This is a genomic window from Phytobacter diazotrophicus, from assembly GCF_052061655.1.
Taxonomy (GTDB): Bacteria; Pseudomonadota; Gammaproteobacteria; order Enterobacterales; family Enterobacteriaceae; genus Phytobacter; species Phytobacter diazotrophicus.
The window spans coordinates 4,747,673-4,978,358 of record NZ_CM125428.1 but is presented as its reverse complement, the minus strand read 5'-3'; the positions used below and the strand labels follow the sequence as shown (position 1 = coordinate 4,978,358).

Annotated in this window: 210 protein-coding genes, 3 tRNA genes, 4 pseudogenes, 1 riboswitch and 1 other annotated feature (2 of these 219 cut by a window edge); of the genes and pseudogenes, 122 read left to right on the top strand and 95 right to left on the bottom strand. The window is 53.5% G+C overall.

Annotation, left to right across the window (positions count from 1 at the left end; translation table 11 throughout):
* On the top strand, positions 1–857 hold the 3' portion of the coding sequence (locus tag ACS0RQ_RS24140) for a MurR/RpiR family transcriptional regulator (protein ID WP_108702094.1). It extends 37 nt beyond the left edge of the window; the window shows 857 of its 894 coding nt (coding positions 38–894); its start codon lies beyond the left edge, outside the window; its stop codon occupies positions 855–857.
* Between the two features lie 764 nt (positions 858–1,621).
* Here the strand turns inward: ACS0RQ_RS24140 and ACS0RQ_RS24135 are convergent.
* From ACS0RQ_RS24135 to ACS0RQ_RS24120, 4 genes are all read right to left on the bottom strand, one after another.
* On the bottom strand, positions 1,622–2,986 hold the full coding sequence (locus ACS0RQ_RS24135) for an efflux transporter outer membrane subunit (RefSeq protein ID WP_271848697.1): 1,365 nt from the start codon (positions 2,984–2,986) through the stop codon (positions 1,622–1,624).
* A 2-nt stretch (positions 2,987–2,988) separates the two neighbouring features.
* Positions 2,989–6,096, bottom strand: coding sequence for an efflux RND transporter permease subunit (locus tag ACS0RQ_RS24130; RefSeq protein ID WP_271848698.1), 3,108 nt, complete (start codon positions 6,094–6,096; stop codon positions 2,989–2,991).
* Positions 6,096–7,217 (bottom strand): efflux RND transporter periplasmic adaptor subunit, encoded by a 1,122-nt coding sequence (locus tag ACS0RQ_RS24125; RefSeq protein WP_271848699.1) that lies wholly within the window; start codon positions 7,215–7,217, stop codon positions 6,096–6,098. Before ACS0RQ_RS24125 ends, ACS0RQ_RS24130 begins: the two co-directional genes overlap by 1 nt.
* A 155-nt stretch (positions 7,218–7,372) precedes the next feature.
* Positions 7,373–7,948 carry a TetR/AcrR family transcriptional regulator gene (locus tag ACS0RQ_RS24120; RefSeq protein WP_039076871.1) on the bottom strand — a complete coding sequence of 192 codons (576 nt, stop codon included), beginning with the start codon at positions 7,946–7,948 and terminating at the stop codon, positions 7,373–7,375.
* Positions 7,949–8,047: 99 nt separating this feature from the next.
* Here ACS0RQ_RS24120 and ACS0RQ_RS24115 point away from each other — a divergent pair, with 99 nt between their 5' ends.
* From ACS0RQ_RS24115 to foxA, 3 genes are all read left to right on the top strand, one after another.
* Positions 8,048–8,179 carry a hypothetical protein gene (locus tag ACS0RQ_RS24115; protein ID WP_271848700.1) on the top strand — a complete coding sequence of 44 codons (132 nt, stop codon included), beginning with the start codon at positions 8,048–8,050 and terminating at the stop codon, positions 8,177–8,179.
* A gap of 500 nt (positions 8,180–8,679) precedes the next feature.
* Positions 8,680–9,633: an AraC family transcriptional regulator gene (locus ACS0RQ_RS24110; protein ID WP_271848701.1), complete on the top strand. Its 954-nt coding sequence runs from the start codon at positions 8,680–8,682 to the stop codon at positions 9,631–9,633.
* A 164-nt stretch (positions 9,634–9,797) separates the two neighbouring features.
* Positions 9,798–11,894, top strand: a complete 2,097-nt coding sequence (gene foxA / locus ACS0RQ_RS24105) for a ferrioxamine B receptor FoxA (protein ID WP_107223760.1) — start codon at positions 9,798–9,800, stop codon at positions 11,892–11,894.
* A 132-nt stretch (positions 11,895–12,026) separates the two neighbouring features.
* On the opposite strand, the gene ACS0RQ_RS24100 is transcribed toward foxA, so the two are convergent.
* Positions 12,027–13,445 carry an aminotransferase-like domain-containing protein gene (locus tag ACS0RQ_RS24100; RefSeq protein ID WP_271848702.1) on the bottom strand — a complete coding sequence of 473 codons (1,419 nt, stop codon included), beginning with the start codon at positions 13,443–13,445 and terminating at the stop codon, positions 12,027–12,029.
* A 176-nt stretch (positions 13,446–13,621) separates the two neighbouring features.
* Here ACS0RQ_RS24100 and ACS0RQ_RS24095 point away from each other — a divergent pair, with 176 nt between their 5' ends.
* The 3 genes from ACS0RQ_RS24095 (at position 13,622) to ACS0RQ_RS24085 (ending at position 15,675) form a co-directional block, all read left to right on the top strand.
* Complete coding sequence (locus tag ACS0RQ_RS24095) at positions 13,622–13,789, top strand: DUF1127 domain-containing protein (protein ID WP_271848703.1); 168 nt, start codon at positions 13,622–13,624, stop codon at positions 13,787–13,789.
* Positions 13,790–13,882: 93 nt separating this feature from the next.
* On the top strand, positions 13,883–14,488 hold the full coding sequence (locus tag ACS0RQ_RS24090; RefSeq protein ID WP_039076867.1) for an ATP-dependent Clp protease proteolytic subunit: 606 nt from the start codon (positions 13,883–13,885) through the stop codon (positions 14,486–14,488).
* A 137-nt stretch (positions 14,489–14,625) separates the two neighbouring features.
* Positions 14,626–15,675 carry a DUF1176 domain-containing protein gene (locus ACS0RQ_RS24085; protein WP_271848704.1) on the top strand — a complete coding sequence of 350 codons (1,050 nt, stop codon included), beginning with the start codon at positions 14,626–14,628 and terminating at the stop codon, positions 15,673–15,675.
* Positions 15,676–15,782: 107 nt separating this feature from the next.
* On the opposite strand, the gene ACS0RQ_RS24080 is transcribed toward ACS0RQ_RS24085, so the two are convergent.
* Entirely contained in the window at positions 15,783–16,559 is a 777-nt protein-coding gene (locus tag ACS0RQ_RS24080) for an NAD(P)H-dependent oxidoreductase (RefSeq protein ID WP_079497336.1), read from the bottom strand.
* 88 nt (positions 16,560–16,647) lie between these two features.
* Here ACS0RQ_RS24080 and ACS0RQ_RS24075 point away from each other — a divergent pair, with 88 nt between their 5' ends.
* The 4 genes from ACS0RQ_RS24075 (at position 16,648) to ACS0RQ_RS24060 (ending at position 18,763) form a co-directional block, all read left to right on the top strand.
* A complete protein-coding gene (locus ACS0RQ_RS24075; RefSeq protein ID WP_271848705.1) occupies positions 16,648–17,541 on the top strand; it encodes a LysR family transcriptional regulator in 894 nt (297 codons plus the stop codon).
* Between the two features lie 19 nt (positions 17,542–17,560).
* Positions 17,561–17,980 (top strand): FosA family fosfomycin resistance glutathione transferase, encoded by a 420-nt coding sequence (locus ACS0RQ_RS24070; protein WP_108702087.1) that lies wholly within the window; start codon positions 17,561–17,563, stop codon positions 17,978–17,980.
* 170 nt (positions 17,981–18,150) lie between these two features.
* The gene (locus tag ACS0RQ_RS24065) at positions 18,151–18,306 is read left to right on the top strand and encodes a type II toxin-antitoxin system HicA family toxin (RefSeq protein WP_420372472.1); all 156 of its coding nucleotides are present in this window, start codon (positions 18,151–18,153) and stop codon (positions 18,304–18,306) included.
* A 49-nt stretch (positions 18,307–18,355) separates the two neighbouring features.
* On the top strand, positions 18,356–18,763 hold the full coding sequence (locus ACS0RQ_RS24060) for a type II toxin-antitoxin system HicB family antitoxin (protein WP_107223757.1): 408 nt from the start codon (positions 18,356–18,358) through the stop codon (positions 18,761–18,763).
* A gap of 53 nt (positions 18,764–18,816) precedes the next feature.
* Here ACS0RQ_RS24060 and ACS0RQ_RS24055 read toward each other — a convergent pair whose 3' ends face one another.
* Entirely contained in the window at positions 18,817–19,485 is a 669-nt protein-coding gene (locus ACS0RQ_RS24055; protein WP_334312418.1) for an O-methyltransferase, read from the bottom strand.
* Positions 19,486–19,584: 99 nt separating this feature from the next.
* On the opposite strand from ACS0RQ_RS24055, the gene ACS0RQ_RS24050 reads away from it, so the two are divergent.
* Genes ACS0RQ_RS24050 through ACS0RQ_RS24035 form a run of 4 tightly spaced genes read left to right on the top strand, consistent with a single transcriptional unit; the run spans position 19,585 to position 22,233 of the window.
* Positions 19,585–20,232, top strand: coding sequence for a TetR/AcrR family transcriptional regulator (locus tag ACS0RQ_RS24050; protein WP_271848707.1), 648 nt, complete (start codon positions 19,585–19,587; stop codon positions 20,230–20,232).
* 53 nt (positions 20,233–20,285) lie between these two features.
* Positions 20,286–20,810 (top strand): hypothetical protein, encoded by a 525-nt coding sequence (locus ACS0RQ_RS24045; RefSeq protein WP_039078200.1) that lies wholly within the window; start codon positions 20,286–20,288, stop codon positions 20,808–20,810.
* A complete protein-coding gene (locus ACS0RQ_RS24040; RefSeq protein ID WP_271848708.1) occupies positions 20,801–21,235 on the top strand; it encodes a putative T6SS immunity periplasmic lipoprotein in 435 nt (144 codons plus the stop codon). The genes ACS0RQ_RS24045 and ACS0RQ_RS24040 overlap by 10 nt, the downstream gene beginning before the upstream one ends.
* A gap of 38 nt (positions 21,236–21,273) precedes the next feature.
* Positions 21,274–22,233, top strand: coding sequence for an ankyrin repeat domain-containing protein (locus ACS0RQ_RS24035; protein ID WP_271848709.1), 960 nt, complete (start codon positions 21,274–21,276; stop codon positions 22,231–22,233).
* Positions 22,234–22,589: 356 nt separating this feature from the next.
* Here the strand turns inward: ACS0RQ_RS24035 and symE are convergent, their stop codons facing one another.
* From symE to ACS0RQ_RS24010, 5 genes are all read right to left on the bottom strand, one after another.
* Positions 22,590–22,931 (bottom strand): endoribonuclease SymE, encoded by a 342-nt coding sequence (symE, locus tag ACS0RQ_RS24030; RefSeq protein WP_271848710.1) that lies wholly within the window; start codon positions 22,929–22,931, stop codon positions 22,590–22,592.
* Between the two features lie 229 nt (positions 22,932–23,160).
* The gene (locus tag ACS0RQ_RS24025) at positions 23,161–24,555 is read right to left on the bottom strand and encodes a restriction endonuclease subunit S (protein ID WP_271848711.1); all 1,395 of its coding nucleotides are present in this window, start codon (positions 24,553–24,555) and stop codon (positions 23,161–23,163) included.
* Positions 24,552–26,171 (bottom strand): N-6 DNA methylase, encoded by a 1,620-nt coding sequence (locus tag ACS0RQ_RS24020; protein WP_271848712.1) that lies wholly within the window; start codon positions 26,169–26,171, stop codon positions 24,552–24,554. Before ACS0RQ_RS24020 ends, ACS0RQ_RS24025 begins: the two co-directional genes overlap by 4 nt.
* Before the next feature lie 66 nt (positions 26,172–26,237).
* Positions 26,238–29,759, bottom strand: a complete 3,522-nt coding sequence (gene hsdR, locus ACS0RQ_RS24015; protein WP_271848713.1) for a type I restriction-modification system endonuclease — start codon at positions 29,757–29,759, stop codon at positions 26,238–26,240.
* 253 nt (positions 29,760–30,012) lie between these two features.
* A complete protein-coding gene (locus tag ACS0RQ_RS24010; protein WP_271848714.1) occupies positions 30,013–31,182 on the bottom strand; it encodes a restriction endonuclease in 1,170 nt (389 codons plus the stop codon).
* 380 nt (positions 31,183–31,562) lie between these two features.
* On the opposite strand from ACS0RQ_RS24010, the gene ACS0RQ_RS24005 reads away from it, so the two are divergent.
* The 4 genes from ACS0RQ_RS24005 to ACS0RQ_RS23990 all read left to right on the top strand — a co-directional run bounded on the left by ACS0RQ_RS24005 (position 31,563) and on the right by ACS0RQ_RS23990 (position 35,248).
* Positions 31,563–32,528, top strand: a complete 966-nt coding sequence (locus ACS0RQ_RS24005; protein ID WP_271848715.1) for a quinone oxidoreductase family protein — start codon at positions 31,563–31,565, stop codon at positions 32,526–32,528.
* A 124-nt stretch (positions 32,529–32,652) separates the two neighbouring features.
* Positions 32,653–33,120, top strand: coding sequence for a MarR family winged helix-turn-helix transcriptional regulator (locus tag ACS0RQ_RS24000; RefSeq protein ID WP_271848716.1), 468 nt, complete (start codon positions 32,653–32,655; stop codon positions 33,118–33,120).
* A 3-nt stretch (positions 33,121–33,123) separates the two neighbouring features.
* Positions 33,124–34,191 (top strand): HlyD family secretion protein, encoded by a 1,068-nt coding sequence (locus ACS0RQ_RS23995; protein ID WP_107223751.1) that lies wholly within the window; start codon positions 33,124–33,126, stop codon positions 34,189–34,191.
* Positions 34,181–35,248, top strand: coding sequence for a DUF2955 domain-containing protein (locus tag ACS0RQ_RS23990; RefSeq protein WP_079497324.1), 1,068 nt, complete (start codon positions 34,181–34,183; stop codon positions 35,246–35,248). Before ACS0RQ_RS23995 ends, ACS0RQ_RS23990 begins: the two co-directional genes overlap by 11 nt.
* On the opposite strand, the gene ACS0RQ_RS23985 is transcribed toward ACS0RQ_RS23990, so the two are convergent.
* The 5 genes from ACS0RQ_RS23985 to mdtM all read right to left on the bottom strand — a co-directional run bounded on the left by ACS0RQ_RS23985 (position 35,242) and on the right by mdtM (position 39,086).
* Entirely contained in the window at positions 35,242–35,481 is a 240-nt protein-coding gene (locus tag ACS0RQ_RS23985) for a DUF2164 domain-containing protein (protein ID WP_110295106.1), read from the bottom strand. The two genes, ACS0RQ_RS23990 and ACS0RQ_RS23985, sit on opposite strands and share 7 nt — an antisense overlap.
* A gap of 74 nt (positions 35,482–35,555) precedes the next feature.
* A complete protein-coding gene (locus tag ACS0RQ_RS23980; protein WP_271848874.1) occupies positions 35,556–35,813 on the bottom strand; it encodes a putative Se/S carrier protein in 258 nt (85 codons plus the stop codon).
* Entirely contained in the window at positions 35,813–36,577 is a 765-nt protein-coding gene (gene yjiL, locus ACS0RQ_RS23975; protein WP_271848717.1) for a putative 2-hydroxyacyl-CoA dehydratase activator YjiL, read from the bottom strand. The genes ACS0RQ_RS23980 and yjiL overlap by 1 nt, the downstream gene beginning before the upstream one ends.
* Positions 36,578–36,586: 9 nt before the next feature.
* Positions 36,587–37,738, bottom strand: a complete 1,152-nt coding sequence (locus ACS0RQ_RS23970) for a double-cubane-cluster-containing anaerobic reductase (RefSeq protein ID WP_271848718.1) — start codon at positions 37,736–37,738, stop codon at positions 36,587–36,589.
* 112 nt (positions 37,739–37,850) lie between these two features.
* Complete coding sequence (mdtM, locus tag ACS0RQ_RS23965) at positions 37,851–39,086, bottom strand: multidrug efflux MFS transporter MdtM (RefSeq protein WP_271848719.1); 1,236 nt, start codon at positions 39,084–39,086, stop codon at positions 37,851–37,853.
* Between the two features lie 337 nt (positions 39,087–39,423).
* On the opposite strand from mdtM, the gene ACS0RQ_RS23960 reads away from it, so the two are divergent.
* Positions 39,424–40,530 (top strand): glycosyltransferase family 9 protein, encoded by a 1,107-nt coding sequence (locus tag ACS0RQ_RS23960; RefSeq protein ID WP_271848720.1) that lies wholly within the window; start codon positions 39,424–39,426, stop codon positions 40,528–40,530.
* 51 nt (positions 40,531–40,581) lie between these two features.
* On the opposite strand, the gene ACS0RQ_RS23955 is transcribed toward ACS0RQ_RS23960, so the two are convergent.
* A complete protein-coding gene (locus ACS0RQ_RS23955) occupies positions 40,582–41,862 on the bottom strand; it encodes a DUF445 domain-containing protein (protein WP_271848721.1) in 1,281 nt (426 codons plus the stop codon).
* 189 nt (positions 41,863–42,051) lie between these two features.
* Between ACS0RQ_RS23955 and ACS0RQ_RS23950 the strand changes: the two genes are divergently transcribed.
* Together ACS0RQ_RS23950 and ACS0RQ_RS23945 are read left to right on the top strand one after the other, a co-directional pair.
* The gene (locus ACS0RQ_RS23950) at positions 42,052–43,590 is read left to right on the top strand and encodes a DNA recombination protein RmuC (protein ID WP_271848722.1); all 1,539 of its coding nucleotides are present in this window, start codon (positions 42,052–42,054) and stop codon (positions 43,588–43,590) included.
* 68 nt (positions 43,591–43,658) lie between these two features.
* Positions 43,659–44,444: a hypothetical protein gene (locus ACS0RQ_RS23945; RefSeq protein ID WP_271848723.1), complete on the top strand. Its 786-nt coding sequence runs from the start codon at positions 43,659–43,661 to the stop codon at positions 44,442–44,444.
* Positions 44,445–44,451: 7 nt separating this feature from the next.
* Here the strand turns inward: ACS0RQ_RS23945 and yjiA are convergent, their stop codons facing one another.
* The 4 genes from yjiA to ACS0RQ_RS23925 all read right to left on the bottom strand — a co-directional run bounded on the left by yjiA (position 44,452) and on the right by ACS0RQ_RS23925 (position 48,663).
* A complete protein-coding gene (gene yjiA, locus ACS0RQ_RS23940; protein ID WP_271848724.1) occupies positions 44,452–45,405 on the bottom strand; it encodes a GTPase in 954 nt (317 codons plus the stop codon).
* Between the two features lie 10 nt (positions 45,406–45,415).
* Complete coding sequence (locus ACS0RQ_RS23935) at positions 45,416–45,619, bottom strand: YbdD/YjiX family protein (protein ID WP_039078221.1); 204 nt, start codon at positions 45,617–45,619, stop codon at positions 45,416–45,418.
* Between the two features lie 96 nt (positions 45,620–45,715).
* A complete protein-coding gene (locus tag ACS0RQ_RS23930; protein WP_271848725.1) occupies positions 45,716–47,869 on the bottom strand; it encodes a carbon starvation CstA family protein in 2,154 nt (717 codons plus the stop codon).
* Positions 47,870–48,120: 251 nt separating this feature from the next.
* On the bottom strand, positions 48,121–48,663 hold the full coding sequence (locus ACS0RQ_RS23925) for a hypothetical protein (protein WP_132439737.1): 543 nt from the start codon (positions 48,661–48,663) through the stop codon (positions 48,121–48,123).
* A 299-nt stretch (positions 48,664–48,962) separates the two neighbouring features.
* On the opposite strand from ACS0RQ_RS23925, the gene tsr reads away from it, so the two are divergent.
* Both tsr and ACS0RQ_RS23915 read left to right on the top strand, forming a co-directional pair.
* Positions 48,963–50,624: a methyl-accepting chemotaxis protein gene (gene tsr / locus ACS0RQ_RS23920; protein ID WP_271848726.1), complete on the top strand. Its 1,662-nt coding sequence runs from the start codon at positions 48,963–48,965 to the stop codon at positions 50,622–50,624.
* 83 nt (positions 50,625–50,707) lie between these two features.
* Positions 50,708–51,520 carry a GNAT family N-acetyltransferase gene (locus ACS0RQ_RS23915; RefSeq protein WP_271848727.1) on the top strand — a complete coding sequence of 271 codons (813 nt, stop codon included), beginning with the start codon at positions 50,708–50,710 and terminating at the stop codon, positions 51,518–51,520.
* Positions 51,521–51,535: 15 nt separating this feature from the next.
* Here ACS0RQ_RS23915 and ACS0RQ_RS23910 read toward each other — a convergent pair.
* Positions 51,536–51,700: pseudogene (locus ACS0RQ_RS23910) on the bottom strand (MFS transporter); the annotation flags it as partial.
* Here ACS0RQ_RS23910 and ACS0RQ_RS23905 point away from each other — a divergent pair.
* Positions 51,673–51,783, top strand: a pseudogene (locus ACS0RQ_RS23905) (hypothetical protein); the annotation flags it as partial. The pseudogenes ACS0RQ_RS23910 and ACS0RQ_RS23905 overlap by 28 nt on opposite strands.
* 138 nt (positions 51,784–51,921) lie before the next feature.
* Here the strand turns inward: ACS0RQ_RS23905 and opgB are convergent.
* The 9 genes from opgB to ACS0RQ_RS23860 form a co-directional block, all read right to left on the bottom strand.
* Positions 51,922–54,213, bottom strand: a complete 2,292-nt coding sequence (gene opgB / locus ACS0RQ_RS23900) for a phosphatidylglycerol--membrane-oligosaccharide glycerophosphotransferase (RefSeq protein WP_271848728.1) — start codon at positions 54,211–54,213, stop codon at positions 51,922–51,924.
* Between the two features lie 237 nt (positions 54,214–54,450).
* Positions 54,451–54,951 (bottom strand): YjjA family protein, encoded by a 501-nt coding sequence (locus ACS0RQ_RS23895; protein ID WP_165159275.1) that lies wholly within the window; start codon positions 54,949–54,951, stop codon positions 54,451–54,453.
* Positions 54,952–55,024: 73 nt separating this feature from the next.
* Positions 55,025–55,762, bottom strand: coding sequence for a replicative helicase loader DnaC (gene dnaC, locus ACS0RQ_RS23890; protein ID WP_047371948.1), 738 nt, complete (start codon positions 55,760–55,762; stop codon positions 55,025–55,027).
* A 2-nt stretch (positions 55,763–55,764) separates the two neighbouring features.
* Positions 55,765–56,304, bottom strand: a complete 540-nt coding sequence (gene dnaT, locus ACS0RQ_RS23885) for a primosomal protein DnaT (RefSeq protein WP_079497308.1) — start codon at positions 56,302–56,304, stop codon at positions 55,765–55,767.
* 185 nt (positions 56,305–56,489) lie between these two features.
* Positions 56,490–56,918, bottom strand: coding sequence for an organic hydroperoxide resistance protein (locus ACS0RQ_RS23880; protein WP_039078233.1), 429 nt, complete (start codon positions 56,916–56,918; stop codon positions 56,490–56,492).
* A gap of 82 nt (positions 56,919–57,000) precedes the next feature.
* Positions 57,001–57,456 (bottom strand): MarR family winged helix-turn-helix transcriptional regulator, encoded by a 456-nt coding sequence (locus ACS0RQ_RS23875; RefSeq protein ID WP_271848729.1) that lies wholly within the window; start codon positions 57,454–57,456, stop codon positions 57,001–57,003.
* Positions 57,457–57,501: 45 nt separating this feature from the next.
* Positions 57,502–58,143 carry a TetR/AcrR family transcriptional regulator gene (locus ACS0RQ_RS23870; protein WP_071193580.1) on the bottom strand — a complete coding sequence of 214 codons (642 nt, stop codon included), beginning with the start codon at positions 58,141–58,143 and terminating at the stop codon, positions 57,502–57,504.
* Positions 58,144–58,209: 66 nt separating this feature from the next.
* Positions 58,210–58,683, bottom strand: coding sequence for a threonine/serine exporter (locus ACS0RQ_RS23865; RefSeq protein ID WP_039078235.1), 474 nt, complete (start codon positions 58,681–58,683; stop codon positions 58,210–58,212).
* Positions 58,674–59,450, bottom strand: a complete 777-nt coding sequence (locus tag ACS0RQ_RS23860; RefSeq protein ID WP_271848730.1) for a threonine/serine exporter family protein — start codon at positions 59,448–59,450, stop codon at positions 58,674–58,676. Before ACS0RQ_RS23860 ends, ACS0RQ_RS23865 begins: the two co-directional genes overlap by 10 nt.
* Positions 59,451–59,965: 515 nt before the next feature.
* On the opposite strand from ACS0RQ_RS23860, the gene ACS0RQ_RS23855 reads away from it, so the two are divergent.
* Positions 59,966–60,700: a helix-turn-helix transcriptional regulator gene (locus ACS0RQ_RS23855; protein ID WP_271848731.1), complete on the top strand. Its 735-nt coding sequence runs from the start codon at positions 59,966–59,968 to the stop codon at positions 60,698–60,700.
* On the top strand, positions 60,700–61,326 hold the full coding sequence (gene bglJ, locus ACS0RQ_RS23850; protein WP_039078239.1) for a DNA-binding transcriptional activator BglJ: 627 nt from the start codon (positions 60,700–60,702) through the stop codon (positions 61,324–61,326). Before ACS0RQ_RS23855 ends, bglJ begins: the two co-directional genes overlap by 1 nt.
* 40 nt (positions 61,327–61,366) lie before the next feature.
* On the opposite strand, the gene ACS0RQ_RS23845 is transcribed toward bglJ, so the two are convergent.
* Positions 61,367–61,825: a YbaK/EbsC family protein gene (locus tag ACS0RQ_RS23845; RefSeq protein ID WP_039078240.1), complete on the bottom strand. Its 459-nt coding sequence runs from the start codon at positions 61,823–61,825 to the stop codon at positions 61,367–61,369.
* 337 nt (positions 61,826–62,162) lie between these two features.
* Here ACS0RQ_RS23845 and ACS0RQ_RS23840 point away from each other — a divergent pair, with 337 nt between their 5' ends.
* A complete protein-coding gene (locus ACS0RQ_RS23840) occupies positions 62,163–63,503 on the top strand; it encodes a PTS sugar transporter subunit IIC (RefSeq protein ID WP_071193582.1) in 1,341 nt (446 codons plus the stop codon).
* Between the two features lie 125 nt (positions 63,504–63,628).
* On the opposite strand, the gene fhuF is transcribed toward ACS0RQ_RS23840, so the two are convergent.
* Entirely contained in the window at positions 63,629–64,420 is a 792-nt protein-coding gene (gene fhuF / locus ACS0RQ_RS23835) for a siderophore-iron reductase FhuF (protein ID WP_271848732.1), read from the bottom strand.
* A 104-nt stretch (positions 64,421–64,524) separates the two neighbouring features.
* Positions 64,525–65,595, bottom strand: coding sequence for a GGDEF domain-containing protein (locus ACS0RQ_RS23830; RefSeq protein ID WP_271848733.1), 1,071 nt, complete (start codon positions 65,593–65,595; stop codon positions 64,525–64,527).
* Here ACS0RQ_RS23830 and ACS0RQ_RS23825 point away from each other — a divergent pair.
* Both ACS0RQ_RS23825 and ACS0RQ_RS23820 read left to right on the top strand, forming a co-directional pair.
* The gene (locus tag ACS0RQ_RS23825) at positions 65,594–65,758 is read left to right on the top strand and encodes a hypothetical protein (RefSeq protein ID WP_271848734.1); all 165 of its coding nucleotides are present in this window, start codon (positions 65,594–65,596) and stop codon (positions 65,756–65,758) included. The two genes, ACS0RQ_RS23830 and ACS0RQ_RS23825, sit on opposite strands and share 2 nt — an antisense overlap.
* A gap of 89 nt (positions 65,759–65,847) precedes the next feature.
* Positions 65,848–66,087 (top strand): DUF1435 domain-containing protein, encoded by a 240-nt coding sequence (locus ACS0RQ_RS23820; RefSeq protein ID WP_271848735.1) that lies wholly within the window; start codon positions 65,848–65,850, stop codon positions 66,085–66,087.
* A 33-nt stretch (positions 66,088–66,120) separates the two neighbouring features.
* Here the strand turns inward: ACS0RQ_RS23820 and ACS0RQ_RS23815 are convergent.
* The 4 genes from ACS0RQ_RS23815 to rsmC all read right to left on the bottom strand — a co-directional run bounded on the left by ACS0RQ_RS23815 (position 66,121) and on the right by rsmC (position 67,635).
* Positions 66,121–66,206 (bottom strand) — tRNA-Leu (locus ACS0RQ_RS23815).
* Positions 66,207–66,238: 32 nt separating this feature from the next.
* Positions 66,239–66,324 (bottom strand) — tRNA-Leu (locus tag ACS0RQ_RS23810).
* Between the two features lie 28 nt (positions 66,325–66,352).
* Positions 66,353–66,438: transfer RNA gene (locus ACS0RQ_RS23805), tRNA-Leu, on the bottom strand.
* A gap of 168 nt (positions 66,439–66,606) precedes the next feature.
* Complete coding sequence (gene rsmC, locus ACS0RQ_RS23800) at positions 66,607–67,635, bottom strand: 16S rRNA (guanine(1207)-N(2))-methyltransferase RsmC (protein WP_271848736.1); 1,029 nt, start codon at positions 67,633–67,635, stop codon at positions 66,607–66,609.
* Positions 67,636–67,942: 307 nt separating this feature from the next.
* Here rsmC and ACS0RQ_RS23795 point away from each other — a divergent pair, with 307 nt between their 5' ends.
* The 8 genes from ACS0RQ_RS23795 to ACS0RQ_RS23760 all read left to right on the top strand — a co-directional run bounded on the left by ACS0RQ_RS23795 (position 67,943) and on the right by ACS0RQ_RS23760 (position 74,405).
* A complete protein-coding gene (locus ACS0RQ_RS23795) occupies positions 67,943–68,356 on the top strand; it encodes a DNA polymerase III subunit psi (RefSeq protein WP_075203559.1) in 414 nt (137 codons plus the stop codon).
* The gene (gene rimI / locus ACS0RQ_RS23790) at positions 68,325–68,765 is read left to right on the top strand and encodes a ribosomal protein S18-alanine N-acetyltransferase (protein WP_039078466.1); all 441 of its coding nucleotides are present in this window, start codon (positions 68,325–68,327) and stop codon (positions 68,763–68,765) included. The genes ACS0RQ_RS23795 and rimI overlap by 32 nt, the downstream gene beginning before the upstream one ends.
* Before the next feature lie 18 nt (positions 68,766–68,783).
* Entirely contained in the window at positions 68,784–69,461 is a 678-nt protein-coding gene (gene yjjG / locus ACS0RQ_RS23785; protein WP_271848737.1) for a pyrimidine 5'-nucleotidase, read from the top strand.
* A 91-nt stretch (positions 69,462–69,552) separates the two neighbouring features.
* Positions 69,553–71,142 (top strand): peptide chain release factor 3, encoded by a 1,590-nt coding sequence (gene prfC / locus ACS0RQ_RS23780; RefSeq protein WP_039078247.1) that lies wholly within the window; start codon positions 69,553–69,555, stop codon positions 71,140–71,142.
* Between the two features lie 385 nt (positions 71,143–71,527).
* Positions 71,528–72,145, top strand: coding sequence for a molecular chaperone OsmY (osmY, locus tag ACS0RQ_RS23775; RefSeq protein WP_271848738.1), 618 nt, complete (start codon positions 71,528–71,530; stop codon positions 72,143–72,145).
* Positions 72,146–72,274: 129 nt separating this feature from the next.
* On the top strand, positions 72,275–72,436 hold the full coding sequence (locus ACS0RQ_RS23770) for a DUF1328 domain-containing protein (protein WP_007373037.1): 162 nt from the start codon (positions 72,275–72,277) through the stop codon (positions 72,434–72,436).
* Positions 72,437–72,552: 116 nt separating this feature from the next.
* A complete protein-coding gene (locus ACS0RQ_RS23765; RefSeq protein WP_271848739.1) occupies positions 72,553–73,629 on the top strand; it encodes a patatin-like phospholipase family protein in 1,077 nt (358 codons plus the stop codon).
* On the top strand, positions 73,626–74,405 hold the full coding sequence (locus ACS0RQ_RS23760) for a TatD family hydrolase (RefSeq protein ID WP_271848740.1): 780 nt from the start codon (positions 73,626–73,628) through the stop codon (positions 74,403–74,405). The genes ACS0RQ_RS23765 and ACS0RQ_RS23760 overlap by 4 nt, the downstream gene beginning before the upstream one ends.
* Position 74,406: 1 nt before the next feature.
* Here ACS0RQ_RS23760 and ACS0RQ_RS23755 read toward each other — a convergent pair whose 3' ends face one another.
* Together ACS0RQ_RS23755 and ACS0RQ_RS23750 are read right to left on the bottom strand one after the other, a co-directional pair.
* Positions 74,407–75,261 (bottom strand): YjjW family glycine radical enzyme activase, encoded by an 855-nt coding sequence (locus tag ACS0RQ_RS23755; protein WP_271848741.1) that lies wholly within the window; start codon positions 75,259–75,261, stop codon positions 74,407–74,409.
* A 99-nt stretch (positions 75,262–75,360) separates the two neighbouring features.
* Complete coding sequence (locus tag ACS0RQ_RS23750; RefSeq protein ID WP_271848742.1) at positions 75,361–76,926, bottom strand: YjjI family glycine radical enzyme; 1,566 nt, start codon at positions 76,924–76,926, stop codon at positions 75,361–75,363.
* A gap of 252 nt (positions 76,927–77,178) precedes the next feature.
* Here ACS0RQ_RS23750 and deoC point away from each other — a divergent pair, with 252 nt between their 5' ends.
* From deoC to ACS0RQ_RS23725, 5 genes and pseudogenes are all read left to right on the top strand, one after another.
* Entirely contained in the window at positions 77,179–77,958 is a 780-nt protein-coding gene (gene deoC / locus ACS0RQ_RS23745; protein ID WP_334632422.1) for a deoxyribose-phosphate aldolase, read from the top strand.
* Between the two features lie 56 nt (positions 77,959–78,014).
* Positions 78,015–79,337, top strand: coding sequence for a thymidine phosphorylase (deoA, locus tag ACS0RQ_RS23740; protein ID WP_271848743.1), 1,323 nt, complete (start codon positions 78,015–78,017; stop codon positions 79,335–79,337).
* Positions 79,338–79,389: 52 nt separating this feature from the next.
* Positions 79,390–80,613 (top strand): phosphopentomutase, encoded by a 1,224-nt coding sequence (deoB, locus tag ACS0RQ_RS23735; RefSeq protein ID WP_271848744.1) that lies wholly within the window; start codon positions 79,390–79,392, stop codon positions 80,611–80,613.
* 87 nt (positions 80,614–80,700) lie between these two features.
* On the top strand, positions 80,701–81,423 hold the full coding sequence (deoD, locus tag ACS0RQ_RS23730) for a purine-nucleoside phosphorylase (RefSeq protein ID WP_039078256.1): 723 nt from the start codon (positions 80,701–80,703) through the stop codon (positions 81,421–81,423).
* Positions 81,424–81,486: 63 nt separating this feature from the next.
* Positions 81,487–81,633: pseudogene (locus ACS0RQ_RS23725) on the top strand (type II toxin-antitoxin system HipA family toxin YjjJ); the annotation flags it as partial.
* Between the two features lie 55 nt (positions 81,634–81,688).
* On the opposite strand, the gene lplA reads toward ACS0RQ_RS23725, so the two are convergent.
* On the bottom strand, positions 81,689–82,705 hold the full coding sequence (lplA, locus tag ACS0RQ_RS23720; protein ID WP_271848745.1) for a lipoate--protein ligase: 1,017 nt from the start codon (positions 82,703–82,705) through the stop codon (positions 81,689–81,691).
* A gap of 85 nt (positions 82,706–82,790) precedes the next feature.
* Entirely contained in the window at positions 82,791–83,435 is a 645-nt protein-coding gene (locus ACS0RQ_RS23715; protein ID WP_271848746.1) for a YtjB family periplasmic protein, read from the bottom strand.
* Positions 83,436–83,540: 105 nt separating this feature from the next.
* Between ACS0RQ_RS23715 and serB the strand changes: the two genes are divergently transcribed.
* The 3 genes from serB to nadR all read left to right on the top strand — a co-directional run bounded on the left by serB (position 83,541) and on the right by nadR (position 87,274).
* Positions 83,541–84,512, top strand: a complete 972-nt coding sequence (gene serB / locus ACS0RQ_RS23710; RefSeq protein WP_271848747.1) for a phosphoserine phosphatase — start codon at positions 83,541–83,543, stop codon at positions 84,510–84,512.
* A gap of 10 nt (positions 84,513–84,522) precedes the next feature.
* A complete protein-coding gene (gene radA / locus ACS0RQ_RS23705; protein WP_165159266.1) occupies positions 84,523–85,905 on the top strand; it encodes a DNA repair protein RadA in 1,383 nt (460 codons plus the stop codon).
* Between the two features lie 142 nt (positions 85,906–86,047).
* Positions 86,048–87,274 carry a multifunctional transcriptional regulator/nicotinamide-nucleotide adenylyltransferase/ribosylnicotinamide kinase NadR gene (gene nadR, locus ACS0RQ_RS23700; RefSeq protein WP_271848748.1) on the top strand — a complete coding sequence of 409 codons (1,227 nt, stop codon included), beginning with the start codon at positions 86,048–86,050 and terminating at the stop codon, positions 87,272–87,274.
* 167 nt (positions 87,275–87,441) lie between these two features.
* Here nadR and ettA read toward each other — a convergent pair whose 3' ends face one another.
* Positions 87,442–89,109: an energy-dependent translational throttle protein EttA gene (ettA, locus tag ACS0RQ_RS23695; RefSeq protein ID WP_271848749.1), complete on the bottom strand. Its 1,668-nt coding sequence runs from the start codon at positions 89,107–89,109 to the stop codon at positions 87,442–87,444.
* Between the two features lie 300 nt (positions 89,110–89,409).
* On the opposite strand from ettA, the gene sltY reads away from it, so the two are divergent.
* Together sltY and trpR are read left to right on the top strand one after the other, a co-directional pair.
* Positions 89,410–91,350 carry a murein transglycosylase gene (sltY, locus tag ACS0RQ_RS23690; protein ID WP_271848750.1) on the top strand — a complete coding sequence of 647 codons (1,941 nt, stop codon included), beginning with the start codon at positions 89,410–89,412 and terminating at the stop codon, positions 91,348–91,350.
* Between the two features lie 63 nt (positions 91,351–91,413).
* A complete protein-coding gene (gene trpR / locus ACS0RQ_RS23685; protein WP_039078263.1) occupies positions 91,414–91,743 on the top strand; it encodes a trp operon repressor in 330 nt (109 codons plus the stop codon).
* Here trpR and yjjX read toward each other — a convergent pair.
* Positions 91,734–92,249: an inosine/xanthosine triphosphatase gene (yjjX, locus tag ACS0RQ_RS23680; RefSeq protein ID WP_271848751.1), complete on the bottom strand. Its 516-nt coding sequence runs from the start codon at positions 92,247–92,249 to the stop codon at positions 91,734–91,736. The genes trpR and yjjX overlap by 10 nt on opposite strands.
* Positions 92,250–92,351: 102 nt before the next feature.
* Here yjjX and gpmB point away from each other — a divergent pair, with 102 nt between their 5' ends.
* A complete protein-coding gene (gene gpmB / locus ACS0RQ_RS23675; RefSeq protein ID WP_039078265.1) occupies positions 92,352–92,999 on the top strand; it encodes a 2,3-diphosphoglycerate-dependent phosphoglycerate mutase GpmB in 648 nt (215 codons plus the stop codon).
* On the opposite strand, the gene robA is transcribed toward gpmB, so the two are convergent.
* The gene (gene robA, locus ACS0RQ_RS23670) at positions 92,996–93,865 is read right to left on the bottom strand and encodes an MDR efflux pump AcrAB transcriptional activator RobA (RefSeq protein ID WP_271848752.1); all 870 of its coding nucleotides are present in this window, start codon (positions 93,863–93,865) and stop codon (positions 92,996–92,998) included. The two genes, gpmB and robA, sit on opposite strands and share 4 nt — an antisense overlap.
* Positions 93,866–94,076: 211 nt before the next feature.
* Here robA and creA point away from each other — a divergent pair, with 211 nt between their 5' ends.
* Genes creA through creD form a run of 4 tightly spaced genes read left to right on the top strand, consistent with a single transcriptional unit; the run spans position 94,077 to position 98,109 of the window.
* The gene (creA, locus tag ACS0RQ_RS23665) at positions 94,077–94,547 is read left to right on the top strand and encodes a protein CreA (protein WP_039078267.1); all 471 of its coding nucleotides are present in this window, start codon (positions 94,077–94,079) and stop codon (positions 94,545–94,547) included.
* 12 nt (positions 94,548–94,559) lie between these two features.
* Positions 94,560–95,249: a two-component system response regulator CreB gene (gene creB, locus ACS0RQ_RS23660; RefSeq protein WP_271848753.1), complete on the top strand. Its 690-nt coding sequence runs from the start codon at positions 94,560–94,562 to the stop codon at positions 95,247–95,249.
* Positions 95,249–96,673, top strand: a complete 1,425-nt coding sequence (gene creC / locus ACS0RQ_RS23655; protein ID WP_271848754.1) for a two-component system sensor histidine kinase CreC — start codon at positions 95,249–95,251, stop codon at positions 96,671–96,673. Before creB ends, creC begins: the two co-directional genes overlap by 1 nt.
* Before the next feature lie 56 nt (positions 96,674–96,729).
* Entirely contained in the window at positions 96,730–98,109 is a 1,380-nt protein-coding gene (creD, locus tag ACS0RQ_RS23650) for a cell envelope integrity protein CreD (RefSeq protein WP_271848755.1), read from the top strand.
* A gap of 39 nt (positions 98,110–98,148) precedes the next feature.
* Here the strand turns inward: creD and arcA are convergent, their stop codons facing one another.
* Positions 98,149–98,865 (bottom strand): two-component system response regulator ArcA, encoded by a 717-nt coding sequence (gene arcA, locus ACS0RQ_RS23645; protein WP_039078271.1) that lies wholly within the window; start codon positions 98,863–98,865, stop codon positions 98,149–98,151.
* A 95-nt stretch (positions 98,866–98,960) separates the two neighbouring features.
* Between arcA and yjjY the strand changes: the two genes are divergently transcribed.
* The 7 genes from yjjY to ACS0RQ_RS23610 all read left to right on the top strand — a co-directional run bounded on the left by yjjY (position 98,961) and on the right by ACS0RQ_RS23610 (position 105,747).
* Positions 98,961–99,101 carry a YjjY family protein gene (gene yjjY / locus ACS0RQ_RS23640; protein ID WP_086870418.1) on the top strand — a complete coding sequence of 47 codons (141 nt, stop codon included), beginning with the start codon at positions 98,961–98,963 and terminating at the stop codon, positions 99,099–99,101.
* 399 nt (positions 99,102–99,500) lie between these two features.
* On the top strand, positions 99,501–100,187 hold the full coding sequence (locus tag ACS0RQ_RS23635) for a tRNA/rRNA methyltransferase (RefSeq protein ID WP_271848756.1): 687 nt from the start codon (positions 99,501–99,503) through the stop codon (positions 100,185–100,187).
* Positions 100,188–100,397: 210 nt separating this feature from the next.
* Complete coding sequence (thrL, locus tag ACS0RQ_RS23630) at positions 100,398–100,466, top strand: thr operon leader peptide (protein ID WP_071846003.1); 69 nt, start codon at positions 100,398–100,400, stop codon at positions 100,464–100,466.
* Positions 100,405–100,522 (top strand) — a sequence feature (Thr leader region). It overlaps the preceding gene by 62 nt.
* Before the next feature lie 24 nt (positions 100,523–100,546).
* Positions 100,547–103,009: a bifunctional aspartate kinase/homoserine dehydrogenase I gene (gene thrA, locus ACS0RQ_RS23625; RefSeq protein WP_271848757.1), complete on the top strand. Its 2,463-nt coding sequence runs from the start codon at positions 100,547–100,549 to the stop codon at positions 103,007–103,009.
* Position 103,010: 1 nt separating this feature from the next.
* Positions 103,011–103,940: a homoserine kinase gene (thrB, locus tag ACS0RQ_RS23620; protein WP_039078274.1), complete on the top strand. Its 930-nt coding sequence runs from the start codon at positions 103,011–103,013 to the stop codon at positions 103,938–103,940.
* Between the two features lie 3 nt (positions 103,941–103,943).
* The gene (thrC, locus tag ACS0RQ_RS23615) at positions 103,944–105,230 is read left to right on the top strand and encodes a threonine synthase (protein WP_039078275.1); all 1,287 of its coding nucleotides are present in this window, start codon (positions 103,944–103,946) and stop codon (positions 105,228–105,230) included.
* Positions 105,231–105,453: 223 nt separating this feature from the next.
* Positions 105,454–105,747: a DUF2502 domain-containing protein gene (locus ACS0RQ_RS23610; protein ID WP_271848758.1), complete on the top strand. Its 294-nt coding sequence runs from the start codon at positions 105,454–105,456 to the stop codon at positions 105,745–105,747.
* 45 nt (positions 105,748–105,792) lie between these two features.
* Here ACS0RQ_RS23610 and yaaA read toward each other — a convergent pair whose 3' ends face one another.
* Together yaaA and ACS0RQ_RS23600 are read right to left on the bottom strand one after the other, a co-directional pair.
* Complete coding sequence (gene yaaA / locus ACS0RQ_RS23605; protein WP_039078277.1) at positions 105,793–106,566, bottom strand: peroxide stress protein YaaA; 774 nt, start codon at positions 106,564–106,566, stop codon at positions 105,793–105,795.
* Positions 106,567–106,643: 77 nt separating this feature from the next.
* Entirely contained in the window at positions 106,644–108,071 is a 1,428-nt protein-coding gene (locus ACS0RQ_RS23600; RefSeq protein WP_271848759.1) for an alanine/glycine:cation symporter family protein, read from the bottom strand.
* Between the two features lie 200 nt (positions 108,072–108,271).
* On the opposite strand from ACS0RQ_RS23600, the gene tal reads away from it, so the two are divergent.
* The 3 genes from tal (at position 108,272) to ACS0RQ_RS23585 (ending at position 111,349) form a co-directional block, all read left to right on the top strand.
* Positions 108,272–109,225, top strand: coding sequence for a transaldolase (tal, locus tag ACS0RQ_RS23595; RefSeq protein ID WP_071193601.1), 954 nt, complete (start codon positions 108,272–108,274; stop codon positions 109,223–109,225).
* A gap of 105 nt (positions 109,226–109,330) precedes the next feature.
* Complete coding sequence (gene mog / locus ACS0RQ_RS23590) at positions 109,331–109,918, top strand: molybdopterin adenylyltransferase (protein WP_271848760.1); 588 nt, start codon at positions 109,331–109,333, stop codon at positions 109,916–109,918.
* A 126-nt stretch (positions 109,919–110,044) separates the two neighbouring features.
* The gene (locus ACS0RQ_RS23585) at positions 110,045–111,349 is read left to right on the top strand and encodes an MFS transporter (RefSeq protein ID WP_271848761.1); all 1,305 of its coding nucleotides are present in this window, start codon (positions 110,045–110,047) and stop codon (positions 111,347–111,349) included.
* Between the two features lie 48 nt (positions 111,350–111,397).
* On the opposite strand, the gene ACS0RQ_RS23580 is transcribed toward ACS0RQ_RS23585, so the two are convergent.
* From ACS0RQ_RS23580 to satP, 5 genes are all read right to left on the bottom strand, one after another.
* Positions 111,398–112,525 (bottom strand): ABC transporter substrate-binding protein, encoded by a 1,128-nt coding sequence (locus tag ACS0RQ_RS23580; RefSeq protein WP_271848762.1) that lies wholly within the window; start codon positions 112,523–112,525, stop codon positions 111,398–111,400.
* A 23-nt stretch (positions 112,526–112,548) separates the two neighbouring features.
* The gene (locus tag ACS0RQ_RS23575) at positions 112,549–113,325 is read right to left on the bottom strand and encodes an ABC transporter ATP-binding protein (protein WP_271848763.1); all 777 of its coding nucleotides are present in this window, start codon (positions 113,323–113,325) and stop codon (positions 112,549–112,551) included.
* Positions 113,322–114,395, bottom strand: coding sequence for a FecCD family ABC transporter permease (locus ACS0RQ_RS23570; RefSeq protein ID WP_271848764.1), 1,074 nt, complete (start codon positions 114,393–114,395; stop codon positions 113,322–113,324). The genes ACS0RQ_RS23575 and ACS0RQ_RS23570 overlap by 4 nt, the downstream gene beginning before the upstream one ends.
* Positions 114,396–114,519: 124 nt before the next feature.
* Positions 114,520–115,839, bottom strand: a complete 1,320-nt coding sequence (locus ACS0RQ_RS23565) for a chloride channel protein (RefSeq protein ID WP_271848765.1) — start codon at positions 115,837–115,839, stop codon at positions 114,520–114,522.
* 118 nt (positions 115,840–115,957) lie between these two features.
* Positions 115,958–116,530: an acetate uptake transporter gene (gene satP / locus ACS0RQ_RS23560; RefSeq protein ID WP_039078285.1), complete on the bottom strand. Its 573-nt coding sequence runs from the start codon at positions 116,528–116,530 to the stop codon at positions 115,958–115,960.
* Positions 116,531–116,827: 297 nt separating this feature from the next.
* On the opposite strand from satP, the gene dnaK reads away from it, so the two are divergent.
* From dnaK to ACS0RQ_RS23525, 7 genes are all read left to right on the top strand, one after another.
* Positions 116,828–118,744, top strand: a complete 1,917-nt coding sequence (dnaK, locus tag ACS0RQ_RS23555; protein WP_085005504.1) for a molecular chaperone DnaK — start codon at positions 116,828–116,830, stop codon at positions 118,742–118,744.
* An 86-nt stretch (positions 118,745–118,830) separates the two neighbouring features.
* Complete coding sequence (gene dnaJ, locus ACS0RQ_RS23550) at positions 118,831–119,976, top strand: molecular chaperone DnaJ (RefSeq protein WP_271848766.1); 1,146 nt, start codon at positions 118,831–118,833, stop codon at positions 119,974–119,976.
* Positions 119,977–120,140: 164 nt separating this feature from the next.
* On the top strand, positions 120,141–121,301 hold the full coding sequence (gene nhaA / locus ACS0RQ_RS23545; RefSeq protein ID WP_271848767.1) for a Na+/H+ antiporter NhaA: 1,161 nt from the start codon (positions 120,141–120,143) through the stop codon (positions 121,299–121,301).
* A 62-nt stretch (positions 121,302–121,363) separates the two neighbouring features.
* Entirely contained in the window at positions 121,364–122,257 is an 894-nt protein-coding gene (gene nhaR, locus ACS0RQ_RS23540) for a transcriptional activator NhaR (protein WP_271848768.1), read from the top strand.
* An 87-nt stretch (positions 122,258–122,344) separates the two neighbouring features.
* Positions 122,345–122,656 (top strand): antibiotic biosynthesis monooxygenase family protein, encoded by a 312-nt coding sequence (locus ACS0RQ_RS23535; RefSeq protein ID WP_271848769.1) that lies wholly within the window; start codon positions 122,345–122,347, stop codon positions 122,654–122,656.
* Positions 122,657–122,660: 4 nt separating this feature from the next.
* Positions 122,661–123,059 carry an amino acid-binding protein gene (locus tag ACS0RQ_RS23530; protein WP_071193612.1) on the top strand — a complete coding sequence of 133 codons (399 nt, stop codon included), beginning with the start codon at positions 122,661–122,663 and terminating at the stop codon, positions 123,057–123,059.
* Positions 123,043–123,747 (top strand): ArsR/SmtB family transcription factor, encoded by a 705-nt coding sequence (locus ACS0RQ_RS23525; RefSeq protein WP_271848770.1) that lies wholly within the window; start codon positions 123,043–123,045, stop codon positions 123,745–123,747. The genes ACS0RQ_RS23530 and ACS0RQ_RS23525 overlap by 17 nt, the downstream gene beginning before the upstream one ends.
* A 58-nt stretch (positions 123,748–123,805) precedes the next feature.
* On the opposite strand, the gene rpsT is transcribed toward ACS0RQ_RS23525, so the two are convergent.
* Positions 123,806–124,069 carry a 30S ribosomal protein S20 gene (gene rpsT / locus ACS0RQ_RS23520; RefSeq protein WP_039078297.1) on the bottom strand — a complete coding sequence of 88 codons (264 nt, stop codon included), beginning with the start codon at positions 124,067–124,069 and terminating at the stop codon, positions 123,806–123,808.
* A 102-nt stretch (positions 124,070–124,171) separates the two neighbouring features.
* Here rpsT and ACS0RQ_RS23515 point away from each other — a divergent pair.
* The 7 genes and pseudogenes from ACS0RQ_RS23515 to rihC all read left to right on the top strand — a co-directional run bounded on the left by ACS0RQ_RS23515 (position 124,172) and on the right by rihC (position 131,198).
* Positions 124,172–124,371 (top strand): annotated as a pseudogene (locus ACS0RQ_RS23515) (DUF2575 domain-containing protein).
* A gap of 25 nt (positions 124,372–124,396) precedes the next feature.
* A complete protein-coding gene (gene ribF, locus ACS0RQ_RS23510; RefSeq protein WP_271848771.1) occupies positions 124,397–125,335 on the top strand; it encodes a bifunctional riboflavin kinase/FAD synthetase in 939 nt (312 codons plus the stop codon).
* Between the two features lie 34 nt (positions 125,336–125,369).
* On the top strand, positions 125,370–128,219 hold the full coding sequence (gene ileS, locus ACS0RQ_RS23505) for an isoleucine--tRNA ligase (protein WP_125125356.1): 2,850 nt from the start codon (positions 125,370–125,372) through the stop codon (positions 128,217–128,219).
* Complete coding sequence (gene lspA, locus ACS0RQ_RS23500; protein ID WP_071193614.1) at positions 128,219–128,719, top strand: signal peptidase II; 501 nt, start codon at positions 128,219–128,221, stop codon at positions 128,717–128,719. Before ileS ends, lspA begins: the two co-directional genes overlap by 1 nt.
* Before the next feature lie 97 nt (positions 128,720–128,816).
* Positions 128,817–129,287: an FKBP-type peptidyl-prolyl cis-trans isomerase gene (gene fkpB / locus ACS0RQ_RS23495; RefSeq protein ID WP_039078301.1), complete on the top strand. Its 471-nt coding sequence runs from the start codon at positions 128,817–128,819 to the stop codon at positions 129,285–129,287.
* Complete coding sequence (gene ispH, locus ACS0RQ_RS23490) at positions 129,268–130,218, top strand: 4-hydroxy-3-methylbut-2-enyl diphosphate reductase (protein ID WP_039078302.1); 951 nt, start codon at positions 129,268–129,270, stop codon at positions 130,216–130,218. The genes fkpB and ispH overlap by 20 nt, the downstream gene beginning before the upstream one ends.
* A gap of 65 nt (positions 130,219–130,283) precedes the next feature.
* Complete coding sequence (gene rihC / locus ACS0RQ_RS23485) at positions 130,284–131,198, top strand: ribonucleoside hydrolase RihC (protein ID WP_271848772.1); 915 nt, start codon at positions 130,284–130,286, stop codon at positions 131,196–131,198.
* Here the strand turns inward: rihC and ACS0RQ_RS23480 are convergent.
* Positions 131,182–132,102, bottom strand: a complete 921-nt coding sequence (locus tag ACS0RQ_RS23480; protein ID WP_271848773.1) for a LysR family transcriptional regulator — start codon at positions 132,100–132,102, stop codon at positions 131,182–131,184. The genes rihC and ACS0RQ_RS23480 overlap by 17 nt on opposite strands.
* Positions 132,103–132,194: 92 nt before the next feature.
* Here ACS0RQ_RS23480 and ACS0RQ_RS23475 point away from each other — a divergent pair, with 92 nt between their 5' ends.
* Positions 132,195–132,827: an alanyl-tRNA editing protein gene (locus ACS0RQ_RS23475; RefSeq protein WP_271848774.1), complete on the top strand. Its 633-nt coding sequence runs from the start codon at positions 132,195–132,197 to the stop codon at positions 132,825–132,827.
* Here the strand turns inward: ACS0RQ_RS23475 and citB are convergent.
* The 6 genes from citB to citS form a co-directional block, all read right to left on the bottom strand.
* Positions 132,822–133,517: a citrate response regulator transcription factor CitB gene (citB, locus tag ACS0RQ_RS23470; protein WP_271848775.1), complete on the bottom strand. Its 696-nt coding sequence runs from the start codon at positions 133,515–133,517 to the stop codon at positions 132,822–132,824. The two genes, ACS0RQ_RS23475 and citB, sit on opposite strands and share 6 nt — an antisense overlap.
* A complete protein-coding gene (gene citA, locus ACS0RQ_RS23465; protein WP_271848875.1) occupies positions 133,510–135,138 on the bottom strand; it encodes a citrate sensor histidine kinase CitA in 1,629 nt (542 codons plus the stop codon). The genes citB and citA overlap by 8 nt, the downstream gene beginning before the upstream one ends.
* A 134-nt stretch (positions 135,139–135,272) precedes the next feature.
* The gene (locus tag ACS0RQ_RS23460) at positions 135,273–136,574 is read right to left on the bottom strand and encodes an oxaloacetate decarboxylase subunit beta (RefSeq protein WP_271848776.1); all 1,302 of its coding nucleotides are present in this window, start codon (positions 136,572–136,574) and stop codon (positions 135,273–135,275) included.
* Positions 136,575–136,586: 12 nt separating this feature from the next.
* Positions 136,587–138,353: a sodium-extruding oxaloacetate decarboxylase subunit alpha gene (gene oadA / locus ACS0RQ_RS23455; protein ID WP_271848777.1), complete on the bottom strand. Its 1,767-nt coding sequence runs from the start codon at positions 138,351–138,353 to the stop codon at positions 136,587–136,589.
* 14 nt (positions 138,354–138,367) lie between these two features.
* On the bottom strand, positions 138,368–138,607 hold the full coding sequence (locus ACS0RQ_RS23450) for an oxaloacetate decarboxylase subunit gamma (protein ID WP_271848778.1): 240 nt from the start codon (positions 138,605–138,607) through the stop codon (positions 138,368–138,370).
* Between the two features lie 160 nt (positions 138,608–138,767).
* The gene (citS, locus tag ACS0RQ_RS23445; protein ID WP_271848779.1) at positions 138,768–140,108 is read right to left on the bottom strand and encodes a citrate/sodium symporter CitS; all 1,341 of its coding nucleotides are present in this window, start codon (positions 140,106–140,108) and stop codon (positions 138,768–138,770) included.
* 251 nt (positions 140,109–140,359) lie between these two features.
* On the opposite strand from citS, the gene citC reads away from it, so the two are divergent.
* The 10 genes from citC to caiF all read left to right on the top strand — a co-directional run bounded on the left by citC (position 140,360) and on the right by caiF (position 152,067).
* A complete protein-coding gene (gene citC / locus ACS0RQ_RS23440) occupies positions 140,360–141,391 on the top strand; it encodes a [citrate (pro-3S)-lyase] ligase (RefSeq protein WP_271848780.1) in 1,032 nt (343 codons plus the stop codon).
* A 29-nt stretch (positions 141,392–141,420) separates the two neighbouring features.
* On the top strand, positions 141,421–141,714 hold the full coding sequence (citD, locus tag ACS0RQ_RS23435; RefSeq protein WP_271848781.1) for a citrate lyase acyl carrier protein: 294 nt from the start codon (positions 141,421–141,423) through the stop codon (positions 141,712–141,714).
* A complete protein-coding gene (gene citE, locus ACS0RQ_RS23430; RefSeq protein WP_271848782.1) occupies positions 141,711–142,580 on the top strand; it encodes a citrate (pro-3S)-lyase subunit beta in 870 nt (289 codons plus the stop codon). Before citD ends, citE begins: the two co-directional genes overlap by 4 nt.
* A 10-nt stretch (positions 142,581–142,590) precedes the next feature.
* Positions 142,591–144,111 carry a citrate lyase subunit alpha gene (gene citF, locus ACS0RQ_RS23425; protein ID WP_271848783.1) on the top strand — a complete coding sequence of 507 codons (1,521 nt, stop codon included), beginning with the start codon at positions 142,591–142,593 and terminating at the stop codon, positions 144,109–144,111.
* Positions 144,111–144,680 (top strand): citrate lyase holo-[acyl-carrier protein] synthase, encoded by a 570-nt coding sequence (citX, locus tag ACS0RQ_RS23420; protein WP_271848784.1) that lies wholly within the window; start codon positions 144,111–144,113, stop codon positions 144,678–144,680. The genes citF and citX overlap by 1 nt, the downstream gene beginning before the upstream one ends.
* The gene (gene citG, locus ACS0RQ_RS23415) at positions 144,640–145,548 is read left to right on the top strand and encodes a triphosphoribosyl-dephospho-CoA synthase CitG (protein ID WP_271848785.1); all 909 of its coding nucleotides are present in this window, start codon (positions 144,640–144,642) and stop codon (positions 145,546–145,548) included. The genes citX and citG overlap by 41 nt, the downstream gene beginning before the upstream one ends.
* A 182-nt stretch (positions 145,549–145,730) precedes the next feature.
* The gene (dapB, locus tag ACS0RQ_RS23410) at positions 145,731–146,552 is read left to right on the top strand and encodes a 4-hydroxy-tetrahydrodipicolinate reductase (protein WP_271848786.1); all 822 of its coding nucleotides are present in this window, start codon (positions 145,731–145,733) and stop codon (positions 146,550–146,552) included.
* A gap of 457 nt (positions 146,553–147,009) precedes the next feature.
* On the top strand, positions 147,010–148,158 hold the full coding sequence (carA, locus tag ACS0RQ_RS23405) for a glutamine-hydrolyzing carbamoyl-phosphate synthase small subunit (RefSeq protein ID WP_039078307.1): 1,149 nt from the start codon (positions 147,010–147,012) through the stop codon (positions 148,156–148,158).
* Positions 148,159–148,177: 19 nt separating this feature from the next.
* Complete coding sequence (carB, locus tag ACS0RQ_RS23400; RefSeq protein ID WP_271848787.1) at positions 148,178–151,402, top strand: carbamoyl-phosphate synthase large subunit; 3,225 nt, start codon at positions 148,178–148,180, stop codon at positions 151,400–151,402.
* Positions 151,403–151,671: 269 nt separating this feature from the next.
* A complete protein-coding gene (gene caiF, locus ACS0RQ_RS23395; RefSeq protein ID WP_271848788.1) occupies positions 151,672–152,067 on the top strand; it encodes a carnitine metabolism transcriptional regulator CaiF in 396 nt (131 codons plus the stop codon).
* Between the two features lie 41 nt (positions 152,068–152,108).
* Here the strand turns inward: caiF and caiE are convergent, their stop codons facing one another.
* From caiE to caiT, 6 genes are all read right to left on the bottom strand, one after another.
* Positions 152,109–152,705 carry a carnitine operon protein CaiE gene (gene caiE, locus ACS0RQ_RS23390; RefSeq protein WP_271848789.1) on the bottom strand — a complete coding sequence of 199 codons (597 nt, stop codon included), beginning with the start codon at positions 152,703–152,705 and terminating at the stop codon, positions 152,109–152,111.
* Positions 152,706–152,711: 6 nt separating this feature from the next.
* Positions 152,712–153,497, bottom strand: coding sequence for a crotonobetainyl-CoA hydratase (gene caiD / locus ACS0RQ_RS23385; protein WP_271848790.1), 786 nt, complete (start codon positions 153,495–153,497; stop codon positions 152,712–152,714).
* A gap of 110 nt (positions 153,498–153,607) precedes the next feature.
* Positions 153,608–155,164 carry a crotonobetaine/carnitine-CoA ligase gene (gene caiC / locus ACS0RQ_RS23380; protein WP_271848791.1) on the bottom strand — a complete coding sequence of 519 codons (1,557 nt, stop codon included), beginning with the start codon at positions 155,162–155,164 and terminating at the stop codon, positions 153,608–153,610.
* Between the two features lie 72 nt (positions 155,165–155,236).
* Positions 155,237–156,457, bottom strand: coding sequence for an L-carnitine CoA-transferase (gene caiB, locus ACS0RQ_RS23375; RefSeq protein WP_039078313.1), 1,221 nt, complete (start codon positions 156,455–156,457; stop codon positions 155,237–155,239).
* A 60-nt stretch (positions 156,458–156,517) separates the two neighbouring features.
* Positions 156,518–157,660 (bottom strand): crotonobetainyl-CoA dehydrogenase, encoded by a 1,143-nt coding sequence (gene caiA, locus ACS0RQ_RS23370; RefSeq protein WP_079497282.1) that lies wholly within the window; start codon positions 157,658–157,660, stop codon positions 156,518–156,520.
* 30 nt (positions 157,661–157,690) lie between these two features.
* A complete protein-coding gene (gene caiT / locus ACS0RQ_RS23365) occupies positions 157,691–159,208 on the bottom strand; it encodes an L-carnitine/gamma-butyrobetaine antiporter (RefSeq protein WP_271848793.1) in 1,518 nt (505 codons plus the stop codon).
* Between the two features lie 479 nt (positions 159,209–159,687).
* Between caiT and ACS0RQ_RS23360 the strand changes: the two genes are divergently transcribed.
* The 9 genes from ACS0RQ_RS23360 (at position 159,688) to folA (ending at position 168,111) form a co-directional block, all read left to right on the top strand.
* Positions 159,688–160,461, top strand: coding sequence for an electron transfer flavoprotein FixA (locus ACS0RQ_RS23360; RefSeq protein ID WP_271848794.1), 774 nt, complete (start codon positions 159,688–159,690; stop codon positions 160,459–160,461).
* An 11-nt stretch (positions 160,462–160,472) separates the two neighbouring features.
* Positions 160,473–161,414: an electron transfer flavoprotein subunit alpha/FixB family protein gene (locus tag ACS0RQ_RS23355; RefSeq protein ID WP_271848795.1), complete on the top strand. Its 942-nt coding sequence runs from the start codon at positions 160,473–160,475 to the stop codon at positions 161,412–161,414.
* A 55-nt stretch (positions 161,415–161,469) separates the two neighbouring features.
* Positions 161,470–162,756 (top strand): FAD-dependent oxidoreductase FixC, encoded by a 1,287-nt coding sequence (fixC, locus tag ACS0RQ_RS23350; RefSeq protein ID WP_271848796.1) that lies wholly within the window; start codon positions 161,470–161,472, stop codon positions 162,754–162,756.
* On the top strand, positions 162,753–163,040 hold the full coding sequence (gene fixX / locus ACS0RQ_RS23345; RefSeq protein WP_039078319.1) for a ferredoxin-like protein FixX: 288 nt from the start codon (positions 162,753–162,755) through the stop codon (positions 163,038–163,040). The genes fixC and fixX overlap by 4 nt, the downstream gene beginning before the upstream one ends.
* Positions 163,041–163,177: 137 nt before the next feature.
* A complete protein-coding gene (locus ACS0RQ_RS23340) occupies positions 163,178–164,509 on the top strand; it encodes an MFS transporter (RefSeq protein WP_271848797.1) in 1,332 nt (443 codons plus the stop codon).
* A 103-nt stretch (positions 164,510–164,612) separates the two neighbouring features.
* Positions 164,613–164,846 (top strand): YgdI/YgdR family lipoprotein, encoded by a 234-nt coding sequence (locus ACS0RQ_RS23335; RefSeq protein ID WP_271848798.1) that lies wholly within the window; start codon positions 164,613–164,615, stop codon positions 164,844–164,846.
* Positions 164,847–165,056: 210 nt separating this feature from the next.
* A complete protein-coding gene (kefF, locus tag ACS0RQ_RS23330; RefSeq protein ID WP_039078322.1) occupies positions 165,057–165,587 on the top strand; it encodes a glutathione-regulated potassium-efflux system oxidoreductase KefF in 531 nt (176 codons plus the stop codon).
* Positions 165,580–167,439: a glutathione-regulated potassium-efflux system protein KefC gene (gene kefC, locus ACS0RQ_RS23325; RefSeq protein ID WP_271848799.1), complete on the top strand. Its 1,860-nt coding sequence runs from the start codon at positions 165,580–165,582 to the stop codon at positions 167,437–167,439. The genes kefF and kefC overlap by 8 nt, the downstream gene beginning before the upstream one ends.
* Before the next feature lie 192 nt (positions 167,440–167,631).
* Entirely contained in the window at positions 167,632–168,111 is a 480-nt protein-coding gene (folA, locus tag ACS0RQ_RS23320; RefSeq protein ID WP_039078324.1) for a type 3 dihydrofolate reductase, read from the top strand.
* Positions 168,112–168,159: 48 nt separating this feature from the next.
* On the opposite strand, the gene apaH is transcribed toward folA, so the two are convergent.
* Genes apaH through lptD form a run of 6 tightly spaced genes read right to left on the bottom strand, consistent with a single transcriptional unit; the run spans position 168,160 to position 174,887 of the window.
* Positions 168,160–169,008, bottom strand: coding sequence for a bis(5'-nucleosyl)-tetraphosphatase (symmetrical) ApaH (apaH, locus tag ACS0RQ_RS23315; RefSeq protein WP_271848800.1), 849 nt, complete (start codon positions 169,006–169,008; stop codon positions 168,160–168,162).
* Positions 169,009–169,012: 4 nt separating this feature from the next.
* On the bottom strand, positions 169,013–169,390 hold the full coding sequence (gene apaG, locus ACS0RQ_RS23310; RefSeq protein WP_039078326.1) for a Co2+/Mg2+ efflux facilitator ApaG/CorD: 378 nt from the start codon (positions 169,388–169,390) through the stop codon (positions 169,013–169,015).
* A gap of 3 nt (positions 169,391–169,393) precedes the next feature.
* A complete protein-coding gene (rsmA, locus tag ACS0RQ_RS23305; RefSeq protein WP_039078327.1) occupies positions 169,394–170,215 on the bottom strand; it encodes a 16S rRNA (adenine(1518)-N(6)/adenine(1519)-N(6))-dimethyltransferase RsmA in 822 nt (273 codons plus the stop codon).
* Positions 170,212–171,198 (bottom strand): 4-hydroxythreonine-4-phosphate dehydrogenase PdxA, encoded by a 987-nt coding sequence (pdxA, locus tag ACS0RQ_RS23300; protein ID WP_271848801.1) that lies wholly within the window; start codon positions 171,196–171,198, stop codon positions 170,212–170,214. Before pdxA ends, rsmA begins: the two co-directional genes overlap by 4 nt.
* Positions 171,198–172,484 (bottom strand): peptidylprolyl isomerase SurA, encoded by a 1,287-nt coding sequence (gene surA, locus ACS0RQ_RS23295; RefSeq protein ID WP_107224014.1) that lies wholly within the window; start codon positions 172,482–172,484, stop codon positions 171,198–171,200. The genes pdxA and surA overlap by 1 nt, the downstream gene beginning before the upstream one ends.
* Positions 172,485–172,529: 45 nt before the next feature.
* On the bottom strand, positions 172,530–174,887 hold the full coding sequence (lptD, locus tag ACS0RQ_RS23290; RefSeq protein WP_271848802.1) for an LPS assembly protein LptD: 2,358 nt from the start codon (positions 174,885–174,887) through the stop codon (positions 172,530–172,532).
* A gap of 195 nt (positions 174,888–175,082) precedes the next feature.
* Here lptD and djlA point away from each other — a divergent pair, with 195 nt between their 5' ends.
* Positions 175,083–175,898 carry a co-chaperone DjlA gene (gene djlA, locus ACS0RQ_RS23285; RefSeq protein WP_047371858.1) on the top strand — a complete coding sequence of 272 codons (816 nt, stop codon included), beginning with the start codon at positions 175,083–175,085 and terminating at the stop codon, positions 175,896–175,898.
* Positions 175,899–176,122: 224 nt separating this feature from the next.
* Here djlA and rluA read toward each other — a convergent pair whose 3' ends face one another.
* From rluA to araB, 7 genes are all read right to left on the bottom strand, one after another.
* Positions 176,123–176,782 carry a bifunctional tRNA pseudouridine(32) synthase/23S rRNA pseudouridine(746) synthase RluA gene (gene rluA, locus ACS0RQ_RS23280; RefSeq protein WP_271848803.1) on the bottom strand — a complete coding sequence of 220 codons (660 nt, stop codon included), beginning with the start codon at positions 176,780–176,782 and terminating at the stop codon, positions 176,123–176,125.
* Between the two features lie 11 nt (positions 176,783–176,793).
* Positions 176,794–179,700, bottom strand: a complete 2,907-nt coding sequence (rapA, locus tag ACS0RQ_RS23275) for an RNA polymerase-associated protein RapA (RefSeq protein ID WP_271848804.1) — start codon at positions 179,698–179,700, stop codon at positions 176,794–176,796.
* A 284-nt stretch (positions 179,701–179,984) separates the two neighbouring features.
* Positions 179,985–182,342, bottom strand: a complete 2,358-nt coding sequence (gene polB, locus ACS0RQ_RS23270; protein WP_271848805.1) for a DNA polymerase II — start codon at positions 182,340–182,342, stop codon at positions 179,985–179,987.
* 101 nt (positions 182,343–182,443) lie between these two features.
* Entirely contained in the window at positions 182,444–183,076 is a 633-nt protein-coding gene (locus ACS0RQ_RS23265) for a YdcF family protein (protein WP_420372471.1), read from the bottom strand.
* A gap of 145 nt (positions 183,077–183,221) precedes the next feature.
* A complete protein-coding gene (gene araD / locus ACS0RQ_RS23260) occupies positions 183,222–183,917 on the bottom strand; it encodes an L-ribulose-5-phosphate 4-epimerase (RefSeq protein ID WP_271848806.1) in 696 nt (231 codons plus the stop codon).
* A gap of 51 nt (positions 183,918–183,968) precedes the next feature.
* A complete protein-coding gene (gene araA / locus ACS0RQ_RS23255) occupies positions 183,969–185,471 on the bottom strand; it encodes an L-arabinose isomerase (RefSeq protein ID WP_039078337.1) in 1,503 nt (500 codons plus the stop codon).
* 10 nt (positions 185,472–185,481) lie between these two features.
* Entirely contained in the window at positions 185,482–187,176 is a 1,695-nt protein-coding gene (araB, locus tag ACS0RQ_RS23250) for a ribulokinase (protein ID WP_039078338.1), read from the bottom strand.
* Between the two features lie 335 nt (positions 187,177–187,511).
* Here araB and araC point away from each other — a divergent pair, with 335 nt between their 5' ends.
* Together araC and ACS0RQ_RS23240 are read left to right on the top strand one after the other, a co-directional pair.
* Positions 187,512–188,357 (top strand): arabinose operon transcriptional regulator AraC, encoded by an 846-nt coding sequence (araC, locus tag ACS0RQ_RS23245; RefSeq protein ID WP_039078339.1) that lies wholly within the window; start codon positions 187,512–187,514, stop codon positions 188,355–188,357.
* A 127-nt stretch (positions 188,358–188,484) separates the two neighbouring features.
* Positions 188,485–189,249 (top strand): DedA family protein, encoded by a 765-nt coding sequence (locus ACS0RQ_RS23240; protein WP_079497263.1) that lies wholly within the window; start codon positions 188,485–188,487, stop codon positions 189,247–189,249.
* On the opposite strand, the gene thiQ is transcribed toward ACS0RQ_RS23240, so the two are convergent.
* The 4 genes from thiQ to sgrR form a co-directional block, all read right to left on the bottom strand.
* Positions 189,242–189,937, bottom strand: coding sequence for a thiamine ABC transporter ATP-binding protein ThiQ (gene thiQ / locus ACS0RQ_RS23235; protein WP_271848807.1), 696 nt, complete (start codon positions 189,935–189,937; stop codon positions 189,242–189,244). The two genes, ACS0RQ_RS23240 and thiQ, sit on opposite strands and share 8 nt — an antisense overlap.
* A complete protein-coding gene (gene thiP / locus ACS0RQ_RS23230) occupies positions 189,921–191,531 on the bottom strand; it encodes a thiamine/thiamine pyrophosphate ABC transporter permease ThiP (protein ID WP_271848808.1) in 1,611 nt (536 codons plus the stop codon). Before thiP ends, thiQ begins: the two co-directional genes overlap by 17 nt.
* A complete protein-coding gene (gene thiB, locus ACS0RQ_RS23225; protein ID WP_271848809.1) occupies positions 191,507–192,490 on the bottom strand; it encodes a thiamine ABC transporter substrate binding subunit in 984 nt (327 codons plus the stop codon). The genes thiP and thiB overlap by 25 nt, the downstream gene beginning before the upstream one ends.
* Positions 192,491–192,522: 32 nt before the next feature.
* Positions 192,523–192,623: riboswitch (TPP riboswitch) on the bottom strand.
* Positions 192,624–192,699: 76 nt separating this feature from the next.
* Positions 192,700–194,355, bottom strand: coding sequence for an HTH-type transcriptional regulator SgrR (gene sgrR / locus ACS0RQ_RS23220; protein WP_271848810.1), 1,656 nt, complete (start codon positions 194,353–194,355; stop codon positions 192,700–192,702).
* Positions 194,356–194,442: 87 nt separating this feature from the next.
* Between sgrR and sgrT the strand changes: the two genes are divergently transcribed.
* Positions 194,443–194,595, top strand: a complete 153-nt coding sequence (gene sgrT, locus ACS0RQ_RS23215; RefSeq protein WP_072039723.1) for a glucose uptake inhibitor SgrT — start codon at positions 194,443–194,445, stop codon at positions 194,593–194,595.
* A gap of 100 nt (positions 194,596–194,695) precedes the next feature.
* Positions 194,696–195,874 (top strand): sugar efflux transporter, encoded by a 1,179-nt coding sequence (locus tag ACS0RQ_RS23210; protein WP_039078345.1) that lies wholly within the window; start codon positions 194,696–194,698, stop codon positions 195,872–195,874.
* A gap of 42 nt (positions 195,875–195,916) precedes the next feature.
* Here the strand turns inward: ACS0RQ_RS23210 and ACS0RQ_RS23205 are convergent, their stop codons facing one another.
* Positions 195,917–197,227, bottom strand: coding sequence for an MFS transporter (locus ACS0RQ_RS23205; protein WP_271848811.1), 1,311 nt, complete (start codon positions 197,225–197,227; stop codon positions 195,917–195,919).
* A 231-nt stretch (positions 197,228–197,458) separates the two neighbouring features.
* Between ACS0RQ_RS23205 and ACS0RQ_RS23200 the strand changes: the two genes are divergently transcribed.
* Positions 197,459–198,355 carry a LysR family transcriptional regulator gene (locus tag ACS0RQ_RS23200; protein WP_271848812.1) on the top strand — a complete coding sequence of 299 codons (897 nt, stop codon included), beginning with the start codon at positions 197,459–197,461 and terminating at the stop codon, positions 198,353–198,355.
* Between the two features lie 35 nt (positions 198,356–198,390).
* Here ACS0RQ_RS23200 and aroD read toward each other — a convergent pair whose 3' ends face one another.
* The 9 genes from aroD to leuL all read right to left on the bottom strand — a co-directional run bounded on the left by aroD (position 198,391) and on the right by leuL (position 208,564).
* Positions 198,391–199,146, bottom strand: a complete 756-nt coding sequence (gene aroD, locus ACS0RQ_RS23195) for a type I 3-dehydroquinate dehydratase (protein WP_271848813.1) — start codon at positions 199,144–199,146, stop codon at positions 198,391–198,393.
* Between the two features lie 30 nt (positions 199,147–199,176).
* Complete coding sequence (locus tag ACS0RQ_RS23190) at positions 199,177–200,388, bottom strand: MFS transporter (RefSeq protein WP_271848877.1); 1,212 nt, start codon at positions 200,386–200,388, stop codon at positions 199,177–199,179.
* A gap of 11 nt (positions 200,389–200,399) precedes the next feature.
* Positions 200,400–201,263 (bottom strand): shikimate dehydrogenase, encoded by an 864-nt coding sequence (locus ACS0RQ_RS23185; protein ID WP_039078349.1) that lies wholly within the window; start codon positions 201,261–201,263, stop codon positions 200,400–200,402.
* 10 nt (positions 201,264–201,273) lie between these two features.
* On the bottom strand, positions 201,274–203,307 hold the full coding sequence (locus ACS0RQ_RS23180) for an oxidoreductase (protein WP_271848814.1): 2,034 nt from the start codon (positions 203,305–203,307) through the stop codon (positions 201,274–201,276).
* Between the two features lie 398 nt (positions 203,308–203,705).
* Complete coding sequence (leuD, locus tag ACS0RQ_RS23175; RefSeq protein WP_271848815.1) at positions 203,706–204,311, bottom strand: 3-isopropylmalate dehydratase small subunit; 606 nt, start codon at positions 204,309–204,311, stop codon at positions 203,706–203,708.
* A 12-nt stretch (positions 204,312–204,323) separates the two neighbouring features.
* Positions 204,324–205,721, bottom strand: coding sequence for a 3-isopropylmalate dehydratase large subunit (leuC, locus tag ACS0RQ_RS23170; protein WP_271848816.1), 1,398 nt, complete (start codon positions 205,719–205,721; stop codon positions 204,324–204,326).
* A 2-nt stretch (positions 205,722–205,723) separates the two neighbouring features.
* Positions 205,724–206,815 carry a 3-isopropylmalate dehydrogenase gene (gene leuB, locus ACS0RQ_RS23165; protein WP_271848817.1) on the bottom strand — a complete coding sequence of 364 codons (1,092 nt, stop codon included), beginning with the start codon at positions 206,813–206,815 and terminating at the stop codon, positions 205,724–205,726.
* Complete coding sequence (gene leuA / locus ACS0RQ_RS23160; RefSeq protein ID WP_071193643.1) at positions 206,815–208,386, bottom strand: 2-isopropylmalate synthase; 1,572 nt, start codon at positions 208,384–208,386, stop codon at positions 206,815–206,817. The genes leuB and leuA overlap by 1 nt, the downstream gene beginning before the upstream one ends.
* 91 nt (positions 208,387–208,477) lie before the next feature.
* Positions 208,478–208,564 (bottom strand): leu operon leader peptide, encoded by an 87-nt coding sequence (gene leuL, locus ACS0RQ_RS23155; protein WP_103244949.1) that lies wholly within the window; start codon positions 208,562–208,564, stop codon positions 208,478–208,480.
* Between the two features lie 636 nt (positions 208,565–209,200).
* Here leuL and leuO point away from each other — a divergent pair.
* The 19 genes from leuO to ftsZ all read left to right on the top strand — a co-directional run.
* Positions 209,201–210,145, top strand: a complete 945-nt coding sequence (gene leuO, locus ACS0RQ_RS23150) for a transcriptional regulator LeuO (protein ID WP_271848818.1) — start codon at positions 209,201–209,203, stop codon at positions 210,143–210,145.
* Between the two features lie 386 nt (positions 210,146–210,531).
* On the top strand, positions 210,532–212,256 hold the full coding sequence (ilvI, locus tag ACS0RQ_RS23145) for an acetolactate synthase 3 large subunit (RefSeq protein WP_271848819.1): 1,725 nt from the start codon (positions 210,532–210,534) through the stop codon (positions 212,254–212,256).
* 2 nt (positions 212,257–212,258) lie between these two features.
* Positions 212,259–212,750, top strand: coding sequence for an acetolactate synthase small subunit (gene ilvN / locus ACS0RQ_RS23140; RefSeq protein WP_047371832.1), 492 nt, complete (start codon positions 212,259–212,261; stop codon positions 212,748–212,750).
* A gap of 182 nt (positions 212,751–212,932) precedes the next feature.
* The gene (gene cra / locus ACS0RQ_RS23135; RefSeq protein ID WP_039078358.1) at positions 212,933–213,937 is read left to right on the top strand and encodes a catabolite repressor/activator; all 1,005 of its coding nucleotides are present in this window, start codon (positions 212,933–212,935) and stop codon (positions 213,935–213,937) included.
* A 607-nt stretch (positions 213,938–214,544) separates the two neighbouring features.
* Positions 214,545–215,003: a division/cell wall cluster transcriptional repressor MraZ gene (mraZ, locus tag ACS0RQ_RS23130; RefSeq protein WP_039078359.1), complete on the top strand. Its 459-nt coding sequence runs from the start codon at positions 214,545–214,547 to the stop codon at positions 215,001–215,003.
* Positions 215,004–215,005: 2 nt separating this feature from the next.
* Positions 215,006–215,947 (top strand): 16S rRNA (cytosine(1402)-N(4))-methyltransferase RsmH, encoded by a 942-nt coding sequence (rsmH, locus tag ACS0RQ_RS23125; protein ID WP_103281670.1) that lies wholly within the window; start codon positions 215,006–215,008, stop codon positions 215,945–215,947.
* Positions 215,944–216,309 (top strand): cell division protein FtsL, encoded by a 366-nt coding sequence (gene ftsL / locus ACS0RQ_RS23120; RefSeq protein ID WP_039078360.1) that lies wholly within the window; start codon positions 215,944–215,946, stop codon positions 216,307–216,309. The genes rsmH and ftsL overlap by 4 nt, the downstream gene beginning before the upstream one ends.
* Before the next feature lie 15 nt (positions 216,310–216,324).
* Positions 216,325–218,094, top strand: a complete 1,770-nt coding sequence (locus tag ACS0RQ_RS23115; protein ID WP_271848820.1) for a peptidoglycan glycosyltransferase FtsI — start codon at positions 216,325–216,327, stop codon at positions 218,092–218,094.
* A complete protein-coding gene (murE, locus tag ACS0RQ_RS23110; protein WP_271848821.1) occupies positions 218,081–219,568 on the top strand; it encodes a UDP-N-acetylmuramoyl-L-alanyl-D-glutamate--2,6-diaminopimelate ligase in 1,488 nt (495 codons plus the stop codon). Before ACS0RQ_RS23115 ends, murE begins: the two co-directional genes overlap by 14 nt.
* Positions 219,565–220,923 carry a UDP-N-acetylmuramoyl-tripeptide--D-alanyl-D-alanine ligase gene (gene murF, locus ACS0RQ_RS23105; protein ID WP_271848822.1) on the top strand — a complete coding sequence of 453 codons (1,359 nt, stop codon included), beginning with the start codon at positions 219,565–219,567 and terminating at the stop codon, positions 220,921–220,923. Before murE ends, murF begins: the two co-directional genes overlap by 4 nt.
* Complete coding sequence (gene mraY / locus ACS0RQ_RS23100; protein ID WP_039078364.1) at positions 220,917–221,999, top strand: phospho-N-acetylmuramoyl-pentapeptide-transferase; 1,083 nt, start codon at positions 220,917–220,919, stop codon at positions 221,997–221,999. Before murF ends, mraY begins: the two co-directional genes overlap by 7 nt.
* A gap of 2 nt (positions 222,000–222,001) precedes the next feature.
* Positions 222,002–223,318 carry a UDP-N-acetylmuramoyl-L-alanine--D-glutamate ligase gene (gene murD, locus ACS0RQ_RS23095; protein ID WP_071193646.1) on the top strand — a complete coding sequence of 439 codons (1,317 nt, stop codon included), beginning with the start codon at positions 222,002–222,004 and terminating at the stop codon, positions 223,316–223,318.
* Positions 223,318–224,562: a cell division protein FtsW gene (gene ftsW / locus ACS0RQ_RS23090; RefSeq protein WP_047371825.1), complete on the top strand. Its 1,245-nt coding sequence runs from the start codon at positions 223,318–223,320 to the stop codon at positions 224,560–224,562. The genes murD and ftsW overlap by 1 nt, the downstream gene beginning before the upstream one ends.
* The gene (gene murG / locus ACS0RQ_RS23085; protein ID WP_271848823.1) at positions 224,559–225,626 is read left to right on the top strand and encodes an undecaprenyldiphospho-muramoylpentapeptide beta-N-acetylglucosaminyltransferase; all 1,068 of its coding nucleotides are present in this window, start codon (positions 224,559–224,561) and stop codon (positions 225,624–225,626) included. Before ftsW ends, murG begins: the two co-directional genes overlap by 4 nt.
* A gap of 56 nt (positions 225,627–225,682) precedes the next feature.
* Positions 225,683–227,155, top strand: a complete 1,473-nt coding sequence (murC, locus tag ACS0RQ_RS23080) for a UDP-N-acetylmuramate--L-alanine ligase (protein ID WP_271848824.1) — start codon at positions 225,683–225,685, stop codon at positions 227,153–227,155.
* Entirely contained in the window at positions 227,148–228,068 is a 921-nt protein-coding gene (locus ACS0RQ_RS23075) for a D-alanine--D-alanine ligase (protein WP_271848825.1), read from the top strand. Before murC ends, ACS0RQ_RS23075 begins: the two co-directional genes overlap by 8 nt.
* 1 nt (position 228,069) lies before the next feature.
* The gene (ftsQ, locus tag ACS0RQ_RS23070; protein WP_039078370.1) at positions 228,070–228,900 is read left to right on the top strand and encodes a cell division protein FtsQ; all 831 of its coding nucleotides are present in this window, start codon (positions 228,070–228,072) and stop codon (positions 228,898–228,900) included.
* A complete protein-coding gene (gene ftsA / locus ACS0RQ_RS23065; RefSeq protein ID WP_039078371.1) occupies positions 228,900–230,156 on the top strand; it encodes a cell division protein FtsA in 1,257 nt (418 codons plus the stop codon). The genes ftsQ and ftsA overlap by 1 nt, the downstream gene beginning before the upstream one ends.
* 59 nt (positions 230,157–230,215) lie before the next feature.
* Positions 230,216–230,686: the start of a cell division protein FtsZ gene (ftsZ, locus tag ACS0RQ_RS23060; RefSeq protein ID WP_039078372.1), read on the top strand. It continues 681 nt past the right edge of the window; the window shows 471 of its 1,152 coding nt (coding positions 1–471); the start codon lies at positions 230,216–230,218; the stop codon falls past the right edge of the window.

The window sequence follows — 230,686 nt, the reverse complement described above, 5'->3', positions numbered from 1 at the left end:
TCTATGGCGAGCGCTACCGGGCGCGGGCGCATACGCTGTCGCCGCGCTTATTGTCGGTGGCGCGCTACATCCACGAAAACCGGGACGTGGTGCTGGAGCATACGGCCATTGAAATTGCGGCGGCCACGCAAACCTCGGACGCCACGGTGGTGCGCGCGATTCAGGCGCTCGGCTTTGCCGGATTACGCGATCTGAAACAGACGATGGAGCACTGGTTTGGGCCGACGGTGACCTCGGCGGAAAAGATGAGTACCACGGTCGGGGCGCTGTCGTGCGATGTCAATTCCGGCATCGATTTTGTGCTCGAAGGGCACCAGTACACCTGCGAGGTGTTGTCTGCGCCGGATAACCGTTATGCCATCGCGCAGGCCGTCGCCCTGCTGGTGGAGGCGCGTCAGGCGGCCATTTTTGGGATTGGCGCTTCGGGGATTCTGGCCGATTACACCGCCCGCCTGTTCAGCCGCGTCGGGCTGCCCGCGGTGGCGCTCAACCGTACCGGTATTGGGCTGGCAGAGCAGTTGATTAGCCTGCAACGCGGCGATGTGCTGGTGATGATGGCGCAGAAATCGGCCCATCGGGAGGGGCTGACGACCCTGAAAGAGACCAAGCGGCTGGGTATCCCGACGATTTTGCTGACCAATGCGCTGGATTCGCGTTTTAGCAAAGAGGCAGACGTGGTGATCCATGTGCCGCGCGGCGGTGAGAAGGGCAAAATCCCGCTGCATGGCACGGTGTTGCTGTGTCTGGAGATGATTGTGTTGTCCGTGGCGTCGGCTACCTCCCAGCGAGCCATCAAAACGGTGAAGCGCATCAATGAGTTTCACCGTGGCCTGAAGCCCGGCGGCAAAAAGGTGTAATTCCGGCGATGGGCAAGGGGGGATTCCCGGATGGCGGCAGTGCCTTACCCGGGCTACGGGTTTGGTGCCCGATCGTAGAGGGGGGGGAGGGATTCCCACAAAAAATGCGAGCACGAACGGTCCCCTCTCCTCTTTGGGGAGATGGCCAGGGTGAGGGGGAAAATGCGGCTCGGGAGGTGGGTTCCGTTCACCGTATGTTCATGGCGAAATGGACCTCCTGAACACGTGAACGGGTAAAGGGGAACACCGCGTTCCCCTTTACAATCCCCGCGGCCCCGCAAAAAATCGGTGCTTCGCACTGCGTTCGCCTCCCGCCCCGCTGCCTGCGGTCGGTTTGACTCGAGTTACTCGCCCCATCCCTGGGGCTCGCCCTTCGGGCCAACGCGCTGCGTTGTTCAAAATCGTTCCGGACGATTTTGTCCTGTCTCGACAAACCTCAGTCCGCCATCCCTGGCGGCCTGACCTTGCCATCGGGTCTTCGTCTCACCGATTTCAGCGGGGACTCAACCCCCTCGCTGCACGCTCTGCGCCAGGGGGCACAAAGATGTCGCTGTGGTTGTCATGCGGGAAAATGAGTCAGCCATGGCTAACAAGGTTGAAGACGTTCACAGTATCTACACCCTCACCCCGGCCCTCTCCCTGAGGGAGAGGGGGAAAAGAAATTCGTAGCCCTGGCAAGCGCAGCGTCGCCGGGGACATTCCCGTATGCGGCAGTCGAACGGTCCCCTCGCCCCTTTGGGCAGACGGTTAGGGTGAGAGGACAATCACCCCACGCCACCCCCCAGGGATTGCCACAACGTTACCCGGTTCTCAAGATCTGTCTGCTGTAGCGAAATCAACCCCTCCTGTGCTGACCACAGCGAACGCTGTGCGGTCAGCACCGACAAATAATTCCCGGTCCCGGCCTGATATTGACGTTGAGCGATATCCAGCGTTTTCTGTTCGGCAGCCACATATTCACGCTGGGCGTCGAGCTGTTCATCCAGCGTCTGGCGGCGGGCGAGGGCATCGGCAACATCTTTAAACGCGCTCTGAATCGTTTTCTCGTAGGTAGCGATCAACCCTTTCTTCTCTGCTTCCGCGTAGCGCAACTGCGCCAGGTTGCTGCCCCCGGTAAACAGCGGCAGCGAAATCGACGGGGCAAACGACCAGACTTTCATACCGTTATTAAACAGCGACGACAGGGCTGAACTGCCCACCCCTGCGCTGGCGGTTAACGAAATCGACGGGAAGAAATTCGCCCGCGCCGCACCAATGTTGGCATTGGCGCTTTTCAGGTTGTGCTCCGCTTCCTGAATATCCGGACGGCGCAATAATACCGAAGACGACACCCCCGCAGGCGTCAGCTTGATGCTGTCCTGCGCCAGGCTTTCGAGCGTACCGGGCAGCAGACTTTGCGCCACGGTCGTTCCCGCCAGCAGATTGAGCGCATTGATATCCTGCGCCACCTGGGTTTTGTAACTGGCGACGCTCGCTCGTGCCTGCTGATAAACCGCCATGGCTTCGCTTACATCCGTCGCCGCCGCCGTCCCCACCTGCTGTTGACGCTTCACAATCGTGAGCGAATTTTGCGCGCTCGCCATTGTCTGCTGTGCCAGCGCCAGGTTGCTGTTATCCGCCGCCAGCGTAATCCACGCGGTGGTGATTTCCCCTACCAGCGTCAGGCGGGTGTTTTGCGCGGTATATTCGCTGGCAAGCCAGGTCTCCCGCTGGGCCCGCGCGAGGCTCTGGTTACGGCCAAACAGATCCAGTTCAAAGCTCGACACCGCGCCATTGGCCTCTGCACTGGACGTCACGCCGGTGGCCGCGGTACGGCTGCGGGTATTGCTCAACTCCGCATTGACGGTGGGGAAGAGTGCGGCCCGGTCTTCGACATAAAGCGCGCGTGCCGCATCAATATCGGCAATCGCTTTTTGCACATCGCGGTTTTGGGTGAGCGACAGGCTCACCACTTGCTGCAGGCGGCTGTCATTGACCACCTGCTTCCAGTCGGTGGCGACCGCCTTCGCCTCGCCGCTGCTACCCGGCAAGGTGGCAGGAACCGGGGCTGCCGGGCGTTGATAGGTCGGGTCGAGCGACACACAGCCCGCGCTCAGGAGAGCCAAAACAAGCACACTAATTCGAAACATAATTACTCCTGGCGTTGACGTTGACCGGCGAACAGACGTTTCACCAGCACAAAGAACAGCGGAACAAAGAAGATGGCGAGCAGCGTGGCGGCCAGCGTACCGCCGATGATGCCGGTCCCGATGGCGACACGGCTGTTGGCTCCGGCCCCGGTCGCCACTGCCAGCGGCAGCACCCCGGCGATAAACGCCAGCGAAGTCATCATAATCGGACGCAAGCGGGTTCGTGCCGCACGCAGCGCCGCCCGGCTCAGGGAATAGCCTTCCTGCACCGCCGCTTCGGCAAACTCGACAATCAAAATGGCGTTTTTCGATGACAGACCGATGGTGGTCAGTAGCGCTACCTGGAAGTAGACGTCATTGTTCAGACCACGCATCCAGGCCGCCAGCGCCGCCCCAAGCAGGCCGAGCGGGATAACCAGGATGACCGAAATCGGCACGGACCAACTCTCGTAAAGCGCTGCCAGACAGAGGAACACCACCATGATCGAGATGGCATAAAGGCTCATGGCCTGGCCGCTGGCGAGTTTCTCCTGCAATGACAGGCCGCTCCAGGCCCAGGTAGAACCGGCGGGCAGATTATTAGCGAGGGTCTCCATTTTGGTCATCGCCACGCCGGAACTGAACCCGCTGGCATTCTCCCCCTGAATTTCATAGGCCGCCGAGCCGTTGTAGCGCACCAGACTTTCCGGGCCATATTCCCAGTGGGTGGTGGCAAAAGCGGAGAATGGCGTCATGCTGTCATCGCTGCCGCGTACGTACCATTTTTTCAGGTCAGACGGCGCGGCGCGAAACGCGCTATCCCCCTGGATATAGACCTTCTTCACGCGTCCGCGATCGATAAAGTCATTCACATAGGTCCCGCCCCAGGCGCTGGAGAGCGTATTGCTGACATCGCTGAGCGACAGACCCAGCGCGACGGCTTTATTGCTGTCGATATCCACCTGCAACTGCGGCATTTGTGGCAGGTCGTTGGCGCGAACGGCTTGCAGCTCCTGGCTTTTGCTGGCCTCGCCAATCAACTGGTTACGCATTTTCAGCAGTTCGTCGCGATCGGTACTGCCACTTGCCAGCAGCTCAAAGGTAAAGCCGTTACTCTGCCCCAGACCGTCCACTGATGGCGGAATCATGGCGAAAATGCTGGCATCGCGGAGAGTGCTTAACTGCTGGGTGGCCCGCAGGGCGATTGCCTGGGCGGTATTTTCCGCCCCCTTACGCTCTGACCAGTTTTTCAGCGAGACGAAGGCCATCCCGGCGTTCTGGCCGTTACCGCTAAAGCTAAAGCCAGTGACCGTGAAGATGGCGTTGGTATTGGCTTTCTCTTTGGTGAGGAACCAGTCAGTCACTTTGCTGGCGACCGCATTGGTGCGCGGGGCGGTGGCCCCGGCGGGCAGGGTGAACTGCACCATGACAGAACCCTGGTCTTCGGTCGGCAGGAAGCTGCCGGGCAGACGCCACATGACAAACGCCATCGCCGCACAGAGCACGCCATAGGTGGCGAGCACGGTCACAGAGCGGCGCAGGACGCTCAGGACACGGTGCTCGTATTTATTTTCGGTGCGGGCATAGAAGCGATTGAACGCGCCGAAGAAGCCTTTCTTATGGAGCTTACTGTGCTGCATCACCGTGCCGCACAACGCCGGGGTCAGGGTGAGCGCAACAATCACCGACAGGGTCATGGCCGAGATGATGGTGACCGAGAACTGACGGTAAATCACCCCGGTAGAACCACCAAAGAAGGCCATTGGCAGGAACACGGCGGAGAGTACCAGCGCAATCGCCACCAGCGCACCGGAGATTTCCCCCATCGATTTTTCAGTGGCTTCGCGGGCGGGCAGTCCTTCGTCGCGCATAATGCGCTCGACGTTTTCCACCACCACGATGGCGTCATCTACCAGCAAGCCAATCGCCAGCACCATCGCAAACAGCGTCAGGGTGTTAATCGAGTAGCCAAAGAGCGCCAGTACCCCAAAGGTCCCCAATAGCACGACGGGCACCGCCATTGCCGGAATCAGGGTGGCGCGGACGTTTTGCAGGAACAGATACATCACGCAGACCACCAGTACGATGGCTTCGATGAGCGTCTGCACCACATCTTCAATGGAGATTTTGATAAAGTCGGTGCTGTCTTTCGGGTAGGCGACGTCATAGCCCTGCGGCATGCTATGACGGAACTCGGCAATTTTATCTTTCACCAGGGTGGCGGTATCCAGGGCGTTCGCGCCAGGAGCCAGCATCACCGCCAGGCCCGCCGCCGGGTGGCCGTTTAGTTTCGCTGTCGCTGAATAGTCTTCACTGCCCATCTCTACGCGGGCAACGTCGCCGACGCGGACCACCGCACCATTGGTTTCACTTTTGATGATGATATTGCGGAACTGATCCACGGTTTGCAGGCGAGACTGCGCACGCACGGTGGCCGTCAGTTGCTGACTGTTTGAGGCCGGCAGCGCACCGATCTTCCCGGCGGAAACCTGCACGTTTTGCGCTTCAATGGCGGTCTGCACATCAGACGGCATCAGCGCATAAGAGGCCAGTTTGTCCGGGTCCATCCAGATACGCATGGCATATTCGGCACCGAACACCTGCAGGCTCCCCACGCCGTTAACGCGCGCGAGCGGGTCCTGCACATTACTCACCAGCCAGTCGGCGATATCGGAGCTGGAAGCACGGTCGGTTTTGTCATACATCGCCATGATGAGCAGGAAGCTGCTCTGGGATTTCACCACCGTCACGCCAGATTGGGTGACTTCGGTTGGCAGGCGGGACTCGGCCTGTTGCACCTTGTTCTGTACCTGCACCTGAGCCGTGTCCGGGTCGGTACCCTGTTCGAACGTCACGGTGATGGTCACCTGGCCATCGGAACTGCTGGTGGAGGTGAAATAGAGCAGGTTATCGAGCCCGGTAAGCTGTTGTTCGATAACCTGGGTCACGCTGTTTTCCAGGGTTTGCGCCGATGCGCCGGTGTAGGTGGCGGTGATTTTTATCGAGGGGGGCGCCACGTCCGGGTATTGCGCGATGGGCAGCGTGCGGATAGCCAGCACCCCGGCCATCATGATCAGTATGGCGATCACCCAGGCAAAGACCGGGCGACGCACGAAGAAGCTGGAGAACATCAGGCTTTGCCTCCGTTGTTTTGCACTTCAACGGCTTTCGCCTCTGAACCGGCGGTGACTTTATCGGTACCTTCAACAATCAGCTTGTCGCCGCTTTGCAGCCCTTTCAGGACCAGCCATTTATCGCCGTAGGTGTCACCCGTTTCGACGCTGCGCTGCTCGACCTTGTTTTGAGCGTTGACCACCAGCGCCGTGGCATTGCCTTTGCTGTCGCGGGTGATGCCCTGTTGTGGGGCGAGAATGGCGTTTTCCATCACGCCTTCATTGATTCTGGCGCGGACAAACATGCCGGGCAGCAGTTGCTGATGCGGATTAGGGAAGATAGCGCGCAGGGTGACAGAACCGGTGGCTTCATCCACGGCCACTTCGGTCAGCGCCAGTTTGCCGGTTTCGCTGTAGGTGCTGCCATCTTCCAGAATCAGCGATACATTCAGCGTGCTGTCATTACTGGCGAGCGCCTGCTTACGTAAACGCAGCAGGTCGGCACTGGAGCGGGTGAGATCGACATACATGGTGTCCAGCCCGCGCACGGTGGCCAGCGCCGTGGTTTGTTCGGCCGTGACCAGCGCACCGGGAGTGACAGACGAGATGCCAATCCGCCCGCTAATCGGTGACGTGATGGTGGTCCAGTTCAGGTTGATACGCGCGCTTTCCAGCGCCGCCTGTTTGGCGCTGACGCTGGCGCGGTCCTGCGCACAGGTAGATTTCGCGTCGTCGGCATCCTGCTGTGATACGCCGTTGTCTTTTACCAGCAGCGCATAGCGGCGCGCTTTCTGGCAGTCGGATTCCACCAGCGATTGCGCCTGTTTGAGTGAGGCATCGGCTTCATTGAAGGCGGCACGATAGCTGGACGGGTCAATCTGATATAGCGGCTGGCCGGCTTTCACGGTGTCACCTTCTGTGAAGAGGCGCTTCTGAATGATGCCGCCAACTTGCGGGCGGACTTCCGCGCTCAGCGAGGCCGAGGTGCGCCCGGTCAGGGTGCTGAACACGGCAAGCGGTTGGCTCTGGAGCGTGACGACCCCGACTTCCTGGACCGCGTTGTGTTGTGCAGGTGGCGTGGCATTGTCGCAGCCAGTTAATGCGAATAATGCCACGACGGTAGTTTTTATTAACTTCATTATATTTTCCCGGCGTGTAAAAGGCCTGCCCGTTGATAATCAAAGGGCGGCTGGTTGACCATATTTTGGCGATGGCAATACGCCACTTCCGCTATTAGCGGAAATGATGACGGGCGATGTCGTTATACATCGCCTGAAATTCGTTTAATCCCTGATTATTTTTCAGTAAATAACATATGTATTATGTCCTGATATATTTTCTGTAATTGCGCCGGGTCGCATTTTTGCGGCGTCAGGTTTCTAAAAATGGTGCCTTCTATCAGCGACGCCATAATCTCCACGCAGCAGCGGACACGGCTATCTTCAAGATGCGGGTGCGCCTTTTTCAGGTGGGCGCAGGCGGTTTCATACATGCGCGCATCGGCCTGCGCCATCATTGCTGCAACGCGTGGATTGCGGGTTGCCTCGGCCGCCACTTCCAGCATCAGCGCATCATCGTCGTGGCTGAGCGTTTGCCGCCAGGCCAGCACCTGCGGGATATGCTGAGTCTGGGCGTTGCTTTCCATTTCCGCGATACGGTAGTCGATGATGCGGCGGATCATCTCTTCGATAATGGCGTCTTTACTGGCGAAATAGCGATAAATCTGCCCGACGCTCAACTGAGCCTCCAGCGCGATTTGCGACATGCTGGCCGCATGAAAACCGCTGGCACGAAAGCAGCGCCGCGCCGCGACAATGATTTCGTCCTGGCGCATCTGATGGCGTTCTTGCTGCGAGACTTTTTGTGTCATGCCGGGCTCCGGGTAGTGGTGTTGAGAATGATCGTTCTCATTTGCCGTAAGAATATATGAATTTTGCGCCAGGCGTTAAGCATTTTCTGGGGAGATAATATGGATTTACAAAAGTCCATATTGTGGAGAAATAATGAAGAAGATAATGGGGAAATTAAGGAGAAAGGTATCGATAAGCCATTGGGAATATTAATGGGGGATAATATCCATAATATTTGTGTGCGACTATGATTATTATGGAATTAATTAACGCAGTATAATGTTATCGCCATAATATTCCTTCCCCCCGGCGGCGCTGCGCTTGCCGGGGCTACGTGGTAGATACTGTGAACGTCTGCAACCTTTTTAGCCAGGCTGACCCGTTTCCCAGCATGACAACCACAGCGACATCTTTGTGTCCCCCTGGCACGTTCACGGGTTCTGTCGCGACAGAAAAGCAAGGAACATAAGGTGAACGGAATGACCACCTGAGCCGCATATCCCCCTCACCCTGGCCCTCGGACCGTTCGTGCTCGCATTTTTGTGGGGATTCCTCAGCCCCTGTACGGTTCGGATAAGGCGTTTACGCCGCATCCGGGGTTGACCTAAAGGTGAGAACAATTCTCAATATTATTGCCGCCTGGCGGGGGCAATGGTAATCTGTAGGCGTTTTTCAGGGCGTCGACCCGGAAACTTTCGCGCATCCCCGGTGGAATGTTGAACATTGGACAGGATCACAATGGCTGCCCGCTATGCAAAAAAGACACTTTTCCGTTGAAGATTTTATCGGGTTTGGCGAACGCTACGGCATTGATTATCGCTTCCCGTCACTCTCTGTCTGCCGCGACGTCAGTAAAGAAAAACACATTGTCATTCAGGGCGATGTCGAAGAGATGTCGTTCTCATCCGGTCTCAACCTCACCAGCTCAGATATCCGCGTCCTGCAACCCTATGAAACCACCTCCTTGCATAGCTGCCCGCTCTATATGCTGGTGGTGCTGGAAGGTAGCGTGATGCTGCGCGTCAACGGTCAGGAATTTGTGGTGCGCTCCGGTATGGCCTTTACCTCGCGCCTTGGCGAGCAGCAGGTGATGAACGCCGTACATCTTGCCGACTACCACTTACGCACGATTTCACTGGGCGTAGACCCGGCGCGCTGCTGGCAATCGCCGCTGCTCTCTGCGTTGCTTCAGCAGTGGGAAAACGGCGGTGCGCCAACCTTCTTATGGCAGGTGCCGGGCTTTTTGCTCTCTGGCCTGCAATACATCCAGCAGTCCAGCCAACCGGGGCTGTCGCGCCAGTTAATGCTCGAAGGCGTCATGCTACAACTGCTAGGTCACGGCCTGTCACTGCGTCTGCAAAATCACACATCCCGCCATGCCCCCAGCGGCGAACACCATCGGCTCGAAACCGTGCGTCGCTTGCTGGAGCAACAGCCGGAGAAAGAGTACACCCTCACGGAACTGGCCCAACTGGCAGCCATGAGCAGCAGCAGCCTGCGGGCCAAGTTTCGCCAGGCCTATGGTCACTCGGTGTTTGATTATCTTCGCGATTGCCGTCTGGAGTTGGCCCGCCGCTACCTGGCACAGGGGTACAGCGTGCAGCAGGCAGCGTGGATGTCGGGATATCAGCACGCCACCAATTTTTCTACCGCCTTTCGCCGTCGCTATGGCATTACCCCCGGAGAGGCGCGCCACGCCTGTTAATCCCTGTTCTTCATCCGGTCATCCACGGGCCTGTAGACCAAAGTTCCACTGTTGTGATCTGTTTTGTCACCGCGCATACGTCTCTTGTCATTGCGCATACCTGCCGCCGTCGGCAAAAGGGTAATAATTCTTATTTACAATAAAAACGGCTTCTGGAGATTTTCATGTTCGCAAAAACGCGACTGGCGCTGATGATTGGCTGCATGACGGGTGGATTGAGCGCGACGGTCCTGGCACAGGACACCTCGTCGACAAAAGAAGAGACGGTGGTGGTGACCTCACAAATGCAAAGTGGTGCAACCAAGCTGGAAACGCCGGATATCGAAACCCCGCAGTCGGTCTCTATTGTGACGCGTCAACAGTATGAAGAGCAGGGGGCTACCAGCGTGCGTCAGGCGGTGGGCTACACGCCGGGTGTCTATGCCAACCAGATTGGTGCCTCCAACCGCTTTGATTACATCGTCTTGCGCGGCTTTTCCGATGGGAGTCTGGATAATATCTATCTCGACGGCCTGAAAATGATGGGGGACACCAACTCGCACAGTTCGTTGGTGGTGGACCCGTGGTTCCTCGATAGTATCGAAGTGGTGCGCGGCCCGGCCTCCGTACTGTATGGTCGCTCTTCGCCTGGCGGGATTGTGGCGTTGAATTCCCGTAAACCGTCGTTTGATCCGGGGGGCGAAATCAAAGTGTTCGCCGGGAATAACAACCAGCGCGGTGCGGCCTTTGATGTGACCGGCCCGGTGGATGATAACGACCGCGTTGCCGTGCGTTTAACCGGCATGACCCGCTATGCGGACTCCCAGTTCGATCCCTTAAAAGAAGAGCGCTATGCCCTGATGCCGAGCCTCACCTGGCGCATCACCGATAGCACACGCCTGGATCTGATGGCCTATCTGCATCGCGATCCGGAAGGGGGTAGTCACTCGGGCTTACCGTATGAAGGCACCGTTGTCCCTCACGCCGGGCAGAAAATTTCCAATACCTTCTATGAAGGGGAAGACGATTACGACAAGTACGACCGCCGCGAAAACATGGTCGGCTACAACTTCGAACATGCCTTTGATAGCGGCTGGTCAGTACGCCAGAAATTGCGCTATCTGCACACCAAAGTGAACCTGAATCAGGTGTATGCGGCAGGCTGGCTCAACGATACCGAACTGAACCGTGGCTATTCCGGTTCTGATGAGAAGATGAATGCCATCACGCTGGACAACCAACTGGATGGCAGCGTGGAGACCGGCCCGGTTAACCATCGCCTGTTGATGGGGGTGGATTACCAGCGCCGCAGCAATAATGTGGCCGGTTACTACGGCGCTTTCCCGGCGATCGACGCGTTTAACCCGGTGTATGGCGCAGATCCGGATTACATCACGCAGTACAGCAGCGAGAAGCATAAGCTGGAGCAGACCGGGATCTACGTCCAGGATCAGATGTCACTCAATAAGTGGCGTCTGACGCTGGGCGGCCGCCACGATCAGGTGAAAGTCACAAACGTTAATAAGCTCAATGACACCAGCGATACCCTGGATCAAGGCCATTACAGCAGCCGTGCGGCATTGCTGTATCTGTTCGATAACGGGATTGCGCCTTACGTTAGCTACTCAACCGCGTTCACGCCGACCAGCTTTACCGATGAAAACGGCAAGATCCTGGAGCCGATGAAGGGGAAACAGTGGGAAGCCGGGTTGAAATTCGAGCCGGAAGGGACGCAGACGATGTACAGCGCCTCGGTGTTCCGCATCAACCAGAAGAATATCGCCACCAAAGAAGAGCCGACCGATCCGTACCGCTCTATCGGCGAGATCGAATCCGAAGGGGTGGAACTGGAAGCGGTGGGGCAGTTAACGGATAGCCTGCGTCTACAGGCGGCCTATACCTACACCGATATTCGCTACAAGAAGAGCAGCCCGGAAGAGCAGGGCAAGCGCGCCGTCTACGCACCGCGTAATCAGGCCAGCGCCTGGCTGAGCTACGATGTGAAGAGCGGGCCGCTGGATGGGCTGACCGTCGGTTCCGGCGTGCGCTATGTGAATGGCATTACCTCGGATCGCCAGAACACGCATACGCTGCCGTCCTATACGCTGGTGGATCTGGCGGTCGGCTATGATCTGTCGAAGGTAGGTCTGAAAGGGCTGAGCGCACAGGTTAATGTCAATAACCTGACGGACAAGAGCTATATCGCCGCCTGTAACTCGCTCTCTTACTGCTACTTTGGTGCCGAGCGCAGCATCGTGGGCAGCCTGTCGTATAAGTTCTGAGTGTCTTGAGTACTCCCGGGGGGCGGCACGCATGCGCCTTACCCGGGCTGTGATTTTACCGGGGCCGCAGGTGCGGTGGTTTGGTAGCCCCGGTAAGCGAAGCGCCACCGGGGAGGGAAAACGAAGGGGAGATTAACTCTCTTCCATCGCGAAATGAATAGCTTCGCCCAGCTTCGAAATGGCCTCGCGATACCGTTCAGTCAGCGGCAGGGCACAGTTAATGCGCAGGCAGTTGCGGTATTTCCCCGAGGCGGAAAAAAGCGAGCCTGGCGCAATCTGGATTTTCAGCCGACAAAGCTGGCGCGAGACACAGAGCATATCCACCCCTTCCGGTAGCTCCACCCACAGCATATAGCCACCTTTTGGCCGCGTAACGCAGATTCCGCAAGGGAAATACTGGCGGATCCAACAGGTATAGGTTTCCAGGTGCTGCTGATAAAACTGGCGCATCCGGCGAATATGGCGATGGTAATGGCCGTCGCGAATAAACGCCGCCATCGCCAACTGATTAGTGGGCACTGTGCTGCCGATAGCGGCATATTTCATATGCAGCACCCGATCGCGATAGCGCCCCGGTACAATCCAGCCCACACGTAGCCCCGGCGCGACCGATTTGGTAAACGAACTGCAGAGCAACACGCGGCCATCGATATCAAAAGATTTAATGGTGCGCGGGCGGGGATAATCGGTGACGAGCTCGCCATAGATATCGTCTTCAAAAATGACAATGTCATGCCGCTGCGCCAGTGCGAGTATCGCTTTTTTGCGCGCATCCGGCATGATCGAACCCTGCGGGTTGCTGCAACTTGGCACAAGGATCACCCCTTTGATCGGCCACTGTTCCAGCGCAAGTTCCAGTGCCTCAATGCTGATCCCGGTTTCCGGATCGGTTGGGATCTCCATCGCTTTAATGCCAAAACCGCGCAGTAACTGCATAGTGCCATAGTAGGAAGGGGACTCCACGGCCACGATATCGCCCGGTTTACACACCGAAAGCAGGGCAATGCTCAGCGCGCCGTGGCAGCCGTTGGTGATCACGATATCTTCCGGGTCCACCACCGTGCCGCCATCAACCATCAGGCGGGAGATCTGCTCGCGCAGTTCTTGCCGTCCTTGCAGGGCGTCGTAGCTCAGAATGTCGCACTGATTGTGCTGCACCAGGCGCGCCATTTCGCGCCACAGCGGTTTCAGCGTCGGTTGCGAAATGTCCGGCGCACCGCCGCCAAAATTGAGCATCTCTTTGTCCGAACGGGCATCGAGCAGTGTGAGGACTTCATCCCACTGCGTCACTTCTACCGGGCGCTGAACCGGGCGCGATATGGCAGGCACCGGCGGTTTGGCTTTGCGCGGGGCGACAAAATAGCCCGAGCGCGGCTGCGGGGTGATCAACTGTAGGTTTTCCAGCACCTGATACGCCTGCTGTACAGTGCTGATGCTCACGCCATGCTCCTGGCTCAGATTTCTGACGGATGGCAATTTCTCGCCATGGCGGTAGAGCCCTTGTTCGATGCGCTCCGCCAGTAAGGTGGCCAGGTTTTCATAACGTGTCATGCTGTATCCTTTGTTGTCACCATACAGATTGTAAAACCAGTACAGATGGCGAAGAAAAATGCCGTTCAGATACAGTTGTAGGCGATCTGTATGTTAAAGAAAAGTAATTTCTGCGTCTGTATTGCATACAGGAATTCCAGAGAAAATAGGGCTCTGTTCAGGTGAGGAGAGACGCGATGGAATTCTTTGAAAATAGACCGAAAAGACCGTTTGTCGGGATAGTACAACTGTGGCATTGGGCGAAAAGAAAATGGGAACGGCGCCAGACGCGGATAATTTTGAGCAATCTTAGCGATGAGCAATTGAAAGACCTGGGATTGCGTCGTAACGATCTGGGTTATTGAACCCCCGAAAAGTGCGGAGATAACATCTTGTTATTTTCCGCCTTTTATGGCGTAGACTATGCTTAATGCCATTATCACTACGGGGGATTCACCATGCATTATATGGGCAGTAAAGACGACGATAAAAAAGAGAACGAAGGCGGCAACGTCACTCAGATGATGCAGCAGAAGTTGCTGGATTCGCGCTCGATCATTATCTCCGGTGAGATTAACCAGACGCTGACCGAAAAAGTGGTGACCCAACTGCTGCTGTTGCAGGGGATCAGCGATGCGCCGATCAAAATCTACCTGAATAGCCAGGGCGGCCATGTAGAAGCTGCGGATACCATTCACGACATCATTAAATTCATCAAGCCGGAAGTGCATATCATTGGCACGGGCTGGGTGGCGAGCGCCGGGATCACCATTTTCCTGGCGGCGAAAAAAGAGCATCGCTACGCGCTGCCAAACACCCGCTTTATGATCCATCAGCCGCTGGGCGGCGTGCGTGGCCAGGCCAGCGACATTGAGATTGAAGCGAAAGAGATCATCCGCATGCTGGATCGCGTTAACCGTCTTATCGCCGATGCGACCGGGCAACCGGTTGAGAAAGTGAAACAAGACACTGACCGCAACTACTGGATGAACCCGCAAGAAGCGATTGATTACGGCATTGTCTCCCGCGTAGTAAACAGCTACGGGGACCTGAAGCTGGATTAATTTCCCCTCTCCCGATCCCCTTCCTGTGCGAGGGGGATCAAATCCACGTTATTTCCTTTCACCGTAGAAAAAATTTCACTTCTCCGAATGCACTAAATTCTTCACACTGTCGACGATGGTGAATACGGAGAAACGGCATGAATAAAAGTTATAAAGCCGCACTGGTGATGATAGCGACGCTCAGTGCGCCGGCAATGGCAGAAAACAATAGCACCACGTTTAACCACAAAGATTGGGAAGTCGTTTGTGACAACACGTTAACCTGTCGCGCTGCGGGTTATAGCAAGGAAGAAGAAGCCAGCGGGTCGGTACTGCTGGTGCGTAAAGCCGGTGCGGATGCTCCGCTTGTTGTCGATGTTGTGCTCGCGGAAATGGAATCCGATGAGACTGCACCGCAGCCCAAATTGGTTCTGTGGATTGATGACAAAGAGATCGGTGAAGTTGAGCCGGAGGACACCGATACCTGGCGGTTGTCTCCCGCGCAAACTCAGGCGCTGATCGAGGCAGTAAAAGGCAGCGGCAAAGTGGAATTTAAAGGCGGTGCGAAGCCGTTCGAGCTGTCTGGCGATGGCGCGACAGCGGTGCTGCTGAAAATGGATGATGTGCAGGGGCGTCTGGACACCCCCGGCGCGCTGGTGAAGAAAGGCGATAAACCGGAAAGTGGCGTACCGGCGGCGAAAGAGCCCCCGGTGATTCAGGCCGCCAAAGTGAGCGATGCGCAGGAGCGCGTGCTCAATGAAACGGAAGTCGCCGCGCTTAAGCCTAAATTGATTGCTTCGTTACCGAAAGACACCAATTGTGAACGTTTGAAATCGCCGGACCCGCAGGCGGATGAGGGCGATAACAATATCAGCCTGACGCCGCTTGACGATACCCATGCGCTGATTTCCACGCTCTGCTGGCGTGCGGCCTATAACGAAGGCTATGGTTTCTGGGTTATCGACAGCAAGCTCGCGGGCGAACCCGTGCTAGTGACCGATTCCGCATCGGATTACAGCGATGGCCTGATTTCGCTGGGTCAGCGCGGCCGCGGGATAGGCGATTGCTGGGCATCCGCGGAGTGGGTGTGGGACGGTAAAGCATTTACCCAGAGCAGCGAATCTACCACAGGTATGTGCCGCTACATTCGCGCGGGCGGCACCTGGGATCTCCCGTCATTTGTCGCGCAGGTCAAAGAGCCGGAATAAGGCATTTTTCGCTGAATGGCATCCCGGTTTACCCTTTTGGTCTTTTTGGGTAAACAGGGTGCCATTTTATTCATATACGGGTAACGTATTTCATACCTGAATGGATGTCACTTCACATGCACACCAAATCCGCTCTCGCCTGGTGCGATATCCGGGCGCAGGGTTAGCGCGGGAATGGTGTAATCCCCGGCATTTTGCCGACGGAAGGGCAGCGGTTCCGCCTGCCAAAGCGTGTCCAGACGCTGTGCCAGTTGCTGGCAATACGCTGCATATTTCTCATCATCTGTCTTGCTGGTGCGATAAATCACCAGCGGCGGCAACACTTCGAAGCCCGGATAAAACAGCATCCCGTGCTGGATGGGGAACAGAATATCGTCGATGGGGCCGTTGATCCCACGCGGGCTATAGTGTGATTCCCAGCCGCCTGTCGTCACCAGCAACATCGCCCGCTTGCCGGACAGACTCCCCTCGCCATAGCGATCGCCCCAGTGAGTGTCGCTGTGTTCGCCCACACCATAGGCAAATCCATAAGCGTAAACCCTGTCGAACCACCCTTTCATAATGGCAGGCATCGAAAACCACCACAGCGGAAACTGGAAAATGACCGCATCTGCCCAGCGTAATTTCGCCTGTTCGCCAGCGATATCCGCACTTTGCAAACCCTGCTCAAAGGCCTTTTTTGAATCCAGTGACGGGTGGAAATGGTCACCCGCCAGCGGGGCGAGCGTGTCGCTGGCATCCAGTTGTGATTTCCAGTTCATGGCGTAGAGATCGGAAACCTGCACGTGGTGTCCGCTATTTTCCAGATGCGAAATGGCAAAGGCATTCAGCGCGCCGTTCAGAGAGTGGGCTTCGGGATGGGCGTAAACAATCAAAACATTCATTGTGTGTACCTGGTGTTGGGAAAGTCACCCCACGGTAATGAATGGGAAGGTATAGTAGAAATTAATTGCTGATATTGCAGGTATAGTCATGGTTAATTTCCGTCGTATCGATTTGAATCTGCTGGCGACGCTGGATGTCCTGTTGACCGAACTTAACGTGACGCGGGCGGCGCAACGGCTCAATTTGTCGCAGCCCTCGGTCAGCGTGCAGCTTGCCCGCCTGCGGGAGATCTTTGGTGACCCGCTGTTGCTGCCGGGGCCGCGTGGTATGCAGCCGACCGCCCGTGCCGATGAACTGCGTCTACCGCTGCGACAGGCGCTTGATGCGCTGGAAAGCGCCGTCTCGTCCGGTAGCCCTTTTGATCCGGCAAATGCCGATCTCACCTGGAGGATCGTGGCCACGGATTACACCGAGTCGGCCGTGGTGTTGCCCGCGCTCAACAGCCTGCGGGCGGCTGCACCGGGTACCCGGCTGGCGCTCTTCGAGCTCAATCCCCCGCAAATTTTGCGCCAGGCGGAGCAGGGCGATGTCGACCTGATCTTTCATACCCGAGAAGGATCGCCGCCTGCATTGCATCAGCGGCTGCTGTTTACCGAACGCTATGTGCTGGCCGGGCGGCTGAATCACCCGGCCTTAAAACGTCGCCCGACGCTGGCGCAGTTCTGCAGGCTGGAGCATGTGATTGTGTCGCCGGAAGGCGGGGGCTTTAGCGCGATAACCGATGAGGTGCTGGCAAAAAGTGGGCTTTCGCGGCGCGTCGTGCTCTCTGTGCCACATTTCTTGTTTATGCTGGAGGCGCTGGCCACCAGCGACCTGGTAGCCGTGCTGCCGGAACGTCTGGTGAAAAAGGCAGGAGCCTTGCAGGTGGTGGAGCCGCCCGTGCCGCTGCCGGGGTTCGATATGCTGATGCTCTGGCATGAGCGTCTGCACCGTGACCCGGCACACCAGTGGCTGCGACAACACTTACTCGACTGCCTTTAATTTCTGCTGAGATGACAACATGTTAAAAGGTCTGAATCACCTGACGCTGGCGGTCAGCGATATCGCCAGCAGCATCGGTTTTTACCATCATCTGTTGGGGTTACCCCTGCATGCACGCTGGGATAACGGCGCGTATCTGCGCTGCGGCGACCTGTGGCTCTGCCTGTCGCTGGACGCGCAGCGGCGGTACATCGCCCCGCAGGAGAGCGACTACACCCACTATGCCTTTAGTATCGATGAAAATGATTTTGCTACGTTTGTGGCACGCCTTACGCAAGCGGGGGTAACGTCGTGGAAAGAGAACAGAAGCGAAGGGGAGTCGTTCTATTTTCTCGACCCGGATGGGCACAAGCTGGAAGCCCACGTGGGTAGCCTCGCGCAACGGCTGGCCGCCTGCCGCGCGAAGCCATACAAGGGGATGGTGTTTTTTGACGAGTAGCCCCGGTAAGCGCAGCGCCACCGGGGAAATCCCGGATGGCTACATGCGCTAAATACTATTTATACCTACTATACCTACAAATGCATTGGTGCTGGTGTGGATAGTGGGTACACTCTCTTTGCGTTGTTAAAAGGGAGACATTATCGAAAGGGATGACAAGCAGAGAACTCATGAAACAACTGCAAGAGCGTGGCTGGGTTCTTGACCGGGTGAAAGGAAGTCACCACTCGTTCGTGAAGGCGGGAGTAGCGTATGTCATTACGGTACCTAACCCTGAAAAGGATATTGCAAAGGGAACATTGCAGAAAATCCTGAAACAAACGTAATTAAAACGGCACCGGGCCGGTGCCCTTTCAATCTTAATAGAGGTAAACCATGAAATTTCCGATCTATCTGCATCAGGCTGATAGCGGCAGTTTCTCCGGATTTGTACCGGACATCACGGGCTGCTATTTCGCAGGTGAAACGATTGATGCCGCGATCGCTGATGCCTGGAATGCGATCGACGCTCATCTGGATTATGTCACTGAGAAAGGAGAACTTGTGCCACAGGCGCAGAGCATTTCCGTGCATATGAATGATGAAGATTGCCAGGGTGGTATCTGGGCTTATGTCGATGTTGATTTAAGCAAATATGACAGTAAAGCGGTGAAGTTAAATATTACCTTACCGCAAAATTTATTAGTAAAAATAGATACCTATGTTGAGCTTCATCGGGAGTACGGATCGCGAAGTGGTTTCTTTGCCGATCTGGCGCGCCGGGAGCTTCAAAAAAGCGCGTAACCTCTTTTTCAGTGGTGCGTGCGGCCCGCCTTACACGGCGGGCTTTCAATCCCTCATCCCAGCCAGACAGACAGCTCCACATCCTCGCTAAACGGCGTCGACAAATAGCCGTTTTCTGGCGAGCGGACTTTTTCCAGATACGGCGGGTAATAATCGGCGTTATCGGCGACGATCAGCGCGCCTTTTCTCAGGTGCGGTTCCAGTAACGCCAGAATCTCCGGGTAGAGCGATTTCGCGCCGTCGAGTAGCACCAGATCAATCGATTCAGGCAGATCCTGACGCAGGGTTTCCAGCGCATCACCTTCGCGGATCTCAATCAGATCGCTCACGCCACCCAGGTTAAAATGCTGCCGGGCGCGTGCCGCTTTGGAGGGCTCGAACTCGCAGGTAATCAACCTGCCGCCACCATTATCACGTAGTGCCGCCGCCAGATGGAGCGCGGAGATCCCAAACGAGGTGCCGTACTCGACAATAGTGCGCGCGTTACTGCTGCGCGCCAGCATATACAGCAGTGTGCCGGTCTCTTTTGACACTGGCAGCCACAGATCTTTCAGGCGCCCGTACAGATCCCGGTAGTCGGTTTTGCTCTGTAACAGACGCATCTGTTCCTCTTCGGAGACATCATCCAGTACGGGGCTGGTGGCTGCCTCGGCCTCGGCAAACAGACGTTCCAGCAACAGGGACAGCGGTGCGGTGGTAAGGGTGGTCATGGTCATGGTCATGCAGGACTCCAGTATAAAATATGACGAATTATTCGCATTTAGAATATGATGGATTCGTCACATTCACTATTCGCATTCCTTTCGCTGGAGACTCACCCGATGGCATCCCGTTCAACCCCGCGTATTTCCTCACGAAAACAGCCGCGTCAGGCACGTTCTACCGCCCTGGTGACGGCAATCATGGAAGCCGCTATTCAGGTTTTAGCCGAGGAAGGAGCACCGCGTTTTACCACCGCGCGGGTGGCCGAACGTGCGGGCGTTAGCGTTGGTTCGGTGTATCAGTACTTTCCCAATAAAGCTTCGATTCTTTTCCAGCTCCAGCTTGAAGAGTGGCAGCGTACAAGCGCACTGATGCGGGCGATTTTGCAGGACGCCCATTATCCGCCACTCCAGCGAATGCGCACGCTGGTGCTGGCTTTTGTGCGCTCGGAGTGCGAAGAGGCAGCAATGCGTACCGCGCTGGATGATGCTGCGCCGTTGTATCGCGATGCGCCGGAAGTGATGGCAGCAAAAGCTGCGGGGGAGGGTATCTTTCAGACCTTTGTGCAGGAGGTGCTACCGAATGAGACGCCCGCAAAACAGGCGCTGGTCTGCGAACTGGTGACCACCACCATTGGCGCGGTGGGCAAGGCGTTCTCTTCTGTGCCGCGAAGCGAGGCGGAGATCACCGTGTTTGCGGCAGAACTGGGGGAAATGGTGTGTGGATATCTGCATTTGAAAGACGAAATGTCACGCCGCGGCGATTGAAAAATCATTCGTAAGGTTTATATATATGAGGTCGCCATAATCAGAGGGTGTCTATGGACGGGGAAGGGAGTCAGCGGTTATTGCAGCCGGGCGAGATCCGTCTGGCCAGAAGTGTCTTCGGTAATAGTATTGAATACCATAAAGTCTGGGTGCATCACGAGAGCTATTTTCCGTTTGGCTTACAGCCGCAAAGCGCGGGAATGGCACCCGATGGCGAGCTCTATTTTCGCGAATGGTACCGGAACGATTTTTCGCGAGAGTCGCATCCTTTTCAGCATATATTTATTCATGAACTCAGCCATATCTGGCAGCGTAACCGCGGCATGAATGTGCGTGTTAATGGCTTAGTCAGTGGGCTGGTGAGTTATCGCTACCATTTAAATGGGCGACCTTTACGACGTTATTCGATGGAACAGCAGGCACAAATCATTGCCGATTATTTCATTCTCAAAACTTACGGCTATGCTTCCTGGATGGCATTAAGAGCGAGAGGCGATGTGACGCTTGACGGGGATCTCCGTGAGTCCCGCATGTTGCCTGAATATCAAAAAACGTTGCAGGGGTTTCCATGGTGCTAAGAAAGGGGATAACACGCGGTATGTTATTACTGGCGTCCCTGCTGGCACTGACTGGCTGTCCGGGCTCAGGCGACAGGCTAAGGCCCGATGAAACCACCTCGGTGAGGCGTACAGCAAATAATGAAGTCTGTTTTGCCGTTCATCATGCGGGAGATTACCAGCCGGTATTTATCTCTATTAATCCGCGCAATATTCCGCCCCCGAGACATAAATATACTTTGATGCCGCCCTTAAAGGTGAAAGATGCGCAACTGTGTATTCCGCCCTCTTTCTATACTTTCGCCAGCGACGGGCAATTTATCGTTAAGTACATCCTTAAATCGAGAACCCAAAGCCCGCCGACACGCAGCGTAGTGGTAGGGGTTGACGTTTCAAAAGGGGAAATAAGTGTCTTCCCCTTAGCGAACAATGAAATCACTCGCTAAAGGATGAAAGTAAGACGGAACAGCAAAAAGGAGGCTCCATGGCCGATTCTCTGGCGCTGGCGGCAGGCCAGCTTTCTCTTAATGCATGGCAGGGGAAGTGGGATGAGGTTCTGGCTGTCCTCGAACAATATCCCTCGCTGATTAATCATGTTTCGCAGAAAAAAGGCTATTCCGCACTGCATCAGGCCGCGTGGCACGGTGCGGATTTAGCGGTCATTGGGCGCTTGTTGCAGTTCGGCGCGGATACCCAGCTCAAGACGCACGATAAACAGCAAACGGCGTATGACATTGCCGTTAAGAAGCATGCGCAGCGCCAGGATCTGTGGTTTGTGCTTTATCCGGCCCCGCGAACGCTCGCCCAGTTAATGCGTAAGATTTTCGCCCAGGGCATGCCGGAATTGATGAATTATCCCGATAAGTTGCTGATGGACAATCTGGTGATGTTGCTCAGTGATGAAGAGTGTGTTTCGCCAACGGCCAGTGCGAAGGAGCGCTTTTATGGCGCCTTTATGGCGATGACGGGAACATCGCTCTCTACGCCCTTTGTACGCCACGCCTCGATTCCCCCGCACTGGTGGGTGGATACCGACTACTGGCGTGATGAATTTTTACCCCAGCTCCTGGCATTGGAAAAACGCAAATCATGCATTCCGTTGGAACACCGCTGGGCAACGATTGGCGATTTGCTGACACCGGACCACTCTGGTTGGGGACTCAGAGGCGACCCCTGGTTATGGATGGAGATGCGCAAATCGTTATCCCGTGTCCCGTTGCCGGACACGCTAAAAGAGCTGACCGCGCTGCTGCGTAACGTTGTGCTCGCGCGAACCAATTCATCCATGCTTGATGACGATGCGGTCTATATCCCGCGTTTTTGCCGCGGCGGCATGAGCAGTGGCCATATTTCACTGCGTTTCTGGGAACAGAAAGCCATCCCCGCTATTGTGCAGCGCGCCGAGTGGCTAAGGGAGATGTGGGGGACGGGGGAGCGGGGGTAAGGTGTCGCTTGTTCACGAAATATGTTTGTTCATGCTGCGTGAACAAATTCAATTCGTGAACAAAAAGATCAATTAACGCCTTTCAATGCCGTCACAACGTACTTGCGATTGCACAGGTAAAGGGTGTTTATACCTGTTTCCAGCATACCGGGCGCAGAGGCTGGGTAGTTTCACCGAAACCTGGACGCACGCTGTTTCTGTGGATATTCCGCAGTGTGGTGTCGTTCGTTTTTGTTCGCCTGCGGGGTACAGGCCATGCGGATGACATCGAAAACAGAATAAACGATTTCTGATACAGGCGTGTGCAAGAATACGCAGTGGAGCGCGAGGGGCTGCGCTCCGCATATGACAGTGCGTTACGCTCGCAGTTTATTTGTGGCTTTACCGCTGATCACACCAATAAATTCCTGAACCTGCTTTTGCTTGCGTGCAGACAGTTTATTGACCTGACGAAGGGAATGCATTAATTCCGGCTCTGGTGGTTTGACGGTCAGCACGATGCAGCCTTCCATTACTTTTATATCGATTTTGGCACCAGTGGTAAAACCGGCAGCTTCCAGCCACTGGCCTTTTAGGGTGAGCGCGGGGATATGCTGGTGATCTTCAAAGCGGCTCGCATAACTGACGGTGGCGACGCGGTTATTTGCCGGGGAGACTTCTGGATCGGTGAATTCTGCAATAGAATGCGGGGTAGTCATGATCTCTATTCCTATTCCAATAGTGGTTGTGATTAGCAAGGCGCTCGTGTTGCAGCACGGGCGTCTTGCGTTAAATACCTGTACATATCATCAGGGAATAGAAGGAAAGTCCAGCTGAAAATAGACTGTAATGGGAATGAACAGGAAAGAGCTGGATATATTTTTGACGGTTATGGATACGGCGAAAATAATAAAAAGCGCACCGATCAGATGCGCTTGAAAATAACGGTCAGGCTTTTTTTCGCGTGTTTTTTTTACCACCGCTGGCAGCGCGTTCGGCTTTGATTTTTTCCAGAAGGGCGGCGGCGCTGTTTTCACCGCTGATCAGATCCGGGTTTTCCGCACGCCACTGGGCGGTCAGCTCGCCGCGGAAGGCCTTCGCCAGGATCGACTGGGTGAGGTTATTGACGCGGGTCAGGGCGTTGTTGACCTGTTTTTCGATGGTGTCGGCGTAAGCGAAGAGTTGTTCGACGCGGCGGACGATTTCGTGTTGTTCAGGTAGCGGAGGTAGCAGTAAGGGAAGTGATTTTATCCTTGCTAAAGCAAGTTTACCTTGAGCTCCAGATTTTATTTCTGAGTTTATAACATCCTGAAGATAGCTACTCCTTAGCCATAAAGAAAGAAATTTGTTGGAGATTTCTTCCTTTAAATTACACAGCTTAGCAGCGTTTTCTGTTAAATTTGCATTGTTATATTCTTCGGGAATGATACCTGTATCACCGATACATGCACCAACTATGGTTATATAAAGATCTCCAGTGGCGACTGTATATTTTGAAATGCTTTTCTGTGTATGTTCTTCTAAGTATAATTGTCCTTCTGGAATAACTGTTCCATTCTTTAATTGTCCAGCCCTAATATATGGAAAGCCTGAATTCTCAGTTATTAATGATTCACCTTTTGGTAACCTTTTACCACCCTTCACATCCACAAATTGACCGATTTCACCTATTTTCCATGAAGATGGAATTGAAATACTCAAGTCCGTTTGCTTGAATTGATTTGTCTCATGAAGTTCTTTTGTTAGTTTCCCATTGACAGCAGCTGCTAGTACCGCCTGACTAAAACGTTTGAGGATTTGCGGGATTTGCTCAAGACGTGCTTTGGTGCTGTCTACCTGCGCCAGCAGCGTATCGAGTTTTTCGGCGATGATTTTTTGCTCAGCAAGAGGGGCGAGCAATAATGGTGCCTTAAGACCATCAGCTGTACCGAGGCGGGGCATATTAACGCCATAACTGACATCATTAACATATCCCAGGAATGTTGAGCTTTTAAGCCAGTAGAAAATGTATTTATTGCAGCATGAAGGTTCCGCACTTAGGGGAATAATCTCGGTAGTACAAACACCATCCTCTTCTGCAATAATAATTTTATTGAGATAAGGACGTAGCTTTCCATAAAGCACATCACCTTTTTTAAAGCTATTTTTAGTACTTTTGAACGGACGCTCGCTTGCCCTGACTGTACTTAATAGCTTTGATGATTCTTTTTCAATATCTTCGAGTTCAAGTACCCATGTGTCATCATTAACGTCAGATAAAACTCTTTTGGTCGCTTTACCATAGTCAACAATATTGCCTAATTGAGTATCAACCCACCCCTCCGGCAATTTTCCCCCACTCATGCCTTCACCTCACCAAACGCTTCACTCAGTAACTGGCGCTGCGCATCCGCCTCATCGCCCACGCCCAGCTCGCGCATCAGCGCGTCCAGTTCGCCCAGCGCCTGCACCAGCTCGCTCATCGCCTCCGCCGCCAGCACGTCCGGCTCTGGCAAGCTGTCGGCGTCGATGCTGTCCTTATCCTTCAGCCAGGAGATATCCAGCGAATCGGATTTGGCCGTGCGGATCCATTCGCGGCTGAACTTACGCCAGCGGCTGGTGGCCTGGTGCTGGTCGGTGTTTTTGTTCTCTTCGCTGTCGGCGACTTCGCTTTCTTCGGCGTTAAAGCTCCATTCACCCTCGGTACGCGGGCTTAAGCCGTGCGGATCTTCACCGTAGACGGTTTCAAACGGCTGCAGGTGCTGCTCGGTAAACGGCGTGCGCTTGCCGAAGCTCGGCATATTGGTACGCAGGTCATACACCCAGACGTTTTCGGTGCAGTTCTCTTCCTGGTATTTATCGGCGTCGGTGCCTTTGGTGAAAAACAGCACGTTGGTTTTCACGCCCTGCGCGTAGAAAATCCCGGTCGGTAAACGCAGAATGGTATGCAGGTTGCATTTGTTCATCAGGTCGCGACGCACGTCGGCACCGACCCCGGCTTCGAACAGCACGTTATCAGGCAGCACAACGGCGGCACGACCGCCCGGCTTCAGGTTGCGGTAAATATGCTGTAAAAAGGCCAGCTGTTTATTGCTGGTGTTATAGGTAAGGTCATCGCGGGTAATACTGGCTTCTCCGCCCTTGGAGGTACCAAACGGTGGGTTGGCTAAAATGATATCGGCTTTCGCCAGCGACTGCCCGGCCATGCCCAGCGCGTTGCCCTGATGTACCACGCCTTTTTCATCGCCTTCCATCCCGTGCAGCAGGCAGTTCATTAGCGCCAGACGGCGGGTGGACGGCACCAACTCAACGCCGATAAAGGCTTTGTTCTTCTGGAACACGCGCTCTTTGTCCGACAGATCGTACAGATCGTCGGTGTTGGCCTTGATGTACTGATCGGCGGCAATCAAAAAGCCCGCAGTACCGGCGGCAGGATCCTGAATCACTTCGCCCGGCCGCGGTTTGATGCAGCGCACCATGCTGTTGATCAGCGCACGCGGGGTAAAGTACTGCCCTGCACCGGACTTGGTTTCACCGGCGTTCTTTTCTAGCAGCCCTTCATACAGGTCGCCCAGACCGTCTTTCTGCGCGCTGAACCAGTCAATCTGATCCAGCGAGCGGATCAACTGCTCCAGGTGGCGCGGCTCGCGTAGGCGCGTTTGCGCGTCGGCATAAATTGCGGTGATCAGCGGGTCGGCGTGGACCAGTTTGCCTTCGGCGTCTTTACCGGTAGAGAGTTTCAGCAGAATTTGTTTGTAGTCGTTCAGCAGGTTAAGACCGGATTTGCTATTTAAATCGCTCCAGCGGCACCCTTCTGGCAGGATGTGTTTATCCAGCGTTTCCGCTTCGGTATTCTCGTGCACCATCTTGATAAACAACAGTAATACCAGCTCGGTGACGTAATCACTGTAGTTGATGCCATCGTCACGCAGGACGTCACAAAGATTCCAGAGTTTCTGAACGATTTCGTTGTTACTCATAGCTATTCCGGTTGAGGCCGGTTACCCGGCTTGTCTGTCAAAAAATGATGGGGGAGGGTATCACGATCAGGCGGATTTTGGTGCCCACAATGCATCGCTCATCTGATCGAGAATGGTGTCCAGTTGGTTGTCCAGCAGGCTGTTGAGCTTCTTTGTTCCGCCGTCGGCGGAGAACAGGTGGTTAACGAAGTTTTTATCCAGCACCACTTCATGCACCAGTTGTTTTGCCAGCCGCTCCAGCCAGCGTTTCTGCACTTTACTCCAGCTATGCTGGGCATAGATTTTGTCCAGCGCCAGCTTAACGCGTTCCTCGAACGGAATAAGCGGTTCACCGAGCGCGGCCTGGCGAATATGCCCAATGATGGTGGCGGCGATATCCTGGCTGCTTTGGGTTCGCACCGCCGAGCGCAGGCTGGCCTCGCTGTAGCCTGCTTCATCCAGCAAAAGCCGGATCTCTTTTAGCTGCTCACGCGTCAGGTCGCGTGGACGGTTAATCACCACCGACAGCGCCGCGGACTGGTTGATTTGTGTGGAGATAAACTCGTTGAAGCTTTGCAGGTAGTCGGCGGGTTTCTGGTAGCGCCCGTAGGTCTGCTCTTTGCTGATGAGTTCATCATCATGGTCTGAAATCACCGGGCGGTACTCGCTGCCCAGCAGGGCTCCGACATCGCTTAACTGGCGGATCAGATTGCGATGCTGCTTGAGAAACGCCGAGGCTTGCTGCGGGCCAAGCTTATGCAGGTGCTGGTGCAACTGTTTTGGCTCCACGCCCCAGAGCTCTTCCAGTTCATTGAGTTTTTGGCGGACTTCCGGGCGTTTTTCGGCCTTTTTCTCCGCCTTACGCAGGACGCGCATAATTTTCTGGCTGAGCTGATTGAGTAAGCTATCCGCCTGGGTTTCCGTTGGGCTATCGCCTGGATTGTTCAGCGCCGTTTCCAGCACATCGTCATTCGACAGCTCTTCAACCAGTTGCTCGATGCTGACGCCCGCGTTTTTCACCAGCGGCTTCATGGTGTTCACATCCTGAAGCGTGGCGTAAATATCCACCGGATCGTGGATCCAGAAGACGGTTTTGCCGATATCGTCGCAGCGACGGGTGGCGCGACCGATCATCTGCTCGTACAGAATGCGCGATTTTACCCGACGCAGGAAGACCAGATGGGTGATCGCCGGAACGTCAATACCGGTGGTTAACAGATCCACGGTGATCCCAATGCTGGGGTAGCGTTCGTTTTTGAAACGCTTGATAAGCTTGCTGACCTGATCGCTCTTGCCGGTGATCTTCTCAATCGCGGCCTGATTAAAGTCGGGGTTGACCGCGCCCATGGCCTCATCGAGCAGGCGCTTAACCATATCTGCGTGGGCGTCCGTGGCGCAGAAAATCAGCGTTTTTTCATCGCCGGAAGGATCGATCTCTTTCGCCAGCTCTTCGCAGATCACCCGGTTGAAATCTTCGGTGATCACTTTACGGTTGAAGGCATTGACGTCGAAATTTAGCTCGTCTTCCAGCTCACTGGTATCGATTTCCCCCGTTTCTGCATCCACGGCACTGACGGTGTCGCCAGCCTCAAAGTGAATACCGTATTTACTGAGCTGGGTTTCATAGCGAACCGGGGGTTCGTGGTCAATCAGCCAGTCTTCCGCCACCGCTTCCCGGTAGGAATAAACATAAACGGGGTGACCAAAAATCTCGCTGGTGTGTTTGGCCGGGGTGGCGGTCAGGCCGATTTTTACGGCGTCAAAATAGTCGAGCACCCGACGATAGCTGGAGAGATATTGGGCGTTATCGCGGATAGAGAGTTCGCCCTCGGTCATCTCCTGATCCAGCGTGTAACCACGGTGCGCTTCGTCGATGATGATGCAGTCGTAGGTATCTACCGCAGGCGGCGTGCCGGAACGATAGATCCGGCTGACCATGGATTGCACTGTGGCAACCTGTACGCGGGTTTCTGCTTCTGCCGCCATATCACCCAGCTCGGCGACATTATAGATTTGTGAAAGCGTCTGGTTCTGTTCCAGCGAAGCCTCTTTAAAAGCATCCTGCGCCTGTTCACCGAGCGCAGAGCGGTCGACGAGAAAGAGTATCCGTTTAAAGCGTTCGGCCTTCAGAAAGCGGTAGATTAAGCCAATAATGGTACGTGTTTTGCCTGTCCCGGTCGCCATAGCCAGCAACGCTTCACGCGAGCCCTGTTCCAGTGCGGACTCGACGGCCTTAACCGCGTTGACCTGGTAATCACGCAAGCCAAGATAGCTAAACGGCTCTTGATGCAATTTGGCTTCTGCTTCCATCCGGCTACGATGCAGGCGGTCCATCAGACCTTCTGGCGTGATAAAGCTTTCCAGTGGATAGCGGGTATTATCAGGCGAGCGAACATCGCGGAACCACGTGCCGGAGTGTTCGGCGGACTGTTTGATATAAGGCCGACCGTTGCAAGAGAACACGAAAGGAATTTGATAAACGCTATTCACACCATCTTCCCAGCCTTTGACGCGCCCTTCTTCAGACCAGGCGGGGATCATGGATGCGTCAAACTGAAAACCTTTGCTGTAGCGCTCGGCCTGGGGGATTTTCCCGGCCACATTTTCGTTTTTTCTTTTTGCTTCAACGGTTGCGACGGGGGTGAGCCCGCAGAAAAGAACGTAATCTGCTCTGCCATGTTCGTCATCGGCAAAGGTCGGCCATTCTGCAATGGCTTTGTTCACCCCTTTTTCAGGGCGGGAGCCTTTTTTCCAGGTGATTTCCTGAGTATCTGCCAGCCAGCCCCATTCATTGAGCTGCTGGTCAATCAGGATCCGCGTCAGCTCTTCGGTAATGATGTGCTTGCGGGCATAGCTGGACTTGCGGCCAAACTCTTTGCGCTGGGCCGTAATGGCTTGCTGTGTTTGCTGAGCAAGCTGCGCCTGCAAGGCGGTGAGCTTCGCTTCATAATTTTGCTGGAGCGTTTGCAGATCCTGCTGGCTCATTTCCAGTAATTGCTGTTGTTCTCTGGCCTCAATATCCATTTCGTGAGCCAGTTGCTCATATTCTTCTTTTTGCTGTTTAAGTAAATTCTGAAGCTGCTCGCTGGATTCTAGCTTTTGGTTCGCTGCCAATAAGGTTTGTTTGAGTTGTTCGATGGCAGATTGAGATTTATTGAGCTGTTCACTTGGGTCATGCGGCGGAACAAAAGGACCCGGATTAAACTGACTACCGGCATCACCAAATGTCTGGTGGAACCAAATTGCCAGCGCACGGGCGACTTTCAGCGCATCCATCGCTTCACGGTGACGGGTCTGGAACTGATGCGTCGCTTTATTACCTTCAATTCTCAGCGTATGAAATAACTGACGGATGGCAGGATCAAACTGTAATTCTCTGTCCAACCTGTAGAGCAACTCTTGCTGGTTTGGATTATCTTCCCGGCTAATATTCAACCGGGCAGCAATATTTTGCGCCAGCGCTTCACCAAACTGGCGTAGCTTCATCAGCGTGGTATTGGGATCGCTGGAGAATAGACGTTCTGCGGTGGCGGTGATTTGAACCAATAGCGGATCGTATTCTGCCAGGAAATCAAAGTTTGTTTGTTGAGTTGGGCTGGCGGTTGTCAAAGATTAAGCTCCTTGCAGCGATCACCCGCAGCGTATTGCTGAAAATGCAAAGGGTGAAAAGGTTCGTTTTGCGAGACGTCTTCCAAAATCATAACGCTGCACGTTTTTTTATCAAGCGTTATAAGAGCAGGATGTTGTGCGTAACACTTTAAAAAGGCTAAAGAATGGGAGTGATGAGTAATTTGTAGATAGTGATGATGTCTGAGTGATGGGAAGAAGAGGGCGCGACCTTACTGGCCGCGACTTTTCGTGCTTATGACTCAATCTCCAACTCATCAAACAGCTGTAAATCTACATCCAGCAGCTCAACCGCATTACTGCGCCTGATCCCGACGTTATTTTCAATCAACAGCTCCAGCAGACGGTCGCCGTCGATGAGCGTAATCGGCGCGGCACCGGGGAATAACGCCGCCTCTGCGCATTTCGCCGCAAATTTTCCAGTGGTGATTAGCGTGCCGCGAATAGCTTTGTGGTAGGGCAATGCACCGCGCAGCTGGTCGATAAACGGGCGGGTAATGGTGTTTTGCATTCGCTTTACCTGCACCACTTCGGTAATGGTGGTGATGCCGACCTGCACTTTACCGACCACGTCCACACCTTTATCGCCAGAGGCTTTGGTGACTTCCACCTGTTCGTAGCCCATGGCTTCCAGCAATTGCCCAACCAGATGCTCAAACTTGTACGGATTCATGGTGCTGATTTGCTCGCGCAGCAGCTCTTTTTGTTGCTGGTTATAGCGTTTCACTGCGTCGAGCAGCTCTTTGCGTGGATCGGTTTTACGTTCAGGCAGCGCCTTGCCCAGCCACTTTCTTCCGGCGTCGGTGATTTTGTAGCTCATCCCTTCACGGGCGACCAGGTCGCGCTCAATCAGGTTATACAGCCGGGCATAGAGGGTGGTTTTGACGGAGCTGGGGGAGGCGAATTTGGAGTGTTGATGTAAGAACGCCTGCCATTCGGGTAGCAGATCGGCGCGCCGTGCCTGCTCGCGACCGGCCAATAGCTCCAGTAATTGCAGCATACCTTCGATATCGTCCAGCCGACGAAGTGTGGCTTCATCCCCGGCAAGAAAGAGTCGCCCTTGTTCGCTGGGGTACCAGCCGCCGTCCTCATGGGTTTGCATCAGATCGAAAAGCGGGTTGTTGATAAACATATAACAACCGTAGCTGTGGCGCGGATTAAGGACATGGTTATCTGTCTTCCAGATCTGCCAGGCGATTTTCGCATCCTCGCCGCTGAGCCTTTCTTTCAGCCAGATATCCGGCTCGGACCAGTCCACGGGGTTCTGCGGTGTGCCGGTCTGTTCCTGAATGGCGGTGATCATATTTCGGACCGATTTTACGGAGCACCCTGCTATGGCTTTCATCATGGCCCGGGTTTGTGCGTAGGTCGGGAACAACGGAGTAATGACTTTATAATTTCTCATGACAATCCATTCACCGAGTAATTTGTTACATCATGCCATTTTCTAAGGTTTGATAAAGTGCCTGTGGCCTTTAAATATCTTTAATTTCATTCGATTGCTTGCCGGGTTGTGGCTTCCCGGCTGCGCTACGCTTAGCCGGGCTACGGACCGGAAGTGCCTGGCGAGCCATGCTGCGCGATCAAAACAAAAGTCGTCCGATCTTCCCGGCGGTAGTGGGCGAGGATACGTTTCGTGCGCTTAAAATTTACGCACGTTGCCTCTGCGGGATGAGTGTATAGGCTGAGAGTTTGTACGCAAAACCTGTAGCAGGTGACAAGGCGTTACATCCTGTATGGCGCGTGTCTCCTGCATTTCGGCATCACGACGAGGGGGAGAAGGTAATGAATACCATGAAAGCCGCCGTCTATTTTCAACCAGGAAAACCGGATGTTCTGCATTATCGCGATGTGCCCCTGCCGGTCTGTGGCCCGGATGATGTGCTGGTCAAAATTGAAGCCATTGCGCTTGAGGGCGGCGATGTAATCAATCGCGCGACTGCAGCGCCTGGGCCAGAAGGGGCGATTCCCGGTTATTCGGCGGCGGGCAGCATTGTTGCCGTTGGCGCAAACGTGAAAGATCGCCATCCAGGCCAACGAGTCACGACCATTGCCCTTGCAGGCTCTCATGCGGAATATCGCGTGGCCCCTGCCGCGTGGTCCTGGGTTATTCCGCAAGGGCTGGATGTGGCTGCCGCTGCGGTTATCCCGGTCAGTTTTGGTACGGCTGCGCGAGCGCTGTTTTCGCGCCTGAACCTTAAAGCCGGTGAGACACTACTGATTCAGGGCGGTGCCGGGGGCGTTGGCGTCGCGGCGATTCAACTGGCAAAGGCTCGGGGCGCACGGGTGCTGGCAACGCTTTCCGGTCGCGAGCGTATCGCGCAACTCGCTCAGCTTGGGCTGGATGTGGCGCTGGACTACCGTCAGCAGGACATCGTCGCAGAAGTAAAACGGCTGACGGAGGGCGCCGGGGTGGACAGCGTGTTGGATCTCGTGGGGTCAACGCTTGACCAGTCTCTTGCCTGTCTTCGTGAGTGGGGAACCGTGGTGCTGGCAGGTAATGCGGGGGGAACCCCGCATGTCGATTTGATGGCCTTACAGCAGGCGAATCAACACCTCAGCGGGCTATTCTGGGGGCGAGAACTGGCGTATGAAGAGGCCAGGGCGTCCGTAGACAAGCTACTTCTTGATGCGCGTGACAAGCAATTTAGTGTCGTGATCGACAAGCAGTTTGCGCTGGCTGATGTTGTTGAAGCGCATCGTTATGCCGAAGAGAATCATCTGCTTGGGCGCATTATTCTGCGTCCCTGAACGCCGTGCCAGCCTGCGCGGCTGGCAGTTTTCTCTTTCGCATTCCATGCTCTTTCATACCTGTGTTTCTTGATACTTATCATGATAACTATTATCCTCCTCACCGCTTAATGAGGAACCTCACATGACCGAAGACGAACTGTTTGCCCGCAGGCCGCTGGGAATGCGAATGGCGATGATTGTGCGCCAGTGGCGCGCCACCATTGATCATGCGCTTGCCGATACCGGCCTCACCCAGTCGGGCTGGACGGTGCTGATGCAGCTTCGCCAGCTAGGAGATAACGTCTCGGTCAGTGAACTGGCGGAAGTGCAGGGCATTGAACTGCCGCCGCTGATGCGTACCCTCACCCAGCTTGAAAATCAGGGATTGCTTGTGCGCACGATATCCCCCTATGACAAGCGCATCCGCCTGCTGACGCTCACGCCGGAAGGTCATGCCATGCTGGAAAAAATCACCCGTGTGATTGAAGCCTGTCAGGAACGTGCGGCGCAAAACATCCCGGCTGAAAATATGGACATTTTCAGCGCGACATTGAATCAGATCGCCTGCAATTTGCGGAATATCCGCGAAGAAGATAACAAGACTAAATAAATCATGATGACGCCAGAACAAAAGTTTGCCCGCTGGGTAAGGGTGAGTATTGCCTCTTTCCTGCTGATGTTTGTCTACTTTATCGTTGCCGATATCTGGATCCCGCTGACGCCGGACTCCACCGTAATGCGCGTGGTGACCCCGGTGTCTTCGCGCGTTTCCGGCTATGTTGCGAAGGTCTACGTGCAAAATAACAGCGTGGTGAAGAAGGGTGACTTGCTCTACGAGCTGGATGCCACGCCGTTTAACAACCAGGTGGAAGCCGCGCAAATCGCGCTGGCGCAGGCGCGTCTTACCAATCAGCAACTGGATGCGCAGATTGCGGCAGCCGAAGCGAACCTGAAAACCGCACAGCTTACCGCGCAAAATGACAAAGTCACCTTTGACCGCTATCAGCGTCTGGGGGCGATGCAAAACGTCTCGCAATCTGACCTGGATAAGGTGCGCACGACATGGCAGAGCAGCGTGCAGTCGGTGAATAACCTCAACGCGACGATCCACGCTCTGACTATCGAACGTGGCGAGCGCGATGACAGCCGCAACGTGACGCTGCAAAAATATCAAAATAGCCTCGAGCAGGCGCAGCTCAATCTTGGCTGGACGCAGGTGCGTGCCGAGGTCGACGGTAAAGTGAGTAACCTGCAACTGAGCCCCGGCTATTATGCCGCTGCCGGGAGCGCAACCCTGGCGCTGGTGCATGACAGTGCAGATATCGTGGCGGATTTTCGCGAGAAAAGTTTACGTCACACTCACGTCGGTACCGATGCCGCGGTGGTCTTTGATGCATTGCCGGGCCATGTGTTTCGTGGCCATGTCACCAGTAGTGATGCCGGGGTGTTAGCCGGGCAGCAAGCGGTTAACGGCGAGCTGTCGGAACCGGAAACCTCCAACCGCTGGGTGCGTGATGCGCAGCGCATGCGTATTCACGTGGCGCTGGATGACGCCTTGCCCAAATCCCTGCCGACCGGCGCGCGCGCCACCGTGCAGCTATATAACAGCGAAGGGCCGTTTGCCCGCTTCTTCTCGGGGCTGCAAATCCATCTCGTTAGCTGGCTGCACTATGTCTATTAATACCCTCGCGCGCGTCTTTACGCCGCACGGCAACATCGTCTATACGGCGAATGATTTTCGCCAGACGCTGCGCATTGTGTTTGCCGGGATGATCGCGCTGAGTATCTCGAGCTTTTACAACACCAGCTATGGCGTCTTTTATGTCGTCTACCCGGTGATGTTGCTCTCGCTGGTGCCGGTGTTTAACCGCCACGTGGCGAAGCAGTTTATTTTTAGCGCGGTACTAAACTGCGTCGAAATGGTGCTGATCATCGGCTATTTGTCGAAATGGCCGCTGATGATGACGCTGGTGGTATTCGGCCTGTATGTGATGCGTTTTCGCTTTATGAGTAAGGGGCCGCTGTTCCTGTTTGGTTCGGCGGGGGTGGTGTGTCAGAGCACTATGCTCAACTTTATGAGCTACCCGACCAGCGACTGGCACACGTTGATTTTCTCCAATATTGAAGCCAGTGTGATGGCGGTAGCCCTCAGTGCGCTGATGAATTACCTGATCCCGGATGTGGCGCCGCGCAATCCGCCGCCGCGGATCGAAAAAAGCGATGCCCGCGTGCGGCATGAGTCCCTGCTCTCCGGGACCGTGGCGACGATGATTTTTGTCGTGTTCCAGATAAGCGATCTCAGTGATTCGCTGTCAGCGCTGATGGCGGGTATTTTGATCCTGTTCCCGATGCATTATCGCGGTGCGGTGATGAGTTCGTTGTGGCGTGTGGTGGGGGTGATTCTCGCCTGTCTGTATATCTTGCTGGTGCAGTTGATTCTCTACAATCACAGTAGCCATATGTTGTTGATGATGCCGCTGATAGGCCTCGGGCTGGCGTTTAGCGCGCGACTGCACGTGATGGAAAAGGTGGGAGCGGGTGTCGGTTTTGCCAGCGTTACCACCATCGGCATTATGTTTGGGCAGAACCTGCACCCGGATACCGACCTGGTGTTCAGCGATCTTTATCGCATTGTGTCGGTGACGGTCGCTCTGTTGGGCACACTAACGATGGTGTTTCTGGTGCACCTGATCTTAAACCGTTTCGAGGCGACGCGGTTTGTGGTCGAAGATCAGTAGATTTTTTTCAGATCCATCTCTTCCTGAATGCGTTCGCTGTAAGCGGCGTGCGTGCGGATGGCTTCATCGATCCCGGCGTTAAACAGCGTCGGGCCGATATTTTCAATGACGAAATCGACAAAGAATTCGGCGTCGAATTGTTCCAGTTCGAGGTCGAAGTTGTCGATGCAGTAGCGTTGCAGCTTTTCGCGAAGCATCTCGCGTTCGCTGTGGCTGAGATCGATTTTGCTCATCGGGTTTCCTGGTAAGAGAAAAAGGGCATCATAGCAGAGCTTCGCGGTAACGCGCTCCCGGCTGCGGCTGCGCCTTATCCGGGCGACGACTCATACACCGCCACCTGCTTAAACGCTTCTCCCTCGCAGCGGTAAATCGCCTGGGTCGCGCCGGGCAGCACCCACTGCTGTTCGGTACCGGGTGGGCACTGCAGGCGAATGCATAACCCGCAGCCGCCGCGCAGGGTGCGCGGGATATCCGCCACGCGAAACGACACGCCGGATGCCTGCAGCAGCTTGCGGGTCTGCACGACGCCTACGGTGGAGTGAAATAAAAACAGGAACTCTTCCATCAACGTCCCCTCTGGCGCTGACCAATCAGCGCCGCGCCAATCGCCCCCGCGTATTGAGCATCGTCATGGGTATACACTGCCATCTTCAGATGCTCGCTCAGCATGGTACGAAAACGGGCGCAATGGCTGACGCCGCCGGTAAACAGCAGCGGTCCCTGAGTGGTGAGCCGTGAAATAAAATGGCTGCTGCGTCGTGCCATCGCATTGATCACACCCGCCAGAATCGCCTCGGGAGCAACGCCCGCTGAGCGCAGGCTGATCACTTCTGATTCGGCGAACACGGTGCACATGCTGGTCAGCGGATGCGGCGCGATGCCGTCGGTGATCCCGTCCAGCGCCTCTACCGTAGTACCCAGAGTGCGTGAAATGACGTCCAGAAAGCGCCCTGTTCCGGCGGCGCATTTGTCGTTCATCAGAAAATCGGTGAGATTGCCCTGTTCATCAAGCTGGATAACCTTGCTGTCCTGACCGCCGATATCAATGACGGTGCGTGCCTCCGGCAACAGCAGGCGCGCGCCCAGCCCGTGACAGGAAATCTCTGTTACCTGCTTATCGGCAAAATCCACCAGTTGCCGCCCGTAGCCGGTAAGCGTCAGGAAGGGTTTTTCCTCCAGCCCTGCCCGCAGTGTCTCCCAGGCGTTATGGATGCTGTCCGCCGGGCGAAATGACGTCGGGCAGAGGAAACGCCGGACAATGGCGTTCCCCTCCAGCAATATCCCTTTGGTGGTGGTTGAACCGGAATCAATACCTATCGTGAACGTCACCCTGACCCCTTAGAGCATCTCAATAAACGCGGCGACACGGGTGCTGAGCTGCCCGATATCGGCGGTGGAGTAATCCGTCTCAATCGCCATGTAGGGAATGTTGTGCTGCTGGCGCACGTGGCGTTTGATGGCGAGTGATTCCACCGCGTAGGTGTGGCAGGCCTGCAAAATCACGTCCACCACGCCGTCGGCCTGGTACTCTTCGACCATCTGGCTCAGTAAACGCAGGCGTTCGGTGTTAGGTGAAATGCAGGAGCAGCCAATCGCCAGATATTTGTCGGTCAGCGCGTCGTAGACATCACCGTCCTCCGCCACATTGCGTTCGGTAGCTTTCGCCCCGGTGCAGTTCTCGTAGCCCACCACCCAACCGCCGTTCTCTTCAATGGCACGCACCACTTTTTCGGCCGCGCCGCCAATCGGGCAGCCGGTGATCAGGATGCGCGGACGGGATTCCAGCCGCTTGCCCTGTTCCCACTCGGCCTTGACGCGGGTGGTCATCTCATTGAGCTCGGCAATCAATGCGTTTTTATCGAAACGGAAGGTTGCGCCGTACACCACTTTCAGGATGTCTGCCCCGCTCAGCGCGGGCGGATTTAACTGCCCCAGACGGTAGAAATCAGCCGTTGCCTGACGTTCACGGTTTTTCAGTACGATGGCCTCGCGCAGGGCGGTTTCGCTGATCGGCTGGCCGAAGCGCTCCTCGATGTGCTGTTGCAGGCGCAGAATTTCCGATTTCCACAGCGCCCGGGAGGCGTCATCCGTCGCGCTGTTAGGCAGTTGCATTACGTGGACGGCTTTGAAATCTGCCATGTATTCGTACATTTTTTTCTTGCCGTCGCAGGTGGTTTCGCCCACCACCAGGTCGGAAAAATAGAAGTACGGACATTTGTCGGTTTTACCGAAACCATAGCTACTTTTAATCAGCGGGCAGAGATTACGCGGCAGATCTTTTTCCGCTTCTTCAATGGTTTCGTCGTTGGTGGAGCACAATGAGACCACGACTGCTCCCGCGGCCATCGCGATTTCCTGCGGCATAAAAGTACAGTAGGTGCCGACCAGCGGGATCCCCTGTTCTTTCAGTTCCATCACGGTGAGAAAACCTTTCTGGCGGGCGTCGGAGAATTGCTCAAATACTTCCGGAAGTTCTGTAATAAGAGACATGATTTTTCCTTCCCCGTAACACGGGAGACAATGAAAAAAGAGGCGGCCTGCTGCCGCCGAAGGAAGAATTATAACCTTATTGAATATATGGAATTGTTGATCTGCCGCGAGATTAGCGGCATTGAGCGCTTTCGTACTGCTGTACCCGTCGCACCAGACGGTTGAGGCAGAGTATGGCAACGCCGCCTGTAACCAGCGCCAGCAGATGAAATGGAATGCGCCCGCCGCCGGAGAACCACAGCCAGCGTGCGCCCTCAATGGCGATCGCCACGGTGCTCAGCACCACGATATTGAGCGATGCTGACACAGTGCCTTTCGGTAAGTTATTCGTAAACAGCGTAAAACGAAAAAGGGTCGAGAAAATCAGACCGATACCAAAGCAATAGATACTGGTGCCGGTTACCGACCAGAACCAGAGGTGCGGAAAGAGCAGATTTCCGGCGAGCAATGTCACCAGCCCGATAAGCTGGATGGGCACGGTACGACGGATATAACGCGGATTGGTCGGATCTTCCACAAAGCGCATCACCACGATATTGGCAGCGATCAACGCGCCAAAGACCGGGATCTGCGCCCAGGCGAATTCCGCAGTGGTCATGCCGCCTGCATCGATCAGAATCACCGGGGAGACGGCCACCCAGGACATGAGTGGAATGTAATAGAGCGCGAGCGTGGCGGCCCCGTTGAGGAACACGCGGTTGCGAAATACCGCGCAAAAGTCATGGACTACGCTCATTGCCCGTAGCGGCGTCTCCTGCCTTTTTACGGTTTCCGGCATCGCCAGCATCAGCCCAAGCCAGGCCACAAAACCGAGGACGGCGATCGCCGCGAAAATCACCTTCCAGTGGACAAAATGCATTAACGCAGCGCCGCCAAGGGGCCCAATCACCGGGGCCAGCAGTACCGCCGAGGTGATAAGCGACATCAGCTTAATGGCTTTGGTCGGTTCAAAGGCTTCCTGAACGGTGACGTACCCGACCGTGGAGATAAAACAGATACTGGTGCCCTGAATAAAGCGCGCCGCCAGGAACTGTTCAAAGGTGGTAGTGAACAGCGTGGCGATACAGGCAAGGGTAAAGATAAGCGCCCCGGTCAGCAGCACCGGGCGGCGACCAATTCTGTCGGACAGTGGGCCTAACGCCCATTGCAGCGCCATGCCACCTGCCATATACAGGCTGACAGAGAGCGGGGCGAGGCTGACATCGCCATCAAAATCGCGCACCACCTGAATGATGCCCGGCTGGATCATGTCGGTGGTGAGGTAGGCGGCAAAATCATACAGCACCAGCGCCATCGGGAAGATAAAGACCCCGGCGTAACGGGCGAAAAATGCGGGCTTCCATGACATAACAGTCTCCTTTTACGGTTTTTCTTACCGCGCTCTTCTATTGTGCGAGCAGACAATTTATATGTCGACGTTAATTTTGCCTGTTTTTTAACCGGCGGGTAGTTGGCACCTTTGCGTTTCACATGTGCGCTGGCGCCGCTGGCGCATACCGGGCCGTTTTTGGTTTGCGTCATGACCAACCGCAGAAATATTCACGTCTTTTATGTTATTTTATGGCGATTCGTCAGGCTTTGTTCTTTACACATCAAGCGAAGCTGACAATGGGTTGGTGGTTATCAATCAGTAAAAATTATTGAAGTGATAAAATAAAACAACGGATTCATCGGGAGAGCGTTTGATGGCATCCAAAAAATTTAAAAATGCATTAATTTCAGCGGCCATTGGTTGCTATCGCTTTTTAACGGGAAATAAGCTTTGTGGTACAAGTGAATATAACGCAGAGCGCGTAAAAAGCATTGCCATTTTTTCTACAACAGCACTTGGCGATTTGATACTCAATACACCGGCGATCCTGGCAATAAAAGAACGGTATCCTGATGCCGCGCTGACGCTTATATCAAGCCATAAAAATAAGGCACTCGTTGAAAACAGTCCGTGGTTCGAAAACATTATTTATTGGGATCAAAAAGTTAATAATGTATCGAGTGTCGCCAGACGCCTTCGTGCTAGCAAACCGGATGTGGCGGTCCTGCTTCATTCCAAGAGTCCGTATGATGTGCTTTGTGCTGCTCTGGCTAAAATCCCTTTTGTGCTAAAAGATGCGTACAACGGAAGCGATCTGGCTATGCGTAAGCAGGTGACATCGATGCCTGAAAATAATTTTCCTGGCCATTTGATAGAGCGAAAGCTAGCGTTGGTCAATTTTATGGGGTGTTCTACAAAAAATATTCAGATGCAGATCCCCTATCCCGTCAAAAATATCTCAACTTCGCCAGATAAAGTGGTCGTTGGTTTCCAGTTGGGCGCTTCTGAAAAATTGCGCCAGTGGCCGGTTGAATATTTCAAAGAGCTTGCAAAATTATTGCTCGCCGCGGGTAATAAATTCGAAATAGCCTTGATCGGTTCTCCAGCCGAAAGGGGACTGGCAGAAGCTTTTCTTGATGGGTTTAGCGATCAGGAACTCGGCAGGATCAACGATTATGTCGGGAAATGCTCCTTGACCGGACTGGTTGAGTGCATTGCCGGGTTCGATGTTCTTGTTACCCCTGATACCGGGCCTCTTCATCTTGCGGTTGCCCTTAAGGTGAAAACGGTCAGCCTCTTTGTAACTGCAAATCCCGCTCATACCGGGCCGCTTCAGGATCCTGAACGTCATATCGTCATTAAGGAATCACCCATGCAGGCGATGGAGCTTGCCGAATATCCGGATCAGCCTATGGCGATCATTAAGCCTGAGAGAGTCCTTGCTGCTGTGCAACGTGTGGTCACGGCAGATGAAATGTAACAACTGAGCGGGGGTGAGTAACTCACCTTCATGTTCATGTTTTTATTTGTTTTATCCTGCGGGCAGCGAAAGCAGGGCGGGGATCTGCGAGAGCAGGTAAAGCACCAGGCCAATCGAGCCGCCGACCAGCGTGCCGTTGATGCGGATGAATTGCAGGTCTTTGCCAATATTCAGCTCGATCTGGTGCGACATATCGCGGGCATCCCAACTTTTCACCGTATCGCTGATATGGCGGGTGAGGAACGCGGCAAAATCCGGTGCGACGCTGTGAGCCGCCTGTTCCAGGTGTTCGTTAAGCGATGCACGTAGCGCGCCGTCCGCCAGCAGCGTTTCGCCAAACCACAGCCCGGCTTCGGTGATGCGCTGTTTAATACGTGAATCGTCGGCCTGCATATCGGCTTTCATCCAGTCGCGCAGGTCACCCCACATCTCTCCCAGATAGCGGTTAAACGCGTCATCTCCTTTCAGGTAGCGTTTAATGTTATCGGCTCTGGCGGCCATCTCCGGGTCGGTTTTCAGATTGGCGATCAGTTTCAGTACGGCTTTATCGAAGGCCCGGCGGATCTGGTGCGCGCTATCGTGGGTGACATCATCCAGCAACGTATTCACCGCGCGGGTAACCATTACGGCGCTTTGTTCACCCAGCCACTCGGTGGGTAAAATTTTGGCCTTACGCGGATGCTCCGTTTTCAGCCAGCGCACGACCTGGCTGGCGATAAAGTCCCTACTGCTCTCTTTTTGCAGTAACAGGATCATCTGGCCGATGAGGGCATCCAGCAATACCTGATGGCGCTGGTTTTTGGTCATGCTCTCCAGCATCAGCGCGCCGGTTTCGGTGAGATCGACTTTATCGATCGCCCGATGTACCGCGCGTTTAAGCAGGTTTTTGATGCGTGTGTCGTCTGCCAGCTCCAGAAATCCGCTCATGACCTGCATCAGGTGCTGGCCGACACGACGGGCGTTATCCGGCTGGCTGAACCAGACACCAATCATCTGCGCTGGCTGATGACGGTGAATGAGTGCCACCAGCGACTGGGTGTCGAGAAATTTTTCCTGCACGAACTGGCCGAGGTTGTCGCCAATACGATCTTTATTGCGTGGGATAATGGCCGTGTGGCGGGAGATAAAAGGAATAGGGACACGGCGAAAGAGCGCCACCACGGCGAACCAGTCTGCCAGCGCGCCGACCATTGCCGCCTCGGCAATGGCTTTCACCCCACTGACCCAGAAGTTGGGTGGCAGAAAAAGGGTAACAATGAAGATCGCAGCCGCGATCAACAGTAATGAGAGCGCCAGGCGTTTGGCTCGTTTGAGTTCTGTGATTTTGTCCATGGTTTAAGCATAGAGCAGAGACGCAGTTTCGCTTGGTTTTCAAAGTGAAACGTGGTGGTGACGGTTCCCCTCATCCCGGCCTTCTTCCCAAAGAGGTGAAGGAGAAAGGCAGGGCGAAAACCAAATATTGCATCTTCGTTTGCCGGGGGTATGGTAGTCGCAGAAAAGATGGATAAAGGATGCTCTGACATGACGCTTACGATGATTGCCGCTGTGATTGCCGCCCTGCTGGGGGGCGCGTTTGGCTGGCTTCTCACCCAACAGACATTTACCCGCAAAATGGCCGCGCTGGAGCATGACCATGAGCTGGCGGAGGACGAGCTGGCGGCAACCAAAAAACTGCTGCGTGAGCAGGAAGCCAAAACCGATGCGGCGCGCGAGGAAAAGCATCAGCGGGATATCGACGTCAGCGCCATGCGTCAGCAAATCAGCGATCTGAAAGGGCGAGCGGATGAGCTCTTGCAGCGTCTGACCAGAACAGAAGCGCAACTGGAAGAAGAGCGTCGTCTGTCGGGCCAGCTTGACCATGACTATACCGAGCTGAAAACCACGCTTGAACAGCGCGAGCACCATTTCCGCGAACAGTTTGCCAGCCTGGAAGAGACCAAAAAATCCCTGTCGCGCGAGTTTGAAAATATCGCCAATAAGATTTTCGAAGAGAAGGGCAAAACCTTCACCACCACCAGCAAAAACAGCCTGGATGACATGCTTAAGCCGTTTCGCGAGCAAATTGAGGGCTTCCAGAAACGGATCAATGAAGTGCATGACGCCTCCATTCGTGGCAATGCCGATTTGAATGCAGAGATTAAAAAGGTGCTCGATGTCGGTCTGAAAATGAGTACCGAGGCGACCAACCTGACCTCGGCGCTAAAAGGCGATTCCCAACAGCGCGGTGCCTGGGGCGAAGCGCAATTGCGCCGTACCCTGGAGATGAGCGGGCTGGTGGAAAAAGAGCACTTTGAGGTGCAGAGCGCCTTTACAGACGAAAACGGGCGCAGGAAACAGACGGACTACCTGATCCGCTTGCCGGACAATAAGCACATCATTATCGACAGTAAAGTGTCGCTGAATGCCTATGATCGCGCCTGTTCGGCCGAAACGCCACAAGCGCAGCAGCACGCGATGGATGAGCACATCATGGCGGTACGCCGCCACATCGATGATTTGGCATCGAAGGATTACACCAACCTGGCGGGTATTCGAAGCCCGAGCTTTGTACTGATGTTTATGCCCATCGAAGCGGCCTATATTGAGGCACTCAAAACGAATAAAGGGTTGTTTGAATACGGCTACCGCAAAGGGATTGTGCTGGTCTCCCATACCACGCTGATTCCGATTCTGCGTACCGTCTCTAACCTGTGGATGATTGAACGCAGCAACAGCGAAGCGCGGGAAATCAGTGAACGTGCCGGGGAAATCTTCAATACCGTCTGCCTGGTGGCAGAGCGTTTAAGCAAGCTTGGCGGCACACTGACCACCGCCAGCAACCAGTACAACGCTACCGTGACCTCGTTGGTGGGTAGTCAGGGGCTGTATGGCAGAGTGGAGCGCTTTGGCAAACTCTCCGAGAAGGTCAACAAGGAGCTACCGAAGCTTGAGATTTCCCACCGTGATTTCGAGCACGAACGGATGGCGATGATCGTCGAAGCGATACAGGAGCCCACCGCTGTGGAGGGAGACGCAGCCGCACTGCCCGAAACGCCTTCGCAAGCCGTTAACGAGCGCTAAGAAATGGGTGTTCCAGCCATCATCCGACGTATGATGTTCCCTCGATTGACCCTGGGTGAAAAGAAACCATGAGCGCTATTTCTGCTAATTTGTCCCGCTTTCGCGACGCTATCGTCACTTTTTCCGGTCGCAAAACGCCCGGTGAGTTACCTGCGGAATTTTTGCTGGCGCAGGAGGGAAACCTCGCGCAGTACTACATCCCTTTTGATGCGGTAAATACCCGTGCGCTGGTGGTGCTGGTGGGGATAACGCCGGGATATGTGCAGTGGTATAACGCGGTGACGACGGCGCAGAAAGTGCTGCGTGAGGGCGGCGATGACGCGCTGGCGTTACGTGAGGCGAAAAAACACGGGGCCTTTAGCGGGCCGCTGCGTAATAACCTGGTCAAATTGCTTGATGGTATTGGCCTGGCACAGATGCTCTCGCTGGATTCCACGGCGCAGCTTTTTACCGACCATACCGGGCTGGTGCACTGTACGTCGCTGTATACCCAGCCGCTGTTTGTCAAAGGCGTCAATTACAACGGCACGCCGCATTTTTCCCGCTCCACGTTATTGAGAGCGTCAATTGATGAAGGATTCGCCCAGGAAGCGGCGGCGCTGAAAAAAGCGGTATTTATTCCGCTGGGGCCGGTGGCGACCGAAGGGGTAAACCTGCTGGCAAGTCGGGGCGTGCTGGACGAGGCGCGGATATTGTCGGGATTGCCGCATCCGTCCGGGGCCAATATGGAGCGGATTAGCTATTTTCTGGGTCTGAAAGCGCGCGACACGCTGTCGAGTCGCACCAATGCGGATCTGTTGGATCAGGCAAAAGCCAGTTTACTGGCGAAGGTCGGTAAACTGGCTTTTGTGTAGTACGACGTCAGGCTTTCAGTCCGGCAAAGGCGTCGCGGATTTCCTGTTCCGGCAGTTGAATGCCGATAAACACCAGCGTGCTGTGCGGCGGCTCGTCGCCCCACGGGCGGTCCCAGTCGGCGCTATAAAGCCGCTGTACGCCCTGGAACAGCAGGCGGTTGGGCTCGCCATCAATCCACAACATGCCCTTATAGCGTAATAACTTGTCGGCAAACGACAGCAGCAGGTTTTCCATTACCCGGGAAACGTCGCTGATATTGACCGGATAATCCAGCTCCACCACAATCGATGAGACGTCGTTCTGCTTATCCGCGATAAAGTGGAAGCGTGGTCCTGAGGTGATGTTCTCTTCCAGCATAAAACCGTTGGTGTTAAACAACTGCCCGAGATTGATATCGCCATGAGTGACGGTATAAATCGGCGCGCGGGCGTTGATGCGGCCCAGACGTTCGCACAGTTTTTCACTTTCACCAGCGACATCGGTTTTGGTCAGCAGAATACGGTCGGCATAGCCTACCTGCGACTGGGCGATGGTGAACTGATTCATCTGCTCATCCGCATGGGCGGCATCCACCAGCGCAATCACGCCATCTAACAGGTAACGCTGACAGAGGATCTCATGGGAAAAGAAGGTCTGGATAATTGGGCCGGGATCGGCCATACCGGTGCACTCGATCACCAGGCGATCAAAGGTGACGTCACCGCGATCAAGGCTATCGAGTAAATCCAGCAGCGCGTCTTCCAGCTCGCTGGAACGCGTACAGCAAATACAGCCGTTGGTGAGCGTTTTGATCTGCGTGGCGCGGTCGCCAATCAGTTGATCGTCAACCGAGACTTCACCGAATTCATTCTCGATAACGGCGATTTTGAAGCCGTGCTGCTCGTTGAGGATATGACGCAGCAGGGTGGTTTTGCCGGCGCCGAGAAAACCGGTTAACAGGGTGACAGCAATCGGTGTCATGTTCTCTCCTTTAGCAGCAGCGCACGCCACCTTCTCCACTTCCGCCGTAGCGCGCTTCCTGACGTTCGCGGAAAAACTCAGTGTACGTCATCCAGGGTTTATCCGGATGATTGGTTTTCATATGTTCGACGTAGTTGTCGTAATCCGGGATGCCAATCAGCATTTTTGCCGCCTGACCGAGGTATTTTTTGGCCTGACCTAAGTTACCAAACATAACGCATCCTGATAAGAAAAAGCCCGGTGTCGCTACGCTTTACCGGGCCTACAGAACCTTGTAGGGCGGGTAAGCGCAGCGCCACCCGCCGTTTTTTTAGTGATGTGAAGAGGTCTTCACGCCGCCTTCCGGTACCGGAACATATGGGGTTTCTTTGTCGGTACGCACGGTGTTGTTACGCACTTTCAGCCAGGTCTTGATACCGTAGAAGATGATGCTGTACACGACCACCAGGAACAGAATACTCAGACCTGCGTTGGTGTAGTTATTCACCACGATATGGTTCATGTTGGCAATCTGCTGTGCGGTAAGCTCAGAGCCACCGGCAGCAATCTTCTCTTTGTACTGGTTAGCCATGAACAGGAAGCCTTCCAGTTGCGGATTGGTGCTGAACAGTTTCAGGCCCAGCGCCCAGGTGGTGCACAGCAGCAGCCACAGAGCAGGAACCACGGTGACCCAGATGTATTTGGTGCGCTGCATTTTCACCAGCACCACTGTACCCAGCATCAGCGCGACAGCCGCCAGCATCTGGTTAGAGATACCGAACAGCGGCCACAGACTTTTCACGCCGCCCAGCGGGTCAACCACACCCTGATACAGCAGGTAGCCCCACAGCCCAACGCAACCTGCGGTACCGATAATACCGGCGACCAGTGAGTCGGTTTTCTTGAGGAATGGCACGAAGTTACCCAGCAGATCCTGCAGCATAAAGCGGCCAGCACGGGTACCGGCGTCCAGCGCAGTCAGGATGAACAGTGCTTCAAACAGAATACCGAAGTGGTACCAGAAGCCCATGTCCGCCATCGGCATGATTTTGTGGAACACGTGGGCGATACCCACAGCCAGCGTCGGTGCACCGCCTGCGCGGTTCAGTACGGACGGTTCGCCGATATCTTTTGCCGTTTGCAGAATCTGCTCAGGGGAGATAACAAAGCCCCAGGAGCTTACCGTTGCCGCCGCGTGCGCGGTGACATCTTTCAACTGCGCCAGAATCATCGGTGCGTTGTCGCCGCCCAACTCATGCAGGTTCGGCATTGTGATGCCAAGGCCAGCAGGCGGGGTGTTCATTGCAAAGTAGAGACCCGGTTCAATAATGGATGCCGCAACCAGTGCCATCACCGCAACGAAGGACTCCATCAGCATGGCGCCGTAACCGATAAAACGCGCGTCGGTTTCATTCGCCAGCAGTTTCGGCGTGGTACCGGAAGCGATCAGCGCATGGAAGCCAGAGACCGCGCCACAGGCGATGGTGATAAACAGGAACGGGAACAGCGCACCTTTCCACAGCGGGCCGGTACCGTCGATATACTGCGTGACCGCAGGCATTTTCAGTTCCGGGTTGAGGATAACAATACCCAGCGCCAGACCCACGATAACGCCGATTTTCAGGAAAGTTGCCAGATAGTCACGCGGTGCGAGGATAAGCCATACCGGCAACAGCGCAGAGATGAAGGCATAACCAATCAGCGCGAAGGTGATGGTAGTGTCTTTGAAGGTCAGCGCCGGGCCCCAGTACGGGTCGTGGGCGATGATGCCGCCGAAGTAGATGGAGGCCACCAGCAGCACGATACCAATGACCGACACTTCACCCACGCGGCCTGGGCGCAGGAATCGCATGTAGATACCCATAAACAGGGCAATCGGTACAGTGGAGCAAACGGTGAACACGCCCCACGGGCTTTCTGCGAGGGCCTTTACCACGATCAGCGCCAGCACGGCGAGGATGATGATCATGATTAAGAAGCAGCCAAACAGGGCGATAGTCCCTGGCACGCGGCCCATCTCTTCTTTCACCATCTCACCCAGAGAGGCGCCGTTACGGCGTGAAGAGATAAACAGCACCATAAAGTCTTGCACCGCACCTGCCAGCACAACGCCTGCCAGCAGCCACAGGGTACCCGGCAGGTAGCCCATTTGCGCTGCCAGCACCGGGCCGACCAGCGGACCAGCGCCTGCGATAGCGGCAAAGTGGTGACCAAACAGGACGTAACGGTTGGTGGGTACGTAGTTCAGGCCGTCATTATTAATAACAGCCGGGGTAGAACGTGTCGGATCGAGCTTCATCACCTTTTGCGCGATGTACAAGCTGTAGTAGCGATACGCCACGAGATAAACAGAAACGGAAGCGACCACGATCCACAGCGCACTGACGTGCTCACCGCGTCGTAAAGCAATGACGGATAAGCAGAAGGCGCCGAGGATGCCGAGGAGCACCCAGGGTATATGTTTGAATAGCTTTTTAGTATCCATGTCAGACCTGATTATCAAGAAAAATGAAATCGGAGTTGATGTGTTAAAAGACGGCCTTGCTGGTGACGATCATGGCAAATTACAAGCGTAAAAAGGGCGCGATCTGATTGAGTGGTATGAATAGCGGGGTAAGCGGTCAGCTAAGCGGATAAGCGGTTTTATACGGCGCTAAGCGGCTGAAAATGTGTGATAAGGATCACGTGGAGCCGCGGGCTTGCAGGCGTTGATAAAAAGGGCCTGCGAGCAAAGGGTCAGATAACGATATAGCAGTAGGGGGTATTTTCGATAGGGGTCAACAGTACGTGCTTTTCTCTGCTTTTGGTCTGGTAATATTTATCCTGGAGGTAATTATCAATCAGTGCGTCTAACCGCTCAGCGTCAATGGTTCGCGTAATACCTAAGGTCCAGAAGCTGCGCAGATCGATCTCAGAACGCCTTATTTTTGCTGATTTTTCAAGGTCGAGGATCATATTTCTGACGCAACTGGTGGGGTCGATATTTTGCTTTATTTCAAGTGCGATGTAGCTATCCACCGTCCAGCCTTTTTTCCTCAGCAAGAAGTCAGTGCGCAGTGAATCGCGCTGCGGATTCATGCGTTTGTCGCACTCCAGGCTGATCTCGCGCCACCATTCATGGTCGGTGGAAGCCAGCAGGTTAGCGAACTCAATTTGCATCCAGATTTCCCAGCCAGAGATATGGTACTGGTCGATTATATTCAATTTTTGCTGAATATCCTGGCGAGTAAAAAACAAATGTAACAGAGTTGATAAATGATCAAAATCACGGTTAATCACTTTTAAGTCCTTGAGTTAAAAGAGCTAACCTATTAAAGCAGTGAGTCGCTTAAGGGGGAAGATTATTCTTAATGTCGCCGGGGATTTTCCATATTTCTGGTTGTTTAACTGAAATTTTTAGCGAAACGTATTATTCCATGCTCGTTTATTTCCTTTATATCGACGTTTTAGACTAAATACTGTGGATGCTTACTGTTTACTCGACGTTCGTCTTTAGACAAATGCTCAATACGATCCACCATAAAGTTTTCTCTGGTCAGGCCGAAAAACTGTTACCTGGCTAATGGAAGATAGAAAACATGTTGAATCGTATGAAACTTGTCACCAGTTTACTTTTTGTACTGGGACTTTTTGGTCTTTTGCAGCTCACATCTGGCGGCTTATTCTTTAACGCACTTAAGCACGACAAAGAAAACTTCACTGTGTTGCAGACTATTCGTCAGCAGCAATCCACGCTCAACGCCAGTTGGGTGGCGCTTTTGCAGACGCGTAACACGCTCAACCGCGCCGGGATCCGTTACATGATGGATCAGAACCAGATTGGTAGCGGTGCAACGGTGAACGATCTGATGCAGATCGCCAGCAGCTCGTTAAAGCAGGCGGAAACGCACTGGAAAGAGTATCAAGCTTTACCTCGCGATCCGCGCCAGAACGAGGCTGCGGCAGCGGAAATCAATCGTACTTATGATATTTACCACAATGCGCTGGCTGAGCTGATTCAGCTGCTGGGTGCAGGCAAAATCAATGAGTTCTTTGATCAGCCGACGCAGGGCTATCAGGACGCCTTTGAGAAGCCGTACCTTGACTACTTGCAGCAAAACGACCGTCTGTATGCTATCGCGGTCGAAGAGAGCAACGGCTCTTACTCCACTGCCGTATGGATAATTATTAGTGTCCTGTTGGTCGTACTGGTGGTGATTGTCGCCGTCTGGCTGGGCATTAAGCGTGGTGTTATCGGTCCGATGAATCATCTGATTGAAAATATCCGCCATATTGCCGGTGGCGATCTGGAACAGAGCATCAATGTGCACGGTAGCAACGAAATGGGCCAACTGGCCTCCAGCCTTCGCCACATGCAGGCTGAGCTGGTGCGTACCGTAGGCGATGTCCGTAACGGTGCCGATGCCATTTACAGCGGCGCAAGCGAAATCTCTGCAGGTAACAACGATCTCTCTTCCCGTACTGAACAGCAGGCCGCTTCGCTGGAAGAGACTGCCGCCAGTATGGAAGAGCTGACCGCAACGGTGAAACAGAACGCCGAAAACGCCCGTCAGGCCAGTCATCTGGCGAAAAGCGCATCCGATACCGCGCAGAAAGGCGGTAAAGTGGTGGATAACGTTGTGCAGACAATGCGTGACATTACCGCCAGTTCGCAGAAAATTGCCGATATTATCAGCGTGATCGATGGTATCGCCTTCCAGACCAACATTCTGGCGCTGAACGCCGCGGTAGAAGCCGCACGTGCTGGCGAGCAGGGGCGTGGCTTTGCGGTGGTGGCAGGTGAAGTCCGTAACCTGGCCCAGCGCAGTGCGCAGGCGGCGCGTGAAATCAAGAGTCTGATTGAAGACTCTGTCGGTCGTGTTGAGCTGGGCTCTACGCTGGTGGAAAGCGCCGGTGAAACCATGGACGAGATTGTCAGTGCGGTAACCCGCGTCACCGACATCATGGGCGAAATCGCCTCTGCCTCCGATGAGCAGAGCCGTGGTATCGATCAGGTGGGTCTGGCTGTAGCAGAAATGGACCGTGTGACCCAGCAGAACGCCTCACTGGTAGAAGAATCTGCCGCTGCGGCTGCCGCGCTGGAAGAACAGGCCAGCCGTTTGACGCAGGCGGTTGCCGTGTTCCGTACCCGTCGCGTGTCCCGCGAAGCACCGGTTGCGGCATCCACGCTGAAAACCCCATCAGCAAGCCCAATGCCGCGTAAAGCGGCGGTCGGTGACGAAAACTGGGAAACCTTCTGATAAACCTCGCGCCCTGCTGACGCGGGGCGCACTTAATCTTTTTTCATCGTGCTATCCTTGGTTTTTCCGCCCGGAGGAGCACTATGAACCTGACCGCCCTTTCTGCCCTTCACTACAGTAGCGAGCAGCTTTCCGCTTTTTTAGGCGAGTGCTTTGAAGGCTACCGCATTCCCATCTCTCTTACTCCTGAGCGTTTTGCCCTGCGTTTCGGCGCAGAAGATATCAGTCTGACCGACTCTTGTGTCTGGTGGGAAGGCGAAAGGCTTGTGGCTATTGCCCTTATCACCCGGCGTACCGAATCCGCGCGGCTGGCCGCCTTTGCCCTGCGCCCGGCATACAGGGGGAATGGGGTAAGTAAGCGGCTGTTGGTGCCCTTAATTGACAGGTTGAAGGCAAAGGGCGTTCAGCAGATATGGCTGGAGGTGCTTGCAGACAACCAGGCGGGGATCGGTCTGTATCGGTCAGTGGGTTTTGAGCAACAGCGGGTGCTGCGGGGTTATCAGGGCAATACATTTTCCGCTATCGCAGAGAACCTGTTGCGGGAGTGCAATCCCCTTGAGCTGCTCTGGCGCTCCGTGGCTGAGGTTAAGAACACGCTACCCTGGCAGCTTGATCCTCTTTGTGTCATTACCCTTCCTTGCCGGGCTTTTGAGTATCGTAAGCATGCGTATGCGGCCATTTCAACGCTGATGGATGCTCCGCAACTGCGCTTTCTTTATGTCGACCCGGAGTACCGCCACAAAGGCTTTGCCCGTGAGATGCTGATCACCCTCAATCATCACTTCCCTGGATTGACGACCAGTGTGGCGGTGCCGGAATCCTTCACCCCGCTGTTTTCCTCAGCGGGGTATTCCACGATGAACATCAGTCAAATTGAAATGCGGGCGATGTTGTGATTGCCCGTTTGTTTGTTAGTTTTGCTTCGGATCGCCGATCGGTTGGCGAACCAGCACCACATAAGCAATGGTGCCCAATACTGTTACGCAGCCGCAGATAATCAGCGCCAGACGGAATGATCGGGTCGTATCGACGATAAACCCGGTGACAATCGGTGCAAATGATGCTGACACACCGCTATGCGTTTCACGCGCTGGCAGAAACTTACGAACAGCAGGCGATTAACAACCGCGAATGGATCAAAGGGGTAATTCATTTCTGAGTGCCTTTCGGCACTCATGTGTTGTGGCTTAAGACAGAGCTTGTCGCGGGGTATTCATCCGCCAGCGGAGGAAAAATTGCAAAGACAGGCAGCAATAACGATTGCTATTTAGCGCCCAGGGTATGTCGGGCGCATTTTTTATCCTGCGGATTCAACGACTTTGATTTCCACCATCCCGATACCGAGTTTACGTGGAGAGTGGCCGAGAATATTCCCCTCATTGGTCGACTCGGGTTCCGGCGGCACAATTACCAGCGTATTGCTGCGTGTCGGGTTGTTGAAACGCAACGTGGTGGTGGAAACATCGTTGCCCAGCATCAGCGTTTGTTCCTCATCGCCTACTCTTACCGGAATAGGGCGGTTGGCATTTGCACCATAGGCTTTTGCGGTGATCACCAGGTCAAAGGATGCTGGCAGCGGGTCATTAAATTCAATTTCGACTTCGTTGCCGAGCTGCGCATTCGACCAGCGTCCCCAGCTTTCCGGGCGAGAAATGCCGCTGAATTTTTTCACTTCCTCCGGTGCGCCTGCCACGTTAAAGACAAAGCTATCGGCTTTGTAGCGGATGTCGTCATCGACAATTTTGAGCATATCCACATTTTGCTTGTAACGGTCAGTGCTGATGACGGTGTCTTTGAAAGCGGTTTTGCCTTTCCACTGATCTTTGTCGACCGCCTGGACTTTCTGTTCACCGCCAAGCTGCCCTTGCGATACACACCAGTCGGTGGAAAGCACCAGTTCCGGCGCCCACAGGCGGGCCATCTTGTAGCATTGATCAACCCAGACAAAGTTATCGCGTGGGGCGAAATCGGCGAGCTGGAAACGCAGCGGCGCAGAGTATTCGCTTTCCGGGATAGGTTCGATGCGTTTTGATGACACACGTACCAGTAGTGGAAGGCGGAAATTGCTGCCGGAGAAGGCAATCATCTTTTTATCGCGATCGATAGTGAAGTCTTTCATCTGTTTTGGGAAATTCCACAGACGAATGATATCGGGCTTCCAGGCGACGATTTTCTCTTTCATATTCAGGAACTCGCCGGAAAGCGACTGCCCGGACAGGCTGCTGCGCCCAAGGCCGAGGTAGTTATCGCCACCGAGAATGTCCAGCACCGTAGCGCCGTTATCCATGGTGCTGCGTTTCACGGCCAGCGTGTCCTGCTGTGGCTCATCGCCACGCAGAACGAAAAACAGGTTCTTACGATCCTCTTTGTTCAGGTATTTCCAGGCTGTGTTGTTCATGGCCAGATGATCGGAAGAGACCACAATGACCGTATCTTTAAACCAGGGCGAGGCTTTGATTTTGTTAATCAGCGCGGCAATATGCTGTTGGCTACAGGTTACGGCGCTAAACGACTGGTTTGGTTTACCGTCATAGCTATAGCTTTTACGACCACAGGTTCGGGAGATAAAACCGTCCGGGTGGTGGGTATCGACAGTTAACGCAAACAATGAGAAACGTTGCCCGGAACGGGATAGCGCCTCGTACTTTTTCCATACTTCATCCAGCACGGTGTCGTCGTAAAAGCCCCAGTCATTGCGGTATTTCGGATCGCTTACTTCGCCTTTTAACTCTTCTGCGCCGACCAAATGGTCAAAGCCATGGGATTTAAGAAACACATCTTTACCGGCAAAGCGCAGGTTTGCGCCCTGAACAAAATAGTTCTGGTAGCCGGAGTTTTTCAGGATATCGCCAAGGCAGGTGTTCTGCGGGAAAAAGCTGGAAACGGACGCAGATGCGTTACCTTCAAACGGCGCAAACAGCGGGATACCGCACTGAGAGGCGACCATTCCGGCAATGGTGTAATCCGTACCGGGCAGTTGTTCCGTTTGCGAGAAATCCAGACCTTCTTCTTTTAATGCGCCCAGCTCAGGCGCCAGGCCGGGAAACGCCTCATCATCGAAATAGGTGCGTTCCAGACTCTCGCCGTAGATATAGACCAGGTTCAGCTTTGGATTGGGGATCTTTTTCGCCGGTTCGCGATAATATTCTGCGAAATCAGGATCGCCTTCACGAGACTGCGATTTTACGAGTTCAGTAATCTGATGAAATGCCGGGCTGGCGTCCACGGAGCCTAGTGCCATCAGCAGTGCCAGCAGGCTGTAACCGAAGTGATAGGGGCGGTGGCGACGACGGCGTAGTATCCAGGCCAGCGCGCCAAAAACCGCCGCCAGGGCGAGAATCAGAACTGCACCGGGCAGCAGATATTTGCGCACTCCCGCGCCCGTGAGGCTATTGGTCAGCGTGTAGATAACTGCATCATTGATCCCATCGCCTGTGAAGTAGTTACTGGCGTAGAGGGTGATGTTTAGCAGGACAAAGAAACCCAACACCAGCAATATTGCAGTGAACCACCAAGTATTACGGCCCGCTTTAGAGGCGTAAATCGCCACGGACGCGAGAAATAGAACAATAGAAAGTAACTCGGACAACCGTCATTCCTCTACGACACCAGCATCCTGCTGGTATAAATCCTTTGGGGATACAATTTAATTGCGATGTAACATAGCTGCAATTGTAGTGTCATCTTTATACAGATTTATTCGGAATTGGTTTAGAAAGATTTAAGTATGACCGCTGTCGCTTTCTGTATCGGGGGGAAGGTACGCAGGTAAAAGGCAGGCGTCGCGTCTGGGCCCATGGGGCGGCAAACGCGACGTTTTTTTGACTCAGGAGAGGAAATTTACGCCCTGTTTCAGGACAATGTCACAGGCTTTGGTTTTCACTTTCTCCGCCAGTGGCGTGCTGCCAATATTGTTCAGATTGAGCTGCTCGCCGTTTTTGGTGTTTAACATTCCCTGCAGGCCTTCAAGATAGTTAGTGTCTTTCTGCTGTTCTGTCTGGGAACTCAGGCCTAGCTTATCCAGCACCTGATTTTTAATGTTATCCGTGTTAGTCAGTGAGGCGAGCTTATGTTTGGCACAGTAAGACATTACGCCTGCTGCATTATTCATGGTGCTTGAGCTGAGTGACTGGTTGCCACCGTTGAGCAGGCCCGTCAGTGAAGACAGGGACATACCACCTTGTTGCTGACCGCCAGAACCGCTCTGCTGGCTAAGCTGGCTGGCTGCGCTGGAAAGACTGTCCTGCCAGGAAGAGGCATAACTGGCGTGAGTGAAAAACGCGCCGCCGGCGAAAGCGACGCAGAGAAGGTGTTTAGCAAAGGACATGGCGTAATCCTGGGGTGGCCTGAAAGCGCACATTATACACCTGCCCGCGTCCGGATTAAGGAGTGGAAAACTCTCAATACTCTTTGCCGGTGACGCGGCTACGGTAGCTGTCCCAGTTAAAAATGACCCATAAACTGTTGCCCAGGCGCATCCTGTCCATGACACGCTCGCCCAGGAGCTTGTTCATCTCTTCCAGATTGCTGTTGGTGAGCATACCTGTCGGTCGTTTTGAGGAAGATCGACGATCGACAATCTGATTAATGATCACTTTTTCGTAGCGTGATTCGGTTTGCATGCCGATCTCATCGATAACCAACAGATCCACGCTGCTCAGATCGTTGAGCAATTGTTCTTCGCTGTTATCACGGTTACCAAATGTCTCTTTCATGGCGGACATGATGTCAGCGACCGTGATAATCAACACGGATTTGCCGTGCAGTAGCAGTTCATTGCAGATAGCGGCCGCGAGGTGGTTTTTACCGGTACCCGGTTTGCCGGAGAAGATAAAGCTGGCAATATTTCCATCGAACTCAGCCACATACTGCCGCGCCTGGCTCAGTGCGCGCATCTGGCCTTCGCATTCCACTTTGTAATTATCGAAAGAACAGTTCTGGTGAAGCGGACGGATACCTGAGCGATTAAAGGTGCGCTGCATTTTCATCGCCCGATTTTCGCGGGCAATCGCGGCGGCGCGGATCTTACCCTGTTCCTTCTGCCATGCCATAAGTTCCTCGCCGTTTTTAAACGCGGGCTGCGTATTGGCAGGCATCATCCGTTGCAGACGTTTCATCAGTTCAGCGACGTTTTTCATCGTTATCCTCTAAAACCTGGTGGAATTTGGCTGTCAGGCTGGGAAATCGCGTTAATGTCGCGTTTCGCCGTGCCGCCCTGATTGGCGCGATTTATCTGGAGGCTTCGCGCCAGTTTTTGCTGCCATTGCACATGGTGGAACACTTTCCCTTCGGCTTGCCAGTAGGCAATAAACGCCGCCAGCTCTTCCGGCGCAACGGGGTGGGCAAGGGCGATGCCCCATAGCGCCGCAAGGCGTTGAAAATCCGCATCCGGCTGCCAGCCCGCATACATGGCAAATTTCCCCATAGGAACATTTACCGGTGCGGCGGCTGGCTCTTCATAGAACTGGTTATCCAGCGTGATATCACTGGCCGGGCGCGCCAGACGTGACTCCAGCGCCAGCAATTCTGCCAGACGTTCCGGGGTAATGGCGTAAAACGCAGGGCTGTTATTGGCAAAAACAGCGACCGCGCCCCCTTCCGTTCGCGCCAGAACGCTTTCGTGATCGCGCATAAAATCATCAATGCCGATAACTGTAGAAGTCAGAATTCTGGAAGACATAGCGCGTTCTCAAACAGGGCAATAACAGAAAGACGTTCTGCGAAGATTTTCGCAGACATAATGACACATAGTAACACAGTGGAGGCGTGGGGGAGCAGAGACGAAAAAGCCGGGTTGCCCCGGCTGTGTGTTTTCCCAATGGTGCTGGTTGCCGGATCTTTGGCTAATGCCCGTCCGGCTTAGTATTACGCGATGATGTTTAACGTAACATCGACGTTGCCACGAGTGGCGTTAGAATAAGGGCAGACAATATGTGCGGCATCGACCAGTTTCTTCGCCTCTGCGGCATCCATTCCTTCCAGGTGGATATTGAGTTTGACCTCAATCCCAAACCCGGTCGGTAGCGGACCGATACCCACTTCTGCTTCGATAAAGGCGTCTTTTGCAATTGCTATCTTGTCGCGACCAGAGACGAACTTCATCGCACCCAGGAAACAGGCTGAATAACCTGCGGCAAACAGTTGCTCCGGGTTGGTGACTTCACCGCCTGCGCCACCCATCTCTTTCGGTAAACCCAGTTTGACGTCCAGTACGCCGTCAGAAGAGGTTGCGCGACCTTCACGGCCACCGGTGGCTTTGGCTTTGGCGGTATAAATCACTTTTTCTAAAGACATAACAGGTTCCTTTTCATAATTGTCGTTTACTATAAAATAGCACGCTATATATATGGTCGCATAAAACCGTCCACAGTCGGGCTTATGCTTGCTGAAACTGTTGGCGCAATACTTCGAGCTGCTGTTTTAGCTCCATCAGATGCTTGTGGTCACAATCGAACGAGCACATGACCGCATTCGGTATCGCTTTTGCCTGTTGTTGCAATTCCCGACCTGCCTCGCTCAGGGTAATGACGACCTGGCGTTCATCCTGGCGGGAACGTTGGCGAATAATAAACCCGGCGCTTTCCAGCCGCTTCAACAGCGGGGTAAGCGTTGCCGAATCCAGAAATAAGCGTTCACCAATCTCCGACACTGTGACGTCATCTTGTTCCCACAACACCAGCATTACCAGATATTGCGGGTAGGTCAGATTCATCGGTGCCAGTAGCTGCCGATACAGTTTATGCAGCGCCAGGTTTGTTGAGTACAACGCAAAACAAAACTGGTTATCTAACGCGAGCTGCGCATTCGCGGGCTGAGTTGATTTCGTTTTCATGTTTCTGAATATAGATAGTGCACGATTTAATTGCAAGTTATTTTTTTAGGGGCAGATATAACGCAGCACGACTTGTACTGCCATCCGGCGATAATGCTGACGTTGCTGCTGCTGATCTTCATCCGCTTCGAAGAGCATGGAGAATGAATAACTATTGGCAACGTAATGAAAACTAAAGCTACTGATCAGCCGATGGAGGTCGCGCGCGCAGACACTTTGGTTGAATAGCTGCTTTTGCTGACCACGACGCAAAATATCTTCCAGCAGCGTCAGGGCGCTGAGGTTGACATCCCGCAGCCAGGCCGATTGCTGAATGAAGCGGCCGCGTTGCATGTTCTCCATGCAGATGATGCGAATAAAATCGGGGTGGTCGGCGTGGTAATCGAAGCTACTTTCTACTAACTGTACCAGCGCCTCGACAGGCGGCAGGGTGGCGAGTTCGAGGGATTTTTCGTTGGCGCGAATAGCGGCATAAACATACTCGATAACCTGCAGATACAGGTTTTCTTTGGTTTTATAGTGGTACACCACCATGCGCTTTGTAGTGCCGGCTTTTTCAGCGATTTGCTCCATGCGGGCGCCATTGAGCCCATATTCCGCAAACAGTGTAATCGCGCTGAGGAAAATTTTGTCCTTCACCCGGGTATCGTCAAAACTGTCCGGTGAATAAATGCCATGGTGTTCCACATCCGCTCCTCGTCAGTCACAATCAGTTCGGGGGATTATCACCATGGCAAAGAAATAACTCAAATTTCACACGCGCGGGCGTTTGCGGTAAATCCACAGGCCGGGGATAGACAGGCCGATTGAGAGCGCGCCGACAATCGACGACGCTTTGAGAAAATTGGTCAGCAAAAGAATCATCAGGTCTTCATTATAACCGAGGTGACTGATCTTCACGGCGGAGATCATCGCGGTATAGGCTGATATTCCCGGAAACATGGGGATTACTGCGGCAACTGTAAAGACTTTTGGATGCGCGAGGTACCAGCGCGACCAGTGAATCCCAATACTGCCCACCAACATCGAGGCGATAAATGTCGACCACTCGATGTTAAAGCCCCAGGAGACCATGGCGAAGCGTGTACCGTGACCAATTGCGCCGAGCAGAGCGCACCAGGGCAGGGCGCGATGCGGAACGTTAAACACCATTGCAAAGCCTACGGCCGGAATGGCGGCCAGCAACATGTCTTGTATCAGATTAAGCAAAAACCAGATTACATCCATCCGCGTAGCCCCCACATCGTCATAGCTAAAACGACACCAATACAGGTAGCGAGTGTTAACAAGCTGGCGATAGCCCAGCGTGCGAGGCCAGTATTGATATGGCCTTTAAACATATCTGCGACGGAATTAATCAGCGGGAAGCCGGGGACCAGCAATAAGACACTTGCGGCCATAGCGACCGTAGGCGTATGCAGGAAAACCGGTAGCGTGAGCATAAGCCCGGAAATGGTGGTCGCCACGAACGCGGTGATGCAGAAATTGATTTGCGGGTGCATATGACGGTTCGCCAGCACCAGTCGGACGTACATCGCCATACTGCTGGCGCAGAACGTGATAAACGCGCCATCCCAGCCGCCATTGTTAAGCCGACAAAAACAGGCGCAGGACAGGCCAACCATCACCGTGACCAGCCAGCGCGGGTAACGAAGGGGTTTTACCTGAGAAAAACGCTTTTCGACATCTTTGGCGTCCAGCAATTTATGCTCTGTCATGATGACAATATGCTGAACCTCAGTCACCACATGCATATTGATGCCGCGATCGCTGTTTTTTCGGGTCGATGTCAGGCACTGGCCATCTTTAATGGTGGTCAACACAATGGCGTTTGATGAGATGGAGCTTTCTACGCTATCCATGCCCAGCGCCAGTCCGAGGCGCGTGGATAATTCATCTACCAGTGCGCTTTCCGCACCGTGTTGCAATAAAAAAAGGCCGCATTGGATACACAAACGTGTAATGGCGCGTTGTGATGACTGGTCTTCTTGCATGATAGCCCTGGTAATGTTGCACAAGGTCCACAAGGCGTGGCACGAAAAGGTAATTTTTAGCACAGGAGGCCCTGTGTTTGGCGTGGTGATAGATCAAGATTCGCGCAATAAATCACAAAATGGTGCGGTTTTACTGCTCGCTGGCAGGATTGTGCACCATTTTCAGAAAGGGGAAGGGAAACCTATGCCAGGCGAGAGATAAAAAGAGAGATTCATTTTTCTGGTGTATTCATTTTCAATAAATATATATTTTGTGATTAATTAATTTATGTTTCTCTTTTTATCTTCTAAAGAGTACGTATCAGGTATCATTATTGGCTCGTTAGATATATTGACACCCCATTCAGCTGTTTTTATAATCACTAATTGTTACAACCGAATATTGACAAACACTCTCGTCATATTTTCATTTTATATTTATTAATGGGTGGTATCCGCTGACACGGTGGTTGGCGTTATTAGTAAATATTCACATCACTTATTTTATAAGGCTCGCGAATGGATGCGGAGGTTACATGTTATCGAGAAGCTGTAAATATGGAATAGTTGCCAGTAAAGTTCCCGTAATGACTGTTGGACTGGGGGACATTCTGGAGCGTCATTTCCCCGAATATGAATTAACTTTTTGCCGCTCTTTAGAAGAGATAACACTATTACAGTTACGCCGCGCCTCTCTGGTCATCGCCGATCTTTCTGGTGAACAGCGTCAGATGCGCAATGCCTGTGAACAATATTATTCTCTTCTTTCTCAATACACTGATATCCATTGGATATTCTTTGTTTCTCGTACGATTTATCCCATGGCCGTTGAATTGCTGATGCGACCTTGTAGCACCTTACTTTCAGACAGAGAACCGGTAGAGGGTGTTATTAATGCTATTCGCGCTGGTGATGAAAGTGCAGAAAGAATTAGCCAGACTTTATTATCAGCAGATTTCTTTGACGCAGATGAGGCTGTAAATAAGCTGGAGTCATTAACGCTTTCTGAGCGAAAGGTATTCCGTCTGTTGGGTAAAGGGTGGGGTATTAATCAAATTGCGATGCTACTTAAAAAAAGCAATAAAACAATTAGCGCGCAAAAAAACAGTGCCATGCGTCGACTGTCATTACGAAGTAATGCGGAAATGTATGCATGGATTAATAGTGCGCAGGGGGCTAAAGAGCTGAATCTTGTGTCGGCGTATGGAGAGCAATCAGAATGGAAATCAGTGCCGGGAAAAAGCATGTTGCCGTCATCGAGAGATGCATGATGAGTGAGGCTGGCCTGCGCCATCTGTTCGCATCGCCAGCCATGAAATCATATCACTTTCATTTTTTTAACAGTCACAAAGCATTTGTTGAAGCGCAGAAAAAGACGCCTTTCTTTTCAGTCATTTATTCGCTATCGAGTATGCGAGAACTCCGACGGGAATGTCTGCTTTGCCTGCATGCGTTGTCACTGACAAACCCTGGCATCCAGCGGATCGTACTGGCGGATGATGACCGCGAAGCGCGCCTTGTCAGCCGTCTTTCTCCGTCACGATTGCATGGTGTTTTAAGTAAATCAGCTTCGTTACCCATTTTACTTGGGCACATTTGTACCCTGTTGGGGGAGACCCGCCGTGTCAATGAAAACGTGGTCAATCACTGGTATGTCAGCCAAAACCGCACGTTGAGTCCGACTGAGCGCGCCATTTTGCAATGTATGACGCGTGGTTTGTCGATGCCGGAGATCGCCGTACATCTGGAGCGCAACATTAAGACCATCCGGGCGCATAAATTTAACGCCATGGCTAAGTTAGGGGTGAATTCCGATGTGGGGCTGCTGAATGCGGCAGATATTTTAACCTGGGTTCCTGCCGCAGCAGCATTGAAAGGGGCTCAATCCTTAGCATAACCCGCTTACTCAGTGCCAGGTTCGCCTGGCACTGTCTCGATTACTCACAAACATCAATCCATTTTGCGTCTGTTAATTGCGCCATGCGCTCCGGGGAAATACGCACTGCGCTATGGATGGCACCCGCAGCCGGGAGTACTTCCTCGTAGTGTTTCAATGAAACATCACAATAAACAGCCAACGGGTTTTCCAGCCCGAACGGACAGACACCGCCAACCGGATGGCCGGTAAGGGTGACCACTTCATCACTACTGAGCATTCTCGCTTTCGCACCGAAGGTGGACTTCAGCTTTTTGTTGTCCAGGCGGGCATCGCCTTTTGCGACAACTAACACCACGTCGTTTTTGATTTTGAGAGATAACGTTTTGGCTATCTGACCGGGTTCAACATTATGGGCGGCAGCAGCCAGTGCGACGGTTGCGGTACTTTGGTTGAGCTCGATGATGTCAATATCGGGGGCGTGTTCGGCAAAAAATTGCCTGACAGACTGCAAACTCATTTTCTTCTCCTGAACATAACCTTCAATAATCTGTCACAACCCTGTGATCCCTGTAAATATCTTGTCAAAACAATCCCGTTACCACGCGTTTCACGATCATCTTCACAATCGTGGAAACCGGTTTCAGTAACCGGTTGCAGTGTTTTTCATCGGGGTTAATACTGATTTTGTCACTTCCTCTGTCCCGATAATCAATAAGAGCCGTCTATGAAACGTATCCTGCTTCGCTGTAATGCTGGTTCGTTAGCCAGCATGGTCTTAAACCCTACAAATGGATTGCTGCACGGCAGAACATTCGCTGTTGCGCTGAATTATATAGACTGACAGGAGAGCCGCTATGTCTGCCAACCATGCAGTGTTTAACGTGATTTTTCGCTTCATCGAAAACTACGTCAGCCCTATAGCCGGGCGGATTTCTTCCCAGCGTCATGTCATGGCCATCCGTGATGGTTTCATTTCGGCCATGCCGTTTATGATAGTCGGTTCTTTCCTGCTGGTCTTCGCCTATCCGCCGTTTTCGCCTGACACGACATGGGGTTTCGCCCGTGCGTGGCTCGATCTGGCAAAGCAGTATGAAGGACGTATCCTGACGCCGTTCGACATGACGATGGGCATTATGTCTATCTACATCTGTGCGGCCATCGCCTATAACCTGGGCAAGCATTATGTGAAGTCGCATCAGCTCGATCCCTTTATGTGCGCCATGCTGTCGCTGATGGCCTTTTTACTGGTTGCGGCACCCAAAACCAACGGCACATTACCGGTAGATAGCCTGGGGGGAACCGGGATTTTTACCGCTATTCTGGTCGCCGTGTACTGTGTGGAGATGATGCGTTTCCTCAAGGCGCACAATATCGGCATCCGCTTGCCGGATCAGGTGCCGCCGATGATCAAAAACTCATTTGACCTGTTGATTCCGGTGCTGGTGGTTGTGTTGACACTCTATCCGCTGAGCCTCCTCATTCAGTCACATTTCAATGTATTAATTCCGCAAGCCATTATGGCGCTCTTTAAGCCACTGGTGTCGGCTGCGGATTCACTGCCTGCGATTTTACTGGCTGTGCTGATCGGACATTTACTGTGGTTTGCCGGGATTCATGGGGCGGCGATTGTGTCTGGCATGCTGCAAATGTTCTGGCTGACTAACCTGGGGCTGAACCAGACGGCACTTGCGCAGGGGGCGCCGTTACCGCACATCTTTATGGAGGCCTTCTGGACATTCTTTATCGTTATTGGGGGGTCCGGTGCAACCATGGGGCTGGTGTTCTGCTATCTGCGCAGTCGCTCGGTGCATCTACGCTCCATCGGCCGTTTGAGTATTGTCCCCAGTATGTTCAATATTAACGAGCCGGTTATTTTCGGTACGCCGATTGTCATGAACCCGGTGTTCTTTATTCCTTTCCTTCTGGCGCCGTTAGTGAACGCCATTATTGCCTGGGCGGCGATGAAAATGGATCTGATTGGACGCGTGATTTCTGTTGTTCCGTGGACCGCTCCTGCGCCTATTGGCGGGGCGTGGGCGCTGGGCTGGGATTTCCGTGCCGCCGTGCTTGTTGTGATCCTCGCGGTTATCTCCGCCATCATTTACTACCCGTTCTTTAAAGTGTACGAGAAACAGTTACTGGAACAGGAAGCGGAAGAGGCGCAACGCGCAGAAGAAGGCCAGCAAGTGGCCTAAATAAAAGCAAAAAGGCAACGAACGTTGCCTTTTTAGTATTTACGTTCTCTCCCTGTGGCAGGGGGCCGGGGTGAGAGCATCAAGCCGCACAACTTCACAAGCGTGAGGTATCTGGTCGCATGACGCTATTTTTTTAGTGTGCAGTCTCCGCATTGCTGGACATCCGGCAAGCGATATCGCTGGCAGCAAGTACGTCTGACCAGCGCACCATCACGGGTGACGACAGTCCGCCATAAAGGGTTGTCGTTACCGCTCGAAAGCTGCTTCTCGAAGAAGCAGAACTGGCGCAGCGCGGTGACCCGTTCATCGCCCAGCAAAGGCTTCATTTCGCCCAGACACCAGTTAATCAGATAACCCGTATTGCTCCAGATAAGCTTACCGTTGATCTCGCCGGTCGCTTCCAGTACCGCTACGACGGGGGCCATCGCCCGAACGATTAATGCCTCAATACGCGGGATGTCACCCTGCGCCGTCAGAGCCTCATCCCGCTCTACATCCATCCAGAAGCAGGCGGCACGGCCAGTTTCATGAAATTCGACATGCAGATGCTCCGGGGAAAGATCCAGCGCAATTTTTTGCGTTAATAAGGCTACCAGCAGCGGCGGCACCATCAGGCCGAGGTACCACTGCGCCCATAATGACAGAAGCGGTTTGCCTTCATACGGCAGCGTCGGCTGCTTTTGGTAGATATGGTTTGTGTAAGTTGTCAGCAGTGATTGCAGATGATCCGGTCGCGCCCATTCCGCCAGCGTTAGCGCCTGTTGTGGCGGAAGTTCGTTCAGCTTGATGAAATCGAGAAGATGAGGGCGCAGGCGAGCAAGGATATCGCGCACCTCATTCGCCAGGGTGTCGCTCTCAGTAAAAAGCCTCGCCTGACGGATCACAAATTCATTAACGGGTGCGTAACGATAAGCCATAGTGTCAGAAAGATAGAAATCTAAATGATAATGATTTCCAATCCTAGCCAGAGGCCAGGCCTATAGCAAGATGTTTATCGTAAAGTCAGCCTGGACAGGCCGAATTATGCGACCTGGACCTGTAAGTCGCTGCTGACGAGAATACTGTTCCGTCCTTGGTGTTTGGCTTCGTACAGTGCTTTATCTGCTTTATCGAGTGCGTCTTCAATGTCGCCATCTTCCAGCGGGGCAATGCCAATGCTCACAGTGACGTTGGTCGCGACACTCTCATTAAACATATGGGGGATCTTCAGGTCGTAAACATGCTGACGAATCCGTTCCGCGGCAACACGCGCACGTTCCAGGTCAACGCTGTTTAATAAGATCAGGAATTCTTCACCGCCAAAGCGGGCGACAATATCTCTGGATCGCACGGCATTACGTATGGCGGCAGAAACGCGAATTAACGCCTGATCACCCATCATATGACCGTAGTGATCGTTGTAGGCTTTGAAGTGGTCGATATCCAGCAGTAGCACAAAACGCGTACCGTCATCGAGCGCCAGCAGATTATCGAGCTTGTTTTGCAGACCACGTCGGTTGTAGAGCCCCGTAAGCGGATCCAGCATACTTAAATCGTTCAGCGTTTTGCGCTCCTGCATCAGGCGATACATCAAAGCCTGTGAGAAGTTGTCGTTACGCTTTTGAATCACATGTTGAATAGCAATCCCGATCATGGGCAGCGCAAAAGCGTAGACAATCCGCAATGTTATTTCACCGCTGCTTAACAAGACGCACCCCATGAAAGCAGGTAAAGAGTGCAACATAAATGCAATGATATTATTAGAGAAAGCGAGCGAGCCAATAAATAAAACACTTAATAGGGCGATAAGTAGATAGGTTGAACCATTATCTCCTAATGCTGCGGATTTAATAATGATATCCCACGCCCACATACAGCCAAATAAAAACGAGATCAGCGTAATGTTTATTTTCTTTTTTGGGAATTTCCAGTGACCCACCAAGCCAGCAAGGCTTGAGCCCAGGATCAGGCATACGGGCAATGTAAACGCATGCAGGTTGTAAAGTGGCAGTGCGATAGAAAAAAGAGCCGAGATGGTATTAAGTAGCAAGAAGAGTCGCACGGATAAGCGATATTTCTTGTTACAAAGGGATTGCCAGGAGTGTGGTGTCATGTTTAAAAAAGTCGTTATTAATCTGCAATGTATAATTGAACTGGTTGCCAAACTGAAAAATAACGCGAAGAAAGGTTACCGCGAAAAAGCAATTTTTTTAGATTTAATTAAGTGGTGCTTAATTTATCACCTTCGTGAATCCCTGTCACCAGAAGATGCGTAAAGTTCATACCGATTCGCTAAAGCATGCTGACAAATGAGAAAACCTATCATATGATATTGGTTATCATTATCGTTGTGAGAGTCTAAAGCATGTTGCAACGCGCACTGGGTAGTGGATGGGCTATCTTGTTGTCAGGGGTTATCGTCGCGGTGATGGCCTGTGCGGATCTTTCCGTGGGTGCCTGGCGCTCGGTGATTGTCATTGGCTTGTTGCTAACGTCCGCGATGCTTTATCACAAAAGATTACGTCATTTTGTTTTACTGCCGTCAGGGATTGCGCTTGTCGGGGGAATAATGCTGGTGATGCTGAATTTGAAGCTGATGGTGTAGCAGGGTGGTCACACAGGGAGGTTGTAAGATATTTGGTGCGAGGGGGGGGACTCGAACCCCCACATCCTAAGGACACTAACACCTGAAGCTAGCGCGTCTACCAATTCCGCCACCTTCGCACATCTATCTTACTGTTTTGATATCGCCTCGTTGGTGCGAGGGGGGGGACTCGAACCCCCACATCCAAAGGACACTAACACCTGAAGCTAGCGCGTCTACCAATTCCGCCACCTTCGCCCGGTGAGAGCAATATCAACGTGGATTATGGTGCGAGGGGGGGGACTCGAACCCCCACATCCAAAGGACACTAACACCTGAAGCTAGCGCGTCTACCAATTCCGCCACCTTCGCATACCATCGATACCCAATAAGTATCGTTACCACGGAGGCGCATTCTAGATGTTTTCCAGGTTTCGTCAATAGTTAATTGCGTGTCGATTTTATAACTGCTTTAAAAACCAACACCTGGAATTTGCTGCGGAATTACCCGGTAACGCAATGCTACCGGGCCGGAAAAGATCAGCGTTTTGCCTGACGAGTCATCACGGTACGGTAGACTTTAAAACGCCCTGTTTGCGCGATCACTTCGTGGAAACCAAAGGTTTCATCCAGCACAGCCGGGTAGGGCAGGAAGGCGTTAGCGACGATACGCAGCTCGCCGCCACTGTTCAGATGACGCACCGCGCCGCGAATCAGCGTTTGCGCAGCTTCCAGGCTGGTTTGCAGGCCATCGTGGAAAGGCGGGTTTGAGATGATCATATCAAAACGGCCCGTCACCTCAGAGAAGACATTGCTGGCAAAAACGTCACCTTCAAAGCCATTCGCGGCGAGGGTTGCACGGCTGGCTTCAATAGCGGGCGCCGAGACATCGCACAGGGTGAGACGTACTTTCGGCGAGTGGCTGGCCAGTACGGCTGCCAGTACACCCGCGCCACAGCCCACATCCAGTACCTTGCCCTTAGTATGCGGGGTCAGCGTAGAGAGCAACAATTGGCTACCCACATCCAGACCGTCGCGGCTAAAGACGCCCGGCAGCGTTTTAATAGACAACCCGTCCAGGTGGTATTCATCCCAGAATGCCTGAGCATCAAACGTTGGTTGTTTTTCCAGACGCCCATGGTAAAGCCCGCAGCGACGCGCACTGTCGACTTTGTTCAACGGGGCAAACTCCGCCAGCATTTGTTCCGCACTGCGAACGCCGCTGCGGTTTTCACCCACGACAAAAATATCCGTGCCAACCGGCAACAGCGACAGCAGATTCATTAACTGAAACTGTGCTTCCGGCTTATTCTTCGGCCAGTAGTAAATCAGTGTATCGCTCTCGCCAGTGGCAGCCTTGTCAAGCGTAAGCCCGAAAACGGCCTTGTCACCCATCTGACGGCTGAGTGTCTGCCACTGATGGTAGTGTTGAGTCCAGGCGCGGCTTTCAACCGACTCCAGCCTTGCAGGCAGGTCATCCTGTAAATCACCGGCAAAAAGAATGCGGCTCTGTTCGAAATCGTCACTGTGGCGCAGCAAGACTTCACTTGCCGGAGTTAAAGCAGACATGAATGGTTCCTCATTAAACTTAGGCGGGGATTATACACATTATCCTTCGCGCTGCCTCTTTGTTGGCAGCGTCTTCGTACCCCGGTCACTTACTTGTGTAAGCTCCCGGGGATACTCATCCTTGCCGCCTCGACGCATCATGAATGATTTTGTGTATGACAACGTTACCCTTCGCGCTGCCTCTTTGTTGGCAGCGTCTACACCCTATTAATACCTTTAATAGAGACAGAGAGAGGACAGAGACCGGATGGCGAAAATTCGTCGGGTTTGTTATATTTGCGCGCCTGACAGACAGGAGTGTTTCGCTATGACTTCCCGACGCGACTGGCAATTACAGCAACTGGGTATCACCCAGTGGTCCCTGCGCCGTCCGACGGCGCTGCAAGGGGAAATCGCAATTTCCCTACCCGCGCACATCCGGTTAGTGATGGTAGCTCCTGATCTTCCTGCATTGACTGAGCCGCTTGTTGGCGATGTGCTGCGTGCGCTTGCCGTCAGTCCGGATCAGGTTTTACAGCTCACCCCGGACAGGGTAGAGATGTTACCGCCGGACAGTACTTGCAACAGTTGGCGGCTGGGCATTGACGCGCCCCTCTCGCTCAAGGGGGCGCAGGTAACGACGCCTGGCCTCGATGAACTACGGGGCAACCCTGCGGCACGCGCCGCGCTATGGCGACAAATTTGCAATTATGAACACGATTTCTTCCCTCACGACGACTGATTTAGCCCGCGCATACGAGATCGAAACCCGGGCGCACGCGTTTCCCTGGAGTGAGAAGACCTTCGCCAGTAACCAGGGCGAGCGCTACCTTAATTACCGTTTACTGGTGGGTGATGTGATGGCGGCTTTCGCCATTACTCAGGTAGTGCTGGATGAAGCCACCCTCTTTAATATTGCCGTCGATCCCGCCTGGCAACGTAAGGGGCTGGGTCGCCAGTTGCTTGAGCATCTGATCGGCGAGCTGGAAAAACGTGGCGTGTTGACGCTGTGGCTGGAAGTGCGGGCCTCCAATACCGCTGCCATCGCGTTATATGAAAGCCTGGGGTTTAATGAGGCGACAATTCGCCGCAACTATTACCCCACAGCGCAAGGACGTGAAGACGCCATCATCATGGCGCTGCCAATTTAATAAATGAAAGGTGATGTAATGAAATGGGACTGGATCTTTTTTGACGCCGACGAAACGCTGTTTACCTTTGATTCGTTTGGTGGCCTGCAGCGAATGTTTCTGGATTACAGCGTGACATTTACTGCCGAGGATTTTAAAGATTATCAGGCCGTTAATAAACCGTTGTGGGTGGAATATCAGAACGGTGCCATCACCGCACTACAATTACAGCATCAGCGCTTTCAGGGATGGGCGGAGCGTCTGCGCGTTGCACCAGGCGACCTGAACAACGCGTTTCTCAATGCGATGGCAGAGATTTGTGCACCTTTGCCGGGGGCGGTTTCGCTCCTGTCGGCGTTAAAAGGGAAAGTGAAGCTTGGCATTATCACCAACGGTTTTACCGCATTGCAGCAGACGCGTCTGGAACGTACCGGTTTTCGCGACTACTTTGATTTGTTAGTGATTTCTGAGCAGGTCGGCGTGGCGAAACCCGATCCGCGTATTTTCGACTACGCGCTGGAACAGGCACAAAATCCGGACCGCTCGCGGGTGTTGATGGTTGGTGATACCGCTGAATCGGATATCCTGGGCGGCATTAATGCGGGGCTTTCCACCTGCTGGCTGAACGCTAACGGTCGCGCGTTGCCCGAGGGGATCAACCCGACCTGGACCGTGACATCGTTAACCGAACTGGAGCAACTCCTGTGTAAACATTAATTGTCTGCACTCAGCCGTTGAGTACAATAGCCGCATTTTTCGAATTTCATAGCGTGGCCGAGGCCGCGCATTTTCACAGAAGAATTTTACTATGACGTTGTCTCCTTATTTACAAGAGGTGTCGAAGCGACGCACGTTCGCCATCATCTCGCACCCCGATGCCGGTAAAACCACGATCACAGAAAAAGTGTTGTTGTTCGGACAGGCTATCCAGACTGCCGGTACGGTTAAAGGTCGCGGCTCTAACCAGCATGCAAAATCTGACTGGATGGAGATGGAAAAGCAGCGTGGTATCTCTATTACCACCTCTGTGATGCAGTTCCCTTACCACCACTGTCTGGTCAACCTGCTCGATACCCCCGGGCACGAAGACTTCTCCGAAGATACCTACCGTACTCTGACGGCGGTTGACTGCTGTCTGATGGTTATCGATGCCGCAAAAGGCGTTGAGGACAGGACCCGCAAGCTGATGGAAGTTACTCGTCTGCGCGATACGCCGATCATCACCTTTATGAACAAACTCGACCGTGACATCCGTGACCCGATGGAATTGCTGGATGAAGTGGAAAACGAGCTGAAAATCGGCTGTGCGCCGATCACCTGGCCGATTGGCTGCGGTAAGTTGTTCAAAGGCGTTTACCACCTCTATAAAGATGAAACTTATCTCTACCAGACCGGTAAAGGCCATACGATCCAGGAAGTCCGCATCGTTAAAGGGCTGAATAACCCGGATCTTGACGCCGCTGTCGGTGAAGATCTGGCGCAGCAACTGCGCGACGAGCTTGAACTGGTTCAGGGCGCCTCTAACGAGTTCGATAAAGACCTGTTCCTGGCAGGTGAAATCACGCCGGTCTTCTTTGGTACCGCGCTGGGTAACTTTGGCGTTGACCATATGCTGGATGGCCTGGTGGAATGGGCCCCTGCGCCGATGCCGCGCGCGACCGACACGCGTGAAGTGGAAGCGGCGGAAGAGAAATTCTCCGGCTTCGTCTTTAAAATTCAGGCCAACATGGACCCGAAACACCGCGACCGCGTGGCCTTCCTGCGCGTGGTATCGGGTAAATATGAAAAGGGCATGAAGCTTCGCCAGGTGCGTCTTGGCAAAGATGTGGTGATCTCTGATGCGTTAACCTTTATGGCTGGCGATCGCTCGCACGTTGAAGAGGCTTATCCGGGCGATATCATTGGCCTGCACAACCACGGCACCATCCAGATTGGCGACACCTTCACGCAGGGTGAAATGATGAAGTTCACCGGTATTCCGAACTTCGCGCCGGAACTGTTCCGCCGTATTCGTCTTAAAGATCCGTTGAAGCAGAAACAACTGCTCAAAGGGTTGGTTCAGTTGTCAGAAGAAGGTGCGGTTCAGGTCTTCCGTCCCATCGCTAATAACGATCTGATCGTCGGTGCAGTCGGCGTGCTGCAGTTCGACGTTGTCGTTTCGCGTCTTAAGAGCGAATACAACGTGGAAGCGGTCTATGAGTCCGTTAACGTCGCTACCGCCCGTTGGGTGGAGTGCAGCGATGTGAAGAAATTTGAAGAGTTCAAACGCAAAAACGAAGTACAACTGGCGCTCGATGGCGGCGATAACCTGACATACATTGCCCCAACGATGGTTAACCTGAACCTGGCGCGTGAGCGTTACCCTGACGTTCAGTTCCACCAGACCCGCGAACACTAATCTCCTCTACGGAGCGCGGCAGGCGCCGTGCTCCGTCACTTTACCTGTCTTTTTAGCCCCTTGCGGAAAGTTCTTAAATAGCCGCATTTCCCTCTTCTGTGGTCACTTTTTAACCGCTTTCGCAAGCGTTTCTGCGATTGTGTTCTATATTTAACAAAGTAATGACATTTTGACTGGATATAAATCCTATTCATTGCGTGTTTAGCGGTTTTTTGTTCAGGAAAATAGGCATTACATAATATTAATTACTGACTTAAGTCTAATGAGTTAGCGTTAATAACCTAACTTATTGATTTGTCAGACTGGTGATTCACCACAGCAGGAAAAGCGGCCTTCATTGCTGCTTACCGCCCAAATTGTGGGCAAACCAACAGGATATAGATCGATGACGATGACAAGACTGAAGATTTCGAAAACTCTGCTGGCTGTCGTGCTGGGTTCTACCCTGGCAAGTGGTTCCGTAATGGCGGAAAACACGACGACCAATAAGGCGCAAAACGCGGCCGATAACGCAGGGCAAAAAATCGATAGCTCTATGAATAAAGTCGGTAATTTCATGGATGACAGCGCAATTACGGCGAAAGTCAAAGCAGCGCTGGTCGATCACGAAGATATCAAGAGTACCGATATCTCCGTAAAAACTGAGAAAAAAGTGGTGACGTTGAGTGGCTTCGTTGAAAGCCAGGCACAGGCAGAGCAGGCGGTAACCGTCGCGAAAGGGGTGGAAGGCGTTGCTTCAGTAAGCGACAAACTCCATGTTCGTGATGATAAAAACACCTCTGCGAAAGGCTATGCCGGCGACACCGCGACTACCAGTGAAATCAAAGCAAAATTGCTGGCCGACGACATCGTTCCTTCCCGTAAGGTGAAAGTTGAAACGACCGATGGCGTTGTACAGTTGTCCGGTACCGTAGATTCACAGGCGCAAATTGAGCGGGCCGAAAGTATCGCTAAAGCGGTAGATGGCGTCAAAAGTGTGAAAAACGATCTGAAAGCTAAGTAACGAATTCCTGAAATGTGCAATCCCGGCGCTTTGCCGGGAGTCAGTAGAACGCACCTGGAAAATATCGCCAGTGAGCATCCTGAGCGCTCACATTAGCGGTCGACATTAACTATGGTTAAGGAGAGTCTTATGTTTCGTTGGGGCATTATATTTCTGGTTATCGCGTTAATTGCCGCCGCTCTGGGCTTTGGTGGTCTGGCAGGTACGGCAGCGGGTGCCGCGAAAATTGTCTTTATCGTCGGTATCATTCTGTTCCTCGTCAGCCTGTTTATGGGCCGCAGACGCCCGTAGCGCGAGCTACCCTCTTAAACGAATCATCAAGCCAGTCCTCGTGACTGGCTTTCATTGTTTCTACGAGGGGAAAATTGCGTTACTTTGTTAAAACCTAACATCGAAAGGAAAGCAGGGTGGGGCAATATATTCCGGTAACGCTTGGCAACATTGCGCCATTGGCGTTAACGCCATTTCGCCCAGGCCGACTCGCTCTGGTATGTGAGGGAGGCGGTCAGCGGGGCATTTTTACGGCCGGCGTACTGGATGAATTCATGCGCGCTGACTTTAACCCCTTTGACCTTTTTCTTGGCACCTCCGCCGGGGCGCAAAACCTGTCGGCATACCTGTGTAATCAGCCCGGTTATGCGCGTAAGGTCATTATGCGCTACACAACCACTCGCGACTTCTTTGATCCTGTGCGTTTCGTGCGTGGCGGCAACCTGATCGATTTGGACTGGCTTATCTCTTCTACCTCAAGTCAGATGCCGCTGGCGATGGACTACGCCGCGCGTGCCTTTGATACAGGCAAAGCCTTCTATATGTGCGCCTGCCGTCAGGATGATTACACGCCGGAATACTTCTCCCCCGACAGTAGTTCCTGGCTGGATATCATCCGCGCATCCAGCGCTATTCCCGGGTTCTATCGTCCGGGCGTTACCCTTAATGGCGTCAATTATCTTGATGGCGGCGTCAGCGACGCTATACCTGTTCAGGAAGCGGCGAAACGCGGGGCGAAGACCATTGTGGTTATCCGCACCGTGCCGTCGCAAATGTATTACACCCCTCAATGGTTTAAGCGAATGGAACGCTGGCTGGGAGAAAGCAGCTTGCAGCCTTTCGTTAATCTCGTTCAGCATCACGAGAAGACCTATTCGGCGACGCAGAAATTTATCGAAGCACCGCCCGGTAAGTTGCGCATTTTTGAAATCTACCCGCCGAAGCTTCTGCATAGCATGGCGCTGGGAAGTCGTTTACCTGCGTTGCGGGATGATTACAAACTGGGAAGACTCTGCGGGCGTTATTTCCTGGCGACGGTGGGTAAGCTGTTGGCAGAAAAGCCGCCATTACTTCGCCATGCGCCGCGCGTGGCCACGACATCTGCCACCATCGTGGTGCCGCCAGCCGCTGTCGCCAACGATGCGGTCGATACGCCGCTTGTCAGCGCGGTTCAGGCCAACGATTTGCCTTTTAATAACGAGGATACTGCGTGACGTTCCGCTTTATCGATACTCACTGTCACTTCGATTTTCCCCCCTTCCAGGATGATGAATCGAACAGTATTACCCGCGCCAGCGCCGTTGGGGTCGAACGGATTATCGTCCCGGCGATTGGCTCACAGTACTTTGCCCGCGTTATCAAACTTGCCGGGGATTATCCGGCGCTCTATGCCGCGCTGGGGCTGCATCCGATCATCATTGAAGAGCATACGCCGAGCTGCCTGGAGCGCCTTGAGCAACTGCTCGCAGCGCGTCCGCAGAAGGTGGTGGCGATTGGCGAAATTGGTCTGGATCTGTATCGTGATGATCCGCAGTTTGAACGTCAGCAGGCGGTGTTGGATGCGCAGCTTAAGCTGGCAAAGCGCTTTGATCTGCCGGTGATCCTGCATTCGCGCCGCACGCACGACAAACTGGCGATGCACCTTAAACGCCATGACCTGCCGCGAACGGGGGTGGTACATGGCTTTGCCGGTAGCCTGCAGCAGGCGGAACGTTTTATCAGCCTGGGATATAAAATTGGCGTTGGCGGTACCATTACCTACCCGCGCGCCAGCAAGACCCGCGAAGTGATGGCGCAATTGCCGCTTAACGCTCTGTTGCTGGAAACCGATGCCCCGGATATGCCATTAAACGGTTTTCAGGGCCAGCCTAATCGCCCGGAACAGGCGGCTCGGGTCTTTGACACCCTCTGTGAATTACGCCCGGAAGCGCCAGACGTGATTGCTCAGGCGCTGTTCGACAATACCCACGCCACGTTTTCGTTAAGCTGATTTACAGATACAACGCCGGAAGGATCACGGTGTTCACGCCTCGGGCAGTCAGCGCCTGCGCCAGCGGTTCCACATCCCCGGCGGTGGCGCTACGCCACTGTTTTGCTTCGCCATACACGCCATGGGTTTGAAAGGCGTTAATACGCACCGGCACATCCCCTAACTCGCCGATAAATTCGCACAATTCATCAATGTGTTGCAGGTAATCACACTGGTCGGGGATGACCAATAAACGTAACTCCGCCAGCCGCTGATGCGCCGCCAGAAGACGGATGCTCGCCTTTATCTGCGCATTATCGCGCCCGGTCAGAAATCGATGATGATCGCTACCCCAGGCTTTGAGATCGATCATCGCCCCGTCACAGACTGGCAGAAGTCTGTGCCAACCCGTTTCGCTAAGCAGACCATTGCTGTCGACCAGACAGGACAAGTGTTGAAGCGATGGCGTAGCTTTGAGCGCACTGAACAGCGCAACCAGAAACGGCAACTGTGTTGTTGCCTCGCCGCCGCTGACGGTGATCCCTTCGATAAACATTGCCGCTTTGCGGACGTGGGTCAGCACCTCTTCCACACTGAGCGTTTGCGCCATAGGCGTGGACTGCTGTGGGCAGAGATGTAAACAGGTATCGCACTGCTTGCAGGCGCTGGCATCCCAGTTAACCCGTCCATCAACCAGTGTTAAGGCGTTATGCGGGCAGGCAGGAACACATTGTGCACAGTGGTTGCAGCGTCCGATCGTCCACGGATTGTGGCAATTTTTACAGTTCAAATTACAGCTCTGTAAGAACAACGCCAGACGGCTGCCAGGCCCATCGACGCAGGAGAACGGGATAATCTTACTGACTAAACACTTCATCCTTCGTGCTGTCTCCTTGTTAGCTGTTTAGCTGCCCCTTCGACGTCTGAGCGCAACCTGTATTGCTACGCTCAGGTTTCTCCATCATGGTGCCTTGATTCAATCTGAATGACGTTGCGTGTTGAAGCGCATCTGCTGTTCGTGGCTGACCACGCGCGGTTGTCTTTCAAGGATGTGGGTATTTCGGGCGGCTTCCTCTCCAAGCCAGGTCGTGTTGGTGCGTGACCCCTCGGCACGGAATTTTTCCAGGTCCGACAGGCGCACCATATAACCTGTTACGCGCACCAGATCGTTGCCGCTGACATTGGCGGTGAACTCACGCATACCGGCTTTAAAGGCGCCGAGGCAGAGTTGCACGACGGCCTGCGGGTTGCGTTTGACGGTCTCATCGAGCGTCAGAATGTCGCTGATACCCGCCGTGTACCAGGCATGATGCGGGGCAACCGTCAGCAGGTGAGTAATGGGATCCGGCTCATCGCCGTAAGGTAAACGCGCCCCCGGCGTGGTGTCCGTATCCGAACTGATCCCCGATTGCGCGTGCAACATCGCTCTGTTATTCCAGCCATGTTTGACCGGCGTGTTAGCGACAAATGTCGCGAGTTGTTCACTGATTCTGTAACCCAGCGCGTTGGCCTCTTCATTTTTGCCGTAGCGGGCGCTGAGCCCTGCACGTTCGCAGAGGGTATTCACCGCTTCGGCCAGCCCGTACATGCCAAACATGGGGGCAAAACGTTGCGGGTCTATCAGCCCTTCGGCCACCAGGAAGCTATTCTCGAAGAAGCCGGATTGCGAATAGAGGAAGTCGCAGCGTGCATCAATGATCGCGATTTGCTGCTGACAGTAGTGGGGAAGCTGGCGTGTGAAGAAATCCTCAATACTGCTGCTGCGTTCGGCGATGGCTTTCAGGTTAAGTCGCACCAGCGTACTGCCACCGCCGCTGAGCGGCAGCGAGTTGTAACAACTGACGACGCCATAGCCACCTTTTGTGAAAATTTTATCATTTTTGGGGCCGTTAGCGATATGGGGCTTACTGCACTCACAAATGTTTTTTGCCACTTCAAGCAGTAAGTCATCCGGCGTCATATCTGGGTCATATATAAAGGTCAGATTAGGCGCAACCTGCTTAAGCTCTGCGTCAGCGCGTAAAATGGCGCGGGTAACTGGCGTATCAGCAGGACCAATATTGGCGTGCATAAACGCATCCGGCAGGGTCCTGTCCAGATAACGCCAGAAACGTTTTATTCGAATATCGATCTCTTCTTGTGTTAGAATTCTAACATACGGTTGCAGTATCACATCCAGTTGGCCCAGCCAGACGGGCATAGATGTGACTGACGGAACATGATGATAAAGGATGGTGAGCATCGATAACGCGTCGTCGAGATCGGTTGCCCTTTCGAGTTCCAGCCATTGCGAGCCATTCGCGAGGAATTTCGCATAGTCTGGCAAGACATAGCGTGGTTTGTAGGGCGCATGCCCTTCGAACATATCGCAAATGGCGCCCTCATCAAGCGCAGCGCGCGCTTTTTTTGCCAGTGGGGGATAAGGCAGACTGTTCTCGGCCTCAAGCGCAAGAAAATGGCGTTTTTGTGCGGGAGTCAGGGTACTGCTTGTCGCAATCTGCTGGCAACGAGCCAGGTATGCTGAATCATTGGGCGTGGACATATTCGTTCCTCTTATTCCTTGAGCATCTGGCCCAGTGTAAGTAACCGAACGGAGCCCGCCTTTGATCCACACCCCTAAATATCCGGGTATGGGGCTATGTTAAGGCTAAAAATTTGATGAATGTCTCATTACGGTTTTGCAAATATGAATGTGGTTTTCATTAACTGTGATGAGTGTCGAAGTGTGATGGTGGGTTAATGTTAGAATAATAACAGACCCGTATTTAACCGGCTTATGCCGACGGAGAGAGAAATGACTGATTTAACTGCAAGCAGCCTGCGCGCGTTGAAACTGATGGACCTGACTACCCTGAACGACGACGACACGAACGAAAAAGTGATCGCGCTGTGTCATCAGGCGAAAACCCCGGTTGGCAACACGGCCGCTATCTGTATCTATCCGCGTTTTATCCCGATTGCGCGCAAAACGCTGAAAGAGCAGGGCACGCCAGATATCCGCATCGCAACGGTCACTAACTTCCCGCACGGTAACGACGATATTGAGATCGCGCTGGCGGAAACGCGCGCGGCGATTGCTTACGGCGCTGATGAAGTCGATGTGGTATTCCCGTACCGTGCGCTGATTGCAGGCAATGAACAAGTGGGCTTTGATCTGGTTAAGGCCTGTAAAGATGCCTGTGCAGCGGCCAATGTTCTGCTGAAAGTGATTATCGAAACCGGCGAATTGAAAGAAGAGGCGCTGATTCGTAAAGCGTCTGAAATCTCTATCAAAGCGGGGGCTGATTTCATTAAAACCTCTACCGGTAAAGTGCCAGTAAATGCCACACCGGAAAGTGCGCGCATCATGCTGGAAGTGATTCGCGATATGGGTGTGGCGAAAACCGTTGGTTTCAAACCGGCTGGCGGCGTGCGTTCAGCAGAAGATGCGCAGAAATTCCTCGCGATTGCCGACGAACTGTTTGGCGCTGACTGGGCGGATTCTCTCCACTATCGCTTTGGTGCTTCCAGCCTGCTGGCAAGCCTGCTCAAAGCACTGGGCCATGGCGACGGTAAGAGCGCAAGCGGCTACTAATTCTACTTTGCGGCGGCGCATCCGCCGCAACCAACCTTGATTTTCAGGGGGTTACCTTGTTTCTCGCTCAAGAAATAATTCGTAAAAAACGCGATGGCTACGTGCTCAGCGATGAAGAGATTCGTTTCTTTATTAATGGGATCCGTGATAACACCGTGTCCGAAGGGCAAATTGCCGCGCTGGCAATGACCATTTTCTTCCACGACATGGCAATTGAGGAGCGCGTTTCGCTGACCATGGCGATGCGAGACTCAGGGACTGTCCTCGACTGGAAACACCTTAATCTCAACGGACCTGTCGTCGACAAGCACTCCACGGGCGGCGTGGGCGATGTCACTTCACTCATGCTTGGGCCGATGGTTGCGGCCTGTGGCGGCTATATCCCAATGATTTCCGGGCGCGGGCTTGGTCATACCGGCGGTACGCTCGACAAACTGGAAGCCATTCCAGGGTTTGATATTTTCCCCGATGACAAACGCTTTCGCGACATCATTAAAGATGTGGGCGTCGCGATTATCGGACAAACGAATTCTTTAGCCCCTGCTGACAAACGCTTTTATGCCACGCGTGATATTACCGCGACGGTCGATTCTATTCCGCTGATCACCGCCTCGATCCTTGCCAAGAAACTGGCGGAAGGACTGGACGCGCTGGTCATGGACGTCAAAGTAGGCAGCGGGGCCTTTATGCCGACGGTAGAACTTTCTGCGGAACTGGCGCAGGCGATTGTTGGGGTGGCGAATGGCGCGGGTGTGCGTACGACCGCACTGCTCACTGATATGAACCAGGTACTCGCCTCCAGCGCCGGTAACGCTGTTGAAGTGCGCGAAGCCGTCCGCTTCCTGACTGGCGATTACCGCAATCCGCGTCTCTTTGATGTGACAATGGCGCTCTGCGTAGAAATGCTGGTCTCCGGCAAACTGGCGAAAGATGACGCCGAAGCGCGCAGACAATTGCAGGCGGTGCTGGATAACGGCAAAGCGGCAGAAATCTTCGGGCGTATGGTGGCGGCACAAAAAGGCCCGACCGATTTCGTCGAAAACTATGACAAATACCTGGCAACCGCGACGCTCAGCAAGGCCGTGTATGCCGATACCGAAGGGTTTATTGCGCAGATGGACACCCGCGCGCTGGGTATGGCGGTGGTCTCCATGGGCGGCGGTCGTCGTCAGGCGTCCGATACCATCGATTACAGCGTCGGCTTTACCGATATGGCGCGTCTGGGTGATGCGATCGACGGGCAGCGTCCTTTAGCGGTGATCCATGCAAAAGATGAAGCAAGCTGGCAGGAAGCGGCAAATGCGGTCAAAGCCGCGATTGTGATTGCCGATAAAGCGCCAAAAGAGACGCCAACAGTCTGGCGACGCATTACCGATTAACGATATACTGATCTGATCGCTATTTTTTGAAGCACTACGTACGGAGAACAATATGAAACGTGCATTTATTATGGTGCTGGACTCCTTCGGCATCGGCGCAACAGAAGATGCCGAGCGTTTTGGTGACGTGGGTTCCGATACCATGGGTCACATCGCAGAAGCCTGTGCCAAAGGCGAAGCGGACAACGGTCGTAAAGGCCCGTTGCACCTGCCAAACCTGACCCGCCTGGGCCTGGTGAAAGCACATGAAGGTTCTACCGGTAAAATCGCAGCCGGAATGGACGGCAACGCGGAAGTGGTGGGCGCATATGCCTGGGCGCATGAGCTCTCTTCCGGCAAAGATACCCCGTCTGGCCACTGGGAAATCGCTGGTGTACCGGTACTGTTTGACTGGGGCTATTTCTCAGATCATGAAAACAGCTTCCCACAGGAACTGCTGGATAAACTGGTCGAACGCGCAAACCTGCCAGGCTACCTCGGCAACTGCCACTCTTCCGGTACGGTCATCCTTGACCAACTGGGCGAAGAGCACATGAAAACCGGCAAACCGATTTTCTATACCTCTGCCGACTCCGTGTTCCAGATTGCCTGCCATGAAGAGACATTCGGTCTGGATAAACTCTACGAGCTGTGCGAAATCGCACGCGTTGAGTTGACCGAAGGGGGTTACAACATTGGTCGCGTGATCGCCCGTCCGTTCGTTGGCGATAAAGCCGGTAACTTCCAGCGCACCGGTAACCGCCATGACCTGGCCGTTGAGCCGCCGTCAGCGACCGTGCTGCAAAAACTGGTCGATGAGAAAGATGGTCAGGTGGTTTCCGTGGGTAAAATCGCTGACATTTATGCCAACTGCGGTATCACCAAAAAAGTGAAAGCAACAGGCCTGGATGCGCTGTTTGACGCCACCGTGAAAGAGATGAAAAGCGCGGGTGATAAGACAATCGTCTTTACCAACTTCGTTGATTTCGACTCATCATGGGGCCACCGTCGCGATGTCGCCGGTTATGCGGGTGGTCTGGAGTTGTTCGACCGTCGTTTGCCGGAGCTGATGGAGCTGGTGGGGGAAGATGACATTCTGATCCTGACCGCTGACCACGGCTGTGACCCGACCTGGCAGGGCACCGATCATACCCGCGAACACATCCCGGTGCTGATCTACGGCCCGAAAGTGAAACCGGGCTCACTCGGTCACCGTGAAACTTTCGCTGATATCGGCCAGACCATTGCGTCGTACTTCGGTACGTCACCCATGGACTACGGCAAAAACATGCTTTGATTTGGGAATGGGCATCGTTTGATGCCTTTGCCCCGACTCTCTCCTGCGGGAGAGGGGGAAAACACAACGAATAAAAAGGAACTGAAGATGGCTACTCCTCACATTAACGCTGAAATGGGTGATTTTGCTGACGTTGTGCTGATGCCTGGCGACCCGCTGCGCGCAAAGCACATTGCTGAAACTTTTTTCGAAGATATCCGTGAAGTGAACAACGTGCGCGGCATGTTGGGTTACACCGGTACCTATAAAGGCCGCAAAATCTCCGTAATGGGTCATGGTATGGGTATCCCATCCTGCTCCATCTACGCGAAAGAGCTGATCACCGATTTCGGCGTGAAAAAAATCATCCGTGTGGGCTCCTGCGGCGCGGTACGTATGGACGTGAAACTGCGTGATATCGTCATCGGTATGGGCGCGTGCACGGACTCTAAAGTCAACCGTATGCGTTTTAAAGACCATGATTTTGCAGCAATTGCTGACTTTGGTATGGTGCGTAACGCTGTTGATGCTGCCAAAGCGCTGGGTGTTGATGCTCGCGTTGGTAACATCTTCTCAGCGGATCTGTTCTATGCACCGGACGGCGGCGAGATGTTCGACGTTATGGAAAAATACGGCATTCTGGGCGTGGAAATGGAAGCGGCCGGTATCTACGGCGTTGCCGCAGAGTTCGGTGCGAAAGCGCTGACCATCTGTACCGTTTCTGACCATATCCGTACTCACGAGCAGACCACCTCTGCCGAGCGTCAGACCACGTTCAACGACATGATCAAAATCGCGCTGGAATCTGTTCTGCTGGGCGATAAAGAGTAAACCTTTTTCAAAACGGGCGGCTTTTATGCTGCCCGTTTTATCTATTCATAAATCTATTCGCCCGTGAGCGCCTTAACCGATTTACTCTTGCGAGGGCCGCGCTCTGCCGCTGAACTGCGACAGTCACTGGCCATCAGCCAGGCCACGTTCTCGCGTCTTGTGTCAGCACATGATGAGGTGGTGCAGTTTGGTAAAGTCCGGGCAACCCGATGCTGGAAAAATTAACGCTCGCCGCCTCGATTATCCAGCGACTTGCATAAAAAGGTCATCTCACCGCCCCTGCAATCCACGCCGACAACTCCCGCAGTTCTTTTTCCTGCTCAGGGAAATCACCTAAGAGCGCATCACACTCCTGTGCCAGCATATCCGCCCGGTACAAACAACCCTGCAGGCGTGCCGCCAGTGCCTCCAGCGGGGCGGGATTCAGGCTGTCGGTGAACACCTGTGTGCGGGTGATATGCCCTTTCTCCACGTCAAAATGCAGCTCCACACCGCCCCAGCTAAAGCGCTCATCCAGCAAGTGGCTGAACGCAGGCGCCTGACCAAAGTTCCACTCCCAACTGCTCTGGCGGGCAAAGGTTTCCGCGAAATTGGGGAGGTCCGGGGTCTTATCCGGTGAAATCACCTCGGCTTGCACGCGCTCACCGTAGTGGGCGAAGAAGGCTTCCGTCACCGCCTCGCAGATATGCTCATGGCTGATCCCCGGCAACAGATCGACCAGATTCGCCACGCGCCCACGCACAGAGGTAATGCCCTTGGCCTGGAGCTTCTTCTTATCCGGGTTGAGATAGTTTGCCAGGCGGCTGAGGTCGGCATTGAGCAACAGTGTGCCGTGATGGAAACCGCGATCTTTGGTTTCGCGGTAGGCGGAGCCTGAGACCTTACGCTCGCCCTCCGGCGTTTTGACCACCAGATCGTTACGCCCGGACGCTTCTGCCGTTACGCCCAGCGAGTTCAGCGCCTGCAACACAATCGCGGTAGAAATCGTTTTGTCGTACTCCGGCTTGCCTGCCATAAAGGTGAAGCAGGTATTGCCTAAATCATGGAATACCGCGCCGCCGCCGCTACTGCGCCGCGCCAGACGCACATTGTCTTCTTCCATGCGCCGGGTATTACACTCTTTCCATGGGTTCTGTGCCCGCCCGATAACCACCGTATCGGCGTTACGCCAGAGAAAAAGTACGCGCTGGGTGGCGGGCATCTGACGGAAAATACACTCTTCCACCGCCAGGTTGAACCAGGGATCATAAGAATCAGAGATAAGCAGACGCAGTGTGGACATGACAGATTTCCTTTCCTGAAAAAGCGCCGTTTTTCACGTTGCAACCGCGCGGGCTGCAACGTGAAATCCGTAGGGTGTAGGTAGATTACTCTTTCTTTTCGTTCTCTTCCTCTTCCGGCACCGGCTTGCTGGCGGTCAGCAGGAAGGGAGACTGTTGCCAGCGGGTACGCTTCCCCTGCAACAGCGTACGGGTCAGCACGACGCCAATCGCCAGTGAAAGTAGCAGCATCAGGCGTAAAATATTGGTGGTGTTGTCGACCTGTTTGGCGTCCGTCGCCAGCGTATGGGTATCCAGCGTTAAACGCAGGTAGCCCAGCGGACTGCTTTTGCCCTGAATCGGCTCGACGATCTGCTGGTTGAAATAGCCCCCGGCTTTTTTGCCGTCCAGCGCCAGTCTGTCGCGCACATCAATGCTTTCGCCAGACCGGGCAATCAGATCGCCGCGTTCGTCATAGACGCCCGCATCGAGAATTCGGCTCTCCTCGGTCAATTGCCGCAGCACAACGCTGATACGCTTATCGTCAGGCGTTTCCGCGCGCATCAGTGGCGCAAGGTTTAGCGTGACCTGTTTCGCCAGCGTGCGGGCCAGCTCTTCAAGCTGCGGATTGCGCTGACGCTGGTGATTCTGACTGAACCAGGATGCGCCCTGCATAAGGGCGACCAGCAGCGCCAGACAGAAGAGCACGATCACGGCACGATGAAGCCGGAATTTGAGTTTTGCGCGAGCCATATTCCACCTGTTGAAAATTTGCGGCTTAATGTTGCCAGAAGCGCTGGTTACAAGGTAGCCTCATGCGTTATTTTTACCTCAGCACATACCCCTACAGGAGCTGTAATGCCGAATAATTTGACCTGGTGCGACCTGCCCAACGACGTTTCTCAGTGGCCTGGGTTGCCGCTCTCTTTAAGTGGCGATGAGGTCATGCCCCTGGATTATCACGCGGGTCGTAGCGGCTGGCTTCTGTATGGACGCGCCCTGAATAAAGAACGTTTGACTGCCTGGCAGCGTAAACTGGGTGCGGCAATGGTGATCGTGGCCGCCTGGTGTGTGGAAGATTATCAGGTTATTCGCCTTGCCGGTTCACTCACCCCGCGTGCTACCCGCCTGGCACATGATGAAGGGCTGGACGTTGCGCCGCTCGGTAAAATTCCGTCTCTGCGTCATCCGGGCCTGATGGTGATGGATATGGACTCAACCGCGATTCAAATTGAGTGCATTGATGAAATCGCTAAACTGGCCGGTACGGGCGAAATGGTATCGGAAGTGACAGAACGCGCCATGCGCGGTGAGCTGGACTTCACGGCCAGCCTGCGTCAACGTGTGGCAACGCTCAAAGGGGCTGACGCAAACATCCTGCATCAGGTTCGCGACAGCCTGCCCCTGATGCCAGGCCTTACGCAACTGGTGTTAAAACTGGAAGCGCTGGGCTGGAAAGTAGCGATTGCGTCTGGCGGCTTTACCTTCTTTGCCGATCACCTGCGCGAGATGTTGCGCCTGGCAGAGGCGGTAGCCAACCATCTGGAAGTGGTTGACGGTAAGTTCACCGGCAACGTGTTGGGCGACATTGTGGACGCGCAGTACAAAGCCAATACCTTGAAACGTCTGGCGCAGGAACACGAGATCCCGGCGACTCAAACGATCGCCATTGGCGACGGTGCTAATGATCTGCCGATGATCAAAGCCGCCGGGTTAGGTATCGCGTTTCACGCGAAACCGAAAGTAAATGAAAAAGCGGAAGTCACCATCCGTCACGCTGATTTGATGGGGGTGTTCTGCATTCTCTCAGCCAGTCTGGCGAAGAAATAACGAGGTCTCTGTGGCGAAAGCTCCAAAACGCGCATTTGTCTGTAATGAATGTGGTGCCGATTACCCCCGCTGGCAGGGGCAATGCAGCGCCTGCCATGCCTGGAACACGATTACCGAAGTGCGTGTGGCAGCCTCGCCTGTCGTGGCACGTAATGAGCGCTTAAGCGGGTATGCAGGCAATGCGGGCGCATCGAAAGTACAGAAACTTTCCGATATCAGCCTGGAAGCCTTGCCGCGTTTTTCGACCGGTTTTAAAGAGTTTGACCGCGTGTTAGGCGGCGGCGTGGTACCAGGAAGCGCAATCTTGATTGGCGGTAACCCCGGCGCAGGTAAATCGACGCTTCTGCTACAAACCCTGTGCAGACTCGCGGAACAGATGAAAACGCTGTACGTCACCGGGGAAGAGTCGTTGCAGCAGGTGGCGATGCGCGCGCACCGTCTTGGCCTGCCGACGACCAATCTGAATATGTTGTCGGAAACCAGCATTGAGCAAATCTGCCAGATTGCCGATGAAGAGCAGCCGAAGCTGATGGTTATTGACTCCATCCAGGTCATGCACATGGCAGATATTCAGTCTTCTCCCGGTAGCGTGGCGCAGGTGCGTGAAACGGCGGCTTATCTTACGCGCTTCGCGAAAACGCGCGGAGTGGCGATTGTCATGGTCGGGCACGTGACCAAAGATGGCTCGCTGGCGGGGCCGAAAGTCCTTGAGCACTGTATTGACTGCTCTGTGTTGCTGGATGGTGATGCGGACTCTCGTTTCCGTACGCTGCGCAGCCATAAGAACCGCTTTGGCGCAGTCAACGAGTTGGGCGTCTTTGCGATGACCGAACAAGGTCTACGGGAAGTGAGTAACCCGTCCGCCATCTTCCTTAGCCGTGGCGATGAAGTGACTTCCGGCAGCTCGGTGATGGTGGTCTGGGAAGGCACGCGTCCTCTGCTGGTAGAGATTCAGGCGCTGGTGGATCACTCGATGATGTCCAATCCCCGGCGTGTTGCTGTCGGGCTTGAGCAGAACCGTCTTGCCATTCTGCTGGCGGTGCTGCATCGCCACGGCGGCCTGCAGATGGCCGACCAGGATGTGTTCGTCAACGTTGTCGGCGGCGTAAAAGTGACGGAAACCAGCGCGGACCTGGCGTTGTTACTGGCTATGGTGTCGAGCCTGCGCGACCGGCCTCTGCCTCAGGACCTGGTGGTCTTTGGCGAGGTTGGGCTGGCGGGTGAGATCCGCCCGGTGCCCAGCGGGCAAGAGCGTATTTCCGAAGCCGCGAAACATGGCTTCCGACGCGCCATTGTACCTGCCGCGAATGTGCCGAAAAAACCACCAGAAGGGATGCAGGTCTTCGGTGTTAAAAAACTCGCAGATGCACTAAGCGTCTTTGACGACTTATAATTACATTCCCGTCGTCTTTCTGGCGGCAGGTGTGATGGCTGCGTTTATTCCCCGCCTCCTGCCCCGAAATGCATAGGGAATTTTGCATAATAGGCCTGGCACGTTGATGTTGCCAGGCAGGTTCAGCCAGCAGGAGGCACTCGTGTCGTCATTCGACTATCTCAAGACCGCAATCCGTCAGAAAGGCTGCACATTGCAGCAGGTGGCCGACGCCAGCGGCATGACCAAAGGCTATTTGAGCCAACTCCTGAATGCCAAAATCAAAAGTCCCAGCGCGCAAAAACTCGAGGCGCTGCACCGTTTCCTCGGATTGGAATTTCCGCGTCGGCAAAAAAGCGTTGGTGTGGTGTTTGGTAAGTTTTACCCGCTGCATACCGGGCATATCTACCTGATTCAGCGTGCCTGTAGCCAGGTAGATGAGCTGCATATTGTGATGGGGTATGATGAGAAGCGCGACCGCGAACTGTTTGAAGACAGTGCGATGTCCCAGCAGCCGACCATCAGCGACCGCTTGCGCTGGTTATTGCAGACCTTTAAATATCAGAAAAACATTCGTATTCATGCGTTTAATGAAGAGGGAATGGAGCCCTACCCGCATGGCTGGGATGTCTGGAGTAAAGGCATTAAAGCCTTTATGGATGAAAAGGGCATTCAGCCTGACTGGATCTACAGTTCGGAAGAGGCGGACGCTCCCCAGTATCTTGAGCATCTGGGTATTGAAACGGTGCTTATCGATCCCAAACGCACTTTTATGAATATCAGCGGCGCGCTCATTCGTGAGAATCCGTTCCGCTACTGGGATTACATTCCGACCGAAGTGAAGCCGTTTTTCGTGCGTACCGTGGCGATACTGGGAGGGGAATCCAGCGGGAAATCGACGCTGGTTAATAAGCTCGCAAATATCTTCAATACCACTAGTGCGTGGGAGTACGGGCGGGATTATGTCTTCTCCCATCTTGGCGGCGATGAGATGGCGCTGCAGTATTCCGACTATGACAAGATCGCATTGGGGCAGGCGCAGTATATTGATTTTGCTGTGAAATATGCCAATAAAGTGGCTTTTATCGACACGGACTTTGTCACTACGCAGGCGTTTTGCGTGAAGTATGAAGGGCGTGAGCATCCTTTTGTGCAGGCGATGATCGATGAATACCGTTTCGACCTGGTGATTCTGCTGGAAAATAATACGCCATGGGTTGCCGACGGGTTGAGAAGCCTGGGCAGTTCAGTGGATCGCAGCGAGTTCCAGCTGATGCTGGTGGATATGCTCAAAGAGAACAATATTACCTGGCGGCATGTGGAAGAGCCTGATTATGACTCCCGGTTTCTGCACTGCGTGGAATTGGTAAAAGAGTTAATGGGGGATTAGCAGCCAGGTAAGGCGCCAACGCCGTCATCCGGAGATGCCCCGGCTGGCGTTTCACTTAGCCGGGCTACTTGCTTTGACCTTGTGCGGTTTGATGCCCTCACCCCGACCTTCTTTCACACGGAGAGAGCAAACATTAAAAAAGGCAGCTTGCGCTGCCTTTTTGCTGTTTATTTTGAAATACGTTTGTACTTGATACGCTTCGGCTCCAGCGCATCGGCGCCGAGGGTGCGTTTCTTATACTCTTCGTATTCGGTAAAGTTACCTTCGAAGAACTCCACCTTACCTTCATCCTGATAATCCAGAATGTGGGTCGCGATGCGGTCGAGGAACCAGCGGTCGTGCGAGATAACCATCGCACAGCCCGGGAACTCCAGCAGGGCGTTTTCCAGTGCGCGCAGGGTTTCGATATCCAGGTCGTTGGTTGGTTCATCGAGCAGCAGAACGTTGCCGCCAACCTGCAACAGTTTTGCCAGGTGCAGACGACCACGCTCACCGCCGGACAGCTCGCCAACGCGCTTGCCCTGGTCAACGCCTTTAAAGTTAAAGCGGCCCACGTAGGCGCGGCTCGGCATCTCGGTATTACCGATCTTCATGATATCCAGTCCGCCGGAAACTTCTTCCCATACGGTTTTGCTGTTATCCATGGCGTCGCGGAACTGATCAACGGAGGCCAGCTTGACGGTTTCACCCAGGGTGATTGAACCGGCGTCAGGCTGTTCCTGACCGGACATCATACGGAACAGGGTCGATTTACCCGCGCCGTTCGGGCCGATGATCCCGACGATAGCGCCTTTCGGTACGGAGAAACTCAGGTCGTCAATCAGCAGACGGTCGCCGTAGGACTTACGCAGATTGCTGACTTCCACCACTTTATCCCCCAGACGTGCTCCTGGCGGAATAAACAGTTCGTTGGTCTCGTTACGTTTCTGATATTCGACGTTGTTAAGCTCTTCAAAGCGCGCCAGACGGGCTTTGCCCTTAGACTGGCGGCCTTTCGCGCCCTGACGAACCCACTCAAGTTCTTTCTCAATGGATTTACGGCGAGCGGCTTCTTGAGAGGCTTCCTGCGCCAGACGCTGATCTTTCTGCTCCAGCCAGGAGGAGTAGTTGCCTTCCCACGGAATACCTTCGCCGCGGTCCAGTTCGAGGATCCAACCGGCAACGTTATCGAGGAAGTAACGGTCGTGGGTGATTGCCACCACGGTACCTTCGAAGTCGTGCAGGAAGCGTTCCAGCCAGGCGACAGACTCGGCGTCCAGGTGGTTAGTCGGTTCGTCGAGCAGCAACATGTCTGGTTTTTCAAGCAGCAGACGGCACAGCGCAACGCGGCGGCGCTCACCACCAGAGAGGTTAGCGATTTTCGCGTCCCAGTCCGGCAGGCGCAGTGCGTCAGCGGCACGCTCAAGTTGCACGTTCAGGTTATGGCCGTCATGCGCCTGGATAATCTCTTCAAACTTGCCTTGTTGTGCCGCGAGTTTATCGAAGTCAGCGTCCGGTTCAGCATATTTCGCGTATACTTCGTCCAGACCTTTCAGCGCGTTCACCACCTCGGAAACCGCTTCTTCAACGGATTCACGCACGGTCTGTTCCGGGTTTAGCTGCGGTTCCTGCGGCAGGTAGCCGATTTTCAGGCCAGGCTGTGGGCGGGCTTCACCTTCAATATCGGTATCAATGCCAGCCATAATGCGCAGTAGGGTTGATTTACCGGCACCGTTAAGGCCCAGTACACCGATTTTTGCGCCAGGGAAGAAACTCAGCGAGATATTTTTCAGAATATGACGTTTCGGCGGAACCACTTTGCCGACACGATGCATGGTATAAACGAATTGAGCCACGTTGGACTTCGCCTCTTTTTATCCCTTCATCCATCAGGTTGCTGATGCCGGGCCAGGATTCATTCCTTTGCCGCCGCCTTGCAACCTGAATTATTCAGGGCTAATGAATGGTGATAGTTTTCAAAGGCGAAGTGTAGCCGTTTTCCGTGCTCAATCCCAGCCAGCAGCACCCGTAGTGTTAAATGACACAAGAAAGGTAAAAAAGTGTGCATTACGTGGCGCGTTACGGCAGGCGCGGTTAGCATTAAGGCATTATGCGGCATGACGCTGTAGGTATCGTTTTTATAAGGGGAATAAGCTGTGCAGAGAGCTAAACATGCCGCCTGGCGTTTTCTGGCGGCCAGTATTTGTTTGCTGTCCCTCAGCAATGTGGCGCGAGCGGACTCACTGGATGAACAACGTAATCGCTATGCTCAGATTAAACAGGCATGGGATAACAAGCAGATGGATGTGGTATCGCAACTGATGCCAGGGCTGCAAAACTATCCGCTCTACCCTTATCTGCAGTATCGGCAGATAACCGATGATCTGATGAACCAACCCGCCGTCACGGTAACCAATTTTATTCAGGCAAACCCCACATTGCCGCCGGCCCGCACGCTGAAAACACGTTTTATCAACGAGCTGGCACGTCGCGAAGACTGGCGCGGTCTGCTGGCATTCAGCCCGGAAAAACCCACGACAACGGAAGCGCAATGTAACTACTACTTTGCGAAATGGAACACCGGGCAGGCAGACGAGGCCTGGCAGGGGGCGAAGGAGCTGTGGCTGACAGGAAACAGCCAGCCAAACGCCTGTGACCGGTTGTTTGGCGCATGGCGTGCGTCCGGCACGCAAGACCCGCTGGCGTTTCTGGAACGTATCCGCCTCGCTATGAAAGCGGGTAATACCCGGCTGGTTATTCTGCTGGCGGGCCAGATGCCCCCGGACTATCAGACCATCTCTTCTGCCATCATTACGCTTGCCAATAATCCTGGCAGTGTCATGACCTTTGCCCGTACCACGGGGGCGACCGATTTTACCCGCCAGATGGCGGCCGAAGCGTTCGAAAGCGTCGCGCGTGATGACGTGGAAAACGCCCGGCTGATGATCCCGTCGCTGGTGCAGGCGCAACAACTGAATGAAGAGCAGACGCAAGCGCTGCGTGACATTGTCGCCTGGCGTTTGATGGGCAATGACGTGACCAGCGAACAGGCGCGCTGGCGCGATGACGCTATCATGCGTTCGCAGTCCATTTCGATCGTTGAACGACGGGTGCGGATGGCTATCGGCAACGGCGACCGCCGTGGGCTGAATACCTGGCTTGCGCGCTTACCGATGGAAGCAAAAGAGAAGGATGAGTGGCGCTACTGGCAGGCCGACCTGCTGCTGGAACGTGGGCGTGACGCCGAGGCGAAAGAGATCCTGCATGCGCTCATGCAACAACGTGGGTTCTACCCGATGGCGGCGGCCCAGAGACTGGGTGAAGAGTACACCATGAAGATCGATAAAGCGCCGGGCAACATCGATCCTGCGCTGGCAAACGGACCTGAAATGTCCCGTGTGCGCGAGCTTATGTATTGGAATCAGGACAACACTGCCCGTAGCGAGTGGGCCAATTTGATCACCAGCCGCAGTGTGCAGGAGCAGGCGCAACTGGCGCGTTATGCGCTTAACCAGCACTGGTGGGACCTGAGCGTACAGGCGACCATCGCCGGTAAGTTGTGGGATCAACTTGAAGAGCGGTTCCCGTTGGCCTACAGCGATTTGTATGCCCGCTATACGAGCGGGAAAGATATTCCGCAAAGCTATGCAATGGCGATCTCTCGTCAGGAGAGCGCCTGGAACCCGAAAGCGCGCTCCCCGGTCGGGGCTAGTGGGCTAATGCAGATCATGCCGGGCACGGCAACACATACGGTGAAGATGTTTAACATTCCAGGCTACAGTAACGCGGCTCAATTGCTGGAACCGGAAGTGAATATCAACATCGGTACCAGCTATCTGCAATATGTTTATCAGCAGTTTGGTAACAACCGCATCTTCTCCTCTGCGGCGTACAACGCCGGGCCGGGCAGGGTGCGCACCTGGCTGAACAACAGCGGTGGACGAATTGACGCGGTGGCCTTTATTGAGAGCATCCCGTTTTCCGAAACCCGTAGTTATGTGAAAAACGTGCTCGCCTATGACGCGTATTACCGTTTCTTTATCAATGGCAACAAAGGGCCAGTGCTGACGGACGCGGAGTGGCAGCGTCGTTACTGATTTCTGTGGTTTGTGTTATGCTGTGTACTCTCAAGCGAGTACATAGCATAACGGCGGCATATTATGACCCAGCAATCACCTTATTCAGCGGCCATGGCCGAGCAGCGTCACCAGGAATGGCTTCGCTTTGTTGAACTCGTCAGGCAGTCTTACGAACAGGATCTACATCTTCCGTTACTTAACCTGATGCTCACCCCCGATGAACGTGAAGCGCTGGGTACCCGCGTACGCATTATCGAAGAGTTGTTGCGCGGAGAGATGAGTCAGCGCGAACTCAAAAGTGAACTCGGGGCGGGTATTGCCACGATCACCCGTGGATCCAACAGCCTGAAAGCGGCGCCAGCCGACCTGCGTTTATGGCTGGAGCAGACGCTGCTTAACGATCAGCGGTAGACCGCATTGTGAAAGGGGCTTAATGCCAGTATCACGGCCTGATGATAGACGCTGGCGCGCGTCAATTTTCCGGCGGTAAACACGCCAATTGCGCCATCTTTGCGCCCAATTTCATCAATACCGGTATATGCCGACATCGCCGGACCAAGCGCTTGCCCGGCATGGATCTTTTGCAGAATCACCTCAGGCAAGGGCAGGGTGGCAGAGCGGGCTTCGCCGCGCTGGTCGCGACTTTCGATGACGACCCAGCTAAACGTGCTGCCTTCATCAATTCCGGCTTCGATAGCCACCCAAAAGTCCGCATTTGGACAGGCGTGGCGGGCATTTTCGACACGGTTACGTGCGCCTTCAAGCGTCTCTTTACTGCCCATAGGCTGTTCCGGTACACCGCTTTCAACAGCAATCGCGTCGATGCGGCTGGCGTCTTCACCGAAAATCTCATTAAAAGCGTGCAGAATAGCCCGAATTTTGGCGGGGTTTGTGGTAGCAGCGACAACATGGTGCATAATCAATAGCTGGCTGCCCGTAATGAGACCAGTTCTGTCTGCATGACGGGTAAGGCCTTCCTCATATAATAAACTTCATCGCAGTATAATGGATATAAAAGCATGTTACAGGTATACCTTGTCCGCCACGGTGAAACGCAGTGGAACGCCGAGCGTCGTATTCAAGGCCATTCAGACAGTCCGTTAACCGAAAAAGGCGAGCAGCAGGCATGGCAGGTGGCTGAACGCGCGAAAGCGCTGGGCATCACCCATATTATTGCCAGCGATCTCGGACGTACACGTCGCACGGCTGAAATCATTGCAGAGCTATGTGGCTGCGATATCACCCTCGACTCGCGCCTGCGTGAACTCGATATGGGCGTGCTCGAACAGCGCAATCTTGAAACCCTGACCGAAGAAGAAGAAGGCTGGCGTCGCCAACTGGTAAATGGCACCGCAGGGGGGCGCATTCCCGGCGGCGAGTCGATGCAGGAGCTTGCCGATCGTATGCATGCTGCCCTTGCGACCACGCTGGAGTTACCGCAGGGTAGCCGCCCGATGATCGTCAGCCACGGCATGGCCCTGGGCTGTCTGGTCAGCACCATTCTGGGGCTTCCGGCGTATGCTGAGCGCCGCCTGCGCTTGCGTAACTGCTCTATTTCCCGTATCGATTATCAGGATAGCGCATGGCTGGCGTCGGGATGGGTAGTGGAAACGGCAGGAGACGTCTCACATCTGGACGCCCCTGCGCTGGATGAACTGCAGCGTTAACGACGGACGGGAATCAGATACTCGCAGCGGATGTAAAGCGGTGGCTCTTGCGCCCGCGCATCTTCCTGCGGGTAGAAACGCTCAATATCCTGGCCTTTACGGCGTGTCAGATTCAGCATCGGCATGCAGGTACCGTAGACGGTCAGGATAAACTCCTGCACGCCCGTGCCCGGCCCTTCGTAGAAGAACATGACATACTCACCGCCTTCGAGCTTCACCGGCTGGGCATTATGCATGTAGCCGTTCGCCATCTCCGGCGTTAAAGCGGTGGTGTAAAACACCTCTTGCTCGTCATCTTTCTCAAGGCTTGGTCGCGGTTCATGCAGGCCATACATCTCAGCCGGAATAGTGGGTGAATTGCCTAAAAAGTCACGCCAGAACTGGATACGCATCTGGTTGCGGAAATCGGAAATTTCTTCCAGCGAGCAGGTATAGCTCTGCGTCGTACCGATGAGCTGCATATCCGGAAGGGTGATAAATTCATGTCTCGGCATGGCAAACTCACCTAAGCGCAGCGGCGGACGAATGCCGAAGGCGCTCCAGTCAGGTGAACGGCGATACAGCGCGGGCGTCAGATTAAACTGCTTTTTAAACGCGCGAGTAAAGGTTTGCTGAGAGTCAAAGCGGTACTGCAGGGCGATATCCAGAATGGGACGCGAGGTCAGACGCAAAGCAACAGCAGACTTTGACAGGCGGCGCGCGCGAATATAAGCGCCAATCGCATGGCCCGTCACGTCTTTGAACATCCTTTGCAGATGCCACTTGGAATAACCCGCTTTTGCCGCCACATTATCTAACGACAATGGCTGATCCAGGTGGCCTTCCAGCCAGGTAAGTAGATCACGAATAATCCCAGCCTGATCCATAAAATATCCTCATCCTTAAAACGGCTTACGCCTGATACCAGGGGATGGATAATACCACTGTTTGGCGTTTTAGCATTCAGTGTTTTTTTTGTGCATTAGTGCGCATTGTGTCTGATTTTCATGATAATTTTTGTAAATTGGTGATCTATAAACCTTTTCCTCTTAAACCCGAGAATAGTCGCTCAACGTTATATTCAAAAATGGTAACAATATGAAATACACGCGTTTAATACTTTCCTCATTAGCGCTGCTGTGGGGTTCTGCGCAGGCGGAACAGATTGGCTCAGTGGATACTGTGTTTAAAATGTTCGGCCCGGATCACAAAATTGTGGTGGAAGCCTTTGACGATCCTGATGTGCAAAATGTGACCTGTTACATTAGCCGGGCAAAAACGGGCGGCATCAAAGGGGGGCTGGGGCTGGCGGAGGATACATCCGATGCGGCGATTTCCTGCCAGCAGGTAGGGCCAATCGAACTCAGTGATAAGATTAAAAACGGAAAAGCCCAGGGCGATGTGGTCTTCCAGAAACGTACCTCGCTGGTGTTTAAAAAACTTCAGGTGGTCCGCTTTTATGACAGTAAACGTAACTCTTTAGTTTATCTCACCTATTCCGATAAAGTGGTGGAGGGTTCCCCGAAAAACGCACTGAGTGCGGTGCCGATTATGCCGTGGAGTAAATAAAAAGGAATGGAGATGTCACAACCGCGAATCTGGCTGGTTGAAGATGAGGCAAGTATTGCCGAGACGCTGATTTATATGCTGCAGCAGGATGGGTTCGCCGTCACGTCATTTGAACGGGGACTGCCTGTTCTTGACGCGGCTGCGCGGCAGTTACCGGACCTGGCGATCCTGGATGTCGGGCTGCCGGACATCAGTGGTTTTGAGCTGTGCCGCCGTTTGCTGGCCAGGGCGCCGGGGCTACCGGTGCTGTTTCTGACCGCGCGTAGCGACGAGGTTGATAAGTTACTGGGGCTGGAAATGGGGGCCGATGATTATATCGCCAAACCGTTTTCGCCCAGGGAGGTTTGCGCCAGAGTACGTACCGTGCTGCGCCGCTTCCAGAAAGCCACAGTGCAATCTTCTCTTCTGCGTGTCGGGCAATTCGAACTGGACGAAGAGGCGGCTATCGTTCGTTGGTGTGGTGATATTCTCCCCCTTACACGCTATGAATTTCTGCTGTTAAAAACCCTGCTGCATGCACCGGGCAGGGTTTTCTCACGCCAGCAACTCATGGATCTGGTCTGGACCGATGCCGAAGAGAGTTTCGATCGCACTGTCGACACCCATATCAAAACGCTGCGCGCCAAATTGCGTGCGGTGAATAGCGAATTGTCACCGATTAATACTCATCGCGGTATGGGTTACAGCCTGGGCATCCGCTAATGCGTATCGGGATGCGATTGTTGCTGGGCTACTTTCTCCTTGTGGCGGTTGCCGCCTGGTTTGTGTTGTCGATTTTTGTCCAGGAGATCAAACCGGGCGTCAGGCGGGCAACCGAAGGCACGCTCATTGATACCGCCACGCTGCTGGCCGAGGTGGCGCATGATGATTTGCTCTCCGGACAGGCGCAAAATGGCAAGCTGGCAGAGGCGTTCACTTCGCTCAACCAAAGCAACATTAACGCCAATATCAGCGGCATTCGCAAAGTACGTAACGAATACCATGTCTACATGACGGATGCGCTGGGTAAGGTTGTTTTTGATTCTGCGGGCCAGGCCGTAGGTCAGGATTATTCCCGCTGGAACGATGTCTGGCTGACGCTGCGCGGTAAATATGGCGCGCGCAGTACGCCTTCCGATCCGAACGACCCGGAAAGTACGGTGATGTATGTGGCGGCTCCCGTTACTGACCAGGGGCGCATTATCGGCGTCTTGAGTGTGGGCAAACCTAATAGTGCGATTGCCCCGGTCATCAAACGCAGTGAGCGGCGTATGCTCTGGGCCAGCGCAGCCTTACTGGGGATTGCTCTGGTGATTGGGTTTGGGGTGACGCTGTGGATTAACCGTTCCATCGGCAAGCTGACACGCTATGCGGATGCCGTGAGCGAAAAAAATCCTTTACCTCTTCCTGACCTGGGAAGTAGCGAGCTGCGTAAGCTGGCGCAGGCGCTGGAGAGCATGCGCCTTAAGCTCGAAGGAAAAAATTATATTGAGCAGTATGTCTACGCGCTTACGCATGAACTTAAAAGCCCGCTGGCGGCCATACGCGGCGCGGCAGAAATTCTCCATGAGAACCCGCCACCGGATATCGCCACCCGTTTTACTAACAATATCCTGGCGCAAAATGCGCGGATGCAGATGCTGGTTGAGAAGCTGCTACAGCAGGCGAAGCTCGAAAATCGCCAGGAAGTAGTGACAACATCCATCCCTGTTGACGCCCTGTTCCGACAGCTTGAGGACGAACGTAGCGTGGTGCTGTCCGCCAAAAATCTGACCCTGGAATGCGATGCAGAGCAGCTTGTCATCGAAGCGGATGCCGGGCTGCTTAGCCAGGCATTGGGCAATCTGCTCGACAATGCGATCGATTTTACCCCGCGCGACGGGCATATTTCGCTGCGCGCTCACGAACACGCTGAACATGTCGTCTTCACCGTATGCGATAACGGGCCGGGTATTCCGGATTACGCCCTTGAGCGGATCTTTGAACGGTTTTACTCATTGCCCAGAGAGAATGGACAAAAGAGCAGTGGCCTTGGGCTGGCCTTGGTGCAGGAGGTGGCGCGTTTGCACCAGGGAACTATTCAGGTATGTAACCTGCCGCAGGGTGGCGCAGAGGCGCGACTGACACTTCACCGTCACTTCACATAACTTCAAATTCTCCTCTTATAGCCCCGTTACTCTGCGCGCAACACAAAGGAGGGGCTATGTTGAAATCACCGTTATTCTGGAAAATTACCACCCTGGCAGGGTGCATTTGTCTGTTGCTGATCCCACTGATAATGGTTGGCAATTTAATCAAAGAGAGAGGCGACTACCGTAATGAGGTCGCCGATACGCTGCGGCAAAGTAGCGCCGGGCCGCAAAAGCTGATTGGTCCGCTGATTGCGATTCCGGTGACGGACGTTGTGACTTCGCTGGAGTCGACGGGAGATGAACCGCCCAGGGAGGTTCGCCGTTCGAAAAGCTATATCCGTTTCTGGCTACCTGAGTCGCTCATGGTCGAGGGGAAACAGCAAGTCGAAAACCGGCAGGTGGGTATCTACGACGGGCAAGTGTGGCATGGGGATATCAGTATAAACGCTGAGTTTGACCCAAAACGTGCCGGGCTGGAGGCGAGTGATACCAGGCAACTGGGCGAGCCGTTTGTCGTGTTTGCCCTGAGTGATGCCCGAGGGATCGGGCAAATACGGGCTATGAAGGTGAACGGTGAATCGCTCAGCGTAGAGCCGGGATCGGGGCTGATGAGCGAATTACAGGGTATCCATGTTCCACTGACTGCGCCGGGTATTACGCAAAAAAATATCAAACTAAACGCTTCATTTAGTCTCAATGGTACCGGCGCATTTTCCGTGGTCCCACTTGGCAGAAACAGCGAAATGGCGCTGATGGGGGATTGGCCTCACCCCGGCTTCACCGGTGATTTTCTGCCTGCGAAACGCGAAGTTACTCCTGCGGGTTACCAGGCGCGCTGGCAAAGTACGTGGTTTGCCAATAACCTGGACAGCAAAATCCGTGATGTCCTGAGTCTGAGCAGCGACAATGAGTGGCGCCTGCCCGCATTCAGCGTCAATATCGCCACGCCTGCGGATCAGTACCAACTGACGGACAGAGCGGTGAAATATGCGATTTTGCTTATTGCCCTCATTCTCGCCGCGTTTTTCGTCTTTGAAAGTCTTACCGGGCGGCAAATGCACCCCATGGAGTATCTGTTGGTGGGGTTATCGCTGGTGATGTTCTATCTGGTCCTGCTGGCGTTGTCAGAGCATGTCGGCTTTACCTGGGCGTGGATTATTGCCAGTGGACTGGGGGCGGCGATTAACGGTATTTATTTGCAAGGCGTGATGAAAAGCTGGCGTGCCAGCCTGCCCTTTAGCGGTGCGCTATTGGTGCTCTATGGCGTAATGTGGAGTTTGCTGAATTCCGAAGACAGCGCGTTGTTGCTGGGAACTGGCGTACTGTTTGCGGCACTGAGTACCGTGATGATACTGACACGGCGCTTCGACTGGTACTCCCTTTCGCGGGCGGTGAAAAAGCCCGTAGAAAGCCAGGTTCCTGTCGATGAAGAATTACGGATATGGAAATAAAAAAAGCGGCGCCTGGCGCCGCTTTTTCTTGAAGGAGGATTATTCCTGCAGATCACCGCAGAAACGGTAACCTTCACCGTGGATCGTCGCGATGATTTCCGGTGTGTCCGGCGTGGATTCAAAATGCTTACGGATGCGACGGATGGTGACGTCAACCGTACGGTCGTGCGGTTTCAGCTCACGCCCGGTCATTTTTTTCAGCAATTCGGCGCGGGACTGGATCTTGCCCGGGTTTTCGCAGAAATGCAGCATCGCACGGAACTCGCTACGCGGCAGCTTATACTGTTCGCCATTAGGGCTGATCAGTGAGCGGCTGTTAATATCCAGTTCCCAGCCATTAAACTTATAGCTGTCGACACTGCGGCGCTCTTCGCTGATGGTGCCCAAATTCATGGTACGGGACAGCAGGTTACGCGCACGGATAGTCAGTTCACGCGGGTTAAACGGTTTGGTGATGTAGTCATCCGCACCGATTTCGAGGCCCAGGATTTTGTCTACTTCGTTGTCACGACCGGTCAGGAACATCAGTGCGACATTCGCTTGCTCGCGTAATTCACGGGCAAGTAAAAGGCCATTTTTACCTGGCAGATTGATATCCATAATCACCAGGTTGATATCATTTTCGGAGAGGATCTGATGCATTTCAGCGCCATCTGTCGCTTCAAAGACATCGTAACCTTCCGCTTCGAAGATGCTTTTCAACGTGTTGCGTGTTACCAACTCGTCTTCAACGATAAGAATGTGCGGGGTCTGCATGTTTGCTACCTAAATTGCCAACTAAATCGAAACAGGAAGTACAAAAGTCCCTGACCAGCCTGGTACATGTCGCAAATTAACATGAACGGCGTAACATGACTAAAGTACGTAATTGCGTTCTTGATGCACTTTCCATCAACGTCAACAACATCATTAGCTTGGTCGTGGGCACTTTCCCTTTGAACCCGACAGTGTCAAAAACGGCTGTCATCCTAACCATTTTAACAGCAACATAACAGGCTAAGACGCAAGGGACACCCAATAAAACTACGCTTCGTTGACATATATCAAGTTCAATTGTAGCACGTTAACAGTTTGGTGAAATCTTGATATCTAAATGCTAGCGATTATCACAATTTTTCAATAAACCAACTAGTTGCGGATATTAATTGATAAATAAGCTGAATCCAATAGGAGATTCAGATTCATAATTAAAATGCCATGAAGAAACATAGGGATAAGCATTTTCTGTTAACATTTAAGCGGTTAATACCGCCAGTCAACAGTTTAGCTTTTTTTAACCGTTGGCAAGACGAAATTCAGTGATTGCTGTTACAAAATTGTAAATTCGCGACGCGTAATATGCTGACATAATCCTTCACTCGCGCGTCGGTATGATAAAAAAGAGAGTAAAAATGCACCTGGCCATTGTATTGGTTTCTCCCGCCAGAGCGGAGAATATTGGCGCTGCCGCGCGCGCGATGAAAACGATGGGTTTCACAGACCTGCGCATTGTCGACAGCGATGCCCATTTACAGGAAGGCGCTCGCCGTGTCGCACATGGTGCCGGGGATGTGCTTGATAATATTAAAACTTATTCTTCATTATCCGATGCGTTGGCCGATATTTCATTCATCGTCGCCACGACGGCGCGAAGTCGCGCGAAATTCCATTACTACGCAACGCCTGCGGAACTGGTACCGCTTCTGGCGGAAAAAAGCGCGTGGCTCCCCGCCGCCGCACTGGTGTTTGGCCGGGAAGATTCAGGCCTGACAAATGACGAACTGGCGCTTGCAGACATTCTGACGGGTGTGCCGATGGTGGCCGATTATCCTTCACTCAATCTGGGGCAGGCCGTCATGGTTTATTGTTATCAATTAGCATCTTTAATACAAAATGCTCCCAAAGTGGTAACGCAACGTGATGATAACCAGCTTCGTGCTTTACGTCTGCGCGCGCGCGCGTTGCTCGAAAAACTCGATGTGGCGGATGACATGAAAATGGCCGACTGGCTGGATCAGCGTGTTGGGATGCTGGAGCAGCGAGACACCGCAATGTTGCATCGTTTACTCCATGACATTGAAAAAAAACTCGCCGAGTAAATCACTACCATAAGAATGTTCTATGGATGATGTCACTGCAATGGTGCGGTTTGTATGGTCTTTACCTATGATAAGTCAATGAGTAGCGGGCGTAGCGGAAGGTTGCGCAAAATAGCTGAAAACTAAAAATTCGTTGACTTAAGGCGGCAGATACTTTAACCAATATAGGCAGAGCACAGACAGAATAAAATTACAGAGCACACAACATCCATGAAACGCACCAGCACCGTCACCATTATTATTACCACCACCATTACCACAGGTAACGGTGCGGGCTGACGCGTACAGGAAACACAGAAAAAAGCCCGCACCTGAACAGTGCGGGCTTTTTTTTCGAGCAAAGATCAAGGGGTAATACCATGCGAGTGTTGAAGTTCGGCGGTACATCAGTGGCAAATGCGGAAAGGTTTCTGCGTGTTGCCGACATCCTGGAGAGCAATGCCAGGCAGGGGCAGGTGGCAACTGTGTTATCTGCCCCGGCGAAAATCACCAATCACCTGGTCGCAATGATCGAAAAAACGATCGGAGGTCAGGATGCCGTACCAAATATTAGCGATGCCGAACGTATTTTTTCTGAGCTACTGCAAGGATTGGCGGATGCACAGCCTGGTTTTCCCCTCGCACAGTTAAAAACCTTTGTCGAACAAGAATTTGCGCAGATCAAACACGTATTGCACGGGATAAGCCTGCTGGGGCAATGCCCGGACAGCATTAATGCGGCGCTAATCTGCCGTGGCGAAAAGCTCTCCATCGCCATTATGGCAGGGTTGCTTGAAGCGCGCGGTCATAAGGTGAGTGTGATTGATCCGGTCGAGAAACTGCTGGCTATTGGGCACTATCTTGAGTCTACGGTGGATATTGCGGAGTCTACGCGCCGCATCGCCGCCAGCCGTATCCCGTCCGACCATATGGTGTTGATGGCAGGGTTCACTGCCGGAAACGAAAAAGGTGAGCTGGTTGTTCTGGGGCGTAATGGTTCTGATTACTCCGCCGCTGTTCTGGCTGCCTGCCTGCGTGCGGATTGTTGCGAAATCTGGACCGATGTTGACGGTGTCTACACCTGTGATCCACGCCAGGTGCCGGATGCCCGTCTGCTGAAATCCATGTCGTACCAGGAAGCGATGGAGCTCTCCTATTTCGGTGCGAAAGTGCTCCACCCGCGTACCATTACCCCTATCGCTCAATTCCAGATCCCTTGCCTCATTAAAAATACCGGTAACCCGCAGGCACCCGGTACTCTGATTGGCGCCACCTCTGACGAGGATGACCTGCCGGTTAAAGGTATTTCCAACCTGAATAACATGGCCATGTTCAGTGTTTCAGGTCCGGGGATGAAAGGCATGGTTGGCATGGCGGCGCGCGTGTTTGCCGCGATGTCGCGTGCGGGCATCTCTGTCGTGTTGATTACCCAGTCCTCCTCTGAATACAGCATCAGCTTCTGTGTACCGCAATCCGATTGCGTCCGCGCGCAGCGTGCAATGGGCGATGAATTTTATCTGGAACTGAAAGAAGGATTGCTGGAGCCGCTGGCCGTGATGGAGCGTCTGGCTATCATCTCTGTCGTGGGCGACGGCATGCGTACTCTGCGTGGCATTTCCGCGAAATTCTTTGCTGCACTGGCGCGCGCTAATATCAACATCGTGGCGATCGCGCAAGGATCTTCCGAGCGTTCGATTTCTGTCGTGGTGAGCAACGATGATGCCACTACGGGTGTGCGCGTCACGCACCAGATGCTGTTTAACACCGACCAGGTTATTGAAGTGTTTGTGATTGGCGTGGGCGGTGTTGGTGGTGCGCTGCTCGAACAGCTTAAGCGTCAGCAGGCATGGCTCAAAAGTAAGCATATCGATTTGCGCGTCTGCGGCGTGGCAAATTCGAAAGCGTTGCTCACCAACGTACACGGGTTAAATCTGGAAAACTGGCAGGCTGAGCTTGCTGAGGCCAAAGAGCCTTTCAACCTAGGCCGTTTGATTCGTCTGGTGAAAGAATATCACCTGCTGAACCCGGTTATTGTAGATTGTACGTCACACCAGGCAGTGGCCGATCAGTATGCTGACTTCCTGCGCGAAGGTTTCCATGTGGTGACGCCCAACAAAAAGGCCAACACCTCATCGATGGCTTACTACCATCAGTTGCGTCATGCGGCGGCGAAATCGCGCCGGAAGTTCCTCTATGACACCAACGTGGGCGCAGGCTTGCCGGTTATCGAAAACCTGCAAAACCTGCTCAATGCGGGTGATGAGTTACAACGTTTCTCCGGCATTCTTTCTGGTTCGCTATCGTTTATTTTCGGTAAGCTCGATGAAGGGATGAGCCTGTCGGATGCGACTAAGATCGCACGTGAAATGGGTTACACCGAACCAGATCCTCGTGACGATCTTTCCGGTATGGACGTGGCGCGTAAGCTCCTGATCCTGGCTCGTGAAACCGGGCGTGAGCTGGAGCTTTCCGATATTGTGATTGAACCTGTGCTGCCAGCTACATTCGACGACAGCGGTGACGTTGAAAGTTTTATGGCGCGTTTGCCGCAGCTTGATGATCACTTCGCCGATCGTGTGGCGAAAGCGCGCGACGAAGGCAAAGTGCTGCGCTACGTCGGCAACATCGAAGAAGATGGCACCTGTCGGGTGAAAATTGCCGAAGTGGATGGTAATGATCCACTGTTCAAAGTGAAAAACGGCGAAAACGCCCTTGCGTTTTATAGCCACTATTACCAACCGCTGCCGCTGGTCCTGCGAGGCTATGGTGCGGGCAATGATGTTACTGCGGCAGGGGTGTTTGCAGACTTGCTGCGTACGCTGTCCTGGAAGTTGGGAGTTTAAGATGGTGAAAGTATATGCTCCGGCCTCCAGCGCCAATATGAGCGTGGGTTTTGATGTGTTGGGCGCCGCGGTGACGCCGATTGATGGCACGCTGTTGGGTGATAATGTCTCAGTTGAGGCGGCGGACAGTTTTAGCCTGAAAAATCTGGGGCGTTTTGCCAGTAAACTGCCGACAGAGCCTCGTGAAAATATTGTCTACCAGTGCTGGGAGCGTTTCTGCCAGGAGATTGGCAAAACGGTTCCTGTAGCAATGACACTGGAAAAAAACATGCCGATTGGCTCAGGGCTGGGGTCCAGTGCCTGTTCTGTTGTCGCGGCGCTGGTGGCAATGAACGAGTATTGCGGCAAACCGTTAAATGAGACGCGAATGCTGGCGCTGATGGGCGAGCTGGAAGGGCGCATTTCCGGCAGCGTGCATTACGACAACGTGGCGCCTTGCTACCTTGGCGGCATGCAATTGATGATCGAGGAAAACGGCATTATCAGCCAGCAGGTGCCAGGCTTTGATGAATGGCTGTGGGTGCTGGCCTATCCGGGCATCAAAGTTTCTACCGCGGAGGCCCGCGCTATCCTGCCGGCGCAGTATCGTCGTCAGGACTGTATTGCTCATGGTCGGCATCTGGCGGGCTTTATTCACGCCTGCTATTCCCGTCAGCCCCAGCTTGCGGCGAAGCTGATGAAAGATGTTATTGCTGAGCCATATCGCATGAAATTATTGCCTGGGTTTAATGAGGCACGTCAGGCGGTCGCCGAAATGGGTGCGCTCTCCTGTGGTATTTCTGGTTCCGGCCCAACGCTTTTTGCGTTGTGCGATAAAACGGAAACCGCGCAACGTGTGGCAGACTGGCTGAGCAAACACTATTTGCAAAATCAGGAAGGCTTTGTTCATATTTGCCGTCTGGACACGACGGGTGCACGAGTAGTGGGATAACCAATGAAACTCTATAACTTAAAAGATCACAACGAACAGGTCAGCTTCGCGCAGGCCGTCACGCAAGGGCTTGGCAAGAACCAGGGGCTGTTTTTCCCGCATGACCTGCCGGAATTCAGCCTGACTGAAATTGATGACATGCTGACCATGGATTTCGTTGCGCGCAGCGCCAAAATCCTCGGGGCGTTCATCGGTGATGAAATTCCGCAGGACATTCTGGAAGCGCGCGTTCGGGATGCGTTTGCGTTCCCGGCGCCCGTACAGCCGGTTGAGAGCGATGTTGGTTGCCTGGAGCTGTTTCATGGCCCGACGCTGGCGTTTAAAGACTTCGGTGGGCGCTTTATGGCGCAAATGCTGACCACCATCAGTGGCGACAAGCCGGTGACGATCCTGACTGCGACCTCCGGTGATACCGGGGCGGCAGTGGCGCATGCCTTCTACGGCCTGAAAAACGTTCGTGTCGTGATCCTTTACCCGAACGGAAAAATCAGTCCGCTACAGGAAAAGCTGTTCTGTACGCTGGGCGGCAATATCGAAACCGTCGCCATTGATGCGGATTTCGATGCCTGCCAGGCATTGGTAAAACAGGCTTTTGATGATGAAGAACTGAAAGTGGCGCTGGGCCTGAACTCAGCGAACTCCATCAACATCAGCCGCCTGCTGGCGCAGATTTGCTACTACTTTGAAGCGGTGGCGCAACTGCCACAAGAGGCCCGTAATCAGCTGGTTGTTTCCGTGCCGAGCGGCAACTTTGGCGACTTAACGGCGGGCCTGCTGGCGAAATCGCTTGGGCTGCCCATTAAGCGTTTTATCGCGGCGACCAATGCGAATGACACCGTACCGCGCTTCCTGCAGGACGGTGAGTGGAAGCCAAAAGCCACACAGGCAACGCTGTCGAACGCGATGGACGTCAGCCAGCCGAACAACTGGCCGCGCGTGGAAGAGCTCTTCCGCCGTAAAATCTGGCGTCTGAACGAACTGGGCTATGCCGCAGTTGACGACGAAACGACTAAAGAGACCATGCGTGAGCTGAAAGGCAAGGGTTATCTCTCTGAACCGCATGCGGCCATTGCTTACCGTGCGCTGCGCGATCAACTGCATCCGGGCGAATACGGCCTGTTCCTGGGGACCGCGCATCCGGCGAAATTCAAAGAGAGCGTCGAAGAGATTCTCGGCGAAACACTGCCATTGCCGAAAGAACTGGCAGAGCGCGCAGATCTGGAACTGCTGTCGCACCATCTGCCTGCGGACTTCGCTGAATTGCGTAAGCTGATGATGAGCAAAGCGTAATCCGCTTCGTCTCAAACCAGAACCGGGTGAGCGTAGTCGCTGCCCGGTTTTTTTACGCCTGAATACGGAGAAATTAAGGAGGAATATGGCAGGAAAAACGGAGGAATTCCCATAAAATGCGGGCACTTAGAGATTAGGATTGCAGAGAATAACAAGCCGCCATCACTTTGCTTAAGCTCCTCACATCGGCCCACTACGGGCAAGATGAACAAAGGAGTAACCCATGTTGAAACCTGTATTCTTCGCGCTTTCGTTGTTGATGGTGGCTCCGCTGGCGGCACAGGCTGCTGAAATTACCCTTGTGCCAGCAGTAAAACTGCAAATCGGCGATCAGGATCGTCACGGCAACTACTGGGATGGTGGCCACTGGCGCGATCATGACTGGTGGCGCAGACACTACGAGTGGCGCGAAAACCACTGGCGCCCGCACGGTGATGACCGTCGCGACTTCCGTGGCGACCATCATGATGATCGCCACGATGACCATCGTCCGGGGCCTGACTGGCGCCACGATTAATCTCTTCGCTTATCCTGCCCCCTCCTCAGAGAGGGGGCCACAGCCTTACTGTTCGTGACGTTTAAAGACCAATTCGCCCTTGCCGGACAGCTCTTCATCAAAGAAATAGCCTTCGCTATCAAACGCGGTTAACTGCTCTGGTTTTGTCAGGCGGTTTTCAATGATGTAACGACTCATCAGGCCGCGTGCTTTTTTGGCGTAAAAACTAATGACCTTAAACTTGCCATTTTTCTCGTCCAGAAAGACGGGTTTGATAATTTGCGCGTTCAGTTTTTGCGTTTTGACCGACTTAAAGTACTCATCGGATGCCAGGTTCACCACGATGTCATCGCCCTGCGCCTTAATGGCGTCGTTCAGCGTGTTGGTGATGACCTCACCCCAGAACTGATAAAGATCCTTCCCCTTCGCATTTTCCAGGCGGATCCCCATTTCCAGACGGTAAGGCTGCATCAGGTCCAGTGGACGCAAAACGCCGTACAAACCAGAGAGCATACGCAAATGCTGCTGTGCAAAATCGAAATCAGCCTCGGTGAAGGTTTCTGCCTGCAGGCCGGTATAGACATCGCCTTTAAAGGCCAGAATAGCCTGGCGGGCGTTTTTCGGCGTAAAATCCGGCTGCCAGTCGTGAAAGCGGGTGGCGTTCAGGTCGGCAAGCTTATCGCTGATACCCATCAGGGCTTTGATTTGCTGCGCGCTAAGCTTACGCGCAACCTTAATCAACTGCTGCGAATAATCCAGCAATTCAGGCTGTGTGTAGCGCGTAGTGGCCAGCTCACTTTGATAATCCAGCGTTTTCGCGGGCGAGATGAGAATCAGCATAGTCAGTCCTTGCAGGAAAATTTCCGCTGACTGTAACAAAAAACGGCCTGCAATTGATCAATAGTTGCGATTGTCATTTACGATCCCGTTTTATCATCCCATGCGCCGGGCGCGAGCTGCGGGTTAATATCCGGATAACGCTTCGGATCGAACACTGGCATCACTCCCATCTTGCGCTGGCGTAGATAATCGGCGGCGATAAGGGTGACGACGGGAGACAGTAGCAGAATCGCCGTCATGTTAGTGATAGCCATAAACGCCATCATTACATCTGCCACATGCCAGAGTAACGGGATGCGCAATTGAGAGCCGATCAACACCATCAGTAAGATCCCGATACGCAACAGCCAAATATTACGTCTGCTGTTCATACGCAGGAAAATGAGATTATTTTCGGCGTAAACGTAATTGGTGATAATGGAATTAAACGCAAACATGATGATGATGACGGCGACAAAGCTGGCTCCCCATGAACCCGTCAGGGCTACCATCGCTTCCTGAACTATCTGGACGCCAATGATTGGGTTATCTGTTGGCGTATCCTTTGCCAGGAGAAGAATAAACGCGCTGGCGGTGCACACCAAAAACGTGTCGACAACTACGCCGACCATCTGCACAAAGCCCTGAGCGGCAGGATGAGGGGGAGATGAAGCCGCGGCTGCGGCGGCATTCGGCGTTGAGCCCATCCCTGCCTCGTTGGAATACATACTGCGTTGAAAACCGCTGGTGAGCGCCTGGCTAAGCGTGTAACCCATGGTACCTGCCGCCGCTTCCTGCCAACCAAAGGCACTTTTCACAATATTAGCGAACATCTCCGGCAGTGCGGTGAAGTGCGCAATGCCAATACCGACACTGGTCACTACCCAGGCCAGGGCCATGATCGGGACCACCCACTGCATGATACGAGCAATCTGTTTCATGCTTTTCGTGATCAATAGCAGAATCATTCCAGCAAAAATAAGGCCTGTGTAAATCTCATTAAAATGCCAGGCAAAATGGACGGCATTCGCTACCGAATTGGCCTGAATGGTATTGAATAACAGCCCGTAAACCAACAGCAGGAATACGGAAAACAGCACGCCCATCCAGCGCATGCCAAGGCCTCGTGCCATGTACCATGCAGGACCGCCGCGAAATTGCTGGTCGGCGTCGCGTTCTTTATAGAGTTGCGCCAGTGTGCTTTCGGCGAAACACGTTGCCATGCCAATCAAGGCCGATATCCACATCCAGAAAATCGCGCCGGGGCCGCCTGCCGTAATCGCTAACGCCACACCGGCTAAATTACCGGACCCCATTCGTCCGGCAAGGCTGAGAAACAGCGCCTGATACGATGTCAGTCCACCCGACTGGGCGCGGCTATTTTTAAGGTTATGGTAGAAGTCGCCAATCAGGCGAAACGGTACAAATTTGCTTTTAAAAGCAAACCAGATACCTGCCGCAAGCAGCAGGTAGAGCATCAATGAACCCCAAAGTATTTCACTGATAAAAGAAAAGAATTCAGGCATTAACATCCCTCTTGTCTATGCCGGTTCGCAGGTTAATAAGCAGCGCTATTATTAATAAAGCACTACTTTGCAGGCAATTAATAAATCTAGTTTACCATACCGGGCGTGCGCAATGTCTGCGGTTGCGCTGGCAGGGCGTCGTGTTATCATCAGGGCAGACCGGTTACATCCCCCTAACAAGTTCAAAGAGAAACACTATCATGACGGATAAATTGACTTCTCTGCGTCAATACACAACTGTTGTTGCTGACACCGGAGATATCGCGGCGATGAAGCTGTACCAGCCGCAGGACGCTACCACCAACCCTTCTCTGATTCTTGGCGCTGCCCAAATCCCTGAATACCGCAAACTGATTGATGACGCTATTGCCTGGGCGAAAGAACAGAGCAGCGACCGCGCGCAGCAAGTGGTAGATGCAACGGACAAACTGGCGGTGAATATCGGTCTGGAAATTCTCAAACTGATCCCTGGTCGCATTTCTACCGAAGTTGATGCACGCCTGTCCTATGACACCGACGCGTCCATCGCGAAAGCAAAACGCCTGATTAAACTGTATAACGACGCGGGTATCAGCAACGATCGCATCCTGATCAAGCTGGCTTCTACCTGGCAGGGTATTCGCGCGGCTGAACAGCTGGAAAAAGAAGGCATCAACTGTAACCTGACGCTGCTGTTCTCCTTCGCCCAGGCACGTGCCTGTGCAGAAGCTGGCGTTTATCTGATTTCCCCGTTTGTGGGCCGTATCCTCGACTGGTACAAAGCCAACACGGATAAAAAAGAGTACGCACCGGCAGAAGATCCGGGTGTGGTTTCCGTAACCGAAATCTACCAGTACTACAAACAGCACGGCTATGAAACCGTCGTGATGGGCGCAAGCTTCCGTAACGTCGGTGAAATTCTGGAACTGGCAGGCTGTGACCGTCTGACTATCGCTCCGGGGCTGCTGAAAGAGCTGGCGGAAAGCGAAGGCGCTATCGAACGTAAACTGTCCTATGCTGGCGAAGTGAAAGCACGCCCGGAACGTATTACCGAAGCGCAATTCTTCTGGCAGCACAACCAGGATCCGATGGCAGTAGACAAACTGGCGGACGGTATCCGTAAGTTTGCTGTTGACCAGGAAAAACTGGAAAAAATGATCGGCGATCTGCTGTAATCATTCAGGTGTGGCCGGAGACTCGGCCACCCTTTCCCCTCTGTCTGCATTTCCCCTCAGCGTGTATCATTTCCGTTAGTCATTATTTTTTTGAACGGAATGAATATGGATACATTACGCATTGGCTTAGTTTCTGTTTCCGATCGCGCCTCCAGCGGTGTTTACCAGGATAAAGGCCTCCCGGCACTGGAAGAGTGGCTGGCGCAGGCGTTGACTACCCCTTTTACTATCGAAAAGCGGCTTATCCCGGACGAACAGAGCATCATTGAACAGACACTTTGCGAGCTAGTGGACGAGATGAGCTGCCATCTGGTCCTGACGACGGGCGGCACCGGTCCTGCGCGTCGTGATGTCACACCTGATGCAACACTTGCCGTTGCTGACCGCGAAATGCCGGGGTTTGGCGAACAGATGCGTCAAATCAGCCTCAACTTTGTGCCTACTGCCATTCTCTCCCGCCAGGTGGGTGTGATTCGCAAGCAGGCGCTGATCCTCAATTTACCGGGGCAGCCAAAATCCATCAAAGAGACGCTTGAAGGGGTGAAGCAGGCGGACGGGCAGGTAACCGTGCCGGGTATTTTTGCCAGTGTACCGTATTGTGTACAGCTTCTCGACGGGCCTTATATTGAGACCGATCCCAAAATCGTAGCGGCTTTTCGCCCCAAAAGTGCAAGACGCGAGACAATATCCTAAAAATAGTGGTTTTTTAAATTAAGTCATGCGGGCACTGGAGTGTTGATTTATTTACGGTATAGTAATTTTTAATTTACAGTTTGCGTAAAAACGAAATCAACACTTCCTCTTTACAAATGGTCCGCTATGTCAAACTACACACGTCCCCTCAATAAGCAGGATTACAAAACCCTCACGCTTGCCGCCTTAGGCGGTGCGCTTGAGTTCTATGACTTCATCATTTTTGTCTTCTTTGCCGCCGTTGTCGGTGAGCTGTTTTTCCCGGCGGATATCCCGGAGTGGCTGCGTCAGGTGCAGACTTTCGGCATCTTTGCCGCAGGTTATCTGGCGCGCCCACTGGGCGGTATCGTGATGGCCCATTTTGGCGATCTGGTGGGGCGTAAGAAGATGTTCACCCTGAGCATTTTGCTGATGGCGGTACCTACGCTGGCGATTGGCTTGCTGCCGACGTATGCCTCTATGGGCATCGTTGCGCCGTTGCTGCTGCTATTGATGCGTGTCTTGCAGGGGGCGGCGATTGGCGGCGAAGTGCCGGGCGCGTGGGTGTTTGTGGCGGAACATGTGCCGGAACGCCGTATCGGAATTGCCTGCGGAACATTAACCGCCGGGCTGACAGTGGGGATCCTGCTTGGCTCTGTGGTCGCTACCCTGATCAATACCAGCATGACGCAGCAGGCGATTCACGATGGTGGATGGCGTATACCTTTCCTGCTGGGCGGTGCGTTTGGCCTGGTGGCAATGTATCTGCGTCGCTGGTTGCAAGAGACGCCGATTTTCCTCGAAATGCAGCAGCGTAAAGCACTGGCGCAAGAGCTACCGGTGAAAGCCGTCGTCATGAAGCATAAGAAAGCGGTGGTGATCTCGATGCTGCTGACCTGGCTACTGTCGGCCGGGATCGTAGTGGTGATTTTGATGTCGCCCGTCTGGCTGCAAAAACAGTATGGTTTCGCGCCAGCCTTAACCCTGCAGGCGAACAGTATCGCGACCATTATGCTCTGTTTCGGCTGTTTGACCGCCGGGCTGGTGGTGGATCGCGTTGGTCCCAGCAAAACCTTTATTGTCGGCAGCATTATGCTGGCCTGCTCAAGCTGGTTCTTCTATCACCTGACGGGCAGCCACCCGGAGCAGCTTTTTGCCTTGTATGGGCTGGTCGGGTTCTGCGTTGGGGTTGTCGGAGCCGTACCCTATGTGATGGTTCGCGCTTTCCCGGCGGAAGTGCGTTTTACCGGGATCTCCTTCTCCTATAACGTCTCTTACGCCATTTTTGGCGGGCTGACGCCGATTGCGGTGACGATGCTAATGGGGGTTTCGCCAATGGCGCCCGCCTGGTATGTGCTGGCGCTGTCGATGATTGGTCTGGGGCTGGGGTTATGGCTTCGCCAGGACCTGGTCGCTACCGAGAGCCCGGCGTTGGCGAAATCCACGCGCTAAGTGGGCGTTTGGAAAGAAAGCGTCATCGGACGATGGCGCTGAGAAAGATTAGTGTGAAGGCGTGTAGCTCAGGACGATATTGTCATCCGGGATCTGGGTGAAATCCTTGATGATAGTGTGATAATCCGCCAGCGGATCGATGTCTTTAAACAGCTCCGGGTAGAAGATCTTACTTAACGTTTCAATAGCGATAATGTTGTACGGATTATTGTAGAAGTGGTGATATAGCGCACCGGTATGACCCTGAGTAACGGCAGGAATGCTGCTGACCCCCTGGCGTGCCAGTAAGGCATTGAAGGCGGTAGCCACTTCTTTTTCGTCCACGTTGTAGCCGAACGGAATAACCGCCGTTCCTTTGCCCGGGCGTTTTGAACCGGTCATCAGGTAGTAGTCCGGGTTCATGGAGATGATTTTTTCCACTGACACATTACCGGTTGCCCCTGGCAGCAGTTGTGAACCAATGTTCACACCGCCCGCCGCTTCGACCAGCCCTCCCCAGCCATTACGGGCATGGGTAAAGCAGCAACCATTATCCAGCCCTGCGACACCCGCGATCGGTTCGATAAACACCAGCGGTTTTTTGTGAGCGTTGGCCAGACGCTGATGCAGCATATCCAGACGTTGCTGATAGAAAGTAATGTACTGTTGCGCGCGCTCATTTTGGCCGAGCACTTTACCGAGCAGCGCGATACCTGGCAGGGTGTTTTCTACCGGATGCAGTTCGTAATCGACAAACACCACCGGCACATGCAGTGCCTCCAGTTTTGCCAGCACACCGCTTTGTACCAGGGACGGTTTAGCGCGGAGCTGGGCAATCATCAGATCCGGGTGGCGCGAGATGATGGTCTCCAGATCGACATTCCCTTGATCCGAAAACTGCATGTCCAGGATCTTCTCGGCTTCCGGCCATTTGCGCTTAAGGACGTTCCAGGTTTCCGTATCCTGTTTTTTCGGCAGGTTGTTCCACGCCACCACTTTGGCAAAGGGATTGTCGCGCTCCAGCAGCGCCAGCGCCAGGATATCGCGGCCATCCTGCAAGATGATGCGCTGCGGCTCCTTAGGGATCGTGACGCTGCGGTTATCCAGATCCGTCACCGTGACCGGCCAGTTTTGCGCCATCGCCAGCAGGGGGGTAAAGATCAGCGCGATCCCCATGATTGTCTTTTTCAGATTCATCTCTTTCCCGTCTTATGACTGTTTTAGGTTGTTAATCCATCGACTACCACGTGTGGTAGTCCCTGCGAACAATATTCGACCCGGCCTTTTACCCCGTAGACTGCCGCCAGGTTCTCGGGCGTGACGACCTCGCCTGGAATGCCGCTGGCAACCAGCGCGCCGTTTTTTAGCATCACCGCATATTCGGCATGGCGCAGCGCAATGTTGATGTCATGGATCACCACCACCGTCACAATGTTACGCAGGCGCGTTTCGCGGGCGACGATGTCCATTACGTGGAACTGGTAGTTCAGATCGAGTGCGCTCAGCGGCTCGTCTAACAGCAGAAGGTCCGGTTTGCGAATCAGCGACTGGGCAAGGCCAATCAACTGTTTCTGTCCGCCGGAAAGCTGGTCTAAAAAGCTCATCGCCAGGTGCGAAATGCCGAGCTTATGCAGAATGTCGTAGGCCTCCTGTTCGACGTTATCGCCGCAATAGAAGCCGCTGGCGCGTCGGGCGACGATAATCGACTCCAGCGCATGCAGATGCACGCCCTGCGGCAAGGATTGCGGCAGATAGACCACCTTCTGCGCCCGCTTCGCCGGGGGGAGGGCCATTAAATCTTCGCCATTCAGCCACAGTTGCCCCTGGGCCGGGTTGAGATCGGCAAGCGCACGTAGCAGGGTTGATTTGCCGGAGCCATTCGGCCCCAGCAGGGCGGTGATTTGCCCGCGTGGCAGCATCGGGGTGGTTAGCCCGTCGATAATTTTCTTTTTGCGATAGCCGGTATGCAGGGCGTGAATGCGCAGTCCGTCGGTCATATGTTCCCCCGATGGCGAATGATGATGCTCAGGAAGAAGGGAACGCCGACCAGGGAGGTGACAATACCGACGGGAATGATGACGCCGGAGACAATGTTCTTCGATAACACGGACGCCAGAGAGAGTACCAGTGCGCCAATCAACATGCTGCCGGGCAGGTAAAAGCGGTGGTCTTCACCAAACAGCATTCGCGAAATATGCGGCGCCACCAGGCCAATAAAACCAACAGGCCCAACAAAGGCCACGGTCAGCGCGGAGATGATACTGATACGCAGCAGCGTCGCCATACGCAGTTGGCGCACATTGATACCAAAACTGACGGCCCGGTCTTCCCCCAGACGCAGGGCGGTAAGCTTCCAGGCATTTTTCATCGACAGCGGAACGATGAGAAGCAGGGCGATGCTCAGAATTGCGAGCTTGTCCCATGAGGCGCGGGCCAGACTGCCCATGGTCCAGAAGACGAGCCCCTGCAATGTATCTTCGCTGGCCACAAATTGCAGAATGGAGATCAGCGCATTGAAGGTAAATACCAGCGCAATGCCAAACAGCACGACGCCGGAGGTCGCCACCCGTGTCCAGCGGCTAATGCCATCAAGAATAAAGCAGGCCAGCAGGGCGAAAACAAAGGCGTTAACCGAGATAACCCACTGATCGGGAATACCCGGAATACCCTGGCCAAGAATGATAGCCAGCGCGGCACCAAATGACGCGGCGGAGGAGACCCCGAGGGTAAACGGGCTGGCGAGCGGGTTATTGAGGATGGTTTGCATCTCTGCCCCCGCCAGACCGAGCGCCATTCCGACCACGATCGCCATTAAGGCAATGGGCAGGCGTAACTCCCAGACAATAACGCGGGTGCCCGCATCGGCAGACCCGGCATCAACCAGCGCATGCCAGAGTGCGGAAAGAGAGAGCCCGGAAGGGCCAATAGTGAAATCGAGAATCAGTGAAAAGAGAATAAATGCCAGGATCGCGCCTGCCAGCGCAAAACGCCGCAGCACGACTTTTCTGTAATGTGACGACACGGCGGATTCGTCAGGCTTGATACTGGCGACGAGAGGGGAACTCATTGGCTTACCTTATGCAACACAACAGAATCGATGTATCCCCCAACGTTCCTGTTCAGGCTGTTGCATGATATCCAATATCCGGGATGCTCCCGGCGACCATATTAGAAATGATAATGCTTATCAATTAAATGGGATTTTTATTACCATCTCGTTTAGCTTCGGTTATGGTTTTGGTCGAAAAACGCGCATTCTGCCAGGCTCCCAGCGCGCGCGAGGTGGCGTATGCCCCGGCGATTGAGAGTGCGGCAGGCACCAGGAAACTGTGGTCCATTCGCGTGGACTCCATCACTAAGGCGAGTGTGGTGACGGGCATATTCGCTGAGGCGGCCAGGAACCCGGCAGCACCCAACAGGGCGAAACTCTCCATATCGCTACCGGGAAAAAGCGGCCCGACAAGCATAAACAGTAATGACCCCAGCAGGCCGCCGACGGCAAGGCCCGGTGTCAACAATCCGCCTGCCGCCCCTGCACGTAGTACGGCGCTGATAACCAATACTTTCAGTACCAGTAAAACAACCGCGAGCCAGGCCGTCATTTCGCCACTTAGCGCCAGTTGCGCAGCACCTTTACCGTTGCCCGGAAGCTGTGGGAACCAGACGGAAAAAATACCCAACAACGTAAAGGCAATCAGACTGACAGCAGGCATCTGCCAGTTATCCCGCACTTTGCTGCTCGCATATTGGGTGAGGCGGCGAAAAAGAAAAGCGCCCGCGCCCAGCAATGGGCCACAAAGTACGCTCCAGAAAATTAATGATGAGGCAGCGAACTCCGTGGTGAAGTGATACTGATGTTCATCTCCCAGCCCCAGCGTGGCGACCCAGGCCGCCAGCGCCGACGTGACCAGCGCCGCGATAGCTGCATCCCAGCTAAAACTCACCAACAACACTTCAAGCGTAAAGATAGCACCCGCCAGCGGTACGTTATACACCGCAGCCAGCCCTGCACCGGCACCGCAGGCGGTCATCAGTTGGATATCGGCAGGGGAAAGGCGCAATCTCCGCGCAGCGCCTCCAGCGAACAGGGCGCCCGCTTCACGTGGAGCGACTTCGCGCCCGAGCGGTGAGCCCATCGCTACGGTGATGATTTGCAGCAGAATATGAACAAGTGTGGTGAGTGGCGGCATCGGTTTGTCCGGATTGCTTACCGCCGTACTGATGCTGACGCGCTTTTTTCCATAACGGGCAAGCAGCCACCATCCTCCCCCGGCAACGATGCCTGCGGCGACCAGCACGATAAAGCGTCGCTGTGCGCTGGCGTCGCTCACGCCCTGTAGAAAGGTCTGTGGGCTTATCAATACATTCTGGCTATAGCCATACGCGAGGTGCTGAATTTCATGTAGCAACATGGCAAGCAACATACCGCTAAGCCCGGCCATGACCCCGGTGAGAAGAAGCGCAACCCAGCGTTGTAACCAGTAAGCACGGCCCTGGAAAAGCGTAGTCATTGTCAGATTCTGTCTGCGAAGAAATGCCGTCATCATCCCATAAAGTGGATGAATGCGTAATCAACAGGAAGGCAAAAACGGGGGAATTCGTGCCTGCAGTGCAGGCACGAAGAAGGGATTAGTGCTGCCCTTGTTCGCCAATTGGCAGAACGGTACGGCCATATTGCTCGTTGAGGACTTCACCCATCGCCAGGTAGATAGCGCTTGCGCCACATACCAGACCAATCCAGCCGGCTACATGAACGATACCTTCGTTGTCCGCCAGGTGACCTACCGCCAGCAGTGCGAACAGCACGGTCAGGCTCAGGAAGACGAACTGCAGCATACGTGCGCCTTTCAGCGTGCCGAAGAACATAAACAGGGTGAACACACCCCAGATACCCAGATAGACACCCAGGAAATGGCCATTCGCTGCATCTGCCAGACCCATTTTAGGCAGCAGAAGAATCGCAACCAGGGTGAGCCAGAAAGAACCGTAAGAGGTAAATGCGGTTAAACCGAAGGTGTTGCCTTTTTTATATTCCAGCAGCCCCGCAAAAATCTGCGCGATACCACCGTAGAAAATACCCATAGCCAGGATAATACCATCCAGCGGGAACATGCCAATATTGTGCAGGTTAAGCAGAATAGTGGTCATGCCGAAGCCCATAAGGCCAAGCGGAGCCGGATTAGCCAACTTGATGTTGCCCATAATTCCTCAAAATAAATCAACATTGAAGGATGAAATGTATTCCCCGCGTCTATATAGAGGAGGCGGGGCGCGGCATCATAAATAGCGTCACTGGCTGTGTCTATGATCTGAACAGGTGGAAATTAAAAATTTTTTTATTCCTTACCCCTTGATGAGCTTCGTTGCGACCCCATCTTGTAGTCAACCGCAATGTGTGGACCTGAAAAAAAACGAACGAGGGTAGTTGAAACCGCACGATTCGCCCTTATTACAGGTTCACAACCACATGTTGACCGAATTTTTAGTGGAGACGTTTAGATGGGTAAAATTATTGGTATCGACCTGGGTACTACCAACTCTTGTGTAGCGATTATGGATGGCACTACCGCGCGTGTGCTGGAGAATGCCGAGGGCGACCGCACCACGCCTTCTATCATTGCTTATACCCAGGATGGTGAAACTCTGGTTGGTCAGCCGGCTAAACGTCAGGCAGTGACAAACCCGCAAAACACCCTGTTTGCGATTAAACGCCTGATTGGCCGCCGCTTCCAGGACGAAGAAGTTCAGCGCGACGTTTCTATCATGCCGTACAAAATCATCGCTGCTGACAACGGTGACGCATGGCTTGATGTGAAAGGCACCAAAACTGCACCGCCGCAGATCTCTGCAGAAGTGCTGAAAAAAATGAAGAAAACGGCTGAAGATTACCTGGGTGAGCCAGTAACTGAAGCGGTTATCACCGTACCGGCATACTTCAACGATGCGCAGCGCCAGGCAACCAAAGATGCTGGCCGTATCGCGGGTCTGGAAGTCAAACGTATTATCAACGAACCGACTGCCGCTGCACTGGCTTACGGTCTGGATAAAGAAGTGGGCAACCGTACTATCGCGGTCTACGACCTCGGTGGCGGTACCTTCGATATCTCTATTATCGAAATCGACGAAGTTGATGGCGAAAAAACCTTCGAAGTTCTGGCAACCAACGGTGATACCCACCTGGGTGGTGAAGACTTCGACAGCCGTCTGATCAACTATCTGGTTGAAGAATTCAAGAAAGATCAGGGCATTGACCTGCGCAACGACCCGCTGGCGATGCAGCGTCTGAAAGAAGCAGCAGAAAAAGCGAAAATTGAGCTCTCTTCCGCTCAGCAGACCGACGTGAACCTGCCGTACATCACTGCAGACGCCACTGGTCCGAAACACATGAACATCAAAGTGACTCGCGCGAAACTGGAAAGCCTGGTTGAAGACCTGGTAAACCGTTCCATCGAGCCGCTGAAAGTTGCGCTGCAGGACGCTGGCCTGTCTGTATCCGACGTGCAGGACGTTATCCTGGTCGGCGGTCAGACCCGTATGCCGATGGTACAGAAGAAAGTCGCTGAGTTCTTTGGTAAAGAGCCGCGTAAAGACGTTAACCCGGACGAAGCCGTTGCTATCGGTGCTGCGGTCCAGGGTGGTGTGTTGACCGGTGATGTGAAAGACGTTCTGCTGCTCGACGTTACCCCGCTCTCTCTGGGTATCGAAACCATGGGCGGTGTGATGACTGCGCTTATCACCAAAAACACCACTATCCCGACCAAGCACAGCCAGGTGTTCTCTACTGCAGAAGACAACCAGTCTGCGGTAACCATCCATGTGCTGCAGGGGGAACGTAAACGTGCGTCTGATAACAAATCTCTGGGTCAGTTCAACCTGGATGGTATCAACCCGGCACCGCGCGGCATGCCGCAGATCGAAGTGACCTTCGATATCGATGCTGACGGTATTCTGCACGTATCCGCGAAAGACAAAAACAGCGGTAAAGAGCAGAAGATTACTATCAAGGCATCTTCTGGCCTGAACGAGGAAGAAATTCAGAAAATGGTTCGCGAAGCAGAAGCGAATGCTGAATCTGACCGTAAGTTCGAAGAGCTGGTTCAAACCCGTAACCAGGGCGACCACCTGCTGCACAGCACCCGTAAACAGGTTGAAGAAGCAGGCGACAAACTGCCAGCGGAAGATAAAACCGCTATCGAAGCTGCGCTGACCGCGCTGGAAACGTCTCTCAAAGGCGAAGACAAAGCGGACATCGAAGCGAAAATGCAGGCTCTGGCTCAGGCTTCTCAGAAACTGTTGGAAATCGCACAGCAGCAGCACGCACAGCAGCAGGCTGGTGGCGCTGACGCTTCTGCGAACAACGCGAAAGATGACGATGTTGTCGACGCTGAGTTCGAAGAAGTAAAAGATAAAAAATAATCGCCCTGATGCAGGGTAATTAATCGGCACGGGCGTAGGAGATTTCTCCACGCCCGTGCTCGCATGTTAGGGGTAGATAAAAAAAGATGGCGAAACAAGACTACTACGAGATTTTGGGCGTTTCCAAAACAGCGGAAGAGCGCGAAATCAAGAAGGCGTACAAGCGCCTGGCCATGAAATATCACCCGGACCGTAACCAGGGTGATAAAGAGGCCGAAGCCAAATTTAAAGAGATCAAAGAAGCGTACGAAGTCCTGACCGACGCGCAAAAGCGTGCTGCGTATGACCAGTATGGCCATGCGGCGTTTGAACAAGGCGGCATGGGCGGCGGTGGGTTCGGCGGCGGCGGATTTGGCGGCGGCGCTGACTTTAGCGATATCTTTGGCGATGTCTTCGGCGATATTTTTGGCGGTGGCCGTGGTCGCCAGCGTGCGGCGCGTGGTGCCGATTTACGTTACAACATGGAATTGACGCTGGAAGAAGCCGTTCGCGGCGTCAGTAAAGAGATCCGTATCCCGACGCTGGAAGAGTGTGACGTTTGCCACGGCAGCGGCGCGAAAGCCGGTACCCAGCCGCAGACCTGTCCGACCTGTCATGGTTCCGGCCAGGTGCAGATGCGCCAGGGGTTCTTCGCCGTTCAGCAGACCTGTCCGCACTGTCAGGGGCGCGGTACGCTGATTAAAGATCCGTGCAACAAATGTCACGGTCATGGTCGCGTAGAAAAAACCAAAACCCTGTCCGTTAAAATTCCGGCAGGCGTGGACACGGGCGATCGCATCCGCCTGGCGGGTGAGGGTGAAGCGGGTGAGCACGGCGCACCGGCAGGCGATCTGTACGTTCAGGTGCAGGTGAAACAGCACGCTATCTTTGAGCGTGAAGGTAACAACCTGTACTGCGAAGTCCCCATTAACTTTGCTATGGCGGCGTTGGGGGGAGAAATCGAGGTTCCGACGCTGGATGGTCGCGTCAACCTGAAGATCCCTGGCGAAACTCAGACCGGCAAGCTGTTCCGCATGCGCGGTAAAGGTGTGAAATCGGTACGCGGCGGCGCGCAGGGCGATCTGCTGTGTCGCGTGGTGGTTGAAACGCCGGTTGGCCTGAACGAAAAGCAGAAACAACTGCTTAAGGATTTGCAGGAAAGCTTTGGTGGACCGACAGGTGAACACAACAGCCCGCGCTCCAAAAGCTTCTTCGACGGTGTCAAAAAGTTCTTTGATGACCTGACGCGTTAATCTGGTGCTCAATTACTATAAAACCCGACCCTACGTCGGGTTTTTTATTTTTGTTGTTTAATACTCGGTAAAACCGAGTTTATCCCCAAAATTTATCTGGTTTTATCGATGATTCTGGCGGGGTAATATAAGCGCCCCAGGGAGTCGTAAATCGAGAGAAGACCATGAAATTTCTACAACGTTTTTTTAGCAGTGATATCTCAGGCGGGATTGTCCTCATCATTGCTGCCGTACTGGCGATGTTCTGCGCCAATCTGGATGTGACCAAAGCAGGTTATCAGGCTTTCCTTGATACACCAGTTGCATTCAAGTTTGCAGCGCTGGAAATCAATAAAAATATGCTGTTATGGATAAATGACGCGCTTATGGCGGTCTTTTTCCTGATGGTCGGCCTTGAAGTGAAATATGAGCTGATGCAGGGTTCGCTTGCCAGCCGCCAACAGGCTATTTTCCCGGTGATTGCCGCCCTGGGCGGTATGGTGGTGCCAGCGCTAATATTCCTGGCGTTTAACATGCACGATCCGCTGGCGCGTCACGGCTGGGCGATTCCTGCGGCGACGGATATCGCCTTTGCCCTTGGCGTTCTGGCACTGCTCGGCGATCGCATTCCCCCGGCGCTGAAAATCTTCCTGATGGCGCTGGCGATTATCGATGATCTGGGTGCGATCATTATTATCGCGCTGTTTTACACCAGCGATCTCTCGCTGGTATCGCTGGGCGTTGCGGCGGCGGCCATCGTGGCGCTGGCGGTACTGAATGCCCTTAATGTTCGCCGAATCGGCATCTATATGCTGGTGGGCATAGTGTTGTGGACGGCAGTGTTGAAATCGGGCATTCATGCCACATTGGCCGGGGTCGTACTGGGCTTCTTCATTCCTCTGAAAGAGGAGAATGGCATCTCTCCGGCCCGTCAGGTGATTGATGCGATCCACCCCTGGGTTGGCTGGCTGATTTTGCCTCTGTTTGCCTTTGCTAATGCGGGCGTATCGCTTGAAGGGGTAACCTTTGCCGGGCTGACGTCGCTGTTGCCAATGGGGGTGATTGCCGGTCTGTTTATTGGTAAACCTGTCGGCATAACCATTTTTTGTTGGCTGGCGCTTCGCCTGAAACTGGCAAAACTACCGCAGGGGGCGGCGTTTAAACAAATTATGGCGGTCGGCGTGCTGTGCGGTATTGGTTTTACCATGTCGATTTTTATTGCCACTCTGGCGTTTGGTGACGTCGATACACATATGGTTGCCTGGGCGAAATTAGGCATTCTTACAGGTTCAATCCTGGCGGCGGTGGTGGGATACTGTCTGCTGCGCTCGCGCATAGTCCGCTAATCCCGTGATGGGAAGGCGAACGATGGCCTTCCCGAAAATGTCACTCAGGGAGCGAAGACACGATGTCGAATATCAATTACAACCATCTGTATTACTTCTGGCAGGTATACCGTGCGGGGTCCGTTGTCGGTGCTGCGGAAGCGTTATACCTCACGCCACAAACCATCACCGGGCAAATCAAGGCGCTGGAAGAGCGCCTGCAGGGCAAGCTCTTTAAGCGCCGGGGAAGGGGGCTGGAACCAACGGAACTTGGTGAACTGGTTTTTCGTTACGCCAATAAGATGTTTACGCTAAGCCAGGAAATGCTGGATATCGTTAATTATCGCAAAGAGTCGCATTTGTTGTTTGATGTCGGGGTTGCGGATGCGCTGTCTAAACAACTTGTGAGCGGTATTCTTGAGGCTGCGGTTCAGGAAGGTGAGCCTATCCATTTACGCTGTTTTGAATCCACCCATGAAATGCTGCTCGAACAGTTGAGCCAGCATAAGCTCGATATGATTATTTCAGATTGCCCAATTGATTCTACCCAACAGGAAGGGCTCTTTTCGGTGAAAATTGGCGAGTGCAGCGTCAGCTTCTGGTGTTGGCAACCTACTTTTAGCATGCCTTTTCCTGCCTGTCTTGAAGAGCGTCGCTTACTTATTCCGGGCAGTCGGTCGATGCTCGGGCGTAAGTTGCTTAACTGGTTTAATTCGCAGGGGCTGAATGTTGAAGTGCTGGGCGAGTTTGATGATGCGGCGTTAATGAAATCGTTTGGCGCAGCGCACAATGCCATTTTTGTGGCTCCGACGCTCTATGCAAAAGACTATTTTGCCGATGAGAATATCGTCGAAATTGGGCGTGTGGATAACGTGATGGAAGAGTACCACGCCATTTTTGCTGAACGAATGATTCAGCACCCCGCCGTACAGCGTATTTGTAACCGTGATTACTCCCGGCTATTTCATGACCTCTGATGATACGCGCCATATTTCGTTAACCACCGAAGCATGACTTTTTCAGCACGGTAGATTTATCTCTCCTACCCATACAGGAGATAAATCATGATTGCTGTACTTTTCGAAGCCGACGCGGTTGCGGCAAAGCAAGAGCGCTACCTTGAGCTGGCTGCGGAACTGAAACCGCTGCTTGTTGATATCGATGGCTTTATCGCGATTGAACGTTTTCAAAGCCTGACCACACCGGGGAAGATACTTTCGTTATCCTGGTGGCGTGATGAGGAAGCCATTCAGACATGGAAAAATAATCATTTTCACCGTGAGGCGCAGACGGAGGGGCGCGAGGCAATTTTTTCGTTTTATCGCATCCGTATTGCCCGTCTGGAACGGGAATATTCATCGGAAAACCGGAGGTAAGGTGATGTACGATATTTATGTAGTACTCAAAAACCTGCCGGGTGAGCTGGCGAAACTGGGCAAAACGCTGGGCAGCAACGGTATTGGTCTTGAGGGCGGCGGTGTCTTTACCCACAATAATGAAGGGCATGCCCACTTTCTGGTGGAAGAGGGCATACGGGCGAAAGCGGTACTGGAGCAACACGGTTTTGATGTCCGCGAGCTGCGCAGGCCTGTGATCCGTAAGCTCAAACAGGAGCGGCCCGGCGAGCTGGGCGAGATAACGGCAACGCTTGCATCCCATGGCGTAAATATTCTCGTGCAGTATAGCGATCACGCAAATCAGCTCATACTGGTGACGGATAATGATCTCGTTGCCAGCGAGGCAACAGAACCCTGGGCGGTTTATGCAACTTCATCCTGAACATCTTTCTGATGACGACACACTTGAGCTTTCGGTCGCGGCAGTTGCCGCAGCGATGGCCGATCCATCACGCGTGAAAATGCTGTGTGCGCTGATGGATGGGCGGGCATGGACGGCAACGGAATTGAGTGTGGCGGCAGGCGTTGCGGCCTCCACCGCCAGCGCACATTTGAGTAAGCTGGTTGACAGCCAACTGGTCTGTTTCCTGTCACAGGGGCGTCATCGTTACTACCGTCTGGCAGGCCAGGAGATTGCCCGGTTGATTGAAATGATGATGGGCATTTCTTGGCGGCAGGATAAACCTTTAACCACACGCACGCCTGTGGCGCTGCGGCATGCGCGCACCTGTTACGATCATCTGGCTGGTGAGCTGGCGGTAAACATTTATGACGCGCTGGTGGCGAAAGATTACCTGGCCGCGGATGGTGCGTCGCTTACCGAAGAAGGGCTGGCATTTTTTATCCGGATGGGTTTACCGCTGGAAAATAAATCAACGCGTAAACTTAGCTGTGCCTGTCTTGACTGGAGCGAGCGGCGCTTTCATCTGGGCGGGCATGCAGGAGCGGTGTTGCTTATTTATTTTGAAACGAAGGGGTGGATCCGCCGGACGCCCGGGTTTCGTGAAGTCGCGCTGACTGCGAAAGGTCGGCAGGGGTTACAGACATTACTCGGCATCGACGTCGGGTAGCAGGCATAAAAAAACCCGCTTTACGCGGGTTCTTTCACAAAGTACAACAAGCGGGCAATTAAGCCAGTTTGCTGATCTGTGCAGTCAGGTTTGCTTTATGACGCGCAGCTTTGTTTTTGTGGATCAGACCTTTAGCGGCCTGGCGATCCACGATCGGTTGCATTTCGTCAAATGCTTTCTGTGCAGCAGCTTTGTCGCCAGCTTCGATCGCAGCGTACACTTTCTTGATGAAAGTACGCATCATAGAGCGACGGCTTGCGTTGTGTTTGCGAGCCTTTTCAGACTGAACGGCGCGCTTCTTAGCTGATTTGATATTAGCCAAGGTCCAACTCCCAAATATGATCTATATGGACAATTCAAAGGCCGAGGAATATGCCCTTTTAGCCTTCTTTTGTCAATGGATTTGTGCAAATAAGCGCCGTTAATGTGCGACGCTACGTTACGTATTGATGGCGCAGGATTCTACCAGCTTGTGGTCATCGAATACAGCCTTTCCACTATAAAAATCGCTTTCCGGCCCAGTTTTTCATGCGGTAAGAAGGCAGCCTGATGAAATCCTTCTCCTTTCTGGCGGGTTCGGGCAATCGTCGGTTAACGTTGCACGTTGTACAAGGTATACTTTGACGATTTTCACTGTTTTGAGCCAGACATGAAGCTGATACGCGGCATACATAATCTCAGCCAGGCACCGCACGGGTGTGTGCTGACTATTGGTAATTTCGACGGCGTGCATCGCGGCCATCAGGCGCTTTTACAAGGGCTTAGCGAAGAAGGTCGTACCCGTGCTCTCCCCGTAGTGGTGATGATATTCGAGCCGCAACCTCTCGAACTTTTCGCGAGCGATAAAGCGCCTGCGCGCCTGACCCGACTGCGGGAAAAACTGCGCCTGCTGGCCGAATGTGGCGTCGATTACGTACTGTGCGTACGTTTTGACCGGCGTTTTGCCGCGTTGACGGCGCAAACCTTCGTCAGCGACCTGCTGGTTGACAAACTTGGCGTGAAATTCCTCGCCGTGGGCGATGACTTCCGCTTTGGCGCTGGTCGCCAGGGGGATTTCTTGTTATTACAGAAAGCCGGTTTGAAATACGGCTTTGATGTTACCAGCACACAAACCTTCTGCTCTGGTGGCGCGCGCGTGAGCAGTACGGCAGTTCGCCAGGCGTTGGCTGATGACAACCTTGAGCTCGCTGAACAACTGCTGGGCCGTCCGTTCAGTATCTCCGGGCGTGTGGTTCACGGCGACGAGCTGGGGCGTACTATCGGTTTTCCGACGGCGAACATACCGCTGCGCCGTCAGGTTTCCCCGGTCAAAGGTGTCTATGCGGTAGAAGTGGCTGGCTTAGGCGATACTTTACTGCCCGGCGTGGCCAACATTGGTACGCGCCCGACGGTTGCCGGGGTTCGCCAGCAGCTTGAAGTCCATCTGCTGGATGTTGTAATGGACCTCTATGGACGCCATATAGATGTAATACTGCGTAAAAAGATACGCAACGAGCAGCGATTTACATCGCTGGATGAGCTTAAAGCGCAGATCGCGCGTGATGAGTTAACCGCCCGCGAGTTTTTTGGGCTATCAAACCCGGCTTAAATGCCTGTGTGATAAATACGGAACCGAGAATCTGATGAGTGACTATAAATCAACCCTGAATTTGCCGGAAACAGGGTTCCCGATGCGTGGCGACCTCGCCAAACGCGAACCGGGAATGCTGGCGCGTTGGACTGATGATGACCTGTACGGCATCATTCGTGCAGCCAAAAAAGGCAAAAAAACCTTCATTCTGCATGATGGCCCTCCTTATGCGAATGGCAGCATTCATATTGGTCACTCTGTTAACAAGATTCTGAAAGACATTATTGTGAAGTCCAAAGGCCTTGCGGGTTACGACTCGCCGTATGTGCCGGGCTGGGACTGTCACGGTCTGCCTATCGAACTGAAAGTAGAGCAGGAATTTGGTAAACCGGGTGAAAAATTCACCGCCGCGGAATTCCGTGCAAAATGCCGTGAATACGCTGCGACCCAGATTGACGGCCAGCGTAAAGACTTTATCCGTCTTGGCGTACTGGGCGACTGGGAACATCCGTATCGCACCATGGACTTCAAAACCGAAGCCAACATTATCCGTGCGCTGGGTAAAATCATCGGTAACGGTCACCTGCATAAAGGCGCCAAGCCGGTGCACTGGTGCGTTGACTGCCGTTCTGCGCTGGCGGAAGCGGAAGTTGAGTATTACGACAAAACCTCTCCGTCTATCGATGTTGCGTTCCATGCCGTCGATGTCGACGCGGTAAAAGCGAAATTTGGCGTTGCCAGTGTTAACGGTCCTGTCTCTCTGGTTATCTGGACCACTACCCCGTGGACGCTGCCGGCGAACCGTGCGATCTCTCTGTCCCCGGAATTTGACTATGCGCTGGTGCAGGTTGAAGGGCAGGCGCTGATCCTTGCGAAAGATCTGCTGGAAAGCGTGATGAAACGCGCTGGTATCAGTGAATTTACCGTGCTGGGCGTGGTGAAAGGTTCTGACCTGGAGCTGATGCGCTTTAAACACCCGTTCCTCGATTTTGATGTGCCTGCGATCCTGGGCGACCACGTGACGCTGGAAGCCGGTACCGGTGCAGTGCATACCGCTGGTGGTCATGGCCCTGATGACTATACTATCAGCCAAAAATACGGTCTGGAAATCGCTAACCCGGTTGGCCCGGATGGGGCATATCTGCCGGGTACGTATCCGATTCTGGATGGCGTAAACGTCTTCAAAGCGAACGACATTATCGTCAACCTGCTGCGTGACAACGGTTCACTGCTGCATGTCGAAAAACTGCAACACAGCTATCCGTGCTGCTGGCGCCACAAGTCGCCGATCATTTTCCGTGCGACCCCGCAGTGGTTCGTCAGCATGGATCAGAAAGGCCTGCGCATTCAGTCTCTCAAAGAGATCGATCGCATTGAGCAGGAAGGTCTGGCGAAAGAGAACCTGAGCGGCTGGATCCCGGCATGGGGTAAAGCACGTATCGAATCGATGGTCGCGAACCGTCCTGACTGGTGTATCTCCCGTCAGCGTACCTGGGGCGTGCCGATGGCGCTGTTCGTGCATAAAGACACCGAAGAGCTGCATCCGCGTACCACTGAACTGATGGAAGCGGTCGCTAAATACGTTGAGAAAGACGGCATTCAGGCATGGTGGGATCTCGATCCGCGCGAAATTTTGGGCGATGACGCTGATAACTACGTGAAAGTGCCGGACACCCTGGACGTCTGGTTTGACTCCGGTTCAACAAGCTACTCTGTGGTTGACGCGCGTCCGGAATTTGGCGGCCACGCAGCGGATATGTATCTGGAAGGTTCTGACCAACACCGTGGCTGGTTCATGTCGTCTCTGATGATCAGCGTCGCGATGAAAGGCAAAGCACCTTACCGCCAGGTACTGACCCACGGCTTCACCGTAGATGGTCAGGGCCGTAAGATGTCCAAATCTATCGGTAATACCGTTTCTCCGCAGGATGTGATGAACAAACTGGGCGCGGATATCCTGCGTCTGTGGGTGGCATCAACCGACTATACCGGTGAAATGGCGGTTTCCGATGAGATCCTCAAACGTGCCGCCGATAGCTATCGCCGTATTCGTAACACCGCGCGCTTCCTGCTGGCGAACCTCAATGGTTTCGATCCGGCAAAAGACATGGTGAAACCGGAAGAGATGGTGGTACTGGATCGTTGGGCGGTTGGCTGCGCGCAGGCAGCGCAGAAAGATATCATCAGCGCGTACGACTCCTATGATTTCCATGAAGTTGTGCAACGCCTGATGCGTTTCTGCTCCATCGAGATGGGCTCTTTCTACCTCGATATCATCAAAGATCGTCAGTACACCGCAAAGGCGGACAGTGTTGCCCGTCGTAGCTGCCAGACTGCGCTTTACCATATCGCAGAAGCGCTGGTGCGCTGGATGGCACCGATCATGTCCTTTACCGCAGATGAAATCTGGGGCTACCTGCCAGGCGAGCGCGAAAAATATGTGTTCACCGGCGAATGGTATCAGGGGCTGTTTGGTCTGGCGGAAACCGAAGCCATGAACGACGCCTACTGGGAAGAACTACTCAAAGTGCGTGGCGAAGTGAACAAGGTTATCGAACAGGCGCGTGCCGACAAGAAAGTGGGCGGTTCGCTGGAAGCGGCAGTGACCCTGTTCGCTGAACCGGAACTGTCTGCGAAACTGACGGCGCTGGGTGACGAATTACGATTTGTCCTGTTGACCTCCGGTGCGAAAGTTGAAGATTATGCCAACGCTTGTGCTGATGCCCAACAGAGCGAGCTGCTCAAAGGTCTGAAAGTGGCGTTAAGCAAAGCCGAAGGTGAGAAATGCCCGCGTTGCTGGCATTACACTCAGGATGTCGGCAAGGTAGCGGAACACGCAGAAATCTGCGGACGCTGTGTCAGCAACGTCGCCGGTGACGGCGAAAAACGTAAGTTTGCCTGATGAGTAAACCGATCTTTTCAACAGGGCTACGCTGGTTGTGGCTGGTCGTCGTCGTGCTGATTATCGATCTGGGCAGCAAGTTCCTTATCCTCCAGCATTTTGCGCTGGGGGATACGGTGCCGCTGTTCCCGTCGCTTAATCTGCATTACGCGCGTAACTATGGCGCGGCATTCAGTTTCCTCGCGGACAGCGGTGGCTGGCAGCGCTGGTTCTTTGCCGGTATCGCTATCGGTATTTCTGTCGTGCTGGCGGTACTGATGTACCGTTCAAAAGCCTCGCAGAAGCTGAACAATATCGCCTACGCGATGATTATCGGCGGTGCGTTAGGCAATCTGTTCGACCGCCTGTGGCACGGTTTTGTCGTTGATATGATTGACTTTTATGTCGGCGACTGGCATTTCGCCACCTTCAACCTGGCCGACAGCTTCATTTGCGTCGGCGCGGCGCTGATTGTGCTGGAAGGCTTCCTGCCGAACGCGGCTGCGAAGAAACAGGCGTAACAAAACCTGCCGGGTGGCGTTACGCTTGCCCGGCCTGGGTTATCCTCAGGCCCGGTAAGCGTTATCGTCACCGGGCAAAACAAGTGAGCGTACCTGCATGTCAAAATCTGTACAGAGTAATAGCGCGGTGCTGGTGCACTTTACGCTCAAACTCGAAGATGGCTCCACCGCTGAGTCAACCCGCAACAATGGTAAACCTGCGCTGTTTCGTCTGGGGGATGGTTCGCTGTCCGAAGGGCTTGAGCAGCACTTGCTGGGGTTGAAAGCAGGCGACAAAAAAGCGTTTTCGCTGGAACCGGACGCGGCATTTGGTACGCCGGTTCCCGATCTGATTCAGTATTTCTCGCGCCGTGATTTTATGGACGCGGGGGAGCCGGAAATCGGCGCGATTATGCTCTTTACCGCAATGGATGGCAGCGAAATGCCAGGCGTGATCCGTGAGATCAACGGTGATTCTATTACCGTTGACTTTAACCATCCGCTGGCAGGGCAGACCGTTCATTTTGATGTCGACGTGCTGGAAGTGGAACCGGCACTGGAGGGGATGCATGCAGATCCTGTTGGCTAACCCACGTGGTTTTTGTGCGGGCGTAGACCGCGCGATTAGCATTGTTGAAAACGCGCTGGCGATTTATGGCGCGCCCATTTATGTCCGTCACGAAGTGGTCCACAACCGTTACGTGGTAGACAGCCTGCGTGAACGCGGGGCGATTTTTATCGAGCAAATCAGCGAAGTGCCGGACGGCGCGATCCTGATTTTCTCTGCTCACGGTGTTTCACAGGCAGTACGTAACGAAGCGAAAAGCCGCGACCTGACCGTCTTTGATGCCACCTGCCCGCTGGTGACCAAAGTGCATATGGAAGTCGCTCGCGCCAGTCGTCGTGGGGAAGAAGCTATCCTGATTGGCCATGCTGGTCATCCGGAAGTCGAAGGCACCATGGGGCAGTACAGCAACCCGAAAGGGGGAATGTACCTGGTGGAGTCGCCGGAAGACGTAGAAACGCTCAATATCAAAGATATCAATAAGCTCTCTTTTATGACGCAGACGACACTCTCCGTGGATGATACTTCCGACGTGATTGATGCGCTGCGTCAGCGCTTCCCGAAAATTGTCGGGCCGCGTAAAGATGATATCTGCTACGCCACGACCAACCGTCAGGAAGCCGTGCGCGCACTGGCGGAACAGGCGGAAGTGGTACTGGTTGTCGGCTCGAAGAACTCGTCGAACTCCAACCGTCTGGCGGAGCTGGCCCAGCGTATGGGGAAATCCGCTTACCTGATCGATGATGCTTCTGATATTCAGGAAGAGTGGGTGCGCGAAATCAGTTGCGTTGGCGTAACGGCCGGGGCATCGGCACCTGACGTTCTGGTGCAAAACGTTATCTCCCGTCTGCAGGAACTTGGCGGTGGGGAAGCCATTCCGCTGGAAGGCCGTGAAGAAAATATCGTTTTCGAAGTTCCGAAAGAGCTGCGGGTCGATGTTCGCGAAGTCGAATAACTTTTTCGCTTTGAGTTTATGAGAAGATGCCAGGCCTGACGCCTGGCATTTTTTATGGAGGATGTATGCGCCTGCCGATTATTCTCGACACCGATCCTGGTATTGACGACGCGGCTGCCATTGCCGCCGCGCTTTTTGCTCCTGAGCTTGATCTCAAACTGATGACCACGGTCGCAGGTAATGTCTCGCTGGAGAAAACCACCCGTAACGCCCTGCAATTGCTTCACTTCTGGAATGCCAATATTCCGGTAGCGAAAGGGGCGGCAACGCCGTTGCTGCGCCCGCTGCGCGATGCGGCAAGTGTCCACGGTGAATCCGGCATGGAAGGCTATAACTTTGTTGAACATCAGCGCCAGCCGCTGGCAAAGCCAGCGTTTCAGGCGATCCGCGATGTGCTCATGGCTTCACCGGAGCCAGTCACACTGGTAGCGATTGGCCCGTTGACCAACATCGCCCTGCTGTTATCCCACTACCCGGAATGTCAGTTCAACATTCGTCGTCTGGTGATAATGGGGGGCTCTGCCGGACGCGGTAACTTCACGCCGAACGCCGAATTTAATATTGCCATCGACCCGGAGGCGGCCGCGCGTGTCTTCGAAAGCGGGCTGGAGATTGTGATGTGCGGTCTGGATGTGACTAACCATGCAACGCTTACCCCGGATTATCTGTCTATGCTGCCTGCCGGAAATCAAACCGGGAAAATGCTGCATGCCCTGTTTAGCCACTACCGCAGCGGCAGTATGGCGACCGGGCTTCGGATGCACGATCTCTGCGCGATTGCCTGGCTGGCGCGCCCGGACATTTTTACCCTGAAATCCTGCTTTGTGGCGGTGGAAACCCAGGGTACATACACGGCGGGCACGACTGTGGTGGACATTGAAGGCCGTCTGGGGAAACCCGCGAATGCGCAGGTGGCCCTGGGCATCGATATTGATGCATTCCGCGCCTGGGTTGCAGACGTACTCAGTAAGGCGCCGTAAGCGAGACCTGCGGCATCTTCTCACTTAAATAATCAATCATTGCCCGCATTCTGGCGGGCATATGCTTTCCTGACGACCACAGTAGCCAGAGCTGCCCGGAATAGTCGCTAATAAATTCCCAGTCTGGCAGCACCTGAACTATCTCGCCTCGCGTCAGTGCCGCACTTGCGGTAAACAGCGGCAGGCTGCCTATCCCCAGATGGTTTAGCACCGAATCGAGGCGCACGCCGGTGTGGTTAGCGGCATAGCGTCCGTGGGTCTGAATGGTTTCGCTTTTGCCACGCTTACGAAATTTCCAGCGTGAGTCTGCTGGCGTTTCGCCAAGACTGATGCAGCTATGCTGGCGTAAATCTTCCGGCCTCTCGGGTGTGCCGTGCTGGCGCAGATATTCCGGCGTGGCGCAAATCAGATGTTTAATCGGTATTAACGGCTTACCGTGCAGGCCGGGAGAAGGCGAGTCGGTAATGCGCAGCGCCAGGTCGACGCCGTCATCAATTAAATCCATATACCGATCTTCCAGGCGCAGCCGTACATCAACCTGCGGATAACGGACCAGAAATTCGTGCATGAGGGGGTGGATAACAAATCGCCCGACGGCTTTGGGCACGCTGATAGTCAGGATGCCTTGCGCGATATCCTGCACGCTGCTGCCAGCATTCATTGCCTGTCTGGCGGCGTCGAGCATCATTTGCGCATGTTCGTACACGCTACGCCCGGACTCACTCAGCCGCAGTTTGCGCGTTGTGCGGTGCAGTAATTTATTACCCAGCGCCTGCTCAAGGCGTGAAACGCAGCGGCTCATTGCCGAAGGTGTCGCGCCGGAAACTCGTGCGGCGGCAGAGAAGCTGCCCTGATCGACAATCAGAACAAAGGTAGCGAGATCGGGAAGTAGGGTGGTATTCATTTGTGTCTGCCAGGCAAAAGTGTGTTGAGGGCACAACGGATTATCAAAGCCAGTGAAGATAATATACTGGTCGTGTAATCAGGAGGAAGAAGATGACAACACGAAATTACTACACCTGTGATGAGACACAGGGCCAGGCCAATGTTGTGCAATGTATTCCCGATGGGGAGGACGGTTATGTGATTGAGCTGGATGAGACGCTCTTTCATCCACAGGGAGGCGGTCAGCCTTCTGATGGCGGAACCATCGACGGCGTGCCCGTACAACGAGTCTTCGCCGACGGTGATACGGTATGGCATCGCACCGCCACGCCTGTCGCGCCAGGCCCGGTCACGCTCAGTGTCGACGGTGAATTACGTCATCTTCATGCACGCTGGCATTCGGCTGGTCATCTGATTGGTAGTGCAGGTGAAACATTCGGCTGGCAGCCTGTAAAAGCCCATCACTGGCCAGGTGAGGGGCGCATTACTTTTGCTCCTTCTGAGGGCCATTCGCTGCCGGATGCGCAGTCATTACTCATGAAAATTCGTGCCTGGCAAACTGAAAATCTCCCTCGCTATGTAACATTCGAAAATGGGCTGCGATATATAGGATTCGGTCATTTACCATCTTATCCATGTGGGGGAACGCACGTTACTGAACTGTCTGAAATTAAGTTGGTGATGATTACTCAGGTGAAAATGAAAAAAGGACAGCTGGTCGTCAATTACGCGTTACCCTCATAATCGCGGTTCCTTTCTGCGATAAATCCGTTCGGGCCTGCCGACTTTGCCATAACTAATTTCGGCTTCGAGTTGATTGTTTTTTACACCTTGTTCCAGATAGCGTCTGGCGGTTGTCTTACTGCTACCCAGAATGTGGGCTAATGAGTCGGCTGTGTGCACGATTTGCGATTCAGTAAAGATTTGTAGTACGCGGTTGAAGGTGTTTTCATCAATTCCGCGAAGGCCAGAAATAGGTTCCGCTATCTGCTCTTTCGCCTGGATATTAAATAGGGCGTCGATATGCGTCTGATTGGCTTGTTCGCTGGAGCGTAGCGAGCCCCGATAGCGAGCAAATCGTTCGAGGGTATGTTGCAGACGCTGATAATGTACTGGTTTAATCAGATAATCAAACACGCCCAACCGTAACGCCTCGCTGATGGTATCCATATGGTTATCAGCGGTCAGAAAAATAATCCGGCCACAGTATTGAGTGTTGATTGTATGGCGAATTAAATCAATGCCTTTACCATCGGGAAGGAAATTATCCAGTAGAATAAGTTCGGGTTGATACAGGCGAATTTGTTTTTTAGCACTTTCGACTTTATCGGCAATACCAATGACTCGAAATTGCGGAGATTGCTTTATGGTATCCACCAGAATTTCCGCCAGCATAGGCTCATCTTCAATAATTAGCGTCGTAATCCTATCCATGATTTTCATCTCTGGTAAAGGGTAGATAAAGGGTAAAAATGGTGCCGTAAGGGCTATTGTTATCAATAATAATGTTGCCGTTAGCCTGCTCGACGTAGCTGCGCACCAACCATAAACCGATGCCGTGATCTCCACTGTCACGGCTGGTCACGCCGCGTTCAAAAATATGCTGGCGGATATCCTGATCAATTCCGATGCCTTGATCGGCAATCTCTATAATGACTTCGCTACCTTCGCTGTTGATCAGGCATTCAATCTGGCGTGAACCCGCAATGTTGAGTAGGGTCGCATTGTAAGCGTTATCCAATAAGTTACCCACAATGGAGATCCATTCATTATGGGACAGTGATAAAGGGAGTGACTCGACATAGCAAGCGGGATCAAAAACTAACTCTAATCCCAACTCTTTTGCGCGATAATATTTGCCAATCAACAGCCCTGCGAGATGATGATCCTTGAAATTCTGAGCGATAAAATCGAGCACCTTCTGGTGACTATCCGATTGCTGTTGGATGAGGGCTAACGCCTTGTCGTATCGCTTGAGGAAAAGCAGCCCGGCAATAGTGGATATCAGATTACGATGTTCGTGTTGTACCGCGCGTAGGTTATCGGCGTATTGCTGAATCTGACTTAATTGCAGGCTTAAAGTATTAATATCATCTTTGCTGCGGAAGCTAATCACCCAACCTTGTGGTTGGTTATTGAGGATCACGGCCATGCGGCTTGCGATCACTTTTATTCCATTGAATGTGACAATCTCATCTTTTTTATTTTTATTCTGGGCATCATAGAAAAAGGTTTCTGGCACCACAACGCTGCTTATGGCCTCGCCAATCAGTTCGGATTCCGGTTGGTTGAGGCTGAGCATCCGCCGCGCCGTTTGGTTGATTGCGGTAATTTTTTGAAAAGAATCGATGGCGATAAGTCCCTCAAATACCGATTCGAATAAGACGCTTTGCTGGATAAGCAATTGAGAAAGTTGTTGTGGTTCCATGTCCAGCATTTGTTTTTTGATATGCAGAGAAAACCGTCGGGCGCAATAGAGGAGAAGAAGTAATAAAACCACCATGGGAAACATAAACGAGCCAATCTGAAGACTGAGCCAGTTCTCAAGTTGTTCGAGGGTATAGCCGACAGAGACGATGCCAATGACTCTGCCGGTTTGATCCTGAACAGGCGACTTACCGCGCAGCGATGATCCTAAAGAGCCTTCGCGAATGGAGACGTAGCTTTTCGCATTAAACAGCGCCTCATCGCTGTCTCCCCCCTCCATGTATTTACCAATCTCATCGGGATTCACGTGGTACAAACGCTGGCCTTTTGCGTCCCCAACCGTGATATAAGTGGCATCGGAGAATGATCTCATCGGATCGATCAACGCCTTGATGCGCGCAAGATCGTTGTGCTGCACCGCATCAACCAATTCAGGCATTGCTGAGATCTGCATCGCCTGAATTAGTGCACGCTGGCCAACCTGATAATGCAATCGGTCTTTGGTGATATTTGTGAGATACCAGGACATTGCCAACATCACAACAGTTGACGTAAATAAAATCAGCAGAAAGATCCGGTTCTGGAACGAACGTCTGGAAAACCAGAGGCCTATTTTTCGGACACACATAAGGATGCATATAGATTTAAATAAGAGATTTTCCGACATTCGGCAAGATCCGTTCCTGAGCCAGTTCATACTTATTTTTTTTTCAGAATGTATTGGGAAAGTAATGGGATACGCTACGCATATCCCATTACAAATTACATCGCCAGCACGTATTTCAGCATCACGCCAGCAGCAATAGCGGAACCAATCACCCCAGCTACGTTCGGCCCCATGGCATGCATCAGCAGGAAATTCTGCGCATCAGACTCCAGACCGACCTTGTTGGAAACACGTGCCGCCATCGGCACTGCCGATACACCCGCCGAGCCAATCAGCGGGTTGATTTTATTTTTGCTTAATATATTCATAAGCTTCGCCATCAGCACCCCGGCGGCGGTTCCGATACCAAAGGCAATTACCCCCAGCAACAAAATGCCCAGCGTCTGTGGCTGCAGGAACTTGTCCGCCACCAGCTTTGCCCCCACTGATAGACCGAGGAATATCGTCACGATATTAATCAGCCCATTCTGCACCGTATCGCTCAGGCGTTCCACTACCCCGCTTTCGCGCATCAGATTGCCAAAGCAGAACATCCCCAACAGTGGCGCAGCGTCCGGTAGCAGCAACGCCACCAGTAGTAACAGCATCACCGGAAAGAAGATTTTCTCCCGCTTACTGACCATACGCAGCTGCACCATACGAATTCTCCGCTCTTTCTCGGTGGTGAGCAGCTTCATAATTGGGGGCTGAATCAGTGGCACCAGCGCCATATAGGAGTAGGCTGCTACCGCAATCGCCCCCAGCAGCTCCGGCGCCAGCTTGCCGGACAGGTAAATTGCCGTAGGGCCGTCCGCGCCACCGATGATGCCTATCGCCGCCGCCTGCGGCAAGGTGAAGGCAATCAGGCCGAAGTAGTTCAGCGCCAGTGCTCCCAGCACGGTCGCGAAGATGCCGAACTGTGCCGCTGCGCCGAGCAGCAGGGTGCGCGGGTTGGCCAGCAGCGGACCGAAGTCGGTCATCGCGCCTACGCCCATAAAGATAATCAGCGGCGCGACGCCGGAGCCAATCGCCACCTTATAGAACAGTGCCAGCACGCCCGGGGTGTAGCCCATGTCCACCGCCAGGTTTTCCATCTGGCTCTGTATCGATGGTAACGCCAGTGCCAGCGCTTCTTTGATGGCATGAACATCCGGCGTACAGTTGAGCTTTGCGGCAATCACCGCCAGTTGCCCGGCGTCATGGCGCGCCAGCAAGCTTTCCAGCGCGCTCAGCGCAATACCTGCTTCCGGGATGTTGGAGAGCAGTCCACCGAAGCCAATTGGCAGCAGTAGCAGCGGCTCAAACTTCTTAGCAATCGCCAGCCATAACAACAGCAGGCTGATCAGCAGCATGATGGCCTGGCCTGCGCCGAGGTGCATCAGCCCCATCCCTTGAAACAGGGCGTTCAGACTTTCCATTCGTGCTCTCCGTTACGCAAGCTGCATCAGGGTATCGCCGACCGCCACGGCATCCCCGGTTTTCACCGCGATACCGCGCACTGTGCCCGCCTGTGCGGCGCGGATTTCGGTTTCCATCTTCATGGCTTCCAGAATCAGCAGCACGTCACCTTCCTCCACTGTCTGGCCTTCGCTCGCCACCACTTTCCAGATGTTGCCTGCCAGCGGCGCGGTCACCGGCGTGCCCGTTCCAGCCTGAGTCGGAGTCACTGCAGTAATTGGTGCGGCAGCCGTTGTCGCCACCTGGCTGATATCGCCACCGTCGCTCACTTTCACCACAAAGGCTTTGCCTTCCACTTCCACAGTGTAGATACCGGAGGTAACCGCGTTTACCGCTGCAGCAGGCTGCGCGCTCTCCACCTGTGGTAGCGGCTCGAACGCCGCCGGGTTATTGCGGTTCTCAAGGAACTTTATGCCCGGTTGCGGGAACAGCGCCACGGTCAGCACATCGTCGATGGCATTATCCGCAAGCCTGATACCCTTCTCCTGCGCCTGACGTTTGATGTCGGCTTCCAGCGCCGTCAGCTCCGGCTTCAGCAGGTCCGCCGGCCGGCAGGTGATGGCCTGCGCACCGTTGAGGACTTTCGCCTGCAGCGCAGCGTTCACCGGGGCCGGGGAGCGGCCGTATTCACCTTTCAGAATGCCCGCCGTTTCTCTGGCGACGGTTTTGTAGCGCTCGCCGGTCAGCACGTTGAGCACCGCCTGGGTGCCGACAATCTGCGAGGTCGGAGTCACCAGTGGGATAAAGCCAAGGTCCTCGCGTACGCGAGGAATTTCTTCCAGCACCTCATCAAGACGATGGGCGGCGTTCTGCTGCTTCAGTTGGCTTTCAAGGTTGGTCAGCATGCCGCCCGGCACCTGCGCTACCAGAATGCGGCTGTCATAGCCTTTCAACTGGCCTTCAAAGGCGTGGTATTTTTTGCGCACTTCGCGGAAACAGGCGGCGATATTTTCCAGCTTGTTGATATCCAATCCGGTGTCGTGGGCAGTGCCGGCAAGTGTCGCCACCAGCGCTTCGGTAGCTGGGTGACCATAGGTGGCGCTCATTGAGGAGATGGCGGTATCCACGCCGTCGACGCCCGCTTCAATTGCTTTTAGAAGTGCCATCTCCGCCATCCCGGTGGTGGCGTGGCAATGCAGGTGCAGGCGTACGTCGTAGCGTTTTTTGATTTCGCTGACCAGCTCATAGGCTGCCATAGGGGTCAGAATGCCGGACATATCTTTAATGGCGATGGAGTCCACACCGGTTTCCAGCAACTGTTCGGTTAAGTCCAGCCAGGTCTGCAAGGTGTGTACCGGGCTGGTTGTGTAAGAGAGGGTGCCCTGAGCATGCGCGCCGTGGCTGCGTACGGCCTGAAGCGCCGCTTTCATATTGCGCGGGTCATTCATGGCATCAAAGACGCGGAACACGTCCATGCCGTTTTTCACCGCCCGCTCAACAAAACGTTCGACCACATCATCGGCATAGTGACGGTAGCCTAGCAGGTTCTGCCCGCGCAGCAGCATCTGCAACGGGGTTTTTGGCATCGCTTTTTTCAGCTCGCGCAGGCGTACCCACGGATCTTCACCGAGAAAGCGGATGCATGCGTCAAAGGTGGCGCCGCCCCAGCATTCCAGCGACCCGTAGCCAACGTCGTCAAGCGCGGCGGAAATCGGCAACATGTCATCAAGTCTCAGGCGGGTGGCAAACAGGGACTGGTGGGCGTCGCGCAGGACGACATCGGTAATAGCAAGAGTCATTGATCTCTCCAAAATTAAGCGTTAAAGCGATGATGATGAATGGCGGCAATAATCACCGGCTTTAAGCGGGTGAAGTCGTCCACGGCAGCTACGGCAAGAAGTGCCGGTGGGGTTACAGCTTCCGGGAAAAAGTGGCTGATCGCAGTGGACATCATGCGGATCGCAAAAATAAGCAGGAACAGGAATGTCAGGACGAACCCCATTCCCATAAGCATTAGGGTAAAACCTTCACCCAGTAGTACGGCATCATTCATAAATGATTATCCAGAATAGGTGCACGGCGATGCGGCGTTTACAAATGTTCGGGGGATCCGGCTAAGGAGCTGTAGAGTGGATTTCCCTCGGCCTCCCCTGGCGTCAGTCTCTACATTTCCCCGATATATTTGCAGCCGCACGCACCACCGTGCGTATTAATTACACCATCATGCTGAACACGATGCTGGCAATGACCAGCACAATGCCGCCGCCCAGACGGGAGGAGATTTGTGCGTAGGAGATAAGATTCATACGATTACAGGCAGAGAGAACCTCCAGGTCGCCAGAACCGCCGCGGTTCGCCATACACAGGCCCGCGGTAATAGCGGATTCAATCGGGAAGAAACCAATTAACCAGCCGCCGACTGCCGCGCCTATAACGGCACCGACCACGATAACCGCTGCAATCACGACATTCGCAAATGTCAGCGCATCAATGATTTCCTGAAGGTCGGTATAGCAAACGCCGACGCCGACCATCAGTACCCACAGCAGCTGTTTGGAGAAGAAGTCGGAAAGGCGTTTGGCACCGGCTTTAATCTCAGGAGAACACAGACCGGAGGCGTTCAATGCCGCAACGATCAGCACCATCCAGGCGAAATAGTGGATAGAAACGCCGCCAATGCCTGGCAGGATCTTTTTGGCGACAACATAGGCCAGCAGGAAGCAGGTGGTAGATAACACCATACCGATAGCTGTCTCGCGGTGGGTGATCTGATCTGCCTTTTCATCGTCTTCCGTTCTAAAAGAGGCTTTGCGTACCAGTTCACCCTCACCGCTAAGCCAGGTGTATTTTTTACCGATAATGTCGAGTACGGCGGCAAAGATAATGGCGAAGATATTAGCGATAGTGAGGATGGCGATGGCGGTGGAGTAGTACTCTTCGCGAGAGCGGCCGGTTACTGAGTGGTAAATCTCCGACAGCGGGACGGCGCCTGCGCCATTACCGCCACCCATGATTGGCAGCACGTACAGCATCATGATGCGGTCAACCGGAATACCGAAGCACAGGCCAATTGCAATGCCGAAAATGGCGGCTCCTGCGATCCCGGTGAGAATAGTTGGAATGTAGCCGAGCAGCGATTTTAGCAGCAGCTTACGGTTGACCGAAAGGATTGCGCCGGTAATCAGCACCGCAATAAACAGGTTAAGAAAGTTACTCTTATCCATTACGTTGCTAATCGCATCAATTTCTTTCTGCGTAAAAATACCAGCATAGACGAAGTAGGCTGCGACCAGAAATATCATTACCGGCGCACCGCCAATATATTTATTAAATATTGGCAGCCGTTTACCTATTTCTCCAAAAATGGCGCCAATAATAAACATAATGGCAAAACCACCCACTAAATCGTTTGGGAGCGCATTATAAAAATGGGAGAGTAACAGCGTAACTAACGCGAAAGCATAAAGCGGCAACGACATACCGAAGATTTTAAACCCCAGTAAATCACGTGCGCCCTTTTTCTCCACAGCGGGAGTTTGGGTCATGTTGGTCATAAACATTATCCTGTTTATCGTGAGAGGTAACGCCGCGCATATTAATAAATTCAATTCACAATGAGATGTGATTATCCTCACTGAATGGTGGTGTTTTTTATTAATTTAATTATTTTTATTTTCCTCTTTAATTAAGAACATAAAATTCATAAAGGTAATAAAACTAACATGGGAAATGTGATTTTTATTCCAGACGAATAACATAAACGCTGGCGAAATATGCGGCGTTATTTGCTTATGGACGCAGAATAATGAATCTAACGTTTAAGCGTATTTATCCGCAGAAGGATGAAAAGTGCCGCCAACCGGTGGCAAGCTTTCTGAAACAGGCCGGGCTCTTTCTGGAAGCTGATTGTGAAGTAGTCGTTTGCGCTGAGTGGCAAAACAACATCGTGGGCTGCGGCGCTATCGCCGGCAACGTACTCAAATGTATCGCTGTCTCTCCCAATTTACAGGGGGCGGGGCTGAGCCTGAAGCTGCTGACTGAACTGCTCACACTGGCCTATGAACTCAACCGTAGCGAGCTATTTCTGTTTACCAAGCCGGAAAATAGCGTGCTGTTTTCCGGCGCGGGCTTCTGGCCCATCGCGCAGGCGGGCAAGCTGGCAGTATTGATGGAAAACAGCAGCGAGCGGCTGGCCCGCTTTTGTCGCCAACTGGCGATGTACCGCCAGCCAGGGAAGACGATTGGTGCAATTGTGATGAACGCCAACCCTTTTACCCTGGGCCACCGTTACCTGATTGAACAGGCGGCGGCGAGGTGCGACTGGCTGCATCTGTTTGTGGTGAAAGAAGACGCATCGCAGTTTCGTTACACCGACCGCTGGGCACTGATCGAGCAGGGGGTTGTCGGCATCGAGAACCTCACATTGCATCCTGGGTCTGCCTATCTTATTTCGCGAGCGACCTTCCCCGGCTACTTCCTTAAAGAAAAGGGGGCGGTGGACGATTGCCACTGCCAGATCGATCTTCAGCTGTTTCGCGAACATCTGGCACCCGCGCTGGGCATTACCCATCGATTTGTCGGCGATGAACCTTATTGCCCTGTGACGCGTGCCTACAACCAGCGGATGCACGACATTCTGGGCGATCCGTACGGTTGCGGCCCGGAAATCAACGTGGTTGAGCTGGCGCGTATGGTGAAAGGGGGCGCTCCCGTTTCCGCCTCCCGCGTCAGAAAACTCTATGCCGAACGCGACTGGAGAACGATGAGTTTGCTAGTGCCTGACGGAACATTGGCCTTTTTACAGCGCTTTGCCGCTGAACAGCCTGAAACCGTATGACGTAATACCGTTAACAAGGAACATAACCTATGGAAATTATTAAGGATGCCATGGCCGGCACGCTGGAATCCAGCGATGTGATGGTAAGGATTGGCCCTTCCTCCGAGCCAGGGATCCGGCTAGAACTGGAGAGCCTCGTGAAGCAGCAGTTTGGCGCAGCGATTGAATGCGTGGTTCGGGAAACGCTGGGGAAGCTGGGGGTTGAACGTGCGCTGGTCAGCGTCGACGACAAAGGCGCTCTGGAGTGCATTTTGCGCGCAAGAGTACAAGCGGCAGCGCTGCGTGCGGCAGAACAAACGGAAATTCAATGGAGTGCGTTATGAGACCTCGTCGCAGTATGTTGTTTATCCCCGGCGCCAATGCGGCCATGTTGAGCACCTCTTTTGTTTACGGCGCGGACGCGGTGATGTTCGACTTAGAAGATGCCGTCGCGCTGCGTGAAAAAGACACCGCTCGCCTGTTGGTTCATCACGCGCTGCAGCATCCGTTCTACCAGGATGTGGAAAAAGTGGTGCGCATTAATCCTCTGAATACGCCGTTTGGTCTGGCCGACCTGGAAGCCGTGGTGCGCGGCGGCGCGGATATCGTCCGTCTACCGAAAACCGATAGCAAAAACGACGTGCTGGAGCTGGAAGCACAGGTTGAGCGCATTGAACGCGAATGCGGCCGCGAAGTGGGCAGCACAAAGCTGATGGCGGCGATTGAATCGGCGAAGGGCGTGGTCAATGCCGTCGATATTGCGACCTCCAGCCCGCGCATGGTGGCGATTGCGCTGGCGGCCTTCGACTATGTGATGGATATGGGCACCTGCCGCGGCGATGGTACCGAACTGTTCTACGCCCGTTGCGCGGTACTGCACGCGGCGCGCGTTGCGGGCATTGCCGCCTACGACGTTGTCTGGTCCGACATTAATAATGAAGAAGGTTTCCTCAAAGAGGTGCAGCTGGCGAAAGGCCTTGGTTTTAACGGCAAGTCGCTGGTGAACCCGCGCCAAATTGAGCTGTTGCATCAGGCCTATTCGCCGACGTTAAAAGAGGTGGAACATGCGCAGGAAGTGATTGCCGCAGCGGAAGAGGCGGAATCTCGTGGGCTTGGCGTGGTGTCGTTGAATGGCAAAATGATTGACGGCCCCATTATCAACCACGCACGTAAAGTAGTAGCGCTGTCCGCTTCCGGCATTCGTGATTAAGGAGGGAACCATGAAAGAGACCGTAAACATGCTAAATCAGCATTATGTCGTGCCGGAAGGATTGCAGCCCTACGCTGGTGTCACAACCAACAGCCCATGGCTGATCTGTGAAACGGACAAACGTCAGCGTAAAGTCTGCGATTCGCTGGAGGAGGCGATACGCCGCTCAGGATTGAAAAACGGGATGACCGTTTCCTTCCACCACGCTTTCCGTGGCGGCGATAAGGTCGTCAATATGGTGATGGCGAAGTTGGCGGAAATGGGTTTTCGCGATTTAACACTGGCCTCCAGCTCCCTGATTGACGCGCACTGGCCGCTTATCGAACATATTAAAAATGGCGTGGTCCGCCAGATCTACACTTCCGGGTTACGCGGTCAGTTAGGCGAGGAGATCTCCGCCGGGCTGATGGATAATCCGGTGCAGATCCACTCTCACGGTGGGCGGGTGAAGCTTATCCAGAGCGGTGAGCTGAAGATCGATGTCGCTTTCCTCGGCGTACCGTGCTGCGATGAGTTCGGTAATGCCAACGGTTTTAGCGGTAAATCGCGCTGCGGCTCGTTAGGTTATGCGCAGGTTGATGCCGAACACGCCAAATGCGTGGTGCTGCTGACGGAAGCGTGGGTTGCGTACCCGAATTATCCGGCGAGCATTGCGCAGGATCAGGTGGATTATATTGTTCAGGTCGATGAAGTGGGTGATCCGGCGAAGATCACGGCGGGGGCGATCCGCTTGTCCAGTAACCCGCGTGAACTGCTGATTGCGCGTCAGGCGGCGCAGGTGATTGAACATTCCGGCTATTTCAACGACGGCTTTTCCATGCAGACCGGAACCGGCGGCGCGTCGCTGGCGGTAACGCGCTTCCTCGAAGATAAAATGCGTCGCCACAATATTACCGCCAGCTTCGGGCTCGGAGGAATCACTGGCACGATGGTGGAGCTGCATGAAAAAGGGCTGATCAAAGCACTGCTTGATACCCAATCCTTTGACGGTGACGCCGCGCGTTCTCTGGCGCAAAACCCTAACCACATTGAGATTTCTACCAACCAGTACGCCAATCCAGGCTCTAAGGGGGCGGCATGCGAACGTCTGAACGTGGTGATGCTCAGCGCACTGGAAATTGATGTGAATTACAACGTGAACGTGTTGACCGGTTCGAACGGTGTCCTGCGCGGCGCGTCCGGCGGACATAGCGACACGGCGGCGGGGGCAGATCTCACCATTATTACCGCGCCGCTGGTACGCGGGCGCATTCCTTGCGTGGTGGAGAAGGTGCTCACCACCGTAACTCCCGGCGCTAGCGTCGATGTGCTCGTGACCGATCACGGCATCGCAGTGAACCCGGCACGTCAGGATCTGATTGATAACCTGAGGCAGGCTGGCGTAGCGCTAGTGAAAATCGAACAACTCCAGCAGCGCGCGGAGCAGTTGACGGGCAAACCGGAGCCTATCGTCTTTACCGATCGGGTTGTGGCGGTGGTGCGCTATCGCGATGGATCGGTGATCGACGTGATCCGCCAGGTTAAACGCTGATGAACGGCGCAGACCTCCTCGCCAATGGTCAGCCGGTAACGCTTAAAATGATGCTCCACGCACGCGATAGCCGCGCGGCGCGTCAGCGTCAGGCGTTGGATTGTTATCGACTGCCGCTGATTTCATTTTCACTGGTGACGCCTGGAGCAGTCAAAAACTCCCCTGTATGGCAGCGTGTTGCTGAGTATGCGCAGCGCGAGATCACGGTGGTCTGTCAGCAGATGGAATGGGTCCGCGTCTGGGAAGCGCAGACGGGGGCGCTGAGCGGCCCGGAATGGATGGCGGCGGTCTGCGCACCTGCCGAAGCGCTGAAACGGCAGTTGGTGATGCTGGAGCAACAGCATCCACTGGGAAGGCTCTGGGATCTTGATGTGATTAATAGCGACGGCCGGTTGCTTTCACGTCGTGAACTGGGGCTACCTGCCAGGCAATGCCTGATTTGTCAGCAGGATGCCCATGTCTGTGCGCGAGGTCGAGCTCACTCTCTCGATCTCTTGTTGGATGAAATTGCACGAAGGATTGATAGCTATGAGCGTGGACGTAGTGACGGAACGGTATACGCCAGTTAGCGTAACGCTGAAAGCCGAAGATGTTATCGGACTAGTGGCGCGCGCGCTGCTGGTTGAGGTGCAGTTAACACCTAAACCGGGACTAGTGGACATTCGCAATTCCGGTGCCCATCGGGATATGGATCTGGCCACCTTTGAGCGCAGCACGGCGGCGATTGCACCATGGATGGAAAAGTTTTTTATCATGGGTAATAGTACCGCGAAGCTGGATCCGCAGACAGTGTTGGTTATGCTGCGTCCGCCTGGACTGGCCTGTGAGAACGATATGTTACAGGCGACTGGTGGCGTAAATACACACCGTGGCGCGATATTTGCTTTTGGTCTGTTAAGTACGGCTATAGGGCGAATTCGCGCACTTGAGGAACCACTTGAGCAAAATCTCATTTGCGATCATGTGGCCCGTATGTGCAAGCATATTGTTGCGCGTGAACTCTCATCAGACAAAGATGGGAAGCTGAGTAAAGGTGGGATGCATTTTCTACATTATGGTCTGGCCGGCGCACGAGGGGAAGCCGAAAGCGGTTTTCGTACCGTGAGAACGCAGGCTCTGCCTGTTTACAATCGGGTTTTACGGGAGTGTGGGGATGCGAATCTTGCGCTGTTGCAAACGCTTCTGCATTTGATGGCCTGGAATGATGATACCAACCTTGTATCCCGAGGTGGACTGGAAGGACTTAATTATGTTCAGCAGGAGGCACAAAAATTATTATGGCAAGGTGGAGTGTTGGTCGAAGGCGGAATTGAAGCGATGCAGCAACTGGATGACGAGCTTATCGCCCGTAATCTAAGCCCTGGTGGCAGTGCTGATTTACTGGCAGTGACCTGGTTTTTGAGTCATTTCCCGACGGGCCCTTTCTATTCTGAGTAAGTTTCACTTCATTTTCTTCCCAGACTATTGATTCATCCTGCGGGATGAATCATGTCTTTTACTGATATTTCCCGCTGTTTATCATTTAATTCTAATTATCGGTGTTTTCGGCTGGTAGCCCCGACGCGGGCTGGTTAATCTGAGAACGATTTTCAGCATTTCATTAACAAAAGAGTACAACTATGCATGATGCACAAATCCGCGTAGCCATCGCGGGGGCCGGCGGGCGTATGGGCCGCCAGTTAATTCAGGCAACCCAGCAGATGGATGGCGTCGCGCTTGGCGCAGCACTGGAGCGGGAAGGTTCTTCCCTGCTGGGCAGCGATGCAGGAGAGCTCGCTGGCGTGGGTACGACAGGCGTTACCGTGAGCAGCGATCTGCAGGCGGTAAAGGACGATTTTGATGTACTGATCGATTTCACCCGTCCGGAGGGAACCCTTGTTCATCTGGCGTTTTGTCGCCAGCACCGCAAAGGGATGATTATCGGTACCACCGGTTTTGATGATGCAGGCAAAGCGGCAATTCGCGAGGCATCGCAAGAGATTGCCATTGTTTTTGCGGCGAATTTCAGCGTTGGCGTGAACGTAATGCTTAAGCTGCTGGAAAAAGCGGCGAAGGTGATGGGGGGTTACACCGATATAGAAATTATCGAAGCACATCACCGCTATAAAGTGGATGCGCCGTCAGGGACCGCCCTGGCTATGGGAGAGTCTATTGCCCAGGCATTGAATAAAGATTTAAAAGATTGTGCTGTTTATGCACGTGAAGGCCATACCGGCGAGCGTGTACCGGGCACAATTGGCTTTGCTACCGTTCGCGCGGGTGACATTGTCGGCGAACATACAGCGATGTTCGCTGATATCGGTGAACGCGTTGAAATTAGCCATAAAGCGTCAAGCCGAATGACGTTTGCTAATGGTGCGGTTCGCTCTGCTTTATGGCTAAAAAACAAAGAAACCGGCCTTTTTGACATGCGGGATGTGCTGGATTTGAACAATTTGTAAAAGTTATTACCCATCGTGATGTGGTTGTTGCAGTCGTAATGTATTGATTGCATAGGGCAATATTTTATTGCCCTTTTATTTTTCCTCATTTTATCTGATTCACCATTTTAAACCCCTATTAATGTCTGTCTTCCGTCCCATTATGGTTGCTGAAATGTAAATTTTGACCGTCTGGTCCACTTTTTACTAAAGCTGAGTCCATGTAACCAGTTTTATAACGACGCAAGCGTTTTCCTTCCTCCGGTAATGTGATCTTTTTGCCCTCTAAATCGTGCTATTCTTTTCTGGGGCGCAAAAAGACATGAAAAAGATGCGCTATGAGTTGACTTTTACCCTTCATGTCTCCAGAATGCCGCCGTTTGCAAAAAATTCGCGGTTACGCAAATTTGCATTGATTCGAGGCTTATAATTGAATTAATATGCAAATAAAGTGAGTGAATATTCTCTGGAGGGTGTTTTGATTAAGTCAGCGCTATTGGTTCTGGAAGACGGAACCCAGTTTTACGGTCGGGCCATAGGGGCAACAGGTTCGGCGGTTGGGGAAGTCGTTTTCAATACTTCAATGACCGGTTATCAAGAAATCCTCACTGATCCTTCCTACTCCCGCCAAATCGTCACCCTTACTTATCCCCATATTGGTAATGTCGGCACCAATGCCGCCGATGAAGAATCCTCTCAGGTACATGCGCAAGGCCTGGTCATTCGCGACCTGCCGCTGATTGCCAGCAACTATCGTAATACCGAAGACCTCTCTTCATACCTGAAACGCCATAACATCGTGGCGATTGCCGATATCGATACCCGTAAGTTGACGCGTCTGCTGCGTGAAAAAGGCGCACAGAACGGCTGCATTATCGCCGGGGACAATCTGGATGCCGCTCTGGCGCTGGAGAAAGCGAAAAGCTTCCCGGGGCTGAACGGGATGGATTTGGCGAAAGAAGTGACGACTGCCGAGCCATATAGCTGGACGCAGGGGAGCTGGACACTGAAAGGCGAATTGCCGGAAGCGAAAAGCGAAGATGAACTGCCGCTGCATGTCGTGGCGTACGACTTCGGCGCAAAACGTAACATCCTGCGTATGCTGGTGGACAGAGGCTGCCGTCTGACGGTCGTTCCGGCGAAAACGTCGGCGGAAGATGTCCTGAAAATGAATCCGGACGGTATCTTCCTCTCTAACGGTCCTGGCGACCCGGCACCGTGCGATTACGCTATCGAGGCAATCGAAAAATTCCTTGAGACCGACATTCCGGTATTCGGTATCTGTCTTGGCCACCAGTTGCTGGCGCTGGCGAGCGGCGCGAAAACCGTGAAGATGAAGTTCGGTCACCATGGCGGCAACCACCCGGTAAAAGATATCGATAACAACACCGTGATGATTACCGCACAGAACCACGGTTTTGCAGTAGATGAAGCCTCCATGCCTGCAAACCTGCGCGTCACGCATAAGTCATTGTTTGATGGCACCCTGCAGGGGATTCATCGCACGGATAAACCGGCATTCAGCTTCCAGGGCCATCCTGAGGCAAGCCCGGGCCCGCACGACGCTGCGCCGCTGTTCGACCATTTTATCGAGTTAATTGAGATTTACCGTCAGTCTGCTAAATAATCAGGAGCGAAAAAGAGCCATGCCAAAACGTACAGACATAAAAAGCATCCTGATCCTTGGCGCCGGCCCGATTGTTATCGGTCAGGCGTGTGAGTTCGACTACTCCGGTGCGCAGGCGTGTAAAGCGCTGCGTGAAGAGGGTTATCGCGTCATTCTGGTGAACTCCAACCCGGCGACGATCATGACCGACCCGGAAATGGCGGATGCAACCTATATCGAGCCGATCCACTGGGAAGTGGTACGCAAAATCATCGAAAAAGAGCGTCCGGATGCGGTGCTACCGACCATGGGTGGCCAGACAGCGCTGAACTGTGCGCTGGAGCTGGAACGCCAGGGCGTGCTGGCCGAGTTCGGTGTCACTATGATCGGTGCCACCGCTGATGCGATTGATAAAGCCGAAGACCGCCGCCGCTTCGACGTGGCGATGAAGAAAATCGGCCTGGAAACCGCGCGTTCCGGTATCGCGCACAATATGGAAGAAGCGCTCGCCGTTGCTGCTGACGTGGGCTATCCGTGCATCATTCGACCCAGCTTCACCATGGGCGGAACGGGCGGCGGTATCGCCTACAACCGCGAAGAGTTTGAAGAGATTTGTGAACGCGGTCTGGACCTTTCCCCGACAAAAGAGCTGCTGATTGATGAGTCGCTGATTGGCTGGAAAGAGTACGAGATGGAGGTGGTGCGTGATAAAAACGATAACTGTATCATCGTCTGCTCCATCGAAAACTTCGACGCCATGGGCATCCACACCGGTGACTCCATCACCGTTGCGCCTGCACAGACCCTGACCGATAAAGAGTATCAAATCATGCGTAACGCCTCGATGGCGGTATTGCGTGAAATCGGCGTGGAAACCGGCGGTTCTAACGTTCAGTTCTCGGTTAACCCGAAAAATGGCCGTCTGATTGTTATCGAAATGAACCCGCGAGTCTCCCGCTCCTCCGCGCTGGCCTCGAAAGCGACCGGCTTCCCGATTGCCAAAGTGGCGGCGAAACTGGCGGTGGGTTACACCCTCGACGAATTGATGAACGATATCACCGGTGGTCGTACCCCGGCGTCCTTCGAACCGTCTATCGACTACGTTGTCACCAAGATCCCGCGCTTCAACTTTGAGAAATTCGCTGGCGCCAACGACCGCCTGACCACTCAGATGAAATCGGTCGGTGAAGTGATGGCCATTGGCCGCACCCAGCAGGAATCCCTGCAAAAAGCGCTGCGCGGCCTGGAAGTGGGCGCAACCGGCTTTGACCCGAAAGTGAGCCTGGATGACCCGGAAGCGCTGACCAAAATCCGTCGCGAGCTGAAAGACGCTGGCGCTGAGCGTATCTGGTACATCGCCGATGCCTTCCGTGCAGGCCTGTCCGTTGATGGCGTTTTCAACCTGACCAACATTGACCGCTGGTTCCTGGTGCAGATTGAAGAACTGGTGCGTCTGGAAGAGAAAGTCGCCGAAGTGGGCATTAACGGCCTCGACGCGGATTTCTTGCGTATGCTCAAGCGTAAAGGCTTTGCCGATGCGCGTCTGGCTAAACTGGCAGGCGTGCGCGAAACGGAAGTGCGTAAGCTGCGCGATCAGTACAACCTGCACCCGGTCTACAAACGTGTGGACACCTGTGCGGCAGAATTCGCGACCGACACCGCTTACATGTACTCCACGTATGAAGAGGAGTGTGAAGCGAATCCGAACCAGGACCGCGATAAAATTATGGTACTGGGTGGCGGCCCGAACCGTATCGGTCAGGGGATTGAATTTGACTACTGCTGCGTACACGCCTCGCTGGCGCTGCGCGAAGACGGCTACGAGACCATCATGGTCAACTGTAACCCGGAAACGGTCTCTACCGACTACGACACCTCCGACCGTCTCTACTTCGAGCCGGTAACGCTGGAAGATGTGCTGGAAATCGTGCGTATCGAGAAGCCGAAAGGCGTTATCGTGCAGTACGGCGGTCAAACGCCGCTGAAACTGGCGCGCGCGCTGGAAGCGGCGGGTGTACCGGTTATCGGTACCAGCCCGGATGCCATTGACCGTGCCGAAGACCGTGAACGTTTCCAGCAGGCGGTTGACCGTCTGAAACTGAAACAACCGGCGAACGCCACCGTCACCGCCATTGAGCAAGCGGTTGAGAAGGCGAAAGAGATTGGCTACCCGCTGGTGGTGCGCCCGTCCTACGTTCTGGGTGGCCGTGCGATGGAAATCGTCTACGACGAAGCCGACCTGCGTCGTTACTTCCAGACCGCAGTGAGCGTGTCCAACGATGCGCCAGTCCTGCTGGATCGCTTCCTGGACGATGCGGTAGAAGTGGATGTTGACGCTATCTGCGACGGCGAAATGGTGCTGATTGGCGGCATCATGGAGCATATCGAGCAGGCCGGCGTGCACTCCGGCGACTCCGCTTGTTCCCTGCCAGCCTACACGCTGAGCCAGGACATTCAGGACGTGATGCGCCAGCAGGTGCAGAAACTGGCCTTCGAACTGCAGGTTCGCGGTCTGATGAACGTCCAGTTTGCGGTAAAAGATAACGAAGTGTATCTGATTGAGGTGAACCCGCGTGCGGCGCGTACCGTACCGTTTGTCTCCAAAGCCACCGGCGTACCGCTGGCGAAAGTGGCGGCGCGTGTGATGGTTGGCCAGACGCTGGCACAGCAGGGCGTCACCAAAGAAATTATCCCGCCGTACTACTCGGTGAAAGAAGTGGTGCTGCCATTCAATAAATTCCCGGGCGTTGACCCGCTGTTAGGGCCAGAAATGCGCTCTACCGGGGAAGTGATGGGTGTGGGCCGTACCTTCGCCGAAGCGTTTGCTAAAGCGCAACTGGGTAGCAACTCCACGATGAAGAAACAGGGGCGTGCGCTGCTCTCTGTACGTGAAGGGGATAAAGAGCGTGTGGTTGACCTGGCAGCGAAGCTGCTCAAGTTCGGTTTCGAACTCGATGCAACTCACGGTACGGCGATTGTCCTGGGCGAAGCCGGTATTAATCCGCGTCTGGTGAATAAGGTGCATGAAGGTCGTCCGCACATCCAGGACCGTATTAAGAATGGCGAATACACCTACATCATCAACACCACCGCAGGCCGTCGGGCGATAGAAGACTCCAGGGTCATTCGCCGCAGCGCGCTGCAGTACAAAGTGCATTACGACACCACGCTGAATGGTGGTTTTGCTACAGCGATGGCGCTGAATGCCGATGCCACCGAGAAGGTGACCTCCGTTCAGGAAATGCACGCGCAGATTAAAGGGTAACCTGCTGCGCAGACCAGCGCATAGTATTACCGATTAAATAAACGGTTCCTGTAAAGGAGCCGTTTTTTATACATACCATTCGTCCTGAACGTGCAAATCATTGTTACGCATTTTTCTAATGCCACTAGCACGATTTTGCTCACACTAATGATCTTCAAACCTGCATACTATTTCTTGTTATCCGTATATTTAGTGTGGTTAATGATTTTGTCGATATCCCGGCAAGCCTGACCATAACAAGATTTTTAATTTGTAAAAATGGTGTGTTTATGAGTAAAGAATATGTTGAAAAACCCCTTTATTTGTTAATTGCCGATTGGATAATGGCGGAAAACCGTTGGGTAAGCGCTAAAGAAATTGCCAGACATTTTGACATGGACCACTGTAAAGCGATCAATACGGTTTCTTATATTCTTTCTGAGGTAGAAGAAATTACCTGTGAGACCAGGACAATTCCAAACCAACTGCAAGGAAGAGGATGTCAATGTCAGCGTCTGGTGCGTGTAAAAAACATTGATGATCAAATCTATACCAGGCTGAAAAATAATGCGCAGGAAAAAATGCTCAGTACTACGAAAACATCCCATATGCCTGTAGTCCTGCCAGCAGGACTTAAGACGGAGCAGAAATGGCAAATGATGTTGTCAAAAAGTTTGCGTCGTTAATGAGCAAATATCGAATGGCGCGAGTGCGCCATTCGATAAAGTCATTGCGCTGATTTCGGCTTCACCTCTGTCGTACCTTTAAGCCTCGGCCGGTTTTTTTCTGGCTGGTGCAGCGGTTGCGTTTCATATAATGATGAGCGACAACGGACAGCCAGATCCTGATATTCCCGGGTATTAAGTTGCTTCCAGTGCAACTCTTCTTCGGTTACATCACGGAGGAAACGGGCTGGCGATCCCACCAATAATTGTCTTGCTGCTCCTATAAATCCGGCTTTCACAAAGCTCATGGCGGCAACAATACTCTCTTCGCCAATAACCGCGCCGTCCATAATCACGCTGTTCATACCGACCAGCGCATCCCGGCCAATCACGCAGCCATGCAAAATCGCGCCGTGTCCGATATGTCCGTTCTCACCTACGACGGTGTCGGTATCGCAGTAACCGTGCATAATGCAGCCATCCTGTAAATTCGAACCTGGTTCCAGAATCAGGCGGCCATAGTCACCACGAAGCGAAGCGTGAGGACCGACATAGACACCAGCCCCTACAATGACGTCGCCAATCAATACCGCGCTCGGATGGATATACGCCTCTGGATGGACGACCGGGATCAAGCCTTCAAAGGCGTAATAGCTCATGAGTTATTAACGTCCTTTCCATACCGGTGAGCGTTTTTCGGCAAAGGCCTGCGGCCCTTCAATCGCATCTTCGGAATGCAGGACTGCCGGATAATGTTTGAGCGCACCGCTACGGAGATAACGATAGCCTTCTTCTACCGGCATTTCTCTGGTTGTTCTGGTTATCTCTTTTAATGCGGCAATAGCCAGTGGTGCGCTTTGAAGCAGTTGCTGTGCCAGTTCGCGCGCCTTCTCCATCAATGCTTCCTGACTGACAACATAATTAGCAATACCCCAGCGTAGTGCTTCTTCGGCATTCATGCGCCGCCCGGTCATCACCATTTCATTGACGATAGCGGGCGGTAAGCGTTTAGGCAGACGTAAAACCCCACCGCTGTCCGGCACGATGCCGAGTTTGGCTTCGGGTAAGGCAAAGCTGGCATTTTCAGCGCAGATAATGAAATCTGCTGCCAGCGCCAGTTCAAACCCACCGCCAAAGGCATAGCCGTTTACTGCGGCAATGACCGGTTTATCGAGATCAAAAAGTTCGGTCAATCCTGCAAACCCGCCAGGTCCAAAATCTGCATCCGGTGCTTCACCTTCTGCTGCTGCTTTTAAATCCCAGCCCGCGGAAAAGAATTTCTGGCCGGCGCCAGTAATAATTGCCACGCGTAATTCAGGGTCTTCGCGGAAATTCAGAAATACTTCACCCATGGCAAAACTGGTTTTTGCATCAATGGCATTGGCAACGGGGCGATCGAGAATAATTTCCAGAATATGCCCATGGCGGTTCAGATGTAATGATTCACTCATATTTTGCTCCTTTTAAATATGTGTATGCTTTGCAGAGGCATACCGCCTCTGCAAGATATGAAGTGTTCACGTTATTTCTATTTCGGCGAACATAAATTCAGCCAAATACGTTATGTTAGATTTTTCTTGATGACTTTCCCTGAACAGTTGCGTGGCAGATCGCTCCTGAATTCAACAAGCGTCGGTACTTTAAATTTCGCCATATTACTGGCGCAAAAAGAAAAAAACTCATCAGCACTTAATGTTTCGCCTTCATGAAGAACAATAAAGGCTTTTATAGCTTCATCCCTGATAGTGTCTTTAACACCGATAACCACCGTATCCTGAATTTTTGGATGGGTCGAAATGATATTCTCCAGTTCTACACAGGAGACATTCTCACCACCGCGCTTAATCATATTGCAACGCCTGTCGACAAAATAAAAAAAGCCTTCTTCATCGTAGTAACCCGAATCACCGGTATGTAACCAGCCGCTTGCATCCAGTGCCCTGGCGGTTGCGTCCGGCTGTTCGTAATACTCTTTAAAAAGCGTTTTCCCCGGCATACCTTTAATACATATTTCACCGATTTCATGGGGAGGAAGGGGCTGATTTTGATCGTTACGAATTTCCGCTTCGTAGCAAAATCCCGCGCGGCCAATTGATGGCCAGCGCCGTTTATCACCGGGTCTGTCACCAATAATGCCGACAATCGTTTCCGTCATGCCATACGATGTCAGCAACCTGACACCGAAACGTTCAACAAAGGCGTCTTTTTCCTGCACGGCAAGATTGAGGTAGAAAAGCACTTCACGAAGGCAATGCTGATTATCCGCAGGCACCGGCGGTTGCACCATCAGGGTTCTAATCATCATGGGAATGCATTCGGTAACTGTGGCACGGTATTTTCGCACCTGGCTCCAGAACGCACGTGCACTGTATTTCTCAAGCAGCACAAAGGTGGCACCGCTGGAAAAGGCGGCCATTGCCGCCGTACACTGACAATCGATATGAAAAGCGGGCATAGCGGTCAGATAAATATCGTCATCGCGTAATGCACACTGCCAGGCGGAGTAGTAACCCGCAAAGCGTAAGTTATATTGGGTAATAACCACACCTTTCGGTCGTGAGGTCGTGCCCGAGGTAAAAAGAATTTCTGCGGTATCGTCGGTGCTTAACGTCGGCGTAGAGTTCAGGGTAGTGGGTTGGGCGCGCTTAAGTTGATAAAAATCACTCACCGCGGTATCTGAGACACAGAACTGTCGGTCGATAAGGCAGATATGATTGAGCTGCGTTTCACCTTCCTGCAGAATCTGACGGTAAAGGGGATAGAAGTTTTCAGTGGTTACCAAAAAACGAGCCCGGCAGTTTTGCAGGATCCACAGACTTTCATCATGCAATAGCCTGGCGTTAATCGGCACCATGATGGCACCGATTTTTGCCAGCCCGAACCAGCAAAAGAAAAACTCAGGGCAGTTATCCAGATGCAGCGCGACTTTATCGCCTTTTTGGATCCCCAGCCCGTTGAACAGGTTTGCTGTGCGATTGATTTCTTCATTGAGGAAGGTATAGCTGAATTGCTGTACTTCACCTTCACATGACTCAAAAATCAGCGCCGTTTTATCGCCATAGACTTCTGCCAGGTCGTCCCACATCTGACGTAAGTTTTGATCGCCAATAACATCCATCGCACTTTTATCCACTGAAATTAGGTGTAAGCGCTAACAGGGTGGCTACACGATCCCGTTAGCGCTACGTATTTAATCCTCAACCCTGGCCAGCCCCTTGCTTACCAGTTCCTTAATATCTGCTTCGCTGTAACCGATGTTCTGCAAGATGGCGGAGGTATCCATGCCGTGTGACGGCATGCCGCGCCAGATTTTCCCAGGGTTATTTTTGAATTTCGGCATAATGTTTGGCCCCTTGCAGGTACGGCCATCCATGGTTTGCCATTGGGTGATTGATTCGCGGGCGACGTACTGCGGATTACCCTCCAGTTCAGGAATGGTCAGTACTTTTGCACAGGCAATATTCAGCTCGGCGAAGCGCGCTTGTACTTCGGCAATGGTATGCGTTAGCAGCCATGCATCCAGTTTCTCTTCCACCAGTGGACCGTACGGGCACTCGACGCGGTGAATGAGTTGTGTACCTTCCGGAACTTCTGGCGTGCCGAGAATATGCGCCAGCCCGATATCGTTAAAACACTCGGTAATTTGCGTGATACCGACCAGTTCCATCACGATGTAGCCATCCGAGCATTTATACAGACCACAGCCAGCGTAATAGGGGTCTTTGCCTTTGGTCATACGCGGACAGATTTCGCCGCCATTGAAATAATCCATCATGAAGTACTGGCCCATGCGCAGCATCACTTCATACATCGCAATATCAATGCTTTCCCCTTTGCCTGTTTCACGTACTTTATGCAGCGCCGCAAGTGCTGCGGTTGTCGCCGTCATGCCAGAAAAATAGTCTGCCGTGTACGGGAAGGCGGGCATCGGCTGGTCAACGTCGCCATTTTGAATCAGGTAACCGCTGAAGGCTTGCGCAATGGTGTTATAAGCAGGAAGGTTGGTGTACTCCTCTGTCCCAAACTGCCCAAAACCAGACAGGTGGGCGATGACCAGCTTCGGATTGTGTTCCCATAACACTTCATCGGTAATTCCCCGGCGAGCAAATGCCGGACCTTTACTGGCCTCGATAAAAATGTCGGTGGTTTCCATTAACTTAAGGAACGCTTCCCGGCCTTCATCTTTAAAGATATTCAGCGATAGCGCGTGCAGATTGCGGCGTGAGAGTTGCGGATAATTGGGCTGGACACGAATTGTGTCGGCCCAGGCGACATTTTCAATCCAGATAACTTCTGCGCCCCACTCGGCAAACATTTGTCCGGCGAAGGGCCCGGCAATTTCGATACCGGAGAAAACGACCCGCACACCCGCAAGTGGTCCAAACACGGGCATTGGTAAACGATGACTCATGACATACTCCTGTGTGGCATCCCTGGAACCCCATCACAGCGTGATGGGGTTATCACCCGATTAACGGTACTGTTTGAGCACTGCGCGACCCAAAGTCAGGATCTGCATTTCGTCGGAACCGCCGGACACCCGGTCAACGCGCAGATCGCGCCAGAAACGGGTAATACGGTGATTGCCTGCAATCCCGACGCCACCAAGTACTTGCATTGCACTGTCAACGACCTCAAATGCTGCATTGGCGCAGAAGTATTTGCACATGGCTGCATCGCCGGAGGTAATGGTGCCGTTATCTGCTTTCCAGGCGGCTTCCAACAGCATGTTTTTCATGGAGTTTAATTTGATTGCCATATGGGCAAACTTCTCCTGAATCAGCTGGAAGCGACCGATCGTTTCGCCAAACTGCACTCGCTGATTGGCGTAGCGCGCCGCATCTTCAAAGGCGCACATTGCGGTACCGTAGTTCGTCAGAGCAACGAGGAAGCGTTCGTGGTCAAACTCTTCTTTGACACGGTTAAACCCATTACCCTCACGGCCGAACATGTCTTTTTCATCCAGTTCAACATCGTCAAAGGTAATTTCGCAGCAGCTATCCATGCGCAGACCGAGTTTCTCAAGCTTGTTAACTTTGATGCCAGGTTTGCTCATATCGACAAACCATTCGGTATAAATGGGTTTATCCGCAGACGCGCCGTCACGCGCCATTACCACGATATAAGGGGTGTAAGCGCTACTGGTGATGAAGCACTTACTGCCGTTAAGATAAACCTTACCATTTTTGCGGGTATAGGTGGTTTTTAAACTGCCCACGTCAGACCCGGCGCCCGGTTCAGTGATCGCCGAGTTCCACATCTGTTTACCGGTACCCTGAAACGCCATGATCTTATCGATCTGTTCCTGAGTGCCTTCGCGTAACACCGTGTTGAAGCCGCCAGGAAGTTGATAGAGCACGTAGGTTGGCGCACCCAGGCGACCTAATTCCATCCACACGGCCGCCACGGTAACGAAACCGGCATCCAGACCACCGCGATCTTCCGGGAGCAGCAGGCTGTCAATGCCCATATCGGCCAGTGCTTTTACGAAACGCTCAGGATAGACGCTATCGCGATCGCATTCGGCAAAATAGGCCTCCCAATTTTCACTGGCCATTAATTCACGAATACCGGCGACGAACAGTTCCTGTTCATCATTCAAGTTAAAGTCCATCTTTTAACCTCTTGATATGGTTGATTTATCTTAGTTATCTTTCCAGTGCGCTTTGGCGTCCTTAATAAAGGACAGCGTGACCATGATATTGACGAAGAAAAGAGGGCAGCCGCCTGCGATGATTGCCGTTTGTATCGGTTTCAACCCGCCGAGAGCCAATAGCACAATACCGATGATGCCGACCAGAATGGACCAGCCGATACGTACCAGCAGAGGCGGCTCTTCACCATCGCGTATTTCGCGGCAGGTCGACATGGCCAGCGTGTAAGAACAAGCGTTGATAAGTGTGACGGTGGCAATAAAGCAGAGAATAAAGAACCCCCACATTGTTGCTGTACTCAGGGGTAAGGCGGCCCAGGTCTCGATAATGGCGCGTGGTACGCCATGCTCTGCGATAAGCTGCGGAATATTGAGAATATTTTTATCCATCAGCAGTAGCGTGTTACTGCCGAGCACGGTCCACAGGATCCAGGTGGAAGCCGTCAGGCCCAGCACCATTCCGAAGCACAGTTCACGAACGGTACGGCCACGCGATATACGGGCGAGGAAGATACTCATTTGAATGGCGTAAATGACCCACCAGGCCCAGTAGAAAACGGTCCAGCCCTGCGGGAAACCGCCTTTGCCGATAGCATCGGTGTAGAACAACATACGTGGCAGATGCATCAACAGCATACCGACGGAATCGGTGAAGTAGTTCATGATGAAGCTGGCGCCGCTGACAATGAATACCCAGCCGAGCATCAGGAAACTCAGGTAGCTACGCACGTCGCTGGCAATCTTCACTCCTTTCTGCAGGCCGCAGGCCACGCAGATTGCGTTCAGAATGATCCAGCAGCTAATGATGATCGCGTCCAGTTGCAGCGTATGGGGAATGCCGAATAGATACTGCATACATTCGGTGACCAGCGGCGTAGCCAGACCGAGGCTGGTACCCATCGCGAAGATCAGTGCCACAAGATAGAAGTTATCGACGATGGTCCCGAATAACCCTTTCACATGTTTCTCACCCACTAAAGGCACAAGCGTTGAGCTGGGGCGAATCACATCCATTTTGCGAACAAAGAAAAAGTAGGCGAAAGCGACGGAAAGGAAGCTATAGGTGGCCCACGGTAGCGGTCCCCAGTGGAACAAACTGTAGGCGAGGCCGAGCTCTTTGGCGCCGGTAGAGTTGGGGGCTAATGCAAACGGTGGTGTAGAGATATAGTAATAAATCTCTATCGATCCCCAGAACAACACGGCTGCAGAGGTACAGGAGGCGAACATCATGAAAATCCAGCTTGCTGTGCTGAATTCAGGTTTCTCATCGCCCAGTTTCTTTTTGGCGTAAGGGCCAAAGACCAGCCAGAACCAGCCAAAGAGCATCACGACCATATACCACTCAAATGCCCATCCCCAGACATTCGTTACATAAGTAAATACTGCATTAATAACCACATTGGCGGCATCAAGGTCTCTAACAGTTAGCCAGCAAAGTATTCCGACGATAATTAGCGGTGGGAAAAAAACTTTTGGCTCTATACCTGACTTTCTCTTGTCATTTTTCATGTTCGAATTCCAGTGTCATAATTGATTTATATTTCGTTCCCGTTTGTTATATTTATGTTCATTTTTGTGAGTGTTTATTTAATGACTCTTTAACCTCAAGGAAGCTTCGGCGAGTGCTCCATGATGGGTATTCGCTACAGCGTATTCTGTTATTCATGTCACACTTTTTTGTCGGTTTTTATTTGGTTGGGTGTGACTATTAATTTGTTTAAAAACAATAATTTGTTTATGATTTTTCTGTTTTTCCATCCTCGTGGTGTTCAATATTGGTGATCCCGTAAACAATATTGAAAATTTGCAAGATGAAACCGATTTTTCAATATTGGTGAAGTGGCTAACAATATTGAAAGTCCTATTTTACAGGGTGTGACATTTTCAATATTGGTGATTAATGTTTTATCCCGTAATTAAATGGTGTGCTATCTGTATTTACCATCGCCGATATGGACGACGATTCCTTCATGATTTCTGGAGAGGCAATGAAGATAATTACTTGTTACAAGTGCGTACCTGATGAACAGGATATTGCGATCAATAACGCGGATGGTTCGTTAGATATTAGTAAAGCGGATGCCAAAATTAGCCAATACGATTTGAATGCGATTGAAGCTGCTTGCCAGTTAAAACAGCAGTCCGGAGACGCGCAAGTGGTCGCCATGAGTGTTGGCGGTAAGGCGCTGACTAATGCGAAAGGACGCAAAGATGTGCTTTCGCGCGGCCCGGACGAACTGATTGTTGTGATTGATGATGCGTTTGAGAATGCGCTGCCGCAACAAACCGCAGTGGCGTTAGCGCAGGCAGCGAAAAAATCCGGCTTTGATCTGATTGTTTGTGGCGACGGTTCCTCCGATCTCTATGCCCAACAGGTCAGTCTGCTGCTGGGTGAAATGCTACACATTCCGGCAATCAACGGCGTCAGTAAAATTTTATCGCTGGTGGATAACACGCTGACCGTTGAGCGCGCTCTGGAAGACGAGATCGAAACCCTGAGCATACCGCTTCCGGCGGTCATTGCGGTCTCTACGGATATTAACTCCCCGCAAATTCCTTCCATGAAAGCCATTCTGGGCGCGGCCAAAAAACCGGTTCAGGTCTGGACGACAGCGGATATTGGTTTTACCCACGCGGAGGTGAACTCCGTGCAACAGATCGCTGCGCCGGGACAACGTGAGCGCCAGCGCATCGTTATTGAAGGTGATGGCGAAGAACAAATCGCCGTATTTGCTGACCATCTGCGCAAGATCATCAATTAAAAGGGGATGTTATGAGCAAGTTTTCCACTGTATGGGTATTCAGCGATACCGTTTCCCGGCTGGCTGATTTGGTGGGTGGCGCACGCACGTTGGGCGAACAGATCAATGTATTTGTGCTCAGTGAAACCGACAGTGCAACAGCATTCCACCTGGGGGCCGATAGCGTCTGGCATCTCAGCGGTAAACCGGAAGACCGCATGATTGAAGATTATGCGGACGCCATGGCGGCGACCATTCGCCAGCAGGGTTCGAAAGGGCTGGTACTGCTGCCCAATACACGTCGGGGCAAATTACTGGCGGCAAAATTGGGTTTCCGCCTGACGGCCGCAGTCTCTAATGATGCCAATGCCGTCGCCATCGCGGGTGATAACGCTTTGGTAAAACATATGGTGTATGGCGGACTTGCCATTGGCGAAGAAATGCTACGTTCTTCTTTCGCCGTGATTACGCTCAGCAGCGGCACATTTGAGCCGGCGCAGCCAGACACTTCGCGAAGCGGCGTGGCGCAGACTGTCGCATGGCAGTCACCGGAAATCACCGTCATTCGCACTGCAACTCAGGCTCGCCAGAACAGTAACGTTGATCTTGATAAAGCGCGGTGGGTTGTCAGCGTCGGACGCGGTATCGGTAGCAAGGAGAATATCTCGCTGGCAACAGCGTTGTGCCAGTCCATTGGCGCGGAGTTGGCCTGTTCGCGTCCGGTCGCTGAAAACGAAAAATGGATGGAACACGAACGCTATGTCGGCATTTCTAACCTGATGCTCAAACCGGAATTGTACCTGGCTGTAGGGATCTCCGGTCAGATTCAACACATGGTGGGCGCAAACGGTGCACAGACGATTTTTGCCATTAACAAAGACAAAAACGCGCCGATTTTCCAGTATGCCGATTACGGTATCGTCGGCGATGCGCTGAAAATTTTACCCGCACTGACAGCCGCATTAGCGCGCTAATTCCTTAAGCAGAGCGGTGGCCGCTCTGTTATTACAGGTAATTTCTGGAGTTTTTATGTCAGAAGATATTTTTGACGCCATCATCGTGGGGGCGGGGGTAGCGGGCTCGGTGGCAGCGCTGGTGCTTGCCAGGGAAGGTGCGCAAGTACTGGTGATTGAGAGGGGTAATTCCGCCGGAGCGAAAAATGTAACTGGCGGGCGTATTTACGCCCATAGTCTCGAACGTATTATTCCCGGTTTTGCCGGGCATGCTCCCGTCGAACGCCTGATTACACATGAAAAGCTCTCGTTTATGACCGATAAGGGAGCAATGACGGTAGATTACCTCAACGGCGATCGCGGTGAACCTGAGCAAGCCTCTTATTCCGTCTTACGCAGTAAATTTGATGCCTGGCTGATGGAGCAGGCAGAAGAGGCGGGAGCGCAATTGATCACCGGGATCCGCGTTGACAATGTCGTGCAACGTGATGGCAAAGTGGTTGGCGTGGAAGCCGATGGCGACATTCTGGAAGCGAAAGTCGTGATTCTGGCGGACGGTGTGAATTCCTTGCTGGCTGAACAACTGGGCATGGCGAAACGCGTTACGGCTTCGAATGTTGCGGTTGGGGTTAAAGAACTCATCGAATTGCCAAAAACGGTCATTGAAGATCGTTTCCAGTTACAGGGCAACGAAGGGGTGGCCTGGCTATTTGCCGGCGCACCGACAGATGGCCTGATGGGGGGCGGGTTCCTCTATACCAATCAAACGACAGTTTCGCTTGGGTTAGTATGCGGTCTGCATCATCTCAAAGAGGCCAAAAAATCAGTCCCGCAAATGCTGGAGGATTTTAAACAGCATCCTGCCGTCGCGCCGTTGATTAGCGGCGGAAAAATGGTGGAATACGCCGCTCATGTTGTTCCGGAATCCGGGATGAATATGCAGCCTGAACTGGTTGGCGACGGTGTACTGATCGCGGGTGATGCCGCCGGCATGTGTATGAATCTTGGTTTCACCATTCGTGGCATGGACCTGGCCGTGGCGGCAGGGGAAGCCGCCGCGAAAACGGTACTTTCCGCGATGCAAAGTAACAATTTCAGCCGTCAGGGGCTTTCGGCTTATCGTCAGCTCCTTGATGACGGTCCGATGCGGGATATGCGCATGTATCAGCGTTTACCTGCCTTCCTCGATAACCCGCGCATGTTTACCCGTTACCCAGAAATGGCGGTTGGCGTGGCACGCGATCTGTTTACCGTCGATGGTACCGCCCCGGTAGCAATGCGTAAGAAAATCCTTCGTCATGCCAAAAAGGTAGGTTTTATCAATTTGATAAAGGATGGTCTAAAAGGAGCGACTGTACTATGACTTCCCCCGTCAATGTGGACATCAAACTGGGTGTTAACAAATTCAACGTGGATGAAGAAAACCCACACATCATTTTAAAAACCGACCCCGATAAGCAGGTGCTGGAGGTGTTAGTTAAAGCCTGTCCTGCGGGCCTGTACAAAAAGCAGGATGACGGCAGTGTGCGTTTTGATTACGCCGGATGCCTGGAGTGCGGTACCTGTCGGATTTTGGGGTTGGATACGGTCCTCGAAAAATGGGACTACCCACGCGGTACGTTTGGTGTGGAGTTTCGCTACGGCTAAAACCGGTGCCGGATAACAGAGATTTATCCGGCCTATAAAAACTACGTGAAGTATTGGCTGGAGAAGGTGCTTTTGCCGGGCCATTCGGCACTTGAGGTGACCAACCTCGTATTTTGCCGTTGAGACAGGACATAACCATGCAGCAGATCAGAAATTTTGATGATATCCAATTCTCATCTATTCACCGTCGAATCATGTTGTGGGGAAGCGGCGGACCTTTCCTGGATGGGTATGTGCTTGTCATGATTGGCGTTGCACTGGAGCAGCTCACGCCAGCATTAAAGCTGGATGCACAGTGGCTGGGATTGTTGGGGGCAGGAACGCTGGCGGGTCTGTTTGTCGGCACCTCGTTGTTTGGCTACATCTCAGACAAAGTAGGGCGAAGGAAAATGTTCCTCATCGATATCATTGCCATTGGGGTGATATCGGTGGCCACGATGTTTGTCTCCTCGCCCATGGAATTGCTCATTATGCGTGTGCTGATTGGCGTGGTGATTGGCGCGGATTACCCTATCGCAACCTCCATGATCACTGAATTTTCCAGTACCCGCCAACGAGCTTTCTCAATCAGTTTTATTGCTGCGATGTGGTATGTCGGCGCGACCTGTGCCGATCTGGTCGGTTATTGGTTGTACGATGTGGAAGGCGGATGGCGCTGGATGCTGGGGAGTGCGGCAATCCCTTGTATCATGATCCTGATTGGGCGTTTTGATCTTCCAGAATCTCCGCGCTGGCTCCTGCGTAAAGGGCGGGTGAAAGAGTGTGAGGAGATGATGATTAAACTGTTTGGCGAGCCGGTAGCGTTCGATGATGAACCACCACAAGAAACTCGCTTCTTACAGCTGTTTAATCGTCGTCACTTCCCGTTTGTCTTGTTTGTCGCCGCTATCTGGACGTGCCAGGTTATTCCGATGTTCGCCATCTATACCTTTGGTCCGCAGATTGTTGGCCTGCTGGGGCTGGGCGTCGGGAAAAGCGCGGCGCTGGGCAATGTGGTGATCAGCTTGTTCTTTATGCTGGGCTGCATTCCACCGATGTACTGGCTGAACAGCATGGGGAGGCGACCGCTACTGATCGGCAGCTTTATGATGATGACACTGGCGCTGGCCGTGCTGGGATTGATCCCTGAAATGGGTATCTGGCTCGTTGTTGCGGCATTCGCGGTATATGCCTTTTTCTCCGGCGGGCCAGGAAACCTCCAGTGGCTTTACCCGAATGAGCTGTTCCCGACCGATATTCGCGCCTCTGCCGTTGGCGTCATCATGTCTCTGAGCCGGATTGGTACCATTCTTTCAACCTGGGCGCTGCCGATTTTTATCACTAAATATGGGATCAGTTACGTCATGCTGATGGGGGCGGGAATTTCGCTCGTTGGCCTGCTCATCTCCATCGCTTTTGCACCGGAGACGCGTGGTTTGACGCTTGCTCAGACGGGGAGTATGACGATTCGACGCAAGCCCCTGAATTAAGTCAAACCTTCAGAGTGTTCTGTATTTTCTTTTAAGGTCAGTCAGTTAGTCTAAAGTTACCCTGTATTTAACTGAAAACGACTGAAAAGCAGGGGAGAACACCATGCGAACGAAACTGTTATTAACGTCACTGTTTACGGCTGCCACGCTCTTTACCGTTGCCGGTTGCTCATCCAATCAGGCCGTAAAAACCACCGATGGCAGAACTATCGTGACTGATGGCAAACCGGAAATCGATAGCGACACCGGCCTGGTCTCTTACAAAAATGCGGAAACGGGTAAAACTGAGCAGATTAACCGCGACCAGGTGAAGAACATGAGTGAACTGGACAATTAATTTCACTCCGTGCCAGAAAGCGTCCCGCCATTAGCGCGGGACTTTTTTTGACTCACCCCTCGGTAACGCCAGCGCCTCTTGCTGTTTTAGCCGCTTTTCTGGCAGGTGCTACGCTGGTGCCTGCTAATCCCGCACAGATTGTCGCTGTTAGCACGACGATTAACTGTCTACACTCAAAGAAAAAAGTGTGCAGTGAAAACAGGTTAATCGATGATTCTGATAATTTATGCCCATCCCTATCCGCAATATTCCCATGCGAATAAGCGGATGATTGAGCATGCAGGGACTCTGGAGGGGGTGGAAATCCGCTCTCTTTATCACCTCTACCCCGATTTCAATATTGATATCGCCGCCGAGCAGGAGGCATTGCGTCGCGCTGACCTGGTTGTCTGGCAACATCCCATGCAATGGTACAGTGTACCGCCGCTCCTCAAATTATGGATTGATAAAGTCCTGGCCCACGGCTGGGCATACGGCCATGGCGCACGTGCGTTGCAGGGGAAAAGTCTGTTATGGGCCGTGACCACGGGCGGCGGGGATCAGCACTTTGATATTGGTTCACACCCCGGCTTTGATGTTCTGGGACAACCATTACAGGCCACGGCGCTCTATTGCGGGATGAACTGGTTGCCGCCGTTTGCCACTCACTGCACCTTCATCTGCGACGACGAAACCCTGCAGGCGCAGGCCCGTCGCTACAAACAATTGTTGCTCGACTGGCAGGAGACCCACCATGGATAGTCATACGCTTATTCAGGCGCTGATTTACCTGGGGGCGGCCGCGCTCATCGTACCGATCGCGGTACGTCTGGGGCTGGGGTCCGTGCTGGGTTATCTGATCGCTGGTTGTATTATTGGTCCGTGGGGCTTACGCCTGGTCACTGACGCTGAATCTATTCTCCACTTCGCTGAAATCGGCGTGGTGTTGATGCTGTTTGTGATTGGCCTTGAGCTGGATCCCCAGAGACTGTGGAAGTTGCGCGTGTCCGTCTTTGGCGGTGGCGCGTTGCAAATGGCCTCCTGCGGCATTTTGTTGGGGGCGTTTTGTATGGTACTGGGGCTCGACTGGCCGGTGGCGCTGCTCATCGGCCTGACGCTGGCGCTCTCCTCAACCGCGATTGCCATGCAGGCGATGAATGAGCGTAACCTGACCGTTTCGCAAATGGGGCGTAGTGCCTTTTCCGTGCTGCTCTTCCAGGATATCGCAGCCATTCCACTGGTGGCGATGATTCCGCTACTGGCCAGCAGTGGCGCATCCACAACGGTGGGGGCGTTTGCCCTGTCGGCGTTGAAAGTGGTTGGCGCGCTGGCGCTGGTGGTCATGCTGGGGCGCTATGTCGCACGTCCGGCACTGCGTTTTGTTGCCCGCTCCGGATTACGTGAAGTGTTCAGCGCCGTGGCGCTGTTTCTGGTATTCGGCTTCGGTTTGTTGCTGGAAGAGGCTGGCCTTTCGATGGCGATGGGTGCGTTCCTGGCTGGTGTGCTGCTGGCAAGCTCGGAATACCGTCATGCGCTGGAAAGCGATATCGAACCCTTTAAAGGTCTGCTGCTGGGGCTCTTTTTTATCGGTGTCGGTATGTCGATAGACTTTGGCACCCTGGTCACTCATCCGCTGCGTATCCTGCTTTTGCTGGTCGGTTTCCTGGTGATTAAAACCCTCGTTCTCTGGCTGATTGCTCGCCCGCTGAGTGTGCCTGGCAAACAGCGGCGCTGGTTTGCGGCACTGCTGGGGCAGGGCAGTGAGTTCGCGTTTGTGGTTTTTGGTGCAGCACAAATGGCAGGTGTGCTCGACCCGGAGTGGGTCAAAGCCTTGACGCTGGCTGTGGCGTTGTCCATGGCGGCGACGCCTGTGCTGTTAGTCCTGCTGACGCGTCTGGAAAGCGCTGCCACCGGACAAACGCGTGAAGCCGATGAGATTGACGAAGATGAACCGCGGGTCATTGTGGCCGGATTCGGCCGCTTCGGCCAAATTGCCGGGCGTCTGCTACTCTCTAGTGGAGTCAAAATGGTTGTTCTCGATCACGACCCGGACCACATTGAAACGCTGCGCAAATTCGGCATGAAGGTCTTTTATGGCGATGCGACGCGCGTGGATCTGCTGGAGTCAGCCGGTGCCGGAAAAGCCGAAGTGCTGATCAACGCGATTGACGATCCGCAGGCCAATCTCCAGCTTACTGAGCTGGCGAAAACCCATTTCCCGGCGCTGCGTATTATTGCCCGTGCCCGCGATGTCGATCACTACATTCGTCTGCGCCAGGCGGGTGTTGAGAAGCCGGAGCGTGAAACATTTGAAGCGGCGTTGAAAGCCGGGCGAATGGCGCTCGAAGGGTTAGGTCTGGGGCCTTATGAGGCGCGTGAGCGTGCCGACCTTTTCCGCCAGTTCAACACCCAGATGGTTGAGGAGATGGCCGGAGTGGATAACACCGCTCAGGCCAGAGCGGACGTCTTTAAACGCACCAGTGCGATGTTGACGGAGATTATTAGCGAAGACCGGGCGCATCTGTCCGTGGTCCAGCGCCATGGCTGGCAGGGGACCAAAGAGGGCCGTCACACGGGGGATGTCGCCGATGAACCTGAGGCGAAACCACAGTAATAGCGCGTGTTACGGCTGATTGACGGTTAAGGGTTTGCTTCGCGAAAAAGTGGAAAGCAAGGTATGCGATCGTGCAGCGCGGGTTTGCTTACAGATTACGAAAATTTTCTGTCTCTTTACCCTGTCGCCAGTCGACGAAAGAATGCGCTTTCCGTATAGTGGCGACAATTTTTTGCATCCGGGAAATTATCAATGATCAGTCTGATTGCGGCGTTAGCGGTGGATCGCGTCATTGGCATGGAGAATGCCATGCCATGGAACCTACCTGCCGATCTCGCCTGGTTCAAACGTAATACGCTAAACAAACCAGTGGTTATGGGACGCCTGACATGGGAGTCGATTGGGCGCCCGCTGCCAGGTCGTAAAAACATTGTCATCAGCAGCAAGCCAGGCACTGACGATCGCGTACAGTGGGTCACCTCGGTTGACGCGGCGATTGCCGAGTGCGGTGACGCGGAAGAGATCATGGTGATCGGCGGTGGCCGTGTTTATGAGCAGTTCCTGCCGAAGGCACAAAAGCTCTATCTGACGCACATCGATGCCGAAGTCGAAGGGGATACCCATTTTCCGGATTACGATCCGGATGACTGGGAGTCGGTATTTAGCGAGTTTAACGATGCGGATGAGCAGAATTCTCACAGCTATTGCTTCGAGATTCTGGAACGTCGGTAATTGTCTGCCCCGGTAGCGCGTTGCGCGCCGGGGCGACAGCATACCTTCTTAAGAGGCGACCGCCTCGTCTTCACCTAAATCCATCTGACGGTTCGAAGGTTGTACAAACCAGGCCTGGTCTTCCCAGCGCAGGCAGGTCAGTGTGCCACCCCAGCAACAGCCGGTATCCAGTGCATAAATGCCTTCTGGCGTGCCTTTCCCTTCCAGTGATGCCCAGTGACCAAACACGATGCCGTACGCCTGCGAGACAGGTCCGGGAATGGTAAACCAGGGCTTCAATGGTGCCGGTGCGTATTCTGGAACATCTTTGCAATACATATCCAGCTCCCCGTTCGGGAAACAGTAGCGCATCCGCGTAAAGGCATTGCTGATAAAACGCAGCCGTGCCATTCCGCTCAGTTCCGTTGACCAACTGTTCGGATAGTCGCCATACATCCCGTCAAGGAAGAACGGGTAGGAGTCGCTGGAGAGAATGGCTTCAACGTCGCGTGCGCATTGCTGAGCCGTCTCCAGATCCCACTGCGGCGTGATACCCGCGTGAGCCATCACCAGCTTTTTCTCCTCGTCGACCTGCAACAGCGGCTGACGACGCAGCCAGTTGATGAGGTCATCGGCATCGGGCGCTTCCAGAAGCAAATTAAGCCGGTCTTTGGGTTTATTGCGGCTGATGCCGGCAAACACCGCCAGCAGGTGCAGATCGTGGTTGCCGAGGACCAGGCGAACGCTGTCGCCCAGCGATTTAACGTAGCGCAATACATCCAGCGAGCCGGGACCGCGCGCGACTAAATCACCCGTCAACCATAAGGTGTCCTGCCCAGGTACAAACTGTACCTGATTTAACAATGCGAGCAGTTCATCATAGCAACCATGAACGTCGCCAATAAGATATGTAGACATTGTCTCAGTGGATTAGTGTTTGAACGGCAAGTCGGAAGACCGGGATAGCGATGCGGAACGCCTTCCCTTGCGCATCGATCATTTCATAATGGCCTTCCATGGTACCAAACGGCGTTTCAATTACCGCACCGCTGGTATACTGATATTCTCCGCCGGGTTCAATATGCGGCTGAACGCCGACCACACCTTCACCCTGAACCTCAGTTTCACGGCCATTCCCGTTGGTGATAAGCCAGTACCGTTTAAGCAACTGGACCGGCGCTCGCCCCAGATTCCGAATAGTGATGGTGTAAGCGAAAACATAGCGTTCTTCATCGGGTGAAGATTGCGATTCAATATAGACACTTTGCACCTGAACAGAAACTCGGGGCGAATTGATCATGACTTAACTCTCCTTCGGCGGCGCATTATCAGTCAGATAGTTCGCCATCTTGCAATACTGCGCAACAGAGATGTTTTCCGCACGCATCGCCGGATCAACGCCCAGCTCCGTCAATACCTCAACGGAGAAGAGGTTGCCAAGGCTGTTGCGGATCGTTTTACGGCGCTGGTTAAAGGCTTCCGTCGTGATCCGACTCAGCACCCGGACTTCTTTGACCGGATGTGGCAACGTGCGATGTGGTACCAGGCGCACGACAGCGGAATCCACCTTAGGCGGTGGGGTGAAGGCTGTTGGCGGCACTTCCAGCACCGGAATAATCTGGCAATAGTATTGCGCCATGACGCTTAAACGACCATACGCCTTACTGTTTGGCCCTGCAACCAGACGATTGACGACCTCTTTTTGCAACATAAAGTGCATGTCGGCAATGGCATCAGTATAGCTAAACAGATGGAACATTAGCGGCGTTGAGATGTTATAAGGCAGGTTGCCAAATACGCGCAGCGGCTGACCCATAGTCTGCGACAGCTCGCCAAAATTCATGGTCATCGCATCTTGCTGAAAAATCGTCAGCTTTGGCCCGAGGAACGGGTGTGTTTGCAGACGTGCAGCCAGATCGCGGTCCAGCTCGATAACGGTGAGCTTATCCAGACGTTCACCTACCGGCTCGGTCAGCGCGGCAAGGCCCGGGCCGATTTCGACCATCGCCTGGCCTTTTTGCGGATTGATAGCTGAAACAATACTGTCGATCACAAACTGATCGTTGAGGAAGTTTTGCCCGAAGCGTTTACGGGCTAAGTGGCCCTGATGGACTCGATTAGTCATTGAGTATTAACAATCATGGTGATGGCGAGATTAAGCGCCGTGATAAAACTGCCGACATCGGCTTTTCCATGGCCCGCCAGTTCCAGCGCGGTGCCATGATCAACAGATGTACGAATAAAAGGTAAACCGAGCGTGATGTTCACGCCACGGCCAAAGCCCTGGTATTTTAGCACGGGCAGGCCCTGATCGTGGTACATCGCCAGTACGGCGTCGGCATTATCAAGATATTTAGGCTGAAAAAGCGTATCGGCAGGCAGTGGACCACTAAGATTCATGCCTTTTGCGCGCATTTCATCAAGAACCGGAATGATCGTATCGATCTCTTCGGTGCCCATATGTCCGCCTTCCCCGGCGTGTGGGTTCAGGCCGCACACCAGAACATGTGGCTGGCGGATACCAAACTTTTGCTGCAAATCGGTATACAAAATGGTGATGACGTCGCGCAGCAAATCTGGCGTGATGGCCTCTGCAACCGCTTTGATGGGCAGATGGGTCGTGGCCAGCGCAACGCGGAGCTCTTCTGTTGCCAGCATCATTACGACTTTGCTGACGCGCGAACGCTCTTCGAAGAACTCGGTATGTCCGGTAAACGGCGTACCCGCATCGTTGATCACCCCTTTATGCACGGGGCCGGTGATCAGCGCAGCAAACTCGCCGCTCAGGCAACCATCGCAGGCACGGGCCAGCGTGTCGACCACGTATGGCCCATTTTTGACGTCCAGCTCGCCCGGCACTACTGACGTTTTGAGTGCAACGGGTAATACGGTGAGGCTGCCTGCCTGTTGTGCACGGGCCGGTTGTCCGGCGTGGTACTCGCGCAGGATGAGGGGCAAACCCAACAGCGCCGCACGCTCGGTAAGCAACGTTGGATCTGCACACACCACTAACTCTACGGGCCAGTCGCGCTGGGCGAGTTGTACGACTAAATCAGGACCAATCCCGGCGGGTTCGCCGGGAGTGATAACGACACGATGTGCGTTCATTAGTTGCTCAGGATTTTAACGTAAGCACTGGCGCGCTGTTCCTGCATCCAGGTTGCCGCTTCTTCGGAGAATTTGCGGTTCATCAGCATGCGGTAAGCACGATCTTTTTGCGCAGCATCGGTTTTATCGACGTTACGGGTATCCAGTAGCTCAATCAGATGCCAGCCAAAGGAGGAGTGTACCGGGCCGCTCATCTGACCACGGCTAAGCTTCATCAACGCATCACGGAATGCCGGATCGTAGATATCCGCTGCCGCCCAGCCCATATCGCCGCCCTGATTGGCAGAACCTGGATCCTGAGAGAACTCTTTTGCCGCCGCAGCAAAGGTGGTTTTACCGCTCTTGATGTCCGCCGCAATCTGTTCCAGTTTCACGCGTGCCTGGTCGTCACTCATGATCGGCGACGGTTTCAGCAGAATGTGGCGAGCGTGAACTTCGGTCACGGAAATGCTCTGGCTTTGACCACGCAGATCGTTCACTTTTAGAATATGGAAGCCAACGCCTGAACGGATGGGGCCAATGATGTCGCCTTTTTTCGCCGTGCTAAGCGCCTGAGCGAAGATTGACGGCAGTTCCTGAATACGCCCCCAACCCATCTGGCCGCCTTTCAGCGCCTGCTGGTCGGCAGAGTAGGTAATCGCCAGTTTACCGAAATCGCCGCCTTTACGCGCTTCGTCAACGATAGAACGTGCCTGGCTTTCTGCTTCATTTACCTGGTCAGAGGTTGGGTTTTCCGGCAACGGAACCAGAATGTGGCTCAGGTTCAGTTCGGTACTGGCGTCGTTTTGGTTACCTACTTGTTTAGCGAGCGCTTCAACTTCCTGCGGCAGCACGGTGATGCGGCGGCGAACTTCGTTGTTGCGGACTTCGGAAATGATCATCTCTTTGCGGATTTGGCTACGGTAGGTGTTGAAATTCACACCGTCATAAGCCAGACGACTGCGCATCTGATCCATGGAGATATTGTTTTGTTTGGCGATATTGGCGATGGCCTGATCGAGTTGATCATCGGTCACTTTGATGTTCATTTTCGTCGCCATTTGCAGAATGATTTGATCCATGATCAGACGTTCAAGAATCTGATGACGCAGCGTAGCGTCATCAGGCAATTGTTGACCCGCCTGGCCCGCGTTAAGTTTCACGGATTGCATCAAACCATCAACGTCGCTTTCGAGCACCACGCCGTTATTCACGACGGCAGCTACTTTATCGACAACTTGCGGTGCAGCGAAACTGGTATTCGCAACCATAGCGATACCGAGAAGCAGCGTTTTCCAGTTCTTCATACTTTTTCCATTTCAATTAACCGATAACTTTGCAAATCAACCACATCATAACGAGCTACGGTACGGCAGAATGTTTGAGCGCAGCATTTGATGCGTGCCCAGTCCGTAATTCGAGCTCAAACCGCGCAACTCAATGTTGAAACCGATGACGTTGTCATACTTGCTTTGGTTGTTTTCCCAGCCGTTGATTTTGCGTTCATACCCAACGCGAATCGCATAACAGCAGGAGTTATACTGCAGACCTAACATCTGGTCGGCAGGCTTGCTTGTATGGGTATCGTAGTAGTAAGCCCCGACGACAGACCAGCGATCGACGATCGGCCAACTTGCCGCAGCACCGACTTGCGAAATGCCGTCTTTGTACTGCGGCAGGGTCCATGTTGTATCATTCTTGTCTCTTGGAAGTGTCGCTTGAATGTATTCCGGGCTGGCATAGCGATAGCTGAGCTGTACCATACGGTCTTCATCGCGGCGATATTCAATTGACGCGGTGCTGTTAGCGATATTGTCCAGACGCGTGTCATACTGCACGCCGCCACGTAAGCCCCAGCGATCCGAAATGCGCCAGTAGGTATCTCCCGCCCATACCAGTGAGCCCGTTTTGTTGTCTTTCTCCCAGTTTATGTTGTCATCGCCAGTGCGTGACTGTGTGAAATAGTAGATTTGACCAACAGAAACGTTAAAACGTTCAACAGAAGCGTCATCATAAATACGGGATGTGACGCCAGTGGTAACCTGGTTTGCCGATGCAATACGATCCAGACCGCCGTAGGTACGGTCGCGGAACAGGCCGCTGAAGTCGGATTGCAACAAAGATGAGTCGTAGTTTTTGATAGTGCTCTGGTTGCGATATGGTATGTAAAGGTACTGCGCGCGCGGCTCCAGCGTCTGGCTATACCCTTCCGCCAGAGTCATATCACGCTCGAAAATCAGCTTCCCGTCGACTTTAAACTGCGGCAACACACGGTTAACGGAATCTTTATAATCAGTACCGTTCGCCGCGTTGTAGGCATCAAGATTGGTTTGCTGATAGTGAGTCGCCATCAGCTTTGCCTCAGTATCGAGGCTGCTCCAGTTATTCGACAGCGGCAGATTTAATGCTGGTTCAAGGTGAACACGCGTGGCTTCAGGATAATTTCCGTTGGTGTTAGCAAAATGCACCGCCTGACCATAGATATGTGCATCAAACGGACCCAGGTCGTTTTTGTAGTAATTTACGTCTAACTGCGGCTCAGCGGCGTAAGAATTACTGTTCTGCCGGTTAAATACCTGGAACTGTTTGGTCGATACGGTGGCGTTAAAATTCTCCAGCCAATAACCCATGCTGAATTTCTGGGTGGCGTAACCGTCAGTACTGGTACCGTACTTCGACGAAAAATCGTTAAAATAATATGGATCGCTGACTTTGGTGTAATCGACGTTAAAACGCCAAACCTGGTCCATCACGCCAAAGTGATTCCAGTAGAATAACCAGCGATGGCGATTCGACTCGGCAGGATAGTCGTCCTGATAGACGCTATCCGACGGCAAATAGTCGAATTCGATGAGCCCTGTTCCCGCTCGCGTCAGGTAGCGGAATTCGTTCTGCCATTGTGTACTGCCACGTTTTTGAATGTAATGCGGTGTGATGGTTGCATCGAAATTGGGGGCGATATTCCAGTAGTACGGTAAATAAAATTCAAAGCCGTTGTTCGTGCCGTACTTGGCATTCGGAATCAAGAAACCAGAACGGCGTTTGTCACCCACCGGCAATTGCAGGTACGGGCTGTAGAAAACCGGCACCGGGCCGAGTTTAAAGCGCGCGTTCCAGATCTCTGCGACCTGTTCTTCACGGTCATGGATGACTTCGCTACCCACGACGCTCCAGGTATTTGAACCCGGTAAGCAGGAGGTGAATGAACCGTTTTCAAGGATGGTGTAACGGTTTTCGCCACGCTGTTTCATCAGGTCTGCATCACCACGTCCCTGACGCCCCACCATCTGGTAGTCGCCTTGCCAGACGTTGGTGTCTTTCGTATTTAAATTTGACCAGGCTTTCGGACCTTTCAGGATGACCTGATTGTCGTCGTAGTGCACATTACCCAGTGCATCCACTGTACGCACCGGGTCAGGCTGGCCTTCCACCTGCTTCTGGTGAAGTTGAACTTCATCAGCACGCAGGCGGCTATTGCCCTGATTAATATCCACATTGCCTTTAAAATTGGCGTCGTCAGGGTAGTTACCTTTGGCGTCATCGGCATTGATGGTCACAGGCAGATTATTAGTATCGCCTGTCACCAATGGACGGTTATAGCTCGGAACGCCAAGCATACATTGCGAGGCGAGACTGGCTGTCATCCCTTGTTGACTATAAAGGGCTGTGCCGATCATTGTGGCCAGGAGGGTGGGAATACGTTTTTTCATACGTTGTATTTGTTGTTCCGTCATCTGTGGCTTTACGCTGGCAAACGGTCAGAGACTAACGTACTCATCTTCGCAGCGCTAGTTAATCCTGCCCGTTTTCGAGCCAGGTCAGAGAAGACTGTGCCTGTGCACGGCATAGAATGACGGGTATGATAAAGCAAATTTTAGCCGACGGCATGACGATTTGGGGAGTATATGCAGTATTGGGGAAAAGTGGTTGGTGTGGTTTTCGCTCTGATCATGGGCGGAGGCTTTTGGGGCGCGGTTCTCGGGCTGTTAATCGGCCATATGTTTGATAAGGCTCGCAGCCGAAAAATGGCGTGGTTTGCCAATCAACGGGAACGTCAGACGCTCTTTTTTGCCACCACCTTCGAGGTGATGGGCCATTTAACAAAGTCCAAAGGTCGCGTGACGCAGGCTGATATTCAGGTTGCCAGTCTTTTTATGGACCGGATGAATCTGCACGGTGACTCACGTGCGGCGGCGCAGCAGGCGTTTCGCGTGGGCAAAGCGGATAACTACCCATTACGTGACAAAATGCGTCAGTTTCGCAGTGTTTGCTTCGGACGCTTTGATTTAATCAGAATGTTCCTGGAAATCCAGATTCAGGCGGCATTCGCTGATGGCTCGCTGCATCCTAATGAGCGCGAAGTGCTGTACGTCATTGCTGAAGAACTGGGGATCTCTCGTGGTCAGTTCGATCAGTTTTTACGCATGATGCAGGGCGGGGCGCAGTTTGGCGGTGGCTATCAGCAGCAAGCGGGCGGCGGCTGGCAGCAGCAGGCGCAACGTGGCCCTACGCTTGAAGATGCCTGTAATGTGCTGGGTGTGAAGCCAACGGATGATGCCACCACCATTAAACGCGCCTACCGTAAGCTGATGGGCGAACATCATCCGGATAAGCTTGTGGCGAAAGGGCTGCCGCCGGAGATGATGGAGATGGCGAAGCAGAAAGCGCAGGAGATTCAGAAGGCTTATGAGCTCATTAAAGAGCAGAAAGGGTTTAAGTAAGTTGCGGGCTAGCTTACTTGCCAGGTTATCCCCGGGCTGTGCTCGCAATCCTCACGTACTTTGAGTACGCTCCGGTTGCTGTGCGCAGGCCGTCGATGGCCTGGCGCCAGGCTCCGTAATAACCCCGGGAGCTGGCGTAAAACGCCTCGCCCAGGCTACCTGCTGGTTTTGACGGTTGCCCGGATAAGACGCAGCCGCCATCCGGGACCGTAAGCCGCGTTAAGTCAAAAATCCACCGGCGCCCTGAACGTCATGCTGTTGCCATACGCCGGGTGGGTTATCGTCAACGTTTCCGCATGCAGTAACAGGCGTGGCGCCAGAGCAAGAGCCTCTGGCGTCGCGTAAAACCTGTCGCCCAGAATCGGATGCCCCAACGCCAGCATATGCACACGCAATTGGTGCGAGCGACCGGTAATCGGCTTAAGCCGCACGCGCGTGGTATTGTCGGCGGCGAATTCCAGCACTTCATACTCGGTCTGCGCGGGTTTACCGGTCTCGTAGCAGACTTTCTGCTTCGGACGATTCGGCCAGTCGCAAATCAGCGGCAGATCGACAAGCCCCGCGTCGTGCTCCAGGTGTCCCCAAACGTGCGCCACATACTGCTTTTTCGGTTCGCGCTCGCGGAACTGGCGCTTGAGCTCGCGCTCCGCCGCTTTGGTCAGAGCCACCACAATCACGCCGCTGGTCGCCATGTCCAGACGATGCACGGATTCCGCCTGCGGGAAATCGCGCTGAATACGCGTCATCACGCTGTCTTTATGCTCTTCAAGACGCCCAGGAACAGACAACAACCCGCTCGGCTTGTTGACCACCATAATGTGCTCATCCTGATAGAGAATGGTCAGCCAGGGATCCTGAGGCGGATTGTAGGACTCCATTACCATAGCCTGCTCCGTTACTGATGCGTCACAACGATAAGACGCAGCGCGTCAAGACGCCAGCCTGCCTGAGAAAGGCTTTCCAGCACTTGCAGGCGGTTGCTCTCAATAGCGCTCAGCTCGTCATCACGAATATTCGGGTTAACTGCTTTGAGGGCTTCGAGGCGCGACAGTTCCGCTGACAGTTTTTCATCCGCTTCGCGCTTCGCGGCGTCGATCAATGCCTGTGCGGCTTTTTCGACCTGCGCTTCACCTTTTTGCAGAATGGTGTGTACATCCTGCTGTACGGCGTTCACCAGCTTACTGCCGGTGTGGCGGTTAACCGCGCTGAGCTGACGGTTGAAACTCTCGAACTCGACCTGTGTGGCAAGGTTAGTGCCGTTTTTATCCACCAGCAGACGAATCGGCGTTGCCGGCAGGAAGCGGTTAAGCTGCAGTTGTTTCGGCGCCTGTGCCTCAACGACATAAATCAGTTCCAGCAGCAGTGTACCGACAGGCAGTGCCTTGTTTTTCAACAATGAAATGGTGCTGCTACCGGTATCGCCAGAGAGGATCAGATCCAGCCCGTTGCGAATCAGCGGATGTTCCCAGGTAATAAATTGCGCATCTTCACGGGACAGTGCCACCTCACGCTCAAAGGTGATGGTACAGCCATCTTCCGGCAGGCCCGGAAAATCCGGTACCAGCATATGGTCGGATGGCGTCAGCACAATCATGTTTTCGCCGCGATCGTCCTGGTTGATACCGACGATATCGAACAGGTTCATGGCGAAATTGATAAGCCCGGTATCATCGTCCTGCTCTTCAATGCTTTCTGCCAGCGCCAGCGCTTTTTCACCGCCGTTGGAGTGGATTTCCAGCAGACGGTCCCGACCTTGCTCAAGCTGCGCTTTCAGCGCGTCATGCTGCTCGCGGCAGGCCTTGATGAGGTCATCAAAACCGTCGGTATTTTCCGGCGATGCAAGGTAATTAATCAGATCGGTGTGGACCTTGTCGTAAATCGTCCGCCCTGTCGGGCAGGTGTGTTCGAACGCGTCCAGGCCTTCGTGGTACCAACGCACCAGCACGGATTGCGCCGTTTTTTCCAGATAAGGCACGTGGATCTGAATGTCATGCGCCTGGCCGATACGATCCAGACGACCGATACGCTGTTCGAGCAGATCCGGATTGAACGGTAGATCGAACATGACCAGATGGCTGGCAAACTGGAAGTTACGTCCTTCGGAACCGATTTCAGAGCACAGCAACACCTGCGCGCCGCTGTCTTCTTCGCTAAACCAGGCCGCCGCGCGGTCACGTTCTACAATCGACATGCCTTCATGGAACACTGCGGCACGGATACCTTCACGTTCGCGCAAGACCTGCTCCAGTTGCAGTGCGGTGGCCGCTTTGGCGCAGATCACCAGAACCTTCTGTGAACGATGGCTGGTCAGATAGCCCATCAGCCATTCGACGCGAGGGTCGAAGTTCCACCAGGTACCGCTGTCGCCTTCGAATTCCTGATAGATCTGTTCCGGGTAGAGCATATCGCGGGCACGGTCTTCAGCACTTTTACGCGCGCCCATGATGCCGGAGACTTTAATTGCCGTCTGATACTGGGTCGGTAGTGGCAGCTTGATGGTGTGCAGTTCGCGTTTCGGAAAGCCTTTCACGCCGTTACGGGTGTTACGGAACAGCACGCGGCTGGTGCCGTGGCGGTCCATTAGCATCGAAATCAGCTCCTGACGCGCTGCCTCAGCGTCGTCACGGTCACTGTTGGCGGCCTGCAGCAGCGGCTCGATGTCCTGTTCGCCAATCAGGTCGCTAAGCGTATTGAGCTCGGTATCACTCAGGCGTTTGCCTGCCAGTAACAAGGCAACCGCGTCAGCAACCGGGCGATAGTTCTGTTGTTCATCAACGAACTGAGCGAAATCGTGGAAACGGTTTGGATCCAACAAGCGCAGACGCGCAAAGTGGCTCTCAAGGCCGAGTTGCTCCGGTGTCGCGGTAAGCAGCAAAATGCCCGGCACGCGCTCAGCAAGCTGTTCAATGGCCTGGTATTCGCGGCTTGGAGCCTCTTCGCTCCACACCAGGTGATGGGCTTCATCCACCACCATTAAATCCCATTCGGCGTCACACAGGTGCTCCAGGCGCTGTTTATTACGACGCACGAAGTCCAGTGAGCAAATCACCAGTTGTTCTGTTTCAAATGGGTTGTCGGCATCGTGCTGCGCTTCGGCATAGCGTTCGTCATCAAACAGCGCAAAGCGCAGGTTGAAGCGACGCAGCATTTCGACCAGCCACTGGTGTTGCAGCGTTTCCGGCACGATGATCAGCACACGTTCTGCGGCACCAGACAATAACTGCTGGTGGAGGATCATCCCGGCTTCAATGGTTTTGCCTAAACCAACTTCGTCCGCCAGCAGGACACGTGGCGCATGGCGACGGCCAATATCGTGGGCGATATGCAACTGGTGAGGGATCAAGCTGGTACGCTGGCCGCGCAGCCCGCTCCACGGCATACGGTACTGTTCACTTTGATATTTACGCGCGCGATAACGCAGCGCGAAACGGTCCATACGGTCGATTTGCCCGGCGAACAGGCGGTCTTGCGGTTTGCTAAAGACCAGTTTGCTGTCGAGAAAGACCTCGCGCAGCATGACGTTGGTTTCCTGCGTATCCAGGCGGGTACCGGTATAGGCGAGCAGGCCGTTTTCTTCTTTTACGTCTTCAACAGTCAGCTGCCAGCCTTCGTGGCTGGTTACCGTATCGCCAGGATTAAACATGACGCGTGTAACGGGGGAATCGCTGCGTGCATACAGACGATTTTCTCCCGTCGCGGGAAAAAGCAGAGTAACGGTTCGCGCATCCATCGCTACGACTGTACCCAGTCCGAGTTCGCTTTCCGTGTCGCTTATCCAGCGTTGACCAAGTGTAAAGGGCATAAATTGAACTCTATATCTCAAATTGCAGGCAATAGTTCGTCACCGCCTGAGAATCAGGCGGACGGCTAAGTTTGGGGCCAGGAATAGAAAGGGCGCTATGGTACTGGATGGCAATGCTTTCGTCACTCTCGTTATGCCCGTTGTTTTGCAAGTCACCGCGTTGTTGGCACGTTGATCACCTTGTTCACTGTACGCCGAAAACCAGCTCAACAATGGCCGTGAAGCAACCCACAATCCAGAGGCTCGAAGGCTGGCCTCTGTTACTGTGCCAGCCGGATACGAAGTCAAAACAGTCCCAGTTGCCCTGTCAGTAGTGTAGCAAAATCATCGTCGGTGAAGGGCAGTATTCCATCAGCGACCGGCTGAAGTTGTTTGGTCAGATAGTGGTCGTAATCCAGGGGAGATTGTTGATAATCCACCGGTTCCGGCCCCTGTGTCGTCCAGACATATTTGATGGTACCCCGATTTTGATACTGGGGCGGGCGGCCGCGTTTCAGATTCTGTTCATCGGCGAGTCGTGCTGCGCGAACATGAGGCGGCACGTTACGCTCGTAATCGGCCAACGGGCGGCGCAGACGCTTGCGGTAGACCAGTAGCGCATCCAGTTCGCCTGCCATCAGCTTATCAATCGTTTCGCGCACATAGTCCTGATAGGGCTCATTGCGAAAGATACGCAAATAAAGTGTCTTTTGAAATTGCTGCGCCAGCGGCGTCCAGTCGGTTCGTACGGTCTCCAGCCCTTTGAACACCATCCGTTGTTCTTCACCTTCCTGTATCAATCCGGCGTAGCGCTTTTTACTTCCCTGTTCTGTGCCGCGAATGGTTGGCATCAAAAAACGGCAAAAATGGGTTTCGAATTCCAGTTCCAGCGCACTGGTTAAATGCTCAGCGGATAGATGTGCCTCCCACCAGTTGTTCACATAAGCCACCAGTTCTTGACCAATACGTGCCGCATCGGCCTCGTTATGTGCTTTTTTGAGCCAGACAAAGGTGGAATCCGTATCGCCGTAAATGACGTCATAGCCCTGAGACTCAATCAGCGCTTTGGTCTGCCGCATGATCTCGTGGCCGCGCATAGTGATCGATGAAGCAAGACGCGGATCGAAAAAACGGCAGGCACTGGTGCCCAGCACGCCGTAAAACGCATTCATGATGATCTTAAGTGCCTGCGACAGTGGTTTGTTTCCCACTCGTTTGGCTTCATCGCGGCCATGCCAGATTTGACCGACGATCCCGGGCAGGCAATGGGTCTGCCGGGAAAAGCGTGCGCCCAGAAAGCCGCCTGTGCTGTGTTCAGGATCCGGATGCGCCATCCCTTCCACCAGGCCGACGGGATCGATCAAGAAGGTGCGGATGATCGAGGGATACAGGCTTTTGTAGTCCAGCACCAGCACGGAATCGTACAGTCCCGGGCGTGAGTCCATCACATAGCCGCCGGGACTGGCCTGCGGTGGCACATCACCAAGGTTTGGCGCGACATACCCCGCGCGGTGCATCCGCGGAAAATAGAGATGGCTAAACGCCGCCACCGAACCGCCATGTCTGTCAATCGCCAGGCCGTTCACCGTAGCGCGTTCCAGCAAGAACGGCATGATGTCCGTTTTGTGGAAGATGCGCGTAACCAGTTCACAATCTTTCAGGTTATAGGTGGCAAGGGCGGGCTTGTTTTCGGCGAAACGGCGATCGATTTCGTCCATGCGATCCCATGGGTTATCGATCGCTTTGCCTTCACCCAGTAACTCCTGCGATACCGTTTCCAGCGAAAAAGAGGAGAAATTCCAGAAAGCGGATTTAAGCGCTTCAATCCCGTCGATAATCACCCTGCCAGTTGCCTGGGCGAAAAAGACGCCGTTTTTAAACCCGTGCTCGCGCCATTCGAGCGGTTGATTGCCGCGCCCGAGTAATAAAGGCAGGCGATAACGTTCCGCGCTTTTTTGCAGCACGCGCAGGTCGAACTGCACGACGTTCCAGCCGATAATCACGTCGGGATCGTGCTGCGCAAACCAGGCGTTGAGCTTTTCCAAAAGTTGCGGACGGCTGGCGACATACTCAAGAGTGAAATCCAGCCCGCTGGCATCACCGTTTTCCGGACCGAGCATATAGACCGTGCGCTGGCCGCACCCCTCCAGCCCGATACAGTAAAGTTCGCCGTTACGGGTGGTTTCGATATCCAGCGAGACCCATTTGAGGGGCGGGCGGTAATGCGGATTGGGTTTCAGGCGCGCGTTGGTCAGTTGCTCGCCGCGCGGCTCGCCATCCACCCATACCGGCGCGGTAATAAAGCGCTCCATCAGAAAGCGCTCTGGCGGGCGGACGTCGGCTTCATAAACCGTAACGCCACCGTCGCGCAGCAGCTTTTCATAGCGCATCAACTGGCGGTGCGCCCGACAATATAGCCCGTGAACGGGCTGGCGGTGGAAATCCTTAAGTTGCAGCGGTGTGAGGCGGTATTGGTTTTCTCCGGCGAGTAAACGCTGTGCCTGGCTGACTTGCGCACTGGGGATAAACGCAACCGATTCTTGCGGCGGCAAAAAGACCTGTAACGGCCCGTTATCCGTCGCCAGCCAGAATTCCACCTCGGTTCCCTGTGGCGTGTCCCGCCAGTGTCGGGTCAGTAAAAAGCCTTCTCGCGCTTGCGTCACACCATTCTCTCATCGCCTCATTATCGGCGAGATTATAGCCTGGTTTACCCGGGGATACTGATTTTTTGTACAGGTGTGCGGGTGCGCGCCCGCCGCTGCACTCAGCCGGGCTTGCAGTCAACTTTTTGTATCGGAATACGCGGAAGATATCGCAGTAGGCGATAACCGGTGTAGTAGAACGCTTCCCTAAGCAGAAAAGGCAGTTGCGTTTGCCAGGAACGATATCGGCTTGTGGTGGTGGGCGATGACCAGCTCACAATATCGTTATCGTGTGCGATAAGCCGCATGCGCAGCATATGCAAAGGATCGCTGACCAGCAGCGCGGTCTGCATATTCTGGCGTGTCATGATTATTTTGGCGTTATGGATATTTTCACGGGTAACGGTAGATTGCTCATCGATAAAAATGACCGACTCAGGGACACCCCGATTTAAGAGATAATGTCGGGCGACGGCGGCATCGGACTCGGTTGCGCCATTACTGAGACCGCCTGTCAGGATCAGCGAGTTCACCTTGCCTTCCTGATATAACCAAATCGCGTGGTCTAATCTGGCGGTAAAAACCGGGCTGGGGGATTTTTTATTGATACCGGCTCCGGCAACAATCGCGCAATCTGCTTCGCGTGTCTGGTCCTGTTGGCTAAAGCGGTAAATCGCGATGGCGTTATAAATGATCACGAACGCCGCCGTGACGAGCCCCAGCAGTATCCATTTTCCTGCTCCCTTTATTTTCACTGGCTTTTCTCCCGCCGGTTGCCGTATCGCATAGCATTGCCAGTTTGTCGTGAAATGGCAACGACATGCTGGATATAACGCGGAAAATTAGGAAGTTAAAAATGAACGCCCCGTAGCCTGGCTACGGGGCGGGAGAGGGTAAAACTTACTGCCCGTAATAGGCTTTTGCGCCGTGTTTGCGCAGATAGTGTTTGTCCAGAAGTGTCTGTTGCATCTCCGGGAGCTCTGGCGCGAGCTGGCGGCAGAAAATGCCCATATAGGCCACTTCCTCCAGTACGATGGCGTTGTGCACCGCGTCGTCGGCGTTTTTCCCCCAGGCGAACGGCCCATGTGAGTGCACCAGTACGCCGGGCATTTGCGCCGGATCGATACCCTGCTTTCTGAAGGTTTCAACGATCACGTTGCCGGTTTCCCACTCGTATTCACCGTTAATTTCGGCATCCGTCATTTTGCGCGTACAGGGAATGGTGCCGTAGAAATAGTCTGCGTGGGTTGTTCCGGTCGCCGGAATGGCCTGGCCGGACTGTGCCCAGATGGTAGCGTGGCGCGAATGGGTATGCACAATGCCGCCAATGGTCGGGAACGCCTGATAGAGCAGGCGATGCGTTGGGGTGTCGGAAGAGGGTTTCTTTTTCCCTTCCACCACTTCCCCGGTTTCGAGACTGACCACCACCATATCCCCGGCGGTCATGACGCTGTAATCGACGCCGGACGGTTTAATTATCAGTACGCCACGTTCGCGGTCAACGGCGCTGACATTCCCCCAGGTGAGGGTCACCAGGTTGTGTTTTGGCAGCGCCAGATTGGCTTCCAGCACTTGCTGTTTCAATGCTTCTAACATGCTTTCCTCCAGGAAAAAGCGGCCTGCCGGAGCAGGCCTAATGTTCCCCTGTTAACGTTTGGAGCCGTAATACACTTCGTTCCAGCGCAAAGCGTCTTTAAAGGCAGGCAGGCGGGTTTCGTTATCGATAGTCACAATTTCGATACCGTGTAGCTCAGCGAACTGGCGCATGTCATCAAGGTTCAGGGCGTGGCTGAACACGGTATGATGCGCGCCGCCCGCCAGAATCCAGGCTTCGGAGGCGGTCTGTAGATCCGGTTGTGCTTTCCACAATGCGTTCGCAACCGGCAGTTTCGGCAGATCGTGCGGCGTCTTAACGGCATCAACGCAGTTCACCAGCAGGCGGAAGCGATCCCCCAGATCGATCAGGCTGGCGTTAATGGCCGGGCCTGTTTTGGTAGAGAAGATCAGGCGTGCCGGATCGGCTTTACCGCCAATGCCGAGGTATTGAACATCCAGGATTGGTTTTTCATCCAGCGCGATAGACGGGCACACCTCCAGCATGTGCGAGCCGAGTGCCAGATCGTTGTTCTCTTCGAAGTGATAGGTGTAGTCCTCCATAAAGGAGGTGCCGCCCTGCAGACCGGTCGACATCACCTTCATGATGCGAAGCAGAGCGGCAGTTTTCCAGTCGCCTTCGCCAGCGAAGCCGTAGCCCTGCTGCATCAGGCGTTGAACCGCCAGGCCCGGAAGCTGTTTCAGGCCGTGTAAATCTTCGAATGTGGTGGTAAAGGCGTGGAAGCCCCCCTGTTCCAGGAAGCGTTTCATACCCAGCTCAATGCGTGCGGCATCAATCACATTCTGACGCTTGTCGCCATTCACCTGTGCGGCTGCGGTCAGGCGGTAGCTGCTTTCATACTCGTCGACCAGCGCGTTAACATCACCTTCACTGATGCTGTTCACGACCTGCACCAGATCGCCCACACCCCAGGTGTTGACGGAGAAACCGAACTTGATTTGTGCGGCTACTTTATCGCCGTCGGTCACCGCCACTTCACGCATGTTGTCGCCGAAACGGCACACTTTCAGATGACGGGTATCCTGTTTGGACACGGCCTGGCGCATCCAGGCACCAATACGCTGGTGCGCTTTTTTGTCCTGCCAGTGGCCGGTCACCACCGCATGCTGTTGGCGCATGCGGGCACCGATAAAGCCGAACTCACGGCCGCCGTGCGCGGTCTGGTTCAGGTTCATAAAGTCCATGTCGATGCTGTCCCACGGCAGGGCAGCGTTAAACTGAGTGTGGAATTGCAGAAGCGGTTTGTTGAGGATTGTCAGGCCGTTAATCCACATTTTTGCCGGTGAGAAGGTATGCAGCCACACCACCATACCGGCGCATTTGTCGTCATAGTTGGCGTCACGACAGATATTCGTTATCTCATCCGGCGAGGTGCCGAGCGGCTTAAGAACCAGTTTGCAGGGCAGTTTGGCCTCAGCGTTCAGCGCGTTAACCACTTGTTCGCCATGCTGCGTCACCTGACGCAGGGCTTCGGGTCCGTAAAGGTGTTGGCTGCCAATCACAAACCAAACTTCATAATTATCAAAAATCGTCATTATTGTGTCCTTAGTGAGTGAGCGCTGCCTGCGTTGCTGGCGCAGCTACAGGGAGATAGTGAAGCTCGGCGCTTTTCGCCCATTGCTGATAGCGGCGGTAGAGTTGTTCAAAGCGTTGAGCCTGCGCAGGTGCGGGTTGCAGCGTGTTTTCGATCTGGCTGGCCATTTGCTGTTGTGCGGCAGGAATATCGGTGTGAACGCCTGCGGCGACGGCGGCAAAAATAGCCGCACCGAGTGCACAGCACTGATCCGAGGCGACAATTTGCAGCGGGCGATTAAGCACATCGCAGCAGGCCTGCATGATGACGCGGTTTTTACGGGCGATACCCCCCAGCGCCATGACGTTGTCCACCGCGATACCTTGCTCGGTGAAACATTCCATAATGGCGCGAGCGCCAAAGGCAGTAGCGGCAATCAGCCCACCAAAGAGCGCCGGGGCATCGGTTGCAAGATTCAGGTCGGTGATCACCCCTTTCAGGCGCTGGTTCGCGTTCGGCGTGCGGCGGCCGTTGAACCAGTCGAGGACAACCGGCAGGTGTTCCAGCGATGGGTTTTGCGCCCAGGCCTCTGTAAGGGCTGGCAGTAGTTGTTTCTGGCTGGCTTTAATTTGCGTCTTCAGTTCCGGATGCTGCAGCGCCAGTTGCTCCAGCGGCCAGCCGAGGATGCGGCCAAACCAGGCATAGATATCGCCGAACGCCGATTGACCTGCTTCCAGACCAATAAAATCGGGTACCACGCTGCCATCCACCTGACCACAGATGCCTTTCACGGCACGGTCGCCGACGCTCGGCTTATCAGCGATAAGAATATCGCAAGTCGACGTACCAATGACTTTGACCAGCGTGTTGGGCTGTGCGCCTGCACCTACTGCCCCCATATGGCAGTCGAACGCGCCGCCGGAAATAACCACCGTTTCCGGTAAGCCAAGGCGTTGCGCCCATTCCGCCGTCAGCGTGCCAACCGGGATATCGGCGGTGTAGGTATCGGTAAAGAGTGGGCAGGGCAGGTGTTTGTTGAGGATTGGATCCAGTTCATCGAAGAAGCTGGCGGGGGGTAAACCACCCCAGCTTTCATGCCACAGGGATTTATGCCCGGCGCTGCAGCGACCACGGCGGATATCCTGCGGACGGGTGGTACCGGAGAGCAGGGCAGGCACCCAGTCGCACAGTTCAATCCACGATGCGGCAGCCTGAGCGACATTGCTGTCGGCGCGGGTCACGTGCAGGATTTTTGCCCAGAACCATTCGCTGGAATAAATCCCGCCAATGTAGCGTGAATAGTCGACTTTACCCGTTGCGTGGCACAGAGCGGTGATCGCTTCGGCTTCTTCGACCGCCGTATGATCTTTCCACAACACAAACATCGCATTGGGGTTGTCTGCAAATTCCGGACGCAGTGCCAGGACCCGGCCTTCTGCGTCGACAGGAGCAGGCGTTGAACCGGTGCTGTCCACGCCAATGCCTTTGACCTGGGCACGCTGTTCAGGTGTCAGTTCTGCCAGCACGCTTTTAAGCGCCATTTCCATCGACTCGATATAGTCCCGGGGATGGTGGCGAAATTGATTATGTGCCGCGTCGCAGTAACGCCCTTCTTGCCAGCGAGGATACCACTCGACGCTGGTGGCGATTTCTGCCCCAGAGGTACAGTCCACCGCCAGTGCGCGAACGGAGTCGCTGCCAAAATCGAGGCCAATTGTGATTGCCATCGTGTTGCTCCATGAAGAATAACCTTATGGAGAAACATAGTGATCGGCGGAAAAAAGCGTCAGGCAGGATTCGCTAATCTTATGGACGAAAATGCTATGGGAGTGCAAAGTGTGACCGTGTGCAAAAATTCCATGTGGACATTTTAATCGCCTTTATAGACACTTTGGTTGACTCTTTTTGTCCCCTTTGCGTCATAAAAATGGCGTAATTGCTTTTATCTGGCGGGGTTAAAAGTGGCGGCGTTTTCCTTGTGCCTGGTCAAAACGCCTGATTAATGAAAAGCGTATCAATATGGACAATTGGTTTCCTTCATGATGCCCGGAGTATCGAGTTTATGGCTGAGTCACAAAATGATCCTCTGTTGCCTGGTTACTCGTTTAACGCCCATCTGGTGGCGGGGTTGACCCCTATCGAGTCCGAGGGCTATCTCGATTTTTTTATCGATCGTCCGCTGGGAATGAAGGGGTACATTCTCAATTTCACCATTCGTGGTGAGGGGGTCATCAATAACCACGGGAAACAGTATGTTTGCCGCCCCGGTGACATGATTTTGTTTCCGCCGGGAGAAATTCATCACTATGGCCGCCACCCGGATGCCAAAGAGTGGTATCACCAGTGGGTCTACTTCCGTCCGCGCGCCTACTGGCATGAGTGGCTAAGCTGGCCGACCATTTTCGCGCAGACTGGTTTCTTTCGCCCGGAAGAGCCCTGGCTGGCGCAGTTTAGCGAGCTCTTTGGGCAGATTATCGATGCCGGGCAGAGCGGAGGACGTTACGCAGAATTGCTGGCGATAAATCTGCTCGAACAACTGTTATTGCGCCGTATGGATGCCATCAATGAATCACTGCATCCGCCGCTCGATAACCGCGTGCGCGACGCCTGCCAGTACATCAGCGATCATCTGGCGGACAACCATTTTGATATCGCCAGCGTCGCGCAGCATGTGTGTCTGTCACCGTCCCGTCTCTCGCACCTGTTCCGTCAGCAATTGGGGGTGAGCGTGCTGAGCTGGCGCGAGGATCAGCGTATCAGTCAGGCGAAGCTGCTGTTGAGCACTACGCGTATGCCAATCGCCAGCGTGGGGCGTAATGTCGGCTTTGAAGATCAGCTCTATTTCTCACGCGTTTTTAAAAAATGTACCGGCGCCAGTCCCAGTGAATTTCGTGCAGGATGTGAATAGAGCGTAAAGATAGGCAAGGAGTGGCCCGGCAACCTGTCATAACCGGCAAAATATTCAGATAATTGAAGCTTGACCCTCAGGGTATGCGCCTGGAGAATTCCAGCTTCATTTTTTGACCGGAAAACATATGCAAGCACTGCTGGAACACTTTGTTACCCAATCTACGGCCTATACGCTGATTGCGATTGCACTCGTAGCTTTTCTGGAGTCGCTGGCGCTGGTGGGGCTTATCCTACCCGGCACCGTGATGATGGCGGCACTCGGGGCGCTGATTGGCAGCGGTGAAGTGAATTTCTGGCACGCCTGGATGGCGGGGATTGTGGGATGTCTGCTGGGGGACTGGATCTCATTCTGGCTCGGCTGGCGTTTCAAAAAACCGCTGCACCGCTGGTCATTCATTCGCAAAAACAAAGCGCTGTTGAATAAAACCGAGCATGCGCTGCATCAGCACAGCATGTTCACCATTCTGGTGGGGCGGTTTGTGGGGCCGACGCGTCCGGTTGTGCCGATGGTCGCGGGCATGCTTGATCTGCCGGTCACGAAGTTTATCCCGCCTAACATCCTTGGTTGCTTGCTGTGGCCGCCTTTCTATTTCTTGCCTGGTATCCTGGCGGGAGCGGCGATTGATATCCCGGCGGGGGAGCAGAGCGGTAACTTTAAATGGCTGCTGCTGCTGGCAGCGGTGCTGCTCTGGCTGGCATTCTGGATGTGCTGGCGCCTGTGGCGTAGTGGTAAAGCCGGACTGGATCGTTTAACGGTATATCTGCCGCGTCGCCGATTGTTCTGGCTGGCGCCGCTGCTGACGGTGGGGGCCGTGTTTGCGGTGACCATTCTGGTTCGCCACCCTTTAATGCCCATCTACCTGTCTATCTTGCAAAAAGTGGTTACCTGATCCCAAGCAGCGAGGAGACAGGCGCGTTGCCGCTGAGCAGTTCGTCTGTTTTCCCGTCCCAGGCGATACGACCATCGGCAATCACCAGCGCGCGCGACGCGATACGGGCGGCATCTTCCACATTGTGCGACACCATCAACAGCGTTAACTGCTGGCGATGACAAATCTCTTTTACCAGTGCAAGCATCTCCTGGCGCAGGGCCGGATCGAGCGCGGAGAAGGGTTCATCCAGCAAGAGCACGGGTTGTTCACGCACAAGACAACGGGCCAGTGCCACGCGCTGTCGCTGGCCACCAGAAAGCTGATCCGGCATGCGGCCAAGCAACGTATCCAGCCCCATAGTGCTGGCAATGGCCTCAAGTTTTGTATTTTGCGCACTAGACAGTTTTAGGCCAGGGTTCAGCCCCAGACCTATATTTTGCCGCACCGTGAGATGGATAAAGAGGTTGTTCTCCTGAAATAGCATCGACACCGGGCGCCGCGAAGGCGGCGTGCGTGTGTGATCGCTATTCTCAATCATAATGACGCCGCTGGCCGGGGAGAGAAAACCGGCGATTAAATTTAGCAGCGTACTTTTCCCGGCTCCGCTAGGCCCAAGCACGGCGACCTGTTCGCCCTGTTGGATCGACAGCGTAAAACGCATGGGTAAATGCTGATACAGCCAGGTTACATCAGTCAGTCTTAGCATGGCGGCCCGGAAGTTTTTCGATAAGGGTGAACAGTAAAAAGCACAGTAACAGCAAAATCAGCGCGGTAACCGCACCATCCTGCGTGCGATAGGCGCCAATTTGCTGATAAAGATAGAAGGGCAACGTACGGAAATCGTCATTGCCAAATAACGCCACAACGCCAAAATCACCAATTGACAACACGCAGGCAAAGGCCAGCGCCTGCGCCAGCGGTGCTCTAAGGGCACGCAGTTCAATGACCTTTAACCGATTGAAACCTTCAATACCCAGAGACTGACAAAGCAGGCTGTAGCGTGCCGTCACATCCCGCATGGGGTTCTCCAGTACTTTCAGTGCATAGGGAATCGCCATCAACGCATTGGTGAAAATCACGATGCCATCGGCGGACGAGGGCAGGCCGATGCTGTTATTGAGCAGCAGGAAAAAGCCGGTCGCCAGCACAATACCAGGCATCGCCAGAATCAGCATGCCGCTCATCTCCAGCGCTTGTCCGGCCAGTTGATGCTGGCGGGCGCGTAGCTCACGGCTGCTCCAGAGTAGCATCATGGTCAACGTGATACACAGTAACCCCGCTCCCAGAGCAATGCGCACAGAGGTCCAGATTGCCTGCCAGAGCACGGGCTGAGCAAGCACATGAAAAAGGCTGAGGTTCAGGCCATCGATAATGACCGCCAGCAGGGGTGGCAACAGTAGAAGAAGCGCCAGTGTGATGAGCGTATAGTCGGCGATACGGCTGAAAAAGCGATCTTCCGGGTTGCGCCAGCCCTGAATCTGATGGCTACCCACGGAAATGGCTTTGCTAAGGCGCTGGCTGAGCAGAACCAGCCCCAGGCAGCAGATCATCTGAATTAACGCCAGCAGTGCCGCGCGGCCTGGGTCGAAGTCGTAACTCAACGCCTGATAGATAGCCAGTTCAATCGTCGTCGCTTGCGGGCCGCCGCCCAGCGACAGCACGGTGGCAAAGCTTGCAAAGCAGAGCATGAAAATCAGGGCGGCGACAGGCGGGAGCTGGCGGCGTAGCCAGGGCCACTCGACATAGCGGAAGAAAGACCAGCCGCGCATACCCAACTGCGCGGCCAGTTGTCGCTGCTCGCCGGGGATCTGCTCCAGCGTCTGGAGCAGCAGACGGGCCGCCATCGGCAGGTTAAAAAAGACGTGCGCCAGCAGAATGCCGGGCAATCCGTACGGTGAAAATGTCCACTCCAGACCTGCTGCGCGAAACGCCGAGGCAAGCCAGCCCTGGCGGCCATAAACACTCAGAATACCAAATACCCCAACCAGCACCGGGAGGATCAGCGTCATGGCGCACAAGCGCAGCAGGGCAAGACGGCCAGGGAAGCGTCGCCGGTAGAACGCGCGAGCGAGAAAGATAGCCGGTGCGACGGAGAGCAACGCCGACAGAAAGGCCTGCCAGAAAGAGAAACGCACCACGTGCCACAGATAGCTATCGTGCAGGAGTGCCGCCAGATCGGCCGCGGGAGCGTTTTGCCAGAGCGCGAGAAACGCGGAGAAGGCAACCGCCACCATCAGGGCGGCGGCGGCCAGTCCGGGAACCAGCCAGCCGAAGATTAGCGGCTGACGGCGCGTTGCCATGCGTTAATCCATTCGCTGCGCTGGGTTGCGACGTCTTGCGGGCTATATTCCAGCGAGGTTTGCGGCTTCACCAATGTATCGAATGCGGCGGGCAGCGAGACATTGCTGACCGGGTACATCCAGTTGCCGGTCGGGATGGCATTCTGGAATGCCGGAGAGACCATAAATTTCAGGAACTTCTCTGCCAGTTCCGGCTGTTTGCTGGCGGCGGTTCGGGCAGCGACTTCAACTTGCAGATAGTGGCCTTCGGTAAATGCTGCGGCTGCATAGTTGTCTTTCTTCTCTTCAATGATGTGATAGGCCGGAGAGGTGGTATAGCTCAGCACCAGGTCGCCTTCCCCTTTCAGGAACAGACCGTACGCTTCGCTCCAGCCTTTGGTGACCGTCACGGTTTTGGCTGCCAGTTTTTGCCAGGCTTCCGGGGCTTTATCGCCGTACACTTTCTGCATCCACAGCAGCAGGCCGAGACCTGGTGTGCTGGTACGCGGATCTTCATAAATCACACGCCATTTCTGCGAGCTTTCTACCAGCTCTTTCAGGCTCTTTGGCGGATTTTGCAGTTTATTTTTGTCATAAACGAACGCGAACCAGCCGTAGTCGAAGGGAACGAAGGTGTCGTTTTTCCAGCCGCCAGGCACGCTAACGGCGTCGGGTGAAATACCGCTTTTGGCGAACAGTTTGGTCTGCGTGGCGGCTTCAAGCAGGTTGTTATCCAGCCCCAGCACCACGTCCGCTTTGCTGTTTTTACCTTCCATACGCAGGCGGTTAAGCAGCGATACGCCATCTTCCAGCGCGACAAATTTCAGTTCGCAGTTGCAGTCGGCTTCGAAGGCTTTTTTTACCGCTGGCCCCGGTCCCCATTCCGCAGAGAAGGAGTCGTAGGTGTAAACGGTCAGGGTCGGTTTCGCGAAAGCAGGGGCTGCGGCAAGCAGCAGGAATGGCAGAACTTTTTTAAGCACTTTGCACCTCAAAAATGGGTGGCAAAGAGGATTTAAGCGATAGCCTCAAATCCCTTCGCCGGCGTTATCCGGATCAGGTTCGACGGGTATTTTCTCAGCACACGCTTTTGGCGCAGCACCCCGTTGAGCACCGCGCCATTGTAATGATTTTGTAAGTTTTCTGAAAGCGCCCCTTCATCATTCAGCAGGAAGAGCCGGAATCTCAGTGATTACGGGTCCGGCGGGGCGAACCATGCGGATTTGAAGTCAAACCAGCCAAGGGTGTTCATACGCAGACCGCGCATACTGCGCTGGCCCTGAATCCGCAGCCAGTGGTGAATCAGCGGTACCATGGCTTTGCTTTCCAGTAACTGCTGGCACCAGACGGCCAGATTCATTTTCCCGGCTCGCCAACGCTCAGCATCGGCCTGCCAGTCCAGCGGGACGCAGTGTTGAATCAGCGGAACTTCATACAAATGCGTGAAGAGAGAAAAATCGAGCGGCAGCGTGAAGTTGGCGCTATTAAGCCAGATATCACTGACGATATCGCCACGGTGCCACTCTTCATAATCCACCTCTTGTATCTCCAGGCGTATATCATGTTGCGCCAGTAGCTTGCTCATGGTGTTGGCAATGGCTTTATGCTCGTTGTGATCGCGGTAGAAGGTCAGCGTGAGCGATTCCAGCCCCGCCGGTTTTTCACCACTGGCTGGTCGCGCATGGTGCCAGCGCGGTAGCAGTCCGTACGCCGGGAACCAGTACTGCTGATAATGTTCTTCGGCGTGATAGAGCAGCCGGGTAGGGGAGAGCACCTGGCTTATCCAGTCGCGAACCCCCTGGTTTGCTCCCCGGTGCGAGCGTGCGTCGAAGAGCAAATAATAACAGCCCTCTTCAAGGCGGCTTTCGACCGCTTTTTCACCGTCGGTTGGTCCGTCGATGGTCAGGCCGCCGTTCGGTTCATCACCAATTTCCGGCAGTACCCAGACATTAACTTCATCAATAAGCGCGCGATACCCAAAGTAATCATCAAACGCATGGATTTTCAGTTGGTTATTGTTATTGCGGGTGACAGCATAAGGCCCGGTGCCGACCGGATGGCTGGCGAAGTTGGCCATCGAGTTCCACTCCTGCGGCAGGATCATGGCGGGTACATGCCCCATCAGCCAGGGCAGCCAGTTGTCCGGCTGTGACAGATGAATATCCAGCGTCCATGGCGTCGGGGAGATAACCTGGGTGATATGCGAGTAGAGCGGCAGCGTGCAAACTCGTTCGAGGGACGCAATAACATCGCGCATCTCAAGTTCACGGCCATGGTGAAAATGGATGCCGGGGCGCAAATAAAAACGCCAGTGGAACGGCGTGATCGCTTTCCAGTGATGCGCGATATCGGCTTCCAGTTCCCCATTTTCCTCATTTATGCGAGTCAGAGCGCTAAAAATTTGCCGCGCCATGTGGGTTTCAGAGCGCCGCAGGGCGGTGCCTGGCAGTAGGTTACGTAGAGGACGGTAGTACAAAACCCGCAGAATATGCCGCCCCTGGCGGAAGCTGCGGCCCAAATGCGAGATCAGCATCTGGCGGACGGCGCTCTTATCGCCCACCAGTTGAACCAGTTGCTCAATACGATCCTGCTCCAGCAAATCCTCTGCCCGCTGTTGCTGTAAGGCAAGGCCGGTATAAAGAAAAGTCAGGCGTGAACGCTTGCCGCGACCGGCTTCAGCCTCCCATGTCAGCCAGCCGCGCTCTTGCATGGTATTGAGCAGGGTCCGCATATGGCGACGCGAACAGCTCAGCAGATCGGCCAATTCATTGAGCGTAGTCTCCTGAGATTTCCCGTCGCAACATTGCCACAGACGAATGAACTGTTGTTGCAGGCGACCTGATGGCATAAAAGGGGAACTCCTGATGAAAAGTCAGCAATTTATTTATCCCTATATTAAGCCAATAATCTTCCGTGATGAAGCGAGGAGGTGGTTATGAAGAGATCGTCTACACAGCAATTTTACTTAGCGTATTTTCGTGCGACGCAGAATGCGTCCCGGCTTTTTCGTTTGAGTACGAATCAGCGGCTGAAAATGCTCGAAGAATTAATGCAGTGGGAAGTGACAATCCCGGTCTCGAAACCCTGAAACGCGTCCATCATGTGTGACTGAGTATTGGTGCTAATCACCACGCCAGCAGTTATTATCTGCTGGCTTTTTTCGTTTCTTTCGCATGCAAGGGATCTTTATGCTCTGGTTAGTCACGATGGGACGTCGCCTGAATGGGGTCTTCATCGCTTTTATGATCGTCGCGTTTATGATCGGTGTTGCTGGTGCTTTGCAGGCCCCAACGCTGAGCCTGTTTCTGAGTCGCGAGGTGGGTGCGCAACCGTTTTGGGTTGGACTGTTTTATACCGTTAACGCCATTGCCGGGATCCTGGTCAGCCTCGGGCTGGCAAAACGCTCTGACCAACAGGGCGATCGGAAAAAATTGATTATGTTTTGCTGCCTGATGGCGGTGGGTAATGCTCTTCTGTTTGCTTTCAATCGACATTATCTGACCTTAATCACCTGTGGCGTGATGCTGGCGTCGCTTGCCAGTACTGCTATGCCGCAGCTTTTCGCGCTGGCGCGGGAATACGCAGACAGTTCGGCGCGTGAAGTGGTGATGTTCAGCTCGATCATGCGTGCGCAAATTTCGGTGGCATGGGTTATTGGCCCGCCGATGGCCTTCATGCTGGCACTCAACTATGGCTTTACCGCCATGTACTCGATTGCCGCTGGTATCTTCGTAATCAGCCTGGTACTGGTGGCGCTCTGGTTGCCCTCTGTGAAGCGAATTGAACAGCCTGCGGATATTGCTGTTACAGAAGTCAGTGGCTGGGGCAATAAGAACGTCCGTATGTTGTTTATCGCCTCGACGATGATGTGGACCTGCAACACGATGTACATCATTGATATGCCGCTGTGGATCAGCAGCGAGCTGGGGTTACCGGACAGTCTGGCGGGCGTATTAATGGGAACGGCCGCGGGGCTTGAGATCCCGGCAATGATCCTGGCAGGTTACTACGTTAAGCGCTTTGGTAAACGCAGGATGATGGTCAGCGCAGTGGCGGCGGGCGTGGTCTTCTATGTAGGGCTTATCATGTTCCATAGCCGTGAAGCTCTGCTTGGTCTGCAGCTCTTTAACGCTATCTTTATTGGGATTATTGCCGGTATAGGCATGCTATGGTTTCAGGATCTGATGCCAGGCCGCGCCGGGTCCGCAACGACGCTGTTCACTAACAGTATCTCTACGGGGGTGATCCTCGCCGGGGTGATACAGGGCGCGCTGGCACAAAGCTTCGGCCATGCGAAGGTGTACTGGGTGATAGCGGTGCTTTCGCTGGTGACGCTTTTTCTGACCAGCCGGGTCAAAGACGTCTGAGGCGAAAAACGCTCCCGGCTGACGGTTGCCGGGAGCGGTGGGTTATTTCAGTACAATGCGTTTGATATCGCCAATGATAAAAATATAAGCGACAACGCCAATCAGCGCTGTCAGACCAATATAGATAAGCGCGTAGAAGAAATTCCCGGTACCGGAAATAATAAACCCTATGATCAGCGGCGTAATAATGGACGCCATATTAGCGCAGAAGTTAAAGATTCCACCTGTCAGCCCCGCCATATTTTTCGGCGCAATATCGGAAATTAACGTCCAGCCTAGTCCGACCATGCCCTGGCCGAAAAAGGCAATCGACATAATCACGATCACCAGCGTGTTATTCGATACCCAGTTTGCTGTGATAATACAACTGGAGAGCAGCAGGCCGGAAATGATCGGCAGCTTTCTGCTGATATTTACCGATGCGGTTTTCTTCAATAATTTATCGGAAATCCATCCGCCAAAAATGATGCCTACCGCCGCCGAGAGAAACGGCCAGGTCGCAAAAAAACCGACGTGCAGCCACGGGAGATGCCGCTCGTGGGCAAGATAAGTGGGAAACCATGTCAGAAAGAACACCAGCGTGGTGTTACCTGCAAATTGCCCTAAGCTGGCGCCAATGACCTGTCGGCAACACAGCAGTTTTTTGGCGTCCGGCCAGTTAAAAGGGATGTTTTCACTGCCTTTTTCTTTATTTCCGACTCCAATGTATTCCAGCTCTTCTTTATTTGCCGTTGTTGATTCGTGGGGCTCTTTATAAAACTTCCACCATACAAACGTAAAGGCTATACCGAGTGCGCCGGTGATGAAAAATAATGTTCTCCAGCCGTGGTGCTCAAGGATTAAAAATAAAATCGGCGAGAAAGCGGCCAGGCCAATATATTCTCCGACAGTGTAGGTTGCCGTTGCCCGGGCGCGTTCATGCTGTGGAAACCATGTTCCTACGACGCGACTGTTAACCGGGAAACAGGGGGCTTCACTGATCCCCAGGCCTAAACGAAATAGCAGTAGAGATTTTAAGCCCACTGAAAAACTTTGCAGTAAGGTAAAAGCCGACCAGAAAAAGATAGAAAGGGCGTAGGTTATTTTGTTTCCGAAGCGATCTAAAAACATGCCTCCGGGGATTTGTGCCAGCGCGTAGGTCCAGGCAAAGGCCGAGAACACAATACCCATCATGGCGGGATCAATATGGATCTCAGTGCTGAGTGCCGGAGCGACAATACCTAAGATAGTCCGATCCAGATAATTGATCATCGTACCGATAGATAATAACAATAAAATTACAATTCGCGCTTTGGTTCGCTTTTGTTGGCCTGCTAAAGGCACAGCACTTTCCTGGCTGATACTTGTCCTCATAGTAGTTTCCTTTAATATTTAAAATATTTTTGCATATCCCTTAATATGCAGAAATACTTTATCTTCCTGCTCTTTATTTTCACGCTATAAACTAACGCTTAACATATTATTCACCGCATCATATGAATATTTGATATTGCCCAAGAATTCATGTTTTACCCACAGGGGATGACCGCTGCTGTGCTATATTCAATGCAATATCTTTAAACTTATATTATACGGTCAAAAATAATGAACCTAAAGCAACTTTATTATTTTAAGCGTTTATCGGAAACGGAGCACTACACGGAGGCGGCCTCCAGTCTCTTCATCACTCAACCCTCCCTAAGCCACGCTATCTCTGAGTTAGAGAAGGAGCTTGGTGTATCCTTGTTTGCCAGAAAAGGTCGGAATGTCGAAATTACGCAAAACGGAAAACGCTTTCTTCCCTATGTCGAAGATGCGCTAACGTCGCTGGAAAATGGCCGGATGACTTTGCAGAAAAGTGGACTGGAAAATAAGGAGAATATTCGCATTGCCTTTATATATACAATGGGTGAATATGTTGTCCCGCAGCTAATTCACAAATATTCTACGCTTCCTGAACGACATAATGTCACCTTCTCCTTTACTCAGGGGACGTCGCTGACTTTATTGCAGGAGCTGAAAGCTGGCAAGAGCGACTTAACGATTTGCTCATATATCCCGGATGAACCGGATATTGATTTTATCCCTATTATTCAGCAGGAATTGGTCGTCGTCACCGCGAAGGATCATCCACTGGCGCGCTTGTATCAACATGAAGTGGATCTTGTGGAGACGATTCATTATCCGTATGTTTACTTTTCGGAAAACAGCGGCTTACGTCCGTTTATTGATAATGTCTTTATGCAGCAAAAACTGGTACCAGATATCGCCTGTTATGTTGATGAGGATACGGCGATGGCGGGGCTGGTCAGTATTGATTACGGTATTGCGATCATGCCAAGAATTTCTGCACTCTCGTATTATAACGTCCATATTCTGGCGATTAAAAATAAGATCCCGCCGCGTTATATCTACCTGGCGACCATGAAAGATCGCGTGCTTTCACCAGCGATTCAATCCTTTAGAAACTTTATTATTGATGACAGTCAGCAAAAGCGCTAATAAGAACCCGGAGACTGGCTCCGGGTTTTCTTGGTTTAGTACAGAATATCCATCATTTCACGCAGTTCTTTGATGGCGATCTGCCCTGGTGCCGAGGCCTGGCCTACGGTACCGAACGTCATCGCTGAACCAAACAGGCGACCCGTTACACGGCTGACGCCACCCATTTTTGCCATCGACATGGTAATAATGGGGCGTGTCGCATATTTCTCTTTCATGGTCAGCGTGGCGGAGAGCAGTGTCAGCACATCCTGCGGCGTTTGCGGCATAACCGCGATCTTTGGCAGATCTGCGCCCAGCTCCTGCATGCGGCGAAGACGATAGATGATATCTTCCTGGGCAGGTGTTTTGTGGAAATCATGATTACTCATGATGACTTTGACACCGGCACCATGGGCTGCATTGATTACCGCACGAATATGCGCTTCATCGTTGAACAGCTCAATATCAATAAGATCGGCCAGACCGCTGATGGCTGCCTGACGATTAAGCTCGAAATAGGCCTCGTCGCTGATTTCTGTTTCGCCACCTTCTTTTTTGCTGCGGAAGGTAAATAACAGCGGAATATCAGCCAGAATCTGACGAATGTCGCTCAGCGCCTGTTGCACAAGCTGCGGTTCGCGAACTTGCGTAAAGTGGTCGACACGCCATTCGATAAGATCGGCACCTGCGGTGGCCAGAATTCGGGCATTTGCTTTCAGTTCGTCGAGCGTTTTGCCGATCAGCGGCACACAGATAAGCGTGCTCCCTTCCTGAAAGGTGATGTTTTTAACCGTTACTGCTTTAGTCATGTTGGTATCCATAATATTCTCGCCGAACCGTCAGGCTGTGGCGGTTGCGCGGACCGTTTTTTGGGCAGTGCGAGCCTGAAACTGACGATAACCGATGTACAGCGCAATCACAAAGCCGATTATGGCGATAATCAAATCAAACCACATAATGCTGGCGATGCTGATTTTGGACAGTTTCGCCGTGATCAACGGGATCGTGAAGCTGGCAATACTGCCGGCGGTGTAGAAGATCCCGGTGGCTTTACCTTTCCCTTGCGGGAAACTCATTGCCATGATGGTTGCACCCAACTGCAATACCCCGCCTGCGGCTGAGAAACCGATCACGAAAGCAAAACCGGTGACAATCATCGGCGTCGGGAACATGCAAACAATCAACAACGAGATCATCGAGATGCCGGTGTAGAGAATCATCGCAACGGCAGAGTTAATGACGTTTTTCACAAAGGTCGCGGTGACAAACACACAGGTCAACGAGCCCGCCGTGTAGATACTCAGTAACTTGATTGCTGATTCGTAGGGAATACCCGCAACGAACTGGCCGTACTGCGCCAGCCACTGACTGACCAGGTAAAAGGTCGCCATGCCTATATAGCCATACAGCGTGAACACCAGCATATCCATGGTACCGGCATCTGACTGCGTTGTTGTCGCTGTACCAGGTTTCTCTGCGGTCTCTTTTTTGGCCCCGTAGTCAGGGAAGGGCATTTTGATCAAATAGATGGCGCTAATAACCATCAACACGGCCGCAATGATAAATGACCAGCCAAACCACAGATTCGCCCAAATCAACAGGCTAATAATGAAGGGCAGCAGGAATTGCCCGGCCGAGACAAACGCTTTGATTAATACATTCGCACGGCTTGCTGAGTTCGGGAAAGATTCCATCAGCGCCGGGTAGGTCCCGGAGTCGAGGAAGCTGTTCGCCAGACCAGCCAGGATGCCAAAGAAATAGGCAACATAGATATTTTTGGTCAGCAAAATGCCTAAGAAAAACAGCAAATAGCTCAGAATACCCAGATAGATAAAAGGCTTACGTCCGTAGCGATCGGACAGAAAACCCGTCACGATGGTGGCGAGTTTGCCGATACCTAAGGACGAAATAACAATCGAAACGCCGGCTCTGTCTGTTCCCCACTGTTCCTGTAAATTCGCCATGTTGAGGGTAATTAATAGTACCCCCATGCCATGGATCAAATAGTTGAGGTACAGCCCGGCCGCAGTTGGGACATATTTATTTTTCATCATGTTTACCCTTAAAAAAGGATATTTTTGACGTAATCGACCGGCATCTCTTTACCTGTCCAGATTTCAAAGGCTTTCGCCCCTTGCCAGAGCATCATTCCCAGGCCGTTGAGTGTGCGGCAGCCTTTCTTCTCAGCCACTTGCAACAGGTGGGTTTTGCGCGGGTTATAAATCACGTCAGAGACGATCAGGTCAGGGCGCAGGAAGCTGTCGTTCGGCAGCAGCATCTGACCTTCAAACGGTTTCATACCCACACCGGTAGCGTTGGTGAGGATCACACTGCTATCGATTTCCTGACGCAGTTTGTCGTGATCGGCCAGATCGTACAGATGAATTTCACAGTTGGTGTTATTGCGGATCTTGGCGACAGTTTGCTCCGCATTGGCGAAAAATTTATCTTTCTGGTTGAAAATAGAGATCGCTTTTACGCCATCCAGTGCTGCCTGAACGCAGAGTGCCGTTGCCGCACCACCCGCACCCAGGACCGTCATTTTCTTGCCGATGATATCAATACCTTCTTCAGCCAGTGCGCGCATATAACCGGTACCGTCGGTGATATGACCCGTCAGTACGCCATTGTCATTAACCACGGTATTCACCGCACCGACCAGCTCTGCCGCCGGGGAAAGTTTGTCCAGGTATTGGCAAATGGCGGTTTTGTTCGGCATGGAGACATTAAACCCGCGCAGTTTAAGCGCCCGGAAACCCTGTACAACATCTTTCAGCTCCTGGTTGTCTACTTCAAATGCCAGGTAGACATAATCCAGACCCAGATGCGCAAAGGCTTCGTTATGCATTGTCGGCGACATGCTATGGCGAATCGGCGTTGCAATCAGCCCAATCAGCTCAGTGTGACCCGTAATACGTTCAGCCATGATAAAGTCCTTAATATGTTAGAAGTGGAATTTTGGTTGATTCGCGGTTGCCCAGAGCACCCATATCCTCAAGGGTGTCCAGCACGTTGCGCCCTTCGCGCACGCCATCAATGATTCGCCGGGCCATCAGGCTGTCGCCGATGTTCATTATTTTTACGTTATTGGCTCTGGCCCATTGCTCAATTTCATTGAGACCGCTGGTGTTGGCGCGCATTCCCAGGCACACAAAGCCGTAGTCAAAAGGAATGTCGCAAGCGTGATCGGCTTTCTTGACGCTAAAGTGTGTGGGGTGAACGGCGATGAGTTGTGTCTGCATGTGCTGTTCCACGTGGTGCTCATCCAACATGGTCAACATGGCATTTTTAGTAATGATATCCAGATCGCGTCCTGGACCTTCCTGCATCTCAATCAGCACGGTAGTAGCACCGCGTGCAGAGAAATATTCGATAACATCCAGGCCAACAGCACCACCGCCGACAACGGCGATGCGTTTTCCTTCAACATTCGCAAATTGCTCCAGGTGCTGAATCATGCCGATAATGGAGAAGACGCGGCCGCCCTCAACATCAATGTACTCTTTCAGTCCGTTAATCGGCGGCAGCAGCGGTGTCGAGCCCGTGGCGTTGACAATCAGGTTCGGCCGTAGCCCGGCAATGTGCTCAACAGTGGCCTTCTGACCAACCTGCAGCATTAAATTGTCTAAACCGGCCATCCTGTTTTTCATAAATTGCGGGAAGTCGGCGATACGCTTTTTCTCCGGCAGGCGCGAGATTTCAGAGGCCAGTCCGCCGAGGCTGTTTTTCTTCTCCAACAACCAGGTATGGCAACCGACTTCTGCGGCGGTGCATGCTGCTTCCATACCTGCGGTTCCCGCACCGATAACCACAACACGGGTGTCGCGATTCACCCTGCGCAGTTTATAAGCGTCGCCATGAATAATGTCCGGATTGATGGAGCAACGTAGCGGACGAGAGCGCGCGATACGGTGGTCGGCGCAGCCGATATTGCAGGAGATGCATTTGCGCATCAGGCGTTCATTGCCGCTCTGGACCTTTTGCACCCATTCCGGTTCGGCAATCAGGCCACGGCCAATAGCAATCAGGTCTGCATCGCCCGTTGCGATAATGTCTTCGGCCACTTTCGGTGAGCGAATATTGCCAGCAATAACAGTCGGTTTATTAAACTTATCGCGTACGGCGCGGGAGAGATAACGCTTCCAGCCATCTTCCAGTGACATCTGATCAATTTGCAGATTCAGATTGTCGTTTTGCGCGGCGGAAACATTGAGAATGTCGACCTTATCCTGGCAAAGTGCCAGCATACGCAGCGTATCCTCCAGCGTGTTGCCGCCCTTAAGGAAATCATCGGCACTGAAACGCAGGCTAATCGGGAAGCGAGGACCTACGCTGGCGCGCACTTTATCAACCACCAGCGTTAATATTCTGGCGCGGTTTTCCGGGGAGCCGCCAAATTCATCGGTACGTTTATTAAACAGTGGCGATAAGAACTGGCTTATTAAATAAGAGTGGCCTGCGTGAATTTCCACACTATCAAAACCCGCACGTTTTACACGTTCTGCAGCTTCACCAAATTTATTAACCGCATGATATATTTCGTCATGTGTCATAGGGCGAGGAATATTACCGTTCTTTTTCGACGGTATATTCGAAGAGGAGAGCGGTTGTTCGCCATTCAGGCGATAAGCATAAGCAGAAGCACCCGCATGATTTAGCTGAATAGAGACGCAGGCTCCGTGTTTATGCAGCGTCTCGGTTAATTTGAATAGCCCAGGAATATATTGATCGTTATCGATACGCAGCTGTGTTGTGCCATTTGAGGCGAACGGGAAGTCGATACAAATATTCTCAATCGTAATTAAGCCTGTGCCCCCTTTTGCCCGCAGTTCATAGTACTCCAACTGTTCCTGAGAGACTTCACCGTTCAGGCTTGCCAGGTTGGTGCCCATTGGCGGCATGATGATCCGGTTTTTTATCGTCATCCCGTTAATAGTTAGCGGGGTGAAAAGGTGTTGGTAGTGGCTCATTTGCTCTCTCCACGGGAAATCCAGGAGGCCGACATGCGGAGGCCCTGATATATCCAAAGTTAAAATGTCTCTGTGGGAAAGATAACGAGGGGGGAAGAGGAAAAATAATGCTTTTTTTTGCATGAAACCATAGTGTCTTTCTATGCAATTAACCGTTTTTTCACATGCTTGTATTCTTATATTAAATAATTGAGCTGTATTTTTACTTGTGTTGCCGGGTTTATACAAAAAAGCGAGAGGAACTGCACAGAATAAGAACGATACAGTAGATAATTAAATTTTAAAACTTCAAATATCTGTGTGAATGATAGAGAGAAATGGTGGTTTTTGTGATGATAATCACAAAATAAAACGTAAAAGGCCCGGTGAAAAACCGGGCACCAGAGCAGCAGACAGGTTTATTTCATAAACGCGGGCTGCTTGTTTTCGTAGCTGGAGATGGCATTTTCATGCTGCAGAGTCAGGCCAATACTGTCGAGACCGTTCAGCATGCAGTGGCGTCGGAACGCATCAATAACAAACGGGTACGATTTCCCCCCGGCTTTCACTACCTGCGCCTCCAGGTCCACCTCGAACGAGATGCCCGGATTGGCCTGGACCAGTTTGAACAGTTCATCCACTTCTTCATCGCTCAGCTTCACAGGCAGCAACTGATTATTGAAGCTGTTGCCGTAGAAAATGTCTGCGAAACTTGGGGCGATAACGGTTCTAAAGCCATAGTCTGTCAATGCCCAGGGGGCATGTTCGCGTGATGAGCCGCAACCGAAGTTTTCACGCGCCAGCAAAATAGAGGCGCCTTTATATTCCGGGAAGTTCAGGACGAATTCCGGGTTCGGTACTTCCCCTTTATCATCCAGGAACCGCCAGTCATTAAACAGATGCGCGCCAAAGCCGGTACGCGTGACCTTCTGCAAAAACTGTTTTGGAATGATGGCGTCGGTATCGACATTAGCGGCATCCAGTGGGACAACCAGGCCTGTATGCTGTGTATATTTCTCTGCCATGATTATCTCCTTTTACAAGCTGCGAATATCAGCGAAATGACCGGTTACCGCAGCCGCGGCTGCCATTGCCGGACTGACCAGGTGCGTACGACCACCGCGCCCCTGGCGACCTTCAAAGTTACGGTTACTGGTGGATGCGCAACGTTCGCCCGGATTCAGGCGGTCATTGTTCATTGCCAGGCACATAGAACAGCCTGGTAAACGCCATTCGAAACCGGCTTCAATAAAGATCTTGTCCAGCCCTTCGGCTTCGGCCTGCGCTTTCACCGGGCCAGAGCCTGGAACCACCAGCGCCTGTACGCCCGGTGCAACTTTGCGCCCTTTGGCAATCTCTGCTGCGGCGCGCAAATCTTCAATACGTGAGTTGGTGCAGGAGCCGATAAAGACTTTATCGATGGCGACGGAGGTCAGAGGTACACCTGGCTGCAGGCCCATATAGGCCAGCGCTTTCTCTGCTGAGGCACGCTCAACCGGATCGGCGAAGGAGGCCGGGTCCGGAATGATGTCATTAACGGAGATGACCTGACCCGGATTAGTCCCCCAGGTGACCTGAGGGGCAATATCTTCGGCTTGCAGCGTCACAACCGTATCGAACGTCGCGCCGTCGTCGGTTTTCAATGTCTTCCAGTACTCCACCGCATCGTCATAGTCTTTGCCTTTCGGCGCATGCAAACGACCTTTCACATAGTTGAAGGTCGTTTCATCCGGCGCGACCAGGCCCGCTTTGGCACCCATTTCGATAGCCATATTGCACAGGGTCATACGGCCCTCCATGCTCAGCGCCTGAATCGCCTCGCCACAGAATTCGACTACGTGCCCGGTACCGCCCGCGCTGCCGGTTTTGCCGATAATCGCCAGTACAATATCTTTAGCAGTAATACCTGCCGACGCTTTGCCTTTCACTTCAATTTTCATGGTCTTTGCGCGACCCTGTTTCAGGGTCTGCGTCGCCAGCACGTGCTCAACTTCGGAGGTACCGATCCCGAACGCCAGGGCACCAAACGCGCCGTGGGTGGCCGTGTGGGAGTCGCCGCAGACGATGGTCATGCCAGGCAGGGTGACACCCTGTTCAGGCCCCATCACGTGCACGATACCCTGATACGGGTGATTCAGGTCATACAATTCAACGCCGAACTCTTTGCAGTTCTTGATCAGTTCCTGCATCTGAATACGCGCCATCTCACCGGAGGCATTGATGTCTTTGGTCTGCGTGGAAACGTTATGATCCATGGTCGCAAAGGTCTTGCCCGGCTGACGCACCGGGCGATTATGCGCGCGCAGGCCGTCAAACGCCTGTGGCGAAGTGACTTCGTGCACCAGATGGCGGTCGATATACAACAATGGAGTTTCGTTCGGCGCTTCGTACACAACATGCGCATCAAACAATTTTTCGTACAACGTCCTGGCCATGATTACACCCCTTCTGCGATATAACGGGTGATGATGTCACCCATCTCATCGGTGCTAACAGCTGCGGCGCCACGGGCTAAATCACCGGTACGCACACCTTCTTCTAATGCGCGGTTGATGGCGCTTTCAATGGCGGTTGCCGCGTCGTCGGCATCCAGGCTGTAACGCAACAGCAGTGCGAGAGAAAGAATTTGGGCTATCGGGTTCGCAATATTTTTGCCCGCGATATCCGGCGCAGAGCCGCCAGCCGGTTCGTACAGACCAAAACCTTGTTCATTCAGGCTGGCAGATGGCAGCATGCCCATTGAACCCGTGATCATCGCACACTCATCAGAGAGGATGTCGCCGAACAGGTTGGAACACAGCAACACGTCAAACTGGGACGGGTCTTTAATCAACTGCATGGTGGCGTTGTCGATATACATATGCGCCAGCTCGACGTCCGGGTATTCCTGTGCCACTTCGTTGACGATTTCACGCCACAGCAGAGAGGTCTGCAGTACGTTCGCTTTATCAATAGAATGCACTTTTTTACGGCGTTTACGCGCAGATTCAAACGCGATACGCGCAATACGTTCAATCTCAAAACGGTGATAAACCTCGGTATCAAACGCTTTCTCGTGCTGCCCGCTGCCTTCACGGCCTTTTGGCTGACCGAAGTAAATACCGCCGGTCAGCTCGCGCACGCAGAGAATGTCAAAGCCGTTAGCGGAGATATCGGCACGCAGCGGGCAGAACTCTTCCAGCCCCTGGTACAGTTTAGCCGGACGCAGGTTGCTGAATAATTTGAAATGTTTGCGCAGCGGCAACAGAGCACCACGCTCCGGTTGCTGTGCTGGCGGCAGGTTTTCCCATTTCGGACCGCCTACGGAGCCAAACAGGATAGCGTCTGCCTGCTCGCAGCCTTCCACGGTTGCCTGCGGCAGCGGATTGCCATGGCGGTCAATTGCGATGCCGCCCACATCATAGTGGCTGGTGGTAATACGCATTTCGAAACGGCTACGAACGGCGTCCAGTACTTTTAAGGCTTGCGCCATGACTTCGGGGCCAATGCCGTCACCCGGCAACACGGCAATATGGTAATTCTTCGACATCACACGGTTTCCTTGTTGTTTTCTTTATTTTGAGCTTTGCGTTGCAATTCTTTTTCGACTTCTGCGGCGCGCCAGATGTTGTTCAGCACGTGTACCATCGCTTTGGCAGAGGACTCCACGATATCAGTTGCCAGACCCACACCATGGAAACGACGCCCGTTGTAAGTGACGACGATGTCCACCTGTCCCAGCGCGTCTTTGCCCTGACCTTTAGCATTGAGATCATATTTAACCAGCTCAATGTCATAACCGGTGATGCGGTTAATCGCCTGATAAACAGCGTCTACCGGGCCGTTGCCGTTGGCGGCTTCTGCTTTCGTTTCTTCGCCACAGGCCAGCTTCACGGAGGCGGTAGCGATATCGCTGGAGCCGGACTGCACGCTAAAGTAATCCAGGCGGAAATGTTCCGGCTCTTCCTGCTGTTTATTGATGAACGCCAGCGCTTCCAGATCGTAATCGAAGACCTGGCCTTTTTTGTCTGCCAGTTTCAGGAACGCGTCGTACAGGTGATCCATGTTGTAGTCAGTATCTTTATAGCCCATCTCTTCCATACGGTGTTTCACCGCCGCGCGGCCAGAACGGGATGTCAGGTTCAACTGTACCTGGTTCAGACCGATGGATTCCGGGGTCATGATTTCGTAGTTTTCACGGTTTTTCAGCACGCCATCCTGGTGGATACCGGAGGAGTGAGCAAAGGCACCGGTGCCGACAATGGCTTTGTTCGCCGGGATTGGCATGTTGCAAATCTGGCTGACAGTCTGGCTGGTGCGCCAGATTTCGTGATGATTAATGCCGGTGTGCACATTCATGATGTCTTTGCGCACTTTGATGGCCATGATGACCTCTTCCAGCGAACAGTTTCCTGCGCGCTCACCGATGCCGTTCATCGCCCCTTCAACCTGGCGTGCGCCAGCATGGACAGCGGCAATGGCGTTGCCGACAGCCAGACCTAAATCATCGTGGGTATGGACGGAGATAATGGCTTTATCGATATTTGGTACGTGTTCATACAGGCCAGTGATGATATTGGCGAATTCGAACGGCATGGTGTAGCCAACGGTGTCCGGAATATTAATGGTTTTCGCACCCGCGTTGATGGCGGCTTCAACCACACGCGCCAGGTCAGCAATTGGAGTACGGCCTGCGTCTTCGCAAGAGAATTCAACATCGTCGGTGTAGTTACGGGCGCGCTTAATCATATAAATGGCGCGTTCAATCACTTCGTCCAGCGTGCTGCGCAGCTTAGTAGCGATGTGCATGGGGGAAGTGGCAATAAAAGTATGGATACGGAATGCTTCGGCAACTTTCAGTGACTCAGCCGCTACATCAATATCTTTCTCGACACAGCGTGCCAGCGCACAAACACGGCTGTTTTTAACCTGACGCGCGATAGTCTGTACGGATTCGAAATCGCCCGGAGAAGAGACCGGAAAGCCGACCTCCATGACGTCAACACCCATACGTTCCAGCGCCAGAGCGATCTGCAGCTTCTCTTTCACACTCAGGCTTGCCTGTAATGCCTGTTCACCATCACGTAAGGTTGTATCAAAAATAACGACTTGCTGGCTCATGGTTTGGTCCTTATCTCTCTTCGGTCGCCTTGCTACGAGCATAAAAAAACCCGCGCCAAGGCGCGGGTTCTTAGTGTAACTGGAGGATGACTCAACGCTGAGTGTCGCCCACCGGTCTACCGCGCACATGGGATGCGTTTAGTAGTAGTAGACCGAGGAAGCGAACATTGCGAATCATTAACCATGCTCCAGATGAATGCGATTAAATGCGATATGCCATTAGTGGTACTGGATCCAGAAATCAAAGTCAACACCTGGCCCCGTAAAAGGGTGTGAAAACGGATTTGGTAGCGGATTTTATTTTAGTTAATCGTGCTGTAATTCCATGAAAATGCAAAATAAGGTATTAGTGCTATTTCATACTTGACGTTGTTTGTGCATTTCATGAACATTTCTTTGCAGTTGGTTATATTTATACATTTTTGAAGCCGCCTTACTATCCCAATGATAAATCGTGATTAATTTATTGAGGTTATCGGTTTTCTTAATCAATACAAAAAAATGATAAAATTAAGTTAAATTATATTGTTCGCGATATTGAAATATTTTTGTTGGAGAGCATTTATTGCTTAGTGAGGGTGTATTGTACATTCACGCCATTTATGTTTTGATTCTGGTCTGCCGTTTCATTTGAACGGGAACATATGATTTAATGCTTTTTACAGGGATAGCAAAATCCCGGTGTTAAATTATCTTTATATATTCCTATTTTGTTGAATTCCTCTTTTCCTTATCTTATATGCGTGATAAATCATATTTCTTTAGGTTATTACTGCCGGGATAAATGGAATTTAGCATGATATCGGAGAAGGACATGTCAGAAGAAAAAGTTGAAAGTACTCATGTTAATGAGGTAACAAAACCGCAACTACGCAAAGTTGATCTTAATTTGTTAACTATTTTTGATGCGGTTATGCAGGAACAAAATATCACGCGGGCGGCTCATTCTTTAGGAATGTCGCAACCAGCGGTGAGCAATGCCCTGGCCAGGCTTAAAGTCATGTTTAATGACGAACTCTTCGTGCGCTATGGCCGAGGAATACAGCCTACGGCCCGCGCTTTCCAACTGTTTGGTTCGGTTCGGCAGGCGTTACAACTCGTGCAAAATGAGCTACCGGGATCGGGTTTTGAACCCGTAACCAGCGAACGCATTTTTAATCTCTGCGTATGCAGTCCGCTCGATAACCTCCTTACTTCTGTTATCTACAATAGCGTGAATGAGGTTGCACCGAATATTAACCTGGTCTTTAAATCATCATTGAATCAAAATACAGATCACCAACTTCGTTACCAGGAAATAGAGTTTGTCATCGGCTACGATGAATTCCGTCGACCAGAATTCTCATGCGTGCCGTTGTTTAAAGATGAGATGGTGCTGGTAGCCAGTAAAAAACACCCGCGTATTAATGGGCCACTTCGTGAAAGTGATATTTACTGTGAACAGCACGCAGTGGTTGCACTGGATCGTTATGCATCATTTAGCCAGCCGTGGTATGACACGACTGATAAACAAACCTGTGTTGCTTATCAGGGAATGGCATTGACGAGTGTGCTCAATGTGGTTTCTCAAACGCAACTTGTGGCAATTGCCCCGCGTTGGTTAGCCGAAGAGTTTGCCGGAAAATTAGAACTCCAGGTTTTACCTTTACCGTTAAAACTGAATAGCCGTACCTGTTATCTTTCATGGCATGAAGCGGCGGGACGGGATAAAGGCCACCAGTGGATGGAAGAGTTACTGGTCTCGGTTTGTCGCCGTTAAAAAAGCAGCCAATGTAATGGGGGTGCCGATGGCTGATTTCTTCTGTTTGGCCATCCTGGCGCGAAATTTTATGCTGAGAAATTTTTCTGGCGCATCAAATCGCGCCGTAAAAATGCATGAATTACTGAGCAGGAAGTGATTCGAATGATGAATTGTCATCGTCTTTGCTTATTACAGACAATTTCACCAATTCCCGCCTGTTAACCTTATTTTTCCTCTTTTGGGGCAAGGTGAGGTGAATCGTTTGCTAATTGCCTGCCAGATTTTCAGCGGTTATGGTAACTGCCATTCATAATCAGAATGCAGGGACTTCCTGTACTGAACAGAGCGACAAGACGGAAATGCGTTCTGTCGTCAGTCGCCAAACCCAAGCCTGGAGGCAAACCATGGAGATGTTGTCTGGAGCCGAGATGGTCGTCCGATCGCTTATCGATCAGGGCGTGAAGCAAGTATTCGGTTATCCTGGGGGCGCGGTCCTCGATATTTACGATGCGCTACATACAGTCGGTGGAATCGATCATGTCCTGGTGCGCCATGAGCAGGCTGCTGTGCATATGGCTGATGGTCTGGCAAGGGCGACCGGTGAAGTTGGCGTTGTGCTCGTCACCTCCGGGCCAGGAGCCACGAATGCCATCACCGGGATTGCAACAGCCTATATGGACTCGATTCCGTTGGTTGTTCTTTCAGGGCAGGTTGCGACCTCCCTCATCGGCTATGATGCTTTCCAGGAATGTGACATGGTGGGGATATCCCGCCCGGTGGTAAAACATAGTTTCCTGGTAAAACAGACCGAAGACATTCCTGGCGTGCTGAAAAAAGCATTCTGGCTTGCTTCCAGTGGTCGTCCTGGCCCGGTCGTCGTCGATTTACCGAAAGATATTCTCAATCCTGCGAATAAACTTCCTTATGTATGGCCGGATTCGGTGAGTATGCGATCCTATAATCCGACAACTCACGGTCATAAAGGGCAAATCAAACGCGCTTTGCAAACGCTGGTAGCGGCGAAACATCCCGTTGTCTATGTGGGCGGTGGTGCGATCACGTCTGCTTGTGAACCGCAACTGCGTACGCTGGCAGAGAAATTGAATCTTCCTGTGGTCTCCTCGCTCATGGGGCTGGGGGCGTTTCCGGCATCGCATCGTCAGGCGTTGGGTATGTTGGGTATGCACGGTACCTACGAAGCCAACATGACCATGCATCACTCGGATGTGATCTTTGCCGTTGGGGTGCGCTTTGATGACCGTACAACCAACAATCTGGCGAAGTACTGCCCGAATGCCACGGTTCTACATATTGATATTGACCCGACATCGATTTCGAAGACCGTACAGGCGGATGTGCCGATTGTTGGGGATGCCCGGCTGGTGCTCGAGCAGATGCTGGAGTTATTGGGGCAAGAAGAGTTTCACCAACCCCTGGACGATATTCGCGATTGGTGGTTGCAGATTGAGCAATGGCGTGCCCGCCAGTGCCTGAAATACGACACGCAAAGTGAGAAGATCAAACCGCAGGCGGTGATCGAAACGATCTGGCATTTAACGAAGGGTGACGCCTACGTCACTTCGGATGTTGGCCAACATCAGATGTTTGCGGCGCTCTATTACCGTTTTGATAAACCGCGTCGCTGGATAAACTCCGGCGGTCTGGGCACGATGGGCTTTGGTCTGCCTGCCGCGCTGGGTGTGAAAATGGCGCTCCCGGATGAAACGGTTATCTGTGTTACGGGCGACGGCAGTATCCAGATGAATATTCAGGAGTTGTCTACCGCAATGCAATATGAGCTTCCGGTGCTGGTTTTGAACCTGAACAACCGTTATTTGGGGATGGTGAAGCAGTGGCAGGATATGATCTATTCGGGCCGCCATTCACAATCGTATATGCAGTCGTTACCCGATTTTGCACGCGTAGCCGAAGCTTACGGTCATGTAGGGATCAATATAACCCGTCCGGACGAGCTGGAAGTGAAGCTGATTGAGGCGCTTGAGCAGGTTAAAAATAACCGCCTGGTCTTTGTCGATGTGACCGTCGACGGTAGTGAACATGTTTATCCGATGCAGATCCGTGGCGGTGGCATGGATGAAATGTGGTTGAGCAAAACGGAGAGGACCTGATTATGCGCCGGATATTGTCTGTTTTACTGGAAAATGAATCGGGCGCGTTATCACGCGTGATCGGTCTTTTTGCCCAGCGTGGCTATAACATTGAAAGTCTGACAGTGGCACCGACAGATGATCCTACGCTTTCGCGAATGACGATTCAGACGGTCGGGGATGCCAAGGTTCTGGAGCAAATTGAAAAGCAACTGCACAAGCTGGTGGATGTGTTGCGTGTAAATGAGCTTGGGCAGGGCGCTTACGTTGAGCGCGAGATTATGCTGGTAAAAGTCCAGGCCAGCGGGTATGGCCGCGAAGAGGTCAAACGCAACGCGGAGATCTTCCGTGGGCAGATCATTGATGTCACGCCTTCTATTTATACGGTTCAACTCGCCGGCACCAGTGATAAGCTTGACGCTTTTCTGGCGACTATTCGCGATGTGGCGAAAATCGTTGAGGTGGCGAGGTCTGGCGTAGTCGGTTTATCTCGCGGCGACAAAATCATGCGTTAAGTGTTACGCATACGTCATTTTCCTGGCCTGGCGCTATCCGCTGGGCTTTTTTTTTGCGAAATCCGCCGGAAGCGAACACAAAAGCGGTTGCCGCAGTGTCTATTCTGCGCTTAGATGTTATGGAATTTAACCTATATCCCTAAAAAGGTTATGGAGTATCTTTTATTTTTTGAGGGGCAATTGTGAAACTGGATGAAATCGCCCGGCTAGCCGGCGTCTCACGTACCACGGCAAGCTATGTCATTAATGGAAAGGCAAAGCAATATCGTGTCAGCGACAAAACCGTCGAGAAAGTTATGGCGGTCGTACGTGAGCATAATTACCACCCGAATGCGGTGGCGGCTGGGTTGCGAGCGGGACGTACTCGCTCCATTGGGCTGGTTATTCCGGATTTGGAGAACACCAGTTATACGCGGATTGCGAATTATCTGGAACGTCAGGCGCGTCAACGCGGTTATCAGCTACTTATCGCCTGCTCGGAAGATCAGCCAGATAACGAAATGCGCTGTATTGAACATCTGCTTCAGCGCCAGGTCGACGCCATAATCGTTTCAACATCGTTGCCGCCGGAGCATCCTTTCTATCAGCGTTGGGCCAATGACGCGTTTCCAATAGTCGCACTTGACCGCGCGCTGGATCGTGAACACTTCACCAGCGTTGTCGGCGCCGATCAGGACGACTCGGAAATGCTGGCAGCGGAACTACGCAAATTCCCGGCGGAAAAAGTACTGTATCTGGGCGCGTTACCTGAGCTTTCTGTCAGCTTTTTACGTGAACAGGGCTTCCGTACGGCCTGGAAGGACGATCCGCGCGAAGTGGATTATCTGTATGCCAATAGCTATGAGCGTGAAGCCGCTGCACAGTTATTTGAAAAATGGCTGGAAACGCACAGTATGCCGCAGGCGCTGTTCACTACCTCTTTTGCGCTGCTACAAGGAGTGCTGGACGTTACGCTACGCCGAGATGGTAAGCTACCGTCTGACCTGGCCATTGCTACTTTTGGTGATCATGAACTGCTGGACTTCCTGCAATGCCCGGTTCTGGCGGTGGCACAGCGTCATCGTGATGTTGCTGAGCGAGTGCTGGAGATTGTGCTGGCAAGTCTGGACGAGCCGCGTAAACCTAAAGCGGGTTTGAGCCGTATTCGTCGCAACCTCTACCGTCGTGGTGTATTAAGCCGCGTTTAGTAATCCCATAAAGGCAGTCATAGCTGCCTTTTTGTTGCGAATGAAAGGCGATAATTAATTTTATAGCCAATTCAGATAAATCCTTATTTTTAAGGTCGTTAATTTAATTAATCTGCCTTATTTTACTAACGACACATTTTAAAGTAATTAAGACGTAACTGAACGTGTCCCTTGTATTACTTTGTTACATTTCCCACCGCAATCGTTGAAATAACAACCGCTTTTTGATTATGGGCTTTAACCCTACGGTTTTTCTTATCGCTCCCGTGGCGCGCAAGCGCTATCTGGCACTGTTATCTGCCTGCAATATGTCTTAAAATGCCGCCCGCGTCGCAAACTGACACTTTATATTTGGCACGCATGAAATAACTGGTTTTTAACGCCCCAATGCATATTCAGTTTTTTTCTTACAAATATTCATGACGTTAATTTGCCTCATTAGTTGAGCGGTATTTCACCAAAGTGGAATGTAACCGCGAATAAGGGATCTTTTATTCTGGTTAGCCTTTGCACTGGCTTGACAAGCTTTTCCTCCGCTCCGTAAACTCCTTCGGTGGGGATTTGTGGGATAAAGTGGTGAAATAGGTCACTCAGGGGTGGGGCTGGTATGTTCCGTGGAGCTACATTAGTCAATCTCGACAGCAAAGGCCGGTTAGCCGTGCCGACCCGTTATCGGGATTTGCTGCTGGAGAAAGCTTCCGGTCAAATGGTTTGTACCATTGACATCCGTCACACCTGCCTGCTGCTTTACCCCTTACCCGAATGGGAAATTATTGAGCAAAAATTGTCGCGTCTGTCGAGCATGGATCCGCAAGAGCGCCGGGTACAACGTCTCTTGTTGGGGCATGCCAGCGAATGTCAGATGGATAACGCAGGGCGCTTATTAATCGCGCCTGTTTTGCGGCAACACGCCGGGCTGACGAAAGAAGTGATGCTGGTCGGACAGTTCAATAAGTTTGAGCTGTGGGACGAAACGACCTGGTATCAACAGGTCAAGGAAGATATCGACGCTGAGCAAACGGGGACTGAGATACTTTCAGACCGGTTGCAGGATTTGTCTCTGTAATGATGATGGAAAATTTTAAACACACAACGGTGCTACTGGATGAGGCCGTTAATGGCCTGAACATTCGTCCGGATGGCATTTACATTGATGGCACTTTTGGCCGCGGTGGTCACTCACGCCTGATCCTCTCCCATCTGGGAGCGGAAGGACGTCTGCTGGCTATTGACCGGGATCCAGAAGCGATTGCTGTCGCAAAAACCATTGATGATCCCCGTTTTTCCATCGTACATGGTCCTTTTTCCGCGCTGGCTGAGTATGTCAGCGAGCGTGGTCTCACCGGTAAGATCGACGGAATTCTGCTCGATCTTGGCGTCTCTTCTCCGCAACTCGATGATGCTGAACGCGGTTTTTCCTTTATGCGTGACGGTCCGCTTGACATGCGTATGGATCCCACGCGCGGTCAATCTGCTGCGGAGTGGTTACGAACGGCCGATGAAGCCGATATCGCATGGGTAATAAAGACCTTTGGTGAAGAGCGCTTTGGTAAACGCATCGCGCGCGCCATCGTTGAGCGTAACCGTGAAGAACCGATGACCCGTACCAAAGAGCTGGCTGCGGTGGTGGCGGCAGCGACACCGGTGAAAGATAAATTCAAACATCCTGCGACCCGTACCTTCCAGGCGGTGCGCATCTGGGTAAACAGTGAACTGGAGGAGATAGAGCTGGCGCTAAAAAGCTCGATCGACGTATTGGCCCCGGGAGGGCGGCTCTCGATCATTAGTTTCCACTCGCTGGAAGACCGCATTGTAAAACGTTTTATGCGTGAACAAAGCCGCGGTCCGCAGGTTCCGGCAGGGTTACCGATGACGGAAGAGCAACTCAGGAAACTGGGTGGACGTCAGTTACGAGCACTAGGCAAGTTGATGCCGGGCGAAGAAGAAGTGGCTGAGAATCCACGTGCCCGTAGTTCAGTTCTGCGTATTGCAGAGAGGACGAACGCATGATCGGCAGAGTGTCAGAGACCCTTAGCAAAGTTAAAGTGTCGTTAGGAAGCAACGAGCGCCATGCCTTGCCTGGCGTGATCGGCGACGACCTTTTGCGATTTGGGAAACTGCCACTCTGCTTGTTCATTTGCATCATCATGACGGCGGTGACGGTTGTCACCACTTCGCATCATACCCGTCTGTTGACGGCCCAGCGTGAACAACTCGTGCTGGAGCGCGATGCGCTGGATATCGAATGGCGCAACTTGATCCTTGAAGAGAATGCGCTCGGCGATCATAGCCGGGTTGAGCGGATCGCGACCGAGAAGCTGCAAATGCAGCATGTCGATCCGTCCCAGGAAAACATTGTTGTACAGAAATAAGGAACCACGCGACGCATGAAAGCCGCAGCGGTTAAAACGCCAAAACCGAAACGCCAGGAAGAACAGGCCAGCTTTGTGAGCTGGCGTTTTGCCTTGCTTTGCGGCTGCATTTTGCTGGCGCTGGGCTTTTTGCTGGGCCGCGTCGCGTATTTGCAAATTGTAAACCCCGATATGCTGGTGCGTGAAGGGGATATGCGCTCGCTGCGCGTTCAGGAAGTCGCGACCTCGCGCGGCATGATTACCGATCGTTCCGGACGTCCGCTGGCAGTGAGTGTGCCGGTCAAAGCTATTTGGGCCGATCCTAAAGAGGTGCAGGATGCCGGTGGCGTAACGCTCGATAATCGCTGGAAAGCCCTGTCCGACGCATTGACCATCCCGCTTGATCAGCTTTCCTCGCGCATTAATGCGAACCCGAAAGGGCGTTTTATCTATCTGGCGCGCCAGGTCAACCCAGACCTTGGTGAGTACATTAAAAAGCTTAAGCTACCGGGCATTCACCTTCGTGAGGAGTCCCGCCGTTATTATCCTTCGGGCGAAGTAACTGCTCACCTCATCGGCTTTACTAACGTCGACAGTGAAGGCATTGAAGGGGTCGAGAAAAGCTTTGATAAGTGGCTTACTGGTCAGCCAGGTGAGCGTATTGTGCGTAAAGACCGTTATGGCCGCGTGATTGAGGATATCTCCTCCACTGACAGCCAGGCGGCGCATAACCTTGCGCTGAGCATTGACGAACGTCTACAGGCACTGGTCTATCGCGAGCTGAATAATGCGGTGGCATTTAACAAAGCGGAATCGGGAAGTGCTGTACTGGTAGATGTGAACACCGGTGAAGTGCTGGCGATGGCGAACAGCCCTTCTTACAACCCGAACAATTTTACCGGTACCGCGAAAGACACCATGCGTAACCGCGCGATTACCGACGTCTTCGAACCGGGTTCGACGGTTAAACCCATGGTAGTGATGACCGCGCTCCAGCGTGGCGTCGTGACGCCTAACACCGTGTTGAACACTATTCCTTATCGAATTAACGGCCACGAAATCAAAGACGTGGCGCGCTACAGTGAATTGACCCTGACCGGGGTACTACAGAAGTCGAGTAACGTTGGTGTTTCTAAACTGGCGTTAGCGATGCCGTCCTCAGCGTTAGTAGATACTTACTCACGTTTTGGATTGGGAAAGGCGACCAATTTGGGGTTGGTCGGAGAACGCAGTGGCTTATTTCCTCAAAAACAACGGTGGTCTGACATAGAGAGGGCCACCTTCTCTTTCGGCTACGGGCTAATGGTAACGCCGTTACAGTTGGCACGAGTCTATGCAACCATTGGCAGTTACGGTGTGTACCGCCCGCTGTCGATAACCAAAGTTGATCCACCTGTTCCGGGCGAACGCATCTTCAATGAGTCTATCGTACGAAACGTCGTACATATGATGGAGAGCGTGGCCCTGCCTGGCGGCGGCGGTGTGAAAGCGGCGATTAAAGGCTACCGCATCGCAATTAAGACCGGTACGGCGAAGAAGGTGGGGCCGGATGGCCGCTACATCAACAAATACATTGCTTATACCGCGGGTGTTGCGCCCGCCAGTAATCCACGCTTTGCGCTGGTGGTCGTTATTAACGATCCACAAGCAGGTAAATACTACGGTGGCGCCGTTTCTGCGCCGGTGTTTGGTGCCATCATGGGCGGTGTTTTACGCACCATGAACATCGAGCCGGATGCACTGACAACGGGCGATAAGAATGAATTCGTAATTAATCAAGGCGAGGGGACAGGTGGCAGATCGTAATTTGCGCGACCTTCTTGCTCCGTGGGTGCCAGGTGCGCCGGAGCGAGCACTGCGAGAAATGACACTCGACAGCCGGGTAGCGGCGTCGGGTGATCTTTTTGTGGCAGTAGTGGGTCATCAGGCGGACGGGCGTCGATATATCCCGCAGGCGATTGCGCAAGGTGTGGCTGCCATTATTGCCGAGGCGAAAGATGAGGCTACTGACGGCGAAATTCGCGAGATGCACGGCGTTCCGGTTATCTATCTGAGCCAGTTAAATGAGCGTCTTTCTGCGCTGGCGGGGCGTTTTTATAACGAGCCTTCTGAGCAACTGCGTCTGATTGGCGTGACCGGCACTAACGGTAAAACCACGACTACGCAATTGCTGGCGCAATGGAGCCAATTGCTTGGCGAAACCAGCGCGGTAATGGGCACGGTGGGGAATGGCCTGTTGGGCAAAGTTATCCCATCGGAAAATACCACCGGTTCCGCCGTTGACGTACAGCATGTGATTGCAAGCCTTGCTCAGCAAGGCGCAACTTTCGCCGCGATGGAAGTCTCCTCCCATGGGCTGGTTCAACACCGCGTGGCGGCGTTGAAATTCGCCGCGTCTGTCTTCACGAACCTGAGCCGCGATCATCTGGACTATCACGGTGACATGGCCAATTACGAAGCGGCTAAATGGCTGCTGTTTTCTGCTCACCATTTCGGCCAGGCCATCGTCAATGCGGATGATGAAGTCGGACGCCGTTGGTTAGCAAAACTGCCTGATGCGGTCGCCGTGTCGATGGAAGACCATATCAACCCGAATTGCCATGGCCGCTGGCTGAAAGCAACCGAGGTGGTGTACCACGACAGCGGTGCGACTATCCGCTTTGCCTCCTCCTGGGGCGAGGGCGAGATTGAAAGCCGTCTGATGGGTGCCTTTAACGTCAGCAATCTGCTGCTCGCGCTCTCGACACTGCTGGCGCTGGGCTATCCGCTGGCCGATTTAATCAATACTGGCGCACGACTGCAGCCGGTATGCGGGCGTATGGAAGTGTTCAGCGCGCCGGGCAAACCGACCGTGGTGGTGGATTATGCCCATACCCCGGATGCGCTGGAAAAAGCGCTGCAGGCAGCACGACTGCACTGCACCGGAAATCTGTGGTGTGTATTTGGCTGCGGTGGCGATCGCGATAAAGGCAAACGTCCGTTGATGGGCGCAATTGCTGAACAGTTCGCTGATATTACGGTCGTGACAGATGACAATCCGCGTACCGAAGAGCCGCGCGCCATCATCGACGATATTCTGGCGGGCATGCTCGATCCGGGCCGCGCACATGTGATGGAAGGCCGCGCAGAAGCGGTTACCAACACGATCATGCAAGCGAAAGAAAATGACGTTGTCCTGCTCGCAGGTAAAGGTCACGAAGATTATCAGATTGTCGGTAGCCACCGTCTCGATTATTCAGACCGTGTAACCGCGGCTCGTCTGTTGGGAGTCATCGCATGATTAGCGTAACGCTTAGCCAGCTCAGCGGCATTTTGCATGGCGAACTACATGGTGCAGACGCAACCATTGAGGCGGTCACTACGGACACCCGCAAGCTGACCTCTGGTTGCCTGTTTGTGGCGCTGAAAGGCGAACGTTTCGATGCCCACGATTTCGCTGATAAAGCAAAAGAGGGCGGTGCTGGCGCGCTGTTAGTCAGTCGCAAACTGGATATCGACCTGCCGCAACTGGTGGTGAAGGATACCCGTCTCGCCTTTGGCGAACTGGCAGCCTGGGTTCGCCAGCAGGTTCCCGCTCGCGTTGTGGCGCTGACCGGCTCGTCTGGCAAAACCTCGGTGAAAGAGATGACGGCCGCCATTCTCAGCGAATGTGGTAATACGCTCTATACCGCCGGGAACCTGAACAATGACATCGGTGTGCCGATGACTCTGCTGCGCCTGACAAATGAACATCAGTACGCAGTGATTGAACTTGGCGCTAATCACCAGGGAGAAATCGCCTGGACTGTGTCGCTGACCCGCCCGGAAGCGGCGCTGGTTAACAATCTTGCGGCAGCGCATCTTGAAGGATTTGGCTCTCTGGCCGGGGTGGCAAAGGCTAAAGGCGAGATTTATACCGGCCTGCCTGTCAACGGCATCGCCATTATGAATGCCGATAACAATGACTGGCTGAACTGGCAGAACATCATTGGCGATCGCAAAGTCTGGCGTTTTTCGCCAAATGCCGCCAACAGCGATTTTACCGCGACCAATATTCATGTGACCTCCCACGGTACTGAATTTACGCTGCAAACCCCAACGGGCGGTATTGATGTCACGTTGCCATTACCCGGGCGCCACAATATCGCGAATGCGCTGGCCGCAACCGCGCTGGCGATGGCGGTAGGGGCACCGCATGACGCAGTGAAAAAAGGTCTGGCAAATCTGAAAGCTGTTCCGGGGCGTCTTTTCCCGGTGCAACTTGGAGAAAACCAATTACTGCTGGACGACAGCTACAACGCGAACGTGGGGTCGATGACGGCGGCAGCGCATGTGTTAGCTGAAATGCCAGGCTATCGGGTCATGGTGGTCGGCGACATGGCGGAATTGGGTGATGAAAGCGAGGCGTGTCACATTCAGGTGGGTGAAACGGCAAAAGCTGTTGGTATCGACCGTGTGTTAAGCGTCGGCAAACTCAGTAAAGCCATCAGTGATGCCAGTGGCGTTGGCGAGCATTTTGATGATAAGGCGGCAATGATTGCGCGTTTAGAGGCGCTGATTGCCGAGAAGCAAATTATTACCATTTTGGTGAAAGGTTCACGTAGTGCCGCCATGGAAGAGGTCGCACGCGCATTACAGGAGAAAAGGGCATGTTAGTTTGGCTGGCCGAACATTTGGTCAAATATTATTCTGGCTTTAACGTCTTCTCCTATTTGACGTTTCGCGCCATCGTCAGCCTGCTGACTGCGCTCTTCATCTCTTTATGGATGGGGCCGCGCATGATTGCCCGTCTGCAAAAACTCTCTTTTGGCCAGGTCGTGCGTAACGATGGCCCGGAGTCGCATTTCAGTAAACGTGGTACGCCAACCATGGGCGGCATCATGATTCTGACAGCGATCGTCGTTTCTGTGCTGCTGTGGGCTTACCCGTCCAATCCATACGTCTGGTGCGTTCTGGTTGTCCTGGTTGGCTACGGCATTATTGGTTTTGTTGATGACTACCGCAAAGTGGTGCGCAAAGACACGAAGGGCCTGATTGCGCGCTGGAAATATTTCTGGATGTCGGTGATTGCCCTGGGCGTCGCCTTTGCATTGTACCTTGCGGGCAACGATACGCCCGCTACGCAGCTGGTGGTGCCGTTCTTTAAAGATGTTATGCCGCAATTGGGCATTTTCTACATCCTGCTGGCTTATTTCGTGATTGTGGGAACAGGTAACGCGGTCAACCTGACTGACGGTCTGGATGGTCTGGCGATTATGCCCACCGTGTTTGTGGCGGCGGGTTTTGCGTTAGTGGCCTGGGCGACAGGTAACATGAACTTTGCCAGTTATCTGCACATTCCGTATCTGCGTCATGCGGGCGAGCTGGTTATCGTCTGTACGGCAATTGTCGGCGCGGGGCTGGGATTTCTGTGGTTTAACACCTATCCCGCTCAGGTCTTTATGGGGGATGTGGGCTCGCTGGCGTTAGGCGGCGCACTGGGCATTATCGCCGTGCTGCTGCGTCAGGAATTCCTGTTGGTCATTATGGGCGGCGTCTTCGTCGTCGAAACCCTGTCTGTGATTTTGCAGGTTGGGTCGTTCAAATTGCGTGGTCAGCGTATTTTCCGTATGGCGCCGATTCACCATCACTATGAACTGAAAGGCTGGCCGGAGCCGCGCGTTATTGTGCGCTTCTGGATTATTTCGCTGATGCTGGTCCTGATTGGCCTGGCAACGCTCAAGGTACGTTAATCATGGCAGATTACCAGGGTAAAAAAGTCGTCATTATTGGTCTTGGTCTGACGGGACTCTCGTGCGTGGAATTTTTCCGCGCGCGCGGTGTTACGCCGAAAGTGATGGATACCCGCGTTTCGCCTCCGGGGCTGGATAAGCTCCCGGAAGAGGTGGAGCGCTATCTTGGTGGTCTGAATGATGACTGGCTGCTGGCGGCCGATCTGATCGTCGCGAGCCCAGGGATCGCACTGGCGCATCCGTCGCTGAGTGCAGCGGCGGATGCGGGCGTTGAGATCGTTGGCGATATTGAGCTTTTTTGCCGTGAAGCGCAGGCGCCGATCGTGGCGATCACCGGGTCGAACGGCAAAAGCACGGTCACTACGCTGGTTGGCGAAATGGCGAAATCCGCCGGCAAGAACGTCGGCGTTGGCGGCAATATTGGCCTGCCCGCGCTGATGCTGCTGGAATCTGCCTGCGATCTTTACGTGCTGGAACTTTCGAGCTTCCAGCTTGAAACCACATCCAGCCTGCATGCGGCGGCGGCGACCATCCTCAACGTTACCGAAGATCATATGGACAGGTATCCGTTTGGTCTCCAGCAGTACCGTGCGGCGAAACTGCGTGTTTATGAAAATGCGAAGGTTTGTGTGGTGAATGCAGATGACGCGCTGACCATGCCAGTGCGTGGTGCGGATGAGCGCTGTGTAAGCTTTGGCGTGGATGTCGGCGATTACCATCTCAATCGCCAGCAGGGGGAAACCTGGCTGCGTGTGAAAGGTGAGAAGGTGCTGAACGTTAAAGAAATGAAGCTTAGCGGCCAGCACAATTATACGAACGCGCTGGCGGCCTTGGCCCTGGCCGATGCCGTGGGGTTACCGCGCGCCAGCAGCCTGAAAGCGTTGACCACGTTTACTGGTCTGGCGCACCGCTTCCAGTTGGCGCTGGAGCACAACGGCGTGCGCTGGATTAACGATTCCAAAGCGACCAATGTCGGCAGTACTGAGGCGGCACTGAACGGCCTGCATGTAGATGGCACGCTGCACCTGCTACTCGGTGGAGACGGTAAATCGGCGGATTTCTCTCCGCTGAAACGTTATCTCGAAGGCAGTAATGTTCGCTTGTATTGCTTTGGTCGTGACGGCGCAGAACTGGCTACGTTGCGTCCGGAAATTACTGATCAAACACAGGATATGGAACAGGCGATGCGCCTGATTGCGACGCGTGTGCAACCGGGCGATATGGTGTTGTTATCACCCGCCTGCGCCAGCCTTGATCAATTTAAGAATTTTGAACAGCGTGGCGATGTCTTTACCCGCCTGGCGCAGGAGTTAGGTTGATGCGTTTAAGTCTCCCCCGCCCGAGAATGCCGCACCTGCCAGGATTTGGGATCCTGAGCTGGTTATTTGGGGCATTAAAAGGTTGGGTGATGGGCTCACGCCAGAAGGACAACGACAGCCTGGTCATGTACGACCGCACGCTGTTCTGGCTGACGCTGGGCCTGGCGGCGATCGGATTCATCATGGTGACTTCGGCATCCATGCCGGTAGGGCAGCGACTGACGGCGGACCCGTTTTTCTTTGCCAAACGCCATGCGCTGTATCTGTTTCTGGCGTTTTGTCTGGGGCTGGTAACGCTGCGGTTACCGATGGAGTTCTGGCAGCGCTGGAGCTCGGTAATGCTGGTAGCCGCCATTGTCATGCTGTTGGTGGTTCTGGTGGTGGGTAGCTCAATCAACGGGGCATCGCGCTGGATTGACCTTGGAGTAATGCGTTTCCAGCCTGCGGAATTTACCAAGCTGTCGCTGTTTTGTTATCTGGCGAACTACCTGGTGCGTAAGGTTGATGAGGTGCGTAATAACTTGCGCGGCTTCCTTAAACCGATGGGCGTCATTATGGTGCTCGCCGTGCTGCTGCTGGCACAGCCTGACCTGGGTACCGTGGTTGTGCTCTTTATTACCACGCTGGCGATGTTATTCCTGGCCGGGGCAAAACTGTGGCAGTTCATCGCCATTATCGGCTCTGGTATTGCAGCGGTGATTTTGCTGATTTTGGCTGAGCCATACCGTATTCGTCGTGTGACATCGTTCTGGAACCCCTGGGATGATCCGTTTGGTAGCGGCTACCAGCTAACGCAGTCGTTGATGGCATTTGGTCGCGGTGAGCTGTGGGGCCAGGGGCTTGGGAACTCGGTACAAAAGCTGGAATATCTGCCCGAAGCACATACCGACTTCATCTTCGCCATTATCGGCGAAGAACTGGGTTATATCGGTGTGGTACTGGCACTTTTAATGGTATTCTTCGTCGCTTTCCGCGCCATGTCCATCGGACGCAAGGCGCTGGAAATCGATCAGCGGTTTTCGGGTTTTTTGGCCTGCTCGATCGGTATTTGGTTCAGCTTCCAGGCATTAGTAAACGTTGGCGCAGCCGCAGGTATGCTGCCGACTAAAGGGCTGACTCTGCCGCTCATCAGTTATGGCGGCTCCAGTTTATTGATTATGTCGACGGCCATCATGCTGTTGTTACGTATTGATTATGAAACGCGTCTGGAAAAAGCCCAGGCGTTTACACGAGGTTCACGATGAGCGGTCAACCGAAGCGGTTAATGGTGATGGCAGGCGGTACCGGCGGGCATGTGTTCCCCGGGCTTGCGGTTGCGCACCATTTAATGGATCAGGGCTGGCAAGTGCGCTGGCTCGGAACCGCCGATCGCATGGAAGCCGACCTGGTACCGAAACACGGTATCGAGATTGACTTCATCCGTATCTCCGGCCTTCGCGGCAAAGGGGTGAAAGCCCTGCTGCTTGCGCCGTTGAGAATTTTTAACGCCTGGCGTCAGGCGCGCGCCATTATGCAGCGCTTCAAGCCGGACGTAGTGCTGGGCATGGGCGGTTATGTCTCTGGCCCAGGCGGGTTAGCCGCATGGTCGCTAGGTATTCCCGTCGTGCTGCATGAGCAAAACGGTATCGCAGGGCTGACTAACAAATGGCTGGCGAAGATTGCCACCAAAGTCATGCAGGCTTTTCCGGGCGCATTCCCGAAAGCCGAGGTGGTAGGAAATCCGGTACGTGTGGATGTGCTGGCGCTGCCGTTGCCGCAAGAACGATTGCCGGGCCGTGAAGGGCCGGTGCGGGTTCTTGTGGTGGGTGGTTCGCAGGGGGCGCGCGTACTGAATCAGACGATGCCGCAGGTCGCGGCAAAACTGGGCAGCGCGGTGACTATCTGGCATCAGAGTGGAAAGGGGGCTCAGCAAACCGTTGAGCAGGCCTACGCCGATGCCGGTCAGCTTCAGCATAAAGTGACCGAATTTATTGATGATATGGCGCAGGCCTATGCCTGGGCAGATGTTGTGGTATGCCGCTCTGGCGCACTGACGGTCAGTGAGATCGCTGCCGCAGGCCTGCCTGCGTTATTTGTTCCATTCCAGCATAAGGATAGACAGCAGTACTGGAATGCGCTGCCGCTGGAAAAGGCGGGGGCGGCGAAGATTCTGGAGCAGCCGCAATTTACGGTCGATGCCGTGGCAGAGACACTTGCAGGCTGGAACCGGGAAGCATTACTGGAAATGGCCGAGCGCGCACGCGCCGCCGCCATTCCCGATGCCACTGAACGAGTGGCAAAAGAAGTGAGTCTTGCAGCACAGGCTTAATACTGGCGACGCCTTTTGCGTCGCGCGAATTTGAAGTGGTAGATGGCGTTTAGAGAATGAATACACAACAACTGGCGAAACTGCGTTCAATCGTGCCCGAGATGCGTCGCGTCCGGCACATTCACTTTGTCGGCATTGGCGGTGCTGGCATGGGCGGTATTGCCGAAGTTTTGGCTAACGAAGGTTATCAAATCAGCGGTTCTGATTTGGCGCCGAATCCGGTAACGCAGCAGTTGGCGTCGCTTGGCGCGACCATCTATTTCAACCATCGCCCGGAGAACGTTAGCGATGCAAGTGTTGTCGTTGTGTCCAGCGCGATTGCAGCGGATAACCCGGAAATCGTAGCCGCGAATGAAGCGCGCATCCCGGTGATTCGCCGTGCCGAAATGCTGGCAGAGCTGATGCGCTTTCGCCACGGTATCGCTATCGCCGGTACGCATGGCAAAACGACAACCACGGCTATGGTTGCCAGCATTTACGCCGAAGGCGGGCTTGATCCTACCTTCGTGAATGGCGGTCTGGTGAAAGCGGCAGGCGTACATGCGCGTCTGGGTAACAGCCGTTATTTGATTGCGGAAGCAGACGAGAGTGATGCGTCATTCCTCCATCTGCAGCCAATGGTGGCGATTGTCACCAATATCGAAGCTGACCATATGGACACCTACCAGGGTGACTTCGAGAATTTAAAAACGACGTTTATCAACTTCCTGCACAACCTGCCGTTCTATGGTCGCGCGGTGATGTGCGTGGACGATCCTGTTATTCGCGAATTATTACCGCGAGTGGGTCGTCAGCTCACCACATACGGCTTTAGCCAGGATGCGGATGTACGCATTGAAAACTATCAACAGAAAGGCGCGCAAGGGCATTTCACCCTGATTCGCCAGGATAAGCCGGAACTGCATGTCACGCTCAATGCGCCGGGCCGTCATAATGCGCTTAATGCAGCGGCCGCGGTCGCGGTGGCGACTGAGGAAGGCATTGATGACGAAGATATTCTGAGCGCGCTGGAGAGCTTCCAGGGCACCGGTCGTCGTTTTGATTTCCTGGGTGAGTTTCCGCTGGAATCCGTCAACGGTAAGCCAGGGACTGCCATGCTGGTGGATGATTACGGTCATCACCCGACGGAAGTGGACGCCACCATTAAAGCGGCGCGCGCGGGCTGGCCGGATAAAAATCTGGTGATGGTATTCCAGCCGCATCGCTTTACCCGTACGCGCGATCTGTATGACGATTTTGCCAATGTTCTGACGCAGGTTGATTCGCTGCTAATGCTGGATGTTTACTCTGCGGGCGAAACGCCGATTCCGGGAGCCGACAGCCGTTCCCTGTGCCGTACCATTCGCGGCCGTGGAAAAATAGACCCGATTCTGGTGTCCGATCCGGCTCAAACCGCGGCAATGCTGGCTCCGGTTCTGACCGGTAATGATTTGATTCTGATTCAGGGCGCAGGCAATGTCGGTAAGATTGCGCGTCAACTGGCGGAAGTGAAACTCAAGCCGCAACAGGAGGACGAGCGCAATGGCTGATAAAGTCGCGGTCCTGCTGGGCGGGGTTTCTGCTGAGCGTGAGGTGTCATTAAACTCCGGCGCTGCGGTGCTTGCGGGTTTACGTGAGGGGGGCGTTGATGCCCACCCGATTGACCCGCGTGATGTGGATGTCACTCGCCTGAAAGCGATGGGCTTCGATAAAGCATTCATTGCGCTGCACGGGCGTGGCGGTGAAGACGGTACGCTGCAAGGATTGCTGGAGATAACAGGGGTGCCCTATACCGGCAGCGGTGTTATGGCATCGGCAATCTCAATGGATAAATTGCGCAGTAAATTGCTCTGGCAAGGTGCAGGGTTACCGGTCGCCCCGTGGGTTGCGTTAACGCGCAGCGAATTTGAATCGGGACTCAATAACGACGTTATTCAGCGCATTGCTGCGTTAGGTTTACCGGTTATCGTTAAACCGAGCCGTGAAGGCTCAAGTGTCGGGATGTCAAAAGTTGAGGAATCTGGTGCATTAGCGGCTGCGTTAGCGCTTGCCTTTCAACATGATGATGAAGTTCTTATCGAAAAATGGCTAAGTGGGCCCGAATTTACAGTTGCCATGCTCGGAAAAGAAATTTTACCGTCAATTCGCATTCAGCCCGCTGGAACCTTCTATGATTATGAGGCGAAGTATCTCTCTGATGAGACGAAATATTTCTGTCCGTCAGGTCTGGAAGCAGAAGATGAGGCCAATTTACAAAACCTGGTACTGGACGCCTGGCGTGCGCTGGGATGTCGGGGCTGGGGAAGAATTGACGCTATGTTAGACAGTGATGGGCAATTTTATCTGCTGGAAGCCAATACCGCGCCGGGCATGACGAGTCATAGCCTGGTCCCGATGGCAGCGCGACAGGCGGGGTTAACCTTCTCGCAGTTGGTCGTGCGAATTCTGGAACTGGCGGAGTGATATGTCTCAGGCTGCGCTGAACACGAGAAATCGCGATGTCGAGGAAATGCCTTCCTCCCGTCGTAATAATGGAACGCGTCTTGCAGGAATCCTGTTCCTGCTGACGGTGTTGTGTACCGTGTTGGCTAGCGGCTGGGTAGTCCTGGGCTGGATGGAAGATGCGCAACGTTTACCGTTGTCGAAGCTGGTGCTGACAGGCGATCGTCATTACACCCGCAACGACGACATTCGCCAGTCAATTCTGGCGCTTGGCGCACCCGGCACGTTTATGACGCAGGATGTCAATATTATCCAGAGCCAGATTGAACGTCTGCCCTGGATAAAGCAGGCGAGTGTCAGAAAGCAATGGCCTGATGAATTGAAGATTCATCTGGTTGAATATGTGCCCATAGCACGTTGGAATGATCAGCATATGGTGGACATGGACGGTAATTCGTTCAGCGTTCCTGCGGATCGAACCAGCAAGCAGGTTTTACCCATGCTGTATGGCCCGGAAGGGAGTGAGAGCGAAGTTTTACAGGGCTTCCATGACATGGGGCAGGTGCTGGCGAAGGATAAATTCACGTTGAAAGAGGCGGCGATGACTGCCCGGCGGTCGTGGCAGGTGACGCTGAATAACGATATTAAGCTGAACCTCGGCCGTGGCGATACGATGAAACGCCTGGCGCGCTTTGTCGAACTGTATCCGGTTCTGCAACAGCAGGCGCAGGCGGATCACAAAGAAATCAGTTACGTGGATTTACGCTATGACTCTGGCGCGGCGGTAGGTTGGAAGCCGGCCCCAGTTCAGGACCCTAATCAGCAACAGAATCAGGCACAGGCAGAACAATAATGATCAAGGCGACGGACAGAAAACTGGTAGTAGGACTGGAGATTGGTACCGCGAAGGTAGCCGCTTTGGTAGGGGAAGTTCTGCCCGACGGTATGATCAATATCATCGGAGTGGGAAGCTGCCCGTCCCGTGGTATGGATAAAGGTGGCGTTAACGACCTGGAATCTGTGGTGAAATGCGTTCAGCGCGCCATCGATCAGGCCGAATTGATGGCCGATTGCCAGATTTCCTCTGTTTATCTGGCGTTATCGGGTAAACATATTAGCTGCCAGAATGAAATTGGTATGGTGCCGATTTCAGAAGAAGAAGTGACACAGGAAGATGTAGAAAATGTGGTGCATACGGCGAAATCGGTACGTGTGCGTGATGAACACCGCGTTCTGCATGTCATTCCTCAGGAATATGCCATTGATTACCAGGAAGGTATCAAAAACCCGGTAGGTCTTTCAGGTGTGCGTATGCAGGCGAAAGTACATCTGATTACTTGCCATAACGATATGGCGAAAAACATTGTTAAAGCCGTGGAACGTTGTGGTCTGAAAGTTGACCAACTTATTTTCGCCGGACTGGCGTCCAGTTATTCCGTATTGACGGAAGATGAACGTGAGCTGGGTGTCTGCGTTGTAGACATCGGTGGTGGTACAATGGACATGGCCGTTTATACAGGCGGAGCGCTGCGCCATACGAAAGTGATCCCGTATGCGGGGAATGTCGTGACCAGCGATATCGCTTATGCGTTCGGTACGCCACCCAGCGATGCTGAAGCCATTAAAGTTCGCCATGGTTGCGCACTGGGTTCCATTGTAGGTAAAGACGAGAGTGTCGAAGTCCCGAGTGTGGGTGGGCGTCCACCGCGTAGTTTGCAGCGCCAGACGCTGGCCGACGTGATTGAGCCGCGTTATACCGAGTTGCTCAATCTGGTGAATGATGAGATTTTGCAGTTACAAGAGCAGCTTCGTCAGCAAGGGGTGAAACATCATCTGGCGGCGGGGATTGTGTTAACGGGCGGAGCAGCGCAAATTGAAGGTCTTGCGGCCTGTGCTCAGCGCGTATTCCATACGCAGGTGCGTATTGGTGCGCCGCTCAATATTACAGGTTTAACGGATTACGCCCAGGAGCCGTACTACTCAACGGCGGTGGGATTGCTGCACTACGGGAAAGAAACCCATCTCAGTGGTGAAGCAGAAGTGGAAAAACGTGCATCAGTCGGCTCGTGGTTTAAACGAATCAACAGCTGGCTGCGTAAAGAATTTTAATTTTCAGAGACCGAAAACATTCGCGGTCTCAGGCGACAGGCACAAAACGGAGAGAAATTATGTTTGAACCTATGGAACTGACCAACGACGCGGTGATTAAAGTCATCGGCGTCGGTGGCGGCGGCGGTAATGCCGTTGAACACATGGTGCGCGAGCGCATTGAGGGTGTTGAATTCTTCGCAGTGAATACCGACGCGCAAGCGTTGCGTAAGACTGCGGTGGGTCAGACCATTCAGATCGGTGGTGGTATCACCAAAGGTCTGGGCGCTGGGGCTAACCCGGAAGTCGGTCGTAATGCGGCTGAAGAAGACCGTGAAGCACTGCGCGCTGCGCTTGATGGTGCAGACATGGTCTTTATCGCAGCGGGTATGGGCGGCGGCACCGGCACGGGTGCGGCACCGGTCGTTGCAGAAGTGGCTAAAGATTTGGGTATCCTGACGGTTGCCGTTGTGACCAAGCCTTTCAATTTTGAAGGCAAGAAGCGTATGGCATTCGCTGAACAGGGTATCGCCGAGCTGTCCAAACATGTG

Bases quoted from the DNA above. Each gene is read 5' to 3' on its own strand.
- ACS0RQ_RS24135 (WP_271848697.1), bottom strand. From the start codon at position 2,986: ATGTTTCGAATTAGTGTGCTTGTTTTGGCTCTCCTGAGCGCGGGCTGT.
- ACS0RQ_RS24130 (WP_271848698.1), bottom strand. From the start codon at position 6,096: ATGTTCTCCAGCTTCTTCGTGCGTCGCCCGGTCTTTGCCTGGGTGATC.
- ACS0RQ_RS24125 (WP_271848699.1), bottom strand. From the start codon at position 7,217: ATGAAGTTAATAAAAACTACCGTCGTGGCATTATTCGCATTAACTGGC.
- ACS0RQ_RS24120 (WP_039076871.1), bottom strand. From the start codon at position 7,948: ATGACACAAAAAGTCTCGCAGCAAGAACGCCATCAGATGCGCCAGGAC.
- ACS0RQ_RS24115 (WP_271848700.1), top strand. From the start codon at position 8,048: ATGGATTTACAAAAGTCCATATTGTGGAGAAATAATGAAGAAGATAAT.
- ACS0RQ_RS24110 (WP_271848701.1), top strand. From the start codon at position 8,680: ATGCAAAAAAGACACTTTTCCGTTGAAGATTTTATCGGGTTTGGCGAA.
- foxA (WP_107223760.1), top strand. From the start codon at position 9,798: ATGTTCGCAAAAACGCGACTGGCGCTGATGATTGGCTGCATGACGGGT.
- ACS0RQ_RS24100 (WP_271848702.1), bottom strand. From the start codon at position 13,445: ATGACACGTTATGAAAACCTGGCCACCTTACTGGCGGAGCGCATCGAA.
- ACS0RQ_RS24095 (WP_271848703.1), top strand. From the start codon at position 13,622: ATGGAATTCTTTGAAAATAGACCGAAAAGACCGTTTGTCGGGATAGTA.
- ACS0RQ_RS24090 (WP_039076867.1), top strand. From the start codon at position 13,883: ATGCATTATATGGGCAGTAAAGACGACGATAAAAAAGAGAACGAAGGC.
- ACS0RQ_RS24085 (WP_271848704.1), top strand. From the start codon at position 14,626: ATGAATAAAAGTTATAAAGCCGCACTGGTGATGATAGCGACGCTCAGT.
- ACS0RQ_RS24080 (WP_079497336.1), bottom strand. From the start codon at position 16,559: ATGAATGTTTTGATTGTTTACGCCCATCCCGAAGCCCACTCTCTGAAC.
- ACS0RQ_RS24075 (WP_271848705.1), top strand. From the start codon at position 16,648: ATGGTTAATTTCCGTCGTATCGATTTGAATCTGCTGGCGACGCTGGAT.
- ACS0RQ_RS24070 (WP_108702087.1), top strand. From the start codon at position 17,561: ATGTTAAAAGGTCTGAATCACCTGACGCTGGCGGTCAGCGATATCGCC.
- ACS0RQ_RS24065 (WP_420372472.1), top strand. From the start codon at position 18,151: ATGAAACAACTGCAAGAGCGTGGCTGGGTTCTTGACCGGGTGAAAGGA.
- ACS0RQ_RS24060 (WP_107223757.1), top strand. From the start codon at position 18,356: ATGAAATTTCCGATCTATCTGCATCAGGCTGATAGCGGCAGTTTCTCC.
- ACS0RQ_RS24055 (WP_334312418.1), bottom strand. From the start codon at position 19,485: ATGACCATGACCATGACCACCCTTACCACCGCACCGCTGTCCCTGTTG.
- ACS0RQ_RS24050 (WP_271848707.1), top strand. From the start codon at position 19,585: ATGGCATCCCGTTCAACCCCGCGTATTTCCTCACGAAAACAGCCGCGT.
- ACS0RQ_RS24045 (WP_039078200.1), top strand. From the start codon at position 20,286: ATGGACGGGGAAGGGAGTCAGCGGTTATTGCAGCCGGGCGAGATCCGT.
- ACS0RQ_RS24040 (WP_271848708.1), top strand. From the start codon at position 20,801: ATGGTGCTAAGAAAGGGGATAACACGCGGTATGTTATTACTGGCGTCC.
- ACS0RQ_RS24035 (WP_271848709.1), top strand. From the start codon at position 21,274: ATGGCCGATTCTCTGGCGCTGGCGGCAGGCCAGCTTTCTCTTAATGCA.
- symE (WP_271848710.1), bottom strand. From the start codon at position 22,931: ATGACTACCCCGCATTCTATTGCAGAATTCACCGATCCAGAAGTCTCC.
- ACS0RQ_RS24025 (WP_271848711.1), bottom strand. From the start codon at position 24,555: ATGAGTGGGGGAAAATTGCCGGAGGGGTGGGTTGATACTCAATTAGGC.
- ACS0RQ_RS24020 (WP_271848712.1), bottom strand. From the start codon at position 26,171: ATGAGTAACAACGAAATCGTTCAGAAACTCTGGAATCTTTGTGACGTC.
- ACS0RQ_RS24010 (WP_271848714.1), bottom strand. From the start codon at position 31,182: ATGAGAAATTATAAAGTCATTACTCCGTTGTTCCCGACCTACGCACAA.
- ACS0RQ_RS24005 (WP_271848715.1), top strand. From the start codon at position 31,563: ATGAATACCATGAAAGCCGCCGTCTATTTTCAACCAGGAAAACCGGAT.
- ACS0RQ_RS24000 (WP_271848716.1), top strand. From the start codon at position 32,653: ATGACCGAAGACGAACTGTTTGCCCGCAGGCCGCTGGGAATGCGAATG.
- ACS0RQ_RS23995 (WP_107223751.1), top strand. From the start codon at position 33,124: ATGATGACGCCAGAACAAAAGTTTGCCCGCTGGGTAAGGGTGAGTATT.
- ACS0RQ_RS23990 (WP_079497324.1), top strand. From the start codon at position 34,181: ATGTCTATTAATACCCTCGCGCGCGTCTTTACGCCGCACGGCAACATC.
- ACS0RQ_RS23985 (WP_110295106.1), bottom strand. From the start codon at position 35,481: ATGAGCAAAATCGATCTCAGCCACAGCGAACGCGAGATGCTTCGCGAA.
- ACS0RQ_RS23980 (WP_271848874.1), bottom strand. From the start codon at position 35,813: ATGGAAGAGTTCCTGTTTTTATTTCACTCCACCGTAGGCGTCGTGCAG.
- ACS0RQ_RS23970 (WP_271848718.1), bottom strand. From the start codon at position 37,738: ATGTCTCTTATTACAGAACTTCCGGAAGTATTTGAGCAATTCTCCGAC.
- mdtM (WP_271848719.1), bottom strand. From the start codon at position 39,086: ATGTCATGGAAGCCCGCATTTTTCGCCCGTTACGCCGGGGTCTTTATC.
- ACS0RQ_RS23960 (WP_271848720.1), top strand. From the start codon at position 39,424: ATGGCATCCAAAAAATTTAAAAATGCATTAATTTCAGCGGCCATTGGT.
- ACS0RQ_RS23955 (WP_271848721.1), bottom strand. From the start codon at position 41,862: ATGGACAAAATCACAGAACTCAAACGAGCCAAACGCCTGGCGCTCTCA.
- ACS0RQ_RS23950 (WP_271848722.1), top strand. From the start codon at position 42,052: ATGACGCTTACGATGATTGCCGCTGTGATTGCCGCCCTGCTGGGGGGC.
- ACS0RQ_RS23945 (WP_271848723.1), top strand. From the start codon at position 43,659: ATGAGCGCTATTTCTGCTAATTTGTCCCGCTTTCGCGACGCTATCGTC.
- yjiA (WP_271848724.1), bottom strand. From the start codon at position 45,405: ATGACACCGATTGCTGTCACCCTGTTAACCGGTTTTCTCGGCGCCGGC.
- ACS0RQ_RS23935 (WP_039078221.1), bottom strand. From the start codon at position 45,619: ATGTTTGGTAACTTAGGTCAGGCCAAAAAATACCTCGGTCAGGCGGCA.
- ACS0RQ_RS23930 (WP_271848725.1), bottom strand. From the start codon at position 47,869: ATGGATACTAAAAAGCTATTCAAACATATACCCTGGGTGCTCCTCGGC.
- tsr (WP_271848726.1), top strand. From the start codon at position 48,963: ATGTTGAATCGTATGAAACTTGTCACCAGTTTACTTTTTGTACTGGGA.
- ACS0RQ_RS23915 (WP_271848727.1), top strand. From the start codon at position 50,708: ATGAACCTGACCGCCCTTTCTGCCCTTCACTACAGTAGCGAGCAGCTT.
- ACS0RQ_RS23895 (WP_165159275.1), bottom strand. From the start codon at position 54,951: ATGTCCTTTGCTAAACACCTTCTCTGCGTCGCTTTCGCCGGCGGCGCG.
- dnaC (WP_047371948.1), bottom strand. From the start codon at position 55,762: ATGAAAAACGTCGCTGAACTGATGAAACGTCTGCAACGGATGATGCCT.
- dnaT (WP_079497308.1), bottom strand. From the start codon at position 56,304: ATGTCTTCCAGAATTCTGACTTCTACAGTTATCGGCATTGATGATTTT.
- ACS0RQ_RS23880 (WP_039078233.1), bottom strand. From the start codon at position 56,918: ATGTCTTTAGAAAAAGTGATTTATACCGCCAAAGCCAAAGCCACCGGT.
- ACS0RQ_RS23875 (WP_271848729.1), bottom strand. From the start codon at position 57,456: ATGAAAACGAAATCAACTCAGCCCGCGAATGCGCAGCTCGCGTTAGAT.
- ACS0RQ_RS23865 (WP_039078235.1), bottom strand. From the start codon at position 58,683: ATGGATGTAATCTGGTTTTTGCTTAATCTGATACAAGACATGTTGCTG.
- ACS0RQ_RS23860 (WP_271848730.1), bottom strand. From the start codon at position 59,450: ATGCAAGAAGACCAGTCATCACAACGCGCCATTACACGTTTGTGTATC.
- ACS0RQ_RS23855 (WP_271848731.1), top strand. From the start codon at position 59,966: ATGTTATCGAGAAGCTGTAAATATGGAATAGTTGCCAGTAAAGTTCCC.
- bglJ (WP_039078239.1), top strand. From the start codon at position 60,700: ATGAGTGAGGCTGGCCTGCGCCATCTGTTCGCATCGCCAGCCATGAAA.
- ACS0RQ_RS23845 (WP_039078240.1), bottom strand. From the start codon at position 61,825: ATGAGTTTGCAGTCTGTCAGGCAATTTTTTGCCGAACACGCCCCCGAT.
- ACS0RQ_RS23840 (WP_071193582.1), top strand. From the start codon at position 62,163: ATGTCTGCCAACCATGCAGTGTTTAACGTGATTTTTCGCTTCATCGAA.
- fhuF (WP_271848732.1), bottom strand. From the start codon at position 64,420: ATGGCTTATCGTTACGCACCCGTTAATGAATTTGTGATCCGTCAGGCG.
- ACS0RQ_RS23825 (WP_271848734.1), top strand. From the start codon at position 65,594: ATGTTTAAAAAAGTCGTTATTAATCTGCAATGTATAATTGAACTGGTT.
- ACS0RQ_RS23830 (WP_271848733.1), bottom strand. From the start codon at position 65,595: ATGACACCACACTCCTGGCAATCCCTTTGTAACAAGAAATATCGCTTA.
- ACS0RQ_RS23820 (WP_271848735.1), top strand. From the start codon at position 65,848: ATGTTGCAACGCGCACTGGGTAGTGGATGGGCTATCTTGTTGTCAGGG.
- rsmC (WP_271848736.1), bottom strand. From the start codon at position 67,635: ATGTCTGCTTTAACTCCGGCAAGTGAAGTCTTGCTGCGCCACAGTGAC.
- ACS0RQ_RS23795 (WP_075203559.1), top strand. From the start codon at position 67,943: ATGACTTCCCGACGCGACTGGCAATTACAGCAACTGGGTATCACCCAG.
- rimI (WP_039078466.1), top strand. From the start codon at position 68,325: ATGAACACGATTTCTTCCCTCACGACGACTGATTTAGCCCGCGCATAC.
- yjjG (WP_271848737.1), top strand. From the start codon at position 68,784: ATGAAATGGGACTGGATCTTTTTTGACGCCGACGAAACGCTGTTTACC.
- prfC (WP_039078247.1), top strand. From the start codon at position 69,553: ATGACGTTGTCTCCTTATTTACAAGAGGTGTCGAAGCGACGCACGTTC.
- osmY (WP_271848738.1), top strand. From the start codon at position 71,528: ATGACGATGACAAGACTGAAGATTTCGAAAACTCTGCTGGCTGTCGTG.
- ACS0RQ_RS23770 (WP_007373037.1), top strand. From the start codon at position 72,275: ATGTTTCGTTGGGGCATTATATTTCTGGTTATCGCGTTAATTGCCGCC.
- ACS0RQ_RS23755 (WP_271848741.1), bottom strand. From the start codon at position 75,261: ATGAAGTGTTTAGTCAGTAAGATTATCCCGTTCTCCTGCGTCGATGGG.
- ACS0RQ_RS23750 (WP_271848742.1), bottom strand. From the start codon at position 76,926: ATGTCCACGCCCAATGATTCAGCATACCTGGCTCGTTGCCAGCAGATT.
- deoC (WP_334632422.1), top strand. From the start codon at position 77,179: ATGACTGATTTAACTGCAAGCAGCCTGCGCGCGTTGAAACTGATGGAC.
- deoB (WP_271848744.1), top strand. From the start codon at position 79,390: ATGAAACGTGCATTTATTATGGTGCTGGACTCCTTCGGCATCGGCGCA.
- deoD (WP_039078256.1), top strand. From the start codon at position 80,701: ATGGCTACTCCTCACATTAACGCTGAAATGGGTGATTTTGCTGACGTT.
- lplA (WP_271848745.1), bottom strand. From the start codon at position 82,705: ATGTCCACACTGCGTCTGCTTATCTCTGATTCTTATGATCCCTGGTTC.
- ACS0RQ_RS23715 (WP_271848746.1), bottom strand. From the start codon at position 83,435: ATGGCTCGCGCAAAACTCAAATTCCGGCTTCATCGTGCCGTGATCGTG.
- serB (WP_271848747.1), top strand. From the start codon at position 83,541: ATGCCGAATAATTTGACCTGGTGCGACCTGCCCAACGACGTTTCTCAG.
- trpR (WP_039078263.1), top strand. From the start codon at position 91,414: ATGACCCAGCAATCACCTTATTCAGCGGCCATGGCCGAGCAGCGTCAC.
- yjjX (WP_271848751.1), bottom strand. From the start codon at position 92,249: ATGCACCATGTTGTCGCTGCTACCACAAACCCCGCCAAAATTCGGGCT.
- gpmB (WP_039078265.1), top strand. From the start codon at position 92,352: ATGTTACAGGTATACCTTGTCCGCCACGGTGAAACGCAGTGGAACGCC.
- robA (WP_271848752.1), bottom strand. From the start codon at position 93,865: ATGGATCAGGCTGGGATTATTCGTGATCTACTTACCTGGCTGGAAGGC.
- creA (WP_039078267.1), top strand. From the start codon at position 94,077: ATGAAATACACGCGTTTAATACTTTCCTCATTAGCGCTGCTGTGGGGT.
- creB (WP_271848753.1), top strand. From the start codon at position 94,560: ATGTCACAACCGCGAATCTGGCTGGTTGAAGATGAGGCAAGTATTGCC.
- creC (WP_271848754.1), top strand. From the start codon at position 95,249: ATGCGTATCGGGATGCGATTGTTGCTGGGCTACTTTCTCCTTGTGGCG.
- creD (WP_271848755.1), top strand. From the start codon at position 96,730: ATGTTGAAATCACCGTTATTCTGGAAAATTACCACCCTGGCAGGGTGC.
- arcA (WP_039078271.1), bottom strand. From the start codon at position 98,865: ATGCAGACCCCGCACATTCTTATCGTTGAAGACGAGTTGGTAACACGC.
- yjjY (WP_086870418.1), top strand. From the start codon at position 98,961: ATGACTAAAGTACGTAATTGCGTTCTTGATGCACTTTCCATCAACGTC.
- ACS0RQ_RS23635 (WP_271848756.1), top strand. From the start codon at position 99,501: ATGCACCTGGCCATTGTATTGGTTTCTCCCGCCAGAGCGGAGAATATT.
- thrA (WP_271848757.1), top strand. From the start codon at position 100,547: ATGCGAGTGTTGAAGTTCGGCGGTACATCAGTGGCAAATGCGGAAAGG.
- thrB (WP_039078274.1), top strand. From the start codon at position 103,011: ATGGTGAAAGTATATGCTCCGGCCTCCAGCGCCAATATGAGCGTGGGT.
- thrC (WP_039078275.1), top strand. From the start codon at position 103,944: ATGAAACTCTATAACTTAAAAGATCACAACGAACAGGTCAGCTTCGCG.
- ACS0RQ_RS23610 (WP_271848758.1), top strand. From the start codon at position 105,454: ATGTTGAAACCTGTATTCTTCGCGCTTTCGTTGTTGATGGTGGCTCCG.
- yaaA (WP_039078277.1), bottom strand. From the start codon at position 106,566: ATGCTGATTCTCATCTCGCCCGCGAAAACGCTGGATTATCAAAGTGAG.
- ACS0RQ_RS23600 (WP_271848759.1), bottom strand. From the start codon at position 108,071: ATGCCTGAATTCTTTTCTTTTATCAGTGAAATACTTTGGGGTTCATTG.
- tal (WP_071193601.1), top strand. From the start codon at position 108,272: ATGACGGATAAATTGACTTCTCTGCGTCAATACACAACTGTTGTTGCT.
- mog (WP_271848760.1), top strand. From the start codon at position 109,331: ATGGATACATTACGCATTGGCTTAGTTTCTGTTTCCGATCGCGCCTCC.
- ACS0RQ_RS23585 (WP_271848761.1), top strand. From the start codon at position 110,045: ATGTCAAACTACACACGTCCCCTCAATAAGCAGGATTACAAAACCCTC.
- ACS0RQ_RS23580 (WP_271848762.1), bottom strand. From the start codon at position 112,525: ATGAATCTGAAAAAGACAATCATGGGGATCGCGCTGATCTTTACCCCC.
- ACS0RQ_RS23575 (WP_271848763.1), bottom strand. From the start codon at position 113,325: ATGACCGACGGACTGCGCATTCACGCCCTGCATACCGGCTATCGCAAA.
- ACS0RQ_RS23570 (WP_271848764.1), bottom strand. From the start codon at position 114,395: ATGAGTTCCCCTCTCGTCGCCAGTATCAAGCCTGACGAATCCGCCGTG.
- ACS0RQ_RS23565 (WP_271848765.1), bottom strand. From the start codon at position 115,839: ATGACTACGCTTTTCCAGGGCCGTGCTTACTGGTTACAACGCTGGGTT.
- satP (WP_039078285.1), bottom strand. From the start codon at position 116,530: ATGGGCAACATCAAGTTGGCTAATCCGGCTCCGCTTGGCCTTATGGGC.
- dnaK (WP_085005504.1), top strand. From the start codon at position 116,828: ATGGGTAAAATTATTGGTATCGACCTGGGTACTACCAACTCTTGTGTA.
- dnaJ (WP_271848766.1), top strand. From the start codon at position 118,831: ATGGCGAAACAAGACTACTACGAGATTTTGGGCGTTTCCAAAACAGCG.
- nhaA (WP_271848767.1), top strand. From the start codon at position 120,141: ATGAAATTTCTACAACGTTTTTTTAGCAGTGATATCTCAGGCGGGATT.
- nhaR (WP_271848768.1), top strand. From the start codon at position 121,364: ATGTCGAATATCAATTACAACCATCTGTATTACTTCTGGCAGGTATAC.
- ACS0RQ_RS23535 (WP_271848769.1), top strand. From the start codon at position 122,345: ATGATTGCTGTACTTTTCGAAGCCGACGCGGTTGCGGCAAAGCAAGAG.
- ACS0RQ_RS23530 (WP_071193612.1), top strand. From the start codon at position 122,661: ATGTACGATATTTATGTAGTACTCAAAAACCTGCCGGGTGAGCTGGCG.
- ACS0RQ_RS23525 (WP_271848770.1), top strand. From the start codon at position 123,043: ATGCAACTTCATCCTGAACATCTTTCTGATGACGACACACTTGAGCTT.
- ribF (WP_271848771.1), top strand. From the start codon at position 124,397: ATGAAGCTGATACGCGGCATACATAATCTCAGCCAGGCACCGCACGGG.
- ileS (WP_125125356.1), top strand. From the start codon at position 125,370: ATGAGTGACTATAAATCAACCCTGAATTTGCCGGAAACAGGGTTCCCG.
- lspA (WP_071193614.1), top strand. From the start codon at position 128,219: ATGAGTAAACCGATCTTTTCAACAGGGCTACGCTGGTTGTGGCTGGTC.
- fkpB (WP_039078301.1), top strand. From the start codon at position 128,817: ATGTCAAAATCTGTACAGAGTAATAGCGCGGTGCTGGTGCACTTTACG.
- ispH (WP_039078302.1), top strand. From the start codon at position 129,268: ATGCAGATCCTGTTGGCTAACCCACGTGGTTTTTGTGCGGGCGTAGAC.
- rihC (WP_271848772.1), top strand. From the start codon at position 130,284: ATGCGCCTGCCGATTATTCTCGACACCGATCCTGGTATTGACGACGCG.
- ACS0RQ_RS23480 (WP_271848773.1), bottom strand. From the start codon at position 132,102: ATGAATACCACCCTACTTCCCGATCTCGCTACCTTTGTTCTGATTGTC.
- ACS0RQ_RS23475 (WP_271848774.1), top strand. From the start codon at position 132,195: ATGACAACACGAAATTACTACACCTGTGATGAGACACAGGGCCAGGCC.
- citB (WP_271848775.1), bottom strand. From the start codon at position 133,517: ATGGATAGGATTACGACGCTAATTATTGAAGATGAGCCTATGCTGGCG.
- citA (WP_271848875.1), bottom strand. From the start codon at position 135,138: ATGTGTGTCCGAAAAATAGGCCTCTGGTTTTCCAGACGTTCGTTCCAG.
- ACS0RQ_RS23460 (WP_271848776.1), bottom strand. From the start codon at position 136,574: ATGGAAAGTCTGAACGCCCTGTTTCAAGGGATGGGGCTGATGCACCTC.
- oadA (WP_271848777.1), bottom strand. From the start codon at position 138,353: ATGACTCTTGCTATTACCGATGTCGTCCTGCGCGACGCCCACCAGTCC.
- ACS0RQ_RS23450 (WP_271848778.1), bottom strand. From the start codon at position 138,607: ATGAATGATGCCGTACTACTGGGTGAAGGTTTTACCCTAATGCTTATG.
- citS (WP_271848779.1), bottom strand. From the start codon at position 140,108: ATGACCAACATGACCCAAACTCCCGCTGTGGAGAAAAAGGGCGCACGT.
- citC (WP_271848780.1), top strand. From the start codon at position 140,360: ATGAATCTAACGTTTAAGCGTATTTATCCGCAGAAGGATGAAAAGTGC.
- citD (WP_271848781.1), top strand. From the start codon at position 141,421: ATGGAAATTATTAAGGATGCCATGGCCGGCACGCTGGAATCCAGCGAT.
- citE (WP_271848782.1), top strand. From the start codon at position 141,711: ATGAGACCTCGTCGCAGTATGTTGTTTATCCCCGGCGCCAATGCGGCC.
- citF (WP_271848783.1), top strand. From the start codon at position 142,591: ATGAAAGAGACCGTAAACATGCTAAATCAGCATTATGTCGTGCCGGAA.
- citX (WP_271848784.1), top strand. From the start codon at position 144,111: ATGAACGGCGCAGACCTCCTCGCCAATGGTCAGCCGGTAACGCTTAAA.
- citG (WP_271848785.1), top strand. From the start codon at position 144,640: ATGAGCGTGGACGTAGTGACGGAACGGTATACGCCAGTTAGCGTAACG.
- dapB (WP_271848786.1), top strand. From the start codon at position 145,731: ATGCATGATGCACAAATCCGCGTAGCCATCGCGGGGGCCGGCGGGCGT.
- carB (WP_271848787.1), top strand. From the start codon at position 148,178: ATGCCAAAACGTACAGACATAAAAAGCATCCTGATCCTTGGCGCCGGC.
- caiF (WP_271848788.1), top strand. From the start codon at position 151,672: ATGAGTAAAGAATATGTTGAAAAACCCCTTTATTTGTTAATTGCCGAT.
- caiE (WP_271848789.1), bottom strand. From the start codon at position 152,705: ATGAGCTATTACGCCTTTGAAGGCTTGATCCCGGTCGTCCATCCAGAG.
- caiD (WP_271848790.1), bottom strand. From the start codon at position 153,497: ATGAGTGAATCATTACATCTGAACCGCCATGGGCATATTCTGGAAATT.
- caiC (WP_271848791.1), bottom strand. From the start codon at position 155,164: ATGGATGTTATTGGCGATCAAAACTTACGTCAGATGTGGGACGACCTG.
- caiB (WP_039078313.1), bottom strand. From the start codon at position 156,457: ATGAGTCATCGTTTACCAATGCCCGTGTTTGGACCACTTGCGGGTGTG.
- caiA (WP_079497282.1), bottom strand. From the start codon at position 157,660: ATGGACTTTAACTTGAATGATGAACAGGAACTGTTCGTCGCCGGTATT.
- caiT (WP_271848793.1), bottom strand. From the start codon at position 159,208: ATGAAAAATGACAAGAGAAAGTCAGGTATAGAGCCAAAAGTTTTTTTC.
- ACS0RQ_RS23360 (WP_271848794.1), top strand. From the start codon at position 159,688: ATGAAGATAATTACTTGTTACAAGTGCGTACCTGATGAACAGGATATT.
- ACS0RQ_RS23355 (WP_271848795.1), top strand. From the start codon at position 160,473: ATGAGCAAGTTTTCCACTGTATGGGTATTCAGCGATACCGTTTCCCGG.
- fixC (WP_271848796.1), top strand. From the start codon at position 161,470: ATGTCAGAAGATATTTTTGACGCCATCATCGTGGGGGCGGGGGTAGCG.
- fixX (WP_039078319.1), top strand. From the start codon at position 162,753: ATGACTTCCCCCGTCAATGTGGACATCAAACTGGGTGTTAACAAATTC.
- ACS0RQ_RS23340 (WP_271848797.1), top strand. From the start codon at position 163,178: ATGCAGCAGATCAGAAATTTTGATGATATCCAATTCTCATCTATTCAC.
- ACS0RQ_RS23335 (WP_271848798.1), top strand. From the start codon at position 164,613: ATGCGAACGAAACTGTTATTAACGTCACTGTTTACGGCTGCCACGCTC.
- kefF (WP_039078322.1), top strand. From the start codon at position 165,057: ATGATTCTGATAATTTATGCCCATCCCTATCCGCAATATTCCCATGCG.
- kefC (WP_271848799.1), top strand. From the start codon at position 165,580: ATGGATAGTCATACGCTTATTCAGGCGCTGATTTACCTGGGGGCGGCC.
- folA (WP_039078324.1), top strand. From the start codon at position 167,632: ATGATCAGTCTGATTGCGGCGTTAGCGGTGGATCGCGTCATTGGCATG.
- apaH (WP_271848800.1), bottom strand. From the start codon at position 169,008: ATGTCTACATATCTTATTGGCGACGTTCATGGTTGCTATGATGAACTG.
- apaG (WP_039078326.1), bottom strand. From the start codon at position 169,390: ATGATCAATTCGCCCCGAGTTTCTGTTCAGGTGCAAAGTGTCTATATT.
- rsmA (WP_039078327.1), bottom strand. From the start codon at position 170,215: ATGACTAATCGAGTCCATCAGGGCCACTTAGCCCGTAAACGCTTCGGG.
- pdxA (WP_271848801.1), bottom strand. From the start codon at position 171,198: ATGAACGCACATCGTGTCGTTATCACTCCCGGCGAACCCGCCGGGATT.
- surA (WP_107224014.1), bottom strand. From the start codon at position 172,484: ATGAAGAACTGGAAAACGCTGCTTCTCGGTATCGCTATGGTTGCGAAT.
- lptD (WP_271848802.1), bottom strand. From the start codon at position 174,887: ATGAAAAAACGTATTCCCACCCTCCTGGCCACAATGATCGGCACAGCC.
- djlA (WP_047371858.1), top strand. From the start codon at position 175,083: ATGCAGTATTGGGGAAAAGTGGTTGGTGTGGTTTTCGCTCTGATCATG.
- rluA (WP_271848803.1), bottom strand. From the start codon at position 176,782: ATGGTAATGGAGTCCTACAATCCGCCTCAGGATCCCTGGCTGACCATT.
- rapA (WP_271848804.1), bottom strand. From the start codon at position 179,700: ATGCCCTTTACACTTGGTCAACGCTGGATAAGCGACACGGAAAGCGAA.
- araD (WP_271848806.1), bottom strand. From the start codon at position 183,917: ATGTTAGAAGCATTGAAACAGCAAGTGCTGGAAGCCAATCTGGCGCTG.
- araA (WP_039078337.1), bottom strand. From the start codon at position 185,471: ATGACGATTTTTGATAATTATGAAGTTTGGTTTGTGATTGGCAGCCAA.
- araB (WP_039078338.1), bottom strand. From the start codon at position 187,176: ATGGCAATCACAATTGGCCTCGATTTTGGCAGCGACTCCGTTCGCGCA.
- araC (WP_039078339.1), top strand. From the start codon at position 187,512: ATGGCTGAGTCACAAAATGATCCTCTGTTGCCTGGTTACTCGTTTAAC.
- ACS0RQ_RS23240 (WP_079497263.1), top strand. From the start codon at position 188,485: ATGCAAGCACTGCTGGAACACTTTGTTACCCAATCTACGGCCTATACG.
- thiQ (WP_271848807.1), bottom strand. From the start codon at position 189,937: ATGCTAAGACTGACTGATGTAACCTGGCTGTATCAGCATTTACCCATG.
- thiP (WP_271848808.1), bottom strand. From the start codon at position 191,531: ATGGCAACGCGCCGTCAGCCGCTAATCTTCGGCTGGCTGGTTCCCGGA.
- sgrR (WP_271848810.1), bottom strand. From the start codon at position 194,355: ATGCCATCAGGTCGCCTGCAACAACAGTTCATTCGTCTGTGGCAATGT.
- sgrT (WP_072039723.1), top strand. From the start codon at position 194,443: ATGAAGAGATCGTCTACACAGCAATTTTACTTAGCGTATTTTCGTGCG.
- ACS0RQ_RS23210 (WP_039078345.1), top strand. From the start codon at position 194,696: ATGCTCTGGTTAGTCACGATGGGACGTCGCCTGAATGGGGTCTTCATC.
- ACS0RQ_RS23205 (WP_271848811.1), bottom strand. From the start codon at position 197,227: ATGAGGACAAGTATCAGCCAGGAAAGTGCTGTGCCTTTAGCAGGCCAA.
- ACS0RQ_RS23200 (WP_271848812.1), top strand. From the start codon at position 197,459: ATGAACCTAAAGCAACTTTATTATTTTAAGCGTTTATCGGAAACGGAG.
- aroD (WP_271848813.1), bottom strand. From the start codon at position 199,146: ATGACTAAAGCAGTAACGGTTAAAAACATCACCTTTCAGGAAGGGAGC.
- ACS0RQ_RS23190 (WP_271848877.1), bottom strand. From the start codon at position 200,388: ATGAAAAATAAATATGTCCCAACTGCGGCCGGGCTGTACCTCAACTAT.
- ACS0RQ_RS23185 (WP_039078349.1), bottom strand. From the start codon at position 201,263: ATGGCTGAACGTATTACGGGTCACACTGAGCTGATTGGGCTGATTGCA.
- ACS0RQ_RS23180 (WP_271848814.1), bottom strand. From the start codon at position 203,307: ATGAGCCACTACCAACACCTTTTCACCCCGCTAACTATTAACGGGATG.
- leuD (WP_271848815.1), bottom strand. From the start codon at position 204,311: ATGGCAGAGAAATATACACAGCATACAGGCCTGGTTGTCCCACTGGAT.
- leuC (WP_271848816.1), bottom strand. From the start codon at position 205,721: ATGGCCAGGACGTTGTACGAAAAATTGTTTGATGCGCATGTTGTGTAC.
- leuB (WP_271848817.1), bottom strand. From the start codon at position 206,815: ATGTCGAAGAATTACCATATTGCCGTGTTGCCGGGTGACGGCATTGGC.
- leuA (WP_071193643.1), bottom strand. From the start codon at position 208,386: ATGAGCCAGCAAGTCGTTATTTTTGATACAACCTTACGTGATGGTGAA.
- leuL (WP_103244949.1), bottom strand. From the start codon at position 208,564: ATGATTCGCAATGTTCGCTTCCTCGGTCTACTACTACTAAACGCATCC.
- leuO (WP_271848818.1), top strand. From the start codon at position 209,201: ATGTCAGAAGAAAAAGTTGAAAGTACTCATGTTAATGAGGTAACAAAA.
- ilvI (WP_271848819.1), top strand. From the start codon at position 210,532: ATGGAGATGTTGTCTGGAGCCGAGATGGTCGTCCGATCGCTTATCGAT.
- ilvN (WP_047371832.1), top strand. From the start codon at position 212,259: ATGCGCCGGATATTGTCTGTTTTACTGGAAAATGAATCGGGCGCGTTA.
- mraZ (WP_039078359.1), top strand. From the start codon at position 214,545: ATGTTCCGTGGAGCTACATTAGTCAATCTCGACAGCAAAGGCCGGTTA.
- rsmH (WP_103281670.1), top strand. From the start codon at position 215,006: ATGATGGAAAATTTTAAACACACAACGGTGCTACTGGATGAGGCCGTT.
- ftsL (WP_039078360.1), top strand. From the start codon at position 215,944: ATGATCGGCAGAGTGTCAGAGACCCTTAGCAAAGTTAAAGTGTCGTTA.
- ACS0RQ_RS23115 (WP_271848820.1), top strand. From the start codon at position 216,325: ATGAAAGCCGCAGCGGTTAAAACGCCAAAACCGAAACGCCAGGAAGAA.
- murF (WP_271848822.1), top strand. From the start codon at position 219,565: ATGATTAGCGTAACGCTTAGCCAGCTCAGCGGCATTTTGCATGGCGAA.
- mraY (WP_039078364.1), top strand. From the start codon at position 220,917: ATGTTAGTTTGGCTGGCCGAACATTTGGTCAAATATTATTCTGGCTTT.
- murD (WP_071193646.1), top strand. From the start codon at position 222,002: ATGGCAGATTACCAGGGTAAAAAAGTCGTCATTATTGGTCTTGGTCTG.
- ftsW (WP_047371825.1), top strand. From the start codon at position 223,318: ATGCGTTTAAGTCTCCCCCGCCCGAGAATGCCGCACCTGCCAGGATTT.
- murG (WP_271848823.1), top strand. From the start codon at position 224,559: ATGAGCGGTCAACCGAAGCGGTTAATGGTGATGGCAGGCGGTACCGGC.
- murC (WP_271848824.1), top strand. From the start codon at position 225,683: ATGAATACACAACAACTGGCGAAACTGCGTTCAATCGTGCCCGAGATG.
- ACS0RQ_RS23075 (WP_271848825.1), top strand. From the start codon at position 227,148: ATGGCTGATAAAGTCGCGGTCCTGCTGGGCGGGGTTTCTGCTGAGCGT.
- ftsQ (WP_039078370.1), top strand. From the start codon at position 228,070: ATGTCTCAGGCTGCGCTGAACACGAGAAATCGCGATGTCGAGGAAATG.
- ftsA (WP_039078371.1), top strand. From the start codon at position 228,900: ATGATCAAGGCGACGGACAGAAAACTGGTAGTAGGACTGGAGATTGGT.